The organism is Undibacterium sp. Di26W (assembly GCF_049340265.1).
Taxonomy (GTDB): domain Bacteria; phylum Pseudomonadota; class Gammaproteobacteria; order Burkholderiales; family Burkholderiaceae_D; genus Undibacterium.
In genome coordinates, this window is sequence record NZ_JBMPOR010000009.1 from 1 (window position 1) to 210,686 (window position 210,686).

Below are 210,686 nucleotides of genomic sequence, written 5' to 3' on the forward strand. Positions count from 1 at the left end.
AGAAAAGAACAACTTCCAACCCCGCTGTTTGGTATAGTTATCCACAGCCGACATCTGAAAATGCGGCGCCCGGCCCTGGGTCAATATTCAATCAGCAGGGTGGGTCAATATTCAATCAGCACGAACAGCCATCACCGCAGAAAGTTGTGATGAATCAGCAGGTAGTGGACAAAACGTATGTTCCGGCCCAAAGTCGTTATCCAATGATTTTGGGTTTGGAAAACTGGAGTGACCAGGATAAGTATCCCTAGGAGTATCAATTAGATGCTTGACCACCGGATTGAGTCTCAGTTGGTCCGTACGCTGCACTAAATCAACCCACATCAGGTATTTGGCAAACGAGAACATGGATAACACCACATCTTCAGAAATTTCCCATCCCTTGATGTCTTTAATCGCTGCGGAGACAGTTCGCCAAATTTTGGCGATATCCAAGCCGGATTCATCGCGATCCAGTTCACCCTCTTTGATGCCGAGTTCAAGCTTGAAGTCTTGTCGAAGCATCTCGATTAGCGTCGGGTTAAAACGAGGCTCATCATCGTGTAGTACAAGAGTGAAGCCGGACCTTACGCTTTTACGTTGGAGTGTGACGGGGATAAGGATGAGGGGCGCTTGATACTTATGATCGGGTTTATCATCTCTTGTCCAATTCAAGAAACCCAAGGCAAGAAACAATGTGTTCGCACCACCTTCCTGCATGGTAGTCCTGGCTGCTCTGTAAAGCTCTACAAGGCGAACATCCAGCTCTTCTTGTTGTAGTCCAACAAAGACCTCCCGGCGCTTGAGAGCATCAAGCGCATGGGCATGGCGAAGGTTTTCTCGTTCACGACTCTCGTGGATGGCTTGGTTGCGATAATCCAAACCTTGCATTAAATCGGGGCGAGTAAGTAATTTGATTTCCTTCCCATCGGCAACCAAGTCCTCAAGCTTGCCAGGATCTGGGGCATCTAGTTTCAATGACCTCTTACCTGCCCTAAAATTTAGAAGATTATTCCGAAGGGAGAGATCGAGCAGCTTTCGTTGCCAGCGATCCAAACGATCTTTTGGATCAAGGCTTGCAACATCCTGAGTGTTGCTGTCTTCGTCCGGAAGTTCCGGTGCCTCTTCGAAAGGAGCTTCCCCATTTACCTCCAGCCCATCGTCGGAAGCCGTCGAGACTTGGCGTTCAGCGCTCGCAAGAGGCTTAATGCGCTGCATGCGCGCTCGACGAATATCGATGGCCAATTCAAAAGATTCAGATTTCTCTTCCGCGATCTGCCCAGCACCTTTTTCGGTAGCGTATTGAAAGCTTACTGGAGGGCGCTGTGTGACGAGTGTGGTTTCAAAAAGCACCAGCTCTTTGAGTTTCACTCTCTTACGGAGAGCAGTCACATCGTCGACGACAGACGTAGAAAACTCCTCTGGTTTTAACCACACCCCAGCAAATGCGTGCCCCTTGGTAATTACTAAAATAGGGTTAAGACCAGCTTGCTCAATAGCAGAACAGAATAGTAATGCTAGATCCAAGCAGGTGGCTAGTCCAGAGTCAGCAATCTGCCCGGACGAGCGAATTTTCTGTCCAGCATGTTCGAAGCTTGCTGGCGGCAGTGCATAGTCTAGCTTCATTGCTACAACTGCACCCCAAATAGCCGATGCAAGCTCCCAAGCTCGTTTTGGTCCGGCTTTGTATCCGTCGAGAGCGGCATCTTTGCTATGATTTCGCAAAACATCTGCGGCCTTCTTCAACAATCGATCAATCGCAGGCTCATTGGGCTGTACAAAAGCCGCAACCATATCCGGCATACAAGCTATCCCGCCCCAATGATTTCGAGGCAGAAGATCTACCGCTTTGGTCAGTAGACTCGCCTGAATTGGCGGCTCTATGTCAAGCTGCCGCAACGTAACGGTTACAGTGGCTCGTTCAGCTTCGGTCAACCTAATGAACAACGCGCCGTCCAACTGAACATCCAAATCCTGAATATGATAGGTTTGCCCTGCACCAACAGAATCAAGTCTCCATGTCCGCGGCTTTACAAAAGGTGGTGTTGCATCAAGGACGACTTCCAGTGCCTTGGAGTCATGCTCAAATGTACTAACGACGCGAAGCTCTCGTAGGAGTGGAACAGCATTCTGGAAATCAGCCAAGTTCAACTTGGTTGTCAAGGTCGCTTCAACTTTCAGTTCTCTCACAATTTCTTGTGAAGCCAATTCCGATTGTTGCTTAACCGATTCTTCACGAGAATCTACAGTTACTTTAATCATTCGCGCCCCTGACATTTGTTTATCATAACCTCCAACACAGATTGATCTCGTAGATGCTGCGTCAAGAACAGCATCCGAAAATACCCTGGTCAAATGTCATGCCACGTAATTTCAAATAAAACTTATGGCGGATTTTCAATATCACACATATTCGAGAATTGTTTTTTACTTAACAAACATTAGCATATTATATGCATATCAAGCATGCTAAATATACAATTGACTATTATTTGCTATTGGTGCTGGTCAATAAGAGGGAGGCCGAGCTGGGGAAAATGACCGCCTATTTATAGAAGCAGTGTTGTGGATAGCCCGCATAGGTAGTCCGTGGCGAGACTTGCCGGTGGAGTTTGGCTACTGAACCACGGTCCTGATTGCCCTTGCCAGCAAATTCCCGGGGTTTACGGTTTCTGGTTCATCTTTTTGGTATCCCCCGTGGTCACGATGCTCCACAGGCCGGGTTGCAGATATTTGCGGCAGGCCTGGTTCAACTGTTCCAGCGTCAGGTTTTGAATGGCAGCTTCGCGTTGCGCATACAGGGTAAAATCCTTGCCCTGATGCAAAACGCCGTTCCACAAGCTGGCCAGGCGGCTGTCGTCGGCACGTTGCTGTTGGGTCAAGCGGCCCAGTGCCTGTTTGGCTTTTGCCAGTTCTTCCGGCCTGAAACCGCCGCTTTCCACTGCCCGCAATTCTTCCAGGATGGCGACCTTCAGCTTGTCCACATTGGCTGATGCAGCGGTGGCAATGATTTGCCAACTGGCGGCAGGGTCGTTTGTATGTGCTTCAATACGCGAGCGTACATGATAGCTCCAGCCTTCTTTCTGGCGTACCCGCAGCCCCAGTCTTGATTCTGCCGTCATGCCGCCTATCAGGTAGTTGGCCACTTCCAGTGCCGCATAATCGGGATCATTCTGGCTGATGGCCAGATCCAGGCGTCCCATGAAATAGCCATTGTCTTTACCCGGGGTAGGGATGAAGGTATTGAGAGGCAGACGCTCGATGATACTGGTGTGGGCAAGCTGGAAAGGCGCCTTGCTTTCCCAGCCAGCGAATTGCTGGCGCAGGATAGTCGCGGCTTCGTCCTCGTCAAAATCACCGACGATGGCCAGGTGACCGTTGGATGCGCCATAAAACTGTTTATGAAATTCAAGCAGGTCGGCAGGCTTGATGGCATTCAGTTCGGAAATGATTTGCTGGGCGGTTTCTTGTGCCCTGATATCGCCATCCGGGTAGGCATTGAAATGCCTGGCCATTTCATCCATGCCCATTTGCACCGGGTTGCCGCGTTCGCCAAACCATTTTCTCTTTTCCTTGTCGATAGTCGTTTGTGCCTGTGCAAACCGGGGTTCTTTCAGGCTCATGACCATCAATTGCAAAGCCTGTTTCAGATGTGCCCTGTCGGTGGTGAACTGGGTCAGGCCGCCACGGATATGCGATTTTTCTCTTTCCGCTTCCAGGACTTCCTTGCTAAACGGGCCGCTGCCATGGAGCATGGTCTGGTCTGTCATGCGTTCCAGCCAGCGCTTGGCAAACAGGGATTGTTCATCCCCCCAGTGCAATGCCAGATCGACACTGACCGCCTGGCCACGGCTGGGTTTGGACAGCAGGGCCACATCCAGGTTGCCGATTTTCAGACGCCGTGTCTGCTTCTGGATATTGGCGACGCTGGCATTGAAATCGCTGACCAGCGCATATTCATTGACATGCGAAAAATTCTTCATGACATCGCTGAGGGGCGGTGCCGGTGGGATACTGCTGTCCGGGCTTTTTTCGTCTGACAGCAAGACGCCTACGGTACGGTTTTCACGCACGAAATAGCGTCTTGCCGCATTTTGCACCTGTACCGTTGTCAGTTTGGCGATACGGTCTTTTTCCACGAATAACAAACGCCAGTCACCCAGCGCAATGTATTCAGAAAGCGTGGTGCCCATTTTTTCGGCGTCATTCATGAGCCTGGAAAAATTGTTGACATACTGGCTTTTGACGAAGTCGAGTTCATCCTGACTCAGGTTTTGCTGGCCAAACCCTTCGATGATCTTGATCAGGCCTTTGGCGTTTTCATCCGAAGGCGTACCTGCATAACTGTCGGTGGTAAACACGGCCAGGCCAGCTTCTGCATTGCCCAGCATGGAAAAAGAAGGCGCGAAATTGGTGATGATGATTTCATTGTCTTTGTTGCGCTGCTCGCGCCCGGATGACAGCATGCCACCTGCCACTTTCAGGGCCGCATGATCCGGATGCAGGGCCGAGGGTTTGTGATAAGCCAGCATGGTGACGTTGTAGCTGGATTTTCTTCTGACGATGACCTGACGTTCGCCCAACTGGGCTGGTTCTATCGTAGGTATCACCGGCAGTGCTGTTTTGGGGCTTGCCAGGTGACTGAACTTGCGGGCGATCACATCCAGTGCATGGGCCGCATCAAATTTTCCGGCCACCACCAGTACCGCATTGTCAGGCCGATAGTAGCTGTGGTACAGCTGTCGCAATTGCTCGATGTTGACCTTTTCTATATCGCTTTTTTCACCACCTGTGCTGTGTCCATAACCATGCCAGTCAAAGGCAACTGCCAGCAAGCGTTTGTTGAGGATTTCGCTCGGACTGACCTCGCGCATTTCCAGCTCATTGCGCACCACCGTCATTTCCGTATCCAGCTCAGACTGCAAGACCTGGGCATTTTGCATGCGGTCTGCCTCCATCCCCAATACCCAGTCCAGATCCGCTTCGTTGGCGTCAAAGTAAGCGATGTAATTGGTGTGGTCGAGGTGGGTAAAGGCATTCCAGCGTACCCCGCGATTACTGAGCTGGTTGGCAATCTGTGGATAATTCTTGCTGCCTTTGCACAGCATATGTTCAAGCAGATGGGCATACCCTGTCTGCCCGAGGTTTTCATGCTTGGAACCAGCCATGTACACCATGTTGACCGTAATGGTTGCCTGTGAATTGTCCGGCATCAGCAAGACCTTGAAACCATTCGGCAAGCGGTATTCGGTAATGCCTTCCACACTGCTGGCCCGCGTGACATCCGCCGGTAGGGTGACGGCAGCGTTAGTATGCGTATGGGATACCAGCAGGGTGATAGCCAGGACAAGGGATGTGAGAGTGGTGTTCAAGGCAGCCATATTGAGTACAAATAAAATAAAAAAAACCGGAAATCATCGATTTCCGGTTTCATCGCTAGCCAGCTTTATTTGGCTGCTGCTGTTGCTGCTGTTTTCGCCTTGGCTTCATCACCGGCGATGAAGATACTCATTTTTGCCGGATCAATATAACGACGGAATACGTCATTGACCTGTTGCAGGGTCAATGCCTGTATCTTGTCATCCATGGCCTGTGACCAGCCCCAGTTGCGTTTCAGATACAGGTTGTCGTTCCAGCCGGCAGCAAGGGTACCGTCGTTGGTACGTGCTTGCAGGCGTTGTTGCAACAGGCCGGATTTGGCTTTGGCCAGTTCCTCGGCGGTGAAGCCGTCTTTTAGTGCACGGTTCAACTCATCCTTGATCGAAGCTTCGAGTTTTTCCAGGTTCTGTGGCGCTGCTGTGGCATTGATACCGAAGCTACCGACAGGGTCAATTACACCGACATTCAGGCCGGAACCGCCGCCATACGACAAACCTTCTTTTTGACGTATGCGTTCCAGCAGACGCGAATTCAGGCCGGAACCACCAAAGATATAGTTGGCGACGCGCAGGGCGGGGTAGTCAGCATCGTCTTCGCGCATGGTGAGATTCATGCGGCTCAGATAGGTAGCACTTTCCTTGTCCGGCGTGTTGAAAGTCTTGCGCACGACTTCGACATCTGTGCGTTTGGCGATCAGGCGGGTGTAAGGGGCTTTGCTGGTCCAGCCATCAAATACCTTGCTGACGATCTGTTTGGTGCTGTCCACATCAAAATCACCGACGATACTCAATTCACCTTTGGAGACGCCGTAAAAATCTTTATGGAAAGCCTTGATATCGTCCAGCTTGACCGCACGCAGTTGTGCTAGTGCTTCATCCAGCGTCACGGCAGCGCGGATATCGCCTTTCGGGTAGCTGTTAAAGTGCAGGCTCATGGCGCGGCTGGCAACCGAACCTGGTTCATTGCGGGAAGCTTCCAGATTGACCGTGGACCGTTCCAGTGCCTGCTTGAATTCATTCTCTGGATAATTGGCTTCTTTCAATACATGGGCCACCAGTTCCAGTGCCGCCGGCAAGTTTGCCCTGGTAGTCTGGAAAGAATACAGGCCGCCGCTCATTTTCAGTTTGGACATTTCATCCGACAACTGTGCACGTGAATATTTGCTGGTGCCGGTGGCCAGCAAGGAACTGGCTAAACCGGAAATAGTGCCTTTCTTGAACAGGCTTGTTTCATCACCCCAATGCAGGGACAGTGACACATTGACGGTTTCGCCACGGGTTTTCTTAGGCAACAGTGCCAGTTGCAGATTGCCCATGGTGCTCAATTGCGTGCGCTTGTCGATATTTGCCGGGGCCGGGTCAAATGCTTCCCCTGTCAAGGTGGCGGCTTTGGGTTTGAAGTCTTTCATGACTTCGGCCATGCTTGGCGCTGCCGGCACTTCTGCGCGCTGTGGATTGTCTTCCGGGATAAACATGCCCACCGTACGGTTATCGCGCATCAGGTAGCGTTTGGCTGCTGCTGTCACTTGTTCGGCACTGATGTTGTCACCATCGTCCCTGTCCTTGAACAGATAACGCCAGTCACCCATGGCGATATATTCAGACATGCTGATGCCTATGGATTCATGGTTGTTCAAGAGTTTTTCGTAATAATTGGCGTTGTCGCGTTTCTGGCGATCCAGCTCTTCCTTGGTTGGCGGATTATTCTTGAAATCTTCTATACCTGCCAACAGTGCATCTCTGGCTGCTTCTACCGATTCGCCTTTTTTAACTACCGCACCAATGATGCTGATGCCGGGTTCAACCAGACCCAGGCTGCTGGAAAAGACCTGGACCACCTTGCCGGTTTCCACCAGTTGTTTGTGCAGACGGCCATGTGGTGCCGTGGTCAGGATGCTGTTGGCCAAACCCAGGGCATCGCGGTCTTTATGCAGGCCCGCCGGTACTTTGTAGGCGATCATCACCAGTTGTACGTCACCCTTGCGGCGCACGACCACACTGCGTTCACCATCCTGTGTCGGTTCCACGGTCCAGAACTGCGGCAGGCTGCGGGTAGGCTTGGCGATCTTGCCGAAAGAAGCATTGATCCATTGCAGCACTTTTTCCTGCTCGAACTTGCCGGCCACCATCAGCACGGCATTGTCGGGCTGGTAGTAGTTGCGGTAAAAAGCCTGCAGATTTTCTATCTTGACGTTTTCGATGTCACTGCGGTTACCGATGGTGGAATTGCCATAGTTGTGCCAGTCATAGGCCACGCTTTGCAGGCGCTTCATCAACACGCCACCAGGTGAGTTTTCACCGCGTTCATATTCATTGCGCACGACCGACATTTCGGTGTCCAGGTCTTTTTTGGCAATGAAGGAATTCACCATGCGATCAGCTTCCAGCTCCAGTGCCCATTTCAGGTTGTCGTCACTGGACTGGAACAGTTCATAGTAGTTGGTGCGGTCAAGCGAGGTGGTGCCGTTCATGCGCATGCCGCGCTTGTTGAATTCTTCTGTGATCTTCGGGTTATTTGGCGTGCCTTTGAACAGCATGTGTTCGAGCAAATGTGCCATCCCGGTTTCACCGTAATTTTCATGGCGCGAACCGACCAGGTAAGTGATGTTGACGGTGACTGTGGGTTTGGTTGCATCCGGCATCAGCAATACCCGCAAGCCATTTGGCAAGCGGTACTCGGTAATGCCTTCGACACTGCTGACCTGGCTGACACCCTTGGGCAAACTGTCTGCCAGGGCTAGTGGCGCAGTGAACAGGAAGACACCACCCAAAACCAGTGCGCGCAAAACAGGTTTGAGTGAAAGCTGGGTACCGGAGCGGACAGAATGCATAAAATCCTTCAGTCGAAAATAAAAGCAAAAAAATAAATGATCCGGCCAGCGCTTCTACACCGGGGGGATCATTTCTGGATGGGTAACAATTTTGTATAAATGATAAATTCAATACAGTCAAAGTCGGCTTGCAACAGGCCAATGCCCGGCAAACCGATAATTGTGACTATGTGTTAAACAGACCGCATTGTCAATTGCTTCATGCACGGATTTCCAGAGTCTGGCTTCCACGCCAGTTTTCACCGGGGGCCAGGTTGACCGGGCGCAATATGCTGGCTGCTTCCACACACAGCATGTGTTGTTCGCCACCGGCTTCCATATCGCCGATGCTGGCCGCACCGGCACCCGGGTTCCATACCACGGCATCGGCAAAGCCTGCACTGCTGATAAGGGTGGTTTGATGCGGCTGGCGCAATTCCAGAGAGGCTGGAACACCCCCATAGATACGGTCGGTTTCTGCACGAATGTGCAGTGCAACATCGTCGTCCAGGCAATGGTCCTTGCCGGTGACCGTGTCGCGGTAATGCAAGCCGTGCAGGCCGTGCAGGCTGACCTGACTGATATCCCTGACTGCCAGATACGTGTGCAAGGCGCTGCAAAAGCTGAAGTAAGTGTCGCCGGTGTTTTGTATCTCCAGCGTCATCTGCAGGGTATTGCTATGCAGGGTAAAGCGCAGTACCGCACGGAATACATGCGGCCATATCGTCAGGCTGGCAATATTTTCCTTCAGCTCATACACGGCCTGGGCCGCACCCGTATCAACAGAGCTGGATTCAACTGCGCTAGCTTCCAGCAGACGCCATTCCGAAGTACGGGCAAAACCATGCTTGGGCAAGGTGCCCAGATTGGAAAACTGGGGAAACACTACCGGCACGCCACCACGCATGGCAATCCCTTCCTTGAATTCTGAACGACTGCTCATGAATAATTGTTCGGACCCACCCGCAGGTATCCATGAACACAAATGCGCACCCTGGCTGGCAATTCTTGCTTTGGCACCATCTTTTGACTGCAGGTCGAGGAAATTCATCAAGTCGGGCTTTCTGGTTGAATAGTGATAGCCTGAAGTTTAATGGATTTTGCCAGGTGCTTGTCAGCATCCGCCCTTACCTTTGCCTGCTTTCGGTTAGTATTGCAGGCACAAAAACGCCAATGAGGTTTATCTATGGATATGCTGCCCAGCTATCTTGCCATTAAACATTTGCATATGACTTGTGCCGCCCTGAGTGGCAGTTTGTTTTTGTTGCGCGGTATCTGGATGTGGCGTTCTTCATCGATGCTGGCGCGACGCTGGGTCAGGATACTGCCGCATGTGATTGATACCGTCTTGCTGGCAAGCGCATTGACCCTGGCGATATGGAGCGGGCAATACCCGTTCCGCCAGGATTGGCTGACTGCAAAATTGCTGGCGCTGATTCTGTATATCGTGCTTGGTACCGTCGCTTTGAAACGCGGCAAGACGCCTGCCATCCGGGCCGTGGCTCTGGTGGCAGCGTTGCTGGTGTTTGCCTATATTGTCAGCGTTGCACTTACGCGCCAGGTTTTTCCCTGGTGAATGAGAAGAGAAATCAATTGATGAGATCCCGATTGCTGAATTTGAGTCTGAATCTAAGTTTGAATCTGAGTCTGGTGCGGGCCTGTGCCTTGCCATTGTTGCTGGTATACGCTGCGCAAACAGCGGCAGCCAGTGATGAATTGAGCGTACTGGCACAAGAGCTGCGCCAGGGTAAAACCACGGCACAAGAAGTGCTGGCAAGCTATCAAGCCAAAATCCAGTTAACCAATCCGTTGCTACAGGCAGTCCTGACCATCAACCCGCAGGCTCAGGCGGATGCGATAGCAGTGGATCAGCAGGGGCCGCGCCGTGGCAGCCTGGCTGGGCTACCCATCTTGCTGAAGGATAATATCGATGCCAGGGGCATGGTGACCACGGCGGGTTCGCTGGCGCTGGCAGATAATCTGGCGCAAAAAGATGCATCCGTGGTGGCGCGCCTGCGGGCCGCCGGGGTCATCATTGCCGGCAAGGCCAATTTGAGTGAATGGGCGAATTTGCGTTCCAGCCTGTCCAGCAGCGGCTGGAGTAGTGCCGGTGGACAGACCCGCAATCCGTATGCACCACAGAGCAGTCCTTGCGGATCAAGTTCGGGTTCTGGCGCAGCGGTGGCAGCGCGCCTGATACCGGCGGCGATAGGTACGGAAACCGATGGTTCCATCGTCTGCCCGGCATCAGTGAATGGCCTGGTGGGGTTAAAGCCTACCGTTGGCTTGGTGAGCCGTAGCGGTATTGTGCCACTCAGCCATAGCCAGGACACGGCAGGACCGATGACGCTGACGGTACGTGATGCCGCCATGCTGCTGAATGCCATGGCCGGTAGTGACGTGCATGACCCGGCGACACTGCAGGCGGACCGCCGTCGCAGCAAGGACTATACGGCAGGTTTGAAGACAAGCGCGCTGCAGGGTGTGCGGCTGGGCATAGTGCGCAAGATGGTCGATGGTTACGATGCCGAAACCCGCGCCCTGTTTGAGCGCAGCCTGGCAATACTGATTGCGCATGGTGCCACCATCGTTGACCAGATAGACCTGCCTTATCTGGAAGAACTGGACAAGGATGAACTGACCGTTTTGCTGTATGAATTCAAGGCTGACCTGAACACCTATCTGGCCGCGACACCGGCGGCAGTCAAGACCCGCACTATGGCTGATGTGATTGCCTTCAATAAACAGCATGCCGCTACCGTCATGCCGCATTTTGGCCAGGAATTGATGGAACAGGCGCAAGCCACGCCGGGTTTGCAGGATGCTGTTTATCGGCAGGCCGCAGCCCGCATCAAATCAAGGGCAGGCAAGCAGGGGATTGATGCGGTGCTGAAAAAATACCGGCTGGCGGCACTGATTGCCCCCACCACCGGCACTGCCTGGGCCATCGACTATAAGGCTGGGGACGTGGTCGCCGGCAGTGCCAGCACTCCGGCGGCGGTTGCCGGTTATCCGCACCTGACTGTGCCTATGGGCCTGGTGCGGGGTTTGCCGGTGGGGCTGTCCCTGTTCGCCGGTGCATGGAGCGACGCCAGGTTGCTGAACATGGGCTATGCCTTCGAGCAAGCCAGGCCGGCTTTACCGGCACCGGCCTTGCTGCAGCCGCCACCCATGACCAGGTAAATCATCAGACGGGGAGGGTGTTCAGCTACCCGCCCGTATCATGTCCGCCGCCTTTTCACCTATCATCATGGTAGGTGCATTGGTATTGCCGCCGATCAGCGTTGGCATGATGGAGGCATCCACTACCCGCAAGCCTGTCATGCCATGCACGCGCAATTGCGGGTCGACCACGGCCATGTTATCCACCCCCATCTTGCAGGTGCCGACCGGGTGATACACGGTATCGCAAGTCTGGCGCAGGACTGCGCGGATATCATCGTCGCTGTGCACATTGGCGGTCTGGAAGTCGCTGCTGCGTGCAGCGACCAGCGCCGGGGCATTCATCAACTGGCGTGTCAGCTTGAAGCCCTTGACCATGTTTTCCAGGTCGTCCGGATGTTCAAGGAAACGCGGGTTGATCTGTGGTGCAGCCATGGGGTCGGCACTGGCCAGCGTCACTTCCCCCACGCTTTTCGGACGCAACAGGCAGACATGGCAGGAATAGCCATGGCCCAGATGCAGTTTGCGCGCATGGTCGTCCAGCATGGCCAGCACAAAATGCAGTTGTATGTCGGGTGCTGACAGCGCCGGGGCGGTCTTCAGAAAGCCACCACCTTCCGCTCCGTTGGAACTCAGTATGCCGCGTCGCTGTTGTTGATAACGCCGGAATTCTTTCACCATGCGCACGCTGCCAGCGGTAGAAAAGCCCATCAGGTCCAGGCTCCTGGCGCGGTATTTGAAGACGAAATCAGGGTGATCCTGCAAATTCTGGCCGACGCCGGGCAAGTCATGCACAACTTCTATCCCCATGTTCCGCAATGCCTTGCCATTACCGACGCCGGACAGCATCAACAATTGCGGAGTCTGGAAGGCTCCTGCCGCCAGCAGCACTTCACGCCGGGCTTTCAGTATCTTGATTTGCCTGCCCTGGCGATATTCGACACCGACGGCGCGCTTGCCTTCAAACAGGATGCGCGTCACGTGGCAGCCGGTTTCCACTTGCAGGTTCTGGCGTTTTCCCATATGCGGATGCAGGTAAGCCCGCGCTGCGGTCCAGCGCTCACCATTGTGCTGGGTGACCTGGTAGATGCCTATGCCTTCCTGGTCTTCGCCATTGAAATCGGTATTGATGCGAAAGCCGGCCTGGCGCCCAGCTTCCAGGTAAATTTGCTGATACGGATTGTCGCTGCGCAATTCGCTGACATGCAGGGGCCCAGACTGGCCATGATATGGGCCACCGTGGGTTTCATTGTTTTCCGAGCGCTTGAAGTAGGGCAGCACTTCATCAAACGACCAGCCGGGATTACCCAGCGCCGCCCAGTGATCGTAATCCTGTTTGTGGCCACGGATATACACCATCGCATTGATGCCGGAAGAACCACCCAGCATCTTGCCACGCGGCTGATAGCCGCGGCGGTCATTCAGGCCGGGTTGCGGCAGGGTTTCAAAAGCCCAGTTATTCAGTTTGGTCGGCAGCATGGCGATCACGGCTGCCGGGGTATTCACCACCCAGCTATCTGCCTTGGCACCGGATTCCAGTACGGTGACGTGCAGAGCCGGGTCTTCAGTCAGGCGTCCGGCAACGGCACAGCCGCCCGAACCACCGCCAACGACGATAAAATCAGTAGTAGTCATTTTGTCTCACTTATATTTTTGCTGTCTTGCCGGACTCATCCTTCCGTTTTAATTTCAGATAGTAAACCTTTGGGCTGTCACTGTAACTGTTGAAAACAGAGTGCCTTCCACTCTTACTGCCTGAAAGTATTTCAGCGATACACATCAAACTCAAACCAGAAGGTGGTGCCTACATCCGGTGTGCTGTGGAAGCCGATTTGTCCATGCATTTTTTCAAGCATGGCCTTGGTAATCGACAGACCCAGCCCGGTTCCACCTTTTTGCCTGGTGTTGGTGCCGTCGGCCTGGGTAAATGGTTCAAACAGGTGTTCCTGAAATTCTGGCGCAATGCCGCTGCCGCGGTCGCTGACTTCCACCCGGTAGCGCGGCCCCGCATTCATTATATGCAGCGACACTGCATCACCCTCACGCGAAAACTTGGCGGCGTTCGACATCAGGTTGGCCATGACTTGCATCAGCCTGTCATTGTCGGCCAGTATCCAGGCATGCGGCGGACAGCTTTCCAGCTTCAGGCTGACCTTCAGTGAAGCGGCATAGGACATATTCGATTCGATGGCATTCTGGACCAGGCTCACCAGATCCAGCGCTTCCGATTTAAAAATCATCTTGCCGCTGGCCAGCTTGTCCATGTCCAGTATGTCATTGACCAGGGTAATCAGGCGCTTGCTGTTATTGTGGGCGATGCGTATCAGGTGTTCTGCCTGCGGCGGCAAGACACCGCTGACGCCGGATTCCAGCAAACTGAGCGAGCCACGTATCGAAGTCAGCGGCGTACGCAATTCATGGCTGACCACGGAAATGAATTCTGTCTTCAGGCGGTTCATGCGCAAGCGGTCGCTGATATCCATGGCAAAGGCGACCCATTCACGTTCGGAATTTTCCAGGTGGCTCAGGCCGACCAGGATGGGCACGCCGTTATTATCCCCCTGCTGCAACATGATTTCGAAAGGCACGGTAGTGCCGGTCCGTATCAAATCCTGGTAAGCCTGTTGGCATATCTTGATATCCTGTTGCGACAACAGGGTTTCCCAGACCTTGCTGTGGGTCAGCAAATAGTCACGGCTATAGCCGCTGAACTGGGTGAAGACGTCGTTGACGTCCAGTATCTGTCCCGATTCATTGCCCTGGATGATGCCGATCAGGCTGGAATTCATCAGCCTTTGCAGGCGCTGCTCGCTATTGCGCAAGGCATCCAGCATGGTTTTTTGCTCGGTGATGTCCTGTATCATCCAGACGGCACCCTTGACATAGCCACCGCTAGGCAAGGCACGCCCGGCGATGCGGCCGATGAACGCTTCTCCATTATGGCGTCGCAGAGGCCATTCCAGTTCGACCAGTTCATCTGCCAGTAAGCCGGGGATGACCTGTTTGCTGAACGCTTCATAGTCTGCCTGGTTCTGGTACAGGAAAGCGGTTTGCTTCCCTATCATGGCCTGTACATCGTGGAAGCGACAGAGTTCGGCCAGCGCCTTGTTGGCACGGACGATCACGCCGTCACTGACAAACATAATGCCGACCGGGACATTGGTAATCAGGATTTCCAGCTCTTTCGCCAAGACCTTGTAGCGGTCTTTGCTGGATTTCAGCAGTTCCTGGTTTTGATGCAGCATGTCCTCGGTCTGCTTGCGTTCGGTAATATCGATATGGGTGCCAACCATGCGCAGCGGCTGGCCACTGCTATCCCATTCGACGATGCTGCCCAGCGACATGATCCAGCGCCAGTCGCCAGCCTTGTTCTTTTGCCGGAATTCAGCATGGTAGTCACCCTTGCCCATGCCCTGGGCATGGGCCTTGTAGGCTTTCTTAAGACTTTTGACATCATCCGGGTGCACCCCCGCGCCCCAGAAATAATCCCAGAACAGTTGCGGCGTAGCAAAGTCCTCCGGGTCGTAACCCAGCATTTGCAAGTATTCCGGACTGAAACTGCCTTCGCCGGTTTGTAGATTGATATCGTACAGCCCCTGGTTTGAAGCCTTCATGACCAGGCGGCGCTGGCGTTCGGCAGCCTGCAATCTTTGCTCGGTCAGCTTGCGTTCGGTATTGTCTGTCAGAAAGCCATGCCACAATACACTGCCATCCGGCAATAATTCTGGCGTGGCATTCCCCATCACCCAGCGGTCTGGCTTGTCGGGAAAAATGACGCGGTATTCCTGGTGCCAGACGCTGAGATCGGTATACGATTTACGTATGGCGACTATCATTTTCGGCAAATCATCCGGATGTATGATGTTTGCCAGGAAACGGGCATCTTCCCGCAACTGTTCTGCCTGGACCCCAAAGAAAGTGGTGACGGCATCGCTGGCGTACGGGAAACAGACGCGGCCATCAGGATAACGCCGGTATTGATAAAACATGACCGGCAGATGATGCGAAAAACTCGATAACAGATGATGGCTGCGTCTCAGCATGTCCAGCTCCGCCTGATCAGGCGGAAGCATGGGTGGGGGAGACAGATCAGACATCCGGATTGACCATGCTTAGTGATACAGGGCAGTGATTTCATCAAAAAAATCATATACCCCCTGCTCACTCATTTTGCGGGCATTCGACAATTCGCCACCTTTGGATGCATACAGCACACTATTGTCCGGCCTTAACAAGACCGCTGCCGGTATCCCCTTCTTGGTCGGCGTGCCATAGCTATCGGACAGGTCCATATTTTTATCGAACTGGCCGACATTCACCTTGACGGTGACAAACTTGCTGTTCAGCAGGGGGGCGTTTTTGCCATGCATGGATTTGTCCAGTTCCAGGCAATCCTTGCACCAGTTGGCACCGAAGATCACCAGAACTTTCTTGTCACTTTTTTTGGCTTCTGCCAGCGCTTTGGTGATGGCGGTCCTGGCATCGGCGCTTTCATCATAGGCTTGTACCGGATTGGTGCCAGCATGCGCCATGCTCAAGCCAAAAACCACGGTACAAATCAGCGAAAACAGTTTTTTCATTACCCATCCTTCAAAAAAAGCATGCAAATCGTGTTGCGGTAGATAAGACTATCTTAGCTTAAACCACAACAACTAGTCATTTCTTCCAAGAATTAGCCATATTTATACTGTATGTATGCTCAGTTAAACCCTGGATTCGGGATAAAATACGGTATTCTTACTTTGAGTAGCCAGTTTGAAAAAGATTATCCACTGCGACTGTGACTGTTTTTATGCAGCGATAGAGATGCGTGATGATCCGACGCTGCGTGGAAAACCCCTGGCGGTGGGCGGCAAGCCTGACCAGCGCGGGGTGGTGGCGACCTGTAATTATGAAGCGCGCCGCTTCGGCATCCGTTCGGCCATGCCAATGTCACAGGCGGTGCGGCGCTGCCCGGACCTGCTGATCATGCCGCCGACCATGGAAAAATACCGGGTAGCCTCGCGCCAGATCCTGGCGATTTACCGTGATTACACCGATGCAGTGGAACCGCTGTCGTTGGATGAAGCTTATCTGGATGTCAGCCATTCCACCCAGTACAAAGGCAGTGCCACCCTGATAGCGCAAGAGATACGGGCGCGCATTGCCGACACAGTGGGCATTACTGCATCTGCCGGGGTGGCACCGAACAAGTTCCTGGCCAAGATCGCCAGTGACTGGAACAAGCCAGACGGCATGTTCGTCATCTTGCCCGACCAGGTCGAAGACTTCGTCGCCGCTTTGCCTGTGGCCCGCCTGTTTGGTGTCGGCAAGGTCACTGCCGCCAAACTGCATTCCATGGGCATCCATGAATGCCGCGACTTGCTGACATGGTCGCTACCTGATCTGATGCAGCATTTTGGCAAACTGGGGAATAATCTGTACCAGCTATGTCGTGGCATAGACCTGCGTGAAGTATGCGCTTACTCGGAGCGTAAGTCCGTGAGCGTGGAAGAAACCTATACCATCGATTTGCCGGATTTGGCTGCCTGCCAGGCCGAGTTGCCGGTCCTGTTCAAGTCCTTGCAGCAGCGCATGCAAAGGGCGGCAGCAGAAGACAGCATACAGAAGCTGTATGTCAAAATCCGTTTTTCAGATTTTCGCGTCACCACGGTGGAATGCGGTGCCAGGGCGCTGGATCAGGACATGTATGTACAACTGCTGGCAACCGGCTATTCTCGCCGCCAGTTACCCGTACGTCTGCTGGGCCTGGGAACGCGGCTGGCCGATGAGAAAACCGAGAGTCAGTTGAATTTGTTTGGTGGTGAATAGCTGCAAGGACTTTCCTCATGAGAAGGAGGGAATTCCTTGCAGCCTGGTTTGTAGGCTTACTTGAAATCACCCGCAAAAACCCGCACCAGCTTGTCATAACCCAGATGCCGGTTCATGGCTTCCTTGATGGTGGTGACGCTCAGGCCCTGGATTTTCTTTTCCATCTCGGCATCAAATTGCATATTACGACCCAGATACAGGTTGGTGGTCAGTGTGGATGCGAGGGCATTGTCCTGGCTGCGTTCCAGTTGCATTTGCTGTAGCAGGCTCTTCTTGCCGTCTTCCAGTTCGGCGGCGCTAAAGCCATCTTTCAGGGCGCGGCTAATTTCTTCCCGTATGCCGGTTTCCAGCTTGACGCGGTTTTGCGGTGCATAAATGGCCGCGACCGAGAACGAGGCGACTTCATCCAGGGCTGAGCCATTGAAGGACGAGTTTCCGCCATAACTGATGCCGTCTTTTTGGCGTATGCGTTCCAGGATGCGTGAATTAAAACTGCCGCCCAATAGGTAATTACCCATGACCAGTGCCGGGTAGTCAGGATGTTTGATGCCGACGGGCACCTGCATGCTGGCATAGAAAAAGGCATTTGCCTTGTCCGGTGTAATCAATTGTTTTTCTTCGGCCTTGGTGGCGCGATAAGGCCTGGCCAGGCGGCTGAAGTTTTGCTGTGCCTTCCAGTCACCAAAGGCGGTCTGCAACTGGGTTTTGATGGCGGCTGCATCGAACTCGCCAACGATGGACAATTGCGCCTGGTTAGCCTGGTTGACACCGTAGAACTCTTTCCAGAATGCCTTGGCATCGGCAAGTTTGGCGGTTTTCAGGGCGGCAATCTGTTCATCAATGGAGCGCTGGTAACGCGGGTCATCTGCCGGCCAGTTGTTCAATGCTTTTCTGGTGGCATCCACTGCAATGGCTTGTGGGTCTTTGCGCGATTCTTCCAATTGGGCCAGTTGGGCATTGATCAGTTGGGTAAATTCGGTTTCGCTGAAGGCCGGTTGGCGCAGGGCATCATGCAATAGTTCCAGTACCCGTGGCAGGTTGTCGCGTACGGTTTCTGCATTGATGTAGACGGTTGCCGCACTGCCGCCGATTTGCAGCTTGGCCTTGAGTTTGTCGAGTTCTTCGGTGAATTGCTGGCGGCTGAGTTTTTCAGTACCACGGTTCAGCATGGCGGCCGCCAGTTCACCAGCACTGACCTTGCCTTTCAGGCTGTTTTCATCACCCAGGTTTAGCATCAAGGACAGCACCACGGTATTGCCACGCGTGGTTTTTGGCAGCAGCGCATACTTGAAGCCATTGCTGAGTGCACCGGTCTGGGTGCGCTTGTCTATATTGTCTGGGGTAGTGGCAAAATTTTCTGCCTGCGCCAGGGCCACGCCAGGTTTGAATTCCTTGATCTGTTCATCGACCGCGACTTTGGCCGGGGCCGGTACGCGTTCAGGTTTGTCACTAGGGATGAAGCTGCCAGAAGTACGGTTGGTGGATTTCAGCCAGGTCGTGGCCACCCTTTGTACCTCGTCGACTTTCAATGCCTTGACGCGATCACGGAACAGGAAGAACAGGCGCCAGTCACCACTGGCGATGCTTTCTGACAAAGACACGCCCAGTTTTTCCGGATCATTGAAGACCTGAGCAATGTCAGAATCCAGCTTGGCCTTGGCACGCGCCAGTTCGGCTTCGGTGACCGGGATTTTGTCAAAGCTTTCTATGGTTTCCAGTAAAATCTTTTTCGCTTCCGGGACACTCTGTTCGGTACGCATAGTTGCGCCCAGCAGCAGGAAGCCAGGTTCTTCCAGATTGGCTGCCCATGGGAATACATCAGTGGTTTTCTTGGTTTCCACCAGGGCCTTGTACAAGCGGCCATTCGGTGTATCGCCCAGTATCAGGGCCAGTGCCTCTGTCGCTGCATAATCGGGATGCGCTGCTGGCACGGTATGGTACAGCGCCACCACGGCCTGTGAATCGCCGACGCGGCGTACGGTCACGTCATGTTCGCCGTCCTGCACCGGGTCCAGCGTATAGGTGGTTTCTATCTGGCGTTTCGGTCTGGGGATTTTGCCGAAGTGGGTACTGATCAGTTGCAGCGTCTCTTTGGCATCAAAGGCCCCGGCGACGATAAGGGTGGAATTGTCCGGCTGGTAATATTTGCGCCAGAAAGCCTGCAGGTGCGGGATATTGACGTTTTCCACGTCGCTGCGGGCACCGATGGTGTCCTTGCCATAGTTATGCCATTGGTGGGCGCTGGAAATGACGCGCTGTATCAGGGTGCCGACGGGCGAATTTTCATTTTTTTCCATCTCATTGCGGACGACAGAAAATTCGGTCTTCAGGTCTTCACCAGAAATCCGCGAATTCACCATGCGGTCTGCTTCCATGGAAAGCGCCCAGGCCAGGGTTTCAGGCTTGGCGGCAAAGGTTTCATAGTAATTGGTGCGGTCCAGCCAGGTCGTGCCATTGAACTGCACACCGCGCTGCGACAATTCTTCCCACAGGCGGGGATGGGCTTTGCTGCCCTTGAACATCAGGTGTTCCAGCAAGTGGGCCATGCCGGTTTCGCCATAGTTTTCATGACGCGAACCGACACGGTAAGTAATATTCACGGTGGTGGTCGGCTTACTGGCATCCGGTACCAGCAATACCCGCATGCCGTTGGCAAGCTGGTATTCATCTATGCCTTCCACCTGGCGTATCAGTTTCAAGCCTGCCGGCAAGGCGGCTTTGGCAAGCGGCGTTGCCTGGTCCGCCGCCATCGTGGCGGGCGACATGGAGGCACAGGCCAGGGCAATGGGCAGACTAAGCGTAGTAAGCTGGAGACGGCTTGATTTCATAAGCGACCTTCATATGTCATGTGAATGGGAAATACCTGCATCTGTTATGCCATAGGGATACCGGTATGACAAAACAGATAGGGGCGGGTTCAAAAAATGAAATACTTGCAAGGCAATTAAGCTTGGCTAGCATATAGCAGATGGCGCAATTTCTACAAGGACATAGAAAATGGTGGTGGCTGGGATAGGTCGTATATAGATAGCTACAGGCACTGAACAATCAGCACTGAACCTCCGGCTGGTATACACAGGGAAGTCAGTGACAGGAAGGGAATTTGGTGCGCCAGACACGAATCGAACGTGCGACCCCAGCCTTCGGAGGGCTGTACTCTATCCAACTGAGCTACTGGCGCTTGGGTATGCTGTTTTGAACTCACTAAAATTAGCAACGAGAATGACAATGAGTTCTGGTAATGCAAGGGCAACATTCTAACCTAAATTGGCCATTTCCTCCTGCCTCACACCAAGGAATTTGTCGTTAAACGACTTGGAATTTTTGTATTCTTGCTTAAGTGCTCCTGCTTTTCATTCCAAACAGGGCACTTTCACACTATAATCCCAAGCTTTGGCAATTGCTCGCGCAAGCGGCGTGCCTGCATTCCCGATTTATTTTCAGCACCTAATTTATTTGCAACGAGGAAACCATGAGCGACGCGCACGACGAACACGAATCAGCGATCAAGACCCCTAAGCAACTTATCGTTGCTATTCTCGCCGGATTCCTGGTCCCCATTATCGCCATTGTCTTGCTGGTACAGTATGTATCGAATGACAAGAAAGTCGGCGCTGGTTCTTCTGCACTGACACCAGAAGCGACCGCGGCACGTATCAGCCCGGTTGCTGACCAGGGTTTTACCTTTAAAGATGCAAGTGGTCCTAAAACTTTACAGTCGGGCGAAACCGTCTACAAGACCATCTGCGCTGCCTGTCATGATGCGGGTGCTGCCGGTTCGCCAAAATTTGGTGATGCAGGTGCATGGGGTCCACGTATTGCCCAGGGTTACGATAAACTGGTGACCAATGCTATCTCCGGTATTCGTGCCATGCCAGCCAAAGGCGGCAATCCAGATCTGGATGATGTAGAAGTTGCCCGTGCGGTGGTCCACATGGCCAATGCAGGTGGTGCCAAGTTCAAGGAACCAGAAGTCAAGGCTGCACCAGCAGCGCCAACTGCACCAGCGGCACCAGCAGCGCCGGGAGCGCCAGCGGCGCCGACAGCACCAGCGGCAGCTTCAGCCAAGTAATTCTCTCGCCAGTTTTCTGGTGTCTTAACAAAAACCCCGGTGCGCCGGGGTTTTTGCTTTTCTGCTTTCTGTTTTCTCCCTCCTTCTTTTAGGTTTTGATTTTTTTATTTTTTGGCATTGTATTTTTGAGTGCTTAATATGTTAAGCGCACAAATTTAGGGCAAATATTTAGAAGTAAAAAAACACTAATTGTCGTTTTCATCTTACATCTTCGCGGTACTACCAAATTGCAAGAAAAGTAATTTTCAAGAGGAGTAGTGACAGAAAAACTATGTTACAAAACAGTTAAAATTATTTTCGTTTTTCCGGAACTTTCATCCTATTCTGTAGACTTATGTAAGCGCTATGTGTCGAGAAAGTGGCCAAAATTAATCAAGTGTTGTTTTTTCGTCGTTTGTACTATTTCAAGATTGACAGCAGATTCTCCAAAATGGTTTCATTCTAGAGCTAAATTTTTGAAAGAATTTTATTCAAAAATTCCTCAAGAATGGAAAGATTTTTCCATTTTAATTTGGTAATTTTGCTTATCCGCAAAATTTATCTGGTTGTCACAGAATTGTTAGTAATGTACAAACAACGGAGCAAAAAGTGATTAAAGAAAAAACCATATCGAGATCAGTACGGCTGATCTGTTCTAGCGGCCTGGTGCTGAGCATGGGTGTGTTGGCACCAACAGCTTTCGCACAAGACGGTGTTCAAAAGGTAGAAATTACCGGTTCCAGTATCAAGCGTACTGAAACAGAAGGTGTTGCAACGACTCAGATACTGAGCCGCAAAGACATCGAGCAAACAGGCAAGACTTCCATCGCTGACGTGGTACGCAGTATCTCTGCGGATAACAACGGCAGTATCAGTGGCTCTTTCACCAATGGTTTCGCCGGTAGTGCTTCCGGTGTTTCTCTGCGTGGTTTGAGCGTCAGTTCCACTTTGGTGTTGATCAATGGTCGTCGTACGGCACCTTATGGTTTCGGTGATGACGGTCAGCGTAGCTTCGTTGACTTGAATTCCATTCCTCTGGATGCGGTTGAACGTATCGAGATTCTGAAAGATGGCGCTTCTGCGATTTATGGCTCCGACGCGATTGCCGGCGTGGTTAACATCATCTTGCGCCAAAATTATGTTGGTCAATCGGTTGCTGCCAGTATTGGCCAATCTTCCCGTGGCGATGGCCGCGTCTCCAGCGCTTCTGCATCGATAGGTTTCGGTAATCTGCAAACCGAAAAATACAATGTGTTTATGACCATTGATGCCAAGAAACAAGAAAAAATCTGGCAAAAAGACCGTGACGATTACATCGGCCAGGCTGATGCCCGTCCATGGGGCGGTCGGGATCAACGTGCCGGTTTCATTACTTCCGGTAATGCCGGCGGCAGCAATATGCTGGGTACTGTACGCCCTGTGAGTGCCACTGGCGCTACTATTCCTGGCCGCGGTATACAGCAATTGCCGGGTACTTGCGATGCAAAAAATCTGGACCCAGTAGGTGGTACATCGCTGGATAATGCTGGTGGCGGTTGTATGTTTGATCCAGTGCAATATCAAACCATTCAGCCAGAAACACAAAACCTGAACCTGTATGCACGCGGTACTTTCGCTATCAATGACACGACGACTGCCTATACAGAACTCGGTTTGTTCAACAGCAAGGCAAAAACCCAGACTACGCCTTCCGGCCTGACTGGCGCTGGTTTCGATCTGGTGAATGCACGCGTCAACAACACCGGCACTGGTCCTGACCAGTTGCTGCTGCCTATCGGCCATCCAGACAATCCATTTACTGATGCGCGCGCCCGTCCACGCTGGATTGATGCTGCTCGCCCACGTACTGCCGATCTGGAAACAACGGTTACCCGTTTCCTGGCAGGCGTAAAAGGTAATTTCGCTGAATGGGATTACGATACCGGCTTCCTGTATGCCGAAAGCAAAACAGACAAGACACAAAATGGCTACTATCGCCAGTCTGCGCTGAAAGCAGCGATTGCAAATGGTAGTTTCCGCATTGGTCAGGGTCGTGTCAATACACCTGCAGTATTGGCACTGGTGTCACCAACACTGGTCAATTCCGGTGTGACCAAGAGCACATCCGTGGATTTCAAAGCTACCCGTGAGTTGATGCAATTGTCCGGCGGTGCCTTGGCCATTGCGGTTGGTGCAGAATATCGCAAGGAAGAAACCAACAGCGAAGCAACACCATTCACCAACACCAATGACATCGCTGGTCTGGGTTACTCTGCTGCCAAAGGCTCACGCAACGTCAGTGCGCTCTACACAGAGTTGGCTATCCCTGTCCTGAAATCGCTGGAATTCCAGTTGGCTGCCCGCTCAGACAAATACTCTGACTATGGTCGTTCCACGACACCAAAAGCCGGCTTCAAATTCACCCCGACCAATACCATCGCTTTCCGCGGTACGTATGCTGAAGGTTTCCGTGCTCCTAGCGCGGCAGAGAATGGCGATAGTGCTGTAGCGGCATTTACCAACATCGCCAGCGATCCTATCCGCTGCGCAGTAACCAAACTGGCGGCTGACTGCTCTTCACAAAGTGTGGGCGCAATTACCGTTGGCAATAAAAACATCAAGCCTGAAACTTCCAAGAGCTATAGCCTTGGTCTGGTTGTAGAACCGATCAAGAACTTCAGCATCTCCCTGGACTGGTGGAAAATTGTTCGTGACGGCGAAATCAGCGGTTCCGACCCTGGTGCGATTGTTGCCAATCCAGCTGGTTACCCGGACGCGCAAATCGTTCGTGGTGAAGCAACCACCAACTTCCCTAATCTGGTTGGTCCTATCCTGATGGTCAAAGCGCCTTACCTGAATGCTGGCAAGACACAGACTTCCGGCCTGGATCTGGATATGCGTGCCAAGTTTGACCTGGGCAGCAATGGCAAGTTGAATGCCGGCGTGGTTGTGACTTACATGAATGAATTCAGAAGAACTGATGCTGACGGTACCGTGCATGAATTTGCCGGTACACACGGTGACGTGAATCTGTCTGGTGACGGTGGTACGCCACGTACTAAAACCAGCTTCACGCTGGGTTGGGAACGTGGTCCATGGACATTGTCTGGTAACGTCAACTATGTTTCCAGCATCAGCGACACCAACGAAATCGGTGGCGACTGCCTGGACGTAGATGCGAATGGCAAGCCTTACCTTGGTTGCCGCGTTGCTTCATTCACGACCATGGATGTATTTGGTAAATGGAAAATGTCGAAAAACCTGGAGTTCACGGCATCCATCACCAATCTGTTCGACAAGATGGCACCACTTGATGTCCAGACTTATGGCCGCATCAACTACAACCCATCCCTGCATCAGTCCGGCGCAGTTGGCCGTTACTTCAATGTTGGCGCACGTTACACATTCTGATAAGAATGTAGGCGGCGAATACGTGTAAAGGCCCGCCCCTGCTGTCGCACTACCGGCAGCATGGGGTGAGCTGACACAAGGTATCGCTGTCATTGACATAAAAAACCGCAAGCTTGCTTGCGGTTTTTTTTCGATTTCAGCGGGTCAAAAACAGTCAGGTTTTATTCGACAATGTAAAAAGATTAATTATGTCAGCCTGGTACGTGCATCCATGAGCTTTGTCTCTTTAAAGATACAGAAAAGTATATGAAAGAAAATATATTAACAATTTCGACCGTCGCCATTTTCATAAATTTTGCACAATTTTACATCTCCAGAGATTTGTAAAGATTGCGCAAATTACAATGTCAATACTTGAAGCTTCAACTTGTGCAGTAAAAGACAAAAGAAATCCGCAAATTTTTGTCCATTCAATCGCCCCCTGTTGGCAATAAAATTTTGTCCTGCGTCCCTGCGGGTGAATTTAATCGAACAAAGTTGTAGTCAGTTATAAGATTGGAAAATATTAACAAGAATAAATAAAAAAAATATTACTTTGTTTCGCATTTTTATATCGACTAGTTCCCCTCCAAAACCGGCTTTGCAGCCAAAAAAAACAGCCTTGACACTGAGTTTGTCCAATGGTTCCATGCAATATGAGTACTTTTTGACAGAAAATTTTACACATGTAACTTCAAGATCTGAGCGGAATGCTGGCTGTAATTCCCACTCAGTTGATAGTGATCGTGCAATTTTTCTTTGGAAAATATTTATATGACGTTTCGACCATTATTGGCATTAAACATGCATTTTTGAGGGCTGGACAGAGCAAGAAATCGCCGGCAGGCTAATCAAAAGCAAAAGAAGTTAAGCGAATGATGGCAGCAGTAAAACGGGAGTACAGGGAGTAGTGCGAAATTGGTGAGTTGAAGGACATTTCGTACCGCGTTTCGTCGACATAAAATACTTAGGGAAAAAAACACATGTCCAAGAATAGTCTGGTATTTAAAAAGACACTGGTTGCCCGCGCGCTGATGTTGGCGTTTGGCGCTGGTGTGATGACAGTCGGTATCAATCAGGTTGCCATGGCGCAATCAAATACAACTGGTACGATCTCAGGTAAGGTTGCTGGCAAGGCGAATACCAGCATTTCCATCGTCGGTGTGGATAATGGTGTCAAGCGCACCATCACACCAGATTCCTCTGGTGCTTTCCGTGTTCCCTCAGTACCAATTGGAAATTATAAGGTGTCGCTGTTAGAGGGTACGTCCGTGGTTGCGACGCAAGATCTTGAAGTCCGCATTGGCCAGGACAGTGAAGCGACCTTCGGCATGCAAGTGGTTCAAATTACACAACGCGCCAAGGCGATTGATATCAAGAGTTCCAATTCCGGGTCTTCCTTCACAGCCAAAGAACTTTCTGTGATCCCGATTGCACCGGCAGTTGCCAACATCGTCCAACTGGCTGGCGGTACGACACGCGCAGAATCCCGTTTCGGTAATAATGCGGCTTCTTTCGGTGGCTCCAGCGCAGCGGAAAACGCGGCGTATATCAACGGCTTTCCTGTGACCAGCGCCTTGTATCAGGTGGGTTATTCTTCCCTGCCATTCGGATCAATTGCGGAAGCCCAGGTGATAACTGGTGGTTATGGTGCTGAATTCGGACGCTCTACTGGCGGTGTCGTCAACATTACGACCAAGAGCGGTACCAATAATTGGGAAATTGGCGCAGGTTTTACGTATGCGCCAAACAGTTTGCGTTCAACGCCAAAAGACATTCTGTTTCCCAACACTGGTGCCGCACGTAACGCAGCAACCGACGGCAAAATGTACAACTACAAATCGGGCGACATTGTAGACGAGAAGGTTTATAACTTTTCTTTGGGCGGTCCTATCATCAAAGACAAGTTGTTTATCTACATAGCGGCCGAAACAACGCAAAAAAATACCCAGACAGCGCGCCTGGCGTCTTCTAACACGACCAATAACAAATTGGGTTGGCTTGAGCAAACCTCTGAAGTGCCACGATACCTTGCCAAAGTCGACTGGAACATTACAAACGATCACCATTTGGAATACACCCGCATTGGCGACGAGTCCCGTGTAGAAGACAAGTATTTCGGCTTTGATTATGCGACCAAGCAACGTAGCTACACCCAGTTTGGTGGCGCTACGTTTAAAAACTATGCATCTGGTCTGCTGGGGCTCAATGCCAATGGTGCTGCATTGCAAGCTCCCCAGGGCGCAAACATTGATATTCTTAAATATACGGGCTACCTGACTGACGATTTGACCGTGCTGGCCCTGGTTGGTCAATCCAAAGTTGACCACGTGCAGACGCCATTTGGTTACATTCCTGGTGTAAAACCCTTTACCGCAGCAGACGCTAACCGCGTCCCGGGCGTCAACTACAATGTGACTGATCCACAAACTTTTGCGGGTAGCCTGTTACGCGAAGGTGCCAATGACCAGAATAAGGGCTATCGTTTCGATCTGGAATACAAGGCTACCAAAGAGCATACCGTTCGTGCTGGTCTGGATTACAACAAGATCAATTCGGTTGCCGGTAGTCAGGCTGCTGGTTTAGGTACCTGGACTTATCTACGTGCCACGAATCCGAATGCAGTTCTTTCTGGACACAATATTTCTCCGGCAGCAGGTGGTGGCTATGGCACACAAGGTTATTATGTTGACTTGAATCTGCAGGCTACGGGTTCCACTCCTTCAGTAAAACAATCAGCGCTGTATATCGAAGATCGCTATCAAGTCACCAAAGATGTGCTGCTGACTGTTGGTCTGCGTAGCGAAAGCTTTTCCAACCAAAATGAGGTGGGAACCACTTTCGTTGAGCAGAAAAATCAGATTGCTCCACGTCTTGCTGCCGTCTGGGACGTGAGTGGTGATGGCTCTCTGAAGGTCTTTGGTACCGCAGGCCGCTATCATTTACCTTTGCCAACCAACCTGGCGGTGCGCTTTGCCGGTGCATCTTTGAACACGGATCAATTCTACACTTATACAGGGGTTGATTCGAAGACGGGTGCCCCTCTTGGCCTGAACAAGATCAGCGGTGTATTGTCAGCTAACTCTGAATTTGGTCAGCCGAAAGTTGCGAATGAACTGGCAGCTACCAACCTGAAGGCTCACTATCAGGACGAAATCAATATCGGTTTCGAAAAAGCACTTTCACCGGAATTCAATGGTGGTGTGAAATTTACTTATCGTAAATTGAAAAATACCATCGACGATTATTCTGATACCCGTGCCATTCTTAAGAAACTGAATGCAGCCGACCTGGCTACTTACAACGCCGCAGGTTTGGGTTGGAATGGCGCATTGTTCAATCCAGGTCAGGATGCGACTTTCGTTTTCCCATTGGGTAATGGTCAGCAACGTACGATATCCGTGTCAGCGGCAGAGATGGGTTTCCCAGAAGGTCCGAAACGTGAATACACAGCGTTGGAATTCATGCTCGAACATCCTATGCGCAATAGCTGGTACGGCAAATTTAACTATACCTGGTCGCGTAGTGAGGGTAATCAGGAAGGCCTGACCAAGTCGGACAATGCACAGTCTGACGTTGGTAACAGCTCTCTGTGGGATTTCCCGGAAACCATGATCAACGGCAGCGGCTTATTGCCAAATGATCGTACACACCAATTCAAGGCATATGGTTTGTATGAAATTAATCCCGAGTTTGCGATTGGGGGTAATTTACTGGTGGCATCTGGTCGTCCAAAATCCCTCACGTGCAACATCCCGTCAGCGATGGATCAGGAAGGTCTGGGCCTCTCGCAATATGGCTCCATCTTCTATCTGTGCCCGGCCAGTTCCGGCGTTCCAAATGGTCGTGGCGCAGCAGGCCGCTTGCCACGGGATACACGTCTGGATTTGAACTTCATGTATAAGCCAAGCCTGGTCAAAGGCTTGTTGCTGAAAATAGATATCCTGAACGTCTTTAACAAACAGACCGTACAGTCTATCGATGAAGGTTATAACGTCAGGTTGGCAGGCGATGCGGTTAGCCCAACGGCCGGCCAGGAGCTGTCGTACACAGCACCACGCTCTGTCCGTCTGTCGGTTCAGTACAATCACAAGTTCTGAGCCTAGTCTGAGCACGCTGTAAAAAAATAAATCCCCTATCAGTAAAAACTGACAGGGGATTTTACATTTTGCGGTGAAAAATAAGATAAGCATGCCCCGGAAAGCAGCCATTTTCAGACGTGATTTTGTTGTGCATTTGCGACAGAAAATTGTTTCAGAATCCCTGCTCTAGTGTGCTCTGTAGCAATGGATTCAGCGCATTTTTTTACTACCAGGCCGAGGCCGGACGATTTGAAAATTGATACGGATCAGCGTAGCGGGGACTATTTTCTTTCTTTTCGAAAACGCACTTTTTAATAACATTTTTTATCAAGAAGATCGCGTTTTGGTTATGTAAAAATTCTGTCACAAATGAAATGCACTAAATTAAATAGATATATGCGCAAACGAGGTTAAATCACCACAGATTTCATTGCGAAAATCCCAGCTTTTGATCAAAGAAAATTCATGTGTCAATTCCATTGCAAATGGACGCAATCGACACTTACCCGGAAGAATGTCAGCCTTGACAACAAACATCCCAAATGGTTCCATGAAAAAAGATGTTTTTTGATGAAAAAATTTACATGAGCAAAAATAAAAAAACAAATGTTTTACATACCCATGTTGAACGTCAGGTTTTTACAATGCCGCCCATCAAAAAACATCAAAGATAGAAATGTGGTTACGCCATGCAAATAGGGGGCTTCACTTACAAGGTGGAGTCCAGCATGCGTAGCCTGACTTGTTAGATATATTTTTGGGGGATTAGTCATGGTAGAAAAAATGTTGGCCCGATCAGTGCGCCTGATGTTTGTAGGCAGTTTCGCGGTCGGTGCAGGCTTGCTGGCACAACCGGCAATGTCACAAGATGTAGGGCAAAAAGTAGAGATCACCGGTTCATCGATTAAACGGATTGCACAGGAAGGTGCTTTGCCAGTACAAACACTGACACGCAAAGACATAGAACAAAGTGGTTTGAATAATGTGGCAGATCTGGTTGCCGCTTTGCCAGCCATGCAAGGCTTCATTACCGCTTCAGCTTCTGTCAACGGTGGTGGCGCAGGTCGCCAGTCTGCTTCCATCCACGCGATTGGTACGGATTACACCCTGGTGCTGTTGAATGGCCGCCGTATGGCGCCATATGGCACCGGTAGCGCAGTGAACCTGGGCAGCATCCCCCTGTCCGCAGTAGAGCGCGTAGAGATCCTGACCGATGGTGCATCCACCCTGTACGGCTCTGATGCGATTGCCGGTGTGGTCAACTTCATCCTGAAAAAAAACCAGACTGACCTGAACCTGGAAGCAACCCTGACCAGCCCGCAACAAAGCGGTGGTCGCAGCAGCAACTTCTCTATTTCCAAAGGTTTTGGTGATCCGGTCAAGGATGGGTATAACGTCCTGCTTGCATATAGCCATGATGAACAAAAAGCGCTGGAAGCATCACAACGCAGTTTTGGTAGCTCCGGTGTTCAGAAGTTCGTCAAGGACGGCAAGATGTACGCCACCTGGCAGACCAGTATCAATTCCATCCCGGCCAATGCGGATATCTATGATTCCCTGGGTAACAACGCCACCTTCTCGCCTGATCTGGTAAATACCAGCAAATGTAATGGTCCAAGTACATTCGCCCGCGGCGGTGTGTGCCGCTACGACTATGCGTCAACTGTTCAATTGATGCCAGAGCTGAAGCGTGACAGTTTCTTTGCGTCCGGTAACCTGAAAGTGGGCAAGGACACGACATTGTTCGGTGAACTGGTGATGTCGGATTTATCCAACACCGCTCGTTATGCAGCGCCAGCTCAACCTTTGACCACCTTCAGCACTGATCCTGTGACCGGTGTGAAAGTCATTAATCCCAATTATATCGGTGCTTACAACAAATCTGTTGTGCCACTGCTGGCAGGACAGGGCATCAACCCTAGCAATGTGACCGATGCCTTCTTCTATTTCCGTGCCCGTGATGCAGGCGGTCGTGCAGATAAGTACAAAACGGAAGCCCGTCACCTGGTCCTGGGCCTGGAAAGCAATCTTGAAGGCTGGGATTACAGCGCCAACTATACCCATTCCGAAAATACTGAAAGGGATGATGCTGTTTCCGGTTACATGAGTGCCAACCGGTTTGATGCCCTGGTCAAATCCGGCGCTTACAATCCGTATATCATCAATGCGAATGCGGCTTCCATTCTTGCTCCAGCGGTATTGCAGGAAAACCTGAGCGTCACCAAATCCAAGATTGACGTAGTGAGCGCACATGCTTCCAAAGAGCTGTTCGACATGAGCGGTGGCAAAGCACAGCTGGGGCTGGGTGCAGATATGACCAAGCAGTCTTTCAATGACGCACCTAGCGAACTCTCGCAAGGTCCTGGTCCTCAGCATCCTGCCTGGACGGATGTCATTATCGGTGGTGGTACAGGTTCACAAGGTCTGGTTGCCTCACGCAAGAGCTGGGGTACGTTTGGTGAATTGCTGATGCCGGTCATCAAGAACCTGGATGTCACTGCAGCTTTGCGTTATGACAGCTATGACGCCGTCAAGAAAGACAATATCAGCTATGACGTCAGCGGCAATGCATCGCAGCCGGGTACACAGGGTATTTCTGTTTCCAAAGCCACGTATAAACTGTCGGCCCGTTACCAGCCTATGCAAAGCCTGATGTTGCGCGGCTCTTATGGCACTGGCTTCAAGGCACCGACGCTAAACGATATTTCCGATCCATTGAAAAATGACGGTTCATCGAACTTCTTCCCTTGCCCTATCACCAAGGCATCGGACCCACGTTTTGCCTATTGCCGCGGTACGGCTGAATATGGTCTGCTGAAAAAAGGTAATCCAAGCACAGGTGCTGATGCACTGAAAGCGGAAGAATCCAAACAGGCAGCATTCGGCTTCCGCTTTGAACCAACCAGCAGCCTGTCCCTGGGCCTGGACTGGTGGGATGTGAAGTTGAAAAATCAGATCCAGAAATTGTCTCAGGACCTGATTTTCACGACACCGACACTGGCTGATCAATACATTTCCCTGTACTACGATCCTATCCAGAAATCCAAAGTGCTGGTGGCCACACGCAGCCCTGTGAATCTGGCCAGCTCACGCTATTCCGGCCTAGACTGGGATGCCACCTTCAAGACCGCCCTGCCTATCGGCAAGCTGTCCATGAACTGGTCTGGTACTTACATGCTGACAGCAGAAAAAGACGTGCCTGGTGCCGCCAAGGAAAGCAGCATAGGTCGTTTCGATTCTTATGATGATGTGACCTTCCGCATCATTTCCAGACTCGTGACTTCCCTGAAAGTGTCTGATCAGTACACCCACAGCGTGACCATGAACTACCGTTCTGGTTACCACGACAAAGTAGCATCTGCTGATGACGGCTATGTACGTGGTGTGAATGCAGACGGCAGTATCGGTGGTTATGTGGATATGGTGCGCGATGTCAGCAACTACATGACTTTTGACTACCAATTGCAAGCCAAAGTAATCAAAAATCTGACTATTACAGGTGGTATCCGCAACCTGTTCAATGTTGACCCACCATTCACCATCCGCAATACTGGTGGTGGTAACCAGGTTGGTTACGATGGTCGCTACACCGATCCACTCGGTCGCACCTTCTATGTCACGGCTGCATACAAGTATTAATTATTGATATGCCGTATAAAAAACCCCGGTGAAAAAGCCGGGGTTTTTTTTCGACTGGGCATTCTAGTTTTTTTCAGGGACTAGCCTTTGATCCGCAGAAAAAAACACCGACATGCATAGTTCGTGTTGAGGTTGATTTGCCAACAAAGCGTTGTTGCCATGGGGAAAGCGTTTAAAGTGTGAAGAAAATTTAGTCAGAACACCCGCTTGGCGAGAATAAGTTAGTCTGCATAAAAAATAGGCAAATTTATATGCCTGCTCAAATGAAAATACTTTCTTTCCATAACTATGAAAATCTTGCATTTTTGCGCAAGCCAAGAGAGTAAAAACCCCTTGCCAGAGAGCAAAATTCGAGTATATTTCTAACCTTAATCACTAAATTCCCACAATTTAAAAGCTGATAACTTCAAAAAGGCCGGATTCCATCGGTTTTTTGACGCATAAACCAATCAAAGTGATTTTTCTTTCGGTCTGGTAAATTAAAGAGACAGATATTGTGTGGAGAATAGAGAGTAATTAAGCTTTATCGGGATTCGTCTTTTCTTCAACCTTTTTAAAACCAGTCAAGCAAATGAATTTATCAAAAATGACAGTAAGTAAACGTCTGGGGCTGGGCTTTGCTCTGGTGTTGGCATTATTAATTGCGGTGACTGTGGTCGGCATTTCGAGGATGTCGCAAATACAGGCCCGACTTGAAAAGATCGTGAATATCAGCAATGCCGAGACCCGTCTGGCGCTGGATATGCGTGCGATCGTGTATGACCGTATGGTATCCCTGCGTAACCTGACCTTGCTCAACGATGCCGCAGATATGGAACCGGAACTGAACAAGATTGCTGACCAGACCAAAAAATATGCCACCGCCGATGAGAAGCTGAGCAAGATGGCGCTGGAAGAAGGCAATGTCACACCAGAAAAGAAAACCCTGCTGACCAAGCTCAAGGAAGCAGAAACTGCTGCTGCCTCGCTGCCAGCCAAAGCCCAGGAACTGGGGATGGCCAACAATGCAGAAGTGGCGACCATCACACTGATCAAGAAACTCCGTCCAGTCCAGAAAAAATGGCTGGATACACTGGATGAACTGGTCACGCTGGAAGACAAGATGAATGGACAAACGGCAGAAGAAGCCAAGTCTGCCTTCAAGGCCGCTACCACCATGATGCTGGTGCTGGGTGCTTTGGCGCTGGCTGGCGGTATCCTGGCTGCCTGGGCGATCAGCCGCAGCCTGTTGAAACAACTGGGTGGCGAGCCTGATTATGCGGCAACCATTGCTGGCCAGATTGCTGCCGGCGACCTCAGCGGACAGATAGACTTGAAATCCGGTGACCAGGACAGCCTGCTGTTTGAAATGAAAAACATGCGCGACAGCCTGGTGAATATCGTTGCACAAGTACGCACCGGTACGGACACCATCGCCACTGCATCCAGCGAAATCGCCACCGGTAACCTGGACTTGTCTTCACGTACTGAACAACAAGCCGGTTCACTGGAAAAAACCACGTCGTCCATGAAAGAATTGACGACGACAGTGAAACAGAATGCCGACAATGCACGTGAAGCCAATCAACTGGCCGCATCTGCATCCGAAGTCGCGCGTCAGGGTGGTGTCGTGGTGGCACAGGTGGTGGACACCATGGGTTCCATCAACGAATCGTCGAAGAAAATCGTGGATATCATCAGCGTGATTGATGGCATCGCCTTCCAGACCAATATCCTGGCGCTGAATGCTGCGGTGGAAGCGGCACGTGCCGGTGAACAGGGGCGTGGTTTTGCCGTGGTTGCCGCTGAAGTGCGTAACCTGGCACAACGCAGTGCTGCTGCCGCCAAAGAGATCAAGACCCTGATCGGCACCTCGGTAGAAAAAGTGGAAATCGGTACCAAGCTGGTTGGACAGGCTGGCGTGACGATAGACCAGGTTGTCTCCAGCGTGAAACATGTGACTGATATCATTGCCGAAATCAGTGCTGCCAGCCAGGAACAAAGTGTCGGTATTGAACATGTGAACCACGCCATTATTGAAATGGATGGCGTCACTCAGCAAAATGCTGCCCTGGTAGAGCAGGCTGCTGCTGCCGCCCAAAGCTTGCAGGATCAGGCTTCTGAACTGGCGAAGGTCGTTAGCGTCTTTAAATTGCAGGCTGGCGAACGCCAGCAGCAACTGTCGGTAGCACCGACACCAACCCCGGCACCTGTGCGTCGTGTCGAGCCCGTGGTCGCGATTAAACCCAAGGCCAGAAACAGTCAGGTAAAATCCTTACCAGCAGCCAAGGCACACCCTAAAAAAGCTGCATCGGCAAACAGAAGCGATGAATGGGAAGAGTTCTGATCATTTTGTAAGACTCCCGGAACCGGCTGTCGTTACAGCCGGTTTGCCCGCTTCGGGTTTCAGGCCCTAAGATTGACAGTTAACAATCCTTGACTTGTAATCTGCCAGAAATTTTTTATACTATACAAAAGTGAATAAAAATATTTTTATGAAACTGCAAATATCCATCCTCGTTTCTTCCCTGCTGCTGGCAATGAGCGCTTCCGTACTGGCGGCCGATACGTCGCCAGTCATGGATGGCAAATCCTGTGAACCACCAAAATATCCAAAAGCCGCTCTGATGAATGAAGAGACCGGCACCGTCACGATGGGTTTTCTGATCAGTACTGACGGTAAAGTCGTTGAGTCAAAAGTGGAAAAATCCAGCGGTTCCAAAAGCCTGGACAAAGCTGCATTGGGCGCATTGAGCCAATGCAAATTCAAACCAGGTAGCAAAGATGGCAAACCCGATCAATTGTGGGCCAAGGTCGATTTCGTCTGGAAGCTTGAATAAGCACCGGGGCCGGTGAGTTCAGACGCCGGAGCACCTGAACGCGAAACCAGAATATAAAACAGGAAGGGGACACTATCATGTGTCCCCTTCCTGTTTTTATATCTGAATTTTTATTCTGCGACTTGAGTAGCCAGTGTCTATTTCTGTCCTGGTTGCAAACCACGACGTATCAGCAAGGGATCGATCTTGGGATCACGTCCACGGAACTGGCGGAAGGACAACAAGGGGTCGATGCTGCCACCCTTCGACAGCAATTGCTGGCGGAACCAATCGCCGTTTTTGCGGCTGAGGCCACCGTTTTCCTTGAACCATTCTACCGATTCGGCATCCAGTACTTCACTCCATAAATAGGCGTAGTAGCCGGCTGAATAACCGCCGCCAAAAATATGTGAGAAATAGGTGGTGCGATAGCGTGGTGGTACCGGCGCAAAGTCCACACCTGCCTGTTTCAGCGCCTGCGCTTCAAAGGCCAGTGCGTCGGTCGGTATCTGTGCCGGTGTCAACTGGTGCCAGCGCTGGTCCAGCAGCGATGCGGCAATGTATTCGGTGGTGGTGAAGCCCTGGTTGAACTGATTGGCGGCACTGATCTTGTCGACCAGCGATTGCGGGATGACTTCGCCGTTCTGGTAGTGCCTGGCATAGTTCTTCAACACTTCCGGCCAGGTGGCCCACATTTCGTTGACCTGGGATGGATACTCGACAAAATCACGCGGGACATTGGTACCAGAAAAACGCGGATATTTCACTTTGGAAAACATGCCGTGCAGCGCATGGCCAAATTCATGGAATGCGGTGCGCACTTCATCAAAGGTCAGCAGGGTAGGCTGACCTGCGGGTGGTTGTGGAATATTGAGATGGTTGGCAATCACCGGATGGGTGCCGAACAGACCGGATTGTTCGGTATACGCATTCATCCATGCGCCACCGCGCTTGGTATCACGTGCGTACATGTCAGCGATAAACAGCGCCAGGCTGCTGCCGTCGGCATCCAGTACCTCATACACTTTGATGCTGGGGTGGTACACCGGCAAGTCCTTGCGTTCCTTGAAGCTGATGCCATACAGTTTTGATGCGGCATAAAACACGCCGTTTTCCAGCACATTGTTCAGCTCAAAATACGGGCGCAACTGGCTGTCGTCAAAACTGTATTTGGCCTTGCGCAATTGTTCGGTGTAGTAGGCCCAGTCCCATGCATCCAGCTTGAAACCACCTTGCTGCGCATCGATCAGCTTTTGCAGTTCTGCCGCTTCCAGTCTGGCGTTATTGACTGCTGCCGGGGCCAGGTCGGCCAGCATCTTGTTGACGGCGGTGGTGGTTTTTGCGGTTTCATCTTCCAGGCCATACGCGGCATGGTTAGCGTAACCCAGCAGGCTTGCCCGTTCTGCGCGCAGGCGGACCATCTGGAGGACGACAGCGCGATTATCAAATTCACCGCCATGGCTGCCGCGTGCTACCGACGCTTCATGTAAACGCTGGCGCAATGCGCGGTTAGCCAGCACGGCTTCAAACGGCTGGCCAGTGGTATTCATCAGCGGTATCACATATTTACCGTTCAGGCCGCGTGCCTTGGCGGCTTCGGCAGCGCTCGACAATTCACCCTCTGACAGACCTTGCAAGTCAGCCTTGTTATCGACAATGATGGCACCAGCATTGCTTTCCTTCAGTGCGTTCTGGCTGAATTGAGTGGCCAGGGTCGCCAGTTGCGCATTCATGGATTTCAAGCTGGTTTTATCCGCCTCTGCCAGCTTGGCACCAGCGCGCACAAAGTCGGTGTAATAACGTTCCAGCAGGCGAAAGGATTCTGCATCCAGGTTCAGGCTATTGCGTGCTGCGTATAATTTGCTGATGCGCTGGAATAAGCTGGCGTTCAGGAAAATCTGGTCTTGATGGGCCGCCAGTTTGGGAGCCAGTTCGCGTGACAGGGTTTCCAGTTCCGGGTTGGTATTGGTGGACGTCTGGTTGGTGAACACGGTCGACACGCGGTTCAGCATTTGCCCGGCGCGTTCCATCGCCACCACGGTATTGTCGAAAGTCGGCGCAGCACGGTTATTGGCAATGCGGGCGATTTCGGCATTTTGCTGGCGCATGCCTTCGGCAAAGGCCGGGGCATAATGTTCATTACGGATTTTGTCGAAAGGCGGGTACTCATACATCAGGCTGCTGGCCGTGGCGAAAGGATTATTCGCCAGCGGGCTGAGCGTCTTTTTGCTGGTCGCGGTGGCCTTGGCAGTTGCCTTGGTGTTAGCCAGCGTATCCGCTGGCGCAGAGTGTGCCGGACTGGATTGAATTGCCAGTGCAGAACTCAGCAGAACGAGTATGAGGTGTTTGTTCATAAGGTTTCCGGTAAGAAGTGGATATGAAGTGGATGAGAGGGGTAATGGCAGAGGAAAGCAGTGTATCAGACCATCACGCCGGAAAATAATTCCGCGTCATGCTGTGTGCATAAGGCGCATAAGCATTGCAGGTGTTGGGCACTGCGCGGCCAGGTGCCTGGCCAGCGCAGATATCACGAAGAGAAGGGCGGTTTCAGCAAAGAACGAAGCGATTGGCCAGTTCAAGGATGAAGGCTGGCCGCAGATAAGCCATGAATGTCAATGCCAGTACGATGGCCATCAAGGCCAGCCACAGCAGCTGCGGGATTTTTTTGCGAGGTATCATGATCTGGGTAAGACTAAGGTTTTCATCATGCAACTGCCGCCTGTTCACGGGCGATAGGTTTTTCGCTGATAGGGAAATTCACCAGGGCGGCAAAAATACCCAGCGCCAGCACGATGCCCCAGACCATATCGTAATTCCCGGTTTTGGTATAGATATAGCCGCCCAGCCAGACGCCCATGAAGCTGCCTACCTGGTGCGAGAAGAACACGAAGCCCGACAGCATCGACAAGTATTTAACCCCGAAGATGCCAGCGATGATGCCATTCGTCAACGGCACGGTAGACAGCCACAGCAAGCCCAGCGCTGCGGAAAAAGCGTAAACGGAATAAGACGACAACGGCGCCAGCAGGAACAGGCCGATGACTAGTGTGCGCGACAGGTAAATCGCCGACAGCAGATAAGGTTTGGAATACATGCCACCCAGCTTGCCAGCGTAGTAAGAACCAAAGATATTGAACAAACCGATCAGGGCCAGCGCAAACACCGCGACATCCGGGTCGAGTATGCCCTTGTCCTTCAGGTAGGCTGGCATGTGCACGCCGATGAACACGACCTGGAAGCCGCAAACGAAATACCCCGCCAGCAGCAACAGGAAAGGCTTGTAGGCAAAGGCCTCGCGTATTGCCTGGCGGATGCTTTGTTGCGGCCCGCTGGCTTGTTCCATGGCGGGTTCACGTAATTTCCAGGCCATAGGCAGCATGACGATGACGACCAGCGCCGCCAGCATGTAAAATGCATTTTGCCAGCCGGTATGTCCTATCATTTGCTGTTCGACCGGCATCATGACAAATTGACCGAAAGAACTGGCCGCAGAAGAAATACCGAATGCCCATGAACGCTGTTCCAGCGGTGCAGTGCGACCGATGATGCCGCTGACGGCACCAAATGAAGTACAGGCCAGCGCCCCACCGATCAGCACACCGGTACCCAGAATAAATACGGTAGGCTGATCTATCATGGCCATCCACAACAAGCCCCCCGCATACAGGAAGGCACCGAGTATCACCATCTTCATGGTGCCGAAGCGGTCTATCGCCATACCCGCAAACGGGCCAAATACACCCCACATCAGGTTCTGCATGGCCATCGCCATGGAATAGGTTTCCCGGGTCCAGCCATGCGCCTGTGATATTGGTTGCATCCACAGGCCAAAGCCATGGCGTACACCCATGGCCAGCGTTAATACGAAACCGCTGGCAATCAGCACGGTCTTCAGATCGGGGGCGCGTTGAGTCGTCATGGGATAGATGGTTTGCAAATAAGGAAATACTTTCCAGTGTAGTCGAAACCCGAACATCATGTGGACTGCCACAAAGACCATGACGGTACTGTCATTCCGACAACCGGTGTATGCTTGGATTTGTTTGTCCGAAAACGGCTAGAACAGTGCGCTGCAGTCGCGTATAAATGCAACAGGTGGGCTGTGACAATTCACCAGGAACAGAAAGCAATTTAATTGCAAAGGCGAGGATCAAGTGGCAGCGATGAAACCAGTCAGGAATACGTTGGAAGGCGTAGTGGAAAACACGGCGGGAAAAACGGTGAAAAAAACCGCCGCCATCCTGTTTCCCATTCCCGGCGAAAGCCCGACCCAACAGCAATGCTATTACCGCGCCCTGGCTGCCAGGGATAGCCGTTTTGACGGCGTCTTTTTTACCGGCGTAAAAACCACCGGCATTTATTGTCGTCCGGTCTGCGGTGTCAAAACTCCGCGTGAATCTTCATGCGAATTTTTTAGTAGTGCAGCGGCGGCAGAGGCGGCGGGTTTTCGTCCCTGCCTGCGTTGCCGGCCTGAACTGGCACCGTATGCTCTGCAACAAAATCTGGCACATGCCGTGTGGAAAAGAATTGCCGATGGCGCTTTGAATGAAAGTGACCTGGAAAGTTTTTCACAACAGGTAGGTCTGTCTTCACGGCAATTGCGACGCGTGATGTTGCATGAATTTGGTGTCACGCCGGTAGAACTGGCACAGACCCAGCGCCTGCTGTTTGCCAAAAAGTTGTTGCAGGAAACCCGGCTGGGCATGGCCGAGATTGCCTTTGCCGCCGGTTTTGGCAGTGTCAGGCGATTCAATGCCCTGTTTTCCGAACGTTACCAGATGGCCCCCGGTTCCATACGACGCGCCGCTGATCTTGGTGGCGAGGGTGTCAGCCTGCGCCTGGCGTATCGCCCGCCGTATGCCTGGGACGCAGTGATTGCCTACCTTGCTGGCCGTGCCATGCCGGGGCTGGAAGCCGTGATAGATGAAAAGGGTGGTAAGGCCTACGTCCGCAGCGTGCTGATAGATGGCATTGCTGGCTGGCTGAAGGTGGCCCATTTGCCCGACAAACAGCAACTGAGCCTGCAGGTGGCACCGGCACTGGCACCGGTCTTGATGCCTTTGATGGCGCGTGTCAGACAGCAGTTTGACCTGGAAGCCAATCCGGCCATTATACAAAGCCATCTGGAACAGGATGCCATGCTGACCGCGCAAATCCAGCGCACGCCCGGCATGCGGGTGCCGGGTGCCTTTGACAGTTTCGAGCTGGCCATCCGTGCCGTACTCGGCCAGCAAGTCAGCGTGGCCGGGGCAACCACGGTAGCCGGGCGGCTGGTGACACGTTTCGGGCAAGCGACGACGACGCCATTTGCGGCGATTACCCATCATTTCCCCACGCCGCAAACCATCGTTGCGCTGTCGATTGATCAACTGGCCGGCATCGGTATCCCCGGTGCCCGCGCAGCGACACTGCAACATATTGCCCAGTTCACGCTGGATGGTGGCTTGCAAAAACAACTGACCGCCAGTTCGGATGAGATGGTTGCCAGGTTGAAGACTGTGCGCGGCATTGGCGAATGGACAGCGCAATACATCGCCATGCGGGCTTTGCGTTTTTCTGACGCCTTCCCTGCCGGCGACCTGGGCTTGCAAAAGGCAGCGGCACAACTCAGCCTGCCGCCGCAGATACGGCTGACAGAAAAGCAGTTACTTGGGCGTGCCGAAGCCTGGGCACCCTGGCGCGCCTATGCAGCATTATTGTTGTGGCAATCACTGGCAACATCTTGAATAAAACGTAGCAAGAAAGGAATAATCATGAAAACCATCCACTATATGAATATGGACAGCCCACTAGGCCCGTTGTTGCTGGCAGCCAGTGACAGCGGTATTTGTGGCGTGTATTTTGAACATCACAAGCATTTCAAGGGCAGTGCTGGCTGGCAACTGAATCCGCAGCATCCCTTGCTGTTACAGGCAGTCCGGCAACTGCAAGACTATTTTGCCGGGCAGCGCCAGGATTTTGACCTGCCGCTGGATGTATCGGCTGGTACCGCGTTTCAACAAGCCGTCTGGGCCGGGCTGCGGCAAATACCGTTTGGCATGACCACCAGCTATGGGCAACTGGCCCAGCATATCCGGCAACCGGCGGCGGTACGGGCAGTCGGGGCGGCAAATGGGCGCAACCCCATTTCCATCATCATTCCCTGCCATCGTGTGATCGCCAGTTCAGGGGCGCTGACGGGTTATGCCGGTGGCCTGGAGAATAAACAAGCCTTGCTGGCGCTGGAGAATGGCCAGGCAAAACACGGCCAGCCTAAGGCGCAACATGAGCAACACAGCCGGAACCAGTCCTCACTCTGCTTTGTGTAATTTCTTGCGGGAAACTTGCAGACAGGATTCTGAGAGTGTAATTTAGCTAATTTTGGTGCGACGCACAAAAAGTGCTTGACCTTTTAAATTCTCCGTGTAAAATCGTAATTGTTGCGGTGCACCATTCAAGAATTAATGGAAGGCGCTGCCGATGTTTGATTCCACTTAATTCCTTTTACCGGAGAATGTTATGACTACCAATACACCAGAACAATTTATCGCTGCTACTAAAGCTAACCTGGAAGCCCAATTTGCTTCCCTGACTTCCCTGAACAAGAAAGCCTTTGAAGGTCTGGAGCAGTTGTTTGCCCTGAACGTCAATGCTGCCAAAGCCAGTTTCGAAGAAGGTACAGCTGCTGCCAAGCAATTGATCGGCGCCAAAGACCCACAAGAATTTTTCTCCCTGACTGCAGCACAAGCTCAGCCAAGTGCAGAAAAAGCCCTGGCTTATGGCCGTCACCTGGCAAGCATCACGACAGCGACTCAGCAAGAATTCACTAAAGCTGTTGAAGCGCACATCGCTGAAACAAACACCAAAGTGATTTCCCTGATCGACGAAGTGACAAAAAATGCACCAGCCGGTTCCGAACAAGCTGTGACAGCTTTGAAATCCGTTGTTGGCAACATCAACGCCGGTTACGAACAACTGTCCAAAACTACCAAGCAAGCTGTTCAGACTCTGGAAGAAAACCTGAACAAAGCAACTCAGCAATTTACACAAGCTGCTGAAAAAGCAACTTCTAAAAAGAAGTAATTAGCCATTCGCTGCATGCTTAATGAAAATTGAGCAGCAGTAGTGCAAAAATCCCCTCATGGTGTAAACCTGAGGGGATTTTTTTTCTGTCTAAAATCAAGAAACTGTAGCCTGCGCCGGTTTCTCCAGCAAATAAATCAGGTATAGCAGCACGCAGGCACCATCAAAAATAGCCGCAATATGCAAGCCCTGCAAGGCGGGTTCTGACCAGTTGATGAGCAGCATGACGACCAGCCCCAGTTTTTCTGTGGCCGCTGCCAGTAAAATCGCACGACGTGCCTCTACCTGTTTGACGGCATACAGGATCAATGCACCGACCACAAAGGCCATCAAACCCCAGTGGCGGGCAAAGAACAGGCCGGTGACATCACCCACCTGCATGCCGGAAGCCTGCAGGAACAGGGTAGGTGCCAGAAACTGCAAGCCCGCCAGCATGGTCACAACGCCGCTGACATATAGCACTTTGCGTATGGATTTTTCTTGCATGTCGTTTCCCTTTACTATTCGAACTTATTTGTAATTTTTAGAACCTGTATACGATCTTAAGCGCATGCGTGATCGGGGCTCATGCGCTGCTCTTCACCTCGCTGACGCTCGCTCGCTACAGATCGTAAACAGGTTCTCAGACCTCAAGCCTTTACCCCTTGATGATACAAGAACGCCGGCCCTGGTAATTCTTTGCCCAGGTCGGCACCGACTTCGGCAGTGACCAGTGTATTCAATCTGTTGTTCAAGTCCAGCAGCAAATCTTTATGTAGTTCCGGCTTGGCTGCCAGGTTGGTGATTTCATTCGGGTCTGTATGCGTATCGTAAAGCTCCAACTGGTTGCGGGTGGTCAGATTGTGCCAGTCGCGTGGCTGGTGGTGATCGGCGGGTTTGAAATAGCGGGCAAATTTATAGCGGCCATCATGGATGCCACGGAACAGGGCCGGATTTTCCAGGCTGGGTAAAAACTGGCCGCTTTGAAAACCGATGAACAGCGAGCTCAGCTTGCTATAGGTCTTACCGGTTTTTGCCCCCTTGCGGGTGAACTCCGGGTCCATATACAGCGGCACGCCATAATTGAACAAGATACCTTTCCTGTCCCGTTCTGTGCTTGCGCCTGCCGTGGTGATGGCGGCACTGATATCCATGCCCTTCAGGTAAGGGTATTTTTCTGCCGTTGCACGGGCATCCACACCGGCCATGCCCAGAATGGTTGGTAGCAGGTCGATATGTGAACCCAGTGCATTGCTTATCCTGCCGCCAGCCACATCCGGGTGGCGTACGATAAAGGGCAGGCGCATGTTTTCCTTGTACATGAAAGGCCCTTTCTGGCGCAGCTTATGCGCACCGGCCATTTCGCCATGGTCTGAGGTATAGATGACGATGGTGTCCTTGTCCATGCCCAGTTTTTTCAATGCCTGTAATACGGTCAGGGCATGGCTGTCGACATCGCGCACGCAATTTAAGTAATAGCTTTGATAGGCACGCCAGGCGGCTTCATCGTTCGGGTCTATCTGGCCGTACAGCCAGTTGCACATCTCCATGTAGGAAGTCGTGGCCCAGGGTTTGTCGCTCAATTTATCCTGGTAATAACTGTCAGGCAGGGGCAGATCCCAGTTTTTGTCATAGAAGCCACCGGTCGGCGGCGAGGACAGGGGCGACAGCATATTGCGCTGCTGTCGGCTGGCTACTTGTTTATCGCCGGTACTGACGTACATGACATCATGCGGATTGACGAAATTCACGGCCAGAAACCAGGGTTGCCTGCCACGCACACTACCCATCTCGCGCCCCTTGCTACCCAGCCATTGCACGGCATTGCTGGCGATCTGCCCGTCATAGCGATACCCGGTCCAGGTCGAACCATGCGGGTCACCATCGGCGTTGTAGTCAGAAAAACCAAAAGGCTCAAGCGCATTTTCGGTTGTCGGGTAAGGTCCGTACACCAGGCCGGGGTCGGCGCGCAGATGGCTCAAGTGCCATTTGCCCTTGTAGGCAGTGTAGTAGCCCTGTGCTCTTAACAAATGCCCGAGACTGGGCAAACCATCCGCCAGTTGCGGGAAAGCCGGTGGTGCATCGACATTCGCCGTCATCTGCGTGTGCTGGGTATGCTGGCCGAAATACATATTCGAGCGTGAAGGCGAGCAGGGCGTGGTATTCGCATGGAAATTCGTCATGCCTATGCCCTGCTCCAGCAGCATCTCATGCGCTGACAGACCCAGGCCAGATGGCAGGTCTTGCCAGTGTCGCAACTGGTCATTCACGATCAGCAAGATATTCGGTCGCCGCTGGCGCAGGCCTGCCGCAGACATCGCCCCCGGCACATTGGGTATGCTGCGCGGCCTCTGATGCTTGTCAGCCGCACCGCCTATGGCGGCCCCAAGACCCACGCCTGCCATCGCTGCCAGCACTTTTCTGCGACTGATCTTGCTTTCCTGGTTTGCCATAGGGTCTCCACCTGAGCTTGCAGCTGCTATTGATACAGGCAGTGTGGGATACTTGGGTGCATACGTCCAATGCATTATAATTATTATCTCAATGCTTAAAAAGTATGGCGTGACCATGCACTTGCGATGAACCTGAACAAGCTCAAACATGCGGTTGTACTGGCAGAGCAAGGTAATTTTGCCCGCGCGGCAGACAAGCTCAATCTCAGCCAGCCAGCATTAAGCCGCAGTATTTCTGGTCTGGAAGATGAACTGGGCATGCGCCTGTTTGACCGCGACCAGGCCGGTGCCACTGTGACGGCCGCTGGCCGCCAACTGGTCACACGTGCGCGCGATTTGCTGCATGCCGCGAATAGTCTGAAGCAAGAGATGACACAACTTCGCGATTGCGAAAGTGGCCAGATCAGCTTCGGGGCCGGGCCTTTCCCGGCGGGTAGCTTTCTGCCAGCGGTGCTGACGGAGTTGGCGGTCACTTACCCACGTATGCGCACGGTGCTGGAAGTGAATAACAGCGATACCCTGATGGAACACCTGCTGGCCGAGAAGCTGGAATTTTTCATCGCCGATACCCGCACCCTGAACCCCAACAAACGTGTCAAAACCAGACACCTGACGCGTCAGTTTGGCGGGTTGTATTGTCGTAGTGGGCACCCACTAATAGCAAGAGGCATGCTGAGCGTGCATGATCTGCAAAGCGCCAGCTATGCCAGTGTGTACCTGGCAGATATTTTCCTGCCATCCCTGCGCAAGGCGCTGGGGCTGGAACCGGGTCAGGATCTGCCGCTGGTGACCACCTGCGACAATATCCACGTCTTGAAACAGGTGGTCATGCATAGCGATGCCATCCTCTTATGCACCCATGCAGCGGTGGCAAAAGAGCTGGGAAATGGTGAGCTGGTCGAGTTGAAAGTGGATGGCTGGCAAGCCATTCATGCCGAAATAGGCGTGGTCAGCCTGGAACGGCGCAGCCTGTCACCGATGGCGGAATTGGTGTTGGCCAAAGTGGCGGAACATATAAAAGAGCCGTTGTTCTGATACACATCAAGCCAGCTTCATGGCAAAACACCATCTTTTTTAAAGTGTGCCACCTCCTGCAAGCGCGAGCAATGGTAAGCTAGAGGATGTATTCTATTTAGGACTTACGCAAAATTGCTCCAGCTGCGTTGCAGCTTCCTAGCCGTACTAAAGTACTGTCGTCGTCGCTGTCGGTGTAGTTGGGGTTTCAGACAACATGTTGTCTGCCAACGAAACGAACCTCCCGTGCAAGGGAGGTTTCCTAAAGTGATAAGCTTGCTGGAACAATTTTGCGTAAGTCCTGTTTTTAGCAGCATTCGTTTGACCATCCCAATACCCTCAGAGGTAAAACCAGGAGAATTCACATGCAAGACGTGGTAATCGTAGCTGCAGGCCGTACTGCAGTAGGTAAATTTGGCGGCTCTTTGGCAAAAACGGCTGCTTCCGAACTGGGCGCCCATGTCATCAAGGCCTTGCTGGCAAAGACCGGCATCAGTGGCGATCTGATCAATGAAGTCATCCTCGGTCAGGTGTTGACTGCTGGTGTTGGCCAGAATGCAGCGCGTCAGGCGGTCATCAAGGCGGGTTTGCCAGACATGGTGCCAGCCTTCACCATCAACAAGGTATGCGGCAGTGGTTTGAAAGCAACGCATCTGGCGGCGCAAGCCATCAAAGCCGGTGATGCCAACATCATCATCGCCGGTGGCCAGGAAAACATGAGTGCTTCCCCCCATGTATTGAACGGTTCCCGCGACGGTTTCCGCATGGGCGACGCCAAGCTGGTCGATACCATGATCGTCGACGGTCTGTGGGACGTGTATAACCAGTACCACATGGGTATCACTGCCGAAAACGTCGCCAAAAAATTTGGCGTCACCCGTGAAGAGCAAGACTTGTTTGCCCTGGCATCCCAAAACAAGGCAGAAGCTGCGCAAAAGGCCGGCAAGTTCAAGGATGAAATCATTCCTTTTGAACTGGTCAGCAAAAAAGGCACGACCGTATTTGACAGTGATGAATTCATCAAGCACGGCACCACGCTGGAATCGCTGGCTTCGCTGCGTCCGGCTTTCGACAAGAATGGCACGGTCACTGCCGGTAATGCATCCGGCCTGAACGATGGTGCTGCTGCTGTCATCATGATGTCCGCCAAAAAAGCGGACGAGCTGGGTTTGCCAGTGCTGGCCCGCATCAAAGCTTATTCTTCTGCCGGTATTGATCCAACCATCATGGGCATGGGACCAGTTCCCGCCGCCCAGTTGTGCCTGAAAAAAGCTGGCTGGACACATCAGGATCTGGACCTGATGGAAATCAATGAAGCCTTTGCAGCACAAGCCATCGGCGTCAATAAGGAAATGGGCTGGGATACCAGCAAGATCAATGTCAACGGTGGTGCGATTGCGATTGGTCACCCTATCGGCGCATCGGGTGCCCGCATCCTGGTCAGCCTGATCCATGAAATGATACGTCGCGATGCCAAAAAAGGCCTGGCGAGTTTGTGTATCGGTGGTGGCATGGGTGTGGCGCTGGCGATAGAGCGCTAAGCCAGGCTGCACTGCTTTCACTTATGAACCCCGCTGTATGTATTCAGCGGGGTTTTTTATCGCCTGGTAAAAGGAAGGTGGGCTTACTGTGTTGCTAGCCATGCATGACACGTGCTAGAGTCAGCCCGCTCCAGACCATGTCTGCCACTAACCGGGTTCATTAAAAAATGAAGAAAGTCGTTTTCCCTTTAGCCTGCCTGTCCTTGTTAATCTACGCAACACAGGCAGTTGCGGATGATACTGCCACGATAGCTGAACATATACGCCATGTAGAGAATGGCTTGCTGCCACAAGCCGTGATCAAGGGCAAGCCTGTGCAGCCCATGCGTTTATCCGATCGGATGGAAGCACTCAAGGTACCAGGCATCAGTATTGCACTCATCAATCACGGCAAAATTGAATGGGCGCGTGGCTACGGCTATGCCGACCTGGCCAGCAAACGGCCAGTGACTGTCGAAACCAGGTTCCAGGCCGCATCGATCAGTAAATCGGTGACAGCCATGGCGGCATTGGCTCTGGTTGAACGCGGCACGTTAAGTCTGGACGGGGATGTCAATCAGCAGTTGGTGTCATGGAAGCTGCCTGGCAGTGCCTATACTGCCCAACAGGCAGTCACTTTGCGCGGACTGTTAAGCCATACCGCCGGCGTGAATGTGCATGGTTTTCAGGGTTACGCATACAACCAAGACGTGCCAACTTTGCTGCAAATTCTGGACGGCAAAAAGCCGGCCAATTCAGCGGCTGTCAGAGTGACCGCTTTGCCTGGCAGTGCCTGGAGTTATTCTGGTGGCGGGTATTCCATAGTCCAGCTATTGATGACGGATACCACGCATGAAAGCTTTCCCGCCTTGATGAAAAAAACCGTGCTCGACAAGCTGGGCATGGAACACAGCAGCTTTGAGTTACCTGTACAGTGGCAGGCAATGACGGCTTCTACCTATGTGGCAGATGGCAAGCCTGTGCCTGGCAACTGGCACCGATATCCTGAACTGGCAGCAGCAGGCTTGTGGACCACGCCATCAGATCTGGCACGCTTTGTCATTGAGATACAGCAAAGCAGCGCAGGCACATCGAATAAAGTGCTGTCACAGAACATGACCAGGCAAATGCTGACGCGCAGCAAGCTCAGTGATTACGGTCTGGGCTTGTTTGTAGGGGCAGTCAAGGATGAACATGAGAGCTTTGGTCACTCTGGTGGCAACATGGGTATTCGCACCATGATGACTGCCTTCAACAGCACTGGCCAGGGCGCAACCCTGATGACGAATAGCGACAATGGCGCAGAACTGATACAGGAAGTTTTGCGTGCCATCTCGGTAGAATATGGCTGGACCGATTACCGGGTCATAGAAAAAGTGGCTGTCGCCGGCGATGCTGGAGAATATAAAAAATTTGCCGGTGAATATACCGTAGCCAGTTTTCCTGTTGTCGTCACAGCGGATGGTGATCGTCTGCACATCAAGGCTGACCCCCTGGGTGCTTTCCAGCAAGAGTTGTTCCCGGATGTCAACGGTAACTACTTTATGCTGAATAATGACGTTACTGTACATTTTGAAAAAGATGCCAGCGGTATTGTGACCGGCATGACCGTTCACGGAGAAAACAAATCAAGCGGCAAGAAGATCAAATGACGGCAAATCGAAGCCAGCTCAAGCGCAGGTCTTTGTAAAAAAATCCCGGGCCAATGATCCATGACCAATGAGCCCGGGATTTTTTTATGCAGGTATCTGTATCAGGGATCCACCTTACCCTGTCCCTGGACGAACAGGCATACCGGCGTTAGGAAATAAGACACATGTTAAAAGCACGTTCAATAAACCATATCAGAGCGATGATGATGATCAGTCCTGATCCCGCTTGCACGATGGCACGCTGATACAGCCAGTGGCGGCGCAGCAGGAAAGCCAGCGGCAGAAATCCTGCAACGATGGTCAACTGGCCAATTTCCACGCCCAGGTTAAAACCGACCAATGCCATGACCAGCGCCGATTGTAGCAAGCCAAGGTCAGCCAGTACACTGGCGAAACCAAAGCCATGGATCAGGCCGAAGCTGAACGCGACCAGCCAGCGCCGCCCCTGAAACATCCCGACAGTGCGCTGTATGGTCTCACTGGTGAACTGGCTGGGGAATACCTGCAAGCCATGGGTGTGGCAGCATGTTACACAGAAAAGGTGCCACGCCCGCACGCGATGGTGACCTGGCGCTGATACCGGGTTCCATGGGTGACGCAAGCTATCTGGTGCAGGGGCTGGGTAATCCTGACTGGTTATGGTCTTGCAGCCATGGTGCCGGCAGACGGGTACGGCGGCAGGATGTACGACGCCTGCGCCACGACAATGCAGAGGCAAGCTGGCAATGTGTGACCCTGCGAGAAGAACGTCGTATTGAAGAAGCACCGCAAGCCTATAAACCCATAGGCCCGGTCATAGAAGCGCAGGAAGAAGCCGGGCTGATCAGGGCAGCAGTCCGGCTAAGGCCGTGGGTTACGTTCAAGGCATAGACTCTGCGCGGGACTATGTTTAGAGCGCCGTATTTGAAGCTCAGTATTTAAAGCTCTATAAATCGCTGTCTGATTTCCCTGCGCAGTGCCTGGAATTCTGCCGTGTCTTCCATGTTCCCGCGCCAGGCCAGGCCGCGTCCTATCAGGTCATAGTGATACTTGATGCGGGCACCGGAAACCGGATGGCCGGCCGGCTCATGGTCGCGTCCCAATAGCCAGATGGTATCAGCCCGGACGACACACTCAGGTTCAACTGGAGGTGATCTCCGCTTTATAGGCAACTAGAAACGCGTCGGAAGCCACCTGATCGGCCAGTGCCCGCAAGCTTGCAGCTGATGCGGGGCCCAGAGCGACCTCTACCTGATCGTTTGCTACCGCCCAGCGCACCAATGCTTCGGAAAGCAGTGTCTTGCCAAGCGGGGTGAGAACGCCGTGTTTGGTCCGCCGGTCTTGGACGTCCTGACGCAGTTCAACAATTCCATCGCGGACCAGCGGTCTGAGCGCATGGGTCAGAGCCGAAAGTTGGATAGCAAGCCGGGTCGCCAGATCCTGCAACGTTGGTCCTTGTTGATCGGCACCCGTGAGCTTGTCTATTTCTGAGATGAGTGCGAGCTGCGTGGCTTTGAGGTCCAACGGTGCCAGTGCCTCGTCATACAGTTGCCCAAGTCTGCGCGCTGCAAGGCGCAGTGACGTGGCCGTGCAGACCCGTCCGACCAGGATTTCCTGCTCACTTGTGGCGGGCGAATCCGGACTGTTTTTCGTATCAATAAGATTTGAGGTCATACCCATAGTTTAAAAATTGTTGCGTGCTGCACCATCGGCAAGCCACTTGCTGTCAAGTTTACACTTTAGCCCTCAATTATATTGCACTTGAGTCGTTTTTTGTATTATGCTTGAGCCCTCAATTATATTACTTGAGCACTTAACCATAATAGAAGGCTATCAATGACAAATCCAAACTCTAAGAATGTCGCCCTTGTCACCGGGGCTTCCTCCGGTATCGGAGCCGTTTATGCGGATCGCCTCGCTGCGCGTGGATACGATCTCATTCTCGTCGCCCGGCGCGCTGATCGCCTGGAAGCCCTCTGCGCGCAACTCTCAAAGGCGCACGGTATCAAAGCCGAGGCAATCTCAGCCGATCTGACCAAAGACCAGGACCTGGCGCGGATTGAGACGCTTCTGGCCACCAATGGAGACGTGCGCGTCCTGGTGAACAACGCTGGCATTGCGCGACTGGGACCGGCTGCCCAAACGTCGGCGGACGACGCACAGTCCCAGATTGCCCTGAATATCACAGCGCTGACGCGCCTGACGCAAGCTGCGCTGCCCGCTTTCGTGGCGAGAAACCAGGGCCTGATCATCAATATCGCATCTGCCCTGGCTGTCCACTCGCTGCCGATCAGCGCCATCTATAGCGGTACCAAGGCCTTTGTCTTGCAATACAGTAGAGGGTTGCAGCAAGAACTTGCCGAAACCGGCGTAAAAGTTCAATTGGTCTTGCCCGCATCCACAGCCACTGAGCTCTGGGATCTGTCGGGCGTCCCGCTGGCGGCCCTCAACAAAAATACGCTGATGACGACCGAACACATGGTCGATGCAGCCCTCGCGGGCTTGGATCAGGGCGAAACCGTCACATGGCCATCGGTCGCCGATGCAACGCTGTGGGAGAAATACGACGCGGCCCGTTCCGAACTGTTCGCGAACACCCAAGCCGGAACGCCAGCTCCTCGTTACAAGATCGCTTGATTCCCGCTAACTGAGTGTCACTGCTCTTCTATTTTTCACCTTTTTCATTTTCCAAGGACAGTCCATGCTTTTCGAAGCCTTCTCACTGCGTTCCACCCAGCTCAACAATCGCGCCGTGATGTCGCCGCTGACGCGCAGCCGCGCAAGCGACAACAACACGCCCAACAGCTTGATGGCAGCTTATTATGCCCAGCGTGCAAGCGCCGGCCTCATCATTACGGAAGGAACCTCACCGTCACCCAATGGCTTGGGTTATGCCCGTATCCCCGGCCTGTTCAATGACGCCCAGGTGCAAGGCTGGAAGCTCGTGACCGACGCAGTGCATGCCAAGGGCGGCAAGATCGTCGTGCAGCTAATGCATACCGGCCGCGTGACCCACCAGGCCAACCTGCCGGCTGGCGCAGAAGTGCTGGGACCTTCACCGGAGACCTGCCCTGGCGAGATGTGGACCGATACCCAAGGCAGCCAGCCACACACGCCGCCGCGCGCCATGACCGAGGCCGACATCCAGGCCGTGATCGGCGAATACACAAAGGCCGCGCGCCTTGCCATCCAGGCCGGCTTTGACGGCATCGAGTTACACGCCGCCAACGGCTACTTTCTCGAGCAATTCCTGAATGCCAACATCAACCGCCGCACGGATGGTTACGGCGGCACGGCTGAAGGACGCAACCGCTTGGTGCTGGAGGTTGCCCGTGCGGCTGTGAAGGAGATTGGTGCTGAGCGAGTGGGCATCCGCTTGTCGCCCCATGGCGTGGTCAATGCTGCCGGCGCATACGAAGGCGTGGACGAACAGTACCTGGTGCTGGTCAAGCAACTCTCCGCGCTCGGCCTCATGTATGTTCACGTGCTGGACCATTCGGCGATGGGCGCGCCGCCTGTACCGGCCAAGCTGAAAGCCGATTTGAGGGCTGCGTTCGACGGCCCTTTCATTCTCGCCGGCGGGCAGGACAAAGTCAGCGCACAACAGGCGCTGAGCGAAGGTCGCGCGGACCTGGTAGCCATGGGCAGGCCTTTCATTGCCAACCCTGATCTGGTCGAGCGCATGCGCCAGGACGCGCCATTGAATGCGCCTGACCCGACCACGTTCTACACGCCCGGTGCCAAGGGCTACACCGACTATCCGACGCTCGCCAGTCAGGCATCAACCGTTCTCTGACTCTCAACCCACCTCAACCTCACGAATGACTAAAGGAACCAATATGACTTTCAACATGAATACTTTCAAAACCGCGCTCATGTCCATCGCGCTTGCGGCCACGGCCAGTCTCATGCCAGCTGGCGCCTCCGCCGCTACCAAGGGAAAGATCCTTGTAGTGATGTCGAGCGCCCATGAACTCGAACTCCGGGATGGCAAACAGTACAAAACGGGTTACTTCCTCAACGAGCTTGCTGTTCCACTGCGGATGCTGGTCGAAGCGGGGTACACGCCAGTGTTCGCCAATCCAAAAGGCGACACACCAGAAATGGATGCGAATTCGAACAACAAGAATTATTTCGGAGGAAACGATGTGAAGCGCGAAGACGCACTTTCTTTCGTAGCGAAGTTCGATTCGTTGAAGAAGCCCAAAACCTTGGCATCGGTTGCCACAGAAGGCGCCAGTGGCTATGCAGCGGTGTTCATTCCGGGCGGCCACGCACCGATGCAAGACTTGCTGAAGGACCAGTCGCTCGGCACCATCCTGAAGAACTTCCACGCGGCCGCGAAGCCTACAGCGATCATTTGCCACGGACCGATCGCTCTTTTGGCCACCCTACCTGAGGCAGCCAAGTTTCAGTCTGCCCTCATCGCTGGCGATACCGCTACGGTCAAGAGCCTGTCGCAGGGATGGACGTATGCGGGTTACAAGCTGAGTGTCTTTGCAACATCCGAAGAAAAGCAGATAGAAGGTAACGCGCAACTCGGTGGTCAGGTCCTCTTCTATCCGGACGCAGCTTTGACCGCAGCCGGCGCCATTGTTCAGAATGCTGCAGATTGGCAAGCCAACGTCGTAGTTGACCGGGAATTGATCACCGGCCAACAGCCCCTGTCGACCGATGTCTTCGGCCAGGCTTTGATGGCGAAGTTGGCCGCACAAGCTAAATAAAGGGAGTGAACCTGTGCTGGCCAGCACAGGTTCTGCCGCACTTCGCACAAAAAAAAGCGGCTGAAAACTGATCCGCACGCGATCCAGTTCATAGTCACAGCCTTCTTTGCACTCGTGAAGGTGGGACATGTATTACCGCTGATCGAGTTACCTTAATAGCGCGATGCACATCGCAGAAAACCGCCAGAATGATCACACGAGACTTCCACTACTACGAGCCCTCCAAGGGCCATGGGCTGAGTCATAACCCACTGAATGCGCTAATCGCCCCACGTCCAATCGGCTGGATATCGACGCGGGACGCGCAGGGGCGAGTCAATCTGGCTCCCTACAGTTTTTTCAACGCGTTCAACTACGATCCGCCCATCATCGGGTTCTCTTCGATCACCTGGAAGGACAGTGTGCAGAACGCATCCGAAACACGCGAGTTCGTCTGGAATTTGGTGACACGAGAGTTGGGCGACCAGATGAACCAGACTGCCACTCCACTTGCGCATGGCGAGGACGAGTTCTCCTTCGCAGGCCTCACAGCCATGCCGGGTCGTGTGGTCAATGTACCCCGCGTGGGGGAAAGCCGTGCCGCGATGGAGTGCAAGGTCATCGATATCGTCCAGTTTCGAAACACGGATGGCGAGAAGGTGAACAGCTGGCTGGTCCTCGGCGAGGTGGTGGCCGTGCACATCGACAAATTACTCTTGAAGGACGGCGTGTACCAGACCGCGCAAGCCTATCCGATCTTACGTTCCGGGGGCTTGAACGACTACGTTCAGGTCTTACCTGAGAACGTCTTCCAGGTTTCCCGGCCTGCAGGTGCCAGCGACACGGCTGCTCACGGCAAGGAATAGCGGCTTTTCGCTATTGGGCTGGCCGCGACCCAACTGAGGCCGAGCGCCTGGCGCGCTTGAAACCGGCCGGGGAAGCTGTGGGGACGAAGGTGTTCTTTCGGTGGCCGGCATCAAGTCCGACATGCCGCTCCATGCATAGCAATATTTGCAATTGCAGCAAATTTGTTTATACTTAACACTTTCCTCTTGGCGCTGCTGCTAGAGGTACAAATGCCCCGAATCGCCGGAGGCGCACCTGTACTTCAAATTTTGGTAGCCGTCATGACTTCTATTCTCCGTTCCTCACCTCCGTCTTTTTCCCGTCTCCAATCGGCGCTACAAAGACAGGGCATCCATGTTGAACATGCCAATGGCATATTTCAACTCCACAATGTACATGCGCAGGCTTCAGTGTTGCTGCCAGACTCGCTTCCGCTGGAAGAAAAGGCGGTCAGGCAATTGCTGGCTTTTGCTGCAGTCAAATCTCCGGATAACAGTCATGGGGTTTGCAAGGCCTGTGCTACACCGGATTTCCATCCCGGCAGCATTGCGCCGGTAGGCTCCATCGTCGCCACCGATGCCGACTTCGTGATTCCGGCCGCCATCGGTACAGATATCAATTGCGGCATGCGCTTGTTGACGACAGGTTTCAACCTGACACAGGCCAGCCTGCATAAAGATGCGTTGATCCGCCAATTGCAAAGAGTCTTGCTGGAAAATGCCAGGGATGTCCCCGCACATGCCCAGGCTTTTGCCGCACTGTGCGATGCCGGCCCGGCAGCTTTTCTGGATAGCTTGCCAGATAGCGGCATCTGGGCAGCGGCAGACCGGGACAGGTTGCAGCAAGAACTTGCTGCCTGCATAGGTCTGCATGAATTTGGCGGTGCAAGCCGCTATGCGCCCGAAGCCTGGTTTAATCGCAACGGCATAATGCGCGACCCCAGTCTGGGGACCACCGGCGGAGGCAATCACTTTGTTGAATTGCAGATAGTTGACGCTGTATTCGACCGCCATCTGGCTTATCGCGCGGGTCTGGCAAAAGACGATATGGTGGTCATGATACATAGTGGCTCGCGCGATGTCGGCTTCTATGTCGGCCAGCGCTGGATGGACAGGGCCAGATCAGAATGGCCAGCCGGTTTGAAACATCCCGACAGTGCGTTGTATGGTCTCAGTGGTGAACTGGCAGGGGAATACCTGCACGCCATGGGTGTGGCAGCACGCTATGCCTGGGCCAATCGCATGGTGCTGGCTGAACTGGTCAGGCAACAGTTGCAAGCCGTGCTGGGTGAGGCCAGGTCGAAACTGATCGTGGATGTCCCGCATAACGTTATCTTGCGTGAACATGGCATGAACATACACAGAAAAGGTGCCACACCCGCACGCGATGGTGACCTGGCGCTGATACCGGGCTCCATGGGCGACGCCAGTTACCTGGTGCAGGGGCTGGGTAATCCTGACTGGTTATGGTCTTGCAGCCATGGTGCCGGCAGGCGGGTCCGGCGGCAAGATGTACGACGCATGCGTCACGACAATGCAGAAGCAAGCTGGCAATGTGTGACCCTGCGAGAAGAACGTCGCATCGAAGAAGCACCGCAAGCCTATAAACCCATAGGCCCGGTCATAGAAGCGCAGGAAGAAGCCGGGCTGATCAGGGCAGCAGTCAGGCTCAGGCCGTGGATCACGTTTAAGGCATAGACCAGGGCAGTGCCCTTTTTAAAGCTCTGTAAAACGCTGCCTGATTTCCCTGCGCAATTCCTGGAATTCAGCAGTGTCTTCCATATTCCTGCGCCAGGCCAGGCCGCGTTCTATCAAGTCGTAGTGGTACTTGATACGTGCTCCTGAAACAGGATTGCCGGCCTGGTCAAAATCGCGCCCCAACAGCCAGATGGTATCGGCAATGGCAATCGATGCATCAATATCATGGCTGACGACGATGATGGTATTGAGTTCATCCAGGGTCGATATCTTGAGTATGGTGTCGCAGACCTTGGCCTTGGCCAGTGGATCAAGGCCGGAAAAAGGCTCATCCATCAGCAGGAAGTGATCACTGCATAAGGATTGCTGGGCGATGGCAATACGCTGACGCTGCCCGCCAGACAGGGCGGCAGGGTAGCAATGGGCCTTGTCTGCCAGGTCAAATTCTTCCAGCAGGGCGATGACTTTTGCTTGTGCCTGAGCATGGTCGGCGATTTTGCGTTTGGCCGCCACCAGCAAATTGCCAAGTACCGTGCGGTGCGCCAGCAAAGGGTAATGCTGTGCGACCACACCTACTTCGCCGGGTGTGACCGGGGTTTTCTTGCCGTTCAGGTAGACCCCGCCTGAACTGGGTTTTTGCAAGCCGGCGATGCAGCGGAACAATTGCGTCTTGCCTATGCCGGATGGACCCAGCAGGCAGACTACCTGACCTTGCTCCACACCGTCGCGTGTCAGGTTGTCGATATGGGCACTGACATTGGTCAGCACTGGTTGGCCATAGCTGACGCATAGCTGTTCTATGCTCAATAGCCGTTCACCCACCTGATAGGGCAAGGGCGCTGGCTGGGTAGGTAAAGTGGTCATCGCGGTATTCATGCTGCATTCTCGTTATGTGTGTATTTAGCTTGTTCTGGTGTAAGGGCAGAGTGTCAGTCTCAATCGAGCCAACAGGTAATCTTGCGCCACGCCATACGACAGGATGCTGATCTGTATGGCGAATACGCCGCTGAGTTGAAAGTAACGGTTCTGGTTCAATAGCAGCGCGCCGATGCCGCCTTCCGAGCGGGTCAGGCCTTCCACCATAGTCAGCAAGGTCCAGCCTATGGCGGCGTTTTGCCTGACCAGGTCAAGCAGGGTATCGGCCTTGCCGAGTATCACCAGTTCATAGGTGATGCGCCAGTTGCGCATGCCCAGGGTCTGGCAGTGGTCGATGGCATCTTGCGGTATGGCCTGTACTTCCGCCATCAGGGCGGTCACCATCATGACACTGGTACCAAAGGTCAGCAGGGTCAGCTTCAATTCATAGCCGTCACTGGTCAGCAGCATGAACAGATAACTGAGGCCGGCAAAACCAAGAAAGCGCAACACCGACGCAAAGCGTGCCAGCGGCAGGAAGATGGGGGCGGTACTGGCCGCCGCGATCAGCAGCGCTATGCCGGTTGACATCAGCAGGGACAGCAGCAAGACCTTGACGCTGGCCCACAATTCCAGCAACAAGCCTTGTTCATTGAACAGCTTGAGCCAGGCCAGGCCGATTTCTGTCGGGGATGGCAATACCCTGGTGCTGTGCAGACTCCACAAGGTGAACGCAATAATCAACTGCACCAGCAGCAAGCTGCGTGCCGCATGGAAGGGTGAGTACGGCAGGAAGATATTTTGTATGCCTGGATGCAAGCGTAGGGACATGATGATCGATTCTGTAGCCAAAACTTATCGAAAAAGGGTGGTGCAGTGGGATGTTCCGCTGCACCACCTCGTTACTCAACTGATGTATTTCTGGAATATTCAGCCCAAACAGTTTGCTTATTCATTGCTGGTCTTGATCAGCGCGACTTCTACCCGGCGGTTATGGGCACGGCCTTCGGCAGTGCTGTTATCCGCCACAGGCTGGCTGTCACCAAAGGCGCGCACGCGGATGCGTCCTTCCGGGAATTCAGATGCTGCATTCGCTTGCAACCAGCTACGTACTGCGTCCGCACGTTTTCTCGACAAGATCAGGTTGGCGTCGGCGCTGCCAGCCTTATCGGTATGGCCATTGATTTGTATCGCCAGGCCGGACACAGCAACCTGATTCAGCAAAGCTTCCAGCGTTTCCGTCGCCGCTGGTTTAAAGCTGGCCTTGCCGGTTTCAAATTCAATCGCCCAGCCACGTTTGGCAAAGGTGGATACGGCGGGTGCATTCTGATCAAAACGTGGCGTGTCTGCACGGGCTGTCATACTCTTCGCACGGGCTGCCAAGGCCTGCAGATAACTGGTGTTGACCACCTTGTCGTAGCTGATGATTTCTGGCATGTCGGCCGGGTAGTATTGTTTTGCAATGCCACCAAAGACGTTATAGACACGCTGGTACAAATTATCATTGCCGTTCAGGCCAAACAGGAACAGGTTGTCCGCCAGGTTGCTGGAGGTCGAACCGCCCAGGCGTATGTCCAGGCCTTTACGGTCTTTCTCTACCACACCCTTGTAGTACTTCATCCACCATTGTGCATTTTCTTCTTTGGCGACTTTGGCAACCACCGCGCTGGCTTTCAGCAATTCCGTGTCGTTGCTGCGAATGGCGTCGGTGGCTTCAAATGCGGCAGCCAGCATGTTTTTGACATACTCAGGGTTTTGCGCCATCCATTGGCGGTTACCAATGATGGTGGCTGGCATCTGCCACATGTATTCACGGGTGGAAGCAACGGCAGCCAGGCCACCAACTTCGCGCGCCACCTTGACATCACCTGGGGTCCAGGTGGCGGTACCGTTCTGGCAAACTTTACGGCGTTCACTGGTGGTCTTGCCATTCCGTATCACCGGGCGAGTTTCGCAAGCACCCTGGTTGGCGGCAGCGATCAGTTTTTCATCCGATTCGGCAAATGAAGCGACACTGACAAAATTGATCGCATCCGGGTCATAGGTTTTAACGTCAGGATTGACCGGGATTTTATTGTCGGCCGCATACTTCATGCAGATGTTCCAGTCGCCATCGCGCAAGACGGCACCAATCAGTGCGCCGCGTGCCTTTTGCGGATCAGTAGCGACTTCGGCTGGCAACATGCATTTGTCTTCCCCGCGTGAATAGCCAAGTGAAGCTATCACTTCAATCTGCTGGCCAAGTTTGCTCATGCTTTCCTGCGCCGCAGCGAAATAGCCGGGACCACCGTCACCCATGATGACGACAAAGGCAGCGCCTTTGCCCGGGTAAGCCACGCCTTTGGCAACTTCACCGGCAAAGATGGCTTGTTCGGCGATCATTTGTGCATAGTCGTCCTGACGTTCCAGTTGCAGGTGGACGCCGTGTTTATCCATCAGGCTGCCGCGTGCGGTTGTCGCATCACCGTTGGCATAATGGATGGATGCTTCGGCATTCCATGGCAAGACCAGCATGCGTGCCTGGTAGTCAAGCGTGGACGGTGCCAGCGTAAATGCGGCAGCAATGCTGTTTTGGCCTTGTGCATTGGCCTGGACCGGGATTTCCATCGCCGTCGGTACGGCTGTTTTTACGCTCCAGAATTTCAGGCCATTGCTGCTTTTTACATAGGTATTCAAGCCGTAGATGCCGGCACCGACAACGGTGGCAATCAGCAACAGACGGGGTAAGGGCTTAAGCATGTTTTTCTCCTTGTGTATGCTTGTTTACTCGTTACGTTACGTTTCACTTCACTTCATTTGCATCAGGCATCAGATGCATGAGGCTTCCAAATCATTTGTGGTCAAACCAGTTTTTCTGTGCACTGCCATCCGCTGGCGTATTACCGGGCGTGGTGGATGCATCAGTCTTGCTGGTCGTGACTGTGTTACCGGCATAGCTGCCTTCTATCATCAGGCGCTTCTGGTCTGCGCCCAGCAGGATGGAGTCGCCACGTTTTTCCCATTCCTCTATCATCTTCATGGCGCTTGCTTCATACATACCGTTTTGCAAATCGATGGTGCTGACAAAAGAATCCGACATGCGTACAAAGTCTTCGATCTCACCTATTTTCATTGCATAGTCATTGGCCAGGTATTCATTCGCCATATCAAACATGGCACGTGCGTCGGGGTCGCCATTGATGATGCTGCGCGCTGATTTAATGGCGGAGTAGGCAGCATCCGTCATTTTTTTACGACGCTGCTTGACGTCAATCTCGCGCTTGATGTCCTTGATCAGGAACAGCGAAATTTCCTGGTATTTCACCAGCACCGCATACAGCAACTGCATCTTGGTCAGCAAATCCTGATAGGTGATATTGGCTTCCTGCATGCGACCGGCCTGGCGTGATTCTTCTGCAATCACGATGGTCTTGCCGGCCTTGCTGGCTTCTTTCACCATCATCAAAGACTTGTTGCGTATGCTTTCATTGCTGCGTATTTCTTCCTGGCAGGCGCGTATCATTCCAGCCAGGCTGGCGATGCGGCCATTCATGTTGCCTAGTTTTTTCTCCAGCTCAGACACATAGGTCTGCATGATGCCTATCGGGTCAATTTCGACGAACAGACGGGTAATCGCCCGCATAGCATTTTGGTACAGGTAAGAACCCAGCCGCCAGAAACGCCTGTCGGTCGCGACATAGGCAAAGGCGATGGCCGTTACACCCAGCACGCCTGCATACAAAGTGTTTTCCAGCAGTGTGATAATTTTAGGCAGACATGCATACAAGACATAACCGACACCAGCTATCGCACTGACGGCAACGATTTGCCCGGTCACGCCTTCTGGTTTTTCCCAGAAAGACTTGGGCTTGAAATTGGAGGGGACTCCAGGTATATGTTCACTCATGATTGTTCTCTTGGTTTTTTAAATAAAGCGTTGTACTACCCGCTTCAGACATTGTTGGCTTAGGTGGCTGAAGTGGATGAGGTGGCAAGGTGCTGGCCAATACGCAACTGATCTGCCTCCAGTCTGGCCTTGACGGTGTTTGCCGCCAGGGTAAAGTCTTGTACGGTTTTTTCTATCGCTTTCTTTCGCATATCGGCTTCACGTTCCAACTCGGCTGCACGCAGCTGTTTACGTTCCAGGTCTTCCTGTACTTTGCTGATGCGTTGTTCGGTCTCGTTGCGCAATTGTTCTATCTGTTGCCTGCCTTGCGTGATGGCACTACCGAGTGCCTTGACTTCTTGCAGGCGGGCATGGATTTCAGCTTCTTCAGCAGCATGTGACTGACTGGAAAAACGGCTTTGCTCTGCCACCAGCACATCCATATGGGTGGTAATGGCTTGCATCACCTGTTCCACCGTGCGCTGCTGGGTTTTCCTGAGTACAGCAAAGGCAGAGCGATAACGGGTTGCTTCATCCAGGGGCAATTCTGCCAATGCAGCGATGGCTTCGGCCAGGGCTGAATACGCGGTTGGCCTTTCCATCACCAGGGCAAATAATTCTTTGCTCATTCCTGTTTCAGGAAGCTCGCTGGCATGTTGCGTAGCGGCTCTGGTGACAGTGAGCATGGCGGGGTTTTCTGCTGCAGCCTCTGCATTGACCATAGTTGATTGGCGAATGCTGCGCATTGAGACATCGTCTTGCCAGACCAGGTCTTTTGCGCTGTGAAAAAGGCGTGTTGCCAGGCCGGTTTTGGTGTCGTTCATTGTTTTCTCCATGACTGAATTGCGATGAAGACAGCTTAGCAATGAAGGCGTAAATGCTGCGTAACGAGTTTGAAAACCGGCGTAAACATAAAGTAAACATGCCGTGGTAATTGATGCGGGAATTTACCGTTGCTGTTATCGTGCACCAGACGAATACTCACACTGCGCTATCAGATCAATCAGATCAATCTGGTTTATACTCACTTCGATGAACGCGAACACACATTCGGCCATGCCGGAATCTCAGGGCAGCTTGCGTATTTACTTTGGTGCCGTGAATGGTGTCGGTAAGACCTATGCCATGCTCAACGCTGCCCGTCAGCAATTGGCACTGGGGCGAAAAACCCTGATCCATCTGTCCGTGAATCAGCCAACTGACGTAGTGGCTTTGCAGGCTGAACTGCAGTCATTGGCCGGTCCGGGTTGCATGCTGTTGCGTCATGGTGAATTCGACCTGGCCGCTGCGCTCGACTTCCAGCCTGAACTTTTGCTCTTGGATGAACTGGCACATTTGAATATGACTGATGATAGCCATGTCATGCGGAACGACACCCGCTGGCAAGACGTGCGCGATATGCTGGCAGCGGGAACGGATGTGTACACCACAGTCAATGTACAAGACCTGGAAGGACTACATGGCGCAGTCAGCGCGATTACCAAGGTGGCCCGGACCCAGAACCAAACCCGGATCCAGACCATACCGGACAGCGTCTTTGACAATGCCGATGAAGTGATTTTGCTGGATGTCCCTGTCGATGAATTGATTGCACGTTTTGAACATGGACAATTGCGGCGCGCAGGTGTTGAGGCCAGCGAACCCTGGTATCGCAAAGGCCATTTGATGGCTTTGCGCAATCTGGCAATACGCCGCAATGCCGACCGCATCAAAGGAGAAGGGCAAGTCAGCAAACCAGACCCGGCAGCACGTAAGCGGCAAAGCACAGGCCGTGTGGAATATTTCATGCCGGTGGCCAGAACGCTGACGCGCCAGCCTTATCTGCGTGCGACAGCGATCAGTTTGTTGACAGTGCTGGTGGTCTGGCCCTGGCAATCCTATATAGAGCCTGCCAATATTGCCCTGATCCTGTTATTTTTTGTGATGGCCGTGGCGATGCGCATGGGGCGTGGCCCGGCTTTGCTAGCCAGTGTACTGACTACCTTGTGTTTTGATTTCTTTTTTGTCGAGCCACGTTTTTCTTTCTGGATCAATGACTGGCAATATGCACTGACGATGGTGCTGATCCTGCTGTTGGGTGGCATGGCCGCCAAGCTCATTGCGGATGTCAGCACGCAAAGCCGGGTGGCCGAATACCGGGCCTTGCGGGCAAGCGCCATCAATGAATTTGCGCGTGCCCTGTCAGCCGCGTTGCAGACGGAGCAGATCAGCGACATTTGCCGCAATTTCATAGAAGATGCTTTTCAGGCCAGGGCCAGCCTGCTATTGCCGAACGCTGATGGGCGCTTGCAGTATCCAGCCGAGTTTGGACCGGAATATGGCAACGCCCTGAATATGAGTGCATTGGATATGCAAACGGCACAAACCGCATTTGAGCGTACAGAATTAATCTGCCCCGAAGCAGGCGGCAGCATATGGTATCTGCCGCTGGTGGCACCCATGCGCACCCGTGGTGTACTGGTGGTGCAGGCAGGCGACAGCAAATGGATGCACATCATTGAGCAACGCAAACATCTGGACACCTTTGCTACGCTGGCGGCGATTGCGCTGGAACGGGTGCACTATGTCGAAGTGGCGCAAGATGCCTTGGTGACGATGGAATCAGAGCGCTTGCGCAATTCCTTGTTGTCTGCCTTGTCGCATGATTTGCGTACACCACTGACTTCGCTGGTCGGTTTGTCTGAAACCCTGTCACTGACCAAGCCGGATTTGAGCAGTCAGCAACATGAACTGGCCTTGGCCTTGCGTGATGAAGCTCTGCGCATGAGTCGTCTGGTGAATAATCTGCTCGACATGGCGCGTATAGAAAGTGGCCAGGTGCGCTTGAATTTGCAATGGCAAGCGATACAGGAAGTGATAGGCAGTGCAGTCCGTGCCTGCAAGTTTTCATTGAGCAGGCATCAGATACAGGTCAGCATGGGGAATGCCATCCCGCTGGTGCGGTATGATGCCTTGCTGCTGGAAAGAGTACTGTGCAATTTGCTGGAAAATGCCGGCAAATACACAGCGCCCGGCAGCATGATTACCATCGCCGCCGAGCGTCGCGATGATATGTTGCTGGTCAGTGTGTCGGATAATGGTCCTGGCTTGCCTACCGGTAAAGAGGAAGCTATTTTTGAAAAATTTACCCGTGGTGAACGCGAATCGGCACAGCCTGGCATGGGTTTGGGTCTGTCCATCTGTCGCGCGGTGATAGCAGCCCACGGTGGTAAGATAGGTGCGCGCCCGGCCAGCCAGGGCGGTGCCTGTTTCGAGTTTCAGCTGGCACTCGGCAACCAGCAGGACATCAGCGCGCTGGATGAATTGGATGAGATGGAAATGGAATGAGCAGCTCCAGTTTTAGAATGGAATACCCATGAGTGAACCTTGCAATATCGCCCTGCTGGTGGAAGACGAACCACAGATACGACGCTTCGTCAGGATGTCGCTGGAAGCCGAGGGCTGGCAGGTATTCATGGCCGAGACCATGATGCGTGGCCTGATCGATGCCGGTACACGCAAACCCAATCTCATCGTCCTTGATCTTGGTCTGCCTGATGGCGACGGCCTCGATTTCATTCGTGATATTCGCAAATGGTCGCAGGTACCGGTGATAGTGCTGTCGGCCCGTGATGATGAAAACATCAAGGTCAAGGCGCTGGATGCGGGGGCAGATGATTATCTGACCAAGCCTTTTGGAGTGGCGGAACTGATGGCCAGGGTCAGGGTGGCAATGCGCCGCCAGCGTCCTAGCGAGGGGGATGGCCTGATGCAGTTTGGCGATATCAAGATAGACTTGAAAGCCAAGCTGGTCAGCAAGGCCGGGCAAGTTGTGCACTTGACGCCGACAGAATATCGCTTGCTGGCAGTATTGGCGGCTAATCCGGGCCGGGTGGTCAGCAATCCACAATTATTGCGTGAAGTGTGGGGGCCATCGAATGCAGAGAATGGCCATTACTTACGGATTTTCATGGGGCGTCTGCGGCAAAAACTGGAAGATGAACCGAATTTGCCCGTGTATTTATTGACGGAGACGGCGGTAGGTTATCGCCTGCTGACTACGGTTTAGCATAAAAAAATCCCCGCACGATGGATCATGGTGCGGGGTTTTTTTATGCAAAGGCTTCTTAGTGGATGCCGTGCATTTTCTTTTTCATCCATTTATCCAGCAACATCAGTACCACACCTGCTGCGATCGGGATCAGGGTGAAGATCAGGAAGAAGATGGACATGGAATAATGCTTGGAAATATCGTCGATATAACTGCCGCTGAAGCCAGCCAGTTTATTGGCAATGGCGGTGTTCAGGAACCAGACGCCAAACATCAGGCCGAGCAGACGTGGCGGTGCCAGCTTGCTGATATACGACAGACCGACCGGTGATACGCAGAGTTCTCCCATGGTATGGAAGAAGTAGGCGGCGATCAGGAAGATCATGCTGACGCCCGCGGTTTTGGCACCGGCAGGGATGCTGGCAGAACCGTAGGACAGCGCCGCAAACCCCAGGCCCAGCAAGATCAGGCCAACACCAAATTTGACGGGGCCGCTAGGGTTCCAGTATTTTTCCCACATTTTGGAAAACATTGGTGCCAGGATCACCAGGAAGAAAGAATTCAATACACCAAACCAGGTGGCAGGTACGCTGGACTGGTCGAGTGCAAATTCACGGCGCAGCATCCAGATCACCAGGGCCCAGATCAAGCCTATGCAAATGACCAGCAGGGCATTCGACAGCAGATAGCGCTTTGCGGTACCGGCAAACAGCTTGAGCAGCAGCCATGACAGGATGATGGTTGGGATCACCGTCATCAGGCTGTTGACGATTTTAAATGCCATGCCGCTGGTACCGACCAGAGCACGGTCCGTGTAATCAGCTGCAAAAATCGTCATTGAACCACCGGCCTGCTCAAACGCAAACCAGAAAAAGATGGTGAAGAAAGAGAACACGCAAATGGCGATCAGACGGTCAGCAACGATGTGTGGTGCGGCTTCTTCTGCCACCACGACATCGCCTTTTTGCTGTGACTTGGCGAGACCAATATCACCAAAGATACCCTGACCAAAATAGAACTGTATCGCACCCAGCAACATGAAGACACCGGCCAGGCCAAAGCCCATGGGCCAGGATATTTTTTCGCCGATGTAGCCGCACAACAGGATACCGAAGAAGGCACCAGAGTTGACGCCCATGTAAAACAGGGTGTAACCGCCATCACGACCACCTTCATTGTCCTTGGTATACAACTGACCAACGATGGCAGAGATATTCGGTTTGAACAAGCCGGTACCAGCAACTACCAGGCTCAGGCCGGTATAGAAAGTCGCAGGGGTATCCAGCAGCAGGCAGGCGTGACCGGCAGCGATGATGAAGCCACCCAGCACGACGGAACGGCGGCTACCGAGTAACTGATCGGCAATATAACCACCGAGGATAGGGGTCAAATATACCAGGCCGGTATACCAGCCGTACAAGCTGGCGGCATCCGCACGGCTCCAGCCCCAGCCGCCTTTGTCGACGGTGGTGACCAGAAACAGCACCAGCAAGGCACGCATGCCGTAATAAGAAAACCGTTCCCACATTTCTGTGAAGAACAACACAAACAGGCTATCCGGATGTCCCAGGATGGTGTGTGCGGCTGGCGTTTGAATTGTGTTCAAAGTGCTCTCCAGTGTTTATTTGGTATTAAAAGTAATTTGTGTCGCAAAATTTTTTTCATTGTGTATCATTAAATGATATGAATTGATTCAATTCGGCGCGTAGCTTACCACGACAAAAAGGCCAAATAAAAAGACATATTGCGCACCGCAGCAAAAATTGCTGCACAAACATTGTGCAGATATCGTCGCCCGGATATGGCATCATTCATCATATCTCACTTACATTTGCTTACATGCACTTGCAAGATGAGTATCAAAAAAATAATGAATATGTGCTTTTTTGACACGGGCTGCGGAGACCAAAGCAGAGGAAATGCAGAGTCAATGCGCAGGTGCGCCCTTGCCTTGACGGGGCTGCCTTGTGCCGGAATCGGCGCAGACGCCGGGCAGGGTGATCTTGAGTCTTGTCGCGATAGCATGAAATGAACCAGTCCGCAGCTATGCAGTCTGAACAGACTTGGAACAGATTTGTTGGAATTCGTCCACGAACAAAACACAAACAAAACACGCACACAAGGGAGAGAACAATGAAGTGGAAAAACCTGGTTGCCGCTGGCAACCTGTTATGTGGTGTGGCGGGCATGGCGGGTATGGCAGGCATCGCACAGGCGGTGACAGTAGAGCAGGTGAACACCTTTACGCTACCCAATGGCATGAAGTTCCTGGTATTGGAAAACACTACCATTCCCAATGCGAATATGTATACCTACTGGAAAGTCGGTTCCCGCAATGAAGTCGCGGGCATCACCGGGCTGTCGCATTTTTTTGAACACATGATGTTCAATGGTTCCAAAAAATTTGGTCCCAAGCAGTTTGACCGCACCATGGAAGCCAGTGGCGGTGCCAATAATGCCTATACCAGCAATGACGTGACGGTGTACCAGGACTGGTTTCCAGCGGTGTCGCTGCCGACCATCTTTGATCTGGAGAGTGATCGCATCGCCAATCTGAGCATCGATCCCAAGATGGTGGAAAGCGAACGTGGCGTGGTCTTGTCGGAACGCAGCACCGGGCTGGAAAATTCCAATTTGCGCGCTTTGTGGGGCGAGGTATATGCCTCGGCTTTCCGTGCCCATCCGTATTCGGTACCGACTATCGGCCATGAGTCCGATATCAAGGCCTGGACCCAGGATGACCTGCAAAAGTATTTTAATGTGTATTATTCGCCGAATAATGCCGTGGCTGTCATCGTCGGTGATGTCAAGGCAGATGAAGTGAAACGCCTGGCCGAGCAGTATTTTGCTCATGTGCCCCAGCGTGCCTTGCCACCGGCAGTACGCACGGTGGAACCGGAACAAAAAGGCGAGCGACGCGTGTTTGTGCGCAAGGAATCGGCCACCGCTGCCAACCTGATGATTTCTTACAAAGTGCCTGCTACCAATCACCCTGATTACTATGCATTGAATGTGATCTCCAGCATTCTGACTGACGGCAATACCTCGCGTCTGTATCAGGCACTGGTGGATAAGCGTCTGGCAACACAGGTCGGTTCGGACCAGGGCAAGGCGCTTGACCCTGGCCTGTTCAATTTCTTTGCGGTGGCTGCCAACAAGGTGCCGGCAGCAAAGGTGGAAGAAGCCTTGCTGGCAGAAATAGACCGTCTGATCAAGGATGGCATCAGCGAAGAAGAATTGCAGAAAGTAAAAAACCAGAAGCTGCTGAATTTTTATCGCACGCAAGAAACCATCAATGGCAAGGCCGCGCAACTGGGTGAATACGAAGTGTTTTTCGGTGACTATAAAAAATTGTTTGATGCGCCCGATGCTTATCGCAAACTGACGGTGGCAGATATCAAAACCGTGGCCGCAAAATATTTCAAGAAATCACAACGTACTGTCGGCGTACTTGCTGCAGTGGAGGAATAAGAAGATGATCAGTAAAAAAATTCTTGCGTACAGCCTGGCCAGCGTCAGTCTGGGCTTGTATGCCGTTGGCAGCCAGGCTGCCGAATTTCGTCTGCCCGCGTTTGAAACTGCCAAATTGTCGAATGGCCTGACCGTGTATCTGATGGAACGTCATGATGTGCCACTGATTGCCATGCGTGCCGTGGTCAAGGCCGGGGCCGTCAACGATGGCAGCCAGTCTGGCTTATCCAACCTGACCGGTGAAACACTGCTGCTGGGTAGCAGCAAATATGACAAAAAAACCCTGGACCAGAGTTTTGATTTTCGTGGTGGCCGTATATCCAGTGTCACCACTGCGGAATCAACGGCCCTGTCGGCAGAATTTGCCAGGGATGATGCCAGTACCTTAATGCCCGTCATCGCCGATGTCTTGCAGCACCCCAGCTTTAATGAAGAAGAATTTGGCAAACTGCGTGCCCGTACTGTCGATGGCTTGAAACAGGCCAAGGAAAGTCCGCGTAACGTGGTGCAAAATTATTACCGCAGCATGCTGTTTGGGAATGGGGCGTATGCCAATCCGGTGGCGGGTTCAGTCAACAGTGTGACGGCTCTGCAGACCCTGGATGCCCGCAGTTTCCATAAAAATTATTATCGCCCGGACAATGCTGCCCTGGTCGTGGTGGGGGATTTCAAACCTGCCGCCATGCGTACCCAGCTGGAAGCCCTGTTTGGTAAATGGCAGTCGGCAGGGGTTTTGCCGGCACCGGCAGTCAAAGGCAAGGTACAGGCTGACAAGGCCAGGGTCTGGCTGGTGAACAAGTCAGATGCTGCTGAAACCACCTTCCTGTTTGGTGGTGCCGGTATCGCTCGCAGTGACCCCGACTATGTGCCTTTGCAGGTGATCAACACCATACTTGGTGGTCGCTTTACATCCTGGCTGAATGATGAACTGCGTGTCAATTCTGGCCTGACCTATGGTGCCAGCAGCAGCTTTTTCACGCTGACGGACACCGGTACCTTTGCCGTATCCAGCTTTACCGCCACCCCCAAAACCGAAGCGGCACTGGCATTGGCGACCAAAACTTATCAGCGTCTATGGGACAAGGGTATTGATGCCGCCACCCTGGAATCGGCCAAGGCTTACGTCAAGGGGCAATTCCCGCCGCGCTTTGAAACCAATCTGCAACTGGCCGGTTTGTTAAGTGATATGTATGTTTCCAAAGTCGGTCGTGAACAGATTGATCATTTCACGCGGGATGTTGACGGTCTGAACCCGGAAAAAGCAAAACAATTAGTGGACAAACATTTTCCACGCGATAAACTGCAAATCTTACTGATAGGCAAAGCAGAAACCATACGCGGCATCGCTGCCAACTATGGTGAAGTCAGCGAGCTGGATATTACGGCGAATGGTTTTGCCCCTGTCGCCAAATGAATTGCAACCTTATTTGTCATACCATTTTTCTAGAACCATGTTGTAAACCAAGTAAGTAAAAATTGCCGCCCCTGTATAAGGGGCGGTCGTTTTTTTAAGAGCTCAAAACATGTCTTCATGTTAAGGCTACAGAACCAAAATCAGAGACCAGGACCGTTTTCTATGTTGCGTTTCAAACCCTTGTTTTTCTTTGCCACTCTCAGTCTGGTGGCCGCTTCTTCCAGTCAGGTAGTTGCCGGCACTGCCACTGCCATCACCACTGAATCAGGTTATCAGTTACCCCCGCCCGAATTGCAGGCGGTCGTCGATGCACCCAGGGGGCCGGTGTTCCGCCTCGGGCCGCAGCGCAAAACCGCCTTGTTACTGACCTTGCCTGGCCTGCCCAGTATTGCCGACGTGTCCCAGCCAGAATTGAAGCTGGCTGGCTTGCGCATCAATCCACGTACGCGTGCCGCCAGCAATTTTGATTTTGGCAATGGCATGAGCCTGCTGGATGTCACCAGCGGCAAACTGCGTGACGTCACTGGCTTGCCGGCCAAGGTCAAGATCGCCGAAACCGTCTGGTCGCCGGATGAGCGCTGGCTGGCTTTCAGCATATGGGTAGATAACGGTGTCGAACTGTGGTTGATGGATGTCAAGACGGCGGCAGTGCGCCGTTTGATGGCCGACAAACTCAATGCCGTCACTGGGCCGGGCTTTTCCTGGATAGAAGGCTCGGACAAATTGCTGGTCAGGCTTTTGCCTTTGCGCCAGAAAGAGTTGCCAACCGCCAGTTTCGTTCCGACCGGACCCAATACGCAAGAAAGCAAGGGCGGCAAGGCCAGCCAGAATCGTACTTATCCCGACATGCTGAAGACCCCGCGTGACGGCGATGTGCTGGACTGGCAATTGCAAACTCAGCTTGGTTTCGTCAGCGTCAGGGGTGAACTGCATCGCATAGGCAATGCCATGACGCTGACCAAATCTCTGGCCTCGCCCGATGGCAAACTGATTTTGACCACGCAATTGCGTCGCCCGTATTCAACCATGTTGCCCATGGATCGCTTTGGCCAGTTGATAGAACTGTGGGACAACCAGGGCAAGAAAGTCAAAACCGTAGCTGAACGCCCCATGCGCGAGCGCTTGCCAACCGGGATGGATGCGGTGCAGGCAGGTCCACGTGATTTCGGTTGGCGCAATGACAAACCGGCCACCCTGTATTGGCTGGAGGCGCAAGCTGGCGGTGACCCGGAAGTGAATAGCAAGGTGCATGACGCCTTGTTCCAGCAAGCGGCACCTTTCGATAGCCCGGCCCAGAAAATCATGGATATGGGCTGGCGTTTTGCCAGTGTGCAATGGGGTAGCGATAACCTGGCGCTGGTCACCGAAAACTGGGTGAAGACCAAGGATACCCGTACCTGGCGGGTACAGCCCGTGCTGCCGGACAGCAAGCCGGAGCTCTTGTTCAGCCGTAAATACGAAGATCAGTATGCCAATCCGGGTGTGCCGGTGATGGCGCAAAATGCCCTGGGTCGCCTGGTATTGCGCACGACGCCGGATGGCAAGGCCATTTTCCTGACAGGCACGGGTGCCAGCGCTGAAGGCGACCGGCCATTCCTGGATAAATTCGATCTTGCCAGCAAACAGGCAACCCGCCTGTGGCGCTCGCAAGCACCGTATTATGAAGAAGTGATGGCTGTGCTGAATGACAAGGGCAGCAGTTTTGTCACCAGCCGTGAATCGAATGAAGAAAGGCCGAATTTTTACCTGCATGACTTAAGCAGCAATGCCGGACCGCGTGCGCTGACCCAGTTCCCGCATCCCATGCCGCAGTTCAAGGGTGTGAAAAGGCAGCAGATCCGTTATGAACGTGAAGATGGTGTTGAGCTGACTGCAACGCTTTACCTGCCACCGGGTTATGACCCAAAACGTGACGGCCCGCGCCCGATGATCATGTGGGCTTACCCGCGCGAATTCAAAACGGCAGAGGCCGCCAGCCAGGTCATCGGTTCACCCCACAAGTTCAACCGCATTTCCTACACTGGGCCACATGCCATGCTGGCACGCGGTTATACCGTGCTGGATGGCCCGACCATGCCCATCATCGGCGAAGGCAAGAAAGAGCCGAATGACACTTATCTGGAGCAACTGAAGATGGATGCCGAGGCAGCGGTCGACGAAGTGGTGCGCCTGGGCGTGGCTGACCGTAACCGCATTGCCATCGGTGGCCATAGCTATGGTGCCTTCATGACTGCCAACCTGCTGGCGCATACCCGTTTGTTCCGCGCCGGTATTGCCCGTTCTGGTGCCTATAACCGCAGCCTGACGCCGTTTGGCTTCCAGTCTGAAGACAGGAATTACTGGAAAGCCAACAAGGTCTACCAGGACATGTCACCGTTCAATTTTGCCAACCAGTTCAAGGACCCCATCCTCTTCATCCATGGTGAGCAGGATAATAATCCCGGCACTTTCCCCATGCAAAGTGAACGCATGTATCAGGCCATACAAGGCTTGGGTGGCGTGACCCGCCTGTCCATGCTGCCGAATGAAAGCCATAGCTACCGCGCCCGGGAATCCATACTCCATATGCTGTGGGAACAGGATCGCTGGCTGGAAACCTATGTCAAGAATGCCAAGCCAGACACCAGCAAGGATTAAGCGGCAAGCAGAAGTTGGAAACTTAAATGTTAAAAAAGGTAGCAGATTCGCAAGATTTGCTGCCTTTTGTACATGAACTTAAAGTTTTGCATTAGTATGCAGACATACTATGTAATCGGTTTCCCATGCTTAAAGCCGTCATTCTCGACGCTAATGCCGTCGCCCGCAATTTACTCTCCTCCGTTTTGGTCAACGGTGGTCATGAGGTGGTGGGGGACGCCAACCTCAGCCCGGCCAGCCTGGCGCGCATCATCAAGCTCAAACCCCAGGTCGTTTGTGTTGATGTCGGCGAGGCTGATACCGAAGGTTTGGCACTGCTGGACAAGCTGCGGGCCGAATTGCCTAAATCCCTGTTATTCCTGGTGTCCTCCAAAATTGATGCAGCTACCTTGCAGGCAGCCCAGCAACGTGGGGTACATGGTTTTATCGTCAAACCTTTCAATTCGGTCGCGGTCCTGACTTCCATACGCAATACCATACTGCGTATTGCCAAGCAGCAAAGAGCGGCCGTGGCTGAAGGCCAGGGTGAAGCTGGCGGCGATTGAGTTCATCCCGGTAAAATCAGGTTTTATCCCCTGTCTGCGGGTTTTATCGCATCATTCCTATTCCATGTTCTCTGGTATCAGACTAAGCAAAACTTGATCGGAGAATTGCCATGTCTCTTTCTAATGCCATGTCCAAACAATTGCGTACTTCAGAACAACTGCTGCCATCCGAAGTGACGGCGCGCAGCGAGACCTGGCTGACCCGCGCTCGCAACTATCCGGTTTTTTCCCGCATCTGGTTCCGTTACCGTGCCCAGGCCTGGATAGGCTTTTTTGCCATCATTGATGTGCTGGTATTGTTTGTCGGCTGGGTGGCCGACGCCAATATGCGCAAGACAGCGGCAGTTTTCATTCCTCTGACGCTGGGGGCTAGCGCTCTGCATCTGCTGGGGCCAGCCATGGCAGTCTGGGTCAGGAACCAGGCGTATGCCGGTAAAAAAGAAATGATTGCCCTGTTGTCGGCCTTATTGCTAGGGGCGGCGTGCAGTTATGGCGTGCTTACTGGCGTCAGCTATGCAACCAAATACCTGGTGCTGGGCAGCGGCGATGTGGAATTGGCCGTCGCCGGTTCGATAGACGCCAGACAAAAGGGTACAAAGGATACGAAGGATGCAGCGGGCAAGCCAACTAGTGCTGTCACCCCACAGGCGAGTGTTGCTGAAACTGCCGCACAGCCTGCAGGCGGCAAGGACGCCGGCAGCAAGCTGGAACACTCGCCGGCACTGAAGCTGATGCTGGAGGGGTTTTCCCTGTTCGCGTCCGTCAGCCTGATCATTTATACCGGTGGTGCAGTGGATTTCTGGTATTTCTTCCGCCAGAAAAAACGCCTGCTTGAAGTCATGCGGCAGCAGGAACTGCAGCAGGCACAAGATGCGCGCCGCGAGGCAGAGCTGCGCCTGTCGGTATTGGCGGCCCAGGTAGAACCGCATTTCCTGTTCAATACCCTGGCGGGTGTGCGCTCTGCCATCCTGACCGAGCCGCAACGCGCTACGGCAATTGTCGATCACCTGGTTGATTACCTGCGTGCGACCATACCGCAAATGCGCAATGATGGCAGTTCGGCCCAGGCCAGGCTGAAGCAACAACTGGAAGCCGCCAACGCCTATCTGGGTTTGATGCATGCGCGCATTCCCCGTCTCAGTTACAGCGTGGACAGTGAAGTGAGCGATGCCGCCTTGCCGCCACTGATGTTGATTTCGCTGGTTGAAAATGCCGTCAAGCACGGGGTGGAACCAAAGATAGGACCGGTTCATATCGCCATCCGTGCCAGACGCATGGAGCAGGATTGCACGGCCATGCTGGAACTGACAGTGGCGGATGATGGTGTCGGCTTTGCCGGCAGCAGTTCCGGTTCCGGCATAGGGTTGGCGAATATCCATGAGCGTCTGGCTTCCACGTATGGTGAACGTGCCAGCCTGATATTGAAAGCCAGGGCAGAAGGTGGCGTCGCCGCGACCATCCTGTTACCCCTGGAAGCCTGATCAAATTTTTTGGAAGCGATACTATGACGACAGCCATCATCGCCGATGACGAAGATTTGCCACGCAAGGAATTGCGCCGCATGTTGGCCAGGGTATGGCCAGAACTGGAAATACTGGCCGAATGTGAACACGGTGCCGAAGCGCTCGAAGCCATACACCATGAAGCACCGGATATCGCTTTCCTGGATATCCGCATGCCCGGCATGACCGGGCTGGATGTGGCACATGCCGTCAAAGGCCGCTGTCATGCGGTGTTCACCACAGCCTATGACAGCCATGCCATCGACGCCTTTGCTGCCGGGGCGGTTGATTATTTGCTGAAACCGATATCCGAGCTGCGCCTGCAAGAAGCGGTTGCACGTCTGAAAGAACGTATCGCCAAAAAGCAACCGGTGACCGATGTCAGTCAGTTGATGTCAGAACTGGACAAGCGTCTGCGCAACAATGCCGTCGAACGCATACGCTGGATCAGCGCCAGCGTGGGCGATACCATCAAGATGTTCCCGGTAGAAAAAATCCTGTTTTTCAGTTCAGATGAAAAATACACCAGAGTAGTCTGCGCTGATGACGAAGCACATGTGCGCAAGCCCTTGAAAGAATTGATGGATGGCCTGGACCCGGACCTGTTCTGGCAAATTCACCGTGGTGTGGTGGTACGCGCCGACGCCATCACGCGCGCCCATAGAGATGAGTTGGGAAAATACACGGTTGAAATCCGTGGTTCACAAGAAAAACTCAAGGTAAGCCAGGCGTATGCATGGCGCTTCAAACCTATGTAGGTAGATAAAAAATCTGGCTGTGCGATTTGCAAAAATCCCACAGCTAACAAGGAAGAGCTTGGCTTTTTCCTGCAAGCAGATTTATGATGGCGCTGGTGTTGAAACCAGCGCCATCATTTTTTAATAAAAAGATTTGGATTAATCCAGACGATTTCTCTCCCGCAGTTTCTGCTTCAGAATATCCTCGGTCCTCATTGATTGAGCGAGCCGGTAGTCCAGATAATAACAATAACAGGAATCTCAAATGCAACAAAAAAATACACTGATCGATATCGGTGCCAATCTCGCACACCGTCGTTTTCATGCTGATCTGGATGCCGTGATTCAAAGGGCCAAACAGGCCGGTGTGGAACACATCATCGTCACCGGCACTTCAGAGCATGCCAGCCGTGATGCCCATGTGCTGACACACACTTATGCCGGCTACCTGAGCAGTACCGCAGGCGTACATCCGCATGAAGCCAAGAACTGGAATGCCGCCTGTGCCGCCAGCATAGAACAACTGGCGGCCAGGTCTGGTGTGGTTGCTATCGGTGAATGTGGCCTCGACTATAACCGCATGTTTTCGACTGAAGTGCAGCAATTGGCTTGCTTTGAAGCGCAATTGCAATTGGCCGTGCGTGTGCAAAAGCCTGTGTTCCTGCATGAGCGTGAAGCGCATGATGCATTTTTTGCGCTGCTCAAGCAATACCGCCCACAACTGAAGGGTGCAGTGGTGCACTGCTTTACCGGTAACACGGCAGAAATCCGCGAATACCTGGATCTGGATTGCCATATCGGTGTGACCGGCTGGGTGTGCGATGAACGTCGTGGTGACGACTTGCGTCAGGCGCTCAAGTTCTTGCCGAAAGAAAAGCTGATGATAGAAACGGATGCACCCTTCCTGTTACCGCGCAACTTACCCGTAAAACCGCAAGAGGGTCGGAATGAACCCATGTATTTGCCGGTCGTGCTGGAAGCGGTGGCCGGCATTCTGGGTATATCAGCCATAGCACTGGCCCGTCAGGTACGATTGAATACCGGGCAGTTTTTTAATCTGCCCTTAGCGGGCTAAGACGGTAAGCCTGATTGTGATGGTTTGTCTGCGTCTTCAGCAATCTCTGCTGTCAAGATGGGTGTTGCTGCGGGTATTGCAGTGGGTGTTGTCGTCCGCAAGCTGCGCGACCAGCGCAACAGGCCGACGGCATAGCTAATGTAGTAGGCCGCCAGCATGCCAAACAGGAACAGGGTCAACGGACTACCGTAAAAATCACCAGGTGGTGTGGTGAATGATTGTGTCGTGAAATACAGGCTTCCCATACGCCAGGCAATACGACCCAGCAACAGCAGTGACAGCGCAATCCCGAGATGGGCATTCGGCGTATAGAATTTTCCTGCCGGACTGTTTTCAAATTTGGTCAGACGATGCCCATACACACCCAGGCCGCTACCGACAGCCAGGCCACCCAGCATGATCAGGGCATTGCCTTCATGGTTCAGCGCACCCAACATGACCAGGGCGATCAGCACCGGGAAAATGCATACGGTGATCGCGGCACGTATGCCAGAATATTTTTGCCTGCCTACCATGCGCCGGATACGCGACACAATACGCCAGAGAATAAACGCACCGACGGCAACGCCGATCAGCATGGATGAAGGATTGGCAGTGGCCATGATGGACTTTTGTCTCGTGTGCAGATGGGACTTGAAAGTCTAACATGTCCCTAAATTTGCCTGTACCAGAATGTATCAGGCCAGCGAAAATTTCGCTGGCCTGAAAGACATCTTCAATTACAAGAAGTTATTACAAGATTTATTGCAAGAGATCCACCGCATCATATGAATAACCTGGGCTCAGATAAGTTGTGCCGCTGGAGCCACTGATCGCAGTCAGGGTCAGGATATTCTCACCCACCACGAATGCACTGGCAGGAATAGCGAAGCTGTACATGGTGTTGTTACCGCGATAGCTGCCTACCGTCAGGGTACGGCTGGATGGCTGGGTCGATGCTGCCGGGTTGGCAGATACCCAGGTATTCATCTGTGCCTTCGGACGTCCCCCTGCATAGGCGGTAGTGATACCTACCCGCAGCGTGTGGTCGGCAATCTGACTGGCCGTCAGGTTGAACTTGATGGTGTAGGTGCCATTGACTGCTTTCCACTGATAAGCCGGGAAGTTGGCTGCCGCAGTGGAAGTGCCAACCACGAAGGTACCGGGTACCCATGAACTCATGCGTACATCGGATGGATGCATGGTGGTGACTTTGTCGCCGTTCAGGAACTCGGCAGGTGAACCATCCCAGTCACCGATACGCCACAGTGCGGTGCTGCTGCTGGGGTCACCGGCAATGGTAATGGCACCCGCATTATAGGTATTGCCAGCACTGACGGTGACGGTACTGGTATCAACAGCCAGCTCATTTTTATAGATCTTCATGGTGTAAGTACCAGGGATCATGTTCGGGCTGTTGAATGAACCATCACTGGCATTTGCCGTGGCCCAGTACTGGGCTGTCGCATTTGAAAACCCGACTGTATAGCCAAAGTTGGTATCGCGGCCAAAGATGGCTGTACCAGCAACGGCACCACGTGCCGATGCCGGGACATATGCAGTCATGCCCATGTTGGCAAACCAGGAAGTATCCAGTGTGCCTGGCGCTGATCCATTGGTGAATACCAGCGTATAGGTATTCAGGATGCCGGGGCGATATGCTTCGGTCTGGTTTTCTCCATAGTTGACGATATAGGTGATTTCCTGATTAGTCGACGTGATTTGGTTCAGCAGGCTACGGAAGAACGGGCCGCCAGAACCACCTTCATTATTGTCCCTGACCATCCACAGACCGACGCTGCTGCTGGTGCCGCCTATGTAAGACCAGTCTTTCAAGCGCATATTTGAATAATGCTTGGAACGTGTCTCGCCATTGGCCATGCCGAAGATGTCGCTGGATTCGATGGCACCGGTGGTGTTGCGCAAATCCGATGGCCCCGGGCCAAAAGGCAGCGCTCCTACCGGTACCCGCACGATATAGCGCACCAGGTTGAGGGTGTTGGGTTCGCTGGTGAAATAGGTTCCCATATAGATATGCGGGCTGCCATTCTTTGCCAAGTAATAATGGGTCAGGTTACCAGCCTGCACCGTGATGCGGATATAGTCGGTATTGATGACATCGGCATTCACGGTCACTGCAGATACACCGGTGTACAGATAATCAAAGCCGCTATTCACCTGTGAACCACGCGACTGGTCCTGATATTGCACACCGTTATAGATCAGCGAGGCAATGTCACCTGCCGATTGCGTGCTGACACCGTTATCGAGACGGCGAATTTTAAACACCAGACCGGCACCGGTATCCACGGTGTAGAAATTGGTATCAGAGCTCAGGCCAAAAGTACTGGCCGGTGCTGCCTGTGGCGGAAGCGCCGACGGCACCGTGCTTCCTGTTTGCGCGCTTTTACTACTGTCGCTGCCACCACAGCCCGCTAACAGGCTGAGTAGCAGGCAGCTTAACCAAAAGCTGCATAATTTTCTTGTATTCAATTTTTGTCTCCTGTTTTTTATTTAGGAATCTTGTTGTGATATTTTTTTGTGATATTTTGTGACCTTGTCCCTGAGTAGTGGTGGTGTTTTCTCCTTTTCCTATAAAATAATCAGACGGTCTTGCTACACACAATGTGCGGCAAGCTGAAACTGCATTCCGGATGAAACTTGTGGCGACGCGACCTGTGTTTTCACTGGTAATGCACACCAGCGTAAAACCTTATAAAACAAAGGGATGCAGCCTACCCCCGGGCATCAGCAAGATGCCTGGCAAGGTAAAAAATATCGATACTGCCTGATGCGCTTAGTCTGTTACAGACGACCTCCCGGTCACCTTCAGACTTTGTATTGAATGCTGGAAAGCGGTTTTGCTTGCGGCGAGATAGCGGGCTGCTGCACAAGTCTTTTATAATGATTTCAGTATTATTTTCTACGTTCCGCGTGTCAATTCAATACGGCAACACTTGAAGAAAATATTGCAATAAATCATTTTCTTGAGCGGTGAAAATACAGGTTTTTTGCTGCTGCACCGCACCAGATTACCTGCCATGTCCGAAAGCTGCCAGCAGCTTTCTTCACAGTTTGTTAAGCTGCTCCCCTGATTGCTATGGAGTGCTTATGCGCAGTGCTGATGTATTACGTTTGATTTCCCTGGCGGCCATCTGGGGTGCGTCTTTCTTGTTCATGCGGGTGCTGGCACCGGTGGTCGGGGTGCTGTGGAGCGCCGAAGTCAGGGTAGGCCTGGCAGGCATGGCCTTGCTGGCCATGATGCTGATTACCGGCAGGGCGATGAATTTTCGCGGTAACTGGAAATCTTTCCTGATACTGGGGACCATCAATTCTGCCCTGCCTTTTGCTTTGTATTCGTATGCAGCACTCAGTATCCCCGCCGGTTATTCGGCGATCGTGAATGCCACCAGCCCTTTGTGGGGAGCGCTGATGGGGGCGGCTTTTCTGGGTGAACAACTGACCCTGCGCAAGATGGCGGGCATGGCGACAGGGGTGCTCGGCGTCGCTTTTCTGGTGCGTCTGGGGCCGGTGGAATTCAATAGCAAGCTGGTGCTGGCAGTCATGGCCTGCGTCGGTGCAACGCTTTGTTATGCCCTGGTCGGCATCTATACCAAGAAAAAACTTACAGGCATGACGGCCATGCAAATGGCCACCGGTTCACAAGTAGGGGCCGCATTTGTGTTATTGCCCTTCCTGCCGCTGGCACCAGTAAGGGGCGAGATTACAGCAACGATAGTCATGGTAGCCATCGCCCTGGCGCTCTTGTGCAGTGCGGTTGCCTACCTGATTTATTTCCGCCTGATGGCGGACCTGGGGCCGACCAAGGCGCTGACGGTGACTTTCCTGATCCCGCTGTTTGCCTTGCTATGGGGCTATCTGTTCCTGCAGGAAAGCATCACACTGAACACGGCGATAGGTTGTGCGGGCGTGGTGCTGGCGACCTGGCTGGTGGTGTTCCAGCCAGTCAAGAAAGTGGAGTAAGGTTTGGTTCAAATTGAAAATGCCGGTCATACCTGTTAAAGGCATGACCGGCATTTTTTATTGGTCCAGCGCCGGCAAGACTTTCACATGCAGGGCACTAGGCTGGCTGCTGCTGTGATACACCTTGTGCGTGGCCTTGATGAAGTCGCTGTCTTTGGCTTCATAGATATTCGGTACAAAGCTTTGCGGGTTACGGTCTATGAAGGGAAACCAGCTGGACTGCACCTGTACCATGATGCGGTGACCGCGCTGGAAGGTGTGGAACACATCATTGATACCAAACTTCACTTTGGTGACCTGGTTCGGTACCAGCGGTTTTGCGGTTTCGAAGCCATCGCGGAAACGGGCGCGGAAAGGCTCACCCCTGACCAGGGTTTGCTGGTTGCCGCGATTGGTCTGTGGGTCGGTCTCCAGATTGGCTGGATTGACGTCGATGAGTTTGACTACAAAGTCGGCATCCGTGCCGGTGACGCTGACAAACAGATCGGCGCTTAGTGGGCCTGCCAGGGTCACGTCTTTTTCCAGTACCTCGCTTTGCCAGCTCAGTACATCCGGACGGCGGGTAGCGAAACGCTGGTCGGCAGCCACGTATTGCTTGTTCCAGCGTGTGCCTATCTCGGTGGTATAGGGTACCGGTTTGGCGGGGTCACTGATGTATTCATCAAACTGTGCATCCTGGTTGGCCGGTGCCTTGAAACTGAGTTTGCCATCGGCCTGGAAATACAACGCCTGATCCTGGCTTTCTTTCGGTGGCCACTGCTCAAAACCGCGCCAGCGATTGGCCCCGGTTTCAAACATCCAGGCTTCCGGCAGTGCTGGTTTGTCGCCAGTTTTCAGGTAGTGTTTGAAAAACGCCAGTTCTATGGGTTGATAGGTTTCCACGGTACGGTAACCAAAATTTGCGTCACCCACCTTGTCACCATCTGTGCGGAACCAGCCGCCATGCGTCCATGGGCCGATGACCAGGGTATTTTGTATACCCGGATTCTGTTTTTCTATGGATTTGTAGGTGTTCAGCGGGCCATACAGATCTTCGGTGTCATACCAGCCGCCCACGGTCAGCACGGCTGCCTTGATGTTTTTCAGGTGCGGCAAAATGTTCCTGCTTTGCCAGAACTGGTCATAGTTGGGATGTGCGGCAATGTCATTCCAGAACGGGATAGCATTTTTGAAATGGCGGGTATTCGCATTCGCGATGGAGCCCAGGTCAAGAAAGAACTGATAACCATCCGGTGTGCCAAAATTAAAATCCTTCCAGCCCGCACTGGAAACAGGCAGTGGTCGTGGTTGGCCGAAGCTGTAGAAAAAAACAAATGCCATTTGCAGGTTGAAGGCACCATTTCTATGCATGTCGTCACCACGGAACCAGTCGGCAATCGGTGCTTGTGGTGAGATTGCTTTCAGGGCCGGGTGGCCGTCTATAGCCCCGGCCGAGGTATAGAAGCCGGGGTAAGAATTACCCCATTGTCCGACCTTGCCATTATTGTTGGGCAAATGCCTGGTCATCCATTCTATGCTGTCATAGGTATCGGAACTTTCATCGATATCGCTCACCGCTTTTTTCTGGTCTATGTGCGGGCGCATATTGACGAATTCGCCTTCCGACATATAGGTGCCACGTACATCCTGATAGGCAAAGATGAAGCCTTCCTTTTCATATTCAGCGGTCGGCCCCAACTGGGTCTTGTACTGATCCGCACCGTAAGGCGCGACCGAATACGGAGTGCGGTTCAGCAGGATAGGGTAGCGTTTGTTGTGATTGGCATCATTCGGCACATACACGACGGTGAACAGCAGCTTGCCGTCGCGCATGGGGATGCGGTATTCAAACTTGCAATAATTCTTGCGGATATAGTCGGCACGCTGTTTGATCTGGTCTGATTTGTCGTCGGCAAGACTGGTTGCCGTGGCGATGTTGGTGGCAGCGGCGGTCGCAGCGGGAACTGCTACGCAGCCCAGCATGACGCTTAGCAATAGGGGGATGAGCGCATGCTTGGGCCGCATGCGCTGCAAATCAGACTGGGTCATGGTTTTCCCTGGGATTATAAGATTATAAGAATATGAATAGCTTGGTTCGTTTTTAAGCGAACAAGTTCCCTATTCAATTGCTAACGGGCATTAATTCTCCGCATTGGGGTCATAATCTGGCAGGGGAGGCTCAATTTCTGAAATCTGATTGGGACCCAGACCGCGCGCTGTCACCAGGGCAGAACCGACTCTTTTCAGCATGCTTTCTGCAGTGTCTTTGTGGGCATTGGTCGTCAGTCCGGTGGAAAAGCTGACTTTCAGCCCCGGTGCCAGGCTTTCCCAATCCACCTGTTCGACCCGCAGTTTCAGGCGGGCGATCGCTTTGCGACTGGCTTCCAGCCAGGTGGTCGGCATGACAATGGCAAATTCATTGGCGGCGACGCGACCAAAGGAATCCAGGGTACGCAACATGGTCAGGGCCTCTTTGGATACCCTTTGCAAGACCTGGCGTGCCACCGCCTGGCCATGCTGTTCCAGTATCTGTTCCAGCCCGTCTATGGCGATGGAGGCCAGCGTGAAGGTATGTCCGGTACGAAAGGAGCGTGCAAGTTCGTTTTCCAGCATCCCCATCAATGAGCGGCGGTTCAAGGCATTGGTCAGGTGGTCGTGTCTGGCCATGCTGTCGAGTTGTGTCAGTACCGTTTCCAGCGCAGGTAACAAGTCGGCTTGCTGGCCTTCGTGACGAATTTGCTTGATCAATTGATCCAGTTGTTGTCGTGCATTCAGTAAAATTTGCGTGTTGTCCGTCGACATGTCCTCTCCAGCGATGATGGTTAGCGCCAGGCGCTACAATGGCACTTTACCATTGACCACCGTATTTCTGCCAAGAATGTTGCCTTCAAATCAAGTCTCACCCTGTCAGCGTGTGGAAAGCAGACATTTCCCCGGCATGGATTTATGGATCAAGCGCGATGACCTGCTGCATCCACAGGTGTCGGGCAACAAGTTCCGCAAGCTCAAATATCCTTTGCAGGCAGTGCAGGGCAGGGCGGTGCACATTGTGTCCATGGGCGGTATCTGGTCAAATCATTTGCATGCGCTGGCACATGCCTGCGCTATGGCCGGTGTGCCCGCCACGGCGCTGGTGCGCGGGGCGGAAGGCATGCAAAGCGCCATGCTGGATGATGTCCGCCTGCTAGGTATGCAGGTAAAGTTTGTCACGCGTGACGCTTACCGGCGCTTGCGTAATGAGCCAGACGCCTGGCGTCTTCATTTGCCTATGCCGGACCAGGACGTGCTGTGGCTGCCAGAGGGCGGCAGCAGTGCGCAGGCCTTGCGTGGCGTGGCCGAACTGGTGACCGAATTGCCCTTCATCCCCTCGCATATGATACTGGCCTGCGGCACTGGTGCGACCCTGGCCGGGGTGCTGGCGGGCCTGGCCGGTCGTTCCCAGGTCATAGGTGTGGCTGCCATCAGCAATGCGGGCTATCTGAAAGATGAGATCGCACGCCTGCTGACCGAGGCTGGCTATCCTGACTATCAAAATTATCAATTGTTGACTGAATCTCATCTCGGTGGCTATGCCCGTGTCACGCCAGAACTGACGGCTTTTTGTACTGATTTTGAAAACGAAACCGGTATTCCGCTAGAGCCTGTCTATACCGGGAAAATGCTGTTTGCGCTGCGTCAGTTGTGGCATGATGGCTGTTTGGCGGCAGATGCCAGCGTGCTTGCCATCCACACCGGTGGCTTGCAGGGCCGGCGTGGGTTTGCAGACATGAATACCTGAAGGCAAAATAAACATGAGACAACAGCAGGACCAGTACCGGCCAAGCAGCGCCAGACCCGACCGCAAACGCCATGGGCGTCTGGCCAGCGCATTGCTGTTTCTTTGCCTGGGTGGTCTGACTGTCGCCTGCCAGGCGGCTGATGCTCATTTGCGCGTTGCCGTGTATGAAAATCTGGATTATCCACTCAACATTTTCGACAAAAATCACCAATTGATTGGTGGTCTGCAAAAAGAATTTACTGACCTGCTGGCAAAAAAAATATCAGCGCGCGCCAGTTATGTTGCCTATTCACGACGCCGCATTGAACATGCCGTGATACAGGGTGACGCTGACCTGATGTGTTATTCCAGCCCCGGCTGGTTTGATTTGCCGAAAGAAGTCAACTGGTCCATACCGACTTTCCCGCAGGTGGAGAGAGTAGTGGTGATGGCAGACAAACCCGGTCTGGAAATTCTGCCGCAGCAACTGGAAGGTAAAAGGCTGGCAGTGCAACTGGGTTACCATTATCCACAGATAGGTACGCAACTGACAGAAGGAAAAATCAAACGCGTGGACCTGACAGATGTGCCAGGCATGTTTCGCATGCTGAGCCTGAGCGGGGCCGATGCCATGATCAGTTCGGACAGTGAAATCGAAGGTTATTTCAAAAATTACCCTGACAAACGCGCTTTGTACAAGGTATCAAAAACTGCTTTTTCGATCGTGCACACCCAGTGCGCGCTATCCCGCAAATCGGGCTGGAAGATAGAACAGATCAATGCCGCCATCCAGACCATGCAGGACAATGGTGATATGGAAAAGATCATGCACCGCTATGGACTTGCATCGCGCTAGCGTTTGGAATGACGCCACCACTCCGAACCTGTTTACGATCTGTAGCGAACGTGCGTGTATCAGCGGGGGCAAGGTAACAAAAGCGCAACGCAAAAAGCGGAATGTACTGAAGTACATGAGCATTTTGAGCAGCGCATGAGCCCCGCGTGGACTCCGATCACGCCCGCGCTTAAGATCGCAAACAGGTTCTCAGGATTAAGTTTGGAATTGCCTTGTCATTAGCGGTATCCTGCTGCCTTTACTATTTTCAACCATAGACGATGAAATCATTCCTGACCGCTGTGCTGATTTCGCTGATTGCACTGGTCGGTAGCTTGAGCTTGCCGGCGATGGCGGCAGCTGACCCGAATAAAGTCCTGCACCTGTCGTTTGAAGCTGCCGACGATGGCTTTGATGCCATGCGTACCAATAGCGCTTATTCCAACTGGGTGTCAGATGCCATTTTCGAGGGACTGGTCACGTATGATTACCTGGCACGTCCAGCCAGGCTGGTGCCCAACACCATCGTCGCCATGCCTGACATCAGTGATGACGGTAAAACCATGACTTTCAGGCTGAAGCAGGGAATTTATTTTGCACCTGACGCAGCTTTCAAGGGGCAGCGCCGGGAATTGCTGGCCAGTGATTATGCCTATACCTTCAAACGTCTGGTAGACCCCAATAATCGCTCCACGCAAGCGAGTATTGTGGAAGGCAAGATCATCGGTCTGGATGAGCTGATAGCCGCTGCCAAAAAATCTGGCAAGTTTGATTATGACAAGCCGGTTGCCGGCTTGGAAACACCCGACCGCTATACCCTGATCATTCGCTTGAAAGCACCAGACCTTGGCTTGATTTACTACTTTGCCAAACCCATGGGGGGCGCAGTTGCCCGTGAAGTGGTCGAACATTATGGCGAAGCCGTCAACCAGCACCCGGTAGGCACGGGTGCGTATATGCTCAAGCAATATGTGCCGCGCAGTAAAATCATCCTGGAAGCAAATCCCGAATACCGTGGTTTTGTCTGGGATTTCAAAGGCACCGGCAGCGACTGGGACAAACAGATCATCAAGGACATGCAGGGCAAGCACATGCCACAGGTCGGGCGTGTCGAGATTGCCATCATCGAAGAAGAACAGTCTCGCTGGCTGGCTTTTGATTCAGGACAACTGGATTTTGAAATGCTGGTACCGGCCGCTTCCGTCAAACTGCTGGACCAGGGCAAGTTAAAGCCGGAATATGAAGCCAAGGGCCTGCGCTTGTATCGTACCGTAGACCCTGGTATTACCCGTACTTTCTTCAATTTTCAGGACCCGACTGTAGGCGGTTATAGCAAGGAAAAAATCGCCTTGCGGCGTGCCATTGCCTTGTCCTTCAATCATCAGGAAGAAATTGACCAGGTCTGGTTTGGGCAGGCCATCAAGGCCAAATCCATGGTGCCACCCGATGTGGCAGGACATGACAGCAGCTACCGCAACAGCAATGTCTACGACCCCAAACTGGCTAACAAGCTGCTTGACAAATTCGGCTATAAACGTGGTGCAGATGGCTTTCGCAGCATGCCCGATGGTTCACCGCTGAAATTGCGCATCCATTCGGCACCCAGGACCAAGGACTATGCCCGCATGGAAGTCTGGAAGCGCTCGCTGGACAAGATAGGTATACGCGCAGAATTTCCGGTGGCCGGGTTTGCAGACAACCTGAAATCGGCCTACCAGTGCAAGCTCATGATGTTTGGCATGGGGTATATCGCCGACATCCCGGACGGCATGGATTTCATGGAACTGTATTACGGCAATAATGCCTATCGCGGTAATCATGGCTGCTATAAATCGGCAGCTTTCGATGCTGCCTATGAAAAAGCCCGCCTGATGCCGAATGGACCTGAACGCCAGAAAGTATTCAACACCATGGAGAGATTGCTGGAAGCCGATACCGTACACAGTCTGGAACTCTGGCGTGTACGCAACTGGTTGATACAGCCCTGGGTCAAGGGCTATAAAACCCACCCCATCATGCGTGGGGACTGGCGTTTCCTGGATGTGGAAAAGAGCAAATAAGTCGTCAGCTTATCCAAACACGGGTTTGAAAAAACTGCGTTCATAACTGACGATGCATTTGTTTTCTTCGGCAAATTTGAACGCAGCCTGGCATTCTGCGTCGTCCATCATCTGTATGCGGTATTGTTCATACGTCGCCAGACTGGGAAAGCTAAATAGTGCCAGCGCGACATTATTCGCACCTTCAGAAGGCAGGAAATAGCCATGGTGCTGGCCACCAAATTTTGTAACTAAGGGTATCCAGAGTTTGCCGTAATGTTCAAACTCTTTCAGCTTGGCGGGATCGATGATATAGCGGATGTAGCAGGTGATCATGATATGGGTCGGCAGGTTGGAAGATGTTGTTTGCCTGTCAGGGGAGCGTGGCAACGGCCCCTCTCCCTGGCAGGCGTTGACCGGTTCAGGCCCCGAAAAACAATCTGCTCTCGAAAAACAAACCCTTCAGGCGTTTGCGGAATATGGCGAGGGCCAGGGCCAGCAGCACCACCAGTACATTAAAACCGAGTATCCTGGTGCCGCCCAGATCGACAAAGGGGAGGGCATTGGAGGGCATGGTGGCAGCGTACAGGCCACGATCGTAACTGGCGCCTATCACCTGTCCGGCGTTGTTGATGGCATTCGTCAGGTACAGGCTTTTGCCTGCCGGGTGCAAGACCATCTTGTTGTCGCGCCAGACGAAGGACAAACGCATATCCAGCGTATCAACCACTCCCACTACGTGGCCTTCATTATTGATGCCGGTGGCGAAGCTGTCGCCGAACCCTATCTTGTCGCCCAGGTCCACCATCCTGGTGCCGTCATATACAAAGGCATGCCAGCGCCGGTCTTTGGTTTCCGATGTACCGACCACTACACCCTTGTCATTAATGGCCGTCGCCGAACTGTAGCGGCCGCCTATCGTGCCAAGGTCTACCATGCCTTTGGTGTTGTCATACAAAAAAGCATGGCGTGAGCCATCGGCTACCATGGCCGTGCCAGCCACCTGGCCCAGGTTATTGATACCGCTGGCATAGCTGACTTTACCGCCCAGGGTACCCAGGTCTTTCAGTGCTTCGCCAGGTGTGTACAGGAAGGCGTGCCAGTCACGGCTGGGGGTATCTGCAAAGCCCACTGCCAGGCCAGCGTTGTTGAGTGCTGTACCATAGCTGCTGGGGCCACCCAGGGTGCCCAGGTCTTGCGTGCCATGGTCGCGGCTGCGGATGAATGCTCTCCAGGACTGGTTTTTTTTTGAAGAACCGACCACCGCGCCTTTGTCATTGATACGCTTGGCTTCACTTTCGGTTTCGCCCGGCATTTCAAGCTTGATCAGCTTGCCGTTTTCAAAAAACACGGCATGGGGTGTGCCGTCTTTTTCCTTGATCACGGCAGCAACCTGGCCTGCCGCATTCATGTCATAGGCGATCGATTCACCGTACTGTTTTCGTTCTATACCCAGGGAATGGCTGGTGGCAGCGGCTTCGCCACCAATCAGCGCCAACAGCAACAAACCACTACGCAATGCATGAGGCATACGAGCATCCTTTCTGAAGGAGTTTTGTGCGGGAGAATTGCTGACGAATATACAGATTTATTGCTTGGTGATAAAGATAAATTATTATCTCTGTTCTTACCGGCTGTTTTATCATCAATCGACCAGCGCGCAGATTTTTTTCTGCGTGGTGGCCGATTGTGTCTGTCTTATTCCTTGGTCGGGCGATACTTGCGTGCCCAGCTGGCAAAGGCACCAACGCTGCGGGTCTGTATCCACAACTTGCCTTCTCCCTTGAAGCGGCAGACGAAGCCTTCGCCAGAGAAGAACAGGGATTTGTAGCCGCCGACTTTGCTGACGCTGTATTCCAGGCCATCGGTAAAGGCGACGATGTTGCCGGTGTCGACGACATAACCATCCTTGACGTCGATTTCTATGATGGCACCGTAGCTGTTGAGCCACAGGTCACCTTCGCCGGAGGCACGGATCAGGAACAGGCTTTCGCCGGAGAAGAAGCCCTTGGTGAAGCCCTGCCATTTGGTTTCTATGGTGATGCCAGGGGTGCTGGCGACAAAGGCACCGCTTTGCAGGTACAGGGTTTCGCCGCGCAGATAGCGGTGGATCAGGTCACCTGGCGTGGCAGGGGCGATGCCGATTTCGCCCGGGCCGTTTTCAGCGGTGAATTCATTGAGGAACAGGTTTTCACCTGACAGCATGCGTGAGATGCCGCCTTTCATCTTGGTTTTCATGACCAGGTTGGTGTCCATGGTGGCCATGGCGCTGGCTTCGACTTTCAGTGTTTTTCCGGTCGGTATATCGACAGTCAGAAAACCAAAATCCGGGCGGCCATCGATCTTGAATTTCAGGCCATCAAACGTGACAGCTGCGGCTGGCTTGGCGGGCTCAATCGCGGCGCGGGTGACCGGCGGCGCTTGTCGGGCAAGTGCCGGTGGGGCAGTATCAGGGGCAGGAGCAGGTGTCGACACCGGTACCGATGCAGGGGCAGTGTCGGTTGTGTTGGCTTCTTCTGCCTGGTCTTTCAGTATCACTTTCAAACCGGCTTTTTCTATGGTCTGGCGATATTTTTCTGCGGTCGCCGCATCCAGTCCACGCTTGATGATACGTGGTGCGGTCTCGAGCAATTGTTTAGCCTGTTCGCCGGGCAACTTGAACAGTTTTTCTACCGTTGCGCAAGCTTGCTCGAAGCTGACGCCTTCTGCCAGTTCACCGGTGAGGACGATATCTATATTGGTATTATTCATGGCTGTCCTTATGGTTAGCTGCCTGGCTTGAGGTCGGGGCCGAGCAGGTTGCCGAAACTGCTTTCATTGTGCGACTGGCACCAGACCGTGCCACGGCCAGAAAATTTACACACCAGACCTTCACCACCGAGTATGGATTGCAACCAGCTCTTGCCAGCCTTGGTGATGGAGAATTGCAGGGTCTCGCTGAAGGCCACGATATGGCCGGTATCGACGATGTAATCACCATCGATTTCTATTGGGTAAATGGCACCGAAAGAAGACAGGACGGCAGTTCCCTTGCCTTTCAGCTTAAGCCAGAAAATGCTTTCACCTGACAGCAGCGATTTGAAACCCTGCCAGCCCAGGTCGATTTCTATGCCTTCGTCGCACGCGAGGAAGGAACCGCCCTGCACGATCAGATTGTCGTTGTTCAAAGGCAGCACCACCATGTCACCCGCCAGGTCAGTACCCAGCCAGACTTCACCCGGCGTACTTTGCGGTTCAAAATGATTCAGGAACAGGGATTCACCACCCAGCAAACGCTTGGCCGCTTTCAACAGCGAGCCGCCTTGTTTCTTATGGGTGGTGGTAGTGATTTGCATATTGCTGCTCATGGCCAGCATGGCACCGGATTCGGCGGTACATACTTCACCAGGACGCAGGCTGACTTTGGCGGCGGTATTGCCAGGCTGACTGACTAATTCTACTTGCATGATCGCGCCCTCTTATAATTTGGGATTGAGCCAACCAGCCAGGCTGGAAATGCTGCGGGTTTGTATGATGATCTTGCCTTTGCCACTGACGCGTGTCACCAGGCCTTCACCACCCAGGAAGCTGGAAAACAGGCCGCCCGCCAGTTGCAGGTTCAGGCGCAGGGATGGTTCATAGGCCACCAGGTGACTGGTATCGACGATGTATTCGCCATTCACTTCTTTTTCCAGTAACGCGCCATACGCACCAAACCAGACCTTGCCGTTACCGCTGACCTTGATGCGGAACAAACCTTCACGCGCGATCCAGGACGCAAAACCGGCAAAACCCAGACCAATTTTGACGCCCTCTTCGCAAGCCAGGAAAGCACCGGGCTGCAGGTAATAGAGTTCGTCATTCAATTCCTTGCACAGGATTTCACCTGGCGTAGGCTGGACGATGGTGATGCGGCGTGCTGCGCCAGTTGCGTTCTTGAAACGGCTGATGAACAGTGATTCGTCACCCAGGTACTTACGCAACAGGCCCTGGATCAGGCCGCCATTGAAATGCGCTGTCAAATCCAGGCTGGCATCCATGCTGGACATGGCATCGGGTTCAGTCAACAGGCTTTCACCCGGTTCGAGTTCTATCTCGACATAGGAAAAAGCATGTCCTCCCTTGATATTTGCTTTCACTGCGACACTCCTTTTGATTGGTCAGGATGCTGCTACTGACGGTTTTTCTGGTGTTGTTTCCGGTTTTTTGGGTTCTGCTTCAGACGATGCGGCGACAAATTTCTTGACGGCTTCCTGCAAGTCCCTGAAGGCGACTTCCTGATTCACGTATTGTCCCTTGGATTGACCGATCAGACTACGCAAATTTGTCAGGCGCTTCTCGCTGGCGGGATGGGTGCTGAGCAAGCCTATGGCTTTTTTGTAAGCTTCCCGTGCCTGTTTGTTATCGATTTTTTCCATGGCGGCTTTTTCTTCTGCAATCATGCGTTCAAAAAAGCGTGGTAAACCTTCCGGATTGATATGCGCGCGTTGTAGCAAGATCACAGCTTTTTCATCGGCGTCGGTTTCAAATTGACGTGAATATTGCTGGCTGAGCAGCATGGGGGCTGCACTACCCACTGTGGCCAGCAAGCCGCTGACATCACCGAATACCGCGCTGGCTACCAGGTAGATGCCGGCATTGCTGATGATGCTGCGCATGCCATGTCTATGTTCGACATGGCTGATCTCATGTGCCAGCACACCCAGCAATTCTTCTGCACTGCCCGCCTTCAGGATCAGGCCGGAATTGATGGTGACATAGCCACCCGGCAGCGCAAAGGCATTGGTGCTGCTGTCATTGGCGATGACGATGGTGTAGTGGTAAGGCGAATCTTGCAGGGACTGCAGCAAGGGCGCAGTCAGGGGCTTGAGCAAAACTTCGGCTTCCGCCTTGGGCATGTGCTTGTTTTCCAGCGCTTGTTCAGCGGCGACACCTGCGCCCAGTTTTTCTTCCCATTGCACTGGTATTTTCCTGGCCGCATAGTCAGAGAAACTACCCATTTGCCATAGCAGGCCGAGAGGCAGTGCGAGCAGCAGCAAGCTCAGCCCCAGCAGTATGCCCCAGCCCTGCGCGCGCTTGCGGCGGGCCACGCCTATCTGGCGCGAGCACTCAGGGTGGGCACGCAAAATGGGGTTGTCCAGTATGCCCAGATCACTGGTGTAAAGTACCAGATCAGGTTTATCCAGGTGCTTGATGAAGATCAGTTTGTTGGCGGCCCCACCCAATGTCAGTTCCAGCCTGGCAAACGGCAGGGTGCCGACCAGTGATGCCACTTGATAGCTCAGCCCCGTTTGCGTCAGTTGTAGTTCACCCGTATCGCGGCCACCGGGCAGGGATGCATGAAAGGCATGACATGGATAAGTGCTGGAGATGAGCGCCGCTGCGTCCATGAATGTCCTGTGTGATGATGAAAAGAAACTGCATATTGCCTGATGTTGACGCATGTTTGAACAACTTTGGCCAATTGCTGGCTGAATTATAAATCAGGCATTCTCTCTTTTTGATATTGTTTTCGTCATGTACATCATGCGTGGATAGCATATAGACGGGCAGCGGCGTCGCGCTGCCTGTCCTTCAAGTTCTCAAAATGGCCGCGGCTTGTTGCCGGATTTTTTATGGGTTTGACCCATGCTGCAAGATCATACCCGGCTGTAACAGGTTCTAAGCTGTTACCAAGCCAGTGCTGCCAGTAGTCACAATAATAACAAAAAAATAACGATATTTGGTGAGCTTCATAGCAGGCAGGATGTCCTGACAGGCAGGAAATTTCCCTCAGTTCAAGCCATGAGAGTAAACTACGGCCATTAATATCTTGTCGCATCCTGCGATACGAGCGAACGAGCGAGCATCGCCATGTCTGAAACCAAACCCCCGATTACTTTTGAAGACCTGCTATTGAGTGCGCCCATCATGCGCGCCTTGCAGGACGTAGGCTATGAAACACCGTCGCCGATACAGGCGGCCACCATCCCGATTTTGCTGTCCAACCGTGACGTATTGGGTCAGGCCCAGACCGGTACCGGCAAAACCGCCGCTTTTGCCCTGCCCATCCTGTCGCGCATCGATATCCGCCAGACCACGCCGCAAGCGCTGGTGCTGGCCCCGACACGTGAATTGGCAATACAGGTTGCCGAAGCTTTCCAGACTTATGCGCGGCATATTCCCGGTTTCCATGTGCTGCCTATCTATGGTGGCCAGAGCTATGGCCCGCAACTGTCGGCCTTGCGCCGTGGCGTGCATGTGGTGGTGGGTACACCGGGCCGTGTCATCGACCATCTGGACAAGGGCACGCTGGATTTATCTGCCCTGAAAACCCTGGTGCTGGATGAAGCCGATGAAATGTTGCGCATGGGCTTTATTGATGATGTAGAACGCATCCTGCAAGAAACGCCGGAGAATCGTCAAACGGCGCTGTTTTCGGCCACCATGCCTTCTGCCATCAAGCGTATTGCCCAGACTTACCTGAACAAACCGGCAGAAGTGACAGTCGCCGCCAAGACCGGCACTGCCGACAATATCCGCCAGCGTTACTGGCTGGTCAGCGGCATGCACAAGCTCGATGCGCTGACACGCATACTGGAAGCCGAGACTTTCGACGGCATGATCATTTTTGCCCGCACCAAGCTGGGCACCGAAGAACTGGCCGCCAGGCTGGATGCAAGAGGCTTCTCGGTTGCCGCCATCAATGGCGACATCAACCAGCAACAGCGCGAACGCACTATCCAGCAATTGAAAGACGGCAAGATCGATATCCTGGTGGCGACCGATGTCGCTGCCCGTGGTCTGGACGTGGAACGTATCAGCCATGTCATCAACTATGACGTGCCGTATGACCCGGAAAGCTATACCCACCGCATAGGCCGTACCGGTCGTGCCGGTCGCAGTGGTGAAGCCATCCTGTTCATCACCCCGCGTGAAAAGAACCTGTTGAAGGCGATAGAAAGAGCCACCCGCCAGCCCGTATCACCACTGGAATTACCAACCATACAGACGGTCAATGATGTCCGTATCGCCCGCTTCAAGGACCAGATTTCAGCCACCCTGGCACTCGGTGGTCTGGAACAGTTCACTTCCCTGATCGAAGATTTTGAACGTGAGCAAAATATCCCCGCAGTGGAAATTGCTGCTGCACTGGCCAAAATGGCGCGCGGTGATGAACCTTTGCTGCTGGATAAAAACCGCAAGGAAACCAAGACTGACGATAGCTGGCGTGATGAACGTCCGGCGCGCTCTGAACGTGGTGACCGTGGCGATAGAGGTGACCGGGGCGATCGTTTTGAACGTGCACCGCGTGAAGACCGTGGCGCACGCCGTGAACACAGCCCGCGTACACCAGAACCTGGCATGCAGACTTTCCGCATCGCAGTTGGGCATGACCACGGCGTCAAGCCCGGCAATATCGTCGGTGCGATTGCCAATGAAGCGAATATAGAATCCAAGTTTATCGGCCGTATCGATATCTATGATGACTACACCATCCTTGATCTGCCAGACAATCTGCCTGGCGACATGATGGAACATCTGAGTTCGGTACGTGTTGCCGGTCAGGCTTTACGCATCAGTGCAGAAAAAGGCAATGGCGGCAGTGCTGCATCATCCCGCTCGGCACCACGTGCTGCGCGTGAAGAAGCACCTCGCGAACGCACGCCCCGTGCATCCAGTGCCCCTAGTGTTGCCGAAGCAGCACCGGCCAGCAAGCTGAATCAGGTAGTAGACCGTGCCGCCCGTGCACCAGCGGAAGACGAGCGTCCGGCCAAGCCGAAAAAAGACAAAGCCGACGGCAAGGGCAAGGTCAGCATCCCCATGCAGACTTACCGTATCGAAGTCGGCAAGGCAGATGCCGTTACTCCCAGCAATATCGTTGGTGCGATTGCCAATGAAGCCGGTCTGGAAGCCAAGCACATAGGCCGTATCGATATTTTCGACAGCTATAGCACACTGGATTTACCGGATGGCATGCCCAAGGAATTGCTGAAACAGTTGAAGGCAGTCTGGGTCGCCGGCAAGCAAATCCAGATTAGCCCGGTGGGCGAAGACCATGTGCGTAAGCCCGTGCCAGCAAACCAGCCATCACCTTTCGGCCCCAAAAAAGCTGGCGGTGATCGCCGCGTAACAGAAAAAGCCAAGGGTTATGGGTCAGGCAAACCGGCAGCAGCCAAGCCACATCGCAAGGGCCCTAAAGCCTGAGTATGCTAGCCGTGCCTGGTTTGATGTGGGGAAGGTATTGCTCAAGTAATAGGACTTGTTTACTGGATCACCTGCCTATTTGACATCCGCGACATCCGCGATATCCGACACCGGCACTGCCAGCCGGTCCGGGTTGCTGATACCGGCAATCCGGGTCAGGGTTTGGGTCAGCACAGCTACATCCTGATCGAAGGCAGTATGCGCCGACGGTATGCTGTGTTTGCCGTCATGCATGTATTTGTCGTGAATGATGTGCAGGGTGGCGGCCTGTTTTTTGTTCAGGCCCGCACCGCTGCTGGCAAAGCCTGAGGGTATTTTCCTGGCCCAGTAAAACTGGTTCCAGCTTTGCAGGCTGCGCATGCTGGCATGGTTCCATTGGCCGTTTTGCTGGTTCTTGCCAGCAAAGCTGTCCGCATCGAAACTGGCTGCCATGCCCAGCAGGGGCGTCTTGTGCTGGCTTTCAAGCGCCCTTGCGATCAGATACAGCATGGATTTTTGATAGATGCCGCCGACATTATCGTCCTGTTCGCGCGTGTCTGACAGCAGATGGATATGAAAGCTTTGTCGCGGTAACAGGCCGGAGCGCATGGCCGGGCGGTAAGTGTTGTCAGCGAAAGCAATACTGCAGGCTGGTGCATACAGGCTGCAGGTGTTGACCGGCAGCTTGTGCTGGTGCAGCAGGCCCAGCAAATGCCCATGCAGGATGGCACCGGCAGAATGGCCTATCAAGTGGATTTCCAACCTGTCCTGGCCGATGGCGTGCCGCAGTTCTTGCAGGTATTTTGCCAGCACATACAGCCCGCGTGGCGGGTCGCCATCTTCTGCCGCTTGCGCGGCATTCATCTTCATCTGCACCCATAAACCCTTGGCACCGGATGATTCGCAGGCAGCCTCCAGCGTGCGGTCGAGTGCTTCCTGGGCGGCCTTGTTGATGCCTGGCGCATGGTCCTGCATCTTGTCTTGTAGTATGTTGTCGAGGGCAGGGCCAAGGCCAGTCTTCCAACTGATGAACAGCGGGTAAATGCCATTTGCCAGAAAATACGGGGCCAGGGCAGCACTGCGTTGCAGGCTGGCTGCTTCGCTATCCATGCCGGCCAGGGCATATAGCACCAGCTTCAATTTTTTATTGCTACCCAGATTCGCCAGCCAGGCTTGTGGCGCATGCAGCACCACCTGCTCTGCCGCTGCCAGGGCATTGGCGGCACCCAGCAGGCGTTGTATCAGCCCGCCATCATTGCCCAGGACCAGCGTCAGGCCATAGGCCTGGTCTGGGCTCAGACTGGGTGGCCCGGCCTTGCCGGTGGCATGCTGTGCATGTGGCCGGACTGCGGAACCACTGCTACGGTATGCCGGTAAAGCCGGTAATGTGGTCAGCCTGGCGGCACGTGGATTGCTGCTATGCCAGTGATGGACAATAGAGGGTCGTTCGATTGCCACCCCCAGCGATATCGCCCAGGCATCGCCGCCATAGGTGATCCAGTCATCATAGGTGAGTATCGCAAAACCCTGATGGCCCCAGTCTTTACCCCAGGAATTTTGCACGATGAAACCCTGGTCGGTGTAACCGAGTATGGCGTAGGCATGTCCGCTGGTGGGCCCGCTGTCAAAGGGGATGACCGGCAACTGTGTAAAGCTGGCTGCGGCATTGGCTTTGTTGTCCTGCTCCAGCGCCCAGCCCGGATGTACCCTGCCAGACACATAAATGGCACCGACTTCCAGCAGGGCAGCCTGCATGTCAGTGACGGAATCCTTATCGATGCGGTGATACACACCCAGTGGTCGTTGCAAGGCTTCTTGCGCCCAGCCTTCGCGCGGTGCTTCAAAGGCAGGGGCCTTGTCGTTTCTATTCACGGTGTAGGGCCATAAATCGCGTCGGCACACACCATGTTTGTGCCAGCCCTTGAGCGCGCCGCGACAACTCGAGCCGGTATAGTCTTCGCCTGCCCATTCGTCATAAAACTTGGCCAGGTGATACAGCATGCGCGGGCTGCATTGCGGGCTTTCAGGGTCACGCAGCCAGAACAGATAATTGATGATGGCGGCCAGGCCAAAGCCTGTACATGCACCGTCGCTGCCCTGGTTCAATATCATGCCGGCTTTGACATACTCGGGGAATACACTGCTGATGGTCGCCGCAGACGGATGGCAGGGTGGCAGATTGCTGATGCGTGGTGTGTACAGGCGGTCACGGATGTCGAGCCGGTCCGGACGTGCATCCAGCGACAGTGTGGTGGTATTGAACCGGAATGGACTGGTAGGCATGCGGTTTCCTGGCGATGTTGACTCTGACGTGAATTACTTGAATTGCTTAATTTGCAATCGCAAAGTGTCGCAGGAAAGTCGCCGCTTGGCAATACCGGGCAGGGGGAGGTGGGAGATAAGGAAAGGGAGTGTTGCTAAAGAGACTGACAGCCCGATGATGCATGGCTGCCAGTCTTCCACATCCGCCAGACCATGCTGGCGAATGCGGCTGATGCATGTTACTTGCTAATGATTACTTCTTCACTTCGACAGAAGCCGATGCGGAAGCAGCAGCTGGGGCAGCGGCGGAAGCAGAAGCCGAGGCAGAAGCGGTCGGCGTAACCGTCAGCGCGCCTGGGGCGGCAGCAGCGGAAGCAGGTGCTGGTGCACTACCCTTGATTTCTATCTTGGCTTTTGCTTTCAGGTCATCCAGCATGGCTTTCAGGTTTTGCTGTTGCAACTGCTGAGTCAGGCCAGCTTTGACATCTTCCAGTGTCGGCGGTGTCAGTGGACGGCTGTCGTCAAGGATGATGACGTGATAGCCGAACTGGGATTTCACCGGTTCTTCAGTGAACTTGCCTTTTTCCAGTTTGGCGACTGCAGCGCCAAATTCCGGCACCATGCCACGTGGGTTGAACCAGCCCAGATCGCCGCCTTTGTCTTTGGAGCCAGGATCTTTGGATTTGGATTTTGCCAGGCCGTCAAAAAGTTTGACGTCTTTCTTGATCTTGGCGATGATGTCTTTGGCTTCATCTTCCTTGGCGACCAGGATGTGGCGGGCCTTGTATTCATTGCCGCCGGCTGTGGCCTTGAATTTTTCGTATTCGGCTTTCAGCGCATCGTCACTGACGGCGGCTGTCTTGATATAGTCTTTGACATAGGCATTGGCCAGGATCGACTGTTTGGTCATTTCCAGTTGGTCAGCCACTTCCGGTGATTTGTCCAGGCCCTTGGTGACAGCCAGTTGGGCAACCAGGATTTGCATGGACAGGTTTTCAATCACCATCTTGCGTGTTTCTGGCGTATCAGGCATGCCCTGGCCGGCCTGTTGCTGCATGATCTGGTCAAGCTGCTTCTTGCTGATGGGGGTACCATTCACGGTCGCTGCCACTTCGGAACTACTGGCGGCAGCCGCCGAGGCGGATGCCGGTGCCGACGCTGTTTTTGCAGCATCTTTATCATTACAGGCGCTGAGTACCAACAGGGCAAGCGCGCTACCCAGAACAACGCGGGATTTAATTGACATACGAATTCCTTCAATATTGAGCTGAATCACAGCACGGATCATGAGCACATGTAGCGAAACCTGCATGCGACGAATAAAAAATGACGGTGAATTTTACTCGTGATTATGCTTGTTTTGCCAGAAATTCATTTTTACTTACCAATTAATGAGCATATTAATGAGCAACTATCCCAGTGCTCATCCGGCGTGTTGGCCTGTATTGACCATCAGTCATCTTCATTTTTCAGATAAATTTCCGGTAAATGCTGGAAAATTTGCTGAATTCACCTGAAAATAAGGAACAAAAGCACAATTATTAACTCCAAGCAATGCTTATCAAGTGCTTTCTTACCAAGTGCTTTATGCAATAGGTCATACAAGCCGAACGATCCGGCCACGGCTTTGCCACCACGTAATGTCGCCATCACCGACACCTTCAAATTTCCTACAGGAGACCAGCAATGCGCATGTTTCAGGTTTTATTGGGTACCGCCATCGTCGCCAGCAGTTTTACCGCAGGCACCAGCTATGCCGCCGCTACGAATGAAGAGAAAGTCGATCTTGAACTCATCACCCGGCTGCGTGACGAGGCCATGAACCGCTCCAAGGCCCAGGAGATTTTTGGTGTACTGACTGATGAAATCGGACCACGTCTGACCGGCTCACCCGCTTTGCGCAAGGCGAGTGACTGGACCCGTTCAAAACTCAGTGAATGGGGTTTGCAAAATGTGCACAGCGAAAGCTTTGCCCCATTTGGTCGTGGCTGGACACTGGAAAAAACCACCTTGCGCATGGTCTCGCCATCTCAGTTTGACGTGTATGCCATCCCCAAGGCCTGGACGCCAGGTACCGATGGCATGCAGCGCGGCAAGCTGATGATTGCGAAAATGTTGGTAGATGAAGACCTGGTCAAATGGAAAGGCAAGCTGGCCGGTGCTATTGTGTTGCTGGATGAACCCCTGCCTATCAAGCCCCATATGAAGGCCGATGCGCATCGTTATTCGCATGAAGAACTGGATGAACTGACTAAAATCGATTTTGAAGCCGCGCCTTCGCGCCGCGGTGATTTACCGACCTATATCAAGCAACTGGCTTTCCGCAAAAAACTGCGCACTTTCCTGACCGAAGAAAAAGTGCTGGCGGCGCTGAACGTCACGCGGGGTGAAGACGGCACCATTTTTGTCCAGGAAGGTGGTTCGTACAAAAAGGATGAAGCCACCGGTCCGGCCAACCTGGTTGTTGCCAGCGAAACCTATAATCGCCTGTATCGTCTGGTAGAAAAGAAAAAAGACGTGGAACTGGAAATCGATATCAAGGCCAGTTTCAATGACGAAGACCCGGAAGCCGCCGTCAATGTGTTGGCAGAAATCCCAGGCTCCGACAAGAAGGATGAAATCGTCATGCTGGGTGCCCATCTGGATTCCTGGCACGGCGGTACCGGTGCCACCGACAACGCAGCCGGTGTTGCCATGGTGATGGAAGCGGTACGTTTGTTGAAAGTGAGCGGCTTCAAGCCACGTCGCACCATACGCATCGCCCTGTGGAGCGGGGAAGAGCAGGGGCTGCTGGGTTCACGCGCCTATGTCAACAAATGGATAGCCTCGCGTCCCGAGCCGACCGATCCCAAGGAGCTGGAATTGCCTTCGTTTGCCCGCAAGCTGACCAGCCCCATGAGCATCAAACCCATGCATGCCAAGGTTTCCGCATATTTCAACCTGGACAATGGTGGCGGCAAGATCCGTGGCATCTATGCGGAAAACAATGCCGCAGTCAAACCGATTTTCGATGCCTGGCTGGCCCCTTTCAATGATGTCGGTGCCACCACCACCACCCTGCGCAGTACCGGCAGCACGGACCATGTCAGTTTTGACCGCGTTGGCGTGCCTGGTTTCCAGTTCGTCCAGGACGACATGGATTATTTCAGCCGCACCCATCATTCCAGCATGGATTTGTATGACAAGGTACAAAAAAGTGACCTGACCCAGGCTTCCATGGTATTGGCCAGCTTTGTCGCCCATGCCGCTAACCGTAATGACATGCTGCCGCGCAAGCCTCTGCCTAAAGATCCACCGGCAGAAGAAAAGAAGGAAGACAGCAAGGAAACAACAGGAACAGCTGACGGCAAGAAATAAACCTGCTGATATAGTTGCTCCAGAGGGGTAGTTCTGTATTGCATTCTTGAACCAGAATACAATACAGGCTGCCCCTTTTTTATTGATGCATAGACGATGAGCAATCCTTTGCAAGACAGCCTACCCGCCAGCCTGGCAGATATGTTGCCGGTAGGCATGATTGCTGGCGGCGGACTGGCCGCAGCAGCCATGGCGGTCGTGGCGCAGCGCAAGCAGCAGCAAAGTGGCTGGGAAGCTTTTCATTACGAAAGAATGTCATCTGTCGAGTTTGAAATTACTGGCGGTATTGCCGTCAGCAGTGGCGGTACGAAAAAATTCCAGGGTGCGCATGACAGCGTCATCATCAGCGAAGCCGAGATACTGGCAGAAATGCGCCGCCAGCAGGGCGAAGTTGGACCAGTCGCCTCAGTTACTTCAACTTCCTCATCCTCATCCGTCCCGCTGGCAGTCACAGCCACTTCTGGCGCACCGCTCTTGAAAGTGGTGTTCAGCCTGCCTGCAGATGAAGCCGGGCAACAGCGCATTTTGCGGGCGTTTCAATTGCAGGCTGACTTTTTTGGAGCCAAAGTCCAGTCCTGTTCCCTGCATGATGCCAGTCTGTTGAAACTGGACTGAGTCACAGCATGGCGGACCGTTCATGATCAGAACTGCGCTTCGCTGGCTGGTATTCTTCAGCGTCTGGCTGCTGGTGATTTCCATCTGGCGGCGCGATATATTGCCGCCGACGTCAGAATTGAATTCAGTCTTGCTGAATGAGCCGGTACAAACAGAAATTACGCAAAAGGCATTCCAGACCACCAGGGGCGGTGTCACCTATACGGTACAGCCGCTATATGACTACGACCTGGTGGGTCTGGTCGTCAGCAAGCATGATGCGAATGCCTGGTGGGATTATTTGCACCGCGAATGGAACGATAACCTGAACGTGGTGGATTTGTGCGTGGTCTGGGGCAAGAATGTGAAAACAGGTGCGTATGGCGACTTGAACTTTTCCAGCGGCCAGTTCACCTGCAATTACGGTAGCAATTCGATGGAAGCCTTTGCAGCTTTTGATGAAACCGCGATTTCGAATAATCATTTGCTGACCGATCAGACCAAGCTTGCCAAGATCATGCAAAAGGTAAGGGTAGGTGACCAGATCCATTTCCGTGGTCGCCTGTCCGAATATTCACACCGTCATAAAGGCATGGCCTTCAAGCGCGGCACCAGCATAGTCCGCACCGATACCGGCAATGGTGCCTGCGAAACCGTGTTTGTCGAGAGTTTCGAGATCATCAAAAGCGGCGGCCAACCCTGGCGCAGCCTGGTGTGGGTTGCCGCCATCATGCTGGTAGCCAGCATCGTGGGCTGGTTCATGCAGCCGGTGCGGTTTAATGACCGCATGCATTGAGGATGCGTTAATTATATTGCGTCGCACACTGACTTGCTTAGACTCAAAATTTGAGGAAACACAGAAAGTTTGTATTTATCGCTGCTGAAGTATTTTTGTATTTTGTCTGCATTTTTGTCGGAGTAAGCAACACTTAGACTCGCAATATCCATCTTTGTCCTGTTTCACTGGTTTTCGGCACGGTCGTACGCGTTTGATGCCGGAGCATACCTTTGTTTGAACATGCATAATGGAGGATACTTGTACCACTAGATTGCATGCACCGCTGCAAACTCACCTCTCGTTATCTTCCAATCAGAAGGAGAACGTATGACCTCTTCCCACTTCGCTGAGCTGATCGCTTATGCGCAAGCGCACACAGGACCTGCTACCGAGCGCCAGGGCCATTTTATTACCGCATATTTTGAAAATACCGACCCGGATGAAATCATCACCCGCGGGGCGGCGACCCTGTTTGCGCAGGCAAATGCCCACTGGCGTTTGCTGGATGCACCGCGTACGGCACATACACCGAAGATACGGGTGTTTAACCCAACCTTGGCCGAAGATGGCTTTGTCAGTGATCACACGGTAGTGCAGATCGTGAATGACAATATGCCTTTCCTGGTGGATTCGGTAACGATGGCGATCAATCGCAGTGGCCGCACGGCGCACTGGATCGTGCATCCCCTGATGAGTGTGACGCGTGATGCCAGCGGCAGCGTGACTTCGGTCAGCACGGTGGCGGCGGCCAAGGCTGCGGGGCAGACTGATCCGGTCGAATCCCTGATCCTGGTTGAATGTGACCGCATCGTTGATCCGGCAGCACAACAGGCGCTGGTGGAAGACTTGAAAAGTGTCTTGTCCGATGTACGTGGGGCCGTGGTCGACTGGCAACCCATGCTGGCACGAGTACGTGAAGTGCGTGCAGCCTGTGAAAAATTTACCCAGTCACCAGAAAAACGTGATGAAGCAATTGCCTTCCTGGCCTGGCTGGAAGACCGCCATTTCACCTTCCTTGGTGTGCGTGACTATGATTTGAAGCGCGAGGGCGACAACGTCAGCCTGGTGGCGATAGCCGATTCTGGCCTGGGCATCTTGCGCGGGCCCGTCAAAACAGCAGAAACCCGCCTGCCACCAGAAGTGGTGGCCTTGATGGATTCCACAGAAATGGTCATGGTCACCAAGGCCATGACACGCGCGACCGTGCACCGGCCAGCATGGCTGGACTACATCGCCGTCAAGCGTTTTGATGATGCCGGCAATGTTATTGGTGAATCCCGCTACCTGGGTTTGTACACGTCTACGGCGTATTCTGAACCGGTAGGCAATATCCCGCTGGTGCGCCAGCGTGTGGTGAATGTCATGAACACGTCTGGCGTCGTGCCGGAAAGTCATGCGGCCAAATCCCTGCAAGCCATCCTCGATGATTATCCGCGTGATGAATTATTCCAGATCGATGCAGCTACCCTGGCTGAGCATGCGATAGGCATTCTCCGTCTGCAAGAACGCCAGCGTACCCGCCTGTTTCTGCGCCGCGATCCTTTTGGCCGTTTCACCTCGGCCCAGGCGTTTGTACCGCGTGATCGCTACAACACGGAGTTGCGCGTCAAGATAGGCAATGAATTGATGATGGCATTGAATGGTCAGTCCATCGAGTTCACGCCCATGCTGACCGACAGCCCGCTGGCGCGCATACATTACCTGGTCAGGGCCAAGGACGTTGCGCCACAAAACGTTAATCTGGCCATGCTGGAAGCACGCATCGCCAAACTCGCGCAACGCTGGGAAGATGATTGCACGACAGAGCTATTGCGCTCGCATGGCGAGGGCGCGGGCCTGAGCCTGGCAAACCGCTTTGCCAATGCTTTCCCAACGGCTTACCGCGAAGATTTTTCTGCACTGGTCGGTGCCGAAGATGCAGACATGCTGTCCAGCCTGAATCCTGCTTCACCGATGATGGTCAGGTTATACCGGCCACTCGATGCCGGGCCGGGCATGTTGCGCTTCAAGATTTATAACACTGCCAAGGTGGCGCTGTCTGATTCCCTGCCAGTGCTGGAACACATGGGTGCCAGGGTACTGGATGAGCATCCCTATGCCATCGTCAGCGGTGCAGAAACTTTGTGGATACATGACCTTGGCTTGCAATTGCCTGTCGACACCGATTTATCCGCCGTCAAACTGCGCTTCGAAAACCTGTTCTCACAAGCCTGGGGTGGCGAAGTTGAAAGCGATGACTTGAATCGTCTGGTACTCAATACCGCGCTGGATGCACGCTCTATCGCCGTCTTGCGTGCCTGCTCGCGTTATTTCAAGCAACTGGGTTTTGCCTATAGCCAGAACTATATAGAAGCGGCCCTGAACAAGAATGCTGCCATCACCCAGTTGATTGCCGAATTGTTCGGTGCCCGCTTCAAGCCCGATTATGTCGGCGACCGCGAGCAGGCGCAAAAACATATACGCGAGCAGCTGGAAACCCAGATGAGCAATGTAGCAAGTCTGGATGAAGACCGCATCTTGCGCCAGTTCATTGCCACCATTGTTGCCACCTTGCGTACCAATCTATGGCAAACCACGGCTAGCGGCGCATTCAAGCCCTATATGAGCTTCAAGCTTAATCCGCGTGAAGTGCCGGGTGTGCCAGAACCCAAACCCCTGTTTGAAATCTGGGTGTATTCGCCACGTGTCGAAGGTGTGCATCTGCGCGGCGGCAAAGTGGCCCGTGGCGGCTTGCGCTGGTCTGACAGGCGAGAAGATTTCCGCACCGAAATCCTGGGCCTGGTGAAAGCCCAGCAAGTCAAGAATACGGTGATCGTCCCGGTTGGTTCCAAAGGCGGTTTTGTATTGAAGAATGCACCGCCGGCAACAGACCGTGAAGCCTATCAGGCGGAAGGTGTGGCCTGCTATAAAATCTTCCTGTCCGGTTTGCTGGACCTGACCGATAACATCGTCAAAGGCGCGGTGGTGCCGCCCAAGCTGGTCATCCGTCATGATATCGATGACCCTTACCTGGTGGTGGCGGCAGACAAGGGCACGGCAACCTTTTCAGATATCGCCAATGGCGTGTCGGCGGATTATGGCTTCTGGCTAGGCGATGCGTTTGCATCTGGCGGCTCGGTCGGCTATGACCACAAGAAAATGGGGATCACTGCCCGTGGTGCCTGGGAATCGGTCAAGCGTCACTTCCGTTCGGTGGGTGTGAATACGCAAGATACCGAATTCACGGTGGCCGGTATCGGTGACATGTCGGGTGACGTGTTTGGGAATGGCATGTTGCTGTCACAGCATATCAAGCTGGTGGCCGCATTTGATCACCGCCATATCTTCATCGATCCGTCGCCGGATGTAGCGGCTTCATTTGCCGAACGTCAGCGCCTGTTCAACCTGCCGCGCTCCAGTTGGGATGACTACGACAAGAGCCTGATTTCTGCCGGTGGCGGGGTCTATCCACGTTCGGCAAAATCCATCAGCCTCAGCCCTGAAGCGCGTGCCGTGCTGGGTATAGAAACAGCCGAACTGGCGCCGGTAGAATTGCTGCGTGCCGTGCTGCAGGCCCCGGTGGATTTGCTGTACAACGGTGGCATCGGCACCTATGTCAAAGCCAAGTATGAAACCCATGCGCAAGTCGGTGACAAGGCAGGCGACGCTTTCCGCGTCAATGGCAATGACTTGCGCTGCAAGGTATTGGCCGAAGGCGGCAATTTGGGGTGCACCCAGAATGGCCGTATAGAATTCGCGCAAAAAGGTGGCCGCATCTATACCGATGCGATAGACAATTCTGCCGGCGTCGATTGCTCTGACCATGAAGTGAATATCAAGATACTGTTGGGTAGCATCGTCGAAGCCGGTGACCTGACATTGAAGCAACGTAATGATTTGTTGGCTTCGATGACAGATGAAGTTGGCCACCTGGTATTGACCGACAATTATTATCAAAGCCAGGCGCTGGATATTGCGGCACATCGCCCACTGTATGTGCTGGATGGGCAGCAAAGACTGATGCAGTCACTGGAAAAACAGGGTCGCCTGAACCGCGCCATTGAATACCTGCCCAGCGATGATGAAATTTTCCATCGCAAGGCCTTGAAGCAAGGCCTGACTGCACCCGAAGGTGCGGTGGTGCTGGCCTATGCCAAGATGTCGGTGTTTGATGAACTGGTGGCCAGCAATTTGCCGGATGATCCTTTCTTCAGCCGCGCATTGAAGGCTTATTTCCCGCAAGTCTTGTCGGAGCGTTTTGCCGAAGCGATTACCCATCATCCGCTGAAACGCGAAATCATCGCCACCTTCATCACCAATACTGTGGTGAACCGTGCTGGTGCGACTTTCGTCAACTTCATCGCCTCTGAAGCGGGGGCGACGGCGGCGGACGTGATTCGCGCCTTCACCCTGGCGCGCGAGATTTTTGATCTGGAAACTTTGTGGGATCAGATCGATGCGCTCGATTACGTGGTTGATTCCAAGCTGCAACTTGACCTCCTGTCCAAGCTGATTGCGATTGCCCAAAGGGCCTCGCGCTGGATGTTGCGCATACGTTCGCAAAGCACCGATCTGCCAACGCTGATACAGCGTTACCAGCCCGCTGCGCGCGAAATGCGCTGGCAACTCGACGACTGGCTGCCCGCCAATGCTCACGCCAATTGGCAAAAAGAGGCGGAAGCATTGACACAGGCCGGTGTCGAGGCGACGTTGGCACAAAACCTGACTGCACTGGAATACATCTTCCCGGCACTGGACCTGGTTGACCTGGCACAAAGCACCAGCAGCGGCCTGGAACAGGCGGCGCGTGCCTACTTCGGTATTGACGATGAACTGGGTCTGACCGGCTGGCGCAGTCAGATCAACCGCCTGCCCACCGACACACTGTGGCAGACCCAGGCACGTGGCAGTGCACGGGATGATGTGTATTCCATCGCCAGCCAGATTACCCGTGGGCTATTGTCACGCCAGGAAGACGTCAGCACCTGGCATGTCCAGCATGCGCCAGCCATAGACAGGCTGACTGCCTTACTGACCACCATCAGCGCACAGGGGCCGGATCTGGCACCGGTGTCGGTGGCGCTGCGGGAATTGCGTCACCTGGCCTGAAGTATTGTCCGAAGTATTACCAAGTATTGCCTGACGAAGCCGGCCTGTGATCACTGACAGGCCGGTTTTTTTATGCGCTCTTAATTTTTGCTGGTGGGCTTGCAACTGGCAGCCTGTGCCTGTGCGATATACACTTTTTATGAAATTTTGCACGCAGATGTTGAACGTATTCCGGTTTTCTTACTCAAAATAAGGTGCTGCAACGCAAAGGGGCTGTTTTGCGTAAGTCTTAGCTTACTGTTTAATCGTGATTTGATCAGGTAATCTTATCAGTGGACTGTAACAATTGAAAACAGAGTGCCTTCCGCTTGCGCGACGACCATGGCTGCGTTGCAAATGCTCGCGATAGTTCACTATCGCTGTGCTTTGCGCCTTGCCCTGATCGCCGGGCAAGCGTCTTTCACTTCTGTTTCAACTGTTACAGTCCACTGACTGTAACAGTGGTCAAAACCCAAACAAGAAAGAAAATAATGAATCAGAAAAAATTTAAATTAAAGCCTATCGCCCACGTCTGCCTGCACCTCATGCTGGCTCTGCCTTTGATGCATATCCAGGCACAGGCTGCTGATGCGTCTGCTGCAAAAACAGCAACAGCGACAAAAAAAGACAGCGGCATGGATGCCACCGTCGCGCCGGGTGATGACTTTAATCGTTATGCCAATGGCGGCTGGGAAAAGACGGCAGTCATCCCCGATCATAAAGTCGCGGTAGGTATTTTTGATGTGCTGGTAGAAGAATCCGACGCCAAGGTCTTGAAGCTGATAGAACAGGCTACCAGGGCAGAGGCTGGCAGTGCGGCCCGCAAGATAGGTGATTTTTATACTTCTTACCTGAATACCGATGCCATTAATCAGCGCGGCCTGGCACCTTTACAGGGCGAGATGCAAAGCATTGCAGACCTGAAAGACAAAACTGCCCTGGCAAGCTACCTGGGCAAGCACCTGCGTGCCGATGTCGATCCTATCAATGCCACCAATGTGTTTACCGAAAACCTGTTTGGCCTGTGGGTGTCACAAGGTTTTCACGACCATAGCAAGTACATGCCTTATCTGCTGCAGGGTGGCCTGGGTTTGCCAGACCGTGAATACTATCTGTCAGCCAGCCCCAAGATGGCTGAACTGAGGAAAAATTATCTGGCGCATATCGCTGCCAGTTTGAAGCTGGCAAATGTGCCGGATGCAGAACAGGCGGCCAAGCGTGTATTTGATTTGGAAATGCTGATCGCCAAAGGCCATGCAAACCGTGAAGCAACATCGGATGTCTTGAAGGCTGATAACACCTGGAGCCTGGCTGACTTCAACAAGAAAGCCCGTGGTCTGGACTGGGCTGCCTATTTCAAGGCAGCAAGCCTGGATGGACAAAGTAAATTCATTATCTGGCATCCGGGTGCCTTGAAAGCCTCGTCTGCACTGGTGGCGAATACCCCGCTGGCCAACTGGCAGGATTATTTGCGCTTTCACGCCATCAACCAGCGTTCCAATGTATTGCCACAGGCCTTCTTTGATCAGCGCTTCAAGTTTTACAGTGCCTTAAGCGGTGCCAAAGCACCGCAACCCCGCTGGAAATATGCGGTGGCAGCCACCAATAATGCTCTCGGTGAAGAAGTTGGCAAGCTCTATGTGGCCGAGAATTTTTCGCCAGAATCCAAGACCCGCATCAATGGCATGGTGAATAATCTGCTGGTCGCTTTTGGCGAGCGGGTGCAGGCACTGAAATGGATGGCGCTGGCGACCAAGCAGGAAGCCCTGGCAAAAATCAAATCCACCTATGTCGGTGTGGGTTACCCGGACAAGTGGCGTGACTATTCCGGCCTGGCTGTGGATGCGAATGACGCCTTTGGCAACCGTGAACGTTCGCAAGAATTTGAATACAGTCGTGCTCTGGCAAAATTTAGTCAGCCTGTGGATGTCACCGAGTGGTGCATGAATCCGCAATTGGTGAATGCGGTCAACATGCCGCTGCAAAATGCCATCAACTTCCCGGCCGCTTACCTGCAATCACCCAACTTTGATTTGAAGGCCAGCGACGCCAGCAATTACGGTGCACTGGGTGCCACCATAGGCCATGAGATCAGCCATAGCTTTGATAATTCCGGTGCCATGTTTGATGCAAAAGGTGAATTGCGTAACTGGTGGAGCAAGGCTGACCTGGCGCATTTCCAGGCATCTTCCAAGGCGCTGATTGCTCAATTTAACCAGTACAAACCTTTTCCTGATCTGGCTGTGAATGGCGCGCAGACCCTGGGTGAAAATATCGCCGACCTGGCTGGCCTGATGGCTGCTTACGATGCTTTTCACGCTTCGATGAAACAAAAAGGGCAGGCCATCACCAAAGATGATGACCAGGAATTTTTCCTGGCCTATGCGCGCAGCTGGCGCGGAAAAATGCGCAACGAAACCTTGCGTACAGTCGTCATTACCAACGAACATGCGCCAGGACAATACCGTGTATTGACGGTGCGTAACCTGGATGCCTGGTACGATGCCTTTGCCGTGCAGCCTGGCCAGAAACTTTATCTCGCTCAGAAAGATAGAGTAAAGGTCTGGTAAAGGTCTGAAAAAGGTCTGGAAAAGCATGAAAGCTCAGGCAGGTCGCAAGCCATCGTGCATGCGCCGCCTGACTTCAGCAACATAACGCTCGCTGACGGCGACCTTGTCGCGGTTGGTGAGCACTAATTGATACACCCCATCACCCAGCACATCAAGCTGGATGAGTTGATCGCAACGAACGATGGCGCTGCGGTGTACGCGCATAAAGCGGGCCGGGTCCAGATGTTTTTCCAACTGGCTCAGTGATACCCTGTGCAATACCTGGCGCTGGATTTGGTTTTGACTTGGGTTCTGACTTGGACCCTGATTTTGGCTTTGTTCCAGATGCAATTGCATATAATTACCTGCCGCCTCTATCCATAAAACATCTTCCAGTTGTATGCATTCTATGCGGCCTATGGAGCGTACGCTGATCTGTTGCCAGTAAGCTGGTGTGGCTTTCTTTGCTTCATCTTCTGCTTTTACATAATTGCCCAGCGCTTGTGCGTAGCTGGCTTGCTGGCGCAGCTTCAACATCGCGGCAGCACGTTCCAGAGCCTGCGCCAGGCGCTGGTCATCGAAAGGTTTCAGCAGATAGTCGAGTGCATGTAGTTCAAAGGCTTCTATGGCGTGGGCATTAAAGGCAGTGACAAAGATGATCAGTGGCGGTGTTGTGGCCGTGGTCAGGCTCAGGCTGCGTGCCAGTGCCAGGCCGGTTTCACGCGGCATCTGTATATCCAGGAAAATGACATCGACCGCCTGTTGTTCCAGCACTTCACGGGCCGCGGCGACGCTGGCGCATTCCGCCACGATCTGCCAGTCGGGGTGATCGTGCAAGGCAAAGCGCAGATTGATGCGGCCTGGTTCTTCATCATCGACAATCAGTGCACGTATGCTGCTCATGATGTTGCACTTTCCGGCATATGCAGGGGCATGCGGATTTCAACTTCAAAACGACTGTGCTCTGCATCCGATACTTTGCCACTGTGCATGCTGGCGCGCCCGGCATAGATCAGTTCCAGCCTGGCGCGGGTTTGTGGCAGGCCCAGCCCCAGACCGGGGTTGGCGGCTACCCCATGGGTCAAGGTATTGCTGACCTTGATGCTGAGTTCTTCGCCGTTCTGGCTGAACTGCATGCGGATATCGCTGCTGCCTTCATGGCAATCAAGATCATGGCGCAGGGCATTTTCCAATAAGGGCTGCAGCAGCAGCGGTGGGCAATCACCGGCCAGCACGGTCGCCGTGTCGCCATCTATGCGAATGTGCAACCGCTCACCATAGCGCAGCCTTTGTAATTCCAGGTAATCACGGATGAAAATCATCTCGTCTTCCAGACGTACCCAATCCTTGCTGCTGGCTGTCAAGGCATAGCGCAATAAATCACTGAGCCGGTTCAGGCCGGTCAGGGCGATACGCTTGTCATCACTTCTTACCAGGGCGCTGATGGCATTCAGGCAGTTGAAGATGAAATGGGGTTCCAGTTGACCGCGCAGGGTATTCAGTTTCTGTTCTTCCAGATCCAGTCGCAAGCGCAGTATGTCGTTCACGGATTGTTGCAGTGCCTGTTCGCGCACACGCGCCTGACGCCAGGTGCAGATGGCCAGCACCGCAATGAAGGTGCCGGTGGACCAGGCAAATTCGAGGAAGATGGTAAAGCCGCGCAGCTGTAGAAAATTATTCCAGATGTCCATTAGCCCGAAAGCGGATTTGGCCCAGATCAAATCGAGGATGGCGATATACAGCAATTCCAGCGGCAGAAAGCCGAGCAGCATCAAGCCATAGGCAAGGGCGATGCCGCGTGCCTTGCTGAGGAATTGTTCACCACGCATGAAGATCAGATACAGGCAGGTGCTAAAGACCATCATCAGCATATGGCTGCTGATCCAGCTCCAGAGTATGTCGCCATAACCGCGCTGGGTACCATGCTTGACCAGATCACCATAATTACCCAAGGCACCAACGGCACACATGCTGGTCCATATCAGGATGTTGGTGAGCAATAGCTTGAGCAAACCGGTTACGGTGTTAGCCGCAGTCCGGGGTTTAAGCGTATCGTCAGAACTCAGGTTTTCCATACGGCACAGTATAGCAGCCGGCAAAGCGCCATTCCGCTATGGACAGGCGAGCTGGTAACAGGGTTTCGGGTTTTCATCACAAGCGCATGCGCTGCTTTGCTCATTGCCAGATAATCCGCATTGCTGCTATCAAGATCGATGGCGATCAATAGGGGAATGCTATGGATGTGAACCTGAAAGTCAATGGGCAGGCCCGCCAGTGTCAGGCCGATGGTGATACCCCGCTACTATGGATATTGCGCGAAGACCTGGGCCTGACCGGCACCAAATTCGCTTGCGGAGCAGGACAATGCGGTGCCTGCACCGTACACCTGGATGGACAGGCAATGCGCAGTTGCGTCATGCCGGTGCAGGCTTTGAACGGCCGCAGCATCACCACCATAGAAGGCTTGTCAGCCGATCGCAGCCATGTCTTGCAACAAGCCTGGATAGAACACCAGGTGCCACAATGTGGTTATTGCCAGTCCGGCATGCTGATGGCTGCTGCCGCCTTATTGAAAACCACGCCCCGGCCCACAGACAGGCAAATCGATGCTGCCATCACCAACCTGTGTCGTTGCGGTACTTACCCACGCGTCAGGGCGGCGATCCACACGGCTGCCGCCATGCTGAAACCGCAAGCTGGCAAGAAGGCGGCCAAGCCATGACAAGCATCGTTTCGCCCGCCCGCAGGAATTTCCTGAAATCTTCTCTGGTCGCCGGTGCGTGGATAGTGGGCAGTAGCGCGCTACCCATGCTGGATAGTCTGGCTGCAGATGAAAAAAACCAGACGGTTTCGCCATTCGATTTCTGGCTCAGCATGGATGCTGGCGGGCTGGTGACTGCCTACACCACCGTCACCAATCTCGGCCAGGGTACCCATGCAGCAATCGCACAGATCGTCGCCGAAGAGCTGGAAATACCCTTGACAAAAGTACGTATAGAGCATGCGCCCGTCATCCAGCAGTTTCATCAGAAATGGCCGCCAGGTATAACCACCTTCGCCAGTGCCGGTTTTAACGCTGCACAAGCGACAGTAGCCCCGGCATGCGCGGCGGCCAGGCACATGCTGATACAGGCTGCGGCCCTGCAATGGCAAGTCGAGGTCAAAGACTGCATGGCTGCCAATGCACAAGTCCATCACCTTGCCAGCAAGCGCAGTCTGCCGTATACCGATTTGATCAAGGCAGCGGCGTTGTTGACGCCGCCAGAAAAGCCGGCAATCAAATCCCCCAAAGACTGGAAGCTGCTGGGACAATCAGCGCCACGCCCGGATATCCCGGCGCGGGTGGATGGTAGTGCCGTATTTGGTATTGATGTGCAGCGCCCCGACATGCTGGTGGCGGCGGTATTACATGCGCCGCGTTTTGGCAGCACACTGTCAAGCGTCGATGATAGTGCGGCCCTGGCTGTCAAAGGTGTGCGCCAGGTGGTGCGGCTGGTGAACGCCGTTGCCGTGGTGGCGGATCGCTACTGGATTGCCAACAAGGCCGTGCAATTACTAAAGCCGGTCTGGCAAGATGGCACTCACGCACACATCAATACAGCAAGCATGCGTGACAGCCTGTTGACGGCTGTCGCAGCGGGACAGGGCAAGCCTGTGGCCAGTGCGCGGATACAGCATGCCGAGGCTACACAGAAAGCCATGGAAGCGGCAAAGACGCTTATCGATACGACCTATGATGTGCCGTTTTTGGCCCATGCGACGATGGAGCCGTTGAATGCAACGGTGGAAGTCACTGCCGGGGGTGCGCAGGTCTGGCTTTCTACACAAAGCCAGACTGATACGCAAAAAGGAATTGCCAAAGCTTTGGGACTGCAGCCTGAGCAAGTGCACATCCATACCCAAAACGCTGGCGGTGGCTTTGGCCGCAGGCTGGAACATGATTTTGCCGTCGAAGCCGCACTGATCGCCCAGGCGGCGGGTGTGCCGGTAAAAACCATATGGTCGCGTGAAAATGATATGCGGGCTGGGTATTACCGCCCCATCACCGCATCACGCGTGCGTCTGACACTGGATCAGGATGATATGCCGCTGGCCTTGCGCCACGATACGGCGGGACCTTCGCTGCTGGAATATACCGGGGTAACGAATAGTCCGGCGGAAGATGGCTTTGACTGGACCTATCTCATGGGCTGGTTTAGCAGCAGTTATCGCTTCCCCTTGTTTGATACACGCTGGACCAGGGTAGATTTTGGCGTGCCCTGTTCTTACTGGCGTTCGGTAGGGAATTCGCAAAACTGCTTCTTCCTTGAACATACGCTGGAACAGGCGGCACGCAGCGCGGGTATGGATAGCCTGGAATACCGGCGGCGTCTATTGAAACACAATCCCAAGGCTATCAGTTTTATCAATGCCCTGGCAGAACGCGCAGGCTGGAACAAGCCGCTGGCAAAAGACCATTATCGTGGTTTTGCCATGAATGGTCTTGGCGATATACAGTTCAGTGGCCATATCGTTGAAATTGCCGTGGTCAGGCCGGGGCAATTCCGTCTGCTCAACATTACGGCAGCAATCAATCCTGGCCTGGTTGCCAATCCCAAGGCAGTTGAAGCGCAAATGATGGGCGGCACCTTGTTTGGTTTGTCGGCGGCTCTGTTTGGTGAAATCAGCTTCAAGGATGGCCAGGTTGAACAGGGTAATTTTGATACCTATCCCCTGGTCAGTCTGGCGCAGACACCGCAACTGGATGTGCTGGTCATCAGCACAGGAGAAAAAACCAAAGGGGTAGGTGAAGAAGGCCCGCCATCCATAGGGCCGGCAATCGCCAATGCCTTGCTGGCGGCCAGTGGCAAGCCTGTTAACCGCTTACCCTTGACGCAGGCAGGCTGGCAACTGGTGACTTGACACGATACTTGTTCACGAGTCCATGCAAGATATAGATGTTGAAAATAAAATCGGCGCAATGTGCGCCGATTTTATTCTTACCTACTGCTTTGCCAGCAAGCTAAAGCTTGTCAATTATTTTGCAGGTGCTGCTTTTACTTCTGCGGTTTTTGCTGCCTTTTTTGCTTTGACATGTTTCACATGTTTCACAGCTTTTTTCTCAACTGCTGGAGCAGGTGCAGGTGCGGCAGCAGATGCCGATGCGCTGGCAGCGGCTACTGGTGGAACCGCAGTTTTTGCTGGCTCAGCAGGAGTTTTAGCGAACGCTGTACCCATGGCGAAGGTAGCAGCAACGAGAGTGGCGATCAGCTTGTTCATATTGAATCCTGTTCTGTGGTTGATTTCTTTGACGTAGTCAGTCTACGTAAGCCAAGAACGCGAGCAGGAGCAATTGTGTTGACAAAGAATGTGTTGCGAATTGTTACCTGGACACATTTCATCGATAGGCATCTCACCCCCAGTTGATGAAATAAGTTCTGCAGAATCGCCACGTGGTATTGTGCAGGCTCGGCGCTATCATTGCCATCAATAATCAGGAGTAAAAAAAATGAGCATAGCAAACTGGTGTGTACTGGCAGCATGTGTATTACCCGTGATCAGTGTCGGTCTGGCCAAGGGCGGATCGGCAAGGAAGAATGGCCAGAACCAGGTCTATGATAATCAGGCACCGCGCGAATGGGCAAAAGGTTTGAGTGGCTGGCAGCAAAGAGCCCATGCGGCACAACAAAACGGTTTTGAAGCTTTGCCCTTATTTATTGCTGCCGTGGTTCTGGCGCAGCAGTCTCATGCCGATCAGGTACGCATAGACCAACTGGCGCTACTGTTCGTCGCCATCCGGATTGTGTACATCATCACCTATCTGGCGAATCAGGCTGCATTGCGCTCACTGGTCTGGTTTGCCGGCATCGTTACGTCGGCGGCGATACTTGCCATGGCCTGAATCTGCGCGTCAGATTTTTTTGCATCAGCATAATGTGAATGGCGATATCTTCGCCATGATCGCGGCGTGCAAATTCCTGGTGTGTTTCCATGATGATGAAACCATGTTGCTGTGCCAGTCGCTGCAGGTAATGTGCAGCATGCGCATAGCGATGTGAAGGCCGCAGGCAAAAATTGGTTGTTTCACTTCCTGTACTGGCGGCCTCGGCTGAAAATGCAAACAGGCCGCCATGACGCAGCACGCGACTGACTTCGGCAAATACCTGTTGCAAGTCACCGATATACACAAATACGTCGGCAGCGACGACCAGGTCATAGTCTGCTGCGGTGGCAGTCAGCAGGAAGCTGGTAATGTCGGCGCAGTGCAAGCTGTCGTACAGCCCGGTATATCTTGCCTTTGCCAGCATTTTTTCTGACAGGTCGACACCCACCAGTCTGCTAGAAAAGTGGCGCAATGAAGGTGCACACAAACCCGTACCGCAACCCAGATCCAGGCTGCTGTAGCTTGCAGCTCCACGGTGCCGCTGTATGGCGGCGGCTAGCAAATCAGGTACGGTATAGCCGAGTACATCCAACAAATGGCGGTCAAAATGATCGGCATACTGGTCAAACAATTCTGCCACATAGCCTGATGGTGCGGCTGCCGGTGTATCACCTGCCCCCAGTGCGGCCAGGGCGTAGCGCATCTGCTCTGCATTGGCACCATGTGCCAGCGCGCTTTGATAGGCGGTAATGGCTTCGTCATTGCGTTGTAGCAGGCGCAGGCAATGGCCGCGCTGCTGATGCGCTTTGGCGAAATCGGCCTTGCCTGCCAGTGCGTGGTCGATACTATGCAAGGCAGCTTCGTATTGCTGCAGTTTTTGCAGCAGCATGCCACGGTTGCACCAGGCTTCACTATGCCTGGGGTTTTGTTGCAGCAGGTGGTCGTAGTCTTGCAAGGCTTCTTCATGGGCATGCAGGTATTGCAGGCTGACAGCGCGGGCAAACAGGGCTTCGCAATAATTGTTTCGCAAGGCCAGGGCATCATCAAAGTCTGGCAATGCAGATTCGTGTTCAGCCAGTTCCTGCAACAGCAGGCCACGGTTCAACAATGCTTCGAGATAGGCGGGTGTGATCTGCAAAGCCTGGTCATAGCTGGCCAGTGCCTGTTCCATCTGGCCCAGGCTACGCAGGGCATTGCCACGGTTATTGCAGGCCATGGCGTAATCCGGTTTCAACAGCAAGGCCCGGTCATAACTGGCCACCGCCTCTTGCGAGCGCCCCAGGTCTTGCAGGGCTGCTCCCAGATTACAATGGGCAATCGCTTGCTGCGGGTTGACGGCAATAGCCTGTTGCAGGCGCTTGACGGCTGTTTCGGCATCACCGCGCTGGCGCGCCAACACCCCCAGCAGTTGCAGGGCGTCAAACTGGGCCGGTTGCAGTTGCAGCACTTGCAGATACAATGCTTCTGCCTGCTCAGACTGGCCCTGTTGATGTCGGGCGAGCGCCTGTTCCAGCAGGGCTGGTATATTTGCTGTTTTCATGGATGAAACTGGAATAGCCTCTTATACTGCAACATGCACGCCATTTTAAAGGTTACTCATGCTGGATGAACAGGAACTCACCGCCTTATTGTTAAGCTTGTTGCCCAGCCCTGCGTTTCTCTACGGTGCCATCATTTTTGGCATACTGGGCATGGCGGCCTATGCCTATGGCAGGAGAAAATCCAGCACCCGCATTAAATGGCTGGCCATATGCCTGATGTTTTATCCTTATCTGGTAGGCAATGAAACCTGGGCGCTTTACCTGATCGGTGTTGCCTTGTGCGGGGCAATCTATTTTTATCACGACAAACCCTGACCCCTGATCAGCGATGTGCAAGCCCCTGGAGTCAGGACAGGGTTTTTTCCATTTCTTCAAACTGCAGGTTTTCTACCAGCATCTGTTCCTTGCCGTTGTCTGAAGGGAAGGGCTTGAGGCGACCTGTGCGTACATAGCCACGGCGTTCGTAGTAAGCAATCAGTTCTTTCCTGACGTTGATGACAGTCATCCAGATTTTGTCTATGCCCCATAATTCTTGTGCATGCTGTTCAGCCATCTGCATGAAATGCTTGCCGATACCGTTTCCTTGCAGCACAGGGCGCACTACAAACATGCCCAGGTAAGCAGCGCCTTCCGTTTTTTCCAGATTGACGCAGCCTATGATATCTTCATCTTGCACGCATAGCAGGATGACTGAACCGGGCGTGGCGATCAACTTGCGTACTTCGGGCGCAAGTATGCGTGAACCCTGTAATAAATCGGCTTCCGTAGTCCAGCCCTGGCGGCTGCTGTCGCCACGGTAGGCGCTATTGACCAGGTCAGCGATCACTTCGGCGTCAGCATCGACAGCGGGGCGAAAACTGATGACTGTTGTATCGGTTGAAATGTTTTTTGTCATACGTGGCTATATGAAATGAGCGCTGGCTAAGGGCTGGAATAATAGCATGTGTTTTTCTCGCGTAAGAATCTGGCTTTGCTGCTGTCAAAACCACGTGTTAGCATGTCACGGAACAAACAAGTTTTTAGATTTCTCTCAAGAATTTCCTGATATTTTCTGATTTAGCGATGAAAAACTCCACCACCAGGGCAGTTCTGTTTGTCTGCATGGGCAATATTTGCCGTTCGCCCAGTGCCGAAGGAGTATTCCGCGCCCATGCTGCAGCCGCGCGGCTGGATGTGCATGTCGATTCTGCCGGGACCCATGCTTATCACATCGGCGAGCCACCAGACCCACGTTCGCAAGAATTTGCTGCCCGCCGGGGTTTCGATTTGTCCCGGCAAAGAGCACGCAAGCTCAGCACCGATGATTTTGCAAAATTTGATTTGTTGCTGGCCATGGACAAAGACAATCTGGCGAGAATGAAAGCGGCCTGCCCGGCGGTACATCAGCACAAGTTGAAGCTCATGATGGACTATGCCAGCCAAAGTGACAGCGATATTGTGCCCGACCCCTACTATGGCGGCCCGGATGGCTTTGATCTGGTGCTGGATTACCTGGAAGATGCCAGTGCCGGCCTGATCCGCGCCATGCAGCAGAAACTCAGCAAAATACCCAGCAAAACCTAAAGAGAGGAGAAGGATGATGCAGGCACAAGACCTTGAATTTGTCACGAATGCCGTACGCGACTATGTGCGGCAGCGCCCAAACAGTGCCGATACAGCCGAAGGTATTGCCAATTTCTGGATAAACTGGCCGGGTGAAGTATTGCCCATGTCGGTGGTATTACCGATACTTGAGAGTATGCGCCATGCCGGTGAACTTGAAAGCATGGTGGTAGGCGGTCGCACGATCTGGCGTGCGGCGCGTTAAGGTTTGCGCTAAATGTCTATATCAGTGGGCCGGGATTTTTTTATCGCGATCTCTTTTTGCCTCCTGTCCTGGTGCCAGTTTTCATTCGCCTATGCCGGCAATGAACTGGTGAAGATAGAAACAGTCAAAAAAGCCGGTTCAGATACCGTGATTGCCACCAACAACAGCCGCATGCCGGTGATGGTGACGCTGCAACTCAGCAGTTCCAGTAACCTGGCGTCGAGTCGTAACTGGCCCATACAGGTGCAACTGGCGGGTGGACAAAGCTTGGAACTGGTAGAAGTATCCGCTGCCAACAAGCAGTTTGGTTACACGTTTTATTACAATAGCCAGTTCGTTCAGGGTGACGCCTGGGCGCGGCATGATGCGGGTGTCAGCTACCGCATCCCCTTTCTTGCAGGCCAGGCTTTTCAGATTTTGCAATCGGCCGATGGGCCCTTGTTCACGCATACCACGGTGGCTACACGCTATGCGGTGGATATCAATATGCCTGTAGGTACCACAGTCATCGCGGCACGGGCCGGCATTGTGGTGGAAGTGGTGCGTCAGTTTGCTGACAATGGCAAAGCGGAAGCCGAATTCTTTGACAAGGCCAACTATGTGCGCGTCCTGCATGATGATGGCAGCTGGGCTGACTATGTCCACCTGATGCAAAACTCCACGCAGGTGCAGCCTGGCCAGCGGGTTGAGGTCGGGAATGTGCTGGGCCTGTCCGGCAATAGCGGCTTTTCGACCACGCCGCACCTGCATTTTCATGTGCAGGTGAACCAGAACGGCACCATCATTTCCCTGCCATTTCGCTTTCGCAATGCGCATGACGGTGTCTTTACCCCGCTCTACCAGACCTGGCTTATTCCCGATGCGCAGAACCTGACAGTCAGCAAGACAAAAACCAAAAAGACCCTGCGCGAATGCCTGCCAACAGGCAAGGCGATTGATGATGCAGTGATACGCTGCCTGTCGTCCTAGTGGACTGTAACTTTGAAACAAAAGTGAAAGACGCTTGCCCGGCGATCAGGGCAAGGCAAGGTTAACACTTATGCAGAGCGATAGTGAACTATCGCGAGCATTTGCAACGCAGCCATGGTCGTCGCGCAAGCGGAAGGCACTCTGTTTTCAATTGTTACAGTCCACTAGTACCTGTTTAGAAATTAAGCGCACGCTTGATCGTTTTTTGTTACTGACTATCACGTGCATGCAATTGATGCATTTGAACTACATGCGCTGGATGAAACTGCATCCTGACAGGAGCGTGGCATTCCACCGCGTGCCCCTGGGCTAGCTGGAAGAATAGCTGGACCCATCCCTATTTTCACCGTTTATCATCTGAACCTGACGAAAAAAAGCAGCAACCTGGCATACCCGGATTGGAACTTATCAGGCGTATTTGGGTCTGACCCGACACAAATCCAGTATGGCCAAATGCATTTCAACCCGCAAAAACTGCATTTCATCCATAAAAAAGAGCAATTCAAAACCTGGGGTATTGAACTGGACAAGCCCTCGGTGAATACTCTCTCATCCAATTTTCCCAATAACAAATAGCGACAGGGATTCATCATGTTACGTAAAACACTCCTCGTTCTTGCCATTGCATCCGCCCTGGCAGCCTGCAGCAAAGACAAAGCCACGGCCAGTGCAAGTTCCAGTGCCAGCGCCAGTGCCACGGCAGACAAGAGTGGGGCCGCAGACAAAAAACCACCGGTCAAGCTGGTGATTGCGCCGGAAGACATCATGACTGTGCAAAGCAATGCCCTGGCATCTGGCCCTGTCGTTACCGGCTCGATACAGCCGGAACGCAAGGCAGACCTGCGTGCCGAGGTCGGTGCTGTGGTGCTGCAAGTGTTGAAAGAAAATGGTGATGTCGTCAAACGTGGCGATATCCTGGTGAAACTGGATGAAACCTCGATCCGCGACAACCTCAATTCAGCCGAAGACAATGCCCGTAGTGCCGCCATGGCCCTGGACCAGTCCGACCGTGCCCTGCAAAGGCTGAAAACCTTGCGTGCATCCGGCATGACATCCTTGCAGGCGCTGGATGATGCCGAAGTGCGTCGCAACAGTGCCCAGAGCGAACTGTCGGCTTCCCGTGCCCGTGCGGTGGTGGCACGCCAGCAATTGCAGCGTACGGTCGTACGTGCCCCGTTTGACGGCGTCGTCAGCGAGCGCAAGGTCTCGGCTGGTGATACCGCCTCGATAGGCAAGGAACTGGTTAAGGTTATCGACCCGACCAGTATGCGTTTTGCCGGTCGCGTATCCACCGACAAGATTGCCCTGGTCAAAGTCGGCCAGCCGGTAGGCTTCCGTATCAATGGTTATGCCGGGCAAGAATTCCGTGGCAAGGTGACCCGGGTAGACCCGGCCGCCAACGATGTGACACGCCAGGTGGAAGTGCTGGTGGCGTTTGCCGACAGCAACCAGCCACGGGTATCCGGACTGTATGCCGAAGGCAATATTGAAGCCGCCACCGTCAGCGCCCTGATGTTGCCGGAAGCGGCAGTCGTCAAGGCCGGCGACAAGGCCTATGCCTGGAAAGTGGCGGGCAAGACCCTGAGCCGAGTGGATTTGCAGATCGGCAAACGTGACCAGCGCACCGGCAATTATGAAATTCGCAGCGGGCTGGCGGCGGGTGACGTGGTCATGCGCAGCCCCAGTTCCAGCTTCAAGGATGGTCAGAACATAGAAATGGCAGCGGCCAAAGTGGCCGTGGCTGACGCCACTCCAGCGCAAGGGAAATAATCATGTTCTTATCCGATTTCAGTATCAAAAAACCGACTGCGACGATCGTACTGATCATCGCCCTGATGGCTTTGGGTTTGCTGGCCCTCAGCAAACTGAGGGTGAACCAGAATCCGGATGTTGAAGTGCCGGGCCTGTCGGTCTTCATGCCATACCCCGGCGCATCACCGGATACGGTGGAACGTGAAATTATCAACCGTGTCGAAAAATCCCTGCTGGCGGTATCTGGCGTGCAGGAAGTCTGGGCCACGGCGGCAGAAAACAGCGGCCGTTTCGATATCCGTTTCACCTTCAAGAAAAACATGATCGAGGCTTCGGATGAAGTCCGTAATGTAATTTCCACCTTGCGCTATAAATTGCCGACAGAAATGCGTGAACCTGTCATACAGCGCTGGGACCCGGGTGCGCAGCCTATCCTGAATATGGCACTGTCATCCAACAAGCAAAGTCATGCCGAGATTTCACGTCTGGCCGAAGATAGCCTGGCCGACAAGCTGCGTAGTATCAATGGTGTGGCCACGGTGGAAGTCACCGGTTCTTTGAAGCGTGAACTGTCAGTATTGCTGCGCGCAGAAAAATTGCGTGAATTTAATGTCTCGGTGGGTGATGTCGTGAGCGCCCTGCGCAATCAGAACACCAATGCACCGGTCGGCAAGATACGCGGCAACCTGGATGAAGAAAGCATACGCCTGGTAGGCCGTATCGAATCGCCTGAAGAATTCCAGAACATCGTTGTCAAACGAAACGGCGAGCAGATCGTCCGCCTGGCGCAGGTGGCTACCATCAATGACAGCTTTGCCGACGTGAACGGACTCAGCATACGCAGCGGCAAGCCGAATGTGGGTATCTATGTGACCCGTGCCCGTGATGCCAGTACCGTCAGCGTGGCGCAGGCGGTACGCGACAAGGTCAAGGAAATCAACAAGGACCTGGAAAAGAACCTGCCAGGCACCAAGCTTGAAATCACTCGTGACGGCGGTGAAGATGCCCAGCGCAGCCTGAACAACGTGATCGAATCACTGATACTGGGTGCAGGTCTGACCATCTTCGTGGTGTATGCCTTCCTGAATTCATGGCGCTCGACCCTGATCACTGCCCTGAGCTTGCCGACTTCTGTCATCGCCGCCTTCATTGCGGTATGGCTGTGTGGTTTTACCCTGAACTTCATGACCTTGCTGGGTTTGTCGCTGGCGATTGGCGTACTGATCGATGATGCGATTGTGGTGCGGGAAAATATTGTGCGCCATATGCAAAACGGTTCTGACCGTCGCACTGCGGCGCTGGAAGGTACGGCTGAAATTGGCATGGCCGTGGCAGCAACCACGTTTTCCATCATTGCGGTGTTTATCCCTGTGGCTTTCATGCCTGGCATGCCGGGTGAATGGTTCCGCCCGTTTGCGCTGACGGTGGCCTGTTCGGTGCTGGTCAGCCTGGGCATTTCCTTCACGCTTGACCCTATGTTGTCGGCATACTGGGGTGATCCGCCAGACCACCATACTGCACCAAAAACAGGTATCAGCAAGGTATTGGCACGTTTCAATGACTGGTTTGATCATCAGTCTGACCGTTACAGCAAATTGATTGCCTGGGCCCTGCATCACAGGCGCTGGATGAGTGCGATTGCCTTGGCCAGCCTGGTGGCTGCGCTGGGTGTACAGATGAAGTGGGGCGGTACCAGCTTTTTACCAACCGCAGATTCCGGTAACCTGATGATCACCGTGCGGACACCGGCTTCATCATCCATAGAATATGCACGCCTGAAAATGGAAAGAGCCGCAGAAATTGCGCGTGGTATTCCAGAAACCAAGGACACCAATAGCAATATTACGGCAGCCGGTGGTCGCATTTATGTGGATATAGGCAAGCGTACCCAGCGCAAACGCAGCGCCAAGGAAATCGCAGTTGAATTGCGCGAAAAAGTAAGAGCCCTGGTCGGTGCCGAATATGTAGTGCTGGACGATTTGAACAACGGCGCACAAAAACCGGTGCAGATAGAATTTACCGGCCCGGATTCACGCAAGTTACTGGAAATTACCAGCGCTTACATGGACAAATTGCGCCAGGTTCCAGGTGCAGTCGATGTTGGCCTGTCTGAACAAGATCCTAAAAAGGAATTGAAGATAGAACTGAATCGCGGCCTTGCCAATTCCATGGGCATTTCCTCGAACGATGCCGCGCAGGCCTTGCGTGTCGCCTTTGCCGGTATCGAAGTCGGTGACTGGGTTGACCCTACCGGTGAAACCCGCGACGTGGCAGTGCGCCTGCATCCGGATGACCGTGTCAGCAAGGAAAACATAGAACGCCTGCCCATCGCTGTGTCTGGCACCAGCCAGATGGTACCGCTTGATCAGATCGCCACTGTCACCATGGGCAAAGGGCCATCCGGGATTGAGCATGCGAATGGCAAACGTACCATTACCGTGTCTGCCAATGCGCAAGGACGTTCCAACGGTGAAGTCATTGCTGACGCCATGAAACTGGCACAGTCCTTTGATTACCCGCCAGGCTATGGCCTGTCACTGGGTGGTTCTGGCCAGGATCAGCAAGAAGTGTTCGGTGCCATGCTGATTGCCTTGTTGTCCGGTATCGGTTTGATGTACCTGATACTGGTGATACAGTTCGGCTCTTTCACGGCCCCGTTGGGCGTGATGTTGTCGCTGCCCTTGTCTTTGATTGGTGTGGTACTGGCCTTGCTGATCACCGGCAGTACCCTGAACCTGATGAGTTTTATCGGCATCATCATGCTCATGGGTCTGGTGGCAAAGAATGCGATTTTGTTGCTGGATGCAGCTCGCAAGCGCGAATCAGAAGGTTATGACCGTGAAGATGCACTCATGCATGCAGGTCGCGTGCGTCTGCGTCCTATCCTGATGACAACTTTTGCATTGATTGCCGGCATGATGCCTGTTGCGCTGGGCCTGGGTGAAGGTGGCGAGTTTTATCGTCCGCTGGCAATCGCGATTATCGGCGGTACCATCACTTCCACCATCCTGACACTGCTGGTTGTGCCTACCTTCTATGACAGTATAGAAATTGCACGCGACCGCATGATGGCAAAAATGCGCAGGCGCATGGCAGAACGCAACCCGCTGCTGGGCTTTTGCATGACCATGCTGGAAGCGATATTTACTTTGCTGTTCATACGCTTGATATATCGCACTTTGATGAAACTTATTGGCATGCTCACCGGTCGAAATACTAAAGCAGCAAGCCCACTGACGATCAAGCCAGAAAATGCATGAGCTAGAACAATAAACAAAAACAATGGAATGAATTGAAGTAGTAACACTTCCCTCTTGCTGATAGACCGTTGTTATCTGGTCAGCAATTTCAAAGCCTGTGCAACGAGGTGTGCACAGGCTTTTTTTTCATTTTTTTTACGGAGTTGAAGTTGCAGCCTGCAACTGGCTGGCAATTTGTGCTGCAATTTCATATGAATGCAGGCGCGCAGCGTGGTTGTGGATTTGTGATGTCAACATCAATTCATCCGCGCCTGTGTTGTTGATGAAGGTCTGCATTTTTTCAGCCACGCTGTCTGCAGCACCTATGGCCGAGCAAGACAAAATCTGATCCAGCAGCGCATGCTCTTGCGCCCCCACCTGTTGCAGGAAATCACGTACCGGCAGCGGCAGTTTGGCCGGACGGCCACTGCGCAAATTGATGAAGGCTTGCTGGGCAGAACTGGCCAGGTAATGTGCTTCATCATCCGTATCAGCAGCAAACACATTAAAACCCAGCATCACGTAGGGTTTGGCCAATTGTGCAGAAGGGCGGAAGGTGGCGCGATAGATATCGATTGCCTGCATCATCTGCTGAGGTGCAAAATGAGAGGCAAAGGCGTAGGGCAAGCCCATGGCCGCAGCAAGCTGGGCACCAAACAGACTGGAACCCAATATCCACACAGGGATGGACAAACCGGCACCAGGCACCGCCCGTACATAGCGCGCATCACCTTCAAAATACGCAATCAGCTCTTCCACGTCTTGTGGAAATTCATCCGCATCACTGGACAGATTGCGGCGCAAGGCCCGCGCCGTACGTTGATCCGACCCCGGTGCACGCCCCAGCCCCAGGTCTATGCGGCCAGGGAAGAGTGATTCCAGCGTACCAAACTGCTCGGCAATTACCAGTGGTGAATGATTGGGCAGCATGACGCCACCGGCACCCACGCGTATGCTGTTGGTGCCGGCAGCGATATAGCCTATCAGCACAGACGTGGCGGCACTGGCAATGCCGGGCATGCCATGATGTTCTGCCAGCCAGTAACGCTTATAACCCCAGTTTTCGCCATGCTGGGCCAGGCTGAGGGAATTACGGAAGGATTGCGCAGCATCGCTGCCTTCTGCTATCGGTGACAGATCGAGTATGGATAAGGGATACATGAGCCTGCAATTTCAAATGACAAGAAAATCATTATGGGTGAAATTGTTAATTCTTGTTGGCAGGCTCAAAAATGCTGTAAAAAGGCAATTATTTCTTCAGTAATGATCCCATCACGATGCCATCACGGTATCGCGCAGCAGGCGGTCCAGGACAGAAAAATCCATATCTTCCGTGGCATGCTGTTTGACGTTTTCCAGCCTGCCCAATTCGGTTTCAATAAAGTGGTTGATGACAGGCATGGTCGGTGCCAGCTCTGATTCTTTGGCGCGTCGCTTGATGACCAGTAATTCAGCGATGGCTGCCTTCAAAATATCATCACTGACCAGTGCATCGACCAGATCCTGAAAACGCATCGGTACTGTACCCAGGTTTTTTTCTATCCATAAACTGGCCAGCAGGGGGCGCAGTACATACAGATATTTTTTCAGCTTGACGATATCGCCACTCAAATGCTCACGGTAGTTTTTTGCCGCCATGTGCAGGTAATGGTAGTAAGAGCGTTCTGGCCTGTGTACTTCTTTGGTTGCTGATTGTATTGCCTGCAGAAAAACGGGATCAGCCGCGTACACCACCGGTGAAGACAACCACTCGATCAGCGTTGCATTGCCCATGCGCAGCAGGCCCAGTGCCTTGCGTACATCCCAGCCGCTGACATCATAAATTTCATTGACGGGCAATTCGATGACATCCCGACCCGGGACCACTGTCAGATACCAGTCAGGCCGGTTCACATAAATAAAGCGCACGTCATAATCGCTGTCAGGCGAGGCAAAGCCCCAGCCACGACTGCCTGATTCACAGGCAAACAAGACCCTGACATCATGCGTCTGCTCTATGCGCTGCAGGGTGGCATTGATTTCTGTGCGTATTACTGGGTCTATTGGATGTTCTTGTTCTTCAAATGCCAGGTGATCGTCATGCATGTTAAGTATCCTCTATTGTTTTGTTGCAGCCATGTGTGGTTGCATGACTATTGTTTTGTTGAAAATCATACCTTCCCTTGCAGATAATTTGTAAGAAAATGCAATTCACATTGTCTGCATGCCAGATCGGCACTAGGCTGGAAGCCCACCTGCCTAACGCCGGAAGTAAAACCATCATGCGACGTCCTGTTCAACGACTATCCGTCATCACCCTCATGCTTGCGCTGGCTGCCTGCGGCGGTGGCGGTGCCGGCGTTACCAGCAGCACAGGCAACACCGGCAGCAATACAGGCAGCACCGGTAGTACGGGTACCACGGGCACCAGCACTGCCACCGCACCAGTGATTAACAGTTTTGTCGCCACTTCAGCCAGCATCAGTGCGGGTCAAAGCACACAGCTGAGCTGGAATATCAGCGGGGCCACCAGTGTCACTGTCAATGCTGCTGCCGTGACGGGCAGCAGCCTTACTGTCAGCCCAGCCGCCACCACGACCTATATCCTGCTTGCCAGCAATGCTGGCTGTAGCACCGCATGCAATACATCCGCCTCGGTCACGGTTACAGTCAACCCTGCCGGCACGGGCGGCAACACCGCTGGCAATGCTATTTATGGCGACTTGCGCAAGGCTGACCTGGGGGCAGGGGCTAACCTGAACGGGACAGTACCTTTCCCGGCAAATAATGCCTGGAACACGGATATTTCTGGCGCAGCTGTCGACCCCTTATCGGATGCGCTGATCAGCAGCATAGGTCTGGGCACCGGCCTGCACCCTGATTTTGGTGCAGGTTTGTATGATGGTGCGCCCATAGGCATACCATATGTCGTGGTTGCTGGCAGCCAGCCCAAGGTTGCCGTGCAATTTACCGACTATGGTGATGAAAGCGACCCTGGCCCCTACCCCATACCGGCCAATGCACCTATAGAAGGACAACAGGCCAGCGGCATCACCTTTGGCGGTGACCGCCATGTGCTGGTCATAGACCGCGACGCCAATCGTCTGTATGAAGTCGGCAATGCCTATCCGCAAACAGGTGGCAGCTGGAAAGTCAGTGGTGGTGCCATCTTTGACCTGACATCCAACACAGTAAGACCCGGTGGTAAGCCAGGCTGGACCAGCGCCGACGCTGCCGGCCTGCCCATCTTCCCTGGTCTGGTACGCTATGAAGAAGCCACCAACGGTGCGATACGCCATGCCTTGCGCTTTACCGTCAGCCGCAGCCGTCGTGCCTATGTAGCACCGGCAACCCACTGGGCATCATCGAATACCAGCAATACCCTGCCGCCCATGGGCATGCGCGTGCGCCTGAAAGCCAGTTACCAGATACCGGCCAATTTCTCGAATGAGAGCAAGGCTATTTTGCAAGCCATGAAAACCTACGGCATGCTGGTGGCGGACAATGGTTCCAACTGGTACATCAGCGGCGCACCAGATGCCCGCTGGAACAATGACAAACTGGTGTCAGAGCTGGGTAGCGTCAAAGGCAGTAATTTTGAAGTGGTGAGGATGGATGGCGTGATAACGCCCTAGTTTTAATCACTGACGACCATCTTTTCAAGCGAGACGGCGTATCCGCTACTGCCGGATACGATTTTTTTCTTGCTGGTCCAGCTCCAGTGTTCGCGTAAAACAGAGACGGTCAATGTATAACTGTCTTTGGGAACAAGCGGGCTCATGAACTTCAGCGTAGACACCGGGTATTTACTGTACATGTCAACGATGGATGACAATACAGTTTCACCTTTGCTATTGCGCAAGCTCACGCGGGCATAACCACCGTCAGGTGCCGCAAGGCTGTACACGCTGATTTGCCTGCCGCTAAATTTCACAGAAAAAGCAGCATCCTTCTCATCTGAAATGCTTTGTGCAAAGGGTGTCGTTTCATGCTGCCATGCGCCCGTGTAAACAATGCTTTTATCGGTATTGTTGATGAAGTGTTTTCCAGCTACGACAGGTGTGGTAGTGCCGCTCGTACTATCAATTTGCCATGCTTGCTGGTAGTGGGGAATCGAGATGGATGTACCATCAACGGTCAGCGCCTGCCAGACATAAGTAGCAGCAGATGCCTGTCTTGGAAATGACCAGCGATCGCCCATGAACATATATGTAGTGCCTTGTGATCCTTCAATCGGCAACACAAAAGTGACTTGCGAGTTCCAGGTCAGTGTACCTTCTGGTGCAATGAAGCCCCTGCGCGTCCACGGCCCCTTTAACGACGTGGCAGTAAAATAATAATTGTCATTGCGTTCCCAGCCGGTCAGGTCCGAACCAAGAAAATAGTATATATCGTCTTTTCTGAACAGGGCAGGGGATTCAAAACCTGGCGTCATGGCTTGATTGACCTGCTCACTGACACTGGTATAGTCGTCCGTCAGTTTGTAAATATCACCGCCGTGCAGCAGCACGTATCCCGCGCCATCCTTATCCTGGAAGCTGCCCATATCCCATTTTTTGATAGGCTTGCCCTGGTTCAGCAAGGGCCCGCGATAGGTATACGGGCCGGTAATGTTCTTTGACGTGGCATAGCCGACAAACTGATTCTTGTAGTCAAGCGCATCCACATGCATAAACATGACGTACTCACCCGTGCTGGGCGATTTCATGACTTTGGGGCGTTCCCCCACCGTATCCGGGCCTAGATCGCCGGCGGCTTGAACTGGCAGGGCAATGCTCTCGAATGTCCAGTTGTATAAATCTTTCGATGAATAACAATTGAAACCGGCAAACGCATTACCTGCATCCGTATGGACTTCGCCAAACAGGTAATAGGTATCTTTGTCCTTGATGATGTTGGCACCATGGGCACTGACGACTAGCCCCCGGTTATCAAACCAGGGGATACCCGAATGAATTGCGTTGTAACTGGTTGGTGTCTGCGCCACTGAAAGATGAGAAATGACCATCAGGATGATGAACAATGGCCAATCGTGGATCAGTGTGCGTTTCATTTTTCCGGACGTAAAATCAGGGTTGCGCAGCCGCTTCCTGCAAAAACTTCGCCTTGATGGTTTCAGGGCTGGCTTCTATAAAAAAGTTTTCAAAACTGGTTTCATCAGCAAATGAATTGCGCACACGTGCCATCAGTTCCCCCAGTTCCTTACCAAACAAGCCGGTAATCTCAGCAGCAAGGCCACCGTTGAATTGGCGCTTGACCTGCTTTTTGCGCGCATAGTCTGCCAGTGCAGTATGATAGGCTAGCCTGAAATCGGGGAACTGCGCAAACGTTGTATCGAGAAACTCATTTTTCTGATTGTTACGTTCTACCGTGCCGGCCTCGGCCCAGGGGTAAGCTGGCAATTCCACTTCGTCCTGGGTATCCAGCCAGGTCAGAAAAGCATTGTAGGTCGCTCTTTTGGCGTCCCGTATGCGGGCTTTATGGTTCCTGTTATCGAGCAGGTAGATTTCCCGGTTGACATAGGGCGATGCCACGACATAACGGAAGATGTCATTCAGGGTTCTGAACTGACTACCGGCACGCATGGTTTCGTAAAGCTGAGCATCATAGCCCAGCAAGCTCAGGGCTTCGCCAAAATCCGTCGTAATGCACACTTCGGCAATCAGGTGGCTGCTGTTGTCAGGATCGCGTATCGGGTAAAGCAAACCAAGATGACCAAATTTGGCACCAAATTTATGGGCGATGCGGCCCACCAGGTTGCCAAAGTCGTTCAGGCCAAAATAGCGCGAGGCAAAATCAAATGATGCCGACGCTGTCCGTATCAGATCGACCTGGAACACCCCTTCGGCTATCGCCAGGCCCATGCTGGTGACATCGCCGTTAAAGACCACTTCGGTCGCCTGCAATGCCTGCGCCAGTTGCGCAGCGTCATAATCCTGGCCAGCTTCGACCAGGATATCCAGATCACCAAAATCTGCCTTATCGGCATACGCGATGACAGCCTCAATACGGCGTTGCGGAAAACACCGCTGCAATGTGGTCACCGCATGCTGTTCCACTTCACGATATCTTGATGCTGGCAATCGAACTGATTCAGCCTGTAGCGCATTTCCACCCATGACATTTCCTTATTGGACGCCACCGTCACCATGTTTTAACGAATAGCTATTTGAGTGCCTGGCAGGACGTACGACCTTCCAGACGATTACATCATACAGCCTCAAAAGAGCATGTGAGATCCGGGGCTAAGGCGTGAAGGAAATTTTTCGCATCGAAGATTGCCCCTGGTGCGTGCGCGCCACAGCTCTTTAGTACATCACCACGAAGTATCCGCGCAACTGCTTCACAAACCAGCGGTGCCGTGAAAGCGTAGATGTCCCTTCCCTGTGCCACAAGTCTACGTGTATGCCCATCCTTGCGTGCGATTACCTCGATGAGAAAAATTTGTGACGACCGTCCGCTCTCATCGCTGGCGGCGGGTGGTGGCGTCGCCGGGTCGCGAATGTCACGCAGCGACGAAAGATTCAGGTAAGTGTGCAGTTGCAGGATGTTGAGATGTTGCTTCATCAGGATGACTTCGGAAAACGGAACCGCAATCGCATCCTGACGCCCGAATGGTTCGGGGAAATCCCAGGAAACTTCCGGTGCTGGCTGCGCCAGCGGTACCAGATGACCGTCGTTAACGACTAAACGCTGTGCGGTGTTGCGCGCACCGGTGATGCGTGTTCCCGGGGTCGGATGCCAGCTGTTTAGGGCGATGCCAACACGAATTTCGTCAATAAGATTTTCGTCAACACTATTCCAGTCGCCGATTACGGCTGTCGCCAGCAAGTCAGCAAGCCCGCCGTAAAACCCCATGGCAGGAAGGATAAATACTCCCGCCTCTTGTGCCGGACCTGCAAATTTTTTCAACGTCTCGTGTGCGCTTGGCTGCTCGGCACTAACGTCCAGATAATGGACACTATTGCGAATGGCAGCAACTGCGAGCCGGTCGGCAGTCTCCAAAAAGGGGCCGGCGCAATTGATCACTGCCGCGACACCCCGTAAAGCATCGTCAAGCGATGCCGGATCGTCGATGGAGGCACATCTGGTGGCAATGCCGCGTTCCGGGAACCCCGATGCAGCAAGCTTGACGCTGTCACGCGCCACAGCTACTGGCGTCATGCCACGCCGCAGCAGTTCATCGACGACAAACCGTCCTGTATGGCCGGTAGCGCCAAATACGGCGACCCTCTGATCTTGTAATGTAGGCATGTTTTTCTCGCAAAAAAATTGATTGATTTTACAACGATACAGACCGGTATGTAGCGTGTCAAGTATTTATGCTAGAATTGTGACCATGAATACTTCAAAGACCGCTATCACATCTGGCACCACAGAGGTAAGGGATCGCATCCTTGAAACGGCTTCGACGCTCTTTTATAGTCAGGGCGTACGGGCTGTGGGTGTAGACCTCGTGGCTGAAAAGGCTCAAGTGGCAAAGACCAGCCTGTATCGCCATTTCCGCACCAAAGACGATCTTGTGGCAGCGTTTCTACAGAGGGAAGACGAGGATTTCTGGCAATGCTGGGATCGTGTCGCGCAGCTTCATACTGGCGACCCGATGGCGGAGCTTGATGCCCATTTCGGTTGGATAGGTGAGCGTGTCGAGCGCCCAAACTATCGCGGATGCCCACAGATTAACGTTGCGGCGGAATTTCCCGAGCAGGACCATCCAGCTCGCAAGGTGGCACTAGCCCACAAGCTGGACCTCAGACGACGACTCAAAGCTATTGCAGAACGTCTCGAAGCAAAACGTCCGGATGAACTGGCCGGGCAGTTGGCCCTTTTTATCAACGGTGCCTTTGTCAGCTCGCAAATTTTCATGGCTGGCGAGGCCACGCGTCTTTTAATCGCCACGGCACATACGCTGGTTGCGGCCGCCAGAGTGTAGTCTGCGCCCGATAAGCAGATGAATAATGACTACTCTGTGTTAACGTTCAGGCCAAAGTGGCGGGGTTTTGGTCGGCCAACTCAAACCCCACTCACGGTAGGAGATATTAGGCAGGCATATTTATGATATGCAGAATTAAGTATTGAGGTGCCTGGTCAGTATCTTGCAACGCTGTTTGACTTTCTAAAGAGCTTTGCAAATTACCCACATGAGCATCAGACAAGGTCACTGTCTACTTTGCATACAGCTTCCAATGTGCAATTTGTTCCGCTGCTCGCGCGAAACGGAGCTCGTCGGCCATGTGATGTAATATTGAACAAGGCAAAGCTTCATTCCCGGTGCTGATTCCGACTACATTGGATCGAATACTTCTCTGGCCTCTACGACGATACGAACATTCTAGTTCATGTAGTGCCGTCAATGTACAACTCGCGCTTAGCATAGTCCGGCGCAGCCGACGCTACCACGCGCGTTGCAGCGGCTCGTTGTACATGTAGTCCACCAAAATACGTCCTTCATCGCTCAGCAGTAGCAGATTCAGGCCCGCAGAGATCGCATCACCGCCGTCTTTGGGGAGCATGACCCAGTTGAATTTCGCACTATCATGCAAGCCAGCGACGGTACCAACAAACTTGAAGAGATAGCCTGCTTGCACCACCCATTTTTCATGTGCTTCGATGACTCGGGCCTCTAGCGCAGCGTGACCACGCACCTCGCGCTCTTGCACGTAGTGAACGGCATCCTCAGTCCACAATGCTGCAATTTGCTTGCGTCTCTGCGCGGGATCATGCTCGTTCCAGACTGCGGCGTAGCGCTCTGCAAGCTCTGTTAAATTGGATTTCATAATCGGCTCTCTTTTAAAGATCTTAAAGTTAAATGGTTTAATAGTGAACTGTAACAGTCCACTAGAATGCGTTATCAGGCAGGCTCGGTATCTGCAATGATGACCTTGCCGACGTGTTGCTTCGCCTCGAAATGGGCGTACGCTTGTCGGGCTTCTGCAAATGGGAAAACGCTGTCAATCACAGGGCGCAATTGATGTTGTGAGATAGCCCGGTTCATCGTCTCAAAGCTTGCTTTGCTACCTACGAACACGCGGCGTATGGTCACTAGTCCGCGCAATGCATTCGCGTTCAATGAGCCTTCGCCCAGCGCCGCGACGAGTGCGAGTTCCGCGTTGGCAGCGCACGCGGCCAATGAATGTGGCAGTGTCTCAATTGATCCGGTTTCCACCACATGATCAACACCACGCCCTTGTGTCAGCTTGCGTACTTCGCTTGCCCAATCGGCATGCACTGTGCGATTGACGACTTCATCAGCACCCATGCCACGCAGCAGCGCCGCTTTCTGTTCACTAGACGTGAGAGCCACGACACGCGCTCCAAACAATTTGGCAAATTGAAGTGCAAATAGCGCAACACCTCCCGTTCCGATAGTTAACACCACATCTCCTGGCGCTAAGGCTCGCCCACCAACCAATGCGTTCCATGCGGTGACGCCGGCGCATGGCAAGGTGGATGCCTCGTTGAACGACAAATGCGTTGGCACCTTGACTGCCGACGAAGCATCCAGCAGCACAAATTCTGCAAGCATGCCGTCACGTGTGCAGCCAAACTGGTCAGCGCCCATAGGCATGTTTAACCGGCCATCCTGCCAGCGGGGAAAATAGGTCGCGGCTACACGGTCACCGAGCACGAGACTTGTGACACCTTCACCGAGCGCAACTACTTCACCCGCACCATCCGAAAGAGGAACTACGCCTTCTCTGACTGGAACGGCATAACGTTGCTTGACGATTAGCAGATCGCGAAAGTTCAAGGATCGTGCGTGAACTTTCATGAGGACCTGGCCGACCCCGGGTTGTGGCATGGGCCGTTCATGACGTACTAGGCCGTCAAAAGTACCAAATTGATCGAGTTGGTATGTGCGCATAATTTTTGGGGTTGAAATAATCGTTTATCGTTTATCGTCTAAATCATGCAGGTTGAAGATGTTGTAAGGCATCAGACCGTATAGTTAGCCTTCGCGTCCTTGAATCAACTTCCCACGTGGACGAGTTCATCGAACCACGATTTCGATACGCCTTGACAATGACCATGTGCTCCGGCGAACGAACAAACTGCCTGAGTGAGACTTCATCTGTCCACACAGTCAGCGAGCCGCAACGCTTTTGTGTGGGCATAAACCACAACCACATTCCTACCGCGCCGTCCATATCCGCCCAGCCACGCCGCAGGTCGAAACCAGCCAGTGCTGCTTGCGGCAAATCTAGAAATCGATTCACCTTGAAATCGGTGAAGCTCACCAATAACTTCCCAGTGGCCATCACAGCAGGGCCTGGCATCCACTTGCTCCAAATCATGGGGTTCCTTTTTGTTCCATACAACGAAAGCGCTTGAATACGAAGTTGCGCGTGTTTCTTTCGAAATCAGTTTCCAATGAAGATATATTCGATTGTGATGGTACTGAAATAACTTGGCAATTACTTCTGAGGTAATAAGTTTGCCTAAGAAAAACTGTCAGTTGCGCCCCAGCCGCAGCCAAGTTGTGTGCCACGATCGTGTGTGTCACCACGGCGCGCAACTCCAATGACACAGCCGCTAGAAACCGTCGGTAGCGAATCAGGTCCAGTTCACGCACCCATAACTAATGGTTGTGAGAAGTCTGCAATTGGCATCTGGCGAAACGAGCATTTTCATGAGCTTTTAGGTAATCGACTCCGTCTCATCAAACGATCAGACTCAGAGTCAGACTCAGACTCAGACTCAATCAGCGCTGGCAAATTTCCTGCCCTGAATAAAAGTCAATGGAATGGGTCTCACGAAATCCCTCCCCTATGGCTAAAAATACTTCAAATTCCATGCCGAGTATTAACTCGTCGAAATCAATACCGCCCACTCTCGCCCCACGCACGCATCGGATGGCTTTGCTAGTGATGCTCAGTGGTATCTTCAAGATGCTGGATTTCTTTATCGCCAATGTGGCGATTCCATCTATCCAGTAGGAATTGCGTGCCAATTCAGGAGCGATCCAGATGATCGGGGCTGGGTATGGGCATACCTCCTGGCTGCCGCGCTCACTATAGCTTCAACCATCCCGAATGATGGTGTCCAGATCGATGACTTGTGCGCCGTCACGGAAAGCGTAGCGCCCGTTCAGGTGCACGTGACGCCAGGCCACCGGCGATGTCGAGGAGGTGAGCGCCAGCGCCGTCTCGTTCCCGCTGGCCGTGTATATGGTGTCCACCGCATAACGGCATACCGGTGCGCGAAACGCCGTCTGGCCACGCGACTGGGGCGACTTTTTGCCGCCTCACGGCGCAGAGGTGAGCTTATACTGTGGCTGTTTCCCACCAACAAGCTTCCTCCATGTCACTTGTCATCGGCGCGTTGACCGAACATTGCCTCTCTGACCCCACACGCATCGCGCACGCTGCGGTACCGCTCCTGGCGCCGACAGCGCGTGGCTTGTTGCATGCGGATCGCGCCGGCGTAGTGCCTGTGCCCGACCTCGCGGCCTGGCATACTGTGTCCCGCGACGGCGTGACGCACGTCTTCGGGCTCCGGTCCGCCACCTTCCACGACGGTGCACCGGTGCGCGCAAGCGACGTCGCGCGCAGCTTTGCGCGCTTGGTCGCACCGGGCTCGACCGCGACCCTCGCCGGGTCGCTGCGGGGCCTGCTCTGGCGTGGCGGGCCGTCGCGCGCGGGCGATTTGGTCGAGGCAATCGTGCCGGACGATGCGCGCGGCGAGGTCGCCATCCGTCTCGCGGCGCCTTTCGGGGCCTTCGCCGACTTGCTCGCTCACCCATCCCTCGGCGTCGCGCGCGCAGACCCAGACGGCACCGTCGTCGGCTGCGGACCGCTGCGTCCGATCGCCGACGGCCCGGGCATATGGCGGCTCGTACCTCATAGCGACAACATAGAGCCGCGCCGCCTGCGCAATGATCTTTCCCTGCGCGCCTTCGGAACCATCGATGCGTTACACCAGGCCTTGCAGCAGCGTTTGGTCGACGTGGTCGCGATTGAACGGCAACACTATCCCCGCTTCGAAGGGCATGCCAGCACGTCGCTGCGCGATCGCTGGGTGGGCGCGATGATGCTCAATGCCGGCGGAGCGCTGCAGGACATAGGCCCACGGCGCGACTTTGCTCGCGTGGTGCATGCCGTGGCCGCGGCTACCTTGCCGGCAGCCGCGTGCACTCGGCTGCTGCTGCCCGAGGGGCTGGCGACAGCCGCCTACCACGACGGCGCTTCTGCGCGCCTGCCGCCACCCCTGTCCGCGCGCGATTTCTCTGACCGCTGGCGCACGCTGTTCGTGTCTCAACCCGTGCGCATCGTGTTCTCGCCCGGGCGCGGGCCGTTAACGCGCGTGTTGGAGGCACTCATCGACGAATTGGCAGCCGCCAAGTTGCCACTGCGCGTCGTCAACGAGCCCGAACCCGCAGGAGTCTATGCGCTCGTAGCACAAGGAGCGGTCGACGTCGTCGCGCGCGGTTGGTCGCAGGACTACGACGATCCCGAGGAATTCTTTGGGATTTACGACAAGCAGGCACCCGGCGCGTTGGCGCAGTCGCCGGTGCGCTGGTTTGCCGCGCGTGTGTCTGAAGCGCGCCATGCGAGCGCACACGAGCGACTAGCGGCGTGTACGGAGGCGCTACTCGAAATCGAGGCGAAGTGGCTGTGCGTGCCGTTCTGCCGCGACGCGAACCGCCTGTTCCACGCTGCCGACGTTCGACTGCGCGCCCACGAGCGGGACACCTTCAAACCGGTGGATCGCGTCGCAGCGGAATCCGCAGGCTGCGCTTGACCTCGTCCAACACCACGGTGGAGCGGAAACGGGCGACGTTGGCGTCAAGGACTTCACGCGTGAACCGCTCGAATTCCGCAATGCCGCGGGCGAGCACGACGAGCACGAAGTCATACTCGCCCGTGACATACCAGCACTGCTGGACTTCCGTGCGCGCTTGCGTGGCACGGCGGAAGCAGTCGATGGCCGCGGTGCCTCCTTGCTTGAGGGCGACGTCGACGATTACCGTGACCAGTGACGGGTCCACAGGACCCAGCACGGCCACCTCGGCCGCAATAGCACCGTCCTCGCGCAGACGCCGGATGCGTCGTTGCACGGCGGTGGCCGACAGCCCGATACGGCTGCCCAGGATTTCGGCCGGTACACGGCAATCACGCTGCAGCGCGTCCAGGAGGGCGAGGTCGAAGTGGTCGAAATCCATGTGCTTTCATTGTAAGGTCGTAGGGCACGTGCACCATGGCGCGCGAGACTGGGCTGACGCAGACCGCGATGTCTCGCATCTGGAGGTGTTGGCGCCGATTCAAAATTGAGCCATTGCCTGGGCCAGCTTTGCTGTTGTTAGATGCAACGACGAGGTTCACGATGGTTTCGCGAACCTGGTTTTCGGTGGCATGTTTGAGTGCGATTTCGTATTTCATAAGCGAAGGCATGCAATGTTTCTGCTTGTGAAGCCTACATTTTGATAGCTGGGATATCGACCATCATTAAGTCTTCTTGTATCAACGCTTCTGTGGCACGGCCTGGGCCGGATCGTAAAAGAATGTCTCCTGTGCAATGCGCTCACCCTCCCATCGCTGGTAGGCCAGCTCTTCCATATGGGTGAAGCTACCGTCGGCCCATTCAAAGTGGAAAATCCAGCGTATCACCACATTGTTGCCATTGACGAAAACAGGGCGTACGCACTGGGAGGTAGCAGATACGGTGCGGGCTAGCATGACTCGTTCTCGCGCCGCTTGCGGGTTGCGCCCTATGCGTGGCAGGGATTGGTTCTCTTGAATGCATGCGTCGGCGGTGTAGAACTCTTCTACAGCCTCGGCGTGCAGGTTGGATTCGACACGGGAAATGAAGCGTTCGATGGTATCAGGTGTGGGCATGTTTATTTCTGTACCGCCCTGGCTTTGAACCATTCGGCGGTGGCCGCATCTGCGGGAAAAAACGTCTCAATGCGCAGTTCATGCACAGTCACGTCATGTGGAGTTCCCATTGTAGTGATGGAACTGAACAGGTTCAACTCGACGCCATTTTTTTGGATTTTTGTGGCCAAAAAAGGCAGTGTCCGTGTATCCAGATTGGGTGTCTTTGTTGCATCGTGAATACCTGGGTACGCGAGCAGGTCGGCTAGCAAGCGAGTCGCTTCACTGCCTGGACCATCACCCATGGCTTCGCGCTGTATCCAGTGCAACAGGTCTGCACATACATCTTGCCAATTGACGATGTACTTTCGCAAGGCGGCAGGATCTAAGGTCAGCTTAAGGATGTTGACGCCTTCAAGTGGTAAAGGGTGGTCTTTTGGCAGATCCAGCAGCCACTGCATGAGCTGGATGGCGGGTCGATTCGTCATCACCAGATTCCATAGTCGATCAACCACCAACGCCGGGTAGGGTTCCTGCTGCTGCAACATAAAGTCCAAAGCCTGCTTGACGGCCTTGAGCTCGGGGTCGGACAGTTTTCGTTCTTGATAGGCAGGTGCAAAACCTGCTGCCAGAAGCATTACATTTCGCTCCCGCAGCGGAATCTCCAACACCAAACCCAACTTCATGATCAATTCTTTGCTGGGTTGAGCGCGTCCACTTTCCAGAAAACTGATGTGCCGCTGCGAGATTTGACTGTCCATGGACAAGCGCAACTGGGTGTGGCCGCGCTTGCCCCGCCAATAACGCAATGCCGTGCCAAAGTCACTGAAGTAGCGGTGATCTGCAGCAGGTCCGGTAGGTGTATCGTGCTGTGGCGTCATACCGCTGCCTGATAGAAGTTGAGCAGTTGATCGATCTGCGCCGACGATAGCCAGCGCTCGTTGACGATGACACCGCTGATCTGCGACATATTCTGGATATCGCTGAGCGGGTCGGCGTCAAGCAGGACCGGATCGACCCGTTGGCCAACGCGCACCGCTCCACTGGCACCGCCGGGGTCAACCAACCGGTGGCTGTTCACCGTTGCCGCACGCAACACCAGCATGGGAGAGAGGCCGATTTCACCGAGTTCGATCATTTCCTGATGCACGGAATAGCCATAGATCACCCCTGGCAAGCGTGCGTCGGTACCGACGGTCAGTATGACACCTTTCTTCCACAATTGGCGCGTCAGCACGCGGGCGAAATCATAGGACGCCGAAAACAAGGTGGCGCGGTCCCGTTGCCGGAACGCCGCGCTCAAATAGCGGTTGGCAGACGGCAGCCACTGTGCACGCGAGGCGGGCTCGATGCGAACGATGTGGGCGCCTGCAATAGTAACGGTGCGATGCGCAAGCACGTCGTCGGTGTCTGCCGGGATGACCGTGACATCAGTGATGACCAACGGCGATGCGGAAGCAAATGTTACCGGCGAGGCCAGCACTATCAGGAACGCAAGTAAAACTGACGATGACTGCATGAGAGAAGATCCTGGTTAGCTTGGACGTCACGGGGGGCAGCGACCGGCCAGCGACGATTGCCGATTAAAACATACCAATATATCAGGACATTAACATGCAATCTGCGTGCGCGGACTCCTGAGTTACTAATGGCAGCATATTGCATTCGACTCATTGCAAGCCCCTAAGTATCGGGTTGCGATGCATTTAGCCACGTGGTTGGCGTTAGCTGACATGATGGTAAACCTCTTGCAAGTAGACCGGTTGTACGGTGGATTGATGTCGACCTGGTGTCGCCAGAAGAATCTTCTCACTGTACGATGGCTGTGTCGATTACTTCACAGGTAATACGTCCTACGTCCCACGTCGACACCAAAGACATTGCAGCGGCTTAGAATAGCCGCTGCAATGTGGTCACTGCATGCTGTTCCACTTCACGATATCTTGATGCTGACAATCGAACTGATTCAGCCTGTAATGCATTTCCACCCATGACATCACCTTATCTGTCGCTATGCTTTAACAAATAGCTATTTGAAATCGCCTTGAATGACATACTGCCATCCAGGCGTTTGAATACCACCCCTTCTCTCGATGTTGCCGGGTTCAGTGAGCCACCTTCAGCATAATCCAGTACTTTGGCGACGTCGGCTTGAAAACGCTCCAGTGTCGTAGTTTCCAGCCATGGTACCTCATTGATGCTGGCACCTAATGCGCGCAGCTCAGCCACAACTTGCTGGCGTTCTGCTCTGCCCAGATATTGACGGGTATCGCTGTTGAAGACGTCAAACAGATAAAATTCCTGGCCACGCAGTTTTTCCGGATTACCCTGTATACCTTCACCTATGATTTCACCTTGCAATGCAAGATTGCGACCGTAAGCAGTCAGTGCAGTCAGCAGTTTATTTTGCTTTGCCACCTTCCACAGGCTGTTGCTTTCAGATTCCCTGATCCACCAGTTTCTACCGCACACACCAGATACATTGTCGTGGTGGAAAACCGTCATGCTGGAACCATCCAGTTTGATGGTGACTTCAAATTCCGTTTTTGCATCCGTGCTCAGTACCTCAGTCAGATTCTGGATGCGTTCCTGCTCTGTCTTGCTGATGAAGTCCGGAAATGGGCCTTCCACTTCGCCAGAAAGCGAAGCAGGGATAGCGGGTTCCCATTTTTCAATGCCAAGCAACGCCCCAAAATCAACATCTCCGGTGGCAGCGTGTGTAATCAGTTCCGGGAATTCACGCAAAGGCAGAATCAGACCCTGAGATAGCTGACCGCGCAATCTGATGCTACGCAGGCGCACGCCAACTTTATCGTTCCAGTTGATCTTGTTCTTTTCCAGAAAGGCAAAACGCACATCTGTCAAAGGCAAAAACGAATCTATCTCGAAATACACGCAGGCATCACCAATCTGAAATTCGTTTTTCTTGACCACGACAGACCAGCCATCCACGCTTGCGCATGCTATGGCATCTGCGCCAGGGATGGGCCTGATGTTGCTGACTTGTCTGATGGTGACTAATTTTCTCATTGTTGATTCCTTTTTATTCTTATGGTTTTCGTTGCCGCGCCCTGTGCGACAAAATGCAGATTGTATGTGATTAGATGTGAAATAGGGATGGTAAGCGGGGAAAGGGAAGTATGGGTTTTGTTGAAATGGTCGAGATTGCCGGATTTGAACCAGCGACCAGTCGCATATGAAGCGAATGCTCTACCAACTGAGCTAAATCTCGAATATAAACTTGAATGGAGGATGATCGCCACGAATCGGCAATGCCGAAACGGGTCTGTGTGTGGCGATCAAAGATGGTGCGTCAGGCAGTGGTAGTGGACTGTAACAGTTGAAAACAGAGTGCCTTCCGCTTGCGCGACGACCATGGCTGCGTTGCAAATGCTCGCGATAGTTCACTATCGCTGTGCTTTGCGCCTTGCCCTGATCGCCGGGCAAGCGTCTTTCACTTCTGTTTCAACTGTTACAGTCCACTAGAACCCGCAGCAGTCGGTATAGAAGACCGGGGCTCTATCCTTTGAGCTACTGACGCAATATGGAGGAAGCGGTGAGATTCGAACTCACGGACCTTTTCAGGCCTCCTGTTTTCAAGACAAGTGCGATAGGCCACTCTGCCACGCTTCCATGACTGGTGCCGGTTGCAGGATTTGAACCCACGACCCACTGATTACAAATCAGTTGCTCTACCATCTGAGCTAAACCGGCGAAAAATTGGCGCCCTATAGCGGAATCGAACCGCTGGCAACCCGCTAGATAGGCGAATACTCAACCATTGAGTTCAGAAGCACTGCCTAAGCTACTGCGCGACGCGATTTTGTGTCTGCGATGCTCACCGTACATTCGTACGGCTGCGCTTCTTTACACAAACTGGCGTCGCTCGCTACGCTTATCCAGTACTTCTGATTGGGGCACAACTGGCGCCCTATAGCGGAATCGAACCGCTGGCATTTCGCTGGACAGGCGAATACTCTACCATTGAGTTAATAGGGCAAAAATTGGCGGAAGATGTGCGATTCGAACGCACATAGGCTCGGGGAGAGCCCGCCGGGTTAGCAACCCGGTGCAATACCATTATGCGAATCTTCCTTGATTAAAAAAATTACCGTGCATGTGCGTTACACATCCTGCTGGTGAGGTAGCAGTGATTACCTGATCACACGATAAAACTGGACCCGCCTGCAGGGATCAAACCTGCGACCTCAACATTCGTATTGTTGCGCTCTTCCAACTGAGCTAAGGCGAGAAAAAAAATGGCATCCCAGACAGGACTTGAACCTATAACCTTCGGTTTTGGAGACCGCGACTCTGCCAATTGAGCTACTGAGATAAAGGGACCTGACGAAAAGCAGCTGCTAGCTTCTTGCGCAAGTCTTGTGAAAACTGGTACTTGCAGATGGAATTGAACCACCAGCCTCTGCCTTATCAAGGCAGCGCTCTGACCAATTGAGCTATACAAGTAAAGAAGTGTTGGTGTCCCTTGCTGGCTTTGAACCAGCGACCGACCGGTTATGAGCCGGTTGCTCTACCCCTGAGCTAAAGGAACCCGTTAAAGTGGAAGGGGATCAAGGATTCGAACCTTGGAATGCCTGGATCAAAACCAGGTGCCTTAGGCCGCTAGGCGAATCCCCTGAAGATTGGCTCCTCGACCTGGATTCGAACCAGGGACATGCGCATTAACAGTGCGCCACTCTACCGACTGAGTTATCGAGAAATTGAAAATTTTGGTTTGTACAAAACACCGGTTAAAACGATTGCGCTTTAATCGAAATTCTGTGGTGGTCGGGATAGAGAGAATTGAACTCTCGCCGTTCGGTTAAAAGCCGAATGCTCTACCTTTGAGCTACATCCCGAATGGTTTTATGGTTTGGCATCTGGCGATGCATGGTCTTTCGTTTCATGGGATGCTCCTATGATTACTATGATAAAAATTGGTGGAAGTGGACGGAATCGAACCGACGACATTCTGCGTGCAAAGCAGGCGCTCTCCCAACTGAGCTACACCCCCGTAGTTGTTTCTGCTAATTCATAAATAGTGGTCGGAATACGAGGATTTGAACCTCGGACCTTCTGCTCCCAAAGCAGTTGCGCTCCCGGGCTGCGCTATACTCCGATTGAATTTCTGGTCGTGCTTGAAGTTATTAATATGGTGCGTCCCCGTGGTAACGATCCACGCTCCCCGGTTTTTCAGACCGGTGCTTTCACCTGTTTAGCTTGAGACACAAAAAATGGTGGAGGTGGCCGGAATTGAACCGGCGACATTCTGCATGCAAAGCAGGCGCTCTACCAACTGAGCTACACCCCCGTATTGGTTTCAAAAAATTGGAGTCCTTGAGCGGAATCGAACAGCCATTAGCTGATAGAAAGTCAGCTGTTCTAACCTTTAGACGACAAAGACATCGTTAGGACTTACGCAAAGCCGCCCTGCCTGCGTTGCAGCTCCTAGCCGTACTAAAGTACTGTCGTCGTCGCTGTCGCCTTGCCAGGACGACTTTGCGTAAGTCCTAATCATGAAAAAAACCTCGAAATGATTGATTGCAAAGTCTCTTTCATCATGAAGCGGACGTAGGGAGTTTTACCCTTGTGAACTGTCAAAGTTCGTACGTCCTGGTATCCACTCTCATTCCACAGGCACATGAGGATGCCTGTGGAATGAGTTTGAATAATACTTCCCAAATTGTTAAAGAATTTCCATGATCCGGTGTTGTCCGGTCACGACCGCTTGCACGGGTTTGGCTGCTGTGATCTGCGTTGTGCCGATCAAAAAAAGGAAAAACAAAAAACAAAAAAGCCCGGAGCTGTTGAAGGCATCCGGGCTTTTCAGCGCTGGGGTCGGGGAGCGGGTTTAACTTGCTCCTGTGACCTCAAGGGTTGCCCCTCGTATGCTTGTTTGTATAAACCATGTATCTTGCAGATTCATGGGGTTGACATCATTGAACATTTCACTATCGGCGTGTTCTGGCGATGTAAAGAATGGAATCGTATTGCGGGCAGCTTTCTTCGCCGCGGCTTTGCTGGCCGTGGCCGATACCCGGGCTTGCGCATTAAAGCGCAGGCTTGGTATCAGTTGTTGGAGCAAAGTTGTTTTCACGATCATTCCTAAAAGAGTGGGTGTTGCTTAGTCGATGGATGTATCTTGCCACAGCTTTTTGAATAAAACAAGCATGGCATGACGAATTTACGTAAATATTTGATGTATTTTTGCGACAGGTGCAATATTTCTTCGTTTATTGCTATGATGCGCGCCTTCGAAGTGAGGTTCGGACATGCATACCATATCAGCAGTTTTACCGGAAATAGCCCCAGGCCATCAACGTATCAGGGTCGTATTACGACTACGCGAACTCATGGCGGAACACAAAATTCGTTCTGTCTCTGCCCTGCATCGCATACTGATCAGCAAGAAAGTCACCGTATCGCATTCGCAGTTATTGCGCATCGTCGACAACAAGGCAGATCACTGGAAGGTGGAATTTCTGTCGGCCTTTATTGAGGTGTTTCAATGTAATGAAAGCGAGCTGTTCAAGATTGAACGCTATATTGAAACAGAAGAGATTACTGCCGACACGTAAGTGCAGCACGAAGCCTGGTGTGGCCTTGAATAGGTTTGTCCGGGTATGGAGATCGGGCAGTAACTGCTGGCAGTAAGCCCCAGACATCAACCCCACACATCGCACCAGCCTTCTTCCTTCACCAGTTTTCCTGGGAAGATACCGCATGCACCCCAGCCGTTGTGTTTGTCTTCATAGAGCTGGCAACTGCCGCATTTTTGCGTATTCTTGAATTCGGGGAAGCGCTTCACATCGACCTTGGCGGCATTTTCCACATAGGCATGCTGTTTGGCTTCTTTTTCATCTTCTTTTAATGGCACCTCATTGGCGGCGCGGCCAGGCAGGGCGCATAGGGCAAGGCCCGCGCCAGCCAGGCGCATGATAAATACTCTGCGTTGTTGATTTGAGTTCATGATTGCGCCTTTGGTCAAAGATATTGTGTTGGTCAGTGTACTGCTGTTTATCAATTCAATTGCGCCCGGGCTTATTTTTGCAAATTCTCAATCTGCTTTTGCAGGGACTTGTCCACCACATAATCCGGATAGGCAATGCGGAACCTGTTCCATTCTTCCAGCGCTTCTTTGTTTTGTTTTGCCTTGATCAGTTTGTCTATTTTGGCCAATCGCCACTGGGCGTCTGGAACCATTATTGCAGCTGGTGGTGCCTGGATCAAGGGCGGTGCAGCTGCTACTGGCAGTGGTATTCCAATACGGCTGTTTTCTGTCAAGTGGGCTTCCAGCGATGGCTTGATGGCTGCCAAGGGTGGCACGTTGACCGGTGCTGCACTTTTCGCCATGCGCATATCCATGCTTGCTGGTGGTGCGGCTGGTCTGGCCTCGGCTGCATTCGCTCTGGCATATTGTAGTGGTGCTTCTTCTTTCATCGCGACGGAACCGGTGGCAAATGCGCGTGCCCGGTCAGCAGCCCGTCCACCGGTCGCCTGTTTGTCATCCGATGCTGCATTTGCTGCCATTTTAGCCATGGCCGATATGTCGGCAGCAGATAGGGTAGTAGATGCAGTAGTAGGTGCAGTAGTAGGTGCAGTAGTAGATACGGCAGCTAACGATGCAGGCGGGGCGGCCGCAATCACGGTGGCAGGTGGTGCAGCCGCCACGATCACTTGTTCTGTTGCGACTGGTGCAGCAGTAACGGCAGCGGCAGGAGCAGCAGCGGCAGCGGCAGGCACTGGGGCAACTACCTCAGGCCGGTTCATGGCGACTATCGTGCTGGTGCCGGTGTTGGTGCTATCTTTGTCCGCCAGACGTGGCCCGGTTTTGGCACTGCTTGTGGGCTTGCGCGGCGATTGTGCCGGGATGTTTGCTGCCACACTATCCATGTCGGCGGCCGGTGCTGCTGCCACGGCCTTGCGTTCTTCAGGCATGTGTAATGGCAGCTCATTTTTTGCAAGCTGCGGGTATGCATCCTTCGGATGTTTTTGCATTATGACTAAGGGCACCGCCAGCAACACACTGGCGGCCAAACCCAGAGGCAGCTTCCAGCGTGATAAAAATGCAGGCCGCTGTGACGATGCATCAGGGTTTTGGCCATCATTGGCCGCTGTCGATGGCAACGGAGCTTGCTGCGGTTGCTGAGATAGTGGCGGCTGCTGAGATAACTGCGGTGCCTGGCCAGCCGGCTGGATCATGGGGGCTTCAGCCGCAGCCAGTCTCATAGGTGGGGCCAGGGCCGCCTCGGCGTCCGCCAATATTGCTGCATCCAGCGTGGCCGAAGGTGCATCTTGTGGCAGTTCTTGCAGCAAGTCAGCAAGCGCGCCTTGACCTTGCAGGAACTCCTCAAATTCGGTGTCCTGCATAGCGGTGCTATCGTTGATGTTGGTATCTTTGGAAGTCATGCTGGCTCACCTTGCTTCGTCTGGCTATGCAATTGGGAGCGCAATTTTTGCATGGCATAGCGTAATCTGCTTTTGACAGTCTCCACAGGTACTGCAGTGATGGCTGCAATTTCTTCGAGGCTGAGTCCATTAAACTGTTGCAAGACCAATGCCTCTTTCTGGTCATTCGGTAAAACTCGTATGGCTGCATGCAGCCTGTCGGCTTGCTGTTTTTTATCCAGTGCGGCTTCCGGCGACTGTGCATCTTGATTGGCATGCGTGGCGTTGTCGATTGCAGCGTTGTCGAACACATCGTTTTGTTCGTCGTCACCAACCAGAAAAATTTCTTTTTTGCGCAACAGGTCAATCAGGCGGTTGCGTGCAATCTGGTACAGATAGGTACGAAACCCTGCCAGAGGTGTGTAATGTGGGCGGGCGGTGTGCAATGCTGCCCAGCTATCCTGCACAATTTCATCCACCCATTCACGGCGTGGCGAACGCCAACTGATAAACCGGTACAGGCCATTGCTGTGACGCTGATACAGCTCGCGAAAGGCTTGCAGATCCCCCTCGCAGTACAGCAGCATCAGGGTTTCGTCAGTTTGTGGGGTGGAAATCATGCCGTCTAGTTTAACGGATATTCCCCGGCTTATTGCGGATTTTATACTGGCTGCATTTGAAAATACCGCGCTTTTATGCGCGAGTTTTACCGCTATCTGACACCACTTGTGTGATGTCAGATAGCGGGGCCTGCTGCATCGCGTCAAGGCGTGATGTGTATGCTCATGGGAGCTGTCCACGTTTTATCCGTATCGTTGTAATACAGGTAGGCGGATGAGGCCGGGCCGGTATAGGTGCCCGGTACTGTTGCCACCAGATCAATCGCCAGTTTCCGCACTTCGCCAGGCCTCATGTCACGGAAGTACAGTATCACTTCACGCGCACGGGTTTCAAAGAAGGCGATCTGGCCTTTTTCGCGCATTTCCTTCAACTGCCAGTTCTGGAAAGTCAGGCCGCCGGGCAAGCCCAGACGCACCAGGTTCATAGGCTGGCCAATCTGCGTTGTATTGCTGACGATGGCATCCATGCGCACGGTTTCGCCCATCTTCATGTCAGCTTTTGCCAGACTGGTATTCAGATGGATGACCGCATCTTTCGACGACGCAGGCTCGGTACTGCGGTATTCAACAGCGATCGAATAGGGCAGGGCATCGGTGCTTTTTGATTGCAGGCTGATGCTGTGTTTACCCGGTGTCAGCAAATCATCGATATCGGTGAACATGACGGCTTCACGTCTGCCAGCTTCGTAACTTTGTTCACGCACCACGACGCCATCAATCAACAGACTGATCTTGCCGGCTTTGGGCGCAATGCGGGTGGCATTGTCAAAGGCGATCATGGCTTTCAGTGCGAGTACGGTGGCCTGCGTGGCACCCCATTGTCCAAAACCGCTGCGATTGTTTTGCAGCCAGTCTATGCCCTTGCGTGCCTGTTCCAGATGGCCACCCGCCTTCAACATGCTCAATATCGCCAGCGAGGTGGTTTCTATCTGTAAATTGCTGCCACCACTGCGGGTGATGGAATGATCTGCATTGGTCCATGCACCAGATGCCGATTGCATGGCCGCCAGTTTATCCACCGCAGCCTGACGCGCCTTGTCAGTGACGGCAGACGCGCTGCCTTTTTCCAGCATGGCGCCGGTGGCAAGTGCCAACTGATAGGCATCTTGCGTGCTTTCTGCCAGTTTGGCCGAGCGGGTAATTTCTTTGTCCAGCCCGGTTTCACCTGCCGACACCAGCGCCCAGGTGATATAGGCATCGGTGACTGCTGGTGCGGCACTGCCAAAAGTGTCCAGGGCCTTGGCATCGCGTTGGTAGCCGCCATTGCCATCACGTCGGGATTTCAACCATGCCGCAGTGCGTTCCAGCATGGCCCGGTCAACTGCGCCGTAGATCGGTTTCATGTCGGCAAATTCCAGCAGGCCATAGGCAGTCAGGGCTTCATGTCCGGGGTCGCCACCAAACCATTCATAACCCTTTTTCGGTGATTCAAAACCAGCCAGCTTTTTATAGCCACTGTCGAGCAACTTGCCGGTACGTTCCAGCAAGGCAGTGTCTGCCACATCATGCTGCTTCAGGTATTGCATGATCATCACATTGGGATAATTGGTGGATGAGGTCTGCTCAAAACAGCCACTCGGTTCACGCAGCATGCCTTCCAGACCCGATATCATGGTAGACAGGGAAGATGTATAGACCTTGATGGTCGCCTGCACACTACCCTTACTGGCCTTGCTCAGGTCAAGTTCATGGCTGGCCTGTCCTTTGATCTGCCCCGACTTTTGGAACAATTGTGGAAAGCCAGGTGCCACCACCGGGATGCTGCGCAAGATTTCATCCTTCAGGCCCGCTGCAGTGGCAGACAGACGTACTTCAGATTGCCCACGTACCCCAGTCACCTCCACCGGTATGAACAGGCTCTTGCGCTGACCAGCCGCCAGCACTTCGGACAACTTGCCGTTGCCGGACTTGGCTGTTTCCTTCAGCATGGCACCAAAACTGCTGTCCATGGATACCGGCATCGATTGCTCGCTTTCATTGGTCAGCGTTACCGGTATCAATGGATGGTCACCGGCAGATATTTCCAGCGGCAGTTTGGCGGACAAAGAAAACGGCAGTGACGACTTGATGACAGTCTCAGTGCGCCCTGCCAGCCCGGTAGCAGACTGGCCGCTGGCCGAACCCACGCCTTCAGTAGAAACACGGAAAGAAGTCACCGCATCCGACAAGAAAAATTTCAGATTGGCCTTGCCCTGTTTATCGGTTTTGATGGATGGTGCCCACATGATGGTTTCGCGGTAATCGTCGCGGGGGCCATCATGGCTGGCCTGGTTTGCCTGATTGAGTTGATAAGCTGGAACCGGGAACACACGTACCGGTGCCAGGGCCAGCGGTTCTTCCTGGAAGCGAAATTCCACTTTTGCGGCTGCCCTTGCAAAATCCTTGTCGACCAGTTCTTTCGCCATCACATTACCCGCTACCGCTCTTTCTTCCGGGATCATGATCATGACGGGCGCATTTGCCGGTCTTACGTCTGCGGCAACCGCAGCGCGTGGCGCTTGCAGATGCTGGACTATCTGGGCCATCTGGGCTTCTGCCTTGATGGCGTTAGGCCTTTGTGCAACCTGCATGAATGGTTTGCCTTCCGCTACTTTTTTCATATCCGGCGGCGGTGCCATCGCAACAGGCGGGCTGGGGACAGGGACCGGCATCGGTGCTTCAAGCATTCTCACCATCACCGGATTGGCAAATCCACCTCTGGCGACACCCATGGGCACCCTGCGTGGATATTCAGAATTGACGACGGGCATCCAATCAAAGCGGCGATAACCCCGTGTACCCATCAGCATATCCAGTGCCAATGCACTTTTCTCTTCACCCAGGTCCATATAAAAGTTGGGCTCTTCCACCTTGCCGGGCAATTCGGATTCCAGCAACAGACGCGACAGCAAGTGTGCGCTCTTGTCATCAGCAAAAGACAATACCGTATCATCGACTACTGCCAGGGCCAGTTCGGCAGGCATGGGTTTGCCGCTGATATCTCTGGTGGTGATGGACAGCGCCACCTGGCCGCGTGGTGCATAGCTTTTCTTGTCCGCTTCCACCTTGATATCCAGCCGGTTGCGGCGATTACGAAACACCAGTCTTTCTGCCAGCGGATTCAAAGCCTGGTCAAATACCGTGACCCGTGCAATACCAGCTGCATTGCGGATAGCCGCGTCACTGGCCCGCAAGTAAATGACGGCAGGCTTGTCGGGGCCAGCGTCGATGGCCCCGGCGTCAAACAGGTTTTCACGCACTGTTGCTGCGACCACCACTTTTTGTTTTTCTGAACATTGCACGGCGATGCGCAAGTCTTTTTCCTGGCCGTCCAGGTCGTCATAGCTGCGCAACACGCAGCCGCTTTCTTCGGCCAGTGGCAGGGTATAGGTTTCTGTCACCGTATCGGGTTTGCTGATTTCGGCATGATAACTGCGACCGGTGGCTGGGGTAAAGGCAATGCGGCCCAGCCCATTTTTATACGTTGCAAAGCGGGCTACGATATTACCCTGGTCATCCACCAGACGACCCTCGACATCGGCAGGTTTGCCCAACCTGTTCTTGGCTTCAAAATACAAACGGGTAGGCAGGCCGGCCACCATTTTCCCGCCTTCGGGGAAGAAAGATAGCGCCAGTTTTTTCTGCAATATTGGTATGGATTTTGAAATCGATTCAGTGATGCCGCCGTCTTCCACCAGTATCGTCAACAAGCCGTCGCCAGTATCTATTTTCTTCGGCAGGTCAAACTTGACCAGGGCATCACCTTCGCTATTGGTCGTGGCCTTGACGCGTGGCAGCTCTACACCATCTACCGTGATGATGGCAGTGATTGGTTTGTTTGCCAGCACCTCGCCGGTGGGACGTTTAACTTCTACCGTGGCGCTGACCTGTTCACCGGCACCATACGATTTTTTGATAAATTCCAGTTTCTTTTTCATGCGCGGCGCTTCATACGCCGACACGATGATGGCACGCGCTACCGTTTGCCCATCTGCACTGGTGGTACGCAAGGTGTATTCACCACCCTGCGCATCTGGGGGAATTTCAAAATCATTGCTCGCCGTGCCTGCCACCATGGCCACAGTCTTTTTCAAGACCGTGGCACCTTTGGGGGAAATCAGTTCCACCCGGGTTTGAGATTGGTCGCTGCCCGTCAGCGTGCGCACCTTTAAATCCCAGGTTTTAAACCAGATGGTTTCACCCGGTTTGTACAAAGGCTTGTCCACCTGCATATACATGCGATGACCGACCTGGTATTCAAAATAGCTGTTGATCAGTTCTGGCAGGGCTTTGCTGCGCACCGTATTGTCGCGTTTCGCTGCATCCGGTGCTGCTTCTGCTACCAACGCAGGAAGCACGTCCTTTTTTATTTTGGTGGCCTTGCTGTCCTGGCCATTCTGGTCGGCACTCGCCTGCAAGTCCTTGTCTGTTTTTGCGGCATCTGGTTGTGCATGTTCTGCAGTCTGGTCCGTCATATTGGTCAATTGGCAGCCGCCAAGTATCAGGGCTAATATAAGTGTGCTGGGCTTTTTCACGATGGGTATCCTTCTGTGGAATGGGATTTTTTTGTAAGCAGACGGTATGCGGTGTAATTACTCAGGATCAGGCACAAAGCCGCCGGGGAAAGGATTGGGCTGGTCATGGCGGATGCGTGGGATGATGCCGCGTGCCACCAGATGGGCATAAGTGTCGTATTGAATGCTGATGATTTCATTCGCCATGGGCGTGGCACGCCGAAAATCCGTAGACCTGACGGCGCTGGGCAGGCGTTCTCCGTGGCCGGTGCCTATCCTGGAATCAGCCAGTTCTGCACTGTCAGCACGTTTTGCCATGCTGCCTGTGATAGCAGGGGCAGGGGCTGGTACTTGTGTTGCAGCGGCGGAATTGCGCGAATACTCTTCTTGCCTGACAAGGGCAGGTTCCACATATTCACGAAACAGGGCAATGCCTATCACGCCTACATTGTCGGGGCGGCCAGTACGGGCCGCATACGAATCAGGCAATTGCGAGAAATAAAACGCTGCCACTTCATCCATATTCTTGCGCCAGCCTTTCACCTCCATGGTTTGCCAGGTGTTGAGCACATAGCCCGCCTGTGTCGGCGAGGCATTGCTGCCGGTCAGTACGTTGATGCCATCGACGGACAGTACAGACAAAATCCTTTCATCCGTCTTGTTCCTGATTTCTACCGCATAGCGGTCACCGGGCCTGCCCGCGATATAGTTCAGCCCCTGATGGCGCCAGATGGGCAGGCGTTCGCCCGTGGCTTGATTGATGATGCTGACAGCAGCCAGTTGCCCGGCACTGGCCATGGGGGCCAGCAGAGTCATGATCAGCGTTGCTACGATAGTTATCCAGGTTTTCATGTTCACTCCAAAAAATGAGGGTCTTATTCATTAAACGGAGCAGTAAAAGAAACGGGGTTAAGGTTTTTGAAAAATATTTGCAAGAGATCAAAAATCAGCTTTCTTGCAATCCAATGTCCAATTTTCAATTTTTAAGGATAATATGAAGCCAATAAGACCAATGCGGCGTATGCGTCCGCCGCAGTAATAACAACAGGAAGAACCATGAGCACAGAAAATACCGTCGAACCAGGCAGCCAGACCGCAGCAGATACCCAGTTTTTAGATGAAGTCGAAGTGCGCGTACTGGGCGCATTGGCTGAAAAAGAAGCGGCCACGCCTGACAATTACCCGCTGTCCCTGAATGCAATGGTGAACGCCTGCAACCAGCTCACCAGCCGCGACCCGGTCATGTCTGTGACTGAAGCCGAAGTGCTGGAAGCCATAGACAGGCTGGCCGCCAAAAAACTGGTCAACGCCATCCACCAGGCTGGTGCCCGCGTCGCCAAGTATGAACACCGCATGCGTATCAAATGGATGCTGGACCAACCCAAAGTGGCTGTACTGAGCATCCTCATGTTGCGCGGCTTCCAGACCGCAGGCGAAATCCGCAGCCGCGTCGGCCGCCTGCATGAATTTGCCACTGTGGCTGAAGTGGAAAAATGCCTTGATTACCTCATCGACAAATACCCGCCCCTGGTCGCCCGCCTGAACCTGACGCCGGGTACCAAGGAACCACGCTACGCCCACTTGTTGTCCTGCGATGAAGAAAGCCTGGACCAGGCAGAAGCCAACCACCCAGTCAGCGCTGGCAGTGGATCAAAAGGCGACAGGCTTGGTCAGTTGGAAGCAGAAGTCACGCAATTGAAGCAGCAGTTCAGCGATTTGAGCCTGCAATTTGCGGAGTTTAAGAAGCAGTTTGAGTAATTAGATTAGTAGTTGTTTATGTTCGATGTTCTTAGTATAGGGTGGTCATCATGAGGCCTGATTTGCGATCGCTTACGTCTGAAGACTTTCAACTAAATACGGTTCATGACGATAAATTAGGCAGAGAATGGTTTTTTAGTTTTGCCAATGACCCTGAAATTATGGTTCGGGGCAATGCTGATACGCCAGACGTTGTTTCCGTAGAGCAGATTAATTGCGTGATCGAGCATTTGGAATCTCTTGCACTAAGAGCTGTGCAATTGCTGGAAACATTTATGAAGGATAAGGGCGCGTGGCATTTGACAACGATTGATTGTGCCCGAAAAGCTAGCATGCTTGAATGCGACTTTGTCCTCAGTTTTTGCTTTGAAGCAGAACGAGACCCCTACGAATATATCTACACATATTTTGATGTTGGCTTTATCGTACTTGAAACATCACCGGCAATAGACAAATTTGGGCGCCCGGTGAAATTTTTGATTGGGTTTCAATAATTCGGCTTTGGTGCGTGTTGAATCATTGATTCAGCACCAAAGCCGTATTTGAGTGGAATTTTTACTTATGCCCCAGCATAATCAACACCCCAACCACAATCACACCCAGCAACACCGCCCCGGCAATCTTCCATGCTGAATACGGACGTTCGCCCTGCACTTCGCCCGTTTGGCCATTCACCAAAAAGCGGTAGGTCTTGTCGCCGTATTTGTACGAAGACAGCCAGATAGGCAGCAGGATGTGCTTGAAGCTGATATTGGAATAGCGCGGTTGCATGGCGATGATGCGCTGGTGGTCGCCCCCAATGTCGCGGCAGATGGCATTGCGGATTTCGTCTTCCATCTTGCCCTGGGCATCGACAAAGCCGGGTTCCAGTCCGACCTGATACGCTTCAACCGTGAAGCCGGATACATAGTCGTCACGATAACCCTGCAATTTATCCAGACGCCACGGTGCCAGGTTTTCTGCATAGGAAGTGGGCAGGGTTTTTGAACCTACCACCAGGACATCATCAAACGACACCTGCACCGCGCCCACGGCGGGGTACCAGTTGGTTCGGGTGACTTGCCGGCTCTTGGTTTCACCGTTTTCAGTATAGTTTTCTGTCACCGTGTAATCGACACCGCGCTGACCCTGATAGGTAGTATCGCTGTCGGCATCATAGGTCCAGTAAGGGGTGTAGATGCCTTTGAGTCCGCGTGCGGCTCTATACGCCTGCTTCAGCGCATTCGGGGCAAACCACAAGCCTGTCACCCAGTTGGTAAATTTTGAACGCGCTTCCGATTCCTTGATATCAAACGGTGCAATCGCCTTTGGCCTGATCTTGCGCGCTGCATAGGCGTTAGCGGCTATCAACGGCACCGAGCAAAACGGACAACGGTCAGACACCAGATTGGCTGCCAGTTGCGATTCTGCCCCACAACCCGTGCACTTCACATTCTGGCTGGCGAGCATGGGTTCATTGCCCGCCTGGTTGGCCAGATAAGACTGGTAATCCAGCTCTTCTACCGCCGCAACGGTGGCTTCCTGGTCTTCAGGGATGGCGTTCTTGCTGCCGCAATACGGGCATTGCAGGGCGTGCTGGCCAGGCGCATATTCCAGCTTGGCACCGCATGAATTACAGGGGTAGGTTTTTGTCGTCACGTGTGATGGTTCCAGAACAAAACAGAAATGGCGCCGCCCCCAGCCGGGTGCGACGCCGCATCATAAAGCAGGTTTTATTGTGGTGGCAGTGGCGGCGGCATGGCAGCAAACAGGCCAGACAAATCAGCCTGTTCACCCGCCTTGCCCCAGGCTGCCATACCCTGGCGCCACACCAGGCTGTCACGCGTCAGGCTGCCACCGGCAACATGCGATTGCAGCACAGGCAAATCAAACGGGCCAGTCTGGGCACCGTTTTGGGCGACAAAGTATTGTGCTGCCGTTGGCAAAGGTGGTGGCATGCCACCGCCCGCCGCAGGTGCAGATACTGGAGCTGCAGCAGGTGCTGCTGCCGGTTGTGGATTATTACCAAACATGGTACCCATGCTCTGGCTTAACATACCGCCCACGCCCACACCCATCATGGCACCTGCCATGCCGGGGTTTTGTGCGGCGTCACGCAAAGCCTGAGCGCCCTGGTACTGGGCAAACTGATTCATGTTGCCTATCACGCGCATGGCACCTTGCTGGTCAATGGCTTTTTCCACTTCTTCCGGCAAGCCTATATCCTGCACCTGTACTTCACACAGTTCCAGACCATATTGCACAAAATCAGCAGCGATCTTTTCTTGTATGCGCTTGCCCACTTCGGTGACCTTGGCTTCCAGATCTATCACTGGCACGCCAATTTCAGGCATCACTTCCTTGATGCGCATGCCTATCTTACCGCGCAGGTTTTCTTCGATATCCTGCGTGGTAAAGTCAGCCTTGGTGCCCACCAGCTCAGACAGCATGGCCTTGGCATCGACAATGCGTATGCCATAGATACCAAAGGCAGTCACACGCACTACGCCAAATTCTGGGTCGCGCATGGTGGCCGGGCCAGCCGTACCCCATTTCAGGTTGGTGAAGCGGGTGGTCTTGAAGAAATACACTTCTGCCTTGAAAGGGCTGTTAAAGCCATACTTCCAACCCTTGAGCGTACTCAGCAAAGGCATGTTTTCAGTCGACAGGTCATACATGCCAGGCATGAAGACATCCGCCACCTGGCCCTTGCCCATCTGGCCTTCATTGACCATCACGGCAATCTGCCCCTCGCGCACCGTCAGCTTGGCACCCATCTTGATTTCGTTCTGATAGCGCTCAAAGCGATGCACCATCACATCGGGACTGTCATCCAGCCATTCGACAATATCGATAAATTCATTGCTGAGCTTATTCCACAGACCCATAATCTTCTCCAAAAACAAAATTCTTGCAGGATGCTGGCAGGCAATTCCATTGATAGCGGCCAGCAGCTATTCGGCGAACAGGTGTGGATAATCATAATCCACCAGCGCATTCGGCGTAGGCGAAGTATTGCTGAATTGGTACATTATCACAAGGGTGAGGAGGGGATTTTGTGGTGTAAGCGTTTGTAAATGTTGATTCAGGGACATTTGATACGAAAGAAGTTGAAAATCCAGCTGATTAACTTGTATCTCATATGAGAGCTTCAGTTCGGCTTAAGAATTATGCCTAGAAACTAGCTCAAGATTAATTTAGTTTAAAATGTTGAAATAAGTATTTTTTTGAAATGTTTTTTGATTTCTATAGCTACTTCGTAAGTATAGTAAATTCTTTCGATATGTATGCGCATATGCTATCGTCCGGTTCTTTTTATGATCGCAGAAATTGGATCTAATAATCTAAAAACATAACGTAAACTTATGAATTGGTTTTTATGGCGGTTTATGTAGACAGAGCAAGGTATGAATTGCGAGGGGAGTTGTGGTGCCATATGGTTGCCGATTCTATCGACGAACTGCACGCATTCGCAAAATCACTAGGATTACGTAAAGATTGGTTTCAATCTACTTCTTTTCCACATTATGACTTGACGGTATTTTTTCGAGAAAAAGCTTTATATTTAGGAGCGATTGAAGGTGGCAGGCGACAAATCATAGCTTGTGCGCGTCAATTGAAAACCGAACTCTCTTTGCAAACATCTGCTCGCCAAGAACAATTGACTTTGTTTTCATGAAAACTGAAACAGGTCCCAGTATTATTTTACAAAGCAAATAATCATGGGTTTAATAACGGTGCGTTAAACAAATTTAGGCCTAGTTCCTTTTCTTTTCGGAGCATAGATCTCATAGCGCTGGTGCAGTATGCAACTCGTTTTAAATCTGCGTCTGCCAAATGGCCATATTTTTTCATTACACTATCAATTAACGCAATTTGAGGGGCGTTAAAATTATTTTCGGAAAACAAAGATTTTGTTGAATTACGTCGGATATACAGATTATGGTTTCGAGTATAAGTTGAAAGTTGTAGACCAAGAAAATTTAATTTCTTTGGATGTAAATCTACGCAATATGGACCATCTTTTTGCCTAATAATATATGAATCTGTCAGTCTAGAGCCGAGCTCATCTATCGCTTTTGCTTCGACCATAAAAAATAATTTATGCAAAGCAAAGTACGATAAATCTGAATTGCGCGAGGTGATTTCTTCAACAAGCTCTTTTGTTCCTTTACTAGAAATTGAAGAAATGGATTTCACCTTGTTTTTTCCATTACGCTTCGCTTGCTCTGAAATATATTGATAATCTGAAAGTTGATTAGGAAAACTTCTGTGAATCATGGCACGTTGACCAGGATGGTATGCAGGTATCAGGATTCTGTTTAACCATTTATTGGAGGTCCTAACTTGCGCTTTAAGTTCTAGATTGTGTTCCTCAACTAGCGAACATGCCTTCAATGCGGTTCCACCCAACGTGACAACAATTTGAGGATCGACTAATTCGATTTGTTTTTTAAGGAAGTTCGCACAATTTTTAATTTCAGTTGTCGTGGGAGTCGCATTATTTCCTTTTTCATCACGTGGATTGCACAGCACTGCATTTGTAACAAATAATTCATATCGACTCAACTGTACTTGTTCAAGTAGTGCTTCGAAGTTATGTCCCGATTTGTCTCCGTGAAATGGTATTTGAGATTCGTCTGCTCCTAATCTACCTGGAGCTTCCCCTATAAATAATACCTTCGCGTTTAGCGAACCACTCGCCGGCCCAAGCACCCTCTCGCTGTCGCACATTCTCGGACATTTTTTGCAATTTTTAACTTCAGAAATAAGTTCTGAAAATTGAATTTCAGTTTCCTTCTTTAAATTACTCATTTTGAATTGTTATCCCAGCTAGTTTTATGAGGCGACTATTTGAACCATCTGCATATGCATGGATCGAGTGGCAAATTAATTTGCCCGGTATTTTCCCTGACGAAAATGCAATGAATTCTAATAATTTTCCTAAGCCAATAAAATTACCAAGTGCTTTATTAAAAAAATCATGATTCCGATACACAACCACAAGATCGATTACGTTGTTAGAGTGCCACAAAATTTCCCCAAAATGCCAACATGGCCCACCACGCGTTCTTGGAGCATCTGTTGCGGGCGATGATAAGTGAAAAACTAGACCAGTTGTATTTCTCTGTTCCCAATTATTGAGTTTTTCTATTACACGTTCTAATTGATTGACACGATCATTTTTTCCGAATGCGATTAGACGCTCAAAATATGTACCCCAACGTCCTCTGTTTCGGCTCCACTTCATGGCTCGCGTATGACGTTTAAGATATTCAATATACAATTGAGTGCGATTCGCATATCGCTCATGCAATGAAATTGGAAATATAGTATCAATTACGTCAGAAATTCTTTCATTCCCATTTCCAGTCGCTTTAGGGCAATGATTTGAAATCCAATCTGGATCTAACAGACACGGATTATCGATCTGGGTAATTAGATTGAAAATTTCACCTCGTTCCCGAAGCAACATTTTTATCGCCTCTTGCCACGCAGCTTGGCACGTCGCTTCGCTGATGTCATTCATGATTTTGAATTGCAGAGGTAGATTGAAAAGATATTGTGGCTTTATCTAGATCCAATGCGACGGTCCCGCCTTTGTTTTTCTTAAGCATTCTGAAAACCATATAGCCTTGATAAATAGCTTCTTGCCATTGCTTGATGGTGCAGCGTTTTACCTCAAGTGTTTCGCTTAATTTTTTGATTGTTTTTAACAAACCAAAATCGATAGAATTTTTCTCATGATAGTAATTTCGGGCATCTGCTTGATTGAATACAAATACCGAAATTGCCTCCTCAAGAAAAATGGCCCGTGCACCATCTTCTATGCGATCAGTAGACGCATTACTTTTACGCTTAATGCGCAGTAGTTTTCGAACTACGGGGGACCATCCTAGTACTGCAGCATATGCTAAATGGAAAATATCGTGATATCTATACCCGTCGTCTTCGTGTGCGTTATCGTCAAGATCGTCTCCGACAAAAACACTATTAATAGCAATTTTTACTTTTATTGAAGAATCTACAGTTTTTTCGCTAAATGTTACTGAGAACTGCCTTGGGAATCTCTCGTCTGCGGGATAGTCTGCGTCGAAAATCGTTATACTTCCTTGATCAAAAAGTTGGTGTGCTTTCTTCAAATTCTCGTTTGCAATTTCTTCGAGTGACAATTTGTAGCACGATGCCAAGCTAGAAACGTACCAAAGTATGTCTCCAATTTCTTCAGATATTTCTTGTTTGAATGTCGGATGTGTATTTCGTAAGAGAGCCTTTTTTACTATGCTCTGTAGATCTCCAATTTCGCCTACTAAGCCTAACAAAGAAATAATAGCCCGTTTTTTTTCGTCGGTTTTATCAACCGCTTTTTGATATTCTCTGAGAGTTAATGGTGATCGCGCTCTTTTTCGAGTAATTTTTGTCACGATGGCACCTGTCAGTTTTGTTAAGATCAATAATTAATAATTTAACATCGAGTAAACTAATTTGATATTTATTTATCAATTATTTGCAAAAAATAAAATTTCTCAATGCATCCGCAACATTGCAGATGAGGATCTGTTAGGGGTGTTGATTGTATTTAAGTAAGTTTTGCCTGTATTTTTAGATTTGCTAGTTTGATTGCCTGTCAGAAATAAGAATGGCCTTTGTGTTAATAAGAGTAATTTGGTATCAAATTAATGTGATTTAGTAATCTCACTCGGCTATTACCCTTAGAAAAAGGGTGCCCATCTATAAATCCGGCTCGTCTGCATCTAAAAGTCTGGCCACGCCTGCCGGGAAAGTACATAAATCTTCGAATTCAAACTGAGGCAACCGTTCGCGTATCAAGCCGATGACGACTTTGGCCTGACTTTGGTCGCGAATGCGTTTGGCATATTCCCGGCTCGTTTGTTTCGCCATCCAGAGTTTGAAAAGAACGAATGCTCTGGGATCGACGGTGACCATGCGGGCGATTCCGCCGTTGACGCCGATGACAACTTCACTGAATTTCGGGGCACTGAGTAACCAATCGGCATTTTTTGCCTTGACTGCCCAGAAGTCATCGTCAATGGCCGACATACGTGCGGGTTCATTGTCGCTGCCCGGCCCCATTCTGCGCAGGATATCGATCTCGTAACCATGTTTGTTGACTGCAGTGTATTGCTGGTCGTCACGTAGGGTGAATGAAGAATCGATGCGGCGCAGAAATCCCAGCATGCCTTCTGCCAATGGTCCTTCCATGGTGGCAAGACTGAGCTTGCTTCGGTTGTCCCATAAAAGATCAAAGTCCCTGGTGGCCAGTTGCCCCGCCTCAACGCGAGCACTGGCGGCTGTCTCATAAGCGTAGAGCGCGTTCGTGCCGATCACCATCAGCTTTTCATTCAGGCCGGCACGTTTCAATCCATTCAATATGTCGATTAACATATCGGGTGTACGGCCGACTCGTAGGGCCTTGTTCATGCGGCGGTGGCGTTCCAGTGCAGCGCGCAAGTTTTTCAAATTGTCTTCAGCACGAGCCTTGCCTGAAGTGAATTTGTCGTAGATAGCTTCAGTTTCGGGGCCGCGTGCACCTAAGCCGGTTTGGGCACCTTTGGTGCTGGTTCGAACAAGATAGTCACGATTCTTTTGCTGACGCCAAATCATTCCTCCACGGAACTCGTTCAATTTGGCTTGTGCTTGCTCATAAGCGAGAAATGTCTGCCTTGCGTCTATATATTGGCGCAGAGTATCTTCAGGCAAATCCAGGGTTTCAACATTCTTTATCATTTCAATAGTTTATGTTGAAACTGTTTATTTATCAATGACTTACATTGTAAAATTTTATCTGAAGTTTTGAAATAAGAGATTTTTCATACAGGTTATCGTTATTTTAATTATATTGTAATAGGAAGTGCCAATAGAAAACACCCCAGCAATTAGACAAAATCACAAAACCTATCGAGCAGTTCTAAGCAAGCAACCTTAACCGATTCCCCTCAATAGCCTTGCCCACCATGCTCAATGTTTTTCTTGAGACAGGCAAATCCCGTGCAGCATTCTTGAAATCTGCTGCACTAATTAAATCCAGCACTTCATACATCATATGCTGCGCCTCTTTGTCTTTCAGGCCACCGTCTTGTGCAACTTTTAAAATATGTGCCCGCGTTGGTGATTTGCCTTCGCCGGCAACGTCCATGAAATGTTCACCCTGGTAGCCGCGGCAATAGGTCAGGTCGTAGGGTGGGGCGAGTTCCCATTCCTGATTTGTGTTGATCAGATAGGACAGGTTTTTTGCATGGTCGTCGCGGTTGTTCATCAATACATTAAAGACGCAGCGTTGGAATGCTTTTTTTAATTCCCTGGCATCGCGTGTCAGCCTGCGCGTTGCGCGCATGAATTCGCTGTAGCCCAGGGCGGGTATTTGATAGTTGACATGCAATAAGCCAGCTAATGAATGCACGTGGATACGTTGTCCATGATCGCGGTCAAAACGTTTGGTGCCAAATGCTGTCAGGCCATCGGGCAATTCAAAGAATTGCGTGTCGCCCATGCCCAAGCCACATTTTCGTGCCAGACGTGCATACAGTTCTTCCAGTGCGCAACTATCCTTGGCATCTTCTTTTGCAGGAAATTTCATCAGCCAGGCTTCTGCGTTGGGCATATATTCGGTGCTCACCTGTCCCGTTGCAGGCTTGTAATAGACCAGGGCCTTGGGGCGTGCGCCGCCGGGTGAGCTAGCTGCTTTAGCCAGTTCGGCCAAGACCTTGTGGCGATCATCTGTCTCCACAGCCTGCACTTCTTTTGCAAGGTCAATTAATGCAAGGTCTGTGATTTCCAGATTGCTTTCGCTGGCAGGTTCATATGTTAAGGCTCCCATGGTGTTGTTACCAAGATAGGCGAGTCTGTCCAGAACTGAAATTTTGTCGGTGTTTATGTCTATGCCTTGGGCTTTCATGCGACGATTCATCAACTGGAAACCCCAACTATCAGGCAAGGAATCGTAGATCAATCCAGGCACGCGCCTGATGGTCAGGTAATCCATCTGTTTGTCAGGATAGGCGTTTGGTCGTAGTGGCAGGCGTATAGGGGAAAGTTCGAGGCCACGTGCAATTGCGACTGGCGAATACTGGAACAAGATGTTACGACCGTCGTCGCCCAGTGTACCCAGCCAAAGTGATACGCCATGGGTCTGGTAGTTAACTTTAAGCTCTTTCATGGCGAGCTTTTGCGATAAGCCCGTTGCCTGGCTTGCACTACGGGCTTTGCCCGCATATCTTCTATGCTATTTGTTTGGGGTACCAGAATTGTTTGTAAATCTGGCGTCGCATTCAAGGACTCCAGTATGCGGACAATGCTAGTCAGCGTACATTTGCCTGTACGTTCAAAACTGCTGACTGTTTGTGCCGAGACGTCTATGCGCGGCGCCAACTCTTCTATGCTGATGTTCAGCAGCAAACGCCGCTCACGCGCCCGTTCACCGAGTTTTACACAAATTTCATCCGGCAAGAGTAAAGAGAAATCCATTGGTTTTCTATAGATTAAACTTGGTTAATCTAACTTTCCAATGAAATTATACTAGTTACGGTCGTGTATAAGGCAGGTTTTTAGGTCGGATTGATAGCCATAAATTTGCATTTTGATTCATCATTGTGCCTGGATTAAGCCACCCGCATTTCTCCAAAACTCCGCGCAAATTCGTCCAGGTAATGTTGGTACGGCCCCAGGTCTACGGCCCGCATTTTGTTCAGCAAAGCCTGCCCTTCTTTGTTGCGGCGCAGTTGCTGGTAGGCGCGCAGCAGGTTCAGGCCGGCCATGGGGTCGTGGCGTTCTGGCTGGTAGACGGGGGCGATCAGTTCGATGATATTGGTGATATGGCCGTGGCTGCCCAGCGCGCCGGAAATACTGGCCAGTGCGCTGGCGTCATACAGTTTTGCGTGCAGCACTTTTTGGTACAGGTTGACGGCGGTTTCTGGCAGGTTTTGTTCGAGATAGAATTGCGCCAGCACCAGTTGTGCACGCCAGGTCTGCGGCAGGGTGCAGACGGTGTGCAGGGCTTCCAGGTAGGCGACGTCGCCATGTTGTTCACGTTCTATGGCCAACCACCACATCAGGCTGTTTTCCAGGTTCGGGGCGGCTTGTATGGCTTGCCAGAGTATGTCTTTGGCTGCGACTTGGTCACCGGCTTCCCATATGACCTTGGCCAGATTGGTCAGCAGGGTGCCGGTGGCACCGATTTTTTGCATGCCGGCTTTCAGCGTTGCTTCGGCTTCTGGCAATCTGCCGTTTTCCAGCAAGACGATGCCGTGTACGGTGTAACCGCGTTCGGCGATGGTGTCGATGGCTAGCAGGCGGTCTGCTGCTGGCACCAGATCTTTGGCAAAGCCATCATTCAGCGCAGTCATGATGATGTTGTACAGGGCATCGGGATCATTCGATTTTTCTGCGATGCTGGGCAACAAGACTTTTTCACGCCATTCATTACGTGGCACCATGACCTGGCGGCCTTGCGCATCATAGGCCGTGATTGGTTCGCCATTTTCGATCTCGGCTGGGGTAGCTGCCGGGCTGCTGGTGGTCGCTGATTTTACTGTGGGTGTGACTGATGGGGTTGCGGGGGTTGCCGGGGTTGCTGGTTTTGGTGTGGATGCCGGCGCGGTTTGGCCGGATGATTTGTTACTGCTAAAAACAGACAGAAGGCGTTTGAACATGGTAATGAACTATTCAATGTTGACAGTTCATTATGACGGTCCGATATTTTGGCGCAAGAAATTATGTGTCAATAAATTACCGAAGTTGTAACAATTTCTTCCCGCAAATTATTTGTGACGATTTGCGTCAGCCTTGTTTATGCGCGGTATTCGCGGTTTTCACTACCAGTCTCTCCAGGAAATCAAAGCCCCATTGCGTCAATAAAGCCAGTGCCGCAGCAGGCAGGGCACCGGCCAGCAGCATCTGGTTGTCATTCAGGGCCAGGCCTATGGCGATGCGTTCGCCATAACCACCGGCACCGATGAAGGCGGCGATGGTGGCCGTGCCCACGCTCATGACGGCTGCTGTCTTGATGCCCGCCAAAATGGTTGGCAGTGCCAGTGGCAAATCGATGTGCAGCAAGCGGTCACGCGTTGAAAGGCCCAGTGCATGCGCTGCCAGCCGCAAGCCTGCCGGTACCTGCGCTATGCCGACACTGGTATTGCGTACGATGGGCAGCAAAGCATACAGCGACAGGGCAATCAGGGCCGGCGTAAAACCTATCATCCCCAATAGTGGTATTAGCATCGCCAGCAAAGCCAATGAAGGTATGGTTTGCAAAATGCCGACCATGCTCATGACCACCTCACGCAGGCGCGGACTAAAAGCGGCGACGATGCCAAGTGGTATGCCCAACACACTGGCCACAGCAATCGCCAGCAGCACCAGCAACAGGTGTTGCGATGTCAGACGAATAAAATCCGGACCAAACAACTTGTGCATAAAACTTTCTCGCACCGCTGGCGTGCCAGGTGCTTTCGCCACAAATTGCTGCGCCACCTGGGCAAAGCTTTGGCCGTCGATTTCCACCGCCGCATTCATGGCGATCATTTGCGCATTATTGATCTTGCCTTCCAGTTGCTGAATCGCCGCCCATGCTTGCGGGAAGCGTGCTGGCATGTCCAGCCTGTACAACAACACGGCATTATAACGGGGGAAATAATTTGCATCATCGGTCAGCACACGCAAGCCCAGTTGTCTGATCTTGGCGTCGGTAGAATAAATATCGATGACGTCGACCTGGCCCGCCGCCAGGGCTTCATATGCAATGCCGTGGTCCAGCCCGGTTGCCTGTTGTGGCAGGTGATAACGTCTGACCAAGCCCGGCCAGCCATCGGCACGCCCTAAAAATTCATGCGACAGGCCAAAGCGCAAGCCGGTCTGTGCCGCCAGGTCTGTCAGTGTTGTTGGTGATGTGTTGGCATCCTTGGGCAGCATCGCCAGCGCATAGGTATTATTAAAACCCAGCGGCACGGCAACACCCAGGCCTTGCAAAGCCAGTTCCGCCTGCATTTGCGGCAGGCTTAATGTGCTGTCGTGCTTGAGGATTTCAGTATTGATGGTGCCCATGTATTCCGGGTAGATATCAATGCTGCCGGTCTTCAGCGCATTAAACACGATTGCCGTGTTACCCAAGCCCTGCTGATGTCGCACAGAGGCATGGGGCGCAGCGGTCTGCGTCAATACTTCACCCAGCACATACGATTCGGTAAAGCGTTTGGAACCCACATTCAGCGTATCTGCCGCCAGCGCTGGTACCGTCACGGCACAAAATAGAACAAGTACACGCGTCAGCGCTATAGAGTGATATTGCAGCCTGCATTTGTTAAGCATCGTGTTTGCTCCGCTAAACTGCCATGGGTAGAATTCCTGCGTATTCTACATGCACCGCAGGTATGGCCAATTCAGCCCTGATATTGGCCAAACCACCGCTACCCGTGCCTGGTATGCAGACTTACACTGCAAGTTCCACATCAGACAGGAGCATCCATGTCCATCTCCATCAAAGATATCAGCAAGCAAGACATCAATAAACAAGACATCAATAAACAAGACATCAATAAACAAGACATGCGTGCCGATGACCCCTTGTCCGATTTTACGCCGCGCGAAATAACACTCAATGATGTCAGCAAACGTGTGTACCTTACGGGTAGTGGCAGCAGCAATGGCAGCGGGCCAGCCGTCATCGTCATGACAGAAATGCCTGGCATCAGCCCGCATGTGGCACGCTTTGCGCGCTGGGTGCGCGATGCAGGTTTTACCGTCTACATGCCTTCCTTGTTTGGTCGTGATGGTGTGGTGGCGACGGCAGAAGAGGGTGCCGCCGTATTCCAGAAAGCCTGCGTCAGTGCAGAATTTCGTGCCTTTGCCGGCAAGGGTTCCAGCCCGGTCACCTTGTGGTTACGCGCATTAGCAAACCTGGCGCATGCTGAATGTGGTGGCCCTGGTGTGGGTGCCGTAGGCATGTGCTTCACCGGCAATTTTGCCTTGTCCATGATGCTGGAACCGGCAGTGCTTGCCCCCGTGGTATCGCAACCCTCACTGCCCATGGATGACCCGGCAGGTACCGGCCTGGATACGGCAGAGCTGCAAGCCATACGGCAACGACTGGAAGACGAAGACCTGACTGTCATGGCATACCGTTTTGAAGGTGATGCCTTTTGCCGTGCCCAGCGTTTTGCTGCATTTGCAGAAGCACTGGGTGACCGCTTCATCTCCCGTGTATTGCCAGACAGCGCAGCGAATCAGGACACCGCCCCGTTCTTCAAACGTTACGTGACCACACCGCACAGCGTGGTCACCGCGCATTTGATTGATGAAGCAGGACAACCAACGCTGGCAGCGCGGGATGAAATATTGGCGTTCTTTCGCAGCAGGCTTGTGCCTGCTGACTCAAATTGAGCAGACATAAAAAATGCCCGGATAGTTCCGGGCATTTTCATTACAGCATAGTTGATTATGTTGGATTACGTTGGATTACGTTGGATTACGCAGCTTGCAGGCTAGGGTAATCGGTATAACCCTTGGCACCTGGGGAATAGAAAGTCGACGCATCAGGCGCATTCAATGCTGCACCTTGTTTGATACGTGCCGGCAGATCAGGGTTGGCCAGGAAACTGGTGCCAAAAGCAATCGCATCCAGCTTGCCGCTGCTAATAGCCTGGTTGGCTTCTTCGGCGTTGTAACCCATATTGCCGATCAACACGCCTTTGTAGTTTTCGCGGGCAATGGTCAGGACATCGCCAGTTTGTGCCTGGAAGAAATCAGAACGCATCAGGTGCAGATAAGCCAGTTTGAAATCATTCAGACGGGTAGTCAGGTAAGAAATCAAAGCCAGCGGATCGTTGTCCTTCATGCTGTTATAGCTGTTCAGAGGGGACAGGCGCAGACCAACCTTGTCAGAGCCGATGGCGGCATTGACTGCAGTCAGTACTTCAAACAGGAAACGTGCGCGGTTTTCGATAGAACCACCATAGTTGTCGGTACGTTGATTGGCACTGTCACGCAAGAACTGGTCGATCAGGTAACCATTGGCACCATGTACTTCAACACCGTCAAAGCCGGCAGCAATCGCATTTTTTGCACCTTGCACATAAGCGGCAACCAGTGCAGGGATTTCATCCAGACGCAGTGCGCGTGGAACAGCATTGGGGATCTTGCCGTTCGGTGTTTGCACTTCTGAATCAATGGCGATGGCGCTTGGCGCTACGTTTTCAATACCGTTATTGAATGCAGGTACGGCGGCGCGACCAGCGTGCCAGATCTGCATAAAAATCTTGCCGCCTTTGGCATGCACGGCATCCGTCACGACTTTCCATGCGGCGACTTGTTCAGCGTTGTAAATGCCTGGTTCAGCATAGAAGGCCGAGGTGTTTTCAGCCACCATCGTGCATTCAGTAACGATCAGGCCGGCACTGGCGCGCTGGCTATAGTATTCCGCCATCAGGGCGTTAGGCATGTGTCCGGCGTCAGCACGTGCACGTGTCAGTGGTGCCATCAGGATACGGTTAGGCAGTGAAACAGAACCAGTTTGCAGAGGGTTGAATAACATTTCTTTTTCCTTTATGGAGTGCGTGTGGGGTAGCAAAAAACAAACAGAAAAACTTAAAAATCAAGGCTTAAAAATCAGGGCAGATAAGCCACAATTGGAATGCTATGTGTAGCTTAATTAAGATACTTCAAGATAAAAATTAGACTGGTCGTCTATAAAAAACTTGCAAAGATAAATCGTTTATATTCATATCACCTTCGGGAAATTCGTTTTGGGTTTTAGCGAACCCTACAACTGAAGCATCTTGCGGGTGGCTTGCATCGCATTCTCCAGCGAACTCATGTCACGCCGTATCTTGGCCAGCAAAGTCGCACCCAGCCACATCGCATATAGGGTCTGGGCGCAATGGGCCGCATCCAGATCTGCAGGCAGCGAGCCATCGGCAATGCCTTCGCGCATGCAGTCGGCCAGCCGGGCAATAATGCTGTCCGTGCCATGTTGCAAGGCCAGTCGCATGGCTTCAGACAAATCGGATACTTCGCCACTCAGTTTCGCCGCCAAACACTGGCATTGCACACTTTCGCCCGGGCGTTCCGGCAACCAGCCTTGCCAGTAGCGCATCAGACGCTGCGCTGCCGGTTCCTCACTGGTTTTCAAGAGCACATCAATCGCTGCCAGATAGCCAGCAAAATAATCATCCAGCAAGGCTTCACCAAACAATTCCTTGGATTTGAAATAGTGATAAAACGAACCCTTGGGCACCGCTGCGGCTGTCAATACTTCATTCAAACCGACCACAGAAAAGCCCTTGCCCAAAATAATGGGCTTGGCTGTATCGAGGATATGTTGCCTGACATCGGCGCGCGGAGTAGTCATGTTTCGCATTCTAGATCAAATTAGACCAGTCGTCTAGTAATATATTTCAATGGCAAAAACTGCCTTCTAAGCCCCCTTCCCCTTCAAGGGGAGATTTGTGGGAATTCGCAAAGCGCAGCTTTGTGCCACAAATTTCTAAGCAGCTTGCAAGCTGCGCGGTGGAATGGTTGGGATGGGGATGGGTTTCCGACGTAAATTCGTCTATGATTAATCGACCGAAACCCATCCCCACCCCAGCCCTCCCCTTGAAAGGGAGGGGGCGTCCTGGTCATTTTTTGTCAGGTACATTATTCCGGACAGCAGTGAGCGCAGGCTGGAGCCCAGCGGCTTTCCTTGATCACGACAGAATTTTTTTGCCAGAAAGCATCAAAGCCTGATTTTTAAGATAACAAAAGCTGCAAGCGCCGAACCCATTACCCCCCGAAAAACTCCGCATGTATCGCTTGCAAAGCCAGCTTCCTGTCATCCTGCTGCACCAGCATATACGCCGCCACTTCGCTGGCCCCGGCAGCAGCCAGGCAGACATGCACTCCGGCAGCAATGGCAGCCGACAGGGCGCGGCTGGCAATGGCACCGCCTACGTCGGATGCTTCCAGCACGCCGTCGCCCACCACCGCGACGATGGCTACTTCGTCATTGCGTGACACTTCGACCACGCCTGCCAGATGATGTTCCACCAGCGCTGCATAGGCGGCATCCAGATGGTCGCGTGACACCAGGATATTAATGGCGGTCTGTGCCGTCAGCACACTCTTGATATTGATACCATTCGCATCCAGCGTCTGGGTCACCTGTGCCAGGATGCCTGGCTTGAATCCCACGCCGGGGCCATGCAGCTTGAGTATCGCCACGTCTTCGGTCGACGTGACGCTTTTCACCACATCGCGTGTCACCTTGCGTTGCGCATTGATGATGGTGTAAGGCTGCAAGCCCCGTTCCGGGCGGGTGATGTTCAAGATACGGATAGGAATGTTCTGGTCAAACAAAGGTTCTACCGTGCGCGGATGCAAAATCTTGGCACCAAAGTAAGACAGTTCGGCCGCCTCCAGGTAATTCAATTGCGTGATCGTATGCGGCACCGCCACCGTGCCGGGGTCGGCGCTCAGGAAACCATCGACATCCTTCCATACATCCAGCGATTCGGCCCCTATGCAACAGGCAATGGATGCAGCTGAATAGTCCGAACCACCGCGCCCAAACAACGTCGCCTTGCCATTGCTGTCTACACCATAAAAGCCGGGTACGACTATCACTTCATCCCCTTCCAGTGCCTTGGCGACAGCCGGGGCACTGACTTTAAAATCGCAGGCAGCATTGCCGAACACACCATCGGTGACCAAACCTATATCTTCAGGCAAGGCTTCACGTGCCTTGATGCCACGACTCAGCAAGACTTCAGTCAGCAGCAGGCTGGACAAGCGCTCGCCATAACTGAGGATGGCATCATTCACGAAGGTGGGTACATCGCCTATGCAATGTATGCCCGTCAGATAACGGTCTAACTGATCCAGTCGCACCGCCAGTGCTTTTTCTATACGCGCACGCTGCGCTGCATCGCTGATATTCGCTTCCAGGATCTGCTTTTTCAGTGCACGCAGATTGAGTGTGTAATTCTGGCTTTCGGCCAGGGCGGCTGCTGTGCCTGCACCTTCTTTGGCGGCTTGCACGCAGGCAATCAGTGCATTGGTAATGCCATAAAACGCCGACACCACCAGCACCAGCGGGCGCTGGTAAGTTTGTACTACGTTGACGACGCGATTGATATCTTCAGGCTGACGCAGGTTGGAGCCACCAAATTTGACGACGATTTTTTTCATTGCATTTTCCAAAACAGGGATGGCATATTGGTAACAGACATTTCACAAACATTCTGCAAAAAAAAATCGTAGCAAATGCGAAATGCAGCATATCGGAACCGACAAGGGTAATGCAGGGAAGATGGCAGGTCAACGCAGCTACCCGAGCATCCCGCAAGCAAATGGCAAAAGCCAGCCTTGTTCGCCCATATGCTCTGGCGCTTCAAGCCTTATAGTAGGATCATCGCCCGTACTGTGACCCTGTCTTACCATGAAAAAATGCCAAGCCCCGGATCACCCCCATTGCACGCATTGGGTGGCTGAAGGCGAAGCCATCTGCGCCGCTGGCCACGCGCAAGCCGCGCAGGTCAGCACCAGCCGCACCGCCGTGTTAAAGGCATCCGCAGGCGTCATCACCCGGCAAGCGGTAGCAACTGCGCCGGCCAATCTGCACCTGCATTTCAGCGGTTATGACCCGCGCGCAGCAGGTGGCCGTCAAACCATACGGCTGGAATTGCGTGGCACATTGCCGCCGGACATCCGCAGCCTGGCCGTGCATTTGCGTTCAGACCTGATTGCCGGTGGCGCATCCACACACAGACTATTGCGCACCGCATCCGGTCAATGGCAACCTCTGCTGATCAGCTTCACCTCCAAAAACAAAGAGCATGGACAATACCCGCTGGAAGTCGCCCTCTTATACGAACAGGCAGGCAGCATCCCGCGCAAATGGCTGTGCACCACCGTGATCTTCATCCCACGGTCAGATGTCTCATTGACAGAAATCCATAGCGTCTATTTAGCCGCACAAAAAAATGTCCGGGTCATGGCAGAAAATGGAGCGATTGCCACCCTCAGCGGCTTAGGGCAATCCAACGGCTATGCGCAGGGCAACATGAATATAGAAATCAATGCCAAAGATGCATCCATCGCCAAGCTAGACATGCGCTCACCCACGGGCAAATATGAAATCGCCATGGGCACCATTGCGTGGGATGAAGAATTGATCGAAGTCGCGGCGGACCAGGAAGCACCCGCCAAACCAAGGCCAGTTGCCCTACCAACTGTCGCAAAGACGCCAGTCAAGGCGGTCAGCAATGCAGTCACCAGTGCAGTCACCAGTGCAACCAAATCTGTAACAAATTCGGCCAGCCTGGCAGCAAGAGATAAGACGCAGCCGCACAGCACTATCCGGCTCTTCGCCCAGAATGAATGGGTACTCGGTCGCATGGAGCCACAACCCCAGGCCGATATCCTGCTATGCCACAGCAGCAGTGGTGCATCAGAAAATGCCCGACTGACCCGCCGCATCAGCGCCCGCCACGCCATCATCCGCAGAAAAGCTCAGGGGGCAGAGATTACCGATGTATCACGCTACGGCACTTTGCTGGATGGCGTCAACTTGGAGAAAAATCAGCCCTATCCATTGCTGGCTGGCATGCAAATCGAATTCTGCGCCAGCGTCAGAGGCATAGTGAAGCTGCAAGTCCTGGCCATACTGCCGCATGCCATCATCATTGGCGATGCAGATGCCAACCCGGCTTCAGAATTGTTGTACCTGTTAACACCAGAAGCCCGTCCCGGATCTACAGACAGCAACGCAACACCAGCATTGCCCATGCTGTTTCACTTCCTGGGCGGTTTCTGGTATCGGGATGGGCGTACTTTGCAAGACACGCGGCTGGATGGGTTTGCTGACCTGAAAGCACTGCCTCAGCTAGCGTCGGACTGCCGTTATTTCAATGTGCCATATGTCAATGTTCAGGAATATGGGATTAGCAGGAATGACAGCATTGCCAAGGAATCAAAGGAACTGAGCTGATATCTCAGTATTTCCTCTGTGTCTCCGTGTCTCTGTGTTGAGAGGTCTTGCCTTTTCCATACAAACCACGATCTGGACCCGAATCCTCCTTCTATTCCTGTCTTTCAAATCCACCCCCGGTGCTACCATTTTTGCTCAGGTGCAAAATTCATGTCCCCGCGCCGGAGGAGTCTCGCATGTTCAGTCTGTCCAGTCCATTTAGTATTTTTAGTACTGCCAAACTCAAATGTCCCCGTTGTGACCACGACAATATACAAGCAGCCGTGTATTGCACGCATTGCGGTTTGATGTTGAGCAGCCCCAGGCATGACGCCGTGCTGCGCCATAACCGCTGGTTACCTACCGAGAATGAAGTCGCCCTGTTTTTTGGCGTGCACCCGCTAGGCAGCATCGCCAGGCAAGGTCTGCATATCCCTGTCAGTGCGCGCGCCTATGTGCTGCAAGATAGCCAGATTGTTGAATTACATGCCGGTGATTATGTGGACAAGGATATTTTTGGTCAGCTGGCGGGCTTGCAAACAGAGCAGGCGGCAGAAATCTTGCTGACCCGTCTCAACCCCTTTGCCTTGCTATTCAGTTTTGATGATTTGCATACGGCAGAATTTTTGGCGATCGTTGCCAAGTTTGTGGTCAGCGTCAAGATTGCCGATGTGTCCGCATTTGCCAAACACTTCATGCATGCACCTGGCATCATCACTTGCCAGCAATTGCAGCAATTGCTGGAACCCATGGTGCGCCAGATCGCGGTTGAATTTTTGGGTGCACAATCGCTGCGCGAACTGCAAGACAATCTCCATCTGCGCCAGCAACTTGATGAACGCCTGCTGTCCACCCTGAACCAGATGATAGCCCAATACGGCTTTGTGGCAACCCAGGCGGTTACCCGTGAAGTGCGTCATGACAAGCTGACGGATGACAGGGAAAAAATCAGCGAAAAAATCGGCACTCTGCATCTGGTCATCGACGGCCAGCGCGCACAGCTGGAACACAGCAAACGCCTGGATGCCATCTACACCAATAGCGAATGGCAAAAAGTCGCCAAACAGGAAGAGCAAATCCGCCTGCGTTACCGGCGTGAAGAAATGCGCCAGCAATTTGGTAAAGACCTGGGTTGGTTGTATATGCAAGGCCAGTTGGAAAACGCCAAGAAACGCCTGGGCCGCGCCAAGCTGCGCCAGGATGAAAATGAACGCCTGCAAGCCATACGCGCGCGCGAGCTGGAATTATATGGCCGCGTCGTCGAAGCTACTAGCCGCAAGCATGCGCTGCAACGTGGTGCCGCAGAGACCATCAAAGAGCTGGAACATAGCCTCAAACACAAGTCAGAACATCGCCAGAACGAAGCGGACCAGTGGCTGCACATACGCACCCTGGCGCGCATCAAGATGCGTTCAGAATCTGAAATCACCCAGTTGCAAAGCAAAGAAGCCGCGCAACTGATGAATCAAAAAATCCAGCATCAGTTACAAAAATTCCAGCTGGAACATGAAGTCGCCCAGGCCAGCCTGATCGCCGATCAAGACAAGCAAAAAGCCCAAACGGAATTACTGCGTCACAAGCAAAACCAACTGGCACGCCGTGAACAGGAACTGGAAGACGAAGAACAAAAAAGCCGTCTCATCCTCATCAGCATAGAAGCCGAAGCCAAGGCACGTGAATTCCAGCGCATACAAGCCTGGGAAGAAGAATTGCAGCAACAACGCAAACGTGCCCTGTTGCGTGAAGACAGCGTTAGCGATGCCGATACCGGGCTACAACTGAGTCAGTTGCAAGAAAAGGTCAATAGCATCAAACGCAGCGACAACCAGGCCGATGCCATGGTTCAGCATGAAAAACTGCTCAACACCTTGAAAGCCCAGTCCCTGTTTGAACAACAAGCGCAGCAGCAACGCCATCAGACAACACTGGCGGATATAGAAGCAGAAACCCTGCGCCAGCAACTTAAACAGCAGGATGATGAACGCCGCTGGCAAAGAGAATTGCAACAGGCAGAAGCAGAGCGTGTCGACCAGTTCGCCAGATTAAACCTGGAGCGTGAACAACGTCAGGCACAACAGGCGCACGATGCCTTGCTGGCCCGCATCGCCATCGAGCGTATGAGCGCGATTGCCAATTTCAGCGAAACCGGCAAGATCGCCACTGCCGATGCACCCAATGCAGTTGCCCTGGCCGATATTGTCAAAATCCAGACACAAGCCAGCCTGACCGCAGAACAAATTCTGGCCATGCAGGCCGGCATGTCAGCACACGCGGCCCAGGCCATGAGTGCCATGGCCAGCGTGCAGCAAGGCATGACCTGGGAACAGGCTGTCAAGATGCTGCAGGAACGCATCCAGGACGAGCGGCAACAAAGAGAAACCGAACAGCAAAGACGCCACGAGATCGACCTGAGCATGACGCAAAACGCCAACCACCGCACTTCACAAACCGGACATGGTGGTCGCAAATGAAAATCATATGTTAGTCAATCAAAGAAATAACACACTGCACGACAACAATTGATTTTACCGTTTAAGAAAAGTAGCCGTTATCAATAACATGCAAACGCCAATACAAAAAATCCGTGAATTGCGCGCATTGCTGGATGAAGGGCTGCTGACAGAAGACGAATTCAAGCAGCGTAAAGACGCCATACTCGATACCGAACTTGCCCCCGTTATCTCCCGGCAGGCCAGCAAACCCGCGCAAGAAAATAGCCAGGGTACCGACCTCGGTTTTCTGGCAGGGCAGGAAGTGGGCGGGCTATCCAAACGCTATCGGCTGGAACGCCTGTTAGGGCAGGGCGGCATGGGCCAGGTATGGCAAGCCACAGACCTGGCAACCCAGGCAGAGCTGGGCCATAGCGAAATGGTGGCACTCAAGATTTTGTCGCCGCAGTTGACCCAAAGTACCATTCATGCACGCCTGCTGGTGGAAGAAGCATCCCTGGTGCGCAGGCTTGCGCATGAACATATCGTCAGGGTGTATGACTGGGCGCGTGACCCTGCCACCAGCAGCTATTTCATCATCATGGAATACCTGGATGGGCAAGACCTGGAAAATTATCTGGCCAAACACAGCCGTTGCACCCTCCGGCAAGTGCTGGACATGCTTGGCCCCGTAGCCGATGCCCTGCACTATGCATGGGACAAACACAAACTCGTCCATCGTGATTTAAAACCCGGCAACCTCTTGCTGACGCAGGCTAGCGATATCAAATTGCTGGACTTTGGTATCTCGGCCCGTTTGCGCAGCCACACCGAAGCCGGGCTTGTTTCCACCGGCATGACGCCATCGCGTTCACCCTATGCTGGCACCGCCGGCTACCGCGCGCCAGAAGCAGGCAGCCATCAGCACAGCCCGGGTCTGGATGTGTATGCAGTTGCCGTCATGATCTACCAGATGCTGGAAGCGGCCATGCCCTTTGGCGAATACCGTCATCCACAACAAAATCCCATGCCGCCCGCTGTACTCAATGCCGCACAATGGCAAGTCTTGCAAAGCGGCTTCGCCATCCAGCCAGACCAGCGCCCTGCCAGTGTGCGGGCATTGCTGCAAGCCTTGCAAACTGCCGGCAAACCAGGCCTGGGTACAGTGCAGGGTAAAGTGAACGTCAGCAAGGCAGGCATCAAGGAATCACCCATCGAAGCCGCTGCCCGTCAGCGTGCCGAACAAAGACAGCAACGCAAAGAACTGGAAAAACAAAGACGCGAGCACGCCAGCGCCGCCCTGCACGCACTCATCGCCAGGCAAAATCGCTTGCGCGCCATTGAAGACGCACAAATCCGCCAGAAAGAGGCGCAGTTGCGTCAGAAAAAAGAACAGCAAGAACAAAAACGCCAGCAAGAAGAAGCCCTGCTGGCCGCCACGCAAGACGATGCACCGACAGATGCCACCATTACCTGGGAAGAAGCACAACGCTATCTTGCCGCCATCAGTCGCAACGCCGGGCCAGAGAATGGGCAGCCAGCGGCTTAGCGCCGGTCAAAAATAAGGCCGCACTGCCCGGGGAAGCAGTACGGCCATCATCACATCACCATCAACAGCAGGAGCCAGGTTGGCCCGCCTGTTGATTAGCGCTGGACAGCAGCAAAGATTGCCTCTGCAACCGCTTTAGGCTGGGACAACATAGGCACATGGCTGCTTGACACAGTGGTGGTAACGGCATTGAGCTTCTTGGCGAAAGCAGCTTGCAGGCCCGGATCAATCATGCGGTCTTTGCTGGCCACGATGTAATAATTCGGCTTGTTTTTCCATGCGACGTAAGTCACCTGTTCACCGAATGCCTTGGCAGGGAACAGACCCTGTGTGGTGGCCAGCACGGCAGTTTTTTCCTTAGCCACATCTTGTGCAAAATTGGCCGCGAATGATTCTGGGGACAATTCAAGATTGCCATTGGCATCCGGTTTCAGTGTCGCTACACCGGCTGGTACAGGGTAATCTTTGCCCAGGCTGCCCAGGGTTTCACCTTCGGATGGGGCGAATGCTGCGACGTACACAAGCGCCTTGATCTTGTCACTGCTGCCAGCTTGCGTAATCACGGCACCACCCCATGAATGACCGACCAGCACTACTTTGCCAGTTTGTGCATCGACAACGCGCTGCACCGCAGCCACATCATCTGCCAGTGAAGACAGAGGGTTTTGCACGGCAATGACCTTCACCCCTTTAGCTTGCAGCAGCGGTGTTACCTGGTTCCAGCTTGAGCCATCGGCGAAAGCACCATGAACCAGGATCACCGTAGTGTCATTGGCAGATGCCGCCAATGCATGGCCCGGTAGGGCTATAGTGGCAGCGGCAGCGGATAAGGCAGCAGACAGGATCAGTGCATTTTTGCTTGTGGTTTTCATTTTGAGTACTTTCAAAAAGTGATAATAAGAAATTTATTGGTTAGCGCGCTAAGTATTTAAATGACTTTCTGATGCCTTTGCGCCTGACCGTGGAATATATAATAGCGCGCAAATAATTAGCGCGCAAGTTAATTTCAATTATTTTTTATGGCATTACGTCCAGGCCACGTTATTCAAAGATCGAGGTTACGGCCCAGTTTGTTCAGTGCCGCCATGAGCTGATGAAATTCGGCCAGTTGCAAGTCGCATGCTGCGGCAATCTGCTGACTGATGCGTACCCCGGCGGCGCGCAGTTTTTGGCCCGCATCGGTCAGGGTCAGTACACGATTGCGTTCGTCATTGGGATCGCGGTCACGCAGCAGATAACCTTCTGCTTCCAGACGTTTGGCTATCGGCGTGATCGAACCCGAATCCTGTCCAAGGCGTTCAGCTACATCACGTATACCCAGACCTTCTTCTTCCCACAACACGACCATTACCAGATACTGCGGATACGTCAGATTCAATTCGGCAAGCAGCGGCTTGTACAACTGCGTCATCTTGAGTGACGTCGAGTACAAGTTGAAACACAGATGGTCCGCCAGCAGAGGCGGTTGTTTGCGGGATGTCATGGTACTTAAACTTCTTAGAAGAGTGTTAGCCTAGCGTACTTTGGTCGCAACCGCAAATGGCAGGGCTGCATGCCGCATGGCTACGTCGTTGAGGCCAGCAAATCCAGCAATTTCGCATGCAATTCATCTTCCCATTCCACCTTCAATTGCTGCTTGGCCCGCAGATAATGGTCGGTGAACACATCCAGATACATTTCCAGCGCCTGCGCTGCGGCATGGTCGCCAGCCAGGCCCAGGCATATGGCGGCTACTTCAGATGTGCATAAATGATCATCACGGCGTGAGCGGCGCAGGCGATAGCGCGACAATTGTTCAGGCAACAGGCTGAGTACCGGGAATTGCGTCAGGTAAGGGCTTTTCTTGAAAATCTTGCGTGCTTCTGGCCAGGTGGCATCCAGCAAGATGAATAGCGGGCGTTTGTTTCCAGCGCCGCTGGTTGCGGATGTCGGTTGCGTAGTTGCTGGCAACAATTCCGTAATCACCCGTTCTGGTGTCACAAACTCACCGGGAAAAACGACATACGGCTGCCATTGCGGGTCTGCCAGCACCGCTAGCAGCGCCGGGTCCACCTCGGTACGCGCCCAGCCAAATGCCATCGTATCCGGCACCACATCGGCAATCAACCAGCCGGTGTTACTGGGCTTTAAGGTTTCATGTTCCGCCATCAGCAGGCATACCCCGGCATGGGTATGCACGACAGGCCGCAGCGTGCACAGGCAATGACTCAGGATCAGCCGACAGCCGCCACAACGTTCACCCTTGGGCCCACCACGCGCCAGAAATGGCCGGGTGCTGCGCAGCAGACGGGCAGAGCGCAGGCGCGATACAGCATGGGGCGGGTAGGTGGGTTTCATCAGCAAGGCAACAACAGTGGAGGCAACACCAATGGAGGCAACAAATAGGTCAGGCAAAATCCATTGATGACTGTAGTCGGCGCGCACTATATCGAACTATATCGCGCCAAAGACACCGGGCAAGCCCGGCAATAGAAATAATAGAAATGCTGGCTGGATGCTTTCTGCATCCAGACAAATCAATCAGCGATAAAACGCCTCGACCACGCCCTTGACCTTGATCATCAAAGGGTGGCCCTTGCGGTCACGTGCCTTGCCAGCAGCAACGCTGACCCAACCTTCGCTGATGCAATATTCCTCAACATCGTTGCGCTCTTTGCCATTGAGCTTAATACCGACATCGTGTTCAAACACGGCGGCAACATGATAAGGGCTGCGCGGATCAACCGACAGGCGATCCGGTAATGGGGGGTATTGTGTAGTGTCGTTCATGGTCGCAATTATCCCTTAGAAGTGCAGGGGATTCAATGGCCACAGTTTTCGTGTAAATAAGTTATTATTAATTGATAAGTAGGACTTACGCAAAATCGTCCTGGCAAGGCGTCAGCGACGACGACAGTATGATAAGTACGCCTAGGAGCTGCAACGCAGCCAGGGCGGTTTTGCGTAAGTCCTAATAAGGCTCATGCGTCATTATGAAGGTGAGCAGGAAAGACTCATTTATCCTTTGATAGTCAAAATGAATTGAATCAATAAATTAAATTAAGTATACCTATTAATCATCCATCCCTACAATCGGCCATGTAATCAGTGTCATTCAGAGGCTGTTGCGAAATGAAGTTGGTGTTATGTCATATAGCCAGCTTGATTTTGCAACAGCCTCCCCATCCAAGGAGATAACGATGTCAAACGAAGCAAAATGCCCGTTCGCGGGTGCCGCCCGCACCGCAGTGGCAGCCAGCCACGCCAACGCAGACTGGTGGCCAAATCAATTAAACCTCAAGATATTGCATCAACATGCCCCCGCATCCAACCCGTTGGGTGAAGATTTCAATTACGCTGCAGCATTCAAGACCCTGGACCTGGACGCCGTCATCAAAGACCTGCATGCCCTGATGACCGATTCGCAAGAATGGTGGCCTGCCGATTACGGCCACTATGGCCCCTTCTTTATCCGCATGGCCTGGCATAGCGCAGGTACCTATCGCACTGCTGATGGTCGCGGTGGTGGCGGTGCAGGTGCACAACGCTTTGCCCCCCTCAATAGCTGGCCTGACAATGGCAACCTCGACAAGGCACGCCGCCTGCTGTGGCCCATCAAGCAAAAATACGGCAACAAACTGTCATGGGCAGATTTGATGATACTGACCGGTAATGTCGCGCTTGATTCCATGGGCTTCAAGACCTTTGGTTTCGCCGGTGGCCGCACCGACATCTGGGAACCAGAAGAAGACATCTACTGGGGCCCCGAAGGCAAATGGCTGGATGACCAGCGCTACAGCGGCGACCGCGATCTGCAAAACCCGCTCGCGGCAGTGCAGATGGGCCTGATCTACGTCAACCCCGAAGGCCCGAACGGCAAACCAGACCCGTTTGCATCGGCACGCGACATCCGCGAAACCTTTGCCCGCATGGCCATGAATGACGAAGAAACCGTCGCCCTGGTAGCCGGTGGCCATACCTTTGGCAAAGCCCATGGTGCAGGTGACCCATCCCAGGTCGGCGCAGAACCAGAAGGTGCCAGCCTGGAAGAACAGGGCCTGGGCTGGAAAAACAGCTTTGGCACAGGCAAAGGTGTGCACACCATCACCAGCGGTATCGAAGGTGCCTGGACCGCCACCCCAACCACCTGGGACAATTCTTACTTTGAAACCCTGTTCGGCTACGAATGGGAACTCAACAAGAGCCCAGCCGGTGCCCATCAATGGACACCCAAAGACCCAGCCGCCAGGACCACCGTACCCGATGCGCACGACCCGGCACTGCGTCACGCACCGATGATGACGACCGCAGACATGGCCCTGCGCACGGACCCAGCCTACGAAAAAATCTCGCGCCGCTTCCTGCAAAATCCGCAAGAACTGGCTGATGCCTTTGCCCGTGCCTGGTTTAAACTGACCCACCGCGACATGGGCCCCATCACCCGCTACCTTGGTCCTTTGGTGCCAAAAGAAGAACTGATCTGGCAAGACCCTGTTCCAGCCGTCAACCATGCATTAGTGAACGACAATGACATTGCCAGCCTCAAGGCCAAGCTGCTGGCGTCTGGCCTGTCTGTATCCCAACTGGTGAATACCGCCTGGGCATCGGCATCCACCTTCCGTGGCAGCGACAAGCGTGGTGGTGCCAACGGCGCACGCCTGCGTCTGGCCCCGCAAAAAGATTGGGACATTAACCAGCCCGCAGAACTGGTCACTGTGCTGGCCAAGTTGGAAGCCATACAGGCAGAGTTCAACGCCAGCCAATCCGGCAAAAAAATCTCGCTGGCCGATTTGATCGTGCTGGGTGGCAGTGCCGGCATCGAAGCAGCGGCGAAGAAAGCTGGCCATGACATCAAGGTGCGTTTTACGCCAGGGCGCATGGACGCCACACAAGACCAGACCGACATCGCATCGTTTGAAGTGTTGGAACCAGCGGCCGACGGTTTCCGCAACTACCTGCGCAAAGGTTTGGAAGGAACAGCCGCAGCCTTGCTGATCGACAAGGCACAGTTGCTGAACCTTGGTGCACCTGAGCTGACAGTCCTGATAGGTGGCCTGCGCGTACTGAATGCCAACGCCGGAAAAACACAACAGGGTGTGTTCACCAAACGACCAGAAACCCTGAGCAATGATTTCTTCGTCAATTTGCTGGACATGAACACCAAGTGGCAACAGTCAGGCACCGCAGGTGTACTGGAAGGCCGCGACCGCGCCAGTGGTGAGGTGAAATGGACTGCCAGCGTGGTGGACCTTGTCTTCGGTTCCAATTCACAACTGCGCGCCGTGGCAGAAATCTACGCAAGCAGCGATTCGCAGCAGAAGTTTGTGAATGATTTTGTGGCGGCGTGGACCAAGGTCATGAATGCGGACAGGTTTGATTTGGTGTGATTGTAATTAAAAAATGCAATGAGTAAAATTTTCCAGTAGCCAGTCCCCTCCCCTTCAAGGGGAGGGTTAGGGTGGGGATGGGGTTTGGTTGATTAACGATAGATGAATTTACGTCGGAAACCCATCCCCATCCCAACCTTCCCCTTGAAGGGGAAGGGGTGAGGTGCAGCCCGTAGGTTGGGCTACGCCTTATCAGCCCAACGGGGCCCGGCCCAACACCTCTCCACAGGCCAAGTCCTGTTTAAGTAGATTTCCCCGCCAACGCATCCTTATCAAACCCAGCCAGCCGCTTATAGCGCAAAGAAATCGCCTCCAGCTCCGACTGCGCGATCACATCCGTTACATTCGCAAAACCCTGTGGCGCACGTTCTTCTGCCAGTTGCATCACCTGTTCAGGCCCGTTCATACGGTTGCGCAACACAATGCCGGTGGTGCGTGGCAAGCGTTCTGCTTCATATTCACGCAGGGCGCACAGGACGTTGACTTCATTGGTCAGGCAATCGGCCAGGTAACGGGCATCCAGAATCGCCTGTGCACTGCCGTTTGAACCTATCGGATACATAGGGTGGGCGGCATCGCCCATCAGCGTTACGCGCTCGAAGGTCCAGCGCGGTAAGGGGTCGCGGTCTACCAGTGGAAATTCATACACCACCTCTGCCGCTTCGATCAGCGCAGGGATATCGATCCAGCCCCATTTCCAACTGTCAAACGGCTTGCTGAAGGTGGACTTGTCGACCTTGCGGTTCCAGTCTGACGTGGGCAATTCACCACCCGGCACGCGCAGCTCTGCAATCCAGTTGATCAGCGAGCGGCCTTGCGTGCGTAAGGGTTCAGAGATAGGGTAAGCAACAAATTTCTGGTCCTGGTAGCCTGCCATGAACATACTGCGCCCATCCATGTAAGGCTCTGCCTCTGTCACCGCCCGCCATAACATACGACCAGAGAAGCGTGGCTGATCACCCTGTGGATACAAAAAGCGCCGCACTGCAGAATGGATGCCGTCCGCACCGATCAACAAGTCAGATTCCACCTGCACCGCCGATTGATCTGCCTGCCTGGTGAAGGTAGAAATCACCTTGTCTGCCACTTGCACAAAAGAAGCAAATGCATGCCCCTGGTGAATGTTGTCAGCGCCCAGCCGGTCTATCGCGCTTTGCAACAAAGTCATTTGCAATTCACCACGGTGTATGGAATATTGTGGCGAATCATAGCCAGCGGCACGACCACGTGGCTCTTGCCAGATTTTCTGGCCAAATTTGTTGAAATAAGATAGCGATGCAGTCTCAATACCGCGCTCGGCCAGGCAAGCTTCCAGCCCCAGCTGACACAATTGCTGGCTGGCATGGGGCAATAAATTGATGCCCACGCCCAGCGGTTTGATTTCACTGACTGCTTCGTACACCTCTACATGGATCCCACGCTCATGCAACATCAGCGCAAGAGTCAGGCCGCCTATGCCGGCACCGGCGATAACCACTTTCACGTCTTCCTCCCGCAGGATTTTATTTCGCACGCCTTTATAAGTGTGGCGCAATTGTTATACTGTATTACAGTTATTCAAGGTAACACAAGATTTGTTGCATATTTCCTAGGGATGCAAGAGAGAAAACGCAGGGCACTGGCAGTGCCGGATGCTACCGTGTTTGTGTATCAGCAAGGCTCCCCGTTTTTATAACGACGCCCAGCATGTACAATAGGCAAGACAGGAAGCCCATCGCAAAAAAACGTCATAACATGCCCAAACAGAAACCAGCCACCAGCAAACGACAGCCCAGCGCCGCAACCCCCAGGCGCCCAACCAGCACGGCGCAAGCTATCACTTTCAATGCGCGCATAGAAGGCATCAACTACGACATCCTCGAAGAACTGACAGGCTACGCCGTACGCCGTGCCCAATTGTCGATTTACGCAGATTTCGCGGTCAGCCTGGGTGCTTATGACATTACCCCTCAGCGCTTTTCTTCATTGGTCATTATCAGCAGCAACCCCGGCATTTCGCAGACCCGCCTGGCCGAAGTCATGGGCATTGCACGATCAGGTGTTGTTTCCATCATAGACAATTTTGAACAGGCCGGCCTGCTGGAACGACAAGATTCCGGCGACCGCCGATCCTACAACCTGCACCTGACCAAAGAAGGCCAGCGCCAGTTGGAAAAATACAAACAGGCCGTCAAAGAACATGACGACCATGTCAGTCAACAACTGACAGCAAAAGAGCGCGAACAGTTGCGGGTGTTGCTGGGGAAGTTGTGTGTAGTAGCTAAGTAGCAAGTTGCTACCTGCGTTACTTTTAAGGCTCAGGCATCAAAACAAATCCACGACATAGACAAACCTCGTAGGTTTTATCCCCTCCCTTTCAAGGGGAGGGTTAGGGTGGGGATGGGGTTCGGTTTATTAACCAGTTCGTAGGTTGGGCCGGGCCTCGCTAGGCTACGCCTTATCAGCCCAACACTGGGGTTTTGATAACCGAATACGTTATTTCAATGCTAGGTGTTGGGCCGGGCCCCGTTGGGCTGATAAGGCGTAGCCTAGCGAGGCCCGGCCCAACCTACATCCTCATATCCGCAACGTTTAATTTTAATGTGTGCGCCAACACCCACCCCAAAAAACCTCAAACCCCAGTTGCATCTCACCGAAAATATTATTATATTGAATAACTGTTCTGCGACATAACAATAATAAACTGCAATAACGAACTGCAATAACGAACTGCAATAACGAACTGCAATAACGAACTGCAATATGCACGTCACCAATTCCAAGCCCAGCCTGGCAAACAAGGCTAAATAACCATAAGCCACACCCGCATCCGCAATACCAACAATAAATCAGGAGACTGCAATGCAATTCATCACCAAACCCACGCTACTGGCCCTGCTGATAGGCGCGACCATAGGCACCGCCCAGGCCGACATCACCATCGGTGTCAGCCTGCCCCTGACCGGCCCTGCATCCGGGCTAGGCATCCCCACCAAAAATGGCATTAGCCTGTGGCCCGACACCATCGGTGGTGAAAAAGTCAAACTCGTCATCCTTGACGATGCATCTGACACCACCCAGTCCAGCAAGAACGCCCGCAGGCTCATCACCGATGACAAGGTGGATGTCATCATCGGCTCCACCGCCACACCTGCTTCGGTGGCCCTGGCAGAAGTCGCGTCTGAACTCAAGACGCCACAAATCTCTACCTCACCAGTTGAAATGGCACCCGGCAAAGGCGCCTGGACCTTCCGCGTCGCGCAGTCAACATCGCTCATGGCTCATGCCGTTGCTGACCACATGAAAAAAGTGGGCGTCAAAACCTATGCCTACCTCGGCTATTCAGACGCCTATGGCGAAGCCTGGTTAAAAGGCATCACAGCCGCCGCCAGCAAGGATGGCCTGCAGTCCGTCGCCACTGAACGCTTCAACCGCCCCGACACCAGCGTCACCGCACAAACCCTGAAGCTGGTCGCCGCCAAGCCTGACGCCATCCTCATCGGTGCATCCGGCAGCGGCTCAGCCATGCCGCACAAAGCCCTGATAGAACGCGGCTACAAAGGCAAAATCTACCAAACCCATGGTGCTGCCTCGCGTGATTTGATACGCCTCGGCGGCAAAGATGTGGAAGGTGCTTTCGTCGTCGCCGGCCTGGCCATCCTGCCAGAGCTGCTGCCAGAAGACCACCCATCCAAACGCCTGGCAACCGACTTCACCAATCGCTATGAAAAACAATTTGGCGAAGGCACCAGAAACCAGTTCGCCGCCCACGGCTATGACGCCTATCTGCTGCTGAACCGCGTCATTCCGCTGGCACTAAAAAAAGCCAAACCCGGCACGCCAGAATTCCGCACTGCCCTGAAAGACGCCATGGAATCCGAAATCGATATCCCCATCACTCAGGGTGTCTTGCATTACACAGTGAATGACCATTTCGGCCTGGAAGAAAAAGCACGGGTGATGTTGACGATACAGAATGGGAATTGGAAAGCGGTTGGGCCGTAAAGCGCTGGCTTGGGCCTTGCAATGCTAATGCAGGGCCACAATTTCGTGTTTTCATGAAGGTGCAATCCAACTATTCTATGGAATGCCTGGATTGCACCTTCACTATGTTTCTACCGCAATCGCCTCGTAGACGCCCGCGCCAATTCAATCAGCGCCGCTTTCGCCGCAGAATGCCGCACCGGTAACAAGGCCTCGACCCCCAGCGCAATCTGTCTGGCGGCTTCGGCCCGCGTATCATCCAGAGCTGCATTGGCAACCAGCCATGCACTGACCTTGGCAGCATTGGTAAAGCCATCAGCCGCCAACACATCAAAGCCTTGTGGGTCGCGTTGGCGTGCCAGTAGCAAAGGGTAAGTCAGCAGGCCGGTAGACAGGTCGGTGAAGCGGGTTTTGCCGGTGTCGCTGGTTGCGGGGTCAAGATCCAGTATGTCGTCTATCAATTGAAAAGCCAGGCCCATGCGGCGGCCAAACTGGGCGGTGGCAGTGACCGTGGCGGCGTTGCAGCCGCCTACGGTGGCACCGGCGCGGCAAGACCAGGCGAACAGCCCCGCGGTTTTGCCATCGATGATGCGCAGGTAATCTTCTTCGCTGGCTTCCAGGTTGCGTCGGCCTGACAATTGGTCAGATTCGGCAGCGATCATGGATTCGATGACCTCAAACAAATCGTCTGCCAGCCCGTTATAACCGATGCGGTACAGTGAACGCACGGCGCGTGACACCAGCAGGTTGCCTGCCAGCACACCGGCACCCACGCCATATTTTTTCCATGCGGTGGGGTGGCCGCGCCGCTGATCGGCTTCGTCGATGATGTCATCGTGCAGCAGCGTGGCTGCGTGTATGGATTCGGTGATGATGGCAACCTGTATCGCTTCGTCCGACAAAAACCGCCGCATCAGCATGGAACAAAGCAGGGCGCAGCTTGCCCGCAAGCGCTTGCCGGATTGAAACAACGAATCAGCCAGCACACCATCAATCAGATGGCGCTGGTGGCTAGCCCCGTATTCACGAAAATGTCTATCCGTCTGATCAAGCGCGCTAATCAAATGCGTACGCAGCTTGTCCAGGTCGTCAGCCAGTGCCTTGTCATTAATGGCTCCGACAACATCATTGATAAGGGCATACACACCGGATGCCTTAGCTTGTGCCTCTTGCTTACCTTGTTCAGGGCTGTCTGTAGTATTGCCCGCAGTATTACCTGTACTGCTGGCCCACTTGGATACAGGGGCCACACCCCGGCCCAGGTTGTTAATGAAACGCATGGCCCTGGATTCAAATTCAGGCAAGCGCTTGTCCCAACCCAACTGGCGCACCAGGTCACCGGCCTTTACTGAATAGTCGGCGACGCGGGTAGTCATTGCGCCCAGCCATGCGATAGTTTCCCCAGAAAATACCGGCACCAGGTCCAGCAAATGCGGCAAGCCAGCATCAAACCGCAGCTTGTCGATGACCTTGAGCGGGGTCAGTGCCGTCGGTTCTTCCAGTGGGAATAGCTGGCAGCGCTGTGCACTGGAACCAGTCAGTTCCAGCAGGTGGTTGACGGCCCTGCGTGCAGATTCGTTGGCGCTTTCCATCGTCGCCACGTCAGTAGATGTACGCACAAAATCGCCAGCAACGAACAGGTTGCTGATACCGATATCAAGCTCTGGCCGCGCCGCCCATGATCCGGCGGTGTTGACGAATAGCGGCGCATCGTTTTCCATACCCTCAGCAGTCCAGCGCAATGACGGGTCGATGGAACAGGCAATGACCCCGGCAGCTTCAAGTTCAGCCCTGTCTGTTGGTGCAAGGTGGGCTAGGATTTGTTGCCAGACTTCTTCCTGAATTTCTGCTGGCGTGCAATTCCTGGCGGGTTTGCGTATGTATTCGCCGGGTGCATCGAAATCAGATATGCAGACGCTAAGTATGCCGCGCACAGTGCCATCTCCATATTGCGCCAGCCCACGCGGCCAAAAACGCTGCTGGCACAACGAGGTCAGTGCCCACGGCGCATCCAGGAAAATCGTGTGCCCGTGATTCAGTTCTATGTCTTGCCCCAGATAGAAAAGGATGCCGTTCATCCACTCGGTTTTGAGTTCGCCCAGCCTGCTAAGACCAGGTGCCCTGGCCAGCATGTCTTCATTGCCGATTGCCTGCAAGGCTTCCAGCGGCAACGCCAGGATGAAATGGTCGGCTGCCAATTCTGTGCCGTCACTGAGTTGCAGCGCACGTGCTGCTGTACGATCCCACAGCACATTTTCTACAGAAGCACCAAGTACAAATTCCACCCCCAGATGTTGAAGATGCGTGACCCACGGTGCTATCCACACCTCGCTGGTCGGGCCATTCAACACCCTGTCGGCACAACTGCGGTAGATATCACTGAGCAATTGTATGCCTACCACCACGTTGGATCGTGCGCTCATATCCGCTGCGCGACAAGCCACCAGGGTGCGGGTCACCGCATTGATGACATATTTTTGATAGGCTTCTGAGCGTGACGGCGCCTGGAAATAATCCCAGGCGGAGATGTTTTCGAATTCACCAAAACGTCGCTCGTCCGAGCTGGTCAGCATGGTGAACACACATCGTACATAGTGCAGCATGTCTTCGCGCGGCACATCGACACCACTACCCACAAAAAGATCATACAGAAATGAGAGCAATGATGCCGCATCATGCGATGACGATCTTAACTGGTTGGGTACTTCCCACCGCCCCTTCTTTGACAATGCAAGCGTGCGGGACGTGTGCGCCAGGTTGTCTGCCACGCTACCGTAAGAGCCATCGGCCAGCAGGCAGGGAATACGCGCCATCGTATCGGGGATATGTCGGTAAAACCCCGGAAAGAAGCGAAAACCATGTTCACCCGGCAAAGCCTGGTGATCTGCAGTAGCTGATCCTTCCACCGGGATACTGCGCGATTTTCCGCCGGGTGCGGCCAGCGCCTCTACCACTGTCACCAAAAATCCACGTTCGGCCAGCTCCTGGGCTGCCGTCAAACCAGCGATACCTGCGCCAGCAATAAGTACTCTAGTTTGCTTCAACGAGCTTTCTCCTGAGGTGAAATCGCGGAGATGAGTCACAGATGAGCTCCCCCGCCATTAATCAGCAGGTATTATGCTGGCAGTCTGCAGGTCTTAGGCAAGCAAAGTGCTGGAGAGCTTTGATTTGTTTAAAAAAACAGACAGTGGCGATCAGCCAGCTTTACTTTATGCGCATTCTAATGCTGCGTCATAAGTTGCGTCATAACAGGGCTTAAAGTTATGCATAGCTGCCATGCTGGTCGCCAGCTTAAAATTCATACGTCATTGAGGTGATGGTGCCGCGCCAATAAGGCTGGCGCCCATCAGGGTGCAGCCATGCTGCCTCGCCGCTAAGCGGCACCAGCATGCCATTACGTTCTTGATAGTTGTACCAGCGCCCTTCCCACGGTGTAGGCACGACGACCTTGCCCACCGTCGCGGCACGTGCCGCAACGTGTACCGATTCAATCAGGCCAGCCGGGTTGAAATTGACCAGCATACTTGCGCTGATTGTTCCATCGGCAAGCGTGGCAATGGCAGAATGGTCGTCAACAGCTTGCCAATGTACCCCCTGGCTTGGGAGTAAAGCCGTGGGGTACCAGGCAGCTTCAGCAAAAAACCGTATGAATTCACCTTCAGCCAGATCGCGGGCGCTGATGTTGCCCGCCAAAGTCAACAAGCCAAGTAAGGCAGGCGTCAGCATGCCTTCACCGCCCACATAAGCGTCGTGTACATAAACACCTATACCCGGAGCCATGGCAATACGGGCATTCCATACAAAGCCGGGCCTGCGGGTGATAACCCGCTGTGCGGATGCAAAAGGCTTCCACTTATCCGCAGTCGCACTCAGGTTAAAGCTGCCCACATGTTCAACCCTTGCCGCAGAGATGATACGCTGGCCATCCTTCAATACGGTACGGAAGTATCTGCTTACCGGTGCCGGCAGCTTATCGATTTCCTGAACGTCATATGACAACGGTATTACCGACAGGCGAGTGTTTTCAAGCCGCAGCAACAACGCCCGCGTCTTACCTGCCCAGCGCGCAGCACCGTAAGCGGCAAGGCCAGCTACAATGGCTGCGGCAGAAACAAGGGCAAGTAACACCCATATAATCCAGGTCATAGTGAATTTGCCAGTGAAGGGGAAGAGATAGAGTAGATTATGCCCAAAGCACACAGCCTTGTTCGTCGGGTATCAAACATAAGCGAACCGGATTTGTGCCGGTGTTTTCAATTCTCTTTACCTGTCAAAAAGCAAGTGTTGATACGGCGCGTTTGCCAAACAAACTTCTCTTGTTCGTGATGGAAGCGCACTAGTTGTAATGGTGTGAACTTCTGAATTTCCTTTATTTGCAAAAAAGTAATAAACTCTGACACTTTGCAAGTACGTCTTTTGCTGCAAAAGATGCTTGAGGGATTTTGCTTAAAGAATGCCCTCAGTTGAAAACAGCGAGCCAAAAATAATAGATGTCTACAGGAACCTCAGGAACTTCAGGAACTTTGATGATCAAAGTCACACAACTGCAATTTGAATATGGGCGCAAACGCGTCTATGACGATTTTTCGCTGACGCTTGCCCAGCCAGGTGTATATGGTTTGTTTGGACGCAATGGCAGTGGCAAATCGACGCTATTAAAGATACTGTCGGGTTTGCTGTTTCCGCATGGCGGCAGCGTAGACGTGCTGGGGTACAAGCCTGCCGCCCGCTTGCCCACGTTTCTGGAACAAGTGTATGTAGTCCCCGAAGAATTTCACCTGCCCAATATCAAGCTGGAGGTGCTGCTGAAGACGCATGCGCCGTTTTATCCGCGCTTCTCCAGTACCGATTTTCAAAGCTATACAGATATTTTTGAAGTGCCACGCGACAAGGGCTTTGCCTCCATGAGCCTGGGGCAAAAGAAAAAAGCCGTGATCGCCTTTGCGCTGGCAACCCACACACCCGTGTTATTGATGGATGAACCGACCAATGGGCTGGACATCTTGGGCCGGGCGCAGTTTAAAACCATCATGGGCGGCAAAGAACATGCAGACCGCATCGTCGTGATCAGTACCCATCAGGCACATGATTTAGAAAGCCTCATGAGCCACGTGCTGTTTGTCGATGCCGGCAAGCTGGCATTGTCCGCCAGCATGGATACACTGCAACGCGCCTTGCATCTGGGCGTCGCAGACAATCAGGCAGACATTGCCGACAGCATCTATCAAGAAGCAATCGGCCATCAATGGGCCTATGTCGCAGCCAACAAGGGCGATGCCCCGGGGGCAGTCAATCTCGAATTGTTGTACAAGGCCCTGAGCATGAACAAGCAAGCCATTCTGGATGCAGTGGCAGTTCATCAAGACCCAACAAGGAATCCGCAATGAGCAATTTTTTCGACAGCGCACGTTTTGCCCGCTTGTGGCGCGCCCATTGGGCAGAAAGTTGGCGTGACTATGCGTGGTTCGTCGGCATCATGGCCATGATAAATTTGATTAGTATATTGATTTCCTTCACTACGGATACAGAGCGTACATTCTCGCAGTTTCACTTCGGCAGCCAGGTTCAATGGTATGTGGGGGGTCTGCTTGTGTCGGCAATGGTGTTCTCTGGCCGCTATTTCAAACACATGGTCAATCCTGGGGCCAGCCTGATTACCCTGATGCGCCCAGCTTCGGTGTTTGAGAAATGGTTGCTAGCATTCGTGTTCATCGGCATCCTGTTCCCGCTGGCATATACCGTTGGCTATATGCTGATGAATTATCCCGCCGTCCAGTTGGCCAAGGCGTCATATATTACGCCATCGCTTTGCGAATCCTGCTCCCTCGCTCAACAGGATTTTGGCTTTTATATCCCATTCATTACCTCAGAAATGGGAAAGACCGGTGCCGATGTGCAGAGATTCATTAAGATGCAAATATTTTTTATGCTGTTCTTAACAGCTGGTCAGGCAGTAATTGCCGGGGGCACGGTATTTTTTAAGCGTTCGCCCGTGCTAAGAACAGTTTTGACATTGTTTTTACTAGCCATCTTCATGGCATGGATAGGCTGCTTCCCACAGTTGGGAATATTTGCATCGCTCAATGATGATGTGCTTGTACCACAGGGCCTCGCTGAATACGGTCTTTCAATTGGCTTGTGGCTTGGGTTGCCTGTGTTGCTTTGGGCGGCACTATTCTTCCACCTCAAAGAACGTGAGGTGTCATGATGAAACGCCTGTTTTCAAAAGCTGGGGTTTGGCTATTTCTCGCTGCCGTAGTCTGGTATGTGGCAGGCAATTTCACACTGGATAACATCAATAAAAATAACCGGGCACGCGCCAAAAGCCAGCACCAGGCCGAGCATCATTTCGATATCGGTGAACAGGCAAGCGTGGTGATTCGCACACAAGGTAACGAAGTCCATACCGGAGGAATCACGGTCATTTTTGACCCAAATGTGTCACAAGCATCGATTAATAATGAGAACCTGCGCCTGTCCGTCAACGGAAAAACGGTTGATGGCATCTTGAACATTACCCTAGCCAGCGTTGAAACGCATCTGTATCGCTCATTCAATAAATTTACGATCCACCTGCCATCGTCGGTTAAAAAAGTAGCATTTTCTGGTGTTGGTACCACTGAACTGTCTGGCACTTTACTTGGTGCTGAATTGAGTTTGGAAATTGCAGATTGTCAGTCAACTGTGAATATGACAGATTTAAAAGTCAACCACCTCAAACTCATATCGACATGCCAAATGCCGCCAAAAAAAGATTGGCGCACGAATGGTTTTGTTTTAGGTAATGACGTGCAGATCAATCGACTTGATGTGTCAATGCAACGCGGTTTACTGGATTTTTTTGCAGCCACTATCCCGCAACAGATTCAGTTGAATATCGGTGATGAAGTGGCCGTGTCTGGCCAGCGAGAATTTTTAAAGTCAGCGCGTTTTAGTAACAATTTTTGATGAGGTGATAGAACAATTGAACGCTTGCGTACCATCCAAGATGTGCTCACGACATTACGGTGTCATTCCACGGGACTGCGTGTTTAAACAAGATGTAGTGCAGCGGGATGAACCTTGGAGCCGGCCGAACGCAATATAAATGTGCTGGATAGACAGCTACAATTCGAACGTAGCTCAACATGAAAGCAATAATGAAAACTGCCAATCAGAATTTAACCACTCTAAAAGTCGAACGGTCGCAGCGATATTTTAATAAGGTGAGTCTATTTTTCTACGACTTCATCTTGTATGGTGTGATTTCCAAATATGCCTGGGGCAGCTCTATCCAGCGTTTGGACGCGCATTATAAAAAATACGTCTCTTCCAATCATCTCGAAGTCGGTGTTGGAACTGGGTTCCTATTAAACAGGGTTGTCTTTGATTCCACCAAGCCGAGACTCGCTCTGATGGATCTAAGCCCTGAGTGTCTGGCAAAAACCAAATTCAAGGTTTCAAGATATGCGCCGGAAACATACATTCAAAATTTGTTGGAGCCGGTCCAACACAAGATGGCTAAATTTGACTCCATTGCGATCAATTATGTCATGCATTGCGTTCCAGGTAGCTTCAAAGAAAAGGGCATTGCATTCAGCCATCTACAACCACTTCTCTCTGAAAATGGCGTGCTGTTTGGAACCTCTGTCTTATCTGAAGATGTCCATAAAAACTTGTTTGCAAAGCCATTCATGTGGCTGATGAATTATCTAGGCGTCTTTAACAATCGCAATGACAATGCACGCGACCTGAATGATTTCTTGGAAAAGAATTTTCAAGTGCTTGATTTTGAGGTGGTTGGCGTTACCGCTTTTTTTGCCGTTAAAAATAAATAATTCAGTGAATGTACTCCCAGCATATAACTATCGGAATGATCCACCGGTTCCCAAAGTTCCATGCGACAGACCTGACATTATTTGAACGCACGTGTAAATTGTGAAATCATTCTTGGACATCTGGATTCTAAACAGCTTGAAGTCTGCCCGGGTGCGTAAGCGGTGATCGCCGCATTGGTCCTTGCACTGACGCAGCCCGGCGATGTCATCCTGGCAGAAACAATGATTTATCCCGGCTTGCGTGCCGCAGCGACCCAATTCGGCGGCAAATAATTGCGGTAGAAGCGGACCAGCACGGGATGCTGCCAGAGATGCTTGAGCAAGCATGCCGCCAGCGCAAGCCTGGGCTGGTCTACATCAACCCCACATTACAGAACCCAACCGCCATCACCATGCCGGAACACCGGCGTAAGGAACTCGCCAGCATCGCGAAGCGCTGCAATGTACGCATCGTCGAGGACGATCCCTACTGGCTCCTTGCCGATGCACCGCCGCCACCTATTGCCACGTTTGCCCCAGAGCAGGTGTACTACATCTCAACCTTGTCGAAATGCCTGCCCCCCGGCTTGCGTGTCGCCTTCGTGTTAATACCCGCCCCGCTGACGGCCGCACTGGCCACGCAGTGGATAATCGACGGTTCGGCTGACAGATTGATGGCAGGCATACGCAACGAGGCGCGCCTGCGCCACCGCATGGCTAGGGATATTCTGGCGGGGCGGTACAGCGGTGCCGGATACGGCCTGCACATATGGCTAGAGTTGCCAGCGTATTGGAACTCCGCACAGCTTGCGCGTGCAGCCAACAGCGAAGGCATCGCACCAGTGAATGCAATCCGGATCTCTTTGGGGAGTATCAAGGACCGTGGACGCTTACAGGCGGGTCTTCAACGGCTGTCTCATCTGCGTGCACGGCGACCCGGGTCGTTCAATGCTGCTGTGGTTTAGCTGTCACTAAGTCTGACACTGGAATCCCCAAACCGCTCCCGCACCGTGGCGGCAGTCTCAGCCAGCGTAGACGTGCCCCAGAACTTCCGCTGAAAGCCAACTGGCACCGGTTGCGCCTCAGTCATGATCATGAACGGCACCAAAGACCCGCTAGTGCCATATAGGGGTGGCGAAGTGAACCTGTTAGGCCTATTCTACAAATGCGGTGAAGTACTCAATGCACGCCCACCGGAGCAATATTTCACCGACCTGAACAAGATCACCGCCACACCCATGGCGCAAACAATCGGCTTATCAGGTGTCGATGTAGAGCGGATAGTTGGAAGAAAGACGCCAGAACCGAAGTTGAACTTGTCGCAATTCACGGCGGCGGACATGATTTGCCGCAGCCCTACTACCGCCGCAAGGTGGATACTTAGCCTATCATTAATGGAACCGAATGAGACGGAAATTGTTTGGGAAATTTTTGCGCCAAAATAGCTTTGGCGCTGGTACCATTTCAATTAGCGTAGACTTGATTGCAAGGTGTTTATCTGACTGGTGACTCTGTGAGAGTATCATCATAAGCTATGAACATAACCGACTAGTCCGTTAGCAGGAATGTTAGCATGTTCCGTTACTCACTATTTCCTTATTTCCTGGCACACCCGATTTTCGAGCACGATTCTTCGAAATCTGCAATGCCGCGTTATTATTAGAGTGAGCACTACAGATAAGCTTTTACATTCAATGTAGAGTCAATAATTATTGGCAAACTTAAATACAAATCCATCACAAATCTCTTTATGAGTTTATTTTTATACTTATAATTTATGCCAACAAACCAAATTCAAATATCCATTCAAAATTCGCAGAGGCGGCTCTTACCGCAACTCTTTTGGCACCTGAAAATGCACTGTCATCAGAAATTTTTTTCTTGATACTAGTTAATCTTGTCTCAAAAGATTTTTTTGATACAACATTTCCAGGGATAGTTTTCCATAACTCATAGTCAGTGTTTGCATTAAATAAATCGAGAGATATTTCATCCATATGATCTCGTCGGCGACTGACTAAATCTTGCTTATCTAAGTGATAAAGCCAGATTGAAACTTTCACCCTAAATTCATCTTCAACAGATTTCTTTCGTTTCCAATCTGAGCAAGACGGAGCACCATTCGAATCAAACCAAAGTAAAGCTACATCAGTTCTGTTACATGGGTCAAGAGGAATTACGTCTTCTATACATAAGTTATAGCTAGTCCCTTCATTTGCTCTTGGCCCTTTTACTGGAAAAAAATCAGCTTTCCCGCCATCTGTGTGCAAATCAACTCGTCTTTGATTGGAATGCATCGATGCTAAACGAAAATTTCGCCATTCAAAAGCCCACCACCAATATCCTGGCAAATAGTTATTTGTTGACTGAAGTTTGTCATCGACTTCTTTTACACGTCCCTTGGGGCGAAAATGATCAACATTTGGATCAGCCCCTTCAAGGGGAACTTCAGAATACCAACATTTGTTCCCGACTATTTTTCTAATTGCTACTAATAATTCAGGATGCGCCCATGTTTGAAGGCGGCATTTATCAATGAAATCTGATCTTTGATCTGCTGGCTTTGAGTTTAATTCTGCGAGAAGATTCTTTGCTTTCTCTTCCCATCCTTGAGGCGGGATTAGTTTTTCTAAATCTACGTAAATCATTGAGCATTATCCTTCGCTGATTCATAAAGCATTTTTGCTAATGTCTCGACCGCACGTACCCTCATCTCGATTGGTGACTCGTCTTTAACCAGTTCTCTCATTGCGATCTCATACGCATCTCGCGCAATGTTCTTATAAGGATCTGGAGAACCTTCTTTTGTTACTAGAGAGGGAACAAGTTTTCTAAGACGTTGCAAATGACGAGAGCGACTATTGCTGTTCTCGTTCATCGACACGTCATAAATTTTTTTTAATACACGTAAGCTGAAATTATCGAGCTGACTTTCCAATCCATAAAGTGGGCTTGTTAGCACGCCAGCAACTCCAGTTCCTCTTGGACTTTCATCGGGCATAACCGCACCAATCGTTCCATTCGCATTTCTAGTCATAACTCTGATTTCTTCTTTTCGAAGACTTGCTACAAGTAATGGCTGATGAGTTGCGAGTATGGTATGACTATTCCGTTGGATACCTCCAATTTTCCGCAAATGGCTTAAATATTCAACACCCCATTTAGGATTTAGATGTGTGTCCGGTTCATCTAGAACATATAGCGAACCTTCATTTTGTGTAAATCGCATCAGCCCCAAAACCGTCAATAATTGCTGTTCTCCCTCGCTTAATTGCCGAGTATGAATTGGCCCGGTCGCCCCTTTGACCCTGACACGAACACGAAAGTCTTCAATGAGACCGCTCAAGCGCATCGTATCTAGAGCCTGGAAAAGTGCTCTAGGGTCTGCACCGTACTCATCAGCGAGATCACGAAGTGCATTAATATCTGGGATAAACAGATGCGTGACTTCTCGATCTTCTGAGGTTCTGAAATCAGGCTTTACGGTAATTACACGAGATATTGGGGCAAGTGAGTGGCGGCGGAATTTCTCCAATAAATCCCTTACAGGGCCTTTTGCTCCCCAAAATTCTTGTGCAGTAGATTTCTTGGTGGCCCAAACCGGCTTCCGAACAGTTAGAAGTGCTGAATCAAAGTTTTCTATTCTTGGGTGGCTTTTTAAGAATTCAACGATCTGAGCATCATCTGAAAAATAGAATGCTAATAATGCAAAAAGTCCATGGACAGGACGTGCACAGATAAATCGACGAAATTCGAGCTTGCTAGCTTGATCATTATTTTTGCTTACTTTTAGTGTTGCATCCAAGGCTCTGCGGTCATGACGTCTGAAAAGTTCCTCGAAACGATCACTTACACCTGAGTAATATCCTACAACATATTTGGGTGTCCATTCATTTCGCAGTGAATCAAAAGAGATTTTTTTTCCATTAACAGTAGCTTTGGGTTGTTGACTAACTTCAGCCGAAATAAAAACCTTCGATCCAAACAGAAAATAAGTGACTTCGTAAGAAAAGGCAGCCTCGTCTTTTAGATCAATATTGCGGAAAATAGTGATAATAGCTTCAAGCAAATTACTTTTAGCTGAGCCATTCTGGCCGATAATCACCGCAACATCACAGCTCTCATCAAAAACTACTTCCAATCCGCCAAGATTCTTCCACGGGCTCTTGATTTTTAAACTGTTAATGCGCATCTACGTGTCTCCGAATTTTTTCGGTTGGACCCAATTTTACGAATAGCTTTCCTGCATCCCTAGCTAATCTTAGTAAATCATAAAAATTCTCAATATCTTCCCCTAACCCGCATTGTCTCAATAAGCGCTCTGGTGCGCACTCGCCCTCTAGGTCATCAATACATTCGATTAGTTGCGCAACGGTTTTTGCTGGATCTGAGATCATAAAGAGCGGAGCCTTTTCAATTGGAAGTTCATTTTCCAAAGCGAGTGAAGTTTTTTGTTTCTTGAATGCAGGTATCGAATTGAATTTTTGAATTCCAAGCAAACGGTCAATTGATGTCTCAAGCAATCGAAGACACTCAGAATGAACTGTGGAGATTTGTACCTTTAGTTGCACGCACAAGGTCACAATTTTATCGATTACTAGTACGATTTTTTTTTGCTCGTTTAATGACGGGATAGATACATATAGATCATATACTTCTGTACGATTTAATCCTGGCTTGATGCCTTTGCCAAGAGATTCTAGATCAAGTGTCTTGAATAGATTAAAAGCGAATTCCAAATCTATTCCGTCTGGAGGGATGCAATAATAGGCAACATCTGTAACCCAACACGACGATGTAAGGTTCAGATTCAATGCACCTGCTGATCCTTTTCGCCCAATTACAATGCAAGGGCTTTTGACCATTGACTCGTTATGAGAGCCTACAATTCCGTTTGATCCGTAAACTGAATACTCACCAGAATTCGAACGCATTCCGGCAGGCAAGCTTTGGCCATACTTGAGAGAAAAGACTTCGCCAAATCGTGATAAAACCCAATCCTTAAGAGGAATGTTTATAGCCATTCTTCCTTCAAATAGTTCGTTTTTACGTTTAGAGTGAAGTAAATTTCCTTTGACTTTGTCATCTTCAATATTTGTGTCTTGCATGTACAAACGGCCTCTAATCGCGAGTTTCAACAAAGTTCTTTGAAGCGAGGTTATATGTTCTTGGCGCGCTGTCATTCTAGACATATTATGTAAATAAATGGCAATTATTTCACGCTGCTTTACTGGATCGAAAACCTCGAGGGATTGATCTAAATGATTCTGAGATGTTTTAATTAATTCATCTTGAATTTTGTTGCGATCTTTTTGTGCAGCTTCAAGCTGATCGCAAAGAAACATCAATTGATCAATTTTGGTAACGATGCGATGCTGTTCGGCTAATGGTGCAATAGGGACTAAGATTTCATCCATTCGATTTTTAGGCAAACCTTGGCGTCCCGAGCCTGTCTGATGGATAAGTATTTGTTGTTGGAAGTAGTCAGAGCAAATAACAGCATGAACGAATCGTTTAGACTCTAAAAGAGCCAGCCGAATGATTGCAATATGTTGGTTTATGTTTCCTTCAATAAAATCATCTGGAACAATTGCACAACGCCCAATAGATCCCCCAGTAATGTTCAGTAGTAAATCACCTGCTTTAACCGCAGTAGAACTCATTCGCTCATGTGTAGATTGAGTTATGTAAACCAGGCCATCCAGCTCTAAACCGTGATTGTAAATATTCTGTGACCGTAAGAAAGGAATTCCTGTGTGGGGATATACGGATTTGCCACCTGCTGGTGTACTGCCTGATCCTGTTTTTGTACAAAGAGCGCCAAGCTTTACCCAAGACCATCCTGTTGGGAGAAGAATATTCGCATTATTATCTTTAGACTTTGAAGGTGCTTTCTTCTTAATCAATTTTGGATTTTTTTCCCTTAAGGAAGTTACCAGTTTCAGAAGCTCCTCAGAAGATTCATCTTGATTGTTTTGATCGGCAAGTTTGCCACGAATAGCTAAATCGAAAATAAAGCGACGAAGACGTGGTATCGCACCGGGAGTCTCAATGATTTGGTCGAAATGCTCCACTAGCTGCGATATACTCATTTTAATAACGCCTCTTTTAGAATGGCTTTAAGTTCATCACGTAGTGCAAATGCTCTTATCTCGGCATTCTTTAAATTTGTTAATAATTCTTCTGGATCAACATATTCGTTCTTTGTTGCATGGGGATTCTTAAAGTCGAGGTTGTAACCTCTATTCTTTACTTCGGTAGCGCTGATACGCCAAGCAACTTCATTTTCTTTTCTGTCTTTGCGATCTGCCCCACCCCACCATTGAATGCAGTCTTGAAAATATTCAAAGCGAATAGGCTTTGTCATTGAGTAGGCTTTTTGGCCAACAGGGATTTGATGTTCATAAAACCAAATTTCTTGAGTGGGAGAGCCTTTTTCAAAAAACAGTATATTTGTCCCAATGCTAGCATAGGGTCTGAAAACACTATTTGGCAGACGCACTATTGTGTGTAGATTGCATTCCTCTATCAAATGTTCTTTCAATCGTGTCTTAACTCCCTCACCAGATAGATTCCCGTCAGGAAGAACTACTGCGGCCCGTCCATTTTTTTTTAGTAACCTAACTATTAATGCTAAGAATAAGTCTGCTGTTTCCTTGGTGCGTAAATGCTGAGGGAAACTAGTCTCTATGCCATCTTGTATCGAAGCACCAAAAGGCGGATTAGTAACAATTACATCCACTTGGTCTTCATTTGCATAAGATTCATATGAACGACTTAACGTATTTTCATGTCTAACAAAGCTTGCATCTTCAATGCTATGAAGCAGCATATTTGTAACGCACAACATATGCGGTAATTGCTTTAATTCAACCGCACGAAGACATCGTTGCATTAATTTTTCATCATCTTCTGTATTTACATATTTCTCTCGCATGTGGCGAATACTACAGGTCAAAAATCCACCTGTCCCACAGCTTGGATCCAATATGATTTCGCCAGGAGTTGGGTCTATACGATCTACCATAAAAGCCGTTACTGCCCGAGGCGTATAAAACTCACCTGCATTTCCGGCAGCTTGTAAATCATTAAGCATTTGTTCGTAAATATCACCAAAATGTTTACGTTCAACCAAATCGTTAAAATTGACCTCGTTTATTTTGTTGATTACTTGACGTATTAGGTTTCCATCCTTCATATAATTGTAGGCGTCCTCAAAAACTCCTTTGATGACTGAGGCCCGATTTGATAAATTGTCGTTAGTTACAATTTTCTTTAGACTTGGAAAAAGAGTGTTATTGATGAAATTAAGAAGATTAACTCCTGTAATTCCCTTTGGGTCTGCTGCCCAAGCTTGCCATTGCAATTTTTCAGGGATGGGGGAGTAATATTCTTTTGTTTTTTTCGTTATCTGTTTGTCTTGATCGTCGATAATTTTTAAGAAAAACATCCAACACATTTGTGACAGACGTTGAGCGTCGCCGTCTACCCCCGCGTCCTTCCGCATGATGTCTTGAATTGATTTAACTATATTTCTTGCTGACATAATATGTTGGATTCGAGTTTTTAAAATAATTTCAAGTATAGTTTTACAATCAAAGAGATTAACTCTAGCAATTTGAAGAGGAAATCTAGATAGTAACTAGCTGCTCAGTTTGAGATTAAATCTACTGCCCCAAAAAAATAAAAGCGCTTGAAAAATTCAAGCGTTTTTATTTTTTGATTCGAAGAATTTTACAAAAAGAACATAATTTTGTCTTTCAACGAAGATTTTTATCTAATTGCATGAAAATAAATCAAACGTCAATATTCCCCGCCCGCAACGCATTCGATTCAATAAACGCCCGGCGTGGTTCTACGTCGTCGCCCATCAGTGTGGTGAAGATCTGGTCGGCGGCGATGGCGTCTTCGATCTGTACTTTGAGCAGGCGGCGGACTGTGGGGTCCATGGTGGTTTCCCAGAGCTGGCTTGGGTTCATTTCGCCCAGACCTTTATAGCGTTGTTTGCTGACGCCGCGTTCGGCTTCGTCGCGCAGCCACAGCATGGCCTGGTGGAAGTCTTGTACGGCGATTTCCTTGGCTTTTTCGCCTTCGCCACGGCGCATGAAGGCACCTTCGGTCAGCAGGCCTTTGAAGGTGCTGGCGGCGTTTTCCAGCACTTGGTAGTCGGCACCATCCACAAAGTCGGCGTCGATGCTGCTGACTTTGATGTTGCCGTGGTACAGGCGTTCTATGCGCAGGCTGAATGCGCCTGAGAGTTCGTCGCTGCGTACCACTGCTTTGACTGCAGTGTCGCCAATGGCGGCGGTCAGGGCGATGGCGGATGCTTCGGCATTTTCTGGGGTATCCAGTTTCAGGGTGACGCCGGTCATGATGGCGGTGAGGGCGGCGCGGTCGATGACGCGGGTCAGGCGCATCATGATGGCGTTGGCCAGGTTGTACTGGCGTACCAGTTCACCCAGGGCATCACCAATGATGGGGGTTGCACCTGTGCCTGGGGTGAGGGATGCACCGGTCAGGGCCACGGTCATCATGTAGGTGGCTTCTTCGGCATCATCTTTGAGGTAACGTTCATCGCGGCCGGCCTTGACCTTGTACAGTGGTGGCTGGGCGATGTAGATGTGGCCGCGTTCTACCAGTTGTGGCATCTGGCGATAGAACAGGGTCAGCAGCAGGGTGCGGATGTGGGCGCCGTCAACGTCGGCATCGGTCATGATGATGATGCGGTGATAGCGCAGTTTGTCGGCATTGAATTCGTCCGGGCCTATGCTGGTGCCCAGGGTGGCGATCAGGGTGGTGATCTGTTCGCTGGACAGCATTTTTTCAAAGCGGGCTTTTTCTACGTTCAAGACTTTACCGCGCAGTGGCAAAATCGCCTGGAACTTGCGGTCGCGGCCTTGCTTGGCTGATCCACCCGCAGAGTCACCTTCGACGATGTACAGTTCACACAGGGCCGGGTCTTTTTCCTGGCAGTCTGCCAGTTTGGACGACAGGCCCAGGCCATCCATGACGCCTTTGCGGCGTGTCAGTTCACGGGCTTTGCGGGCGGCTTCACGGGCGCGGGATGCCTCAACGATTTTGCCGCAAATGATTTTGGCGTCGTTTGGTCTTTCTTGCAGAAAATCAGAGAGCGTCTTGGCGACGATTTCTTCTACCGGGCCGCGCACTTCACTGGAGACGAGTTTGTCTTTGGTCTGCGAGCTGAACTTTGGTTCTGGCACTTTGACGGACAAGACGCATGTTAAACCTTCGCGCATGTCGTCGCCGGTGACTTCGACCTTGGCTTTCTTGGCGTATTCGTGTTCTTCAATATACTTGTTGATGACGCGTGTCATCGCGGCGCGCAGGCCGGTCAGGTGAGTGCCACCATCGCGCTGCGGGATGTTATTGGTGAAGCACAATACCTGTTCATTGTAGGCGTCGTTCCATTGCATGGAAACGTCAACGGTGATGGTGGTGTTCTGGTCAGACTGGCGTTCGCCAGTGGCCTGGAAAATCGTCGGGTTGAGTACACTTTTGTTTTTGTTGATGTATTCAACAAAGCCACGGGTGCCGCCTTCAAAGGCAAATAATTCTTCTTTGCCGGTGCGGTGGTCGTTGAGCTTGATGCGTACGCCATTATTCAAAAAGGACAATTCGCGTATGCGTTTGGCCAAAATTTCATAATGGAATTCAACATGGGTGAAGATTTCTTCATCAGCCCAGAAGTGCACTTCGGTACCGCGTTTGTCGGTGTCACCCAGGACTTTGATGGGTGAGGTAAGAATGCCGTCAACGGTTTCCAGCTCGCGGTTTTGTGGTACACCGCGGACAAATTCCATGGCGTACATTTTGCCGTCGCGGCGGATAGTCAGCTTCAGCAATTTGGACAGGCCATTCACGCAGGACACACCCACGCCATGCAGACCGCCGGATACTTTGTAGGAGTTTTGGTCAAACTTGCCGCCGGCATGCAGTTCAGTCATGACGATTTCTGCCGCGCTGCGTTTGGGGTCGTGCTTGTCATCCCATTTGATGCCGGTAGGAATACCACGGCCATTGTCGGTAATGGAGATGGAATTGTCGCTATGGATGGTGACGTTGATCTCGGTACAGTGGCCTGCCAGGGATTCATCAATCGAGTTATCCAGCACTTCAAATACCAGGTGATGCAGACCGGTGCCGTCCGAGGTGTCACCGATGTACATGCCAGGGCGTTTACGCACGGCTTCCAGGCCTTCCAGAATCTGGATCGAGGATGCGCCGTATTGATTTGGCTGTGCTGGAGTATTGTCTTGGGTGTTATCGGACATGGCTACCTTCTGAAATATTTACAACTGTTTCACTTCTGGATTACTGCTTGTTCAAAAACGAACTGCAAAAAATTACGTAAATTACAACTTTGAATACTGATTCAGATTGGAATTTATTTAGCTCCTTCCCCTTCAAGGGGAAGGCTGGGATGGGGATGGGGTTCTTACGCAATTTGCTTATGTTGTTGATCAACCGCACCCCATCCCCACCCTGCCTCCCCTTGAAGGGGAGGGGATTAGGACTATATCCGCATCGGCATCACGACATATTTAAAGTCGGTATTGTCGGGAATAGTGATCAGGGCGGATGAGTTGGAATCGCCCAACGATACGCAGATCTGGTCGCATTTCAGGTTATTCAATACATCCAGCAGATAGCTGACGTTGAAGCCGATATCCACGCTGTCGCCACCGTAGTCGATTTCAATTTCTTCTATCGCTTCTTCCTGGTCCGCATTGGTGGACAGGATCTGCATGCTGCCTGGGGTGATGACGCAACGCACGCCCTTGAACTTGTCGGATGTCATGATCGCGGCACGCTGCAACGACCGCAGCAATTGCTCGCGGCCCAAAGTGAAGCTGTTTTTATAGCCTTTGGGGATGACGCGGTTAAAGTCAGGGAACTTGCCTTCGACCAGTTTGGAAATCAGTTCGATATCGGCAAAAGTCAGTTTGACCTGGTTGTTGGCGATGTCGATCTGGACCGGGTCTTCTTTGTCTTCCAGCAGACGCTGCATCTCGATGATGGTTTTGCGCGGGATGATGACTTCATGGCGCGGGAATTCTTGTTCCACTTCGACCTGGCAAAACGCCAGACGGTGGCCATCGGTGGCCACGGCAATCACATTCTTGCCATCGACGACCAGCAGCAGGCCATTCAGGTAATAACGAATGTCTTGTTGCGCCATCGAGAAATGCACCATGTTGAACAAGTGCTTCAGGGTTTTTTGTGGCAGGTTGACGCTGGCATTGAAATGCTCGGCCTGGGCCACGGTAGGGAATTCTTCCGCTGCCAAAGTCTGTAAAGAGAAGCGCGATTTGCCTGACTGCACGCTCATCTTTTTGTTTTCAAGCTTCAAGACAACATCATTGTCATCGGGCAGGGCGCGCAAAATATCCAGCAATTTGCGGGCGGCCACGGTGGTGGCAATGACATCGCCGCCAGAACCAATGGCTGCCTTGGTTGTGATCTGCACTTCGATGTCGGTCGACAAGAACGACACCTGTTCGCCATCTTTGCGAATGAGGATATTGGCCAGAATCGGCAATGTGTGCCGACGCTCGACAATACCACTCACAATTTGCAAAGGCCGGAGCAGGGTGTCCCGGTGGGTTTTAACCAATTGCATTTGAATATCCTCACTATTTTGTTGATAAAGGACCGGTGCAAGCTAGCTTGCCCTATTGTCGGGCGCATACCTTTGTCACAAAGCCTCGCAATACCGACGTATTGCTGCGTTTTGTTTCGCGGTCTGCATCCCGAAAATAGGGCAATCTAGCTCGCCCCCCCTTGCTTCTTTTTTACTGCTGTCTTGCTTGCTCTTGCGTAGGGTGCGCCATGCGCACCGCACTTGTCTGGCTTTATAACCATGGTGCGCATGGCGCACCCTACAAATTTCATTCCCTCCCTTTCAAGGGGAGGGTTAGGGTGGGGATGGGTTTCGGTTGATTAACTTGCCATCATATTGCTTTGGAAACCCATCCCCATCCCTGCCTCCCTTTATGGGGGAAGACCTAAAATTATTGCCAACCCGTAGGGTGCGTCATGCGCACCGTTTGAACCGGCTTTACTGCCATGGTGCGCATGGCGCACCCTACAAATCTTGACCCTGCCAATTACAAACCACACTTGCACATCCTACAACATCCCTGCCATTAACCCTTGAGCGTTTGTTCTAACACATGCAATTCATGATTGCATTCGGGGTTTTTGGTGCGGTCTGCGGTGATCTTGCGTACGGCGTGCAAGACCGTGGTGTGGTCGCGGCCACCGAAGAGTTCGCCGATTTCTGGCAGGCTCTTTTGTGTCAATTCCTTGGCCAGGTACATGGCAATCTGGCGTGGTCTGGCGATATTCGCCGGACGTTTCTTCGAATACATGTCGGCGACTTTGATGTTGAAGAAGTCGGCCACGGTCTTTTGTATATTTTCTACCGATATCTGGCGGTTTTGTACCGACAGCAAATCTTTTAGTGCTTCTTTGACCACGTCGATGGTGATTTCTTTACCATGGAAGCGTGAATAAGCCAGAATCTTGCGCAGCGCGCCTTCCAGCTCACGCACGTTGGAACGCAAATGCTTGGCCACAAAGAAAGCCACGTCGTCAGAGATATGCACACCTTCTGAATGGGCTTTCTTGAGCAAGATCGCCACGCGCATTTCCAGTTCTGGCGGTTCAATCGCGACCGTCAAACCAGAATCAAAGCGTGAAATCAGGCGGTCATCCATGCCCGTGATTTCTTTGGGGTAAGTATCACTGGTGATGATGATCTGTTTCTTGGCGGCAATCAAGGCCTCAAAGGCATAAAAGAATTCTTCTTGTGTACGGCTCTTGCCGCCAAAGAATTGAATATCATCGATCAGCAACAAATCCAGCGAATGGTAATAGCGTTTGAATTCATCAAAACCCTTGCGCTGGTAAGCGGTCACTACGTCGCGCACATATTGCTCAGCGTGGATGTAGCGGATTTTGGCATGCGGATTATCCACCAGGATCTGGTTGCCGATGGCGTGGATCAAATGCGTTTTGCCTAGGCCAACGCCGCCATATAAGAACAGCGGGTTGTACGATACGCCAGGGTTATTTGCCACCTGGATGGCGGCGGCGCGTGCCAGCTGGTTGGCCTTACCGGTGACGAAGCTGTCAAAGGTCAGTTCGGAATTGATGCGGCTTTGTTCACGGCGTGGCGATATCACTTCTGGTGCAGCCGGTTCGGACATCATTTCCGGCATGTTGCCCTGGGCATCGAGGTCGGCGTTCAAACCTTGCGGGCGGGGGGCAGGTGCAGCAGGTTTTTTGCTGCCGCGCGGGTCCAGCACAAACTGCACTTCTACTTCATCATCCCAGAACTGATTCGCCAGTTCCGAGATACGATTAGCGAACTGGGCTTTGACCCAGTCCAGTTTGAAACGGTTAGGCGCAGCGATACGCAGCTTGCCGTCTTCAAAGTCGAGCGGAACCAGCGGTTTGATCCAGGCACTATATTGCTGTGGTGGAAGCTCTTGCTCAAGTTGGGACGAACAGGCCTGCCAGAAATTTTCCATGTATGACTTTAATTATTAAATGCAAATGCGCGGTGCCGAATTAACCTTCTACCCAGGTGAAGTAGGCTAAACTTGCGCCACTAATTCTGCCTGTATCGCTGGGTGAGTTGTCTGAAAGACATAAAACGGTGCCGCGCTAATCCGCTATTTTAACCCCGCTTGACTGAGTTATCCACAGGTTTGCTTTTAAATTTATTCTTTGCATTGCACCAATAGATGTGCCTGTGTTGATTAAAATTTGCGCTAAGTGATTGACAGCCAAGTCAAAAGTGGTGTCTAATTCAGGGTTCCCTACCCCTCTTTTATTGGTGCGGCGCTGATAAGCGGTTTATCCGGTTATCTTGCACACACCATGAGCAGCGGTTTTGGGGCAGTAAAGGCGAAAGGCCTGACGAACATGTGCAAGCCGAAGTCGCACCCGAGACAGCCTTTATCCGTAATTCCGATTTTTTTTATTGCTCAAATAGCGAGACCAACATGAAACGTACTTACCAACCTTCCGTCGTTCGCCGCAAGCGCACCCACGGTTTCCGCGCACGCATGGCAACCCGCGGTGGCCGCGCTGTTCTGAACGCACGTCGCGCCAAAGGCCGTAAACGCCTGGCAGCTTGATTTTCAGTTTGTTGGTCTGCGGCAGCTTTGCTGAATTCGCATGATCAATCATATAACTGAGTCAGTTCAGGCAGGTGCCGACGGTGCAGATTTTGCACGCGTCAGGCGCATCGTTAAAACGGATGAGTTTTCATCCGTTTTTCGTTTGCGCCCCGTACAAAAAACTGCACATTTTGTGCTGTATGCCAGAACCAATGATTTGCCGCATGCCCGCCTGGGCGTGGTGGCCGCCAAGCGTTTTGCGCCACGTGCTGTGACGCGCAATACGATCAAGCGTGTTACCCGCGAGATTTTCCGGCGGACAGCCTTATTGAATGTGGATTGCATCGTGCGTTTGTCCCGACCTGTTAACAGCAAGGATGGCCCTGCCACAACTGCCCAGCTCAAGCGTGAGCTCAGGGCGGAAATCCTGCGTCTGTTCGCCGCACCGGCCTGCCAGCCACATAAGGCAGCTTGAGATGAAAACCCTGCTGCTCCTGTTGCTGAAGTTCTATAAACTGGCAATCAGTCCTATGCTGGGGCCAAATTGCCGTTTTTATCCCAGCTGTTCTGAGTATGCGGCAGAGGCGATCAAGATTCACGGTGCCGCCAGGGGCAGCTTGCTGGCAGGCAAGCGCTTGTGCAAATGTCATCCCTGGCACCCTGGTGGTGTGGATCATGTGCCACCTGCTAGTGAAAAAACGCAAAACGTCCCCACATCCGCCAAGTGCTGCCATGAACCTGGCCACACTGGTCATTCTTCCCCCCTTTCCTGACATACACAAATGGATATCAAACGTACCGTCCTGTGGGTAATTTTCTCAATGTCGTTGTTTCTGATTTGGGATAACTGGATGCGCCATAACGGCAAACCATCCCTGTTTTTCCCGACACCGACAGCGCAGACCAAAAATGCCAGCGCTCCTGCATCCGCCAATGGGGCTGTCCCAAGTTCTGCTTCGGCAACTGTTGCCAGTGCCGCTACTGCTACCGGCACCCCGGCCACTGGTGAAGCTGCGCCCGTGATCAAGAGTGAGATCATCACCGTCACCACCGATGTGGTCCAGGCCGAGATCGATACCATTGGTGGTGAGCTGAAACATCTGGAATTGCTCAAGCATAAAGATGGTACTGATCACACCCGTAACATGGTCTTGTTTGATCGCTCGACTAAACGCACTTACCTGGCGCAGACAGGATTGCTGGGCGGTGCTTTCCCTAACCACAGGTCCGGCTTCGTCGCCAAACCTGGTGTCCGCACCCTGGGTGATGGCAACCAGGTGCAACTGGTGCTGGAATCTGAACAGTCTGGCATCAAGCTGACCAAGACTTATACCTTCAAAAAAGGCGATTACGCGATTGACGTGCGCCATGACGTGACCAATAACAGTGGCGCAGCCATTAGCCCTTCGCTGTATCTGCAACTGCTGCATGACGGCACCAAGCCTGAAAGCGGCGGCATGTTCTCTGGCAGTGGCGAGTTTTATGCGCCTGCCGTGTATACCGAAAGCGACAAGTTCCAGAAGCTGGATTTTGAAAAAATCGGTAAAGGTACGGACAGCCACGCCAAGCAATCTGACAATGGCTGGGTGGCGATGTTGCAGCATTTCTTTGTGTCTGCCTTTATCCCGCAAGAAAAAACCAAGCGTGAAATCTTCACCAAGCAGGTTGATACCAATCTGTATGCGGTTGGCAATGTCCTGCCTATGGGGTCGGTAGCGCCAGGTGCGACGGTGACCATGAATGCGCGCCTGTATTCTGGCCCGCAAGAATCGGCGAAACTGGAATCCATCGCGCCAGGTTTTGAGCTGGTTAAGGATTATGGCGTACTGACCATCATCGCCAAGCCTTTGTTCTGGGTCATGGAACAAATCCACAAGATGCTGGGTAACTGGGGCTGGACGATCGTGGTCTTCACCATCGCCATCAAACTGGCACTGTTCCCCTTGTCGGCTGCCGGTTATCGCAGCATGGCGAAGATGAAGGTTGTCACGCCGAAGATGCAGGCCGTGCGCGAGCGTTTCAAAAACGATCCGCAAAAAATGAATCAGGCCATGATGGAATTGTATAAAACTGAGAAGATCAATCCTCTCGGCGGCTGCTTCCCTATCCTGATCCAGATGCCGGTCTTTTTGGCACTGTACTGGGTCTTGCAGGCCAGCGTGGAAATGCGCGGCGCGCCATGGGTGGGCTGGATCACCGATCTGACTTCTCCTGACCCTTGGTACATCCTGCCTGTGGTGTATGCGATATCCATGTTCATCACCACCAAGCTGAACCCGGCCCCGGCTGACCCTATGCAGGCGAAGATGATGATGTTCATGCCCCTGGCATTCTCGGTCATGTTCTTCTTCTTCCCGTCTGGTCTGGTGCTGTACTGGGTAGTGAACAACATTCTGTCGATAGGACAGCAGTGGGTGATCAATAACAAGTTGATCCCACCTGAGCACAAGGCTTAAGCGTAAAAATTGAGCAAATGAGAAAGCCCGCAAGTTTGCTTGCGGGCTTTTTGTTTTTGGTGGTGGTTTTGTTTTAACTCCTTCCCCTTCAAGGGGAGATTTGTGGGAATTCGCAAAGCATGCTTTGCGCCACCAATCTCTAAGCCGCTTGCAAGCGGCGTGGTGGACAGGTTGGGACTGTTTTAACTCCTTCCCCTTCAAGGGGAAGGTTGGGATGGGGATGGGGTTCTTTCGAAAATTTCGTAACGGTTGTAGTGGTCAAGTATTTTCGGACACTGGGATAGGTTCTTTTTCTGCCATTTTTTGCTCATAGACACTGGGTGGCAGATTGCCCAGGGCAGAATGCAAGCGAACGTTGTTGTAAAAGCCCACAATAT

At 52.6% G+C, this 210,686-nt stretch carries 156 protein-coding genes, 19 tRNA genes and 3 pseudogenes; 75 read left to right on the top strand and 103 right to left on the bottom strand.

Annotated features, from left to right (window positions below):
- Positions 1-111: 111 nt before the first annotated feature.
- Entirely contained in the window at positions 112-2,241 is a 2,130-nt protein-coding gene (locus ACO0LM_RS12640; protein WP_423037582.1) for a DUF4011 domain-containing protein, read from the bottom strand.
- A gap of 259 nt (positions 2,242-2,500) precedes the next feature.
- Here ACO0LM_RS12640 and ACO0LM_RS12645 point away from each other — a divergent pair.
- Positions 2,501-2,596, top strand: a pseudogene (locus ACO0LM_RS12645) (transposase); the annotation flags it as partial.
- Between the two features lie 46 nt (positions 2,597-2,642).
- Here the strand turns inward: ACO0LM_RS12645 and ACO0LM_RS12650 are convergent.
- The 3 genes from ACO0LM_RS12650 to ACO0LM_RS12660 all read right to left on the bottom strand — a co-directional run bounded on the left by ACO0LM_RS12650 (position 2,643) and on the right by ACO0LM_RS12660 (position 9,218).
- A complete protein-coding gene (locus tag ACO0LM_RS12650) occupies positions 2,643-5,351 on the bottom strand; it encodes a M16 family metallopeptidase (protein ID WP_423037584.1) in 2,709 nt (902 codons plus the stop codon).
- A 74-nt stretch (positions 5,352-5,425) separates the two neighbouring features.
- On the bottom strand, positions 5,426-8,188 hold the full coding sequence (locus ACO0LM_RS12655; protein WP_423037586.1) for a M16 family metallopeptidase: 2,763 nt from the start codon (positions 8,186-8,188) through the stop codon (positions 5,426-5,428).
- 199 nt (positions 8,189-8,387) lie between these two features.
- Complete coding sequence (locus ACO0LM_RS12660; RefSeq protein WP_423037588.1) at positions 8,388-9,218, bottom strand: D-hexose-6-phosphate mutarotase; 831 nt, start codon at positions 9,216-9,218, stop codon at positions 8,388-8,390.
- A gap of 135 nt (positions 9,219-9,353) precedes the next feature.
- Here ACO0LM_RS12660 and ACO0LM_RS12665 point away from each other — a divergent pair, with 135 nt between their 5' ends.
- On the top strand, positions 9,354-9,743 hold the full coding sequence (locus ACO0LM_RS12665; protein WP_423037590.1) for a SirB2 family protein: 390 nt from the start codon (positions 9,354-9,356) through the stop codon (positions 9,741-9,743).
- Between the two features lie 20 nt (positions 9,744-9,763).
- Positions 9,764-11,350 (top strand): amidase, encoded by a 1,587-nt coding sequence (locus ACO0LM_RS12670; protein WP_423037592.1) that lies wholly within the window; start codon positions 9,764-9,766, stop codon positions 11,348-11,350.
- A gap of 21 nt (positions 11,351-11,371) precedes the next feature.
- Here ACO0LM_RS12670 and ACO0LM_RS12675 read toward each other — a convergent pair whose 3' ends face one another.
- The 3 genes from ACO0LM_RS12675 to ACO0LM_RS12685 form a co-directional block, all read right to left on the bottom strand.
- Positions 11,372-12,964, bottom strand: coding sequence for a GMC family oxidoreductase (locus ACO0LM_RS12675; protein WP_423037594.1), 1,593 nt, complete (start codon positions 12,962-12,964; stop codon positions 11,372-11,374).
- Between the two features lie 131 nt (positions 12,965-13,095).
- Positions 13,096-15,372 (bottom strand): PAS domain-containing protein, encoded by a 2,277-nt coding sequence (locus ACO0LM_RS12680; protein ID WP_423037596.1) that lies wholly within the window; start codon positions 15,370-15,372, stop codon positions 13,096-13,098.
- Positions 15,373-15,441: 69 nt separating this feature from the next.
- The gene (locus ACO0LM_RS12685) at positions 15,442-15,909 is read right to left on the bottom strand and encodes a thioredoxin family protein (RefSeq protein ID WP_423037598.1); all 468 of its coding nucleotides are present in this window, start codon (positions 15,907-15,909) and stop codon (positions 15,442-15,444) included.
- Positions 15,910-16,084: 175 nt separating this feature from the next.
- On the opposite strand from ACO0LM_RS12685, the gene dinB reads away from it, so the two are divergent.
- Positions 16,085-17,140 carry a DNA polymerase IV gene (gene dinB / locus ACO0LM_RS12690; protein ID WP_423037600.1) on the top strand — a complete coding sequence of 352 codons (1,056 nt, stop codon included), beginning with the start codon at positions 16,085-16,087 and terminating at the stop codon, positions 17,138-17,140.
- 56 nt (positions 17,141-17,196) lie between these two features.
- On the opposite strand, the gene ACO0LM_RS12695 is transcribed toward dinB, so the two are convergent.
- Together ACO0LM_RS12695 and ACO0LM_RS12700 are read right to left on the bottom strand one after the other, a co-directional pair.
- Positions 17,197-19,968 carry a M16 family metallopeptidase gene (locus ACO0LM_RS12695; protein WP_423037602.1) on the bottom strand — a complete coding sequence of 924 codons (2,772 nt, stop codon included), beginning with the start codon at positions 19,966-19,968 and terminating at the stop codon, positions 17,197-17,199.
- A 276-nt stretch (positions 19,969-20,244) separates the two neighbouring features.
- Positions 20,245-20,321 (bottom strand) — tRNA-Arg (locus tag ACO0LM_RS12700).
- A 291-nt stretch (positions 20,322-20,612) separates the two neighbouring features.
- Between ACO0LM_RS12700 and ACO0LM_RS12705 the strand changes: the two genes are divergently transcribed.
- The 6 genes from ACO0LM_RS12705 (at position 20,613) to ACO0LM_RS12730 (ending at position 35,100) form a co-directional block, all read left to right on the top strand.
- Entirely contained in the window at positions 20,613-21,212 is a 600-nt protein-coding gene (locus ACO0LM_RS12705) for a c-type cytochrome (RefSeq protein WP_423037604.1), read from the top strand.
- A gap of 588 nt (positions 21,213-21,800) precedes the next feature.
- Entirely contained in the window at positions 21,801-24,581 is a 2,781-nt protein-coding gene (locus tag ACO0LM_RS12710) for a TonB-dependent receptor (RefSeq protein ID WP_423037606.1), read from the top strand.
- A 962-nt stretch (positions 24,582-25,543) separates the two neighbouring features.
- A complete protein-coding gene (locus ACO0LM_RS12715) occupies positions 25,544-28,660 on the top strand; it encodes a TonB-dependent receptor (RefSeq protein ID WP_423037608.1) in 3,117 nt (1,038 codons plus the stop codon).
- A 765-nt stretch (positions 28,661-29,425) separates the two neighbouring features.
- Positions 29,426-32,281 (top strand): TonB-dependent receptor domain-containing protein, encoded by a 2,856-nt coding sequence (locus ACO0LM_RS12720; RefSeq protein WP_423037610.1) that lies wholly within the window; start codon positions 29,426-29,428, stop codon positions 32,279-32,281.
- A 586-nt stretch (positions 32,282-32,867) separates the two neighbouring features.
- Positions 32,868-34,607, top strand: a complete 1,740-nt coding sequence (locus tag ACO0LM_RS12725) for a methyl-accepting chemotaxis protein (RefSeq protein WP_423037612.1) — start codon at positions 32,868-32,870, stop codon at positions 34,605-34,607.
- A 148-nt stretch (positions 34,608-34,755) separates the two neighbouring features.
- On the top strand, positions 34,756-35,100 hold the full coding sequence (locus tag ACO0LM_RS12730; RefSeq protein WP_423037614.1) for an energy transducer TonB: 345 nt from the start codon (positions 34,756-34,758) through the stop codon (positions 35,098-35,100).
- A gap of 137 nt (positions 35,101-35,237) precedes the next feature.
- Here ACO0LM_RS12730 and ACO0LM_RS12735 read toward each other — a convergent pair whose 3' ends face one another.
- The 3 genes from ACO0LM_RS12735 to ACO0LM_RS12745 form a co-directional block, all read right to left on the bottom strand.
- A complete protein-coding gene (locus ACO0LM_RS12735) occupies positions 35,238-37,433 on the bottom strand; it encodes a M3 family metallopeptidase (RefSeq protein WP_423037616.1) in 2,196 nt (731 codons plus the stop codon).
- A gap of 193 nt (positions 37,434-37,626) precedes the next feature.
- Positions 37,627-37,758, bottom strand: coding sequence for a hypothetical protein (locus ACO0LM_RS12740; RefSeq protein ID WP_422984648.1), 132 nt, complete (start codon positions 37,756-37,758; stop codon positions 37,627-37,629).
- Positions 37,759-37,783: 25 nt separating this feature from the next.
- Entirely contained in the window at positions 37,784-38,998 is a 1,215-nt protein-coding gene (locus ACO0LM_RS12745; protein WP_423037618.1) for an MFS transporter, read from the bottom strand.
- 244 nt (positions 38,999-39,242) lie between these two features.
- Between ACO0LM_RS12745 and ACO0LM_RS12750 the strand changes: the two genes are divergently transcribed.
- From ACO0LM_RS12750 to ACO0LM_RS12760, 3 genes are all read left to right on the top strand, one after another.
- Positions 39,243-40,805, top strand: coding sequence for an AlkA N-terminal domain-containing protein (locus tag ACO0LM_RS12750; protein WP_423037809.1), 1,563 nt, complete (start codon positions 39,243-39,245; stop codon positions 40,803-40,805).
- 27 nt (positions 40,806-40,832) lie between these two features.
- Positions 40,833-41,387: a methylated-DNA--[protein]-cysteine S-methyltransferase gene (locus ACO0LM_RS12755; protein ID WP_423037620.1), complete on the top strand. Its 555-nt coding sequence runs from the start codon at positions 40,833-40,835 to the stop codon at positions 41,385-41,387.
- Positions 41,388-41,577: 190 nt separating this feature from the next.
- Complete coding sequence (locus ACO0LM_RS12760) at positions 41,578-42,141, top strand: phasin family protein (protein WP_422984642.1); 564 nt, start codon at positions 41,578-41,580, stop codon at positions 42,139-42,141.
- A gap of 96 nt (positions 42,142-42,237) precedes the next feature.
- On the opposite strand, the gene ACO0LM_RS12765 is transcribed toward ACO0LM_RS12760, so the two are convergent.
- The gene (locus ACO0LM_RS12765; protein WP_423037622.1) at positions 42,238-42,627 is read right to left on the bottom strand and encodes a hypothetical protein; all 390 of its coding nucleotides are present in this window, start codon (positions 42,625-42,627) and stop codon (positions 42,238-42,240) included.
- Between the two features lie 143 nt (positions 42,628-42,770).
- Positions 42,771-44,573, bottom strand: a complete 1,803-nt coding sequence (locus ACO0LM_RS12770; protein WP_423037624.1) for a sulfatase-like hydrolase/transferase — start codon at positions 44,571-44,573, stop codon at positions 42,771-42,773.
- 126 nt (positions 44,574-44,699) lie between these two features.
- On the opposite strand from ACO0LM_RS12770, the gene ACO0LM_RS12775 reads away from it, so the two are divergent.
- The 3 genes from ACO0LM_RS12775 (at position 44,700) to ACO0LM_RS12785 (ending at position 48,759) form a co-directional block, all read left to right on the top strand.
- On the top strand, positions 44,700-45,608 hold the full coding sequence (locus tag ACO0LM_RS12775) for a LysR family transcriptional regulator (protein WP_423037626.1): 909 nt from the start codon (positions 44,700-44,702) through the stop codon (positions 45,606-45,608).
- Between the two features lie 344 nt (positions 45,609-45,952).
- The gene (locus ACO0LM_RS12780; protein WP_423037628.1) at positions 45,953-47,128 is read left to right on the top strand and encodes an acetyl-CoA C-acetyltransferase; all 1,176 of its coding nucleotides are present in this window, start codon (positions 45,953-45,955) and stop codon (positions 47,126-47,128) included.
- 167 nt (positions 47,129-47,295) lie between these two features.
- Positions 47,296-48,759, top strand: coding sequence for a serine hydrolase (locus tag ACO0LM_RS12785; RefSeq protein ID WP_423037630.1), 1,464 nt, complete (start codon positions 47,296-47,298; stop codon positions 48,757-48,759).
- A gap of 148 nt (positions 48,760-48,907) precedes the next feature.
- On the opposite strand, the gene ACO0LM_RS12790 is transcribed toward ACO0LM_RS12785, so the two are convergent.
- Positions 48,908-49,213 carry a HupE/UreJ family protein gene (locus ACO0LM_RS12790; RefSeq protein ID WP_423037632.1) on the bottom strand — a complete coding sequence of 102 codons (306 nt, stop codon included), beginning with the start codon at positions 49,211-49,213 and terminating at the stop codon, positions 48,908-48,910.
- Here ACO0LM_RS12790 and ACO0LM_RS12795 point away from each other — a divergent pair.
- A pseudogene (locus ACO0LM_RS12795) lies at positions 49,163-49,629 on the top strand (RtcB family protein); the annotation flags it as partial. The gene ACO0LM_RS12790 and the pseudogene ACO0LM_RS12795 overlap by 51 nt on opposite strands.
- Positions 49,630-49,676: 47 nt before the next feature.
- Here ACO0LM_RS12795 and ACO0LM_RS12800 read toward each other — a convergent pair.
- Together ACO0LM_RS12800 and ACO0LM_RS12805 are read right to left on the bottom strand one after the other, a co-directional pair.
- Positions 49,677-49,841, bottom strand: a complete 165-nt coding sequence (locus ACO0LM_RS12800; RefSeq protein WP_423037634.1) for a hypothetical protein — start codon at positions 49,839-49,841, stop codon at positions 49,677-49,679.
- 37 nt (positions 49,842-49,878) lie between these two features.
- The gene (locus ACO0LM_RS12805; protein WP_423037636.1) at positions 49,879-50,412 is read right to left on the bottom strand and encodes a MarR family winged helix-turn-helix transcriptional regulator; all 534 of its coding nucleotides are present in this window, start codon (positions 50,410-50,412) and stop codon (positions 49,879-49,881) included.
- Between the two features lie 162 nt (positions 50,413-50,574).
- Here ACO0LM_RS12805 and ACO0LM_RS12810 point away from each other — a divergent pair, with 162 nt between their 5' ends.
- The 5 genes from ACO0LM_RS12810 to ACO0LM_RS12830 all read left to right on the top strand — a co-directional run bounded on the left by ACO0LM_RS12810 (position 50,575) and on the right by ACO0LM_RS12830 (position 55,984).
- Positions 50,575-51,375 (top strand): SDR family NAD(P)-dependent oxidoreductase, encoded by an 801-nt coding sequence (locus ACO0LM_RS12810; protein ID WP_423037638.1) that lies wholly within the window; start codon positions 50,575-50,577, stop codon positions 51,373-51,375.
- Between the two features lie 64 nt (positions 51,376-51,439).
- Positions 51,440-52,534, top strand: coding sequence for an alkene reductase (locus ACO0LM_RS12815; RefSeq protein ID WP_423037640.1), 1,095 nt, complete (start codon positions 51,440-51,442; stop codon positions 52,532-52,534).
- Positions 52,535-52,577: 43 nt separating this feature from the next.
- A complete protein-coding gene (locus tag ACO0LM_RS12820; RefSeq protein ID WP_423037642.1) occupies positions 52,578-53,462 on the top strand; it encodes a type 1 glutamine amidotransferase domain-containing protein in 885 nt (294 codons plus the stop codon).
- Positions 53,463-53,650: 188 nt separating this feature from the next.
- Positions 53,651-54,307, top strand: a complete 657-nt coding sequence (locus ACO0LM_RS12825) for a flavin reductase family protein (RefSeq protein ID WP_423037644.1) — start codon at positions 53,651-53,653, stop codon at positions 54,305-54,307.
- Positions 54,308-54,568: 261 nt separating this feature from the next.
- Entirely contained in the window at positions 54,569-55,984 is a 1,416-nt protein-coding gene (locus ACO0LM_RS12830; RefSeq protein ID WP_423037646.1) for an RtcB family protein, read from the top strand.
- A gap of 18 nt (positions 55,985-56,002) precedes the next feature.
- Here the strand turns inward: ACO0LM_RS12830 and ACO0LM_RS12835 are convergent, their stop codons facing one another.
- The 5 genes from ACO0LM_RS12835 to ACO0LM_RS12855 form a co-directional block, all read right to left on the bottom strand.
- Positions 56,003-56,860, bottom strand: a complete 858-nt coding sequence (locus tag ACO0LM_RS12835) for an ABC transporter ATP-binding protein (RefSeq protein ID WP_423037648.1) — start codon at positions 56,858-56,860, stop codon at positions 56,003-56,005.
- Positions 56,861-56,884: 24 nt separating this feature from the next.
- On the bottom strand, positions 56,885-57,670 hold the full coding sequence (locus tag ACO0LM_RS12840) for an ABC transporter permease (RefSeq protein ID WP_423037650.1): 786 nt from the start codon (positions 57,668-57,670) through the stop codon (positions 56,885-56,887).
- A 117-nt stretch (positions 57,671-57,787) separates the two neighbouring features.
- Positions 57,788-59,578, bottom strand: coding sequence for an OmpA family protein (locus ACO0LM_RS12845; RefSeq protein WP_423037652.1), 1,791 nt, complete (start codon positions 59,576-59,578; stop codon positions 57,788-57,790).
- A gap of 91 nt (positions 59,579-59,669) precedes the next feature.
- Positions 59,670-60,725: a hypothetical protein gene (locus ACO0LM_RS12850; RefSeq protein WP_423037654.1), complete on the bottom strand. Its 1,056-nt coding sequence runs from the start codon at positions 60,723-60,725 to the stop codon at positions 59,670-59,672.
- A gap of 59 nt (positions 60,726-60,784) precedes the next feature.
- A complete protein-coding gene (locus tag ACO0LM_RS12855) occupies positions 60,785-61,528 on the bottom strand; it encodes a hypothetical protein (RefSeq protein WP_423037656.1) in 744 nt (247 codons plus the stop codon).
- Between the two features lie 208 nt (positions 61,529-61,736).
- Between ACO0LM_RS12855 and ACO0LM_RS12860 the strand changes: the two genes are divergently transcribed.
- Both ACO0LM_RS12860 and kdpE read left to right on the top strand, forming a co-directional pair.
- Complete coding sequence (locus ACO0LM_RS12860) at positions 61,737-64,031, top strand: ATP-binding protein (RefSeq protein WP_423037658.1); 2,295 nt, start codon at positions 61,737-61,739, stop codon at positions 64,029-64,031.
- A 28-nt stretch (positions 64,032-64,059) separates the two neighbouring features.
- Entirely contained in the window at positions 64,060-64,752 is a 693-nt protein-coding gene (kdpE, locus tag ACO0LM_RS12865; protein ID WP_423037660.1) for a two-component system response regulator KdpE, read from the top strand.
- Positions 64,753-64,810: 58 nt separating this feature from the next.
- Here kdpE and ACO0LM_RS12870 read toward each other — a convergent pair whose 3' ends face one another.
- Complete coding sequence (locus ACO0LM_RS12870; RefSeq protein WP_422984604.1) at positions 64,811-66,340, bottom strand: peptide MFS transporter; 1,530 nt, start codon at positions 66,338-66,340, stop codon at positions 64,811-64,813.
- 527 nt (positions 66,341-66,867) lie between these two features.
- On the opposite strand from ACO0LM_RS12870, the gene ACO0LM_RS12875 reads away from it, so the two are divergent.
- The 7 genes from ACO0LM_RS12875 (at position 66,868) to ACO0LM_RS12905 (ending at position 76,115) form a co-directional block, all read left to right on the top strand.
- Positions 66,868-68,205: a M16 family metallopeptidase gene (locus tag ACO0LM_RS12875; RefSeq protein ID WP_423037662.1), complete on the top strand. Its 1,338-nt coding sequence runs from the start codon at positions 66,868-66,870 to the stop codon at positions 68,203-68,205.
- A 4-nt stretch (positions 68,206-68,209) separates the two neighbouring features.
- Positions 68,210-69,619, top strand: coding sequence for a M16 family metallopeptidase (locus tag ACO0LM_RS12880; protein WP_423037664.1), 1,410 nt, complete (start codon positions 68,210-68,212; stop codon positions 69,617-69,619).
- Between the two features lie 162 nt (positions 69,620-69,781).
- Positions 69,782-72,256: a S9 family peptidase gene (locus ACO0LM_RS12885; RefSeq protein WP_423037666.1), complete on the top strand. Its 2,475-nt coding sequence runs from the start codon at positions 69,782-69,784 to the stop codon at positions 72,254-72,256.
- A 125-nt stretch (positions 72,257-72,381) separates the two neighbouring features.
- A complete protein-coding gene (locus ACO0LM_RS12890) occupies positions 72,382-72,801 on the top strand; it encodes an ANTAR domain-containing response regulator (RefSeq protein ID WP_423037668.1) in 420 nt (139 codons plus the stop codon).
- A gap of 110 nt (positions 72,802-72,911) precedes the next feature.
- Positions 72,912-74,282 carry a sensor histidine kinase gene (locus tag ACO0LM_RS12895; RefSeq protein ID WP_423037670.1) on the top strand — a complete coding sequence of 457 codons (1,371 nt, stop codon included), beginning with the start codon at positions 72,912-72,914 and terminating at the stop codon, positions 74,280-74,282.
- A gap of 23 nt (positions 74,283-74,305) precedes the next feature.
- Positions 74,306-75,061: a LytR/AlgR family response regulator transcription factor gene (locus ACO0LM_RS12900; protein ID WP_423037672.1), complete on the top strand. Its 756-nt coding sequence runs from the start codon at positions 74,306-74,308 to the stop codon at positions 75,059-75,061.
- 244 nt (positions 75,062-75,305) lie between these two features.
- Positions 75,306-76,115 carry a TatD family hydrolase gene (locus tag ACO0LM_RS12905; RefSeq protein WP_423037674.1) on the top strand — a complete coding sequence of 270 codons (810 nt, stop codon included), beginning with the start codon at positions 75,306-75,308 and terminating at the stop codon, positions 76,113-76,115.
- Here the strand turns inward: ACO0LM_RS12905 and ACO0LM_RS12910 are convergent.
- Both ACO0LM_RS12910 and ACO0LM_RS12915 read right to left on the bottom strand, forming a co-directional pair.
- Positions 76,112-76,717: a hypothetical protein gene (locus tag ACO0LM_RS12910; protein WP_423037676.1), complete on the bottom strand. Its 606-nt coding sequence runs from the start codon at positions 76,715-76,717 to the stop codon at positions 76,112-76,114. The genes ACO0LM_RS12905 and ACO0LM_RS12910 overlap by 4 nt on opposite strands.
- Before the next feature lie 139 nt (positions 76,718-76,856).
- Positions 76,857-78,587 (bottom strand): rhamnogalacturonan lyase B N-terminal domain-containing protein, encoded by a 1,731-nt coding sequence (locus ACO0LM_RS12915; RefSeq protein WP_423037678.1) that lies wholly within the window; start codon positions 78,585-78,587, stop codon positions 76,857-76,859.
- A 618-nt stretch (positions 78,588-79,205) separates the two neighbouring features.
- Here ACO0LM_RS12915 and ACO0LM_RS12920 point away from each other — a divergent pair.
- The gene (locus tag ACO0LM_RS12920) at positions 79,206-80,078 is read left to right on the top strand and encodes a DMT family transporter (protein ID WP_423037680.1); all 873 of its coding nucleotides are present in this window, start codon (positions 79,206-79,208) and stop codon (positions 80,076-80,078) included.
- A gap of 57 nt (positions 80,079-80,135) precedes the next feature.
- Here ACO0LM_RS12920 and ACO0LM_RS12925 read toward each other — a convergent pair whose 3' ends face one another.
- Positions 80,136-82,106, bottom strand: coding sequence for a CocE/NonD family hydrolase (locus ACO0LM_RS12925; RefSeq protein ID WP_423037682.1), 1,971 nt, complete (start codon positions 82,104-82,106; stop codon positions 80,136-80,138).
- A 90-nt stretch (positions 82,107-82,196) separates the two neighbouring features.
- A complete protein-coding gene (locus ACO0LM_RS12930; RefSeq protein WP_423037684.1) occupies positions 82,197-82,859 on the bottom strand; it encodes a GGDEF domain-containing protein in 663 nt (220 codons plus the stop codon).
- A gap of 112 nt (positions 82,860-82,971) precedes the next feature.
- Between ACO0LM_RS12930 and ACO0LM_RS12935 the strand changes: the two genes are divergently transcribed.
- From ACO0LM_RS12935 to ACO0LM_RS12945, 3 genes are all read left to right on the top strand, one after another.
- Positions 82,972-83,835, top strand: a complete 864-nt coding sequence (locus tag ACO0LM_RS12935; protein WP_423037686.1) for a 1-aminocyclopropane-1-carboxylate deaminase/D-cysteine desulfhydrase — start codon at positions 82,972-82,974, stop codon at positions 83,833-83,835.
- 13 nt (positions 83,836-83,848) lie between these two features.
- On the top strand, positions 83,849-84,670 hold the full coding sequence (locus tag ACO0LM_RS12940) for a substrate-binding periplasmic protein (RefSeq protein WP_423037688.1): 822 nt from the start codon (positions 83,849-83,851) through the stop codon (positions 84,668-84,670).
- A gap of 260 nt (positions 84,671-84,930) precedes the next feature.
- Entirely contained in the window at positions 84,931-86,709 is a 1,779-nt protein-coding gene (locus tag ACO0LM_RS12945) for an ABC transporter substrate-binding protein (RefSeq protein ID WP_423037690.1), read from the top strand.
- 9 nt (positions 86,710-86,718) lie between these two features.
- On the opposite strand, the gene ACO0LM_RS12950 is transcribed toward ACO0LM_RS12945, so the two are convergent.
- The 6 genes from ACO0LM_RS12950 to ACO0LM_RS12975 form a co-directional block, all read right to left on the bottom strand.
- Positions 86,719-87,024 carry an NIPSNAP family protein gene (locus ACO0LM_RS12950; protein WP_423037810.1) on the bottom strand — a complete coding sequence of 102 codons (306 nt, stop codon included), beginning with the start codon at positions 87,022-87,024 and terminating at the stop codon, positions 86,719-86,721.
- An 85-nt stretch (positions 87,025-87,109) separates the two neighbouring features.
- Positions 87,110-88,219, bottom strand: coding sequence for an HAF repeat-containing protein (locus tag ACO0LM_RS12955; RefSeq protein ID WP_423037692.1), 1,110 nt, complete (start codon positions 88,217-88,219; stop codon positions 87,110-87,112).
- 167 nt (positions 88,220-88,386) lie between these two features.
- Positions 88,387-89,439, bottom strand: coding sequence for a TIGR00266 family protein (locus ACO0LM_RS12960; RefSeq protein ID WP_423037694.1), 1,053 nt, complete (start codon positions 89,437-89,439; stop codon positions 88,387-88,389).
- Between the two features lie 14 nt (positions 89,440-89,453).
- Positions 89,454-90,134: a TIGR00266 family protein gene (locus tag ACO0LM_RS12965; protein ID WP_423037696.1), complete on the bottom strand. Its 681-nt coding sequence runs from the start codon at positions 90,132-90,134 to the stop codon at positions 89,454-89,456.
- Between the two features lie 12 nt (positions 90,135-90,146).
- Positions 90,147-90,806 (bottom strand): TIGR00266 family protein, encoded by a 660-nt coding sequence (locus ACO0LM_RS12970; RefSeq protein WP_423037698.1) that lies wholly within the window; start codon positions 90,804-90,806, stop codon positions 90,147-90,149.
- Positions 90,807-90,827: 21 nt separating this feature from the next.
- Complete coding sequence (locus tag ACO0LM_RS12975; RefSeq protein ID WP_423037699.1) at positions 90,828-92,057, bottom strand: M48 family metallopeptidase; 1,230 nt, start codon at positions 92,055-92,057, stop codon at positions 90,828-90,830.
- A 463-nt stretch (positions 92,058-92,520) separates the two neighbouring features.
- Here ACO0LM_RS12975 and ACO0LM_RS12980 point away from each other — a divergent pair, with 463 nt between their 5' ends.
- The gene (locus ACO0LM_RS12980) at positions 92,521-94,854 is read left to right on the top strand and encodes a DEAD/DEAH box helicase (protein ID WP_423037701.1); all 2,334 of its coding nucleotides are present in this window, start codon (positions 92,521-92,523) and stop codon (positions 94,852-94,854) included.
- 75 nt (positions 94,855-94,929) lie between these two features.
- Here ACO0LM_RS12980 and ACO0LM_RS12985 read toward each other — a convergent pair whose 3' ends face one another.
- Complete coding sequence (locus tag ACO0LM_RS12985) at positions 94,930-97,116, bottom strand: C1 family peptidase (RefSeq protein ID WP_423037703.1); 2,187 nt, start codon at positions 97,114-97,116, stop codon at positions 94,930-94,932.
- Positions 97,117-97,348: 232 nt separating this feature from the next.
- Entirely contained in the window at positions 97,349-98,341 is a 993-nt protein-coding gene (locus ACO0LM_RS12990; RefSeq protein ID WP_423037705.1) for a peptidylprolyl isomerase, read from the bottom strand.
- A 440-nt stretch (positions 98,342-98,781) separates the two neighbouring features.
- On the opposite strand from ACO0LM_RS12990, the gene ACO0LM_RS12995 reads away from it, so the two are divergent.
- The 5 genes from ACO0LM_RS12995 (at position 98,782) to ACO0LM_RS13015 (ending at position 109,461) form a co-directional block, all read left to right on the top strand.
- Positions 98,782-100,452 carry a M20/M25/M40 family metallo-hydrolase gene (locus tag ACO0LM_RS12995; RefSeq protein WP_423037707.1) on the top strand — a complete coding sequence of 557 codons (1,671 nt, stop codon included), beginning with the start codon at positions 98,782-98,784 and terminating at the stop codon, positions 100,450-100,452.
- Positions 100,453-100,548: 96 nt separating this feature from the next.
- A complete protein-coding gene (locus ACO0LM_RS13000; RefSeq protein ID WP_423037709.1) occupies positions 100,549-101,067 on the top strand; it encodes a hypothetical protein in 519 nt (172 codons plus the stop codon).
- Positions 101,068-101,089: 22 nt separating this feature from the next.
- A complete protein-coding gene (locus ACO0LM_RS13005; RefSeq protein WP_423037711.1) occupies positions 101,090-101,842 on the top strand; it encodes a hypothetical protein in 753 nt (250 codons plus the stop codon).
- Between the two features lie 309 nt (positions 101,843-102,151).
- Positions 102,152-106,912 carry an NAD-glutamate dehydrogenase gene (locus ACO0LM_RS13010; protein ID WP_423037713.1) on the top strand — a complete coding sequence of 1,587 codons (4,761 nt, stop codon included), beginning with the start codon at positions 102,152-102,154 and terminating at the stop codon, positions 106,910-106,912.
- Between the two features lie 470 nt (positions 106,913-107,382).
- Positions 107,383-109,461 carry a M13 family metallopeptidase gene (locus ACO0LM_RS13015; protein ID WP_423037715.1) on the top strand — a complete coding sequence of 693 codons (2,079 nt, stop codon included), beginning with the start codon at positions 107,383-107,385 and terminating at the stop codon, positions 109,459-109,461.
- A 33-nt stretch (positions 109,462-109,494) separates the two neighbouring features.
- Here ACO0LM_RS13015 and ACO0LM_RS13020 read toward each other — a convergent pair whose 3' ends face one another.
- Entirely contained in the window at positions 109,495-110,343 is an 849-nt protein-coding gene (locus tag ACO0LM_RS13020) for a LytR/AlgR family response regulator transcription factor (RefSeq protein ID WP_423037717.1), read from the bottom strand.
- Positions 110,340-111,539 (bottom strand): sensor histidine kinase, encoded by a 1,200-nt coding sequence (locus tag ACO0LM_RS13025; RefSeq protein ID WP_423037719.1) that lies wholly within the window; start codon positions 111,537-111,539, stop codon positions 110,340-110,342. Before ACO0LM_RS13025 ends, ACO0LM_RS13020 begins: the two co-directional genes overlap by 4 nt.
- A 143-nt stretch (positions 111,540-111,682) precedes the next feature.
- Here ACO0LM_RS13025 and ACO0LM_RS13030 point away from each other — a divergent pair, with 143 nt between their 5' ends.
- From ACO0LM_RS13030 to ACO0LM_RS13045, 4 genes are all read left to right on the top strand, one after another.
- Complete coding sequence (locus tag ACO0LM_RS13030) at positions 111,683-112,162, top strand: (2Fe-2S)-binding protein (protein WP_423037811.1); 480 nt, start codon at positions 111,683-111,685, stop codon at positions 112,160-112,162.
- Positions 112,159-114,342 carry a molybdopterin cofactor-binding domain-containing protein gene (locus ACO0LM_RS13035; RefSeq protein WP_423037721.1) on the top strand — a complete coding sequence of 728 codons (2,184 nt, stop codon included), beginning with the start codon at positions 112,159-112,161 and terminating at the stop codon, positions 114,340-114,342. The genes ACO0LM_RS13030 and ACO0LM_RS13035 overlap by 4 nt, the downstream gene beginning before the upstream one ends.
- Before the next feature lie 22 nt (positions 114,343-114,364).
- Positions 114,365-114,736: a hypothetical protein gene (locus ACO0LM_RS13040; protein ID WP_423037723.1), complete on the top strand. Its 372-nt coding sequence runs from the start codon at positions 114,365-114,367 to the stop codon at positions 114,734-114,736.
- Positions 114,737-114,928: 192 nt separating this feature from the next.
- Entirely contained in the window at positions 114,929-115,321 is a 393-nt protein-coding gene (locus ACO0LM_RS13045; protein ID WP_423037725.1) for an MAPEG family protein, read from the top strand.
- On the opposite strand, the gene ACO0LM_RS13050 is transcribed toward ACO0LM_RS13045, so the two are convergent.
- Positions 115,290-116,843 carry a tetratricopeptide repeat protein gene (locus tag ACO0LM_RS13050; protein WP_423037727.1) on the bottom strand — a complete coding sequence of 518 codons (1,554 nt, stop codon included), beginning with the start codon at positions 116,841-116,843 and terminating at the stop codon, positions 115,290-115,292. The two genes, ACO0LM_RS13045 and ACO0LM_RS13050, sit on opposite strands and share 32 nt — an antisense overlap.
- Before the next feature lie 58 nt (positions 116,844-116,901).
- Between ACO0LM_RS13050 and ACO0LM_RS13055 the strand changes: the two genes are divergently transcribed.
- Positions 116,902-117,159 carry a hypothetical protein gene (locus ACO0LM_RS13055; protein WP_423037729.1) on the top strand — a complete coding sequence of 86 codons (258 nt, stop codon included), beginning with the start codon at positions 116,902-116,904 and terminating at the stop codon, positions 117,157-117,159.
- Positions 117,160-117,190: 31 nt separating this feature from the next.
- Here ACO0LM_RS13055 and ACO0LM_RS13060 read toward each other — a convergent pair whose 3' ends face one another.
- Positions 117,191-117,739 carry a GNAT family N-acetyltransferase gene (locus ACO0LM_RS13060; RefSeq protein ID WP_423037731.1) on the bottom strand — a complete coding sequence of 183 codons (549 nt, stop codon included), beginning with the start codon at positions 117,737-117,739 and terminating at the stop codon, positions 117,191-117,193.
- A 167-nt stretch (positions 117,740-117,906) separates the two neighbouring features.
- Here ACO0LM_RS13060 and ACO0LM_RS13065 point away from each other — a divergent pair, with 167 nt between their 5' ends.
- The 5 genes from ACO0LM_RS13065 (at position 117,907) to ACO0LM_RS13085 (ending at position 124,632) form a co-directional block, all read left to right on the top strand.
- Complete coding sequence (locus ACO0LM_RS13065) at positions 117,907-118,407, top strand: low molecular weight protein-tyrosine-phosphatase (RefSeq protein ID WP_423037733.1); 501 nt, start codon at positions 117,907-117,909, stop codon at positions 118,405-118,407.
- 13 nt (positions 118,408-118,420) lie between these two features.
- Complete coding sequence (locus ACO0LM_RS13070; protein ID WP_423037735.1) at positions 118,421-118,651, top strand: hypothetical protein; 231 nt, start codon at positions 118,421-118,423, stop codon at positions 118,649-118,651.
- Between the two features lie 12 nt (positions 118,652-118,663).
- The gene (locus ACO0LM_RS13075) at positions 118,664-119,620 is read left to right on the top strand and encodes a M23 family metallopeptidase (RefSeq protein WP_423037737.1); all 957 of its coding nucleotides are present in this window, start codon (positions 118,664-118,666) and stop codon (positions 119,618-119,620) included.
- Positions 119,621-120,211: 591 nt separating this feature from the next.
- Positions 120,212-121,390 carry an efflux RND transporter periplasmic adaptor subunit gene (locus tag ACO0LM_RS13080; RefSeq protein WP_423037739.1) on the top strand — a complete coding sequence of 393 codons (1,179 nt, stop codon included), beginning with the start codon at positions 120,212-120,214 and terminating at the stop codon, positions 121,388-121,390.
- A 2-nt stretch (positions 121,391-121,392) separates the two neighbouring features.
- Positions 121,393-124,632 carry an efflux RND transporter permease subunit gene (locus ACO0LM_RS13085; protein ID WP_423037741.1) on the top strand — a complete coding sequence of 1,080 codons (3,240 nt, stop codon included), beginning with the start codon at positions 121,393-121,395 and terminating at the stop codon, positions 124,630-124,632.
- Positions 124,633-124,767: 135 nt separating this feature from the next.
- On the opposite strand, the gene ACO0LM_RS13090 is transcribed toward ACO0LM_RS13085, so the two are convergent.
- Entirely contained in the window at positions 124,768-125,772 is a 1,005-nt protein-coding gene (locus ACO0LM_RS13090; RefSeq protein ID WP_423037743.1) for an LLM class flavin-dependent oxidoreductase, read from the bottom strand.
- Positions 125,773-125,883: 111 nt separating this feature from the next.
- Entirely contained in the window at positions 125,884-126,696 is an 813-nt protein-coding gene (locus tag ACO0LM_RS13095) for a nucleotidyltransferase domain-containing protein (protein ID WP_423037745.1), read from the bottom strand.
- 98 nt (positions 126,697-126,794) lie between these two features.
- Between ACO0LM_RS13095 and ACO0LM_RS13100 the strand changes: the two genes are divergently transcribed.
- Positions 126,795-128,225, top strand: coding sequence for a hypothetical protein (locus ACO0LM_RS13100; protein WP_423037747.1), 1,431 nt, complete (start codon positions 126,795-126,797; stop codon positions 128,223-128,225).
- A gap of 2 nt (positions 128,226-128,227) precedes the next feature.
- On the opposite strand, the gene ACO0LM_RS13105 is transcribed toward ACO0LM_RS13100, so the two are convergent.
- From ACO0LM_RS13105 to ACO0LM_RS13115, 3 genes are all read right to left on the bottom strand, one after another.
- A complete protein-coding gene (locus ACO0LM_RS13105; RefSeq protein WP_423037749.1) occupies positions 128,228-129,643 on the bottom strand; it encodes a family 43 glycosylhydrolase in 1,416 nt (471 codons plus the stop codon).
- A gap of 16 nt (positions 129,644-129,659) precedes the next feature.
- A complete protein-coding gene (locus ACO0LM_RS13110; RefSeq protein WP_423037751.1) occupies positions 129,660-130,709 on the bottom strand; it encodes a hypothetical protein in 1,050 nt (349 codons plus the stop codon).
- 91 nt (positions 130,710-130,800) lie between these two features.
- Positions 130,801-131,844, bottom strand: a complete 1,044-nt coding sequence (locus tag ACO0LM_RS13115; protein ID WP_423037753.1) for a saccharopine dehydrogenase family protein — start codon at positions 131,842-131,844, stop codon at positions 130,801-130,803.
- Between the two features lie 85 nt (positions 131,845-131,929).
- On the opposite strand from ACO0LM_RS13115, the gene ACO0LM_RS13120 reads away from it, so the two are divergent.
- On the top strand, positions 131,930-132,523 hold the full coding sequence (locus tag ACO0LM_RS13120; RefSeq protein WP_423037755.1) for a TetR/AcrR family transcriptional regulator: 594 nt from the start codon (positions 131,930-131,932) through the stop codon (positions 132,521-132,523).
- A 460-nt stretch (positions 132,524-132,983) separates the two neighbouring features.
- Here ACO0LM_RS13120 and ACO0LM_RS13125 read toward each other — a convergent pair whose 3' ends face one another.
- The 3 genes from ACO0LM_RS13125 to ACO0LM_RS13135 form a co-directional block, all read right to left on the bottom strand.
- Positions 132,984-133,367, bottom strand: coding sequence for a nuclear transport factor 2 family protein (locus tag ACO0LM_RS13125; protein ID WP_423037757.1), 384 nt, complete (start codon positions 133,365-133,367; stop codon positions 132,984-132,986).
- A gap of 74 nt (positions 133,368-133,441) precedes the next feature.
- On the bottom strand, positions 133,442-134,392 hold the full coding sequence (locus ACO0LM_RS13130; protein ID WP_423037759.1) for a zinc-dependent alcohol dehydrogenase family protein: 951 nt from the start codon (positions 134,390-134,392) through the stop codon (positions 133,442-133,444).
- Positions 134,393-134,498: 106 nt separating this feature from the next.
- Positions 134,499-134,885, bottom strand: coding sequence for a hypothetical protein (locus ACO0LM_RS13135; RefSeq protein ID WP_423037760.1), 387 nt, complete (start codon positions 134,883-134,885; stop codon positions 134,499-134,501).
- Positions 134,886-135,891: 1,006 nt separating this feature from the next.
- Here ACO0LM_RS13135 and ACO0LM_RS13140 point away from each other — a divergent pair.
- Positions 135,892-137,331 carry an ABC transporter substrate-binding protein gene (locus tag ACO0LM_RS13140; protein ID WP_423037761.1) on the top strand — a complete coding sequence of 480 codons (1,440 nt, stop codon included), beginning with the start codon at positions 135,892-135,894 and terminating at the stop codon, positions 137,329-137,331.
- Here ACO0LM_RS13140 and ACO0LM_RS13145 read toward each other — a convergent pair.
- From ACO0LM_RS13145 to ACO0LM_RS13260, 24 genes are all read right to left on the bottom strand, one after another.
- Entirely contained in the window at positions 137,285-137,752 is a 468-nt protein-coding gene (locus ACO0LM_RS13145; RefSeq protein WP_423037762.1) for an Lrp/AsnC family transcriptional regulator, read from the bottom strand. The two genes, ACO0LM_RS13140 and ACO0LM_RS13145, sit on opposite strands and share 47 nt — an antisense overlap.
- Before the next feature lie 298 nt (positions 137,753-138,050).
- Positions 138,051-138,425 (bottom strand): nuclear transport factor 2 family protein, encoded by a 375-nt coding sequence (locus ACO0LM_RS13150; RefSeq protein ID WP_423037812.1) that lies wholly within the window; start codon positions 138,423-138,425, stop codon positions 138,051-138,053.
- A 2-nt stretch (positions 138,426-138,427) separates the two neighbouring features.
- Positions 138,428-139,285: a helix-turn-helix domain-containing protein gene (locus tag ACO0LM_RS13155; RefSeq protein ID WP_423037763.1), complete on the bottom strand. Its 858-nt coding sequence runs from the start codon at positions 139,283-139,285 to the stop codon at positions 138,428-138,430.
- Positions 139,282-139,923 carry an amidohydrolase family protein gene (locus tag ACO0LM_RS13160; RefSeq protein ID WP_423037764.1) on the bottom strand — a complete coding sequence of 214 codons (642 nt, stop codon included), beginning with the start codon at positions 139,921-139,923 and terminating at the stop codon, positions 139,282-139,284. Before ACO0LM_RS13160 ends, ACO0LM_RS13155 begins: the two co-directional genes overlap by 4 nt.
- A gap of 482 nt (positions 139,924-140,405) precedes the next feature.
- Complete coding sequence (locus ACO0LM_RS13165; protein WP_423037765.1) at positions 140,406-141,434, bottom strand: RNA ligase (ATP); 1,029 nt, start codon at positions 141,432-141,434, stop codon at positions 140,406-140,408.
- 126 nt (positions 141,435-141,560) lie between these two features.
- Positions 141,561-141,636 (bottom strand) — tRNA-Met (locus ACO0LM_RS13170).
- Positions 141,637-141,710: 74 nt separating this feature from the next.
- Positions 141,711-141,945: transfer RNA gene (locus ACO0LM_RS13175), tRNA-Arg, on the bottom strand.
- 4 nt (positions 141,946-141,949) lie between these two features.
- Positions 141,950-142,037: transfer RNA gene (locus ACO0LM_RS13180), tRNA-Ser, on the bottom strand.
- A gap of 5 nt (positions 142,038-142,042) precedes the next feature.
- Positions 142,043-142,118 (bottom strand) — tRNA-Thr (locus tag ACO0LM_RS13185).
- A gap of 210 nt (positions 142,119-142,328) precedes the next feature.
- Positions 142,329-142,403 (bottom strand) — tRNA-Asp (locus tag ACO0LM_RS13190).
- A gap of 6 nt (positions 142,404-142,409) precedes the next feature.
- A tRNA-Ser gene (locus tag ACO0LM_RS13195) sits at positions 142,410-142,499 on the bottom strand.
- An 81-nt stretch (positions 142,500-142,580) separates the two neighbouring features.
- A tRNA-Arg gene (locus tag ACO0LM_RS13200) sits at positions 142,581-142,656 on the bottom strand.
- An 8-nt stretch (positions 142,657-142,664) separates the two neighbouring features.
- Positions 142,665-142,740 (bottom strand) — tRNA-Trp (locus ACO0LM_RS13205).
- Positions 142,741-142,794: 54 nt separating this feature from the next.
- Positions 142,795-142,871 (bottom strand) — tRNA-Ile (locus ACO0LM_RS13210).
- Positions 142,872-142,881: 10 nt separating this feature from the next.
- Positions 142,882-142,956, bottom strand: a tRNA-Ile gene (locus tag ACO0LM_RS13215).
- A gap of 9 nt (positions 142,957-142,965) precedes the next feature.
- Positions 142,966-143,042 (bottom strand) — tRNA-Gln (locus tag ACO0LM_RS13220).
- 6 nt (positions 143,043-143,048) lie between these two features.
- Positions 143,049-143,124: transfer RNA gene (locus ACO0LM_RS13225), tRNA-Asn, on the bottom strand.
- A 65-nt stretch (positions 143,125-143,189) separates the two neighbouring features.
- Positions 143,190-143,263 (bottom strand) — tRNA-Lys (locus ACO0LM_RS13230).
- Between the two features lie 79 nt (positions 143,264-143,342).
- Positions 143,343-143,418, bottom strand: a tRNA-Ala gene (locus ACO0LM_RS13235).
- Positions 143,419-143,446: 28 nt separating this feature from the next.
- A tRNA-Pro gene (locus ACO0LM_RS13240) sits at positions 143,447-143,523 on the bottom strand.
- 34 nt (positions 143,524-143,557) lie between these two features.
- Positions 143,558-143,633, bottom strand: a tRNA-Phe gene (locus tag ACO0LM_RS13245).
- Positions 143,634-143,639: 6 nt separating this feature from the next.
- Positions 143,640-143,715: transfer RNA gene (locus tag ACO0LM_RS13250), tRNA-Ala, on the bottom strand.
- 18 nt (positions 143,716-143,733) lie between these two features.
- Positions 143,734-143,808 (bottom strand) — tRNA-Glu (locus tag ACO0LM_RS13255).
- A gap of 447 nt (positions 143,809-144,255) precedes the next feature.
- A complete protein-coding gene (locus ACO0LM_RS13260; RefSeq protein WP_423037766.1) occupies positions 144,256-144,501 on the bottom strand; it encodes a hypothetical protein in 246 nt (81 codons plus the stop codon).
- A 175-nt stretch (positions 144,502-144,676) separates the two neighbouring features.
- Here ACO0LM_RS13260 and ACO0LM_RS13265 point away from each other — a divergent pair, with 175 nt between their 5' ends.
- On the top strand, positions 144,677-144,982 hold the full coding sequence (locus tag ACO0LM_RS13265; RefSeq protein ID WP_423037767.1) for a helix-turn-helix domain-containing protein: 306 nt from the start codon (positions 144,677-144,679) through the stop codon (positions 144,980-144,982).
- An 86-nt stretch (positions 144,983-145,068) separates the two neighbouring features.
- Here ACO0LM_RS13265 and ACO0LM_RS13270 read toward each other — a convergent pair whose 3' ends face one another.
- The 5 genes from ACO0LM_RS13270 to ACO0LM_RS13290 form a co-directional block, all read right to left on the bottom strand.
- A complete protein-coding gene (locus ACO0LM_RS13270) occupies positions 145,069-145,374 on the bottom strand; it encodes a high-potential iron-sulfur protein (protein ID WP_422984499.1) in 306 nt (101 codons plus the stop codon).
- A 71-nt stretch (positions 145,375-145,445) separates the two neighbouring features.
- A complete protein-coding gene (locus ACO0LM_RS13275) occupies positions 145,446-146,813 on the bottom strand; it encodes a hypothetical protein (protein ID WP_423037768.1) in 1,368 nt (455 codons plus the stop codon).
- Positions 146,810-147,412, bottom strand: coding sequence for a sigma-70 family RNA polymerase sigma factor (locus ACO0LM_RS13280; RefSeq protein WP_423037769.1), 603 nt, complete (start codon positions 147,410-147,412; stop codon positions 146,810-146,812). The genes ACO0LM_RS13275 and ACO0LM_RS13280 overlap by 4 nt, the downstream gene beginning before the upstream one ends.
- Before the next feature lie 143 nt (positions 147,413-147,555).
- Positions 147,556-151,926 (bottom strand): MG2 domain-containing protein, encoded by a 4,371-nt coding sequence (locus ACO0LM_RS13285; protein ID WP_423037770.1) that lies wholly within the window; start codon positions 151,924-151,926, stop codon positions 147,556-147,558.
- Between the two features lie 57 nt (positions 151,927-151,983).
- Positions 151,984-152,757 (bottom strand): hypothetical protein, encoded by a 774-nt coding sequence (locus ACO0LM_RS13290; protein ID WP_423037771.1) that lies wholly within the window; start codon positions 152,755-152,757, stop codon positions 151,984-151,986.
- Positions 152,758-152,961: 204 nt separating this feature from the next.
- Between ACO0LM_RS13290 and ACO0LM_RS13295 the strand changes: the two genes are divergently transcribed.
- A complete protein-coding gene (locus ACO0LM_RS13295) occupies positions 152,962-153,663 on the top strand; it encodes a YceH family protein (protein ID WP_423037772.1) in 702 nt (233 codons plus the stop codon).
- A gap of 50 nt (positions 153,664-153,713) precedes the next feature.
- The gene (locus ACO0LM_RS13300) at positions 153,714-154,157 is read left to right on the top strand and encodes a hypothetical protein (protein ID WP_423037773.1); all 444 of its coding nucleotides are present in this window, start codon (positions 153,714-153,716) and stop codon (positions 154,155-154,157) included.
- A 61-nt stretch (positions 154,158-154,218) separates the two neighbouring features.
- On the opposite strand, the gene ACO0LM_RS13305 is transcribed toward ACO0LM_RS13300, so the two are convergent.
- Positions 154,219-155,301 (bottom strand): hypothetical protein, encoded by a 1,083-nt coding sequence (locus ACO0LM_RS13305; protein WP_422984487.1) that lies wholly within the window; start codon positions 155,299-155,301, stop codon positions 154,219-154,221.
- A 74-nt stretch (positions 155,302-155,375) separates the two neighbouring features.
- Complete coding sequence (locus ACO0LM_RS13310; protein ID WP_423037774.1) at positions 155,376-156,530, bottom strand: SPFH domain-containing protein; 1,155 nt, start codon at positions 156,528-156,530, stop codon at positions 155,376-155,378.
- Between the two features lie 491 nt (positions 156,531-157,021).
- Between ACO0LM_RS13310 and ACO0LM_RS13315 the strand changes: the two genes are divergently transcribed.
- A complete protein-coding gene (locus ACO0LM_RS13315) occupies positions 157,022-157,321 on the top strand; it encodes a DUF4031 domain-containing protein (RefSeq protein ID WP_423037775.1) in 300 nt (99 codons plus the stop codon).
- Between the two features lie 41 nt (positions 157,322-157,362).
- Here the strand turns inward: ACO0LM_RS13315 and ACO0LM_RS13320 are convergent, their stop codons facing one another.
- The 8 genes from ACO0LM_RS13320 to ACO0LM_RS13355 form a co-directional block, all read right to left on the bottom strand.
- A complete protein-coding gene (locus tag ACO0LM_RS13320) occupies positions 157,363-158,457 on the bottom strand; it encodes a uracil-DNA glycosylase family protein (RefSeq protein WP_423037776.1) in 1,095 nt (364 codons plus the stop codon).
- A complete protein-coding gene (locus ACO0LM_RS13325) occupies positions 158,450-159,172 on the bottom strand; it encodes a hypothetical protein (protein ID WP_423037777.1) in 723 nt (240 codons plus the stop codon). The genes ACO0LM_RS13320 and ACO0LM_RS13325 overlap by 8 nt, the downstream gene beginning before the upstream one ends.
- Positions 159,165-160,067, bottom strand: a complete 903-nt coding sequence (locus ACO0LM_RS13330) for a nucleoside triphosphate pyrophosphohydrolase family protein (protein ID WP_423037778.1) — start codon at positions 160,065-160,067, stop codon at positions 159,165-159,167. Before ACO0LM_RS13330 ends, ACO0LM_RS13325 begins: the two co-directional genes overlap by 8 nt.
- 307 nt (positions 160,068-160,374) lie before the next feature.
- Entirely contained in the window at positions 160,375-161,391 is a 1,017-nt protein-coding gene (locus tag ACO0LM_RS13335; RefSeq protein WP_423037779.1) for a GSU2403 family nucleotidyltransferase fold protein, read from the bottom strand.
- A gap of 181 nt (positions 161,392-161,572) precedes the next feature.
- Positions 161,573-162,820, bottom strand: a complete 1,248-nt coding sequence (locus ACO0LM_RS13340) for a type II toxin-antitoxin system HipA family toxin (RefSeq protein WP_423037780.1) — start codon at positions 162,818-162,820, stop codon at positions 161,573-161,575.
- On the bottom strand, positions 162,817-163,128 hold the full coding sequence (locus ACO0LM_RS13345) for a helix-turn-helix domain-containing protein (protein ID WP_423037781.1): 312 nt from the start codon (positions 163,126-163,128) through the stop codon (positions 162,817-162,819). The genes ACO0LM_RS13340 and ACO0LM_RS13345 overlap by 4 nt, the downstream gene beginning before the upstream one ends.
- A 134-nt stretch (positions 163,129-163,262) precedes the next feature.
- Positions 163,263-164,312, bottom strand: coding sequence for a tetratricopeptide repeat protein (locus ACO0LM_RS13350; protein WP_423037782.1), 1,050 nt, complete (start codon positions 164,310-164,312; stop codon positions 163,263-163,265).
- A 127-nt stretch (positions 164,313-164,439) separates the two neighbouring features.
- Positions 164,440-165,966 carry a glycine betaine ABC transporter substrate-binding protein gene (locus tag ACO0LM_RS13355; protein WP_423037783.1) on the bottom strand — a complete coding sequence of 509 codons (1,527 nt, stop codon included), beginning with the start codon at positions 165,964-165,966 and terminating at the stop codon, positions 164,440-164,442.
- Positions 165,967-166,203: 237 nt separating this feature from the next.
- Here ACO0LM_RS13355 and ACO0LM_RS13360 point away from each other — a divergent pair, with 237 nt between their 5' ends.
- Entirely contained in the window at positions 166,204-167,037 is an 834-nt protein-coding gene (locus ACO0LM_RS13360; RefSeq protein WP_423037813.1) for a dienelactone hydrolase family protein, read from the top strand.
- Between the two features lie 85 nt (positions 167,038-167,122).
- Here ACO0LM_RS13360 and ACO0LM_RS13365 read toward each other — a convergent pair whose 3' ends face one another.
- The 3 genes from ACO0LM_RS13365 to ACO0LM_RS13375 form a co-directional block, all read right to left on the bottom strand.
- Entirely contained in the window at positions 167,123-168,187 is a 1,065-nt protein-coding gene (locus ACO0LM_RS13365; RefSeq protein ID WP_423037784.1) for an alkene reductase, read from the bottom strand.
- A 228-nt stretch (positions 168,188-168,415) separates the two neighbouring features.
- Positions 168,416-169,003, bottom strand: coding sequence for a TetR/AcrR family transcriptional regulator (locus ACO0LM_RS13370; protein ID WP_423037785.1), 588 nt, complete (start codon positions 169,001-169,003; stop codon positions 168,416-168,418).
- 413 nt (positions 169,004-169,416) lie between these two features.
- A complete protein-coding gene (locus ACO0LM_RS13375; RefSeq protein WP_422984463.1) occupies positions 169,417-170,820 on the bottom strand; it encodes an aspartate kinase in 1,404 nt (467 codons plus the stop codon).
- A 250-nt stretch (positions 170,821-171,070) separates the two neighbouring features.
- On the opposite strand from ACO0LM_RS13375, the gene ACO0LM_RS13380 reads away from it, so the two are divergent.
- The 3 genes from ACO0LM_RS13380 to ACO0LM_RS13390 all read left to right on the top strand — a co-directional run bounded on the left by ACO0LM_RS13380 (position 171,071) and on the right by ACO0LM_RS13390 (position 176,578).
- Positions 171,071-172,621, top strand: a complete 1,551-nt coding sequence (locus ACO0LM_RS13380) for an FHA domain-containing protein (protein WP_423037786.1) — start codon at positions 171,071-171,073, stop codon at positions 172,619-172,621.
- Between the two features lie 176 nt (positions 172,622-172,797).
- Positions 172,798-175,071, top strand: a complete 2,274-nt coding sequence (locus ACO0LM_RS13385) for a hypothetical protein (protein ID WP_423037787.1) — start codon at positions 172,798-172,800, stop codon at positions 175,069-175,071.
- Positions 175,072-175,159: 88 nt separating this feature from the next.
- Entirely contained in the window at positions 175,160-176,578 is a 1,419-nt protein-coding gene (locus tag ACO0LM_RS13390; protein WP_423037788.1) for a protein kinase domain-containing protein, read from the top strand.
- Positions 176,579-176,673: 95 nt separating this feature from the next.
- Here the strand turns inward: ACO0LM_RS13390 and ACO0LM_RS13395 are convergent, their stop codons facing one another.
- The 4 genes from ACO0LM_RS13395 to ACO0LM_RS13410 all read right to left on the bottom strand — a co-directional run bounded on the left by ACO0LM_RS13395 (position 176,674) and on the right by ACO0LM_RS13410 (position 179,347).
- Entirely contained in the window at positions 176,674-177,450 is a 777-nt protein-coding gene (locus tag ACO0LM_RS13395) for an alpha/beta fold hydrolase (RefSeq protein WP_423037789.1), read from the bottom strand.
- A 173-nt stretch (positions 177,451-177,623) separates the two neighbouring features.
- Positions 177,624-178,061, bottom strand: a complete 438-nt coding sequence (locus ACO0LM_RS13400) for a MarR family winged helix-turn-helix transcriptional regulator (RefSeq protein ID WP_422974098.1) — start codon at positions 178,059-178,061, stop codon at positions 177,624-177,626.
- An 80-nt stretch (positions 178,062-178,141) separates the two neighbouring features.
- Positions 178,142-178,915: a tRNA-uridine aminocarboxypropyltransferase gene (locus ACO0LM_RS13405; RefSeq protein WP_423037814.1), complete on the bottom strand. Its 774-nt coding sequence runs from the start codon at positions 178,913-178,915 to the stop codon at positions 178,142-178,144.
- Between the two features lie 183 nt (positions 178,916-179,098).
- Complete coding sequence (locus tag ACO0LM_RS13410) at positions 179,099-179,347, bottom strand: DUF3297 family protein (RefSeq protein WP_422984451.1); 249 nt, start codon at positions 179,345-179,347, stop codon at positions 179,099-179,101.
- A 410-nt stretch (positions 179,348-179,757) separates the two neighbouring features.
- On the opposite strand from ACO0LM_RS13410, the gene katG reads away from it, so the two are divergent.
- The gene (gene katG / locus ACO0LM_RS13415) at positions 179,758-181,944 is read left to right on the top strand and encodes a catalase/peroxidase HPI (RefSeq protein ID WP_423037790.1); all 2,187 of its coding nucleotides are present in this window, start codon (positions 179,758-179,760) and stop codon (positions 181,942-181,944) included.
- A gap of 241 nt (positions 181,945-182,185) precedes the next feature.
- Here katG and ACO0LM_RS13420 read toward each other — a convergent pair whose 3' ends face one another.
- Positions 182,186-183,427: a flavin-dependent oxidoreductase gene (locus ACO0LM_RS13420; protein WP_423037791.1), complete on the bottom strand. Its 1,242-nt coding sequence runs from the start codon at positions 183,425-183,427 to the stop codon at positions 182,186-182,188.
- Positions 183,428-183,678: 251 nt separating this feature from the next.
- Between ACO0LM_RS13420 and ACO0LM_RS13425 the strand changes: the two genes are divergently transcribed.
- On the top strand, positions 183,679-184,212 hold the full coding sequence (locus ACO0LM_RS13425; RefSeq protein ID WP_423037792.1) for a MarR family winged helix-turn-helix transcriptional regulator: 534 nt from the start codon (positions 183,679-183,681) through the stop codon (positions 184,210-184,212).
- A 573-nt stretch (positions 184,213-184,785) separates the two neighbouring features.
- Positions 184,786-185,928 (top strand): ABC transporter substrate-binding protein, encoded by a 1,143-nt coding sequence (locus ACO0LM_RS13430; protein WP_423037793.1) that lies wholly within the window; start codon positions 184,786-184,788, stop codon positions 185,926-185,928.
- A gap of 110 nt (positions 185,929-186,038) precedes the next feature.
- Here ACO0LM_RS13430 and ACO0LM_RS13435 read toward each other — a convergent pair whose 3' ends face one another.
- The gene (locus ACO0LM_RS13435; protein WP_423037794.1) at positions 186,039-188,951 is read right to left on the bottom strand and encodes a polyprenyl synthetase family protein; all 2,913 of its coding nucleotides are present in this window, start codon (positions 188,949-188,951) and stop codon (positions 186,039-186,041) included.
- Between the two features lie 247 nt (positions 188,952-189,198).
- Entirely contained in the window at positions 189,199-190,053 is an 855-nt protein-coding gene (locus ACO0LM_RS13440) for a DUF6920 family protein (RefSeq protein ID WP_422984433.1), read from the bottom strand.
- A gap of 380 nt (positions 190,054-190,433) precedes the next feature.
- Between ACO0LM_RS13440 and ACO0LM_RS13445 the strand changes: the two genes are divergently transcribed.
- The 6 genes and pseudogenes from ACO0LM_RS13445 to ACO0LM_RS13470 all read left to right on the top strand — a co-directional run bounded on the left by ACO0LM_RS13445 (position 190,434) and on the right by ACO0LM_RS13470 (position 195,148).
- Positions 190,434-191,294: an ATP-binding cassette domain-containing protein gene (locus tag ACO0LM_RS13445; RefSeq protein ID WP_423037795.1), complete on the top strand. Its 861-nt coding sequence runs from the start codon at positions 190,434-190,436 to the stop codon at positions 191,292-191,294.
- The gene (locus ACO0LM_RS13450) at positions 191,291-192,115 is read left to right on the top strand and encodes a hypothetical protein (RefSeq protein ID WP_423037796.1); all 825 of its coding nucleotides are present in this window, start codon (positions 191,291-191,293) and stop codon (positions 192,113-192,115) included. Before ACO0LM_RS13445 ends, ACO0LM_RS13450 begins: the two co-directional genes overlap by 4 nt.
- Positions 192,112-192,855 (top strand): hypothetical protein, encoded by a 744-nt coding sequence (locus ACO0LM_RS13455; protein WP_423037797.1) that lies wholly within the window; start codon positions 192,112-192,114, stop codon positions 192,853-192,855. Before ACO0LM_RS13450 ends, ACO0LM_RS13455 begins: the two co-directional genes overlap by 4 nt.
- A 191-nt stretch (positions 192,856-193,046) precedes the next feature.
- Complete coding sequence (locus tag ACO0LM_RS13460) at positions 193,047-193,724, top strand: class I SAM-dependent methyltransferase (protein WP_423037798.1); 678 nt, start codon at positions 193,047-193,049, stop codon at positions 193,722-193,724.
- Positions 193,725-193,826: 102 nt separating this feature from the next.
- Positions 193,827-194,668 (top strand): annotated as a pseudogene (locus ACO0LM_RS13465) (PLP-dependent aminotransferase family protein); the annotation flags it as partial.
- A gap of 129 nt (positions 194,669-194,797) precedes the next feature.
- Positions 194,798-195,148: a hypothetical protein gene (locus tag ACO0LM_RS13470; RefSeq protein ID WP_423037799.1), complete on the top strand. Its 351-nt coding sequence runs from the start codon at positions 194,798-194,800 to the stop codon at positions 195,146-195,148.
- 330 nt (positions 195,149-195,478) lie between these two features.
- Here the strand turns inward: ACO0LM_RS13470 and ACO0LM_RS13475 are convergent, their stop codons facing one another.
- The 7 genes from ACO0LM_RS13475 to dnaA form a co-directional block, all read right to left on the bottom strand.
- Positions 195,479-196,351 carry a hypothetical protein gene (locus tag ACO0LM_RS13475; RefSeq protein ID WP_423037800.1) on the bottom strand — a complete coding sequence of 291 codons (873 nt, stop codon included), beginning with the start codon at positions 196,349-196,351 and terminating at the stop codon, positions 195,479-195,481.
- Complete coding sequence (locus tag ACO0LM_RS13480) at positions 196,348-197,895, bottom strand: AAA family ATPase (protein WP_423037801.1); 1,548 nt, start codon at positions 197,893-197,895, stop codon at positions 196,348-196,350. Before ACO0LM_RS13480 ends, ACO0LM_RS13475 begins: the two co-directional genes overlap by 4 nt.
- Entirely contained in the window at positions 197,885-199,795 is a 1,911-nt protein-coding gene (locus ACO0LM_RS13485; RefSeq protein WP_423037802.1) for a restriction endonuclease subunit S, read from the bottom strand. Before ACO0LM_RS13485 ends, ACO0LM_RS13480 begins: the two co-directional genes overlap by 11 nt.
- Positions 199,792-201,249 (bottom strand): N-6 DNA methylase, encoded by a 1,458-nt coding sequence (locus ACO0LM_RS13490; protein ID WP_423037803.1) that lies wholly within the window; start codon positions 201,247-201,249, stop codon positions 199,792-199,794. The genes ACO0LM_RS13485 and ACO0LM_RS13490 overlap by 4 nt, the downstream gene beginning before the upstream one ends.
- A gap of 250 nt (positions 201,250-201,499) precedes the next feature.
- Complete coding sequence (gene gyrB, locus ACO0LM_RS13495) at positions 201,500-203,995, bottom strand: DNA topoisomerase (ATP-hydrolyzing) subunit B (protein ID WP_423037804.1); 2,496 nt, start codon at positions 203,993-203,995, stop codon at positions 201,500-201,502.
- 242 nt (positions 203,996-204,237) lie between these two features.
- Positions 204,238-205,344, bottom strand: a complete 1,107-nt coding sequence (dnaN, locus tag ACO0LM_RS13500) for a DNA polymerase III subunit beta (protein ID WP_423037805.1) — start codon at positions 205,342-205,344, stop codon at positions 204,238-204,240.
- A 526-nt stretch (positions 205,345-205,870) separates the two neighbouring features.
- Positions 205,871-207,259, bottom strand: coding sequence for a chromosomal replication initiator protein DnaA (gene dnaA / locus ACO0LM_RS13505; protein WP_422984411.1), 1,389 nt, complete (start codon positions 207,257-207,259; stop codon positions 205,871-205,873).
- Positions 207,260-207,736: 477 nt separating this feature from the next.
- Here dnaA and rpmH point away from each other — a divergent pair, with 477 nt between their 5' ends.
- The 4 genes from rpmH to yidC are packed head-to-tail and all read left to right on the top strand — an operon-like array spanning position 207,737 to position 210,309.
- Positions 207,737-207,871, top strand: a complete 135-nt coding sequence (gene rpmH, locus ACO0LM_RS13510; protein WP_061535510.1) for a 50S ribosomal protein L34 — start codon at positions 207,737-207,739, stop codon at positions 207,869-207,871.
- Positions 207,872-207,911: 40 nt separating this feature from the next.
- A complete protein-coding gene (gene rnpA, locus ACO0LM_RS13515; protein ID WP_423037806.1) occupies positions 207,912-208,328 on the top strand; it encodes a ribonuclease P protein component in 417 nt (138 codons plus the stop codon).
- 1 nt (position 208,329) lies between these two features.
- Positions 208,330-208,626, top strand: coding sequence for a membrane protein insertion efficiency factor YidD (gene yidD, locus ACO0LM_RS13520; protein ID WP_423037807.1), 297 nt, complete (start codon positions 208,330-208,332; stop codon positions 208,624-208,626).
- A 9-nt stretch (positions 208,627-208,635) separates the two neighbouring features.
- On the top strand, positions 208,636-210,309 hold the full coding sequence (gene yidC / locus ACO0LM_RS13525; protein WP_423037808.1) for a membrane protein insertase YidC: 1,674 nt from the start codon (positions 208,636-208,638) through the stop codon (positions 210,307-210,309).
- Positions 210,310-210,686 lie beyond the last annotated feature (377 nt).

What these genes read in the sequence shown, in the direction of transcription:
- ACO0LM_RS12640 (WP_423037582.1), bottom strand. Translation starts at nt 2,241, where the DNA reads ATGATTAAAGTAACTGTAGATTCTCGTGAAGAATCGGTTAAGCAACAA.
- ACO0LM_RS12655 (WP_423037586.1), bottom strand. Translation starts at nt 8,188, where the DNA reads ATGCATTCTGTCCGCTCCGGTACCCAGCTTTCACTCAAACCTGTTTTG.
- ACO0LM_RS12660 (WP_423037588.1), bottom strand. Translation starts at nt 9,218, where the DNA reads ATGAATTTCCTCGACCTGCAGTCAAAAGATGGTGCCAAAGCAAGAATT.
- ACO0LM_RS12665 (WP_423037590.1), top strand. Translation starts at nt 9,354, where the DNA reads ATGGATATGCTGCCCAGCTATCTTGCCATTAAACATTTGCATATGACT.
- ACO0LM_RS12670 (WP_423037592.1), top strand. Translation starts at nt 9,764, where the DNA reads ATGAGATCCCGATTGCTGAATTTGAGTCTGAATCTAAGTTTGAATCTG.
- ACO0LM_RS12675 (WP_423037594.1), bottom strand. Translation starts at nt 12,964, where the DNA reads ATGACTACTACTGATTTTATCGTCGTTGGCGGTGGTTCGGGCGGCTGT.
- ACO0LM_RS12680 (WP_423037596.1), bottom strand. Translation starts at nt 15,372, where the DNA reads ATGCTGAGACGCAGCCATCATCTGTTATCGAGTTTTTCGCATCATCTG.
- ACO0LM_RS12685 (WP_423037598.1), bottom strand. Translation starts at nt 15,909, where the DNA reads ATGAAAAAACTGTTTTCGCTGATTTGTACCGTGGTTTTTGGCTTGAGC.
- ACO0LM_RS12695 (WP_423037602.1), bottom strand. Translation starts at nt 19,968, where the DNA reads ATGAAATCAAGCCGTCTCCAGCTTACTACGCTTAGTCTGCCCATTGCC.
- ACO0LM_RS12705 (WP_423037604.1), top strand. Translation starts at nt 20,613, where the DNA reads ATGAGCGACGCGCACGACGAACACGAATCAGCGATCAAGACCCCTAAG.
- ACO0LM_RS12715 (WP_423037608.1), top strand. Translation starts at nt 25,544, where the DNA reads ATGTCCAAGAATAGTCTGGTATTTAAAAAGACACTGGTTGCCCGCGCG.
- ACO0LM_RS12720 (WP_423037610.1), top strand. Translation starts at nt 29,426, where the DNA reads ATGTTGGCCCGATCAGTGCGCCTGATGTTTGTAGGCAGTTTCGCGGTC.
- ACO0LM_RS12725 (WP_423037612.1), top strand. Translation starts at nt 32,868, where the DNA reads ATGACAGTAAGTAAACGTCTGGGGCTGGGCTTTGCTCTGGTGTTGGCA.
- ACO0LM_RS12730 (WP_423037614.1), top strand. Translation starts at nt 34,756, where the DNA reads ATGAAACTGCAAATATCCATCCTCGTTTCTTCCCTGCTGCTGGCAATG.
- ACO0LM_RS12735 (WP_423037616.1), bottom strand. Translation starts at nt 37,433, where the DNA reads ATGAACAAACACCTCATACTCGTTCTGCTGAGTTCTGCACTGGCAATT.
- ACO0LM_RS12740 (WP_422984648.1), bottom strand. Translation starts at nt 37,758, where the DNA reads ATGATACCTCGCAAAAAAATCCCGCAGCTGCTGTGGCTGGCCTTGATG.
- ACO0LM_RS12745 (WP_423037618.1), bottom strand. Translation starts at nt 38,998, where the DNA reads ATGACGACTCAACGCGCCCCCGATCTGAAGACCGTGCTGATTGCCAGC.
- ACO0LM_RS12750 (WP_423037809.1), top strand. Translation starts at nt 39,243, where the DNA reads ATGAAACCAGTCAGGAATACGTTGGAAGGCGTAGTGGAAAACACGGCG.
- ACO0LM_RS12755 (WP_423037620.1), top strand. Translation starts at nt 40,833, where the DNA reads ATGAAAACCATCCACTATATGAATATGGACAGCCCACTAGGCCCGTTG.
- ACO0LM_RS12760 (WP_422984642.1), top strand. Translation starts at nt 41,578, where the DNA reads ATGACTACCAATACACCAGAACAATTTATCGCTGCTACTAAAGCTAAC.
- ACO0LM_RS12765 (WP_423037622.1), bottom strand. Translation starts at nt 42,627, where the DNA reads ATGCAAGAAAAATCCATACGCAAAGTGCTATATGTCAGCGGCGTTGTG.
- ACO0LM_RS12770 (WP_423037624.1), bottom strand. Translation starts at nt 44,573, where the DNA reads ATGGCAAACCAGGAAAGCAAGATCAGTCGCAGAAAAGTGCTGGCAGCG.
- ACO0LM_RS12775 (WP_423037626.1), top strand. Translation starts at nt 44,700, where the DNA reads ATGAACCTGAACAAGCTCAAACATGCGGTTGTACTGGCAGAGCAAGGT.
- ACO0LM_RS12780 (WP_423037628.1), top strand. Translation starts at nt 45,953, where the DNA reads ATGCAAGACGTGGTAATCGTAGCTGCAGGCCGTACTGCAGTAGGTAAA.
- ACO0LM_RS12785 (WP_423037630.1), top strand. Translation starts at nt 47,296, where the DNA reads ATGAAGAAAGTCGTTTTCCCTTTAGCCTGCCTGTCCTTGTTAATCTAC.
- ACO0LM_RS12790 (WP_423037632.1), bottom strand. Translation starts at nt 49,213, where the DNA reads ATGTTTCAGGGGCGGCGCTGGCTGGTCGCGTTCAGCTTCGGCCTGATC.
- ACO0LM_RS12805 (WP_423037636.1), bottom strand. Translation starts at nt 50,412, where the DNA reads ATGACCTCAAATCTTATTGATACGAAAAACAGTCCGGATTCGCCCGCC.
- ACO0LM_RS12810 (WP_423037638.1), top strand. Translation starts at nt 50,575, where the DNA reads ATGACAAATCCAAACTCTAAGAATGTCGCCCTTGTCACCGGGGCTTCC.
- ACO0LM_RS12815 (WP_423037640.1), top strand. Translation starts at nt 51,440, where the DNA reads ATGCTTTTCGAAGCCTTCTCACTGCGTTCCACCCAGCTCAACAATCGC.
- ACO0LM_RS12820 (WP_423037642.1), top strand. Translation starts at nt 52,578, where the DNA reads ATGACTTTCAACATGAATACTTTCAAAACCGCGCTCATGTCCATCGCG.
- ACO0LM_RS12825 (WP_423037644.1), top strand. Translation starts at nt 53,651, where the DNA reads ATGATCACACGAGACTTCCACTACTACGAGCCCTCCAAGGGCCATGGG.
- ACO0LM_RS12830 (WP_423037646.1), top strand. Translation starts at nt 54,569, where the DNA reads ATGACTTCTATTCTCCGTTCCTCACCTCCGTCTTTTTCCCGTCTCCAA.
- ACO0LM_RS12835 (WP_423037648.1), bottom strand. Translation starts at nt 56,860, where the DNA reads ATGAATACCGCGATGACCACTTTACCTACCCAGCCAGCGCCCTTGCCC.
- ACO0LM_RS12840 (WP_423037650.1), bottom strand. Translation starts at nt 57,670, where the DNA reads ATGTCCCTACGCTTGCATCCAGGCATACAAAATATCTTCCTGCCGTAC.
- ACO0LM_RS12845 (WP_423037652.1), bottom strand. Translation starts at nt 59,578, where the DNA reads ATGCTTAAGCCCTTACCCCGTCTGTTGCTGATTGCCACCGTTGTCGGT.
- ACO0LM_RS12850 (WP_423037654.1), bottom strand. Translation starts at nt 60,725, where the DNA reads ATGAGTGAACATATACCTGGAGTCCCCTCCAATTTCAAGCCCAAGTCT.
- ACO0LM_RS12855 (WP_423037656.1), bottom strand. Translation starts at nt 61,528, where the DNA reads ATGAACGACACCAAAACCGGCCTGGCAACACGCCTTTTTCACAGCGCA.
- ACO0LM_RS12860 (WP_423037658.1), top strand. Translation starts at nt 61,737, where the DNA reads ATGAACGCGAACACACATTCGGCCATGCCGGAATCTCAGGGCAGCTTG.
- kdpE (WP_423037660.1), top strand. Translation starts at nt 64,060, where the DNA reads ATGAGTGAACCTTGCAATATCGCCCTGCTGGTGGAAGACGAACCACAG.
- ACO0LM_RS12875 (WP_423037662.1), top strand. Translation starts at nt 66,868, where the DNA reads ATGAAGTGGAAAAACCTGGTTGCCGCTGGCAACCTGTTATGTGGTGTG.
- ACO0LM_RS12880 (WP_423037664.1), top strand. Translation starts at nt 68,210, where the DNA reads ATGATCAGTAAAAAAATTCTTGCGTACAGCCTGGCCAGCGTCAGTCTG.
- ACO0LM_RS12885 (WP_423037666.1), top strand. Translation starts at nt 69,782, where the DNA reads ATGTTGCGTTTCAAACCCTTGTTTTTCTTTGCCACTCTCAGTCTGGTG.
- ACO0LM_RS12890 (WP_423037668.1), top strand. Translation starts at nt 72,382, where the DNA reads ATGCTTAAAGCCGTCATTCTCGACGCTAATGCCGTCGCCCGCAATTTA.
- ACO0LM_RS12895 (WP_423037670.1), top strand. Translation starts at nt 72,912, where the DNA reads ATGTCTCTTTCTAATGCCATGTCCAAACAATTGCGTACTTCAGAACAA.
- ACO0LM_RS12900 (WP_423037672.1), top strand. Translation starts at nt 74,306, where the DNA reads ATGACGACAGCCATCATCGCCGATGACGAAGATTTGCCACGCAAGGAA.
- ACO0LM_RS12905 (WP_423037674.1), top strand. Translation starts at nt 75,306, where the DNA reads ATGCAACAAAAAAATACACTGATCGATATCGGTGCCAATCTCGCACAC.
- ACO0LM_RS12910 (WP_423037676.1), bottom strand. Translation starts at nt 76,717, where the DNA reads ATGGCCACTGCCAATCCTTCATCCATGCTGATCGGCGTTGCCGTCGGT.
- ACO0LM_RS12920 (WP_423037680.1), top strand. Translation starts at nt 79,206, where the DNA reads ATGCGCAGTGCTGATGTATTACGTTTGATTTCCCTGGCGGCCATCTGG.
- ACO0LM_RS12925 (WP_423037682.1), bottom strand. Translation starts at nt 82,106, where the DNA reads ATGACCCAGTCTGATTTGCAGCGCATGCGGCCCAAGCATGCGCTCATC.
- ACO0LM_RS12930 (WP_423037684.1), bottom strand. Translation starts at nt 82,859, where the DNA reads ATGTCGACGGACAACACGCAAATTTTACTGAATGCACGACAACAACTG.
- ACO0LM_RS12940 (WP_423037688.1), top strand. Translation starts at nt 83,849, where the DNA reads ATGAGACAACAGCAGGACCAGTACCGGCCAAGCAGCGCCAGACCCGAC.
- ACO0LM_RS12945 (WP_423037690.1), top strand. Translation starts at nt 84,931, where the DNA reads ATGAAATCATTCCTGACCGCTGTGCTGATTTCGCTGATTGCACTGGTC.
- ACO0LM_RS12950 (WP_423037810.1), bottom strand. Translation starts at nt 87,024, where the DNA reads ATGATCACCTGCTACATCCGCTATATCATCGATCCCGCCAAGCTGAAA.
- ACO0LM_RS12955 (WP_423037692.1), bottom strand. Translation starts at nt 88,219, where the DNA reads ATGCCTCATGCATTGCGTAGTGGTTTGTTGCTGTTGGCGCTGATTGGT.
- ACO0LM_RS12960 (WP_423037694.1), bottom strand. Translation starts at nt 89,439, where the DNA reads ATGAATAATACCAATATAGATATCGTCCTCACCGGTGAACTGGCAGAA.
- ACO0LM_RS12965 (WP_423037696.1), bottom strand. Translation starts at nt 90,134, where the DNA reads ATGCAAGTAGAATTAGTCAGTCAGCCTGGCAATACCGCCGCCAAAGTC.
- ACO0LM_RS12975 (WP_423037699.1), bottom strand. Translation starts at nt 92,057, where the DNA reads ATGGACGCAGCGGCGCTCATCTCCAGCACTTATCCATGTCATGCCTTT.
- ACO0LM_RS12980 (WP_423037701.1), top strand. Translation starts at nt 92,521, where the DNA reads ATGTCTGAAACCAAACCCCCGATTACTTTTGAAGACCTGCTATTGAGT.
- ACO0LM_RS12985 (WP_423037703.1), bottom strand. Translation starts at nt 97,116, where the DNA reads ATGCCTACCAGTCCATTCCGGTTCAATACCACCACACTGTCGCTGGAT.
- ACO0LM_RS12990 (WP_423037705.1), bottom strand. Translation starts at nt 98,341, where the DNA reads ATGTCAATTAAATCCCGCGTTGTTCTGGGTAGCGCGCTTGCCCTGTTG.
- ACO0LM_RS12995 (WP_423037707.1), top strand. Translation starts at nt 98,782, where the DNA reads ATGCGCATGTTTCAGGTTTTATTGGGTACCGCCATCGTCGCCAGCAGT.
- ACO0LM_RS13000 (WP_423037709.1), top strand. Translation starts at nt 100,549, where the DNA reads ATGAGCAATCCTTTGCAAGACAGCCTACCCGCCAGCCTGGCAGATATG.
- ACO0LM_RS13005 (WP_423037711.1), top strand. Translation starts at nt 101,090, where the DNA reads ATGATCAGAACTGCGCTTCGCTGGCTGGTATTCTTCAGCGTCTGGCTG.
- ACO0LM_RS13010 (WP_423037713.1), top strand. Translation starts at nt 102,152, where the DNA reads ATGACCTCTTCCCACTTCGCTGAGCTGATCGCTTATGCGCAAGCGCAC.
- ACO0LM_RS13015 (WP_423037715.1), top strand. Translation starts at nt 107,383, where the DNA reads ATGAATCAGAAAAAATTTAAATTAAAGCCTATCGCCCACGTCTGCCTG.
- ACO0LM_RS13020 (WP_423037717.1), bottom strand. Translation starts at nt 110,343, where the DNA reads ATGAGCAGCATACGTGCACTGATTGTCGATGATGAAGAACCAGGCCGC.
- ACO0LM_RS13035 (WP_423037721.1), top strand. Translation starts at nt 112,159, where the DNA reads ATGACAAGCATCGTTTCGCCCGCCCGCAGGAATTTCCTGAAATCTTCT.
- ACO0LM_RS13040 (WP_423037723.1), top strand. Translation starts at nt 114,365, where the DNA reads ATGCAAGATATAGATGTTGAAAATAAAATCGGCGCAATGTGCGCCGAT.
- ACO0LM_RS13045 (WP_423037725.1), top strand. Translation starts at nt 114,929, where the DNA reads ATGAGCATAGCAAACTGGTGTGTACTGGCAGCATGTGTATTACCCGTG.
- ACO0LM_RS13050 (WP_423037727.1), bottom strand. Translation starts at nt 116,843, where the DNA reads ATGAAAACAGCAAATATACCAGCCCTGCTGGAACAGGCGCTCGCCCGA.
- ACO0LM_RS13055 (WP_423037729.1), top strand. Translation starts at nt 116,902, where the DNA reads ATGCTGGATGAACAGGAACTCACCGCCTTATTGTTAAGCTTGTTGCCC.
- ACO0LM_RS13060 (WP_423037731.1), bottom strand. Translation starts at nt 117,739, where the DNA reads ATGACAAAAAACATTTCAACCGATACAACAGTCATCAGTTTTCGCCCC.
- ACO0LM_RS13065 (WP_423037733.1), top strand. Translation starts at nt 117,907, where the DNA reads ATGAAAAACTCCACCACCAGGGCAGTTCTGTTTGTCTGCATGGGCAAT.
- ACO0LM_RS13070 (WP_423037735.1), top strand. Translation starts at nt 118,421, where the DNA reads ATGATGCAGGCACAAGACCTTGAATTTGTCACGAATGCCGTACGCGAC.
- ACO0LM_RS13075 (WP_423037737.1), top strand. Translation starts at nt 118,664, where the DNA reads ATGTCTATATCAGTGGGCCGGGATTTTTTTATCGCGATCTCTTTTTGC.
- ACO0LM_RS13080 (WP_423037739.1), top strand. Translation starts at nt 120,212, where the DNA reads ATGTTACGTAAAACACTCCTCGTTCTTGCCATTGCATCCGCCCTGGCA.
- ACO0LM_RS13085 (WP_423037741.1), top strand. Translation starts at nt 121,393, where the DNA reads ATGTTCTTATCCGATTTCAGTATCAAAAAACCGACTGCGACGATCGTA.
- ACO0LM_RS13090 (WP_423037743.1), bottom strand. Translation starts at nt 125,772, where the DNA reads ATGTATCCCTTATCCATACTCGATCTGTCACCGATAGCAGAAGGCAGC.
- ACO0LM_RS13095 (WP_423037745.1), bottom strand. Translation starts at nt 126,696, where the DNA reads ATGCATGACGATCACCTGGCATTTGAAGAACAAGAACATCCAATAGAC.
- ACO0LM_RS13100 (WP_423037747.1), top strand. Translation starts at nt 126,795, where the DNA reads ATGCAATTCACATTGTCTGCATGCCAGATCGGCACTAGGCTGGAAGCC.
- ACO0LM_RS13105 (WP_423037749.1), bottom strand. Translation starts at nt 129,643, where the DNA reads ATGAAACGCACACTGATCCACGATTGGCCATTGTTCATCATCCTGATG.
- ACO0LM_RS13110 (WP_423037751.1), bottom strand. Translation starts at nt 130,709, where the DNA reads ATGGGTGGAAATGCGCTACAGGCTGAATCAGTTCGATTGCCAGCATCA.
- ACO0LM_RS13115 (WP_423037753.1), bottom strand. Translation starts at nt 131,844, where the DNA reads ATGCCTACATTACAAGATCAGAGGGTCGCCGTATTTGGCGCTACCGGC.
- ACO0LM_RS13120 (WP_423037755.1), top strand. Translation starts at nt 131,930, where the DNA reads ATGAATACTTCAAAGACCGCTATCACATCTGGCACCACAGAGGTAAGG.
- ACO0LM_RS13125 (WP_423037757.1), bottom strand. Translation starts at nt 133,367, where the DNA reads ATGAAATCCAATTTAACAGAGCTTGCAGAGCGCTACGCCGCAGTCTGG.
- ACO0LM_RS13130 (WP_423037759.1), bottom strand. Translation starts at nt 134,392, where the DNA reads ATGCCACAACCCGGGGTCGGCCAGGTCCTCATGAAAGTTCACGCACGA.
- ACO0LM_RS13135 (WP_423037760.1), bottom strand. Translation starts at nt 134,885, where the DNA reads ATGATTTGGAGCAAGTGGATGCCAGGCCCTGCTGTGATGGCCACTGGG.
- ACO0LM_RS13140 (WP_423037761.1), top strand. Translation starts at nt 135,892, where the DNA reads ATGTCACTTGTCATCGGCGCGTTGACCGAACATTGCCTCTCTGACCCC.
- ACO0LM_RS13145 (WP_423037762.1), bottom strand. Translation starts at nt 137,752, where the DNA reads ATGGATTTCGACCACTTCGACCTCGCCCTCCTGGACGCGCTGCAGCGT.
- ACO0LM_RS13150 (WP_423037812.1), bottom strand. Translation starts at nt 138,425, where the DNA reads ATGCCCACACCTGATACCATCGAACGCTTCATTTCCCGTGTCGAATCC.
- ACO0LM_RS13155 (WP_423037763.1), bottom strand. Translation starts at nt 139,285, where the DNA reads ATGACGCCACAGCACGATACACCTACCGGACCTGCTGCAGATCACCGC.
- ACO0LM_RS13160 (WP_423037764.1), bottom strand. Translation starts at nt 139,923, where the DNA reads ATGCAGTCATCGTCAGTTTTACTTGCGTTCCTGATAGTGCTGGCCTCG.
- ACO0LM_RS13165 (WP_423037765.1), bottom strand. Translation starts at nt 141,434, where the DNA reads ATGAGAAAATTAGTCACCATCAGACAAGTCAGCAACATCAGGCCCATC.
- ACO0LM_RS13265 (WP_423037767.1), top strand. Translation starts at nt 144,677, where the DNA reads ATGCATACCATATCAGCAGTTTTACCGGAAATAGCCCCAGGCCATCAA.
- ACO0LM_RS13270 (WP_422984499.1), bottom strand. Translation starts at nt 145,374, where the DNA reads ATGAACTCAAATCAACAACGCAGAGTATTTATCATGCGCCTGGCTGGC.
- ACO0LM_RS13275 (WP_423037768.1), bottom strand. Translation starts at nt 146,813, where the DNA reads ATGACTTCCAAAGATACCAACATCAACGATAGCACCGCTATGCAGGAC.
- ACO0LM_RS13280 (WP_423037769.1), bottom strand. Translation starts at nt 147,412, where the DNA reads ATGATTTCCACCCCACAAACTGACGAAACCCTGATGCTGCTGTACTGC.
- ACO0LM_RS13290 (WP_423037771.1), bottom strand. Translation starts at nt 152,757, where the DNA reads ATGAAAACCTGGATAACTATCGTAGCAACGCTGATCATGACTCTGCTG.
- ACO0LM_RS13295 (WP_423037772.1), top strand. Translation starts at nt 152,962, where the DNA reads ATGAGCACAGAAAATACCGTCGAACCAGGCAGCCAGACCGCAGCAGAT.
- ACO0LM_RS13300 (WP_423037773.1), top strand. Translation starts at nt 153,714, where the DNA reads ATGAGGCCTGATTTGCGATCGCTTACGTCTGAAGACTTTCAACTAAAT.
- ACO0LM_RS13310 (WP_423037774.1), bottom strand. Translation starts at nt 156,530, where the DNA reads ATGGGTCTGTGGAATAAGCTCAGCAATGAATTTATCGATATTGTCGAA.
- ACO0LM_RS13315 (WP_423037775.1), top strand. Translation starts at nt 157,022, where the DNA reads ATGGCGGTTTATGTAGACAGAGCAAGGTATGAATTGCGAGGGGAGTTG.
- ACO0LM_RS13320 (WP_423037776.1), bottom strand. Translation starts at nt 158,457, where the DNA reads ATGAGTAATTTAAAGAAGGAAACTGAAATTCAATTTTCAGAACTTATT.
- ACO0LM_RS13325 (WP_423037777.1), bottom strand. Translation starts at nt 159,172, where the DNA reads ATGAATGACATCAGCGAAGCGACGTGCCAAGCTGCGTGGCAAGAGGCG.
- ACO0LM_RS13335 (WP_423037779.1), bottom strand. Translation starts at nt 161,391, where the DNA reads ATGATAAAGAATGTTGAAACCCTGGATTTGCCTGAAGATACTCTGCGC.
- ACO0LM_RS13340 (WP_423037780.1), bottom strand. Translation starts at nt 162,820, where the DNA reads ATGAAAGAGCTTAAAGTTAACTACCAGACCCATGGCGTATCACTTTGG.
- ACO0LM_RS13345 (WP_423037781.1), bottom strand. Translation starts at nt 163,128, where the DNA reads ATGGATTTCTCTTTACTCTTGCCGGATGAAATTTGTGTAAAACTCGGT.
- ACO0LM_RS13350 (WP_423037782.1), bottom strand. Translation starts at nt 164,312, where the DNA reads ATGTTCAAACGCCTTCTGTCTGTTTTTAGCAGTAACAAATCATCCGGC.
- ACO0LM_RS13355 (WP_423037783.1), bottom strand. Translation starts at nt 165,966, where the DNA reads ATGCTTAACAAATGCAGGCTGCAATATCACTCTATAGCGCTGACGCGT.
- ACO0LM_RS13360 (WP_423037813.1), top strand. Translation starts at nt 166,204, where the DNA reads ATGCGTGCCGATGACCCCTTGTCCGATTTTACGCCGCGCGAAATAACA.
- ACO0LM_RS13365 (WP_423037784.1), bottom strand. Translation starts at nt 168,187, where the DNA reads ATGTTATTCAACCCTCTGCAAACTGGTTCTGTTTCACTGCCTAACCGT.
- ACO0LM_RS13370 (WP_423037785.1), bottom strand. Translation starts at nt 169,003, where the DNA reads ATGACTACTCCGCGCGCCGATGTCAGGCAACATATCCTCGATACAGCC.
- ACO0LM_RS13375 (WP_422984463.1), bottom strand. Translation starts at nt 170,820, where the DNA reads ATGAAAAAAATCGTCGTCAAATTTGGTGGCTCCAACCTGCGTCAGCCT.
- ACO0LM_RS13380 (WP_423037786.1), top strand. Translation starts at nt 171,071, where the DNA reads ATGAAAAAATGCCAAGCCCCGGATCACCCCCATTGCACGCATTGGGTG.
- ACO0LM_RS13385 (WP_423037787.1), top strand. Translation starts at nt 172,798, where the DNA reads ATGTTCAGTCTGTCCAGTCCATTTAGTATTTTTAGTACTGCCAAACTC.
- ACO0LM_RS13390 (WP_423037788.1), top strand. Translation starts at nt 175,160, where the DNA reads ATGCAAACGCCAATACAAAAAATCCGTGAATTGCGCGCATTGCTGGAT.
- ACO0LM_RS13395 (WP_423037789.1), bottom strand. Translation starts at nt 177,450, where the DNA reads ATGAAAACCACAAGCAAAAATGCACTGATCCTGTCTGCTGCCTTATCC.
- ACO0LM_RS13400 (WP_422974098.1), bottom strand. Translation starts at nt 178,061, where the DNA reads ATGACATCCCGCAAACAACCGCCTCTGCTGGCGGACCATCTGTGTTTC.
- ACO0LM_RS13405 (WP_423037814.1), bottom strand. Translation starts at nt 178,915, where the DNA reads ATGAAACCCACCTACCCGCCCCATGCTGTATCGCGCCTGCGCTCTGCC.
- ACO0LM_RS13410 (WP_422984451.1), bottom strand. Translation starts at nt 179,347, where the DNA reads ATGAACGACACTACACAATACCCCCCATTACCGGATCGCCTGTCGGTT.
- katG (WP_423037790.1), top strand. Translation starts at nt 179,758, where the DNA reads ATGTCAAACGAAGCAAAATGCCCGTTCGCGGGTGCCGCCCGCACCGCA.
- ACO0LM_RS13425 (WP_423037792.1), top strand. Translation starts at nt 183,679, where the DNA reads ATGCCCAAACAGAAACCAGCCACCAGCAAACGACAGCCCAGCGCCGCA.
- ACO0LM_RS13430 (WP_423037793.1), top strand. Translation starts at nt 184,786, where the DNA reads ATGCAATTCATCACCAAACCCACGCTACTGGCCCTGCTGATAGGCGCG.
- ACO0LM_RS13440 (WP_422984433.1), bottom strand. Translation starts at nt 190,053, where the DNA reads ATGACCTGGATTATATGGGTGTTACTTGCCCTTGTTTCTGCCGCAGCC.
- ACO0LM_RS13445 (WP_423037795.1), top strand. Translation starts at nt 190,434, where the DNA reads ATGATCAAAGTCACACAACTGCAATTTGAATATGGGCGCAAACGCGTC.
- ACO0LM_RS13450 (WP_423037796.1), top strand. Translation starts at nt 191,291, where the DNA reads ATGAGCAATTTTTTCGACAGCGCACGTTTTGCCCGCTTGTGGCGCGCC.
- ACO0LM_RS13455 (WP_423037797.1), top strand. Translation starts at nt 192,112, where the DNA reads ATGATGAAACGCCTGTTTTCAAAAGCTGGGGTTTGGCTATTTCTCGCT.
- ACO0LM_RS13460 (WP_423037798.1), top strand. Translation starts at nt 193,047, where the DNA reads ATGAAAACTGCCAATCAGAATTTAACCACTCTAAAAGTCGAACGGTCG.
- ACO0LM_RS13470 (WP_423037799.1), top strand. Translation starts at nt 194,798, where the DNA reads ATGAACGGCACCAAAGACCCGCTAGTGCCATATAGGGGTGGCGAAGTG.
- ACO0LM_RS13475 (WP_423037800.1), bottom strand. Translation starts at nt 196,351, where the DNA reads ATGATTTACGTAGATTTAGAAAAACTAATCCCGCCTCAAGGATGGGAA.
- ACO0LM_RS13480 (WP_423037801.1), bottom strand. Translation starts at nt 197,895, where the DNA reads ATGCGCATTAACAGTTTAAAAATCAAGAGCCCGTGGAAGAATCTTGGC.
- ACO0LM_RS13485 (WP_423037802.1), bottom strand. Translation starts at nt 199,795, where the DNA reads ATGAGTATATCGCAGCTAGTGGAGCATTTCGACCAAATCATTGAGACT.
- ACO0LM_RS13490 (WP_423037803.1), bottom strand. Translation starts at nt 201,249, where the DNA reads ATGTCAGCAAGAAATATAGTTAAATCAATTCAAGACATCATGCGGAAG.
- gyrB (WP_423037804.1), bottom strand. Translation starts at nt 203,995, where the DNA reads ATGTCCGATAACACCCAAGACAATACTCCAGCACAGCCAAATCAATAC.
- dnaN (WP_423037805.1), bottom strand. Translation starts at nt 205,344, where the DNA reads ATGCAATTGGTTAAAACCCACCGGGACACCCTGCTCCGGCCTTTGCAA.
- dnaA (WP_422984411.1), bottom strand. Translation starts at nt 207,259, where the DNA reads ATGGAAAATTTCTGGCAGGCCTGTTCGTCCCAACTTGAGCAAGAGCTT.
- rpmH (WP_061535510.1), top strand. Translation starts at nt 207,737, where the DNA reads ATGAAACGTACTTACCAACCTTCCGTCGTTCGCCGCAAGCGCACCCAC.
- rnpA (WP_423037806.1), top strand. Translation starts at nt 207,912, where the DNA reads ATGATCAATCATATAACTGAGTCAGTTCAGGCAGGTGCCGACGGTGCA.
- yidD (WP_423037807.1), top strand. Translation starts at nt 208,330, where the DNA reads ATGAAAACCCTGCTGCTCCTGTTGCTGAAGTTCTATAAACTGGCAATC.
- yidC (WP_423037808.1), top strand. Translation starts at nt 208,636, where the DNA reads ATGGATATCAAACGTACCGTCCTGTGGGTAATTTTCTCAATGTCGTTG.